Annotated in this window: 195 protein-coding genes and 2 tRNA genes (2 of these 197 only partly in view); 94 read left to right on the top strand and 103 right to left on the bottom strand. The window is 34.5% G+C overall.

The window, feature by feature from the left end:
- From mrdA to P177_RS17305, 7 genes are all read right to left on the bottom strand, one after another.
- Nucleotides 1-1,308, bottom strand: the 5' portion of a protein-coding gene (gene mrdA / locus P177_RS17335) for a penicillin-binding protein 2 (RefSeq protein ID WP_036156800.1). It extends 561 nt beyond the left edge of the window; the window shows 1,308 of its 1,869 coding nt (coding positions 1-1,308); its start codon is at nt 1,306-1,308; the stop codon falls past the left edge of the window.
- The gene (mreD, locus tag P177_RS17330; protein ID WP_036156798.1) at nt 1,305-1,814 is read right to left on the bottom strand and encodes a rod shape-determining protein MreD; all 510 of its coding nucleotides are present in this window, start codon (nt 1,812-1,814) and stop codon (nt 1,305-1,307) included. The genes mrdA and mreD overlap by 4 nt, the downstream gene beginning before the upstream one ends.
- Nucleotides 1,807-2,628, bottom strand: a complete 822-nt coding sequence (gene mreC / locus P177_RS17325; protein WP_036156796.1) for a rod shape-determining protein MreC — start codon at nt 2,626-2,628, stop codon at nt 1,807-1,809. The genes mreD and mreC overlap by 8 nt, the downstream gene beginning before the upstream one ends.
- Nucleotides 2,629-2,796: 168 nt before the next feature.
- Nucleotides 2,797-3,825 carry a rod shape-determining protein gene (locus P177_RS17320; RefSeq protein WP_027066022.1) on the bottom strand — a complete coding sequence of 343 codons (1,029 nt, stop codon included), beginning with the start codon at nt 3,823-3,825 and terminating at the stop codon, nt 2,797-2,799.
- 56 nt (nt 3,826-3,881) lie between these two features.
- Nucleotides 3,882-5,414 (bottom strand): bifunctional phosphoribosylaminoimidazolecarboxamide formyltransferase/IMP cyclohydrolase, encoded by a 1,533-nt coding sequence (purH, locus tag P177_RS17315; protein ID WP_036156794.1) that lies wholly within the window; start codon nt 5,412-5,414, stop codon nt 3,882-3,884.
- 92 nt (nt 5,415-5,506) lie between these two features.
- Entirely contained in the window at nt 5,507-5,956 is a 450-nt protein-coding gene (locus tag P177_RS17310) for a GAF domain-containing protein (RefSeq protein WP_036158740.1), read from the bottom strand.
- Between the two features lie 115 nt (nt 5,957-6,071).
- Nucleotides 6,072-7,172: a hypothetical protein gene (locus P177_RS17305; protein ID WP_051941905.1), complete on the bottom strand. Its 1,101-nt coding sequence runs from the start codon at nt 7,170-7,172 to the stop codon at nt 6,072-6,074.
- A gap of 189 nt (nt 7,173-7,361) precedes the next feature.
- Between P177_RS17305 and P177_RS17300 the strand changes: the two genes are divergently transcribed.
- The 4 genes from P177_RS17300 to P177_RS17285 all read left to right on the top strand — a co-directional run bounded on the left by P177_RS17300 (nt 7,362) and on the right by P177_RS17285 (nt 13,151).
- Nucleotides 7,362-7,775, top strand: a complete 414-nt coding sequence (locus P177_RS17300; RefSeq protein WP_245233060.1) for an HYC_CC_PP family protein — start codon at nt 7,362-7,364, stop codon at nt 7,773-7,775.
- 213 nt (nt 7,776-7,988) lie between these two features.
- Nucleotides 7,989-10,481, top strand: coding sequence for a heavy metal translocating P-type ATPase (locus P177_RS17295; RefSeq protein WP_036156790.1), 2,493 nt, complete (start codon nt 7,989-7,991; stop codon nt 10,479-10,481).
- Nucleotides 10,482-10,502: 21 nt separating this feature from the next.
- Complete coding sequence (locus P177_RS17290) at nt 10,503-12,764, top strand: TonB-dependent receptor (RefSeq protein ID WP_036156788.1); 2,262 nt, start codon at nt 10,503-10,505, stop codon at nt 12,762-12,764.
- Nucleotides 12,765-12,785: 21 nt separating this feature from the next.
- The gene (locus tag P177_RS17285) at nt 12,786-13,151 is read left to right on the top strand and encodes a heavy-metal-associated domain-containing protein (RefSeq protein WP_036156786.1); all 366 of its coding nucleotides are present in this window, start codon (nt 12,786-12,788) and stop codon (nt 13,149-13,151) included.
- A gap of 418 nt (nt 13,152-13,569) precedes the next feature.
- Here P177_RS17285 and groL read toward each other — a convergent pair whose 3' ends face one another.
- From groL to miaB, 7 genes are all read right to left on the bottom strand, one after another.
- Nucleotides 13,570-15,204 (bottom strand): chaperonin GroEL, encoded by a 1,635-nt coding sequence (groL, locus tag P177_RS17280; RefSeq protein WP_036156784.1) that lies wholly within the window; start codon nt 15,202-15,204, stop codon nt 13,570-13,572.
- 118 nt (nt 15,205-15,322) lie between these two features.
- On the bottom strand, nt 15,323-15,601 hold the full coding sequence (locus tag P177_RS17275) for a co-chaperone GroES (protein ID WP_036156781.1): 279 nt from the start codon (nt 15,599-15,601) through the stop codon (nt 15,323-15,325).
- Between the two features lie 143 nt (nt 15,602-15,744).
- Nucleotides 15,745-16,104: a preprotein translocase subunit SecG gene (secG, locus tag P177_RS17270; RefSeq protein ID WP_036156779.1), complete on the bottom strand. Its 360-nt coding sequence runs from the start codon at nt 16,102-16,104 to the stop codon at nt 15,745-15,747.
- A 6-nt stretch (nt 16,105-16,110) separates the two neighbouring features.
- Nucleotides 16,111-17,247 (bottom strand): hypothetical protein, encoded by a 1,137-nt coding sequence (locus P177_RS17265; RefSeq protein WP_036156777.1) that lies wholly within the window; start codon nt 17,245-17,247, stop codon nt 16,111-16,113.
- A 4-nt stretch (nt 17,248-17,251) separates the two neighbouring features.
- Nucleotides 17,252-17,773: an LptE family protein gene (locus P177_RS17260; protein ID WP_036156775.1), complete on the bottom strand. Its 522-nt coding sequence runs from the start codon at nt 17,771-17,773 to the stop codon at nt 17,252-17,254.
- Nucleotides 17,774-17,794: 21 nt separating this feature from the next.
- On the bottom strand, nt 17,795-19,081 hold the full coding sequence (locus P177_RS17255) for a sigma-54 interaction domain-containing protein (protein WP_036156773.1): 1,287 nt from the start codon (nt 19,079-19,081) through the stop codon (nt 17,795-17,797).
- A 20-nt stretch (nt 19,082-19,101) separates the two neighbouring features.
- The gene (gene miaB, locus P177_RS17250) at nt 19,102-20,547 is read right to left on the bottom strand and encodes a tRNA (N6-isopentenyl adenosine(37)-C2)-methylthiotransferase MiaB (protein ID WP_036158734.1); all 1,446 of its coding nucleotides are present in this window, start codon (nt 20,545-20,547) and stop codon (nt 19,102-19,104) included.
- Between the two features lie 150 nt (nt 20,548-20,697).
- On the opposite strand from miaB, the gene P177_RS17245 reads away from it, so the two are divergent.
- The 9 genes from P177_RS17245 (at nt 20,698) to P177_RS17205 (ending at nt 32,638) form a co-directional block, all read left to right on the top strand.
- Nucleotides 20,698-21,444 (top strand): hypothetical protein, encoded by a 747-nt coding sequence (locus tag P177_RS17245; RefSeq protein ID WP_036158730.1) that lies wholly within the window; start codon nt 20,698-20,700, stop codon nt 21,442-21,444.
- A gap of 55 nt (nt 21,445-21,499) precedes the next feature.
- Entirely contained in the window at nt 21,500-22,765 is a 1,266-nt protein-coding gene (locus tag P177_RS17240) for an LVIVD repeat-containing protein (protein ID WP_036156771.1), read from the top strand.
- Between the two features lie 212 nt (nt 22,766-22,977).
- On the top strand, nt 22,978-25,482 hold the full coding sequence (topA, locus tag P177_RS17235) for a type I DNA topoisomerase (protein ID WP_036156769.1): 2,505 nt from the start codon (nt 22,978-22,980) through the stop codon (nt 25,480-25,482).
- Between the two features lie 60 nt (nt 25,483-25,542).
- On the top strand, nt 25,543-26,700 hold the full coding sequence (locus P177_RS17230) for a formimidoylglutamase (RefSeq protein WP_036156767.1): 1,158 nt from the start codon (nt 25,543-25,545) through the stop codon (nt 26,698-26,700).
- 120 nt (nt 26,701-26,820) lie between these two features.
- Complete coding sequence (porK, locus tag P177_RS17225; RefSeq protein WP_036156765.1) at nt 26,821-28,185, top strand: T9SS ring complex lipoprotein PorK/GldK; 1,365 nt, start codon at nt 26,821-26,823, stop codon at nt 28,183-28,185.
- 86 nt (nt 28,186-28,271) lie between these two features.
- Nucleotides 28,272-28,928, top strand: coding sequence for a type IX secretion system motor protein PorL/GldL (porL, locus tag P177_RS17220; RefSeq protein ID WP_036156763.1), 657 nt, complete (start codon nt 28,272-28,274; stop codon nt 28,926-28,928).
- A gap of 55 nt (nt 28,929-28,983) precedes the next feature.
- Nucleotides 28,984-30,543 (top strand): type IX secretion system motor protein PorM/GldM, encoded by a 1,560-nt coding sequence (gene porM, locus P177_RS17215; protein WP_036156761.1) that lies wholly within the window; start codon nt 28,984-28,986, stop codon nt 30,541-30,543.
- Between the two features lie 63 nt (nt 30,544-30,606).
- On the top strand, nt 30,607-31,494 hold the full coding sequence (gene porN / locus P177_RS17210; protein WP_036156759.1) for a type IX secretion system ring subunit PorN/GldN: 888 nt from the start codon (nt 30,607-30,609) through the stop codon (nt 31,492-31,494).
- A 100-nt stretch (nt 31,495-31,594) separates the two neighbouring features.
- Nucleotides 31,595-32,638, top strand: coding sequence for an NAD(P)/FAD-dependent oxidoreductase (locus P177_RS17205; RefSeq protein WP_036156757.1), 1,044 nt, complete (start codon nt 31,595-31,597; stop codon nt 32,636-32,638).
- Here P177_RS17205 and P177_RS17200 read toward each other — a convergent pair.
- Entirely contained in the window at nt 32,635-33,030 is a 396-nt protein-coding gene (locus P177_RS17200; protein ID WP_036156755.1) for a DUF983 domain-containing protein, read from the bottom strand. The genes P177_RS17205 and P177_RS17200 overlap by 4 nt on opposite strands.
- Before the next feature lie 136 nt (nt 33,031-33,166).
- Between P177_RS17200 and P177_RS17195 the strand changes: the two genes are divergently transcribed.
- The 8 genes from P177_RS17195 to P177_RS17160 all read left to right on the top strand — a co-directional run bounded on the left by P177_RS17195 (nt 33,167) and on the right by P177_RS17160 (nt 44,336).
- Nucleotides 33,167-35,077, top strand: a complete 1,911-nt coding sequence (locus P177_RS17195) for an ABC-F family ATP-binding cassette domain-containing protein (RefSeq protein ID WP_036156753.1) — start codon at nt 33,167-33,169, stop codon at nt 35,075-35,077.
- 161 nt (nt 35,078-35,238) lie between these two features.
- Nucleotides 35,239-36,114 carry a leucine-rich repeat domain-containing protein gene (locus tag P177_RS17190; RefSeq protein ID WP_036156750.1) on the top strand — a complete coding sequence of 292 codons (876 nt, stop codon included), beginning with the start codon at nt 35,239-35,241 and terminating at the stop codon, nt 36,112-36,114.
- A 212-nt stretch (nt 36,115-36,326) separates the two neighbouring features.
- Nucleotides 36,327-37,211 carry a leucine-rich repeat domain-containing protein gene (locus P177_RS17185; RefSeq protein WP_036156748.1) on the top strand — a complete coding sequence of 295 codons (885 nt, stop codon included), beginning with the start codon at nt 36,327-36,329 and terminating at the stop codon, nt 37,209-37,211.
- Between the two features lie 430 nt (nt 37,212-37,641).
- Entirely contained in the window at nt 37,642-38,772 is a 1,131-nt protein-coding gene (locus P177_RS17180; protein ID WP_036156746.1) for an efflux RND transporter periplasmic adaptor subunit, read from the top strand.
- Nucleotides 38,772-42,059: an efflux RND transporter permease subunit gene (locus P177_RS17175; RefSeq protein WP_036156744.1), complete on the top strand. Its 3,288-nt coding sequence runs from the start codon at nt 38,772-38,774 to the stop codon at nt 42,057-42,059. Before P177_RS17180 ends, P177_RS17175 begins: the two co-directional genes overlap by 1 nt.
- Nucleotides 42,059-43,423, top strand: a complete 1,365-nt coding sequence (locus P177_RS17170) for a TolC family protein (protein ID WP_036156742.1) — start codon at nt 42,059-42,061, stop codon at nt 43,421-43,423. Before P177_RS17175 ends, P177_RS17170 begins: the two co-directional genes overlap by 1 nt.
- 52 nt (nt 43,424-43,475) lie before the next feature.
- Nucleotides 43,476-44,144: a hypothetical protein gene (locus P177_RS17165; RefSeq protein ID WP_036156739.1), complete on the top strand. Its 669-nt coding sequence runs from the start codon at nt 43,476-43,478 to the stop codon at nt 44,142-44,144.
- A gap of 9 nt (nt 44,145-44,153) precedes the next feature.
- Complete coding sequence (locus P177_RS17160; RefSeq protein ID WP_036156737.1) at nt 44,154-44,336, top strand: CPXCG motif-containing cysteine-rich protein; 183 nt, start codon at nt 44,154-44,156, stop codon at nt 44,334-44,336.
- On the opposite strand, the gene P177_RS17155 is transcribed toward P177_RS17160, so the two are convergent.
- Nucleotides 44,337-45,017, bottom strand: coding sequence for a head GIN domain-containing protein (locus tag P177_RS17155; RefSeq protein WP_036156735.1), 681 nt, complete (start codon nt 45,015-45,017; stop codon nt 44,337-44,339).
- A gap of 289 nt (nt 45,018-45,306) precedes the next feature.
- On the opposite strand from P177_RS17155, the gene P177_RS17150 reads away from it, so the two are divergent.
- From P177_RS17150 to P177_RS17135, 4 genes are all read left to right on the top strand, one after another.
- Nucleotides 45,307-47,622, top strand: coding sequence for a glycoside hydrolase family 113 (locus P177_RS17150; RefSeq protein ID WP_036156733.1), 2,316 nt, complete (start codon nt 45,307-45,309; stop codon nt 47,620-47,622).
- Nucleotides 47,623-47,871: 249 nt separating this feature from the next.
- Entirely contained in the window at nt 47,872-48,255 is a 384-nt protein-coding gene (locus P177_RS17145) for a hypothetical protein (RefSeq protein WP_157486606.1), read from the top strand.
- 120 nt (nt 48,256-48,375) lie between these two features.
- Nucleotides 48,376-49,410 (top strand): sensor histidine kinase, encoded by a 1,035-nt coding sequence (locus tag P177_RS19545; RefSeq protein WP_051941903.1) that lies wholly within the window; start codon nt 48,376-48,378, stop codon nt 49,408-49,410.
- A complete protein-coding gene (locus tag P177_RS17135) occupies nt 49,407-50,168 on the top strand; it encodes a LytR/AlgR family response regulator transcription factor (RefSeq protein ID WP_036156729.1) in 762 nt (253 codons plus the stop codon). The genes P177_RS19545 and P177_RS17135 overlap by 4 nt, the downstream gene beginning before the upstream one ends.
- 11 nt (nt 50,169-50,179) lie before the next feature.
- On the opposite strand, the gene P177_RS17130 is transcribed toward P177_RS17135, so the two are convergent.
- The 3 genes from P177_RS17130 to P177_RS17120 all read right to left on the bottom strand — a co-directional run bounded on the left by P177_RS17130 (nt 50,180) and on the right by P177_RS17120 (nt 52,956).
- The gene (locus P177_RS17130) at nt 50,180-50,698 is read right to left on the bottom strand and encodes a hypothetical protein (protein WP_036156727.1); all 519 of its coding nucleotides are present in this window, start codon (nt 50,696-50,698) and stop codon (nt 50,180-50,182) included.
- A 4-nt stretch (nt 50,699-50,702) separates the two neighbouring features.
- Nucleotides 50,703-51,203, bottom strand: coding sequence for a hypothetical protein (locus tag P177_RS17125; protein WP_036156725.1), 501 nt, complete (start codon nt 51,201-51,203; stop codon nt 50,703-50,705).
- A 514-nt stretch (nt 51,204-51,717) separates the two neighbouring features.
- Nucleotides 51,718-52,956: a DUF2130 domain-containing protein gene (locus P177_RS17120; protein WP_036156723.1), complete on the bottom strand. Its 1,239-nt coding sequence runs from the start codon at nt 52,954-52,956 to the stop codon at nt 51,718-51,720.
- Nucleotides 52,957-53,131: 175 nt separating this feature from the next.
- Here P177_RS17120 and P177_RS20500 point away from each other — a divergent pair, with 175 nt between their 5' ends.
- Nucleotides 53,132-53,266, top strand: a complete 135-nt coding sequence (locus tag P177_RS20500) for a hypothetical protein (protein ID WP_262493322.1) — start codon at nt 53,132-53,134, stop codon at nt 53,264-53,266.
- A gap of 15 nt (nt 53,267-53,281) precedes the next feature.
- On the opposite strand, the gene P177_RS17115 is transcribed toward P177_RS20500, so the two are convergent.
- The 18 genes from P177_RS17115 to P177_RS17025 form a co-directional block, all read right to left on the bottom strand.
- The gene (locus P177_RS17115) at nt 53,282-53,818 is read right to left on the bottom strand and encodes a DinB family protein (RefSeq protein ID WP_036156720.1); all 537 of its coding nucleotides are present in this window, start codon (nt 53,816-53,818) and stop codon (nt 53,282-53,284) included.
- 29 nt (nt 53,819-53,847) lie between these two features.
- Nucleotides 53,848-54,351: a hypothetical protein gene (locus P177_RS17110; RefSeq protein WP_036156718.1), complete on the bottom strand. Its 504-nt coding sequence runs from the start codon at nt 54,349-54,351 to the stop codon at nt 53,848-53,850.
- A gap of 142 nt (nt 54,352-54,493) precedes the next feature.
- The gene (locus P177_RS17105) at nt 54,494-55,711 is read right to left on the bottom strand and encodes an alginate lyase family protein (RefSeq protein WP_051941902.1); all 1,218 of its coding nucleotides are present in this window, start codon (nt 55,709-55,711) and stop codon (nt 54,494-54,496) included.
- A 748-nt stretch (nt 55,712-56,459) separates the two neighbouring features.
- The gene (locus tag P177_RS17095) at nt 56,460-58,205 is read right to left on the bottom strand and encodes a DUF6119 family protein (RefSeq protein WP_036156715.1); all 1,746 of its coding nucleotides are present in this window, start codon (nt 58,203-58,205) and stop codon (nt 56,460-56,462) included.
- 103 nt (nt 58,206-58,308) lie between these two features.
- Entirely contained in the window at nt 58,309-59,262 is a 954-nt protein-coding gene (locus P177_RS17090) for a hypothetical protein (RefSeq protein ID WP_036158719.1), read from the bottom strand.
- 1,171 nt (nt 59,263-60,433) lie between these two features.
- Complete coding sequence (locus P177_RS17085; protein WP_036156713.1) at nt 60,434-60,658, bottom strand: hypothetical protein; 225 nt, start codon at nt 60,656-60,658, stop codon at nt 60,434-60,436.
- 616 nt (nt 60,659-61,274) lie between these two features.
- Nucleotides 61,275-61,658 carry an endonuclease domain-containing protein gene (locus tag P177_RS17080; RefSeq protein ID WP_036156711.1) on the bottom strand — a complete coding sequence of 128 codons (384 nt, stop codon included), beginning with the start codon at nt 61,656-61,658 and terminating at the stop codon, nt 61,275-61,277.
- A 183-nt stretch (nt 61,659-61,841) separates the two neighbouring features.
- Complete coding sequence (locus P177_RS17075) at nt 61,842-63,602, bottom strand: serine hydrolase (RefSeq protein WP_036156710.1); 1,761 nt, start codon at nt 63,600-63,602, stop codon at nt 61,842-61,844.
- A gap of 139 nt (nt 63,603-63,741) precedes the next feature.
- Nucleotides 63,742-65,016, bottom strand: a complete 1,275-nt coding sequence (locus P177_RS17070) for a metal-dependent hydrolase family protein (protein WP_084684725.1) — start codon at nt 65,014-65,016, stop codon at nt 63,742-63,744.
- Nucleotides 65,017-66,462: 1,446 nt separating this feature from the next.
- A complete protein-coding gene (locus P177_RS17060; RefSeq protein ID WP_036156706.1) occupies nt 66,463-66,975 on the bottom strand; it encodes a membrane protein in 513 nt (170 codons plus the stop codon).
- Between the two features lie 165 nt (nt 66,976-67,140).
- On the bottom strand, nt 67,141-68,016 hold the full coding sequence (locus P177_RS17055; RefSeq protein ID WP_036156704.1) for a sugar phosphate isomerase/epimerase family protein: 876 nt from the start codon (nt 68,014-68,016) through the stop codon (nt 67,141-67,143).
- A gap of 32 nt (nt 68,017-68,048) precedes the next feature.
- On the bottom strand, nt 68,049-68,747 hold the full coding sequence (locus P177_RS17050) for an NUDIX hydrolase (protein WP_036156702.1): 699 nt from the start codon (nt 68,745-68,747) through the stop codon (nt 68,049-68,051).
- 164 nt (nt 68,748-68,911) lie between these two features.
- Nucleotides 68,912-69,760 carry a putative beta-lysine N-acetyltransferase gene (gene ablB / locus P177_RS17045; RefSeq protein WP_036156700.1) on the bottom strand — a complete coding sequence of 283 codons (849 nt, stop codon included), beginning with the start codon at nt 69,758-69,760 and terminating at the stop codon, nt 68,912-68,914.
- Nucleotides 69,761-69,794: 34 nt separating this feature from the next.
- On the bottom strand, nt 69,795-70,994 hold the full coding sequence (locus tag P177_RS17040; protein WP_036156698.1) for a glutamate-5-semialdehyde dehydrogenase: 1,200 nt from the start codon (nt 70,992-70,994) through the stop codon (nt 69,795-69,797).
- Nucleotides 70,994-71,782: a glutamate 5-kinase gene (proB, locus tag P177_RS17035; RefSeq protein WP_036156696.1), complete on the bottom strand. Its 789-nt coding sequence runs from the start codon at nt 71,780-71,782 to the stop codon at nt 70,994-70,996. Before proB ends, P177_RS17040 begins: the two co-directional genes overlap by 1 nt.
- The gene (proC, locus tag P177_RS17030; RefSeq protein WP_036156694.1) at nt 71,775-72,590 is read right to left on the bottom strand and encodes a pyrroline-5-carboxylate reductase; all 816 of its coding nucleotides are present in this window, start codon (nt 72,588-72,590) and stop codon (nt 71,775-71,777) included. The genes proB and proC overlap by 8 nt, the downstream gene beginning before the upstream one ends.
- A gap of 42 nt (nt 72,591-72,632) precedes the next feature.
- The gene (locus P177_RS20145) at nt 72,633-72,824 is read right to left on the bottom strand and encodes a hypothetical protein (protein ID WP_157486605.1); all 192 of its coding nucleotides are present in this window, start codon (nt 72,822-72,824) and stop codon (nt 72,633-72,635) included.
- 141 nt (nt 72,825-72,965) lie between these two features.
- On the bottom strand, nt 72,966-73,826 hold the full coding sequence (locus P177_RS17025) for a sigma-70 family RNA polymerase sigma factor (protein ID WP_036158712.1): 861 nt from the start codon (nt 73,824-73,826) through the stop codon (nt 72,966-72,968).
- A 365-nt stretch (nt 73,827-74,191) separates the two neighbouring features.
- On the opposite strand from P177_RS17025, the gene P177_RS17020 reads away from it, so the two are divergent.
- The 7 genes from P177_RS17020 (at nt 74,192) to P177_RS16995 (ending at nt 82,358) form a co-directional block, all read left to right on the top strand.
- Nucleotides 74,192-75,844, top strand: a complete 1,653-nt coding sequence (locus tag P177_RS17020) for a sensor histidine kinase (RefSeq protein WP_051941901.1) — start codon at nt 74,192-74,194, stop codon at nt 75,842-75,844.
- Between the two features lie 193 nt (nt 75,845-76,037).
- Nucleotides 76,038-77,834 carry an alpha-amylase family glycosyl hydrolase gene (locus P177_RS17015; RefSeq protein WP_036156692.1) on the top strand — a complete coding sequence of 599 codons (1,797 nt, stop codon included), beginning with the start codon at nt 76,038-76,040 and terminating at the stop codon, nt 77,832-77,834.
- A 178-nt stretch (nt 77,835-78,012) separates the two neighbouring features.
- The gene (locus P177_RS17010; protein WP_036156690.1) at nt 78,013-78,546 is read left to right on the top strand and encodes a helix-turn-helix domain-containing protein; all 534 of its coding nucleotides are present in this window, start codon (nt 78,013-78,015) and stop codon (nt 78,544-78,546) included.
- A 38-nt stretch (nt 78,547-78,584) separates the two neighbouring features.
- Nucleotides 78,585-79,025: a response regulator gene (locus P177_RS17005; RefSeq protein WP_036156688.1), complete on the top strand. Its 441-nt coding sequence runs from the start codon at nt 78,585-78,587 to the stop codon at nt 79,023-79,025.
- A 130-nt stretch (nt 79,026-79,155) separates the two neighbouring features.
- Nucleotides 79,156-81,087 (top strand): sensor histidine kinase, encoded by a 1,932-nt coding sequence (locus P177_RS19540; protein ID WP_051941900.1) that lies wholly within the window; start codon nt 79,156-79,158, stop codon nt 81,085-81,087.
- 123 nt (nt 81,088-81,210) lie between these two features.
- Nucleotides 81,211-81,372 (top strand): hypothetical protein, encoded by a 162-nt coding sequence (locus tag P177_RS20140; protein WP_157486604.1) that lies wholly within the window; start codon nt 81,211-81,213, stop codon nt 81,370-81,372.
- Nucleotides 81,363-82,358 (top strand): helix-turn-helix domain-containing protein, encoded by a 996-nt coding sequence (locus tag P177_RS16995; protein WP_036156686.1) that lies wholly within the window; start codon nt 81,363-81,365, stop codon nt 82,356-82,358. The genes P177_RS20140 and P177_RS16995 overlap by 10 nt, the downstream gene beginning before the upstream one ends.
- A 174-nt stretch (nt 82,359-82,532) precedes the next feature.
- Here the strand turns inward: P177_RS16995 and P177_RS16990 are convergent, their stop codons facing one another.
- The 6 genes from P177_RS16990 to P177_RS20425 all read right to left on the bottom strand — a co-directional run bounded on the left by P177_RS16990 (nt 82,533) and on the right by P177_RS20425 (nt 85,689).
- On the bottom strand, nt 82,533-82,976 hold the full coding sequence (locus P177_RS16990) for a response regulator (protein WP_036156684.1): 444 nt from the start codon (nt 82,974-82,976) through the stop codon (nt 82,533-82,535).
- Nucleotides 82,977-83,186: 210 nt separating this feature from the next.
- Nucleotides 83,187-83,633 carry a response regulator gene (locus tag P177_RS16985; protein WP_036156682.1) on the bottom strand — a complete coding sequence of 149 codons (447 nt, stop codon included), beginning with the start codon at nt 83,631-83,633 and terminating at the stop codon, nt 83,187-83,189.
- Between the two features lie 15 nt (nt 83,634-83,648).
- On the bottom strand, nt 83,649-84,506 hold the full coding sequence (locus P177_RS16980) for an SDR family oxidoreductase (RefSeq protein WP_036156680.1): 858 nt from the start codon (nt 84,504-84,506) through the stop codon (nt 83,649-83,651).
- A 24-nt stretch (nt 84,507-84,530) separates the two neighbouring features.
- Nucleotides 84,531-84,773, bottom strand: a complete 243-nt coding sequence (locus P177_RS16975) for a four-helix bundle copper-binding protein (RefSeq protein ID WP_245233059.1) — start codon at nt 84,771-84,773, stop codon at nt 84,531-84,533.
- Nucleotides 84,774-85,018: 245 nt separating this feature from the next.
- Nucleotides 85,019-85,540: a DUF421 domain-containing protein gene (locus P177_RS16970; RefSeq protein ID WP_036158704.1), complete on the bottom strand. Its 522-nt coding sequence runs from the start codon at nt 85,538-85,540 to the stop codon at nt 85,019-85,021.
- Between the two features lie 2 nt (nt 85,541-85,542).
- Complete coding sequence (locus tag P177_RS20425; protein WP_245233058.1) at nt 85,543-85,689, bottom strand: SemiSWEET family transporter; 147 nt, start codon at nt 85,687-85,689, stop codon at nt 85,543-85,545.
- Between P177_RS20425 and P177_RS20420 the strand changes: the two genes are divergently transcribed.
- The 3 genes from P177_RS20420 to P177_RS16955 are packed head-to-tail and all read left to right on the top strand — an operon-like array spanning nt 85,670 to nt 87,039.
- The gene (locus P177_RS20420; protein ID WP_036156676.1) at nt 85,670-85,939 is read left to right on the top strand and encodes a hypothetical protein; all 270 of its coding nucleotides are present in this window, start codon (nt 85,670-85,672) and stop codon (nt 85,937-85,939) included. The two genes, P177_RS20425 and P177_RS20420, sit on opposite strands and share 20 nt — an antisense overlap.
- 54 nt (nt 85,940-85,993) lie before the next feature.
- Nucleotides 85,994-86,443 carry a hypothetical protein gene (locus P177_RS16960; protein WP_036156674.1) on the top strand — a complete coding sequence of 150 codons (450 nt, stop codon included), beginning with the start codon at nt 85,994-85,996 and terminating at the stop codon, nt 86,441-86,443.
- A 38-nt stretch (nt 86,444-86,481) separates the two neighbouring features.
- Nucleotides 86,482-87,039, top strand: a complete 558-nt coding sequence (locus P177_RS16955; protein WP_036156672.1) for a hypothetical protein — start codon at nt 86,482-86,484, stop codon at nt 87,037-87,039.
- Between the two features lie 4 nt (nt 87,040-87,043).
- Here P177_RS16955 and P177_RS16950 read toward each other — a convergent pair whose 3' ends face one another.
- The 3 genes from P177_RS16950 to P177_RS16940 form a co-directional block, all read right to left on the bottom strand.
- A complete protein-coding gene (locus P177_RS16950; RefSeq protein WP_051941898.1) occupies nt 87,044-87,475 on the bottom strand; it encodes a BLUF domain-containing protein in 432 nt (143 codons plus the stop codon).
- A 118-nt stretch (nt 87,476-87,593) separates the two neighbouring features.
- Nucleotides 87,594-87,667, bottom strand: a tRNA-Arg gene (locus P177_RS16945).
- A gap of 104 nt (nt 87,668-87,771) precedes the next feature.
- Nucleotides 87,772-88,218, bottom strand: coding sequence for a MarR family winged helix-turn-helix transcriptional regulator (locus P177_RS16940; RefSeq protein WP_036156671.1), 447 nt, complete (start codon nt 88,216-88,218; stop codon nt 87,772-87,774).
- A 120-nt stretch (nt 88,219-88,338) separates the two neighbouring features.
- Between P177_RS16940 and P177_RS16935 the strand changes: the two genes are divergently transcribed.
- From P177_RS16935 to P177_RS16915, 5 genes are all read left to right on the top strand, one after another.
- The gene (locus P177_RS16935; protein WP_036156669.1) at nt 88,339-89,445 is read left to right on the top strand and encodes a pyridoxal phosphate-dependent aminotransferase; all 1,107 of its coding nucleotides are present in this window, start codon (nt 88,339-88,341) and stop codon (nt 89,443-89,445) included.
- A gap of 63 nt (nt 89,446-89,508) precedes the next feature.
- Nucleotides 89,509-90,639, top strand: a complete 1,131-nt coding sequence (hppD, locus tag P177_RS16930; RefSeq protein ID WP_036156667.1) for a 4-hydroxyphenylpyruvate dioxygenase — start codon at nt 89,509-89,511, stop codon at nt 90,637-90,639.
- Nucleotides 90,640-90,714: 75 nt separating this feature from the next.
- Nucleotides 90,715-91,869, top strand: a complete 1,155-nt coding sequence (locus P177_RS16925; protein ID WP_036156665.1) for a homogentisate 1,2-dioxygenase — start codon at nt 90,715-90,717, stop codon at nt 91,867-91,869.
- Nucleotides 91,870-91,920: 51 nt separating this feature from the next.
- Entirely contained in the window at nt 91,921-93,156 is a 1,236-nt protein-coding gene (gene fahA / locus P177_RS16920; RefSeq protein WP_036156663.1) for a fumarylacetoacetase, read from the top strand.
- Nucleotides 93,157-93,187: 31 nt separating this feature from the next.
- Nucleotides 93,188-94,084 (top strand): flavin reductase family protein, encoded by an 897-nt coding sequence (locus P177_RS16915; protein ID WP_036156661.1) that lies wholly within the window; start codon nt 93,188-93,190, stop codon nt 94,082-94,084.
- On the opposite strand, the gene P177_RS16910 is transcribed toward P177_RS16915, so the two are convergent.
- Nucleotides 94,081-96,525, bottom strand: coding sequence for a carboxypeptidase-like regulatory domain-containing protein (locus P177_RS16910; protein WP_036156659.1), 2,445 nt, complete (start codon nt 96,523-96,525; stop codon nt 94,081-94,083). The genes P177_RS16915 and P177_RS16910 overlap by 4 nt on opposite strands.
- A 30-nt stretch (nt 96,526-96,555) precedes the next feature.
- Nucleotides 96,556-97,095: a DUF4287 domain-containing protein gene (locus P177_RS16905; protein WP_036156657.1), complete on the bottom strand. Its 540-nt coding sequence runs from the start codon at nt 97,093-97,095 to the stop codon at nt 96,556-96,558.
- Nucleotides 97,096-97,345: 250 nt separating this feature from the next.
- Here P177_RS16905 and P177_RS16900 point away from each other — a divergent pair, with 250 nt between their 5' ends.
- From P177_RS16900 to P177_RS16890, 3 genes are read left to right on the top strand one after another with little or no spacing between them, the layout of a single operon-like run.
- Nucleotides 97,346-100,669: a transglutaminase family protein gene (locus tag P177_RS16900; protein ID WP_036156656.1), complete on the top strand. Its 3,324-nt coding sequence runs from the start codon at nt 97,346-97,348 to the stop codon at nt 100,667-100,669.
- A gap of 11 nt (nt 100,670-100,680) precedes the next feature.
- Nucleotides 100,681-103,242 (top strand): circularly permuted type 2 ATP-grasp protein, encoded by a 2,562-nt coding sequence (locus tag P177_RS16895; protein ID WP_036156653.1) that lies wholly within the window; start codon nt 100,681-100,683, stop codon nt 103,240-103,242.
- Between the two features lie 2 nt (nt 103,243-103,244).
- Nucleotides 103,245-104,135, top strand: coding sequence for a transglutaminase family protein (locus tag P177_RS16890; RefSeq protein WP_036156651.1), 891 nt, complete (start codon nt 103,245-103,247; stop codon nt 104,133-104,135).
- A 195-nt stretch (nt 104,136-104,330) separates the two neighbouring features.
- On the opposite strand, the gene P177_RS16885 is transcribed toward P177_RS16890, so the two are convergent.
- The 5 genes from P177_RS16885 to P177_RS16865 all read right to left on the bottom strand — a co-directional run bounded on the left by P177_RS16885 (nt 104,331) and on the right by P177_RS16865 (nt 109,954).
- On the bottom strand, nt 104,331-104,996 hold the full coding sequence (locus P177_RS16885; RefSeq protein ID WP_036156649.1) for a DUF5932 domain-containing protein: 666 nt from the start codon (nt 104,994-104,996) through the stop codon (nt 104,331-104,333).
- 3 nt (nt 104,997-104,999) lie between these two features.
- A complete protein-coding gene (locus tag P177_RS16880; protein ID WP_036156647.1) occupies nt 105,000-106,661 on the bottom strand; it encodes a tetratricopeptide repeat-containing sensor histidine kinase in 1,662 nt (553 codons plus the stop codon).
- A 311-nt stretch (nt 106,662-106,972) separates the two neighbouring features.
- Nucleotides 106,973-107,641 carry a bifunctional 4-hydroxy-2-oxoglutarate aldolase/2-dehydro-3-deoxy-phosphogluconate aldolase gene (locus P177_RS16875; RefSeq protein WP_036156644.1) on the bottom strand — a complete coding sequence of 223 codons (669 nt, stop codon included), beginning with the start codon at nt 107,639-107,641 and terminating at the stop codon, nt 106,973-106,975.
- A gap of 9 nt (nt 107,642-107,650) precedes the next feature.
- The gene (locus P177_RS16870) at nt 107,651-108,871 is read right to left on the bottom strand and encodes a 6-phosphofructokinase (RefSeq protein ID WP_036156642.1); all 1,221 of its coding nucleotides are present in this window, start codon (nt 108,869-108,871) and stop codon (nt 107,651-107,653) included.
- Nucleotides 108,872-108,907: 36 nt separating this feature from the next.
- Complete coding sequence (locus P177_RS16865) at nt 108,908-109,954, bottom strand: sugar kinase (protein ID WP_036156640.1); 1,047 nt, start codon at nt 109,952-109,954, stop codon at nt 108,908-108,910.
- Between the two features lie 150 nt (nt 109,955-110,104).
- Here P177_RS16865 and P177_RS16860 point away from each other — a divergent pair, with 150 nt between their 5' ends.
- Entirely contained in the window at nt 110,105-111,121 is a 1,017-nt protein-coding gene (locus P177_RS16860) for a LacI family DNA-binding transcriptional regulator (RefSeq protein ID WP_036156638.1), read from the top strand.
- 55 nt (nt 111,122-111,176) lie between these two features.
- Here the strand turns inward: P177_RS16860 and P177_RS16855 are convergent, their stop codons facing one another.
- The 5 genes from P177_RS16855 to P177_RS16835 form a co-directional block, all read right to left on the bottom strand.
- Nucleotides 111,177-111,938 (bottom strand): SDR family NAD(P)-dependent oxidoreductase, encoded by a 762-nt coding sequence (locus tag P177_RS16855; protein WP_036156637.1) that lies wholly within the window; start codon nt 111,936-111,938, stop codon nt 111,177-111,179.
- A gap of 33 nt (nt 111,939-111,971) precedes the next feature.
- A complete protein-coding gene (locus tag P177_RS16850) occupies nt 111,972-113,273 on the bottom strand; it encodes an MFS transporter (RefSeq protein WP_036156635.1) in 1,302 nt (433 codons plus the stop codon).
- A gap of 113 nt (nt 113,274-113,386) precedes the next feature.
- On the bottom strand, nt 113,387-114,088 hold the full coding sequence (locus P177_RS16845; RefSeq protein WP_036156633.1) for a FadR/GntR family transcriptional regulator: 702 nt from the start codon (nt 114,086-114,088) through the stop codon (nt 113,387-113,389).
- Nucleotides 114,089-114,285: 197 nt separating this feature from the next.
- Nucleotides 114,286-115,815 (bottom strand): RagB/SusD family nutrient uptake outer membrane protein, encoded by a 1,530-nt coding sequence (locus tag P177_RS16840; protein WP_051941897.1) that lies wholly within the window; start codon nt 115,813-115,815, stop codon nt 114,286-114,288.
- Between the two features lie 28 nt (nt 115,816-115,843).
- The gene (locus P177_RS16835; RefSeq protein ID WP_036156632.1) at nt 115,844-118,879 is read right to left on the bottom strand and encodes a SusC/RagA family TonB-linked outer membrane protein; all 3,036 of its coding nucleotides are present in this window, start codon (nt 118,877-118,879) and stop codon (nt 115,844-115,846) included.
- A 635-nt stretch (nt 118,880-119,514) separates the two neighbouring features.
- On the opposite strand from P177_RS16835, the gene P177_RS19535 reads away from it, so the two are divergent.
- Complete coding sequence (locus P177_RS19535; protein ID WP_167333125.1) at nt 119,515-120,609, top strand: type I phosphomannose isomerase catalytic subunit; 1,095 nt, start codon at nt 119,515-119,517, stop codon at nt 120,607-120,609.
- A gap of 105 nt (nt 120,610-120,714) precedes the next feature.
- Here the strand turns inward: P177_RS19535 and P177_RS16825 are convergent, their stop codons facing one another.
- The 10 genes from P177_RS16825 to P177_RS16780 all read right to left on the bottom strand — a co-directional run bounded on the left by P177_RS16825 (nt 120,715) and on the right by P177_RS16780 (nt 135,762).
- Entirely contained in the window at nt 120,715-121,965 is a 1,251-nt protein-coding gene (locus P177_RS16825; protein ID WP_051941895.1) for an Nramp family divalent metal transporter, read from the bottom strand.
- A gap of 90 nt (nt 121,966-122,055) precedes the next feature.
- Complete coding sequence (locus P177_RS16820; RefSeq protein WP_036156630.1) at nt 122,056-122,430, bottom strand: cupin domain-containing protein; 375 nt, start codon at nt 122,428-122,430, stop codon at nt 122,056-122,058.
- Between the two features lie 20 nt (nt 122,431-122,450).
- Nucleotides 122,451-124,679, bottom strand: coding sequence for an alginate lyase family protein (locus tag P177_RS16815; RefSeq protein WP_036156628.1), 2,229 nt, complete (start codon nt 124,677-124,679; stop codon nt 122,451-122,453).
- A gap of 5 nt (nt 124,680-124,684) precedes the next feature.
- Nucleotides 124,685-127,021, bottom strand: a complete 2,337-nt coding sequence (locus P177_RS16810) for a chondroitinase-B domain-containing protein (RefSeq protein WP_036156626.1) — start codon at nt 127,019-127,021, stop codon at nt 124,685-124,687.
- 250 nt (nt 127,022-127,271) lie between these two features.
- A complete protein-coding gene (locus P177_RS16805) occupies nt 127,272-128,105 on the bottom strand; it encodes a hypothetical protein (protein WP_036156622.1) in 834 nt (277 codons plus the stop codon).
- An 18-nt stretch (nt 128,106-128,123) separates the two neighbouring features.
- Nucleotides 128,124-129,800, bottom strand: coding sequence for a sodium:solute symporter family transporter (locus P177_RS16800; RefSeq protein WP_209435199.1), 1,677 nt, complete (start codon nt 129,798-129,800; stop codon nt 128,124-128,126).
- Between the two features lie 83 nt (nt 129,801-129,883).
- Nucleotides 129,884-131,023: a Gfo/Idh/MocA family protein gene (locus tag P177_RS16795; protein WP_036156618.1), complete on the bottom strand. Its 1,140-nt coding sequence runs from the start codon at nt 131,021-131,023 to the stop codon at nt 129,884-129,886.
- 38 nt (nt 131,024-131,061) lie between these two features.
- Complete coding sequence (gene manD / locus P177_RS16790; RefSeq protein WP_036156616.1) at nt 131,062-132,279, bottom strand: D-mannonate dehydratase ManD; 1,218 nt, start codon at nt 132,277-132,279, stop codon at nt 131,062-131,064.
- Nucleotides 132,280-132,364: 85 nt separating this feature from the next.
- The gene (locus tag P177_RS16785; protein ID WP_036156614.1) at nt 132,365-133,417 is read right to left on the bottom strand and encodes a polysaccharide lyase family 7 protein; all 1,053 of its coding nucleotides are present in this window, start codon (nt 133,415-133,417) and stop codon (nt 132,365-132,367) included.
- A 23-nt stretch (nt 133,418-133,440) separates the two neighbouring features.
- Nucleotides 133,441-135,762 (bottom strand): chondroitinase-B domain-containing protein, encoded by a 2,322-nt coding sequence (locus P177_RS16780; RefSeq protein WP_036156612.1) that lies wholly within the window; start codon nt 135,760-135,762, stop codon nt 133,441-133,443.
- A gap of 172 nt (nt 135,763-135,934) precedes the next feature.
- On the opposite strand from P177_RS16780, the gene P177_RS16775 reads away from it, so the two are divergent.
- Both P177_RS16775 and P177_RS16770 read left to right on the top strand, forming a co-directional pair.
- Complete coding sequence (locus P177_RS16775) at nt 135,935-136,903, top strand: sugar phosphate isomerase/epimerase family protein (protein WP_036156610.1); 969 nt, start codon at nt 135,935-135,937, stop codon at nt 136,901-136,903.
- A gap of 23 nt (nt 136,904-136,926) precedes the next feature.
- Entirely contained in the window at nt 136,927-137,643 is a 717-nt protein-coding gene (locus P177_RS16770; protein WP_036156608.1) for a ribonuclease activity regulator RraA, read from the top strand.
- An 83-nt stretch (nt 137,644-137,726) separates the two neighbouring features.
- Here P177_RS16770 and P177_RS16765 read toward each other — a convergent pair whose 3' ends face one another.
- Both P177_RS16765 and P177_RS16760 read right to left on the bottom strand, forming a co-directional pair.
- A complete protein-coding gene (locus tag P177_RS16765) occupies nt 137,727-138,236 on the bottom strand; it encodes a peroxiredoxin-like family protein (protein WP_036156605.1) in 510 nt (169 codons plus the stop codon).
- A 109-nt stretch (nt 138,237-138,345) separates the two neighbouring features.
- The gene (locus P177_RS16760; RefSeq protein WP_157486603.1) at nt 138,346-138,810 is read right to left on the bottom strand and encodes a hypothetical protein; all 465 of its coding nucleotides are present in this window, start codon (nt 138,808-138,810) and stop codon (nt 138,346-138,348) included.
- A 231-nt stretch (nt 138,811-139,041) separates the two neighbouring features.
- Here P177_RS16760 and P177_RS19530 point away from each other — a divergent pair, with 231 nt between their 5' ends.
- The 4 genes from P177_RS19530 (at nt 139,042) to P177_RS16735 (ending at nt 143,482) form a co-directional block, all read left to right on the top strand.
- On the top strand, nt 139,042-139,482 hold the full coding sequence (locus P177_RS19530) for a BLUF domain-containing protein (RefSeq protein ID WP_051941894.1): 441 nt from the start codon (nt 139,042-139,044) through the stop codon (nt 139,480-139,482).
- A 524-nt stretch (nt 139,483-140,006) separates the two neighbouring features.
- Complete coding sequence (locus P177_RS16745; RefSeq protein WP_051941893.1) at nt 140,007-140,444, top strand: response regulator; 438 nt, start codon at nt 140,007-140,009, stop codon at nt 140,442-140,444.
- A gap of 92 nt (nt 140,445-140,536) precedes the next feature.
- Nucleotides 140,537-140,977 (top strand): DsrE family protein, encoded by a 441-nt coding sequence (locus P177_RS16740; RefSeq protein WP_036156600.1) that lies wholly within the window; start codon nt 140,537-140,539, stop codon nt 140,975-140,977.
- Nucleotides 140,978-141,181: 204 nt separating this feature from the next.
- The gene (locus P177_RS16735) at nt 141,182-143,482 is read left to right on the top strand and encodes a DNA topoisomerase 3 (protein WP_036156598.1); all 2,301 of its coding nucleotides are present in this window, start codon (nt 141,182-141,184) and stop codon (nt 143,480-143,482) included.
- A 253-nt stretch (nt 143,483-143,735) separates the two neighbouring features.
- Here the strand turns inward: P177_RS16735 and P177_RS16730 are convergent, their stop codons facing one another.
- Nucleotides 143,736-145,391: a S8 family serine peptidase gene (locus P177_RS16730; protein WP_051941892.1), complete on the bottom strand. Its 1,656-nt coding sequence runs from the start codon at nt 145,389-145,391 to the stop codon at nt 143,736-143,738.
- A gap of 484 nt (nt 145,392-145,875) precedes the next feature.
- Between P177_RS16730 and P177_RS16725 the strand changes: the two genes are divergently transcribed.
- The 22 genes from P177_RS16725 (at nt 145,876) to P177_RS16625 (ending at nt 175,151) form a co-directional block, all read left to right on the top strand.
- Nucleotides 145,876-146,436 carry a sigma-70 family RNA polymerase sigma factor gene (locus tag P177_RS16725; RefSeq protein WP_167333124.1) on the top strand — a complete coding sequence of 187 codons (561 nt, stop codon included), beginning with the start codon at nt 145,876-145,878 and terminating at the stop codon, nt 146,434-146,436.
- A gap of 138 nt (nt 146,437-146,574) precedes the next feature.
- Nucleotides 146,575-147,693 (top strand): FecR family protein, encoded by a 1,119-nt coding sequence (locus P177_RS16720; RefSeq protein ID WP_036158686.1) that lies wholly within the window; start codon nt 146,575-146,577, stop codon nt 147,691-147,693.
- Nucleotides 147,694-147,885: 192 nt separating this feature from the next.
- Nucleotides 147,886-151,209, top strand: a complete 3,324-nt coding sequence (locus tag P177_RS16715; RefSeq protein WP_157486602.1) for a TonB-dependent receptor — start codon at nt 147,886-147,888, stop codon at nt 151,207-151,209.
- Nucleotides 151,210-151,236: 27 nt separating this feature from the next.
- Nucleotides 151,237-152,784, top strand: coding sequence for a RagB/SusD family nutrient uptake outer membrane protein (locus tag P177_RS16710; protein ID WP_036156593.1), 1,548 nt, complete (start codon nt 151,237-151,239; stop codon nt 152,782-152,784).
- Nucleotides 152,785-152,898: 114 nt separating this feature from the next.
- Nucleotides 152,899-154,212, top strand: a complete 1,314-nt coding sequence (locus P177_RS16705) for an amidohydrolase family protein (protein ID WP_036156591.1) — start codon at nt 152,899-152,901, stop codon at nt 154,210-154,212.
- 246 nt (nt 154,213-154,458) lie between these two features.
- A complete protein-coding gene (locus tag P177_RS16700; protein ID WP_157486601.1) occupies nt 154,459-155,718 on the top strand; it encodes a hypothetical protein in 1,260 nt (419 codons plus the stop codon).
- Entirely contained in the window at nt 155,715-156,935 is a 1,221-nt protein-coding gene (locus P177_RS16695; protein ID WP_036156587.1) for an Nramp family divalent metal transporter, read from the top strand. Before P177_RS16700 ends, P177_RS16695 begins: the two co-directional genes overlap by 4 nt.
- 42 nt (nt 156,936-156,977) lie before the next feature.
- Nucleotides 156,978-158,018: an NAD-dependent epimerase/dehydratase family protein gene (locus tag P177_RS16690; protein WP_051941890.1), complete on the top strand. Its 1,041-nt coding sequence runs from the start codon at nt 156,978-156,980 to the stop codon at nt 158,016-158,018.
- Between the two features lie 124 nt (nt 158,019-158,142).
- Entirely contained in the window at nt 158,143-159,210 is a 1,068-nt protein-coding gene (locus tag P177_RS16685; RefSeq protein ID WP_036156586.1) for a dihydrodipicolinate synthase family protein, read from the top strand.
- Between the two features lie 9 nt (nt 159,211-159,219).
- Nucleotides 159,220-160,083: a GNAT family N-acetyltransferase gene (locus P177_RS16680; protein WP_084684724.1), complete on the top strand. Its 864-nt coding sequence runs from the start codon at nt 159,220-159,222 to the stop codon at nt 160,081-160,083.
- A gap of 55 nt (nt 160,084-160,138) precedes the next feature.
- Complete coding sequence (locus P177_RS16675; RefSeq protein ID WP_084684723.1) at nt 160,139-161,755, top strand: PQQ-dependent sugar dehydrogenase; 1,617 nt, start codon at nt 160,139-160,141, stop codon at nt 161,753-161,755.
- Nucleotides 161,756-161,812: 57 nt separating this feature from the next.
- Nucleotides 161,813-163,225: a Gfo/Idh/MocA family protein gene (locus P177_RS16670; protein ID WP_036156583.1), complete on the top strand. Its 1,413-nt coding sequence runs from the start codon at nt 161,813-161,815 to the stop codon at nt 163,223-163,225.
- 45 nt (nt 163,226-163,270) lie between these two features.
- Nucleotides 163,271-164,398 carry a M20 family metallopeptidase gene (locus P177_RS16665; protein ID WP_051941889.1) on the top strand — a complete coding sequence of 376 codons (1,128 nt, stop codon included), beginning with the start codon at nt 163,271-163,273 and terminating at the stop codon, nt 164,396-164,398.
- A gap of 71 nt (nt 164,399-164,469) precedes the next feature.
- A complete protein-coding gene (locus P177_RS16660) occupies nt 164,470-166,140 on the top strand; it encodes a right-handed parallel beta-helix repeat-containing protein (protein ID WP_084684722.1) in 1,671 nt (556 codons plus the stop codon).
- A gap of 42 nt (nt 166,141-166,182) precedes the next feature.
- The gene (locus tag P177_RS19525) at nt 166,183-167,211 is read left to right on the top strand and encodes a carbon-nitrogen hydrolase family protein (RefSeq protein ID WP_051941888.1); all 1,029 of its coding nucleotides are present in this window, start codon (nt 166,183-166,185) and stop codon (nt 167,209-167,211) included.
- Nucleotides 167,212-167,254: 43 nt separating this feature from the next.
- Nucleotides 167,255-168,097, top strand: coding sequence for a tetratricopeptide repeat protein (locus tag P177_RS16650; protein ID WP_036156577.1), 843 nt, complete (start codon nt 167,255-167,257; stop codon nt 168,095-168,097).
- Nucleotides 168,098-168,102: 5 nt separating this feature from the next.
- A complete protein-coding gene (locus P177_RS16645) occupies nt 168,103-169,749 on the top strand; it encodes a metallophosphoesterase (protein WP_051941887.1) in 1,647 nt (548 codons plus the stop codon).
- A 47-nt stretch (nt 169,750-169,796) separates the two neighbouring features.
- The gene (locus P177_RS16640; protein WP_051941886.1) at nt 169,797-171,677 is read left to right on the top strand and encodes a cytochrome-c peroxidase; all 1,881 of its coding nucleotides are present in this window, start codon (nt 169,797-169,799) and stop codon (nt 171,675-171,677) included.
- Between the two features lie 135 nt (nt 171,678-171,812).
- Nucleotides 171,813-173,573: an SGNH/GDSL hydrolase family protein gene (locus P177_RS16635; RefSeq protein ID WP_036156575.1), complete on the top strand. Its 1,761-nt coding sequence runs from the start codon at nt 171,813-171,815 to the stop codon at nt 173,571-173,573.
- Between the two features lie 202 nt (nt 173,574-173,775).
- Nucleotides 173,776-174,453: an aminoglycoside phosphotransferase/kinase family protein gene (locus P177_RS20415; RefSeq protein WP_084684721.1), complete on the top strand. Its 678-nt coding sequence runs from the start codon at nt 173,776-173,778 to the stop codon at nt 174,451-174,453.
- Between the two features lie 42 nt (nt 174,454-174,495).
- The gene (locus tag P177_RS20410) at nt 174,496-174,843 is read left to right on the top strand and encodes a hypothetical protein (protein ID WP_084684720.1); all 348 of its coding nucleotides are present in this window, start codon (nt 174,496-174,498) and stop codon (nt 174,841-174,843) included.
- Nucleotides 174,844-174,935: 92 nt separating this feature from the next.
- A complete protein-coding gene (locus tag P177_RS16625; RefSeq protein ID WP_157486600.1) occupies nt 174,936-175,151 on the top strand; it encodes a hypothetical protein in 216 nt (71 codons plus the stop codon).
- Between the two features lie 55 nt (nt 175,152-175,206).
- Here P177_RS16625 and P177_RS16620 read toward each other — a convergent pair whose 3' ends face one another.
- The 3 genes from P177_RS16620 to P177_RS16610 all read right to left on the bottom strand — a co-directional run bounded on the left by P177_RS16620 (nt 175,207) and on the right by P177_RS16610 (nt 177,282).
- Nucleotides 175,207-176,478, bottom strand: coding sequence for a type II toxin-antitoxin system HipA family toxin (locus tag P177_RS16620; protein WP_036156569.1), 1,272 nt, complete (start codon nt 176,476-176,478; stop codon nt 175,207-175,209).
- On the bottom strand, nt 176,471-176,743 hold the full coding sequence (locus tag P177_RS16615; RefSeq protein WP_262493329.1) for a helix-turn-helix domain-containing protein: 273 nt from the start codon (nt 176,741-176,743) through the stop codon (nt 176,471-176,473). Before P177_RS16615 ends, P177_RS16620 begins: the two co-directional genes overlap by 8 nt.
- Nucleotides 176,744-176,952: 209 nt before the next feature.
- Nucleotides 176,953-177,282: a hypothetical protein gene (locus P177_RS16610; protein ID WP_036156566.1), complete on the bottom strand. Its 330-nt coding sequence runs from the start codon at nt 177,280-177,282 to the stop codon at nt 176,953-176,955.
- A gap of 307 nt (nt 177,283-177,589) precedes the next feature.
- On the opposite strand from P177_RS16610, the gene P177_RS16605 reads away from it, so the two are divergent.
- The gene (locus tag P177_RS16605; protein WP_209435198.1) at nt 177,590-178,045 is read left to right on the top strand and encodes a 5' nucleotidase, NT5C type; all 456 of its coding nucleotides are present in this window, start codon (nt 177,590-177,592) and stop codon (nt 178,043-178,045) included.
- A gap of 37 nt (nt 178,046-178,082) precedes the next feature.
- Here the strand turns inward: P177_RS16605 and P177_RS16600 are convergent, their stop codons facing one another.
- From P177_RS16600 to P177_RS16590, 3 genes are read right to left on the bottom strand one after another with little or no spacing between them, the layout of a single operon-like run.
- Nucleotides 178,083-180,047: a DUF2779 domain-containing protein gene (locus P177_RS16600; RefSeq protein WP_036156562.1), complete on the bottom strand. Its 1,965-nt coding sequence runs from the start codon at nt 180,045-180,047 to the stop codon at nt 178,083-178,085.
- Nucleotides 180,044-180,847 carry a GIY-YIG nuclease family protein gene (locus P177_RS19520; RefSeq protein WP_051941885.1) on the bottom strand — a complete coding sequence of 268 codons (804 nt, stop codon included), beginning with the start codon at nt 180,845-180,847 and terminating at the stop codon, nt 180,044-180,046. The genes P177_RS16600 and P177_RS19520 overlap by 4 nt, the downstream gene beginning before the upstream one ends.
- Nucleotides 180,848-180,849: 2 nt before the next feature.
- Nucleotides 180,850-181,479 (bottom strand): hypothetical protein, encoded by a 630-nt coding sequence (locus tag P177_RS16590; RefSeq protein ID WP_036156560.1) that lies wholly within the window; start codon nt 181,477-181,479, stop codon nt 180,850-180,852.
- 580 nt (nt 181,480-182,059) lie between these two features.
- Between P177_RS16590 and P177_RS16585 the strand changes: the two genes are divergently transcribed.
- The 3 genes from P177_RS16585 (at nt 182,060) to P177_RS16575 (ending at nt 183,977) form a co-directional block, all read left to right on the top strand.
- Nucleotides 182,060-182,470, top strand: coding sequence for a hypothetical protein (locus P177_RS16585; RefSeq protein ID WP_157486598.1), 411 nt, complete (start codon nt 182,060-182,062; stop codon nt 182,468-182,470).
- A gap of 271 nt (nt 182,471-182,741) precedes the next feature.
- A complete protein-coding gene (locus P177_RS16580) occupies nt 182,742-183,581 on the top strand; it encodes a PDDEXK-like family protein (RefSeq protein ID WP_051941884.1) in 840 nt (279 codons plus the stop codon).
- Nucleotides 183,582-183,602: 21 nt separating this feature from the next.
- Nucleotides 183,603-183,977 carry a hypothetical protein gene (locus tag P177_RS16575; protein ID WP_036156556.1) on the top strand — a complete coding sequence of 125 codons (375 nt, stop codon included), beginning with the start codon at nt 183,603-183,605 and terminating at the stop codon, nt 183,975-183,977.
- 129 nt (nt 183,978-184,106) lie between these two features.
- Here the strand turns inward: P177_RS16575 and P177_RS16570 are convergent, their stop codons facing one another.
- On the bottom strand, nt 184,107-184,286 hold the full coding sequence (locus P177_RS16570) for a hypothetical protein (protein WP_036156554.1): 180 nt from the start codon (nt 184,284-184,286) through the stop codon (nt 184,107-184,109).
- Between the two features lie 220 nt (nt 184,287-184,506).
- On the opposite strand from P177_RS16570, the gene P177_RS16565 reads away from it, so the two are divergent.
- The 5 genes from P177_RS16565 (at nt 184,507) to P177_RS16545 (ending at nt 193,991) form a co-directional block, all read left to right on the top strand.
- Nucleotides 184,507-184,722, top strand: a complete 216-nt coding sequence (locus P177_RS16565; protein WP_036156552.1) for a helix-turn-helix domain-containing protein — start codon at nt 184,507-184,509, stop codon at nt 184,720-184,722.
- A gap of 46 nt (nt 184,723-184,768) precedes the next feature.
- Nucleotides 184,769-186,511, top strand: a complete 1,743-nt coding sequence (dptF, locus tag P177_RS16560) for a DNA phosphorothioation-dependent restriction protein DptF (protein ID WP_036156550.1) — start codon at nt 184,769-184,771, stop codon at nt 186,509-186,511.
- Nucleotides 186,508-187,989 (top strand): DNA phosphorothioation-dependent restriction protein DptG, encoded by a 1,482-nt coding sequence (gene dptG / locus P177_RS16555; protein ID WP_036156548.1) that lies wholly within the window; start codon nt 186,508-186,510, stop codon nt 187,987-187,989. The genes dptF and dptG overlap by 4 nt, the downstream gene beginning before the upstream one ends.
- Nucleotides 187,907-193,129 (top strand): DNA phosphorothioation-dependent restriction protein DptH, encoded by a 5,223-nt coding sequence (dptH, locus tag P177_RS16550; protein WP_167333123.1) that lies wholly within the window; start codon nt 187,907-187,909, stop codon nt 193,127-193,129. Before dptG ends, dptH begins: the two co-directional genes overlap by 83 nt.
- 67 nt (nt 193,130-193,196) lie before the next feature.
- A complete protein-coding gene (locus P177_RS16545) occupies nt 193,197-193,991 on the top strand; it encodes a hypothetical protein (RefSeq protein WP_036156544.1) in 795 nt (264 codons plus the stop codon).
- Nucleotides 193,992-193,993: 2 nt separating this feature from the next.
- On the opposite strand, the gene P177_RS16540 is transcribed toward P177_RS16545, so the two are convergent.
- From P177_RS16540 to P177_RS16460, 17 genes are all read right to left on the bottom strand, one after another.
- The gene (locus tag P177_RS16540) at nt 193,994-195,214 is read right to left on the bottom strand and encodes a DNA sulfur modification protein DndB (RefSeq protein WP_036156542.1); all 1,221 of its coding nucleotides are present in this window, start codon (nt 195,212-195,214) and stop codon (nt 193,994-193,996) included.
- Entirely contained in the window at nt 195,214-195,786 is a 573-nt protein-coding gene (locus tag P177_RS16535) for a hypothetical protein (RefSeq protein ID WP_036156540.1), read from the bottom strand. Before P177_RS16535 ends, P177_RS16540 begins: the two co-directional genes overlap by 1 nt.
- A 5-nt stretch (nt 195,787-195,791) precedes the next feature.
- The gene (locus P177_RS16530) at nt 195,792-196,187 is read right to left on the bottom strand and encodes a DndE family protein (RefSeq protein ID WP_036156538.1); all 396 of its coding nucleotides are present in this window, start codon (nt 196,185-196,187) and stop codon (nt 195,792-195,794) included.
- Nucleotides 196,171-198,264 (bottom strand): DNA sulfur modification protein DndD, encoded by a 2,094-nt coding sequence (dndD, locus tag P177_RS16525; protein WP_051941883.1) that lies wholly within the window; start codon nt 198,262-198,264, stop codon nt 196,171-196,173. Before dndD ends, P177_RS16530 begins: the two co-directional genes overlap by 17 nt.
- Nucleotides 198,261-199,625 (bottom strand): DNA phosphorothioation system sulfurtransferase DndC, encoded by a 1,365-nt coding sequence (dndC, locus tag P177_RS16520; RefSeq protein ID WP_209435197.1) that lies wholly within the window; start codon nt 199,623-199,625, stop codon nt 198,261-198,263. The genes dndD and dndC overlap by 4 nt, the downstream gene beginning before the upstream one ends.
- A gap of 418 nt (nt 199,626-200,043) precedes the next feature.
- Entirely contained in the window at nt 200,044-200,343 is a 300-nt protein-coding gene (locus P177_RS16515; RefSeq protein ID WP_036156536.1) for a DUF6804 family protein, read from the bottom strand.
- Nucleotides 200,344-200,568: 225 nt separating this feature from the next.
- Entirely contained in the window at nt 200,569-201,726 is a 1,158-nt protein-coding gene (locus P177_RS16510) for a sodium:calcium antiporter (RefSeq protein ID WP_036156534.1), read from the bottom strand.
- Between the two features lie 10 nt (nt 201,727-201,736).
- Nucleotides 201,737-203,257 carry a helix-hairpin-helix domain-containing protein gene (locus P177_RS16505; protein ID WP_036156532.1) on the bottom strand — a complete coding sequence of 507 codons (1,521 nt, stop codon included), beginning with the start codon at nt 203,255-203,257 and terminating at the stop codon, nt 201,737-201,739.
- A 12-nt stretch (nt 203,258-203,269) separates the two neighbouring features.
- Nucleotides 203,270-204,721: a PP2C family serine/threonine-protein phosphatase gene (locus tag P177_RS16500; RefSeq protein WP_036156530.1), complete on the bottom strand. Its 1,452-nt coding sequence runs from the start codon at nt 204,719-204,721 to the stop codon at nt 203,270-203,272.
- Nucleotides 204,722-205,771 carry a TerY-C metal binding domain-containing protein gene (locus P177_RS16495; protein ID WP_036156528.1) on the bottom strand — a complete coding sequence of 350 codons (1,050 nt, stop codon included), beginning with the start codon at nt 205,769-205,771 and terminating at the stop codon, nt 204,722-204,724.
- 114 nt (nt 205,772-205,885) lie between these two features.
- A complete protein-coding gene (locus P177_RS16490) occupies nt 205,886-206,521 on the bottom strand; it encodes a vWA domain-containing protein (protein ID WP_036156526.1) in 636 nt (211 codons plus the stop codon).
- Nucleotides 206,522-206,526: 5 nt separating this feature from the next.
- Nucleotides 206,527-206,907: a hypothetical protein gene (locus P177_RS16485; protein WP_036156524.1), complete on the bottom strand. Its 381-nt coding sequence runs from the start codon at nt 206,905-206,907 to the stop codon at nt 206,527-206,529.
- A gap of 17 nt (nt 206,908-206,924) precedes the next feature.
- The gene (locus P177_RS16480) at nt 206,925-207,563 is read right to left on the bottom strand and encodes a vWA domain-containing protein (RefSeq protein WP_036156521.1); all 639 of its coding nucleotides are present in this window, start codon (nt 207,561-207,563) and stop codon (nt 206,925-206,927) included.
- Nucleotides 207,560-208,237 carry a TerD family protein gene (locus tag P177_RS16475; RefSeq protein WP_036156519.1) on the bottom strand — a complete coding sequence of 226 codons (678 nt, stop codon included), beginning with the start codon at nt 208,235-208,237 and terminating at the stop codon, nt 207,560-207,562. The genes P177_RS16480 and P177_RS16475 overlap by 4 nt, the downstream gene beginning before the upstream one ends.
- A gap of 56 nt (nt 208,238-208,293) precedes the next feature.
- Entirely contained in the window at nt 208,294-208,968 is a 675-nt protein-coding gene (locus P177_RS16470) for a TerD family protein (protein ID WP_036156517.1), read from the bottom strand.
- A gap of 3 nt (nt 208,969-208,971) precedes the next feature.
- Entirely contained in the window at nt 208,972-209,526 is a 555-nt protein-coding gene (locus P177_RS16465; protein ID WP_036156515.1) for a TerD family protein, read from the bottom strand.
- Nucleotides 209,527-209,542: 16 nt separating this feature from the next.
- Complete coding sequence (locus P177_RS16460) at nt 209,543-210,166, bottom strand: TerD family protein (protein WP_036156513.1); 624 nt, start codon at nt 210,164-210,166, stop codon at nt 209,543-209,545.
- A 352-nt stretch (nt 210,167-210,518) separates the two neighbouring features.
- Between P177_RS16460 and P177_RS16455 the strand changes: the two genes are divergently transcribed.
- On the top strand, nt 210,519-211,343 hold the full coding sequence (locus P177_RS16455; protein WP_036156512.1) for an endonuclease/exonuclease/phosphatase family protein: 825 nt from the start codon (nt 210,519-210,521) through the stop codon (nt 211,341-211,343).
- A gap of 49 nt (nt 211,344-211,392) precedes the next feature.
- Here P177_RS16455 and P177_RS20260 read toward each other — a convergent pair whose 3' ends face one another.
- Complete coding sequence (locus P177_RS20260) at nt 211,393-211,557, bottom strand: hypothetical protein (protein WP_167333122.1); 165 nt, start codon at nt 211,555-211,557, stop codon at nt 211,393-211,395.
- 380 nt (nt 211,558-211,937) lie between these two features.
- On the opposite strand from P177_RS20260, the gene P177_RS16450 reads away from it, so the two are divergent.
- A complete protein-coding gene (locus P177_RS16450) occupies nt 211,938-212,612 on the top strand; it encodes a hypothetical protein (RefSeq protein ID WP_036156509.1) in 675 nt (224 codons plus the stop codon).
- 146 nt (nt 212,613-212,758) lie between these two features.
- Here P177_RS16450 and P177_RS16445 read toward each other — a convergent pair whose 3' ends face one another.
- The 5 genes from P177_RS16445 to P177_RS16425 form a co-directional block, all read right to left on the bottom strand.
- Nucleotides 212,759-214,201, bottom strand: coding sequence for a sulfatase family protein (locus P177_RS16445; RefSeq protein ID WP_036156508.1), 1,443 nt, complete (start codon nt 214,199-214,201; stop codon nt 212,759-212,761).
- Between the two features lie 19 nt (nt 214,202-214,220).
- Nucleotides 214,221-215,654: a RagB/SusD family nutrient uptake outer membrane protein gene (locus P177_RS16440; RefSeq protein ID WP_036156506.1), complete on the bottom strand. Its 1,434-nt coding sequence runs from the start codon at nt 215,652-215,654 to the stop codon at nt 214,221-214,223.
- A gap of 23 nt (nt 215,655-215,677) precedes the next feature.
- Nucleotides 215,678-219,016 carry a TonB-dependent receptor gene (locus P177_RS16435; protein ID WP_036156504.1) on the bottom strand — a complete coding sequence of 1,113 codons (3,339 nt, stop codon included), beginning with the start codon at nt 219,014-219,016 and terminating at the stop codon, nt 215,678-215,680.
- Nucleotides 219,017-219,208: 192 nt separating this feature from the next.
- A complete protein-coding gene (locus P177_RS16430; RefSeq protein WP_036156502.1) occupies nt 219,209-220,243 on the bottom strand; it encodes a FecR family protein in 1,035 nt (344 codons plus the stop codon).
- A 100-nt stretch (nt 220,244-220,343) separates the two neighbouring features.
- The gene (locus P177_RS16425) at nt 220,344-220,919 is read right to left on the bottom strand and encodes an RNA polymerase sigma factor (RefSeq protein WP_036156500.1); all 576 of its coding nucleotides are present in this window, start codon (nt 220,917-220,919) and stop codon (nt 220,344-220,346) included.
- Between the two features lie 424 nt (nt 220,920-221,343).
- Here P177_RS16425 and P177_RS16420 point away from each other — a divergent pair, with 424 nt between their 5' ends.
- From P177_RS16420 to P177_RS20255, 6 genes are all read left to right on the top strand, one after another.
- A complete protein-coding gene (locus P177_RS16420) occupies nt 221,344-223,035 on the top strand; it encodes a sulfatase family protein (RefSeq protein WP_036156498.1) in 1,692 nt (563 codons plus the stop codon).
- A 198-nt stretch (nt 223,036-223,233) separates the two neighbouring features.
- Nucleotides 223,234-224,016 (top strand): hypothetical protein, encoded by a 783-nt coding sequence (locus P177_RS16415; RefSeq protein WP_036156496.1) that lies wholly within the window; start codon nt 223,234-223,236, stop codon nt 224,014-224,016.
- A complete protein-coding gene (locus P177_RS16410) occupies nt 224,013-224,489 on the top strand; it encodes a hypothetical protein (RefSeq protein WP_036156494.1) in 477 nt (158 codons plus the stop codon). Before P177_RS16415 ends, P177_RS16410 begins: the two co-directional genes overlap by 4 nt.
- Nucleotides 224,490-224,657: 168 nt before the next feature.
- On the top strand, nt 224,658-224,999 hold the full coding sequence (locus P177_RS16405; protein ID WP_036156492.1) for a plasmid mobilization protein: 342 nt from the start codon (nt 224,658-224,660) through the stop codon (nt 224,997-224,999).
- Entirely contained in the window at nt 224,996-226,126 is a 1,131-nt protein-coding gene (locus P177_RS16400; protein ID WP_036156490.1) for a relaxase/mobilization nuclease domain-containing protein, read from the top strand. Before P177_RS16405 ends, P177_RS16400 begins: the two co-directional genes overlap by 4 nt.
- A 3-nt stretch (nt 226,127-226,129) precedes the next feature.
- On the top strand, nt 226,130-226,324 hold the full coding sequence (locus P177_RS20255) for a hypothetical protein (RefSeq protein WP_036156488.1): 195 nt from the start codon (nt 226,130-226,132) through the stop codon (nt 226,322-226,324).
- Nucleotides 226,325-226,327: 3 nt separating this feature from the next.
- On the opposite strand, the gene P177_RS16390 is transcribed toward P177_RS20255, so the two are convergent.
- Complete coding sequence (locus P177_RS16390) at nt 226,328-227,593, bottom strand: tyrosine-type recombinase/integrase (RefSeq protein ID WP_036156486.1); 1,266 nt, start codon at nt 227,591-227,593, stop codon at nt 226,328-226,330.
- Nucleotides 227,594-227,635: 42 nt separating this feature from the next.
- Nucleotides 227,636-227,708, bottom strand: a tRNA-Met gene (locus P177_RS16385).
- Between the two features lie 195 nt (nt 227,709-227,903).
- Here P177_RS16385 and P177_RS16380 point away from each other — a divergent pair.
- From P177_RS16380 to P177_RS16370, 3 genes are all read left to right on the top strand, one after another.
- A complete protein-coding gene (locus P177_RS16380) occupies nt 227,904-229,268 on the top strand; it encodes an alanine/glycine:cation symporter family protein (protein WP_036156484.1) in 1,365 nt (454 codons plus the stop codon).
- Nucleotides 229,255-230,139, top strand: a complete 885-nt coding sequence (gene era, locus P177_RS16375) for a GTPase Era (protein ID WP_036156482.1) — start codon at nt 229,255-229,257, stop codon at nt 230,137-230,139. The genes P177_RS16380 and era overlap by 14 nt, the downstream gene beginning before the upstream one ends.
- Nucleotides 230,140-230,371: 232 nt before the next feature.
- On the top strand, nt 230,372-230,686 hold the 5' end (the start) of the coding sequence (locus P177_RS16370; protein WP_036156480.1) for an acetyltransferase. 402 nt of this gene lie beyond the right edge of the window; the window shows 315 of its 717 coding nt (coding positions 1-315); the start codon lies at nt 230,372-230,374; the stop codon falls past the right edge of the window.

Below are 230,686 nucleotides of genomic sequence, written 5' to 3'. Positions count from 1 at the left end.
GATAGAATTAGATATAATGTAAGAAGAACTCCATCGATTATCTCCGTACCATTTGTCGTAGTATTCTTTACTAGGTATACGTCCTTTTTGTCCAAATGGTAAATCGTAACCTAAATAATCACCTAGACCAAAGCTTCGCATGTGTTTTTCCCACACATCCATGCCTTCATCTGTAGTTTCAAATTTTTCATATATTTTTCTGAACGCTCCTGCAAAGTAAGCGTTACAAGATTGTGATATTCCTTTGTTCAAGTTTCGTAAACCGCCACCACAGTGACAACCTCTTTTTTTCTTGCCCACGTAAAATCCGTGGTAACATTGTATGGTTGTATTTTCATCTAGAACACCTTCTTGTAAAGCAATTAAAGCATTTAAGGTTTTAAATGGTGAGCCAGGTGGTTGTTGTGCGTGAATAGAACGATCCCAAGTTGGGTTTGCTATAGTGTCGTTATAGAGTTTCGTGTAATTTTTAGAACGTTCACGACCTACTAGCAAAGCTGGGTCGTATGTTGGTCCTGAAATCATAGAAAGAATTTCACCGGTTGCTGGTTCAATGGCGACAATACCACCTCTTTTTCCGTTCATCAATAACTCGCCATATTCCTGCAGCGTTTTATCTATGGTAATACTTATTTGTTTTCCTTGCTCAGGTAAGGTGTCTATGGTTCCGTTTTTATATGGTCCAATATCCCTGTTGAATCGATCTTTCTGAATGTACTGAACACCTTTTCTGCCTCTTAATAGGTCTTCGTAATAGCGTTCAACTCCTGTTCTTCCTTTTAATTCGCCTTGAACATAGTATTTATTGACCGCTAAATCACCTTCGTTTACTTCACTGATGTAGCCTAGAACGTTTGCCGCGCTAGGAGTGTCATAATAGCGCAAAGATCGCTTTTGAATATAAAAGCCTTTGTATTTACGCATTTTCTCTTGTAGCTTGGCGTAATCTTGTTTTGATAGTTGAGGTACCAGTACAGAGGGTAGTCTTGGAGAATATACCCTTGCTTTTTTTAGTTTTTTGACGAATTTTTCTTTGTCAATTCCTAATAACCCACAAAACTCTAAAGTATCTAAAGGTTTAACTTCTCTTGGGATTACCATGACATCATATGCGGGATCGTTACCAACTAAAAGATGACCGTTACGATCATAAATATAGCCGCGTTCAGGATAATCATAAATAGCTTTAATTGCCGGATCCTCTAAAACTTGCTCTGCAGAAAAACTAAAAATTTGCAAATAGGACAGCCTTCCCAAAAATGTAATGGCGATGACAATTATAATTGATGATAAAAGAATTTTTCTCATTCTTTTTTACTGCTGAATAATGTACTGAACAACATTCCTAAAATCAATGTGGCAATACCTACTATAATCGTTTTTTGTAAAATTAACAGGCTATTTGAAAAGCTGAAAATTTCTAACGTAAAGTATACCAAATGATGTATTATAATCAATAACGCTAAAAACGTGAATTGTTGTGCCTTGGTACTGTTGTTTAACTTAAAACTTTGAAATTCATAATTGACACCAAAGACAAAACGCATAATGGTTGGTCGAAGATAAGCTATGGTAACGGTAGCTGCTGCGTTTATGGCAAGTGTGTCAGAAAAAATATCTACACATAATCCTAAGAAAAAGCATAGAATTATAAAGGTAGTTCTATTTTGTTTGATAGGATACCAATAAAGGAAAAGAATATAAATCAACGGATTTATATAGCCAAAGAAATTCAGTTTATTGAATACTAACACTTGCAGTAGTACCAATAAAATAAATCGGAGCACAATTAAAAATGAAGTGTTGTTAATCATTGGCTTCTGTTTCTGCTTCTAATTCTAAAACTTCTTTACGATTTAAATTTTTAATGATATAAATAGTACCAATATTGGTCATGTCATTAAAGAGTTCTACATCTATAAAATAGAAACTTTTTGAGTTGTCTAAATCAAATCTTTTAATGGTGCCAATAGGAATGTTTTCAGGGAATATGCTACTCATGGCTCCGGTTACAATGGTGTCACCAATTGTTAAGGGTACCAATCTTGGTATATCGATTAATTGAACAACATTATAATCTGTGGTGTTTTCCCAAACTAAAGAACCAAAGTGATTAGAGTTTTTGATTTTTGCGTTAATGTTAGACTTGTCGCTTAAGATACTTTGTACTGTAGAAAAGTTGTCTGAGGTATTTTCTACGATACCAAGAATACCCTTATCTGTAATAACGCCCATATCTTGAACAATACTATCACTTTCACCTTTATTGATAGTAATATAGTTACGCTGATCGGCATAGCTGTTATTGATTACACGCCCTCTTATAACTTCGTAGTCTACAGATGTTGAATCTATAAGAGCCGGTGAAAGTACCAAGTTGTTAAATAACTTATCTCTAAGTCTTTTATTTTCTTCAACAAGCTTATTGTTTTCTTCTCTTAAGCCAAAATAGGAAGTAATATCATCGGAAAAGGTATAGATGCTTCCGGTGATGTAGTTAGATGAGTTTAAAAATTTAGATTGGTGGTACGAATGCGACTGAAACGTAAAAATGCAGGAAATCAATAATAGAAAAAGGTAAAGTAAGAATATCTTATACCTAATTAAAAAATTTATGATCTGTTGCATTCACCCCTATATTTTTACTCGATAATAGTGTTTTGAACAAGACTGCCTTTAGATAAATTGTTTCTAGACTAGCCCAGAAATTCTATCGATAATCATTAATAAATGGCTCTTGAATTTTATCCAAGGCTATCAATATTAAGTAAGAAGCTGTTCGTTAAAACAAGCTTCTTACTTAATTAGTATGCTCTTGTAGCGTTCTAAGTTTTTAAGTGCGATACCGGTACCACGTACTACGGCACGTAATGGATCTTCGGCAATGTAAACTGGTAAGTCGGTTTTTTGAGATAACCTTCTGTCCAATCCACGTAGCATAGATCCACCACCTGCAAGGTAGATACCAGTATTGTAAATATCGGCAGCTAATTCTGGGGGAGTTTGAGATAATGTTTCCATAACCGCATCTTCAACACGCAGAATAGATTTATCTAAAGCCTTCGCTATTTCTCTATAAGATATTTGAACTTGTTTTGGTTTTCCTGTCAGAAGATCACGTCCCTGTACAGATTTCTCATCTGGTGGAGATTGTAAATCTTCTGTTGCAGAACCTATTTCAATCTTAATTGCTTCAGCCGTACTTTCACCAACATATAAGTTGTGCTGTGTACGCATGTAATAAATGATGTCATTTGTAAATACGTCACCTGCAATCTTTACGGATTTGTCACAAACGATACCGCCTAATGCAATAACCGCAATCTCGGTAGTACCACCACCTATATCAACGATCATGTTTCCTTTAGGTTGCATAATGTCCAAACCGATACCAATAGCTGCAGCCATTGGTTCATGAATAAGATACACCTCTTTACCGTTTACACGTTCTGCAGATTCCTTTACCGCACGCATTTCAACTTCAGTAATACCAGAAGGAATACAGATGACCAAACGCAATGCTGGCGGAAACCATTTTTTCTTTAATGCAGGAATATTCTTGATGAACATCATCAACATCTTTTCAGATGCGTCAAAATCTGCAATTACACCATCTTTCAATGGTCTAATTGTTTTTATGTTCTCATGGGTTTTACCTTGCATCATATTGGCTTCTTTACCAACTGCAATGATTTTTCCGCTAATTCTATCTCTGGCAACGATGGATGGGCTATCGACAACTACCTTGTCATTATGAATGATAAGAGTGTTAGCTGTACCTAAATCTATAGCTATTTCCTCGGTCAAGAAATCAAAAAATCCCATATGTGATATTTAAATTTTAGATAAAAGGGTGTATTTCATCGACAAAAGTAATGAAATTAATGCTTGAAATGACGTGTGCCTGTCATCACCATTGAAATTTTGTGTTCGTTGCAATAATCAACACTTAATTGGTCTTTTATAGATCCGCCCGGTTGAATAACACTGGTGATACCCGCTTTGTCCGCAATCTCCACACAATCAGGGAAAGGGAAGAAAGCATCACTTGCCATAACCGCTCCTTTAAGGTCAAAATTAAAGGTTTGTGCTTTGTGTATTGCTTGGTTTAAAGCATCGACTCTACTGGTCTGCCCTGTACCACTTGCACAAAGTTGTTTGTTTTTAGCAAGAACAATTGTGTTAGACTTTGTATGCTTACAAAGTTTAGATGCAAAAATTAAATCTTCTAATTCTTGATCTGTAGGGTTTGTGTTGGTCGCATTAGTAAGATCAGCGACTGTATCTGTTTTATGATCTTTTTCTTGAAGAAGCATACCGTTTAAACAAGTTCTAACTTGCATCTCTGGCATCTCAACTTCATTTTGAATAAGGATGATTCTATTTTTCTTTCCTTTTAAAATTTCAAGAGCTTCTGCGTTATAACTAGGTGCTATAACAACTTCGCAGAATAATTTATGTATCTCTTCAGCCGTAGCTTTATCAATTTCTTTATTGCTGATAAGAACTCCGCCAAAAGCAGAAACAGGGTCACCGGCTAAAGCGTCAACATAAGCTTGGTGTAATGTGTCTCTTTGTGCTAATCCGCATGCATTGTTATGCTTAAGAATAGCAAAGGTTGGAGCATCGTTTTTAAATTCCAGCATCAGATTAACTGCGGCATCAACATCTAAAAGGTTGTTGTATGATAATTCTTTACCGTGTAATTTAGAGAACATAGCATCAAAATCCCCAAAGAAGAATCCTTTTTGGTGTGGGTTCTCGCCATAACGTAAAACCTTGCCTTCAGTCTCACTTACTTTTAATGCTGCGATTTCATGGTTTTTATTGAAATAGTTAAATATAGCAGTGTCGTAATTAGAAGAAACATTAAAAGACTTAGCGGCAAAACGCTTTCTGTCTTCTAGGCTAATGTTCCCATTTTCAGCAGAAACTACGTCAAGAAACTCTGCATAATCTTCCATAGAAGAAACACAAGTAACATCTTTAAAGTTTTTTGCTGCAGCACGAATTAGTGATATTCCGCCTATATCTATCTTTTCAATGATATCTTGTTCAGAAGCACCACTGGCAACCGTTTTTTCAAAAGGATATAAATCAACAATAACAATATCTATTTGTGGAATTTCAAATTCAGCTAATTGGGCAACATCACTTTCGTTGTCCTGTCTGTTTAAAATACCGCCAAATACTTTTGGGTGTAAAGTTTTTACTCTTCCTCCTAGAATAGAAGGGTAGCTAGTTACATCTTCTACAGGAACCACGTTGATTCCTAAATCAGTTATGAATTTTTCGGTTCCTCCGGTGGAGTAAATAGTGATTCCTAATTCTTGAAATTTTCGTACTATTGGCTCTAATCCGTCTTTATGAAAAACTGAAATTAAGGCTGAAGACGCTTTTTTTACACTGCTCATTGTATGATGCTTAAATGTTTTTAATAAGCAAGCAAAAGTAATTTTTTTGCAGTTATAAAATGAGCTAGTTTATCAACAAAAAGCCTAAAGTTTTAAAGAATTTTGGCTACTTCAAAATTTACGAATTCTAAAAAGGTCTCATCTGCCTCTGTAAAAGGGTCAGGAGTGTTAGAGTCGATATCTATTTGACCAATGTTTTCACCGTTAACGAATAAGGGAACAACAATCTCTGCTTTCACTGTAATGCTACATGCAATGTAGTTGTCTTGAGCTTGAACATCCGGTACAACAAAATTCTCGTTGCTTTCGGCTACTTGTCCACAAATACCTTTTCCGAAAGGAATTATGGTATGATCTGTTGGAGCACCAGCATAAGAACCTAGTTTCAGTTCGCGCTTATCGCCGTTTTTAAAATAAAAACCTACCCAGTCATAATGTGGTACGTTAGCTTTTAAAAGCTCACATATATCTTGCATTTTTGCATCTGGGGTTTTATTAGAATCAATAATAGAACTTACTTGAGGGCGCAGAGCTGTAAACATAACTTTTTTTTTTGCAAAAATACATATTGTTGTCATGCAACAGTATGCGCTAAAACAAAAAAAAGAGGATGTTTTTAAACATCCTCTTTTTAATACTATATTTTATATATTGAGATTATGGTTGAATCTTAACATCAAATTCAATAAAATCATTATTGTTGAAACCAGCTTCGATAGCGGTAATTTTAATTAACCCTTTTTTGCCGTAGTTGTCTACGAATTCTATAACGTCGCCTACACTTAAGTTGGTTATGTTCTGAGAACTTGAGCTAACAATAAAATCTAATTCACTGTTTAGGGTTATCGCATCAAAAGCAGCAACGTCTATAGTTGTAGAAGTTGCAAAGAACATTTGGTTCAAGGTTTCTGTAGCAGCATTCTCTTCGTCTGCGCCTGGCTCTAGACCATCTACAGCAAAACCAAAAGAAGCATCATATTGCTCAGTTGAGGCAAAAGAAGCATTGTCACCGGCTGAATCGCCAGCAGCACCAAAGTAGTATCCAAAATCCCAGAAAGCTCTAAATTCAGGTCCTACATTAATTCTGTAAACAGTTTCATTTAATAGGGAAAAGAAAGATTCTGTTGTGCCGTCTTGTGCCGGAGCAAAAAGTTTAACATCTGTAAATTCCCTAACGGCAGCAACTGGGTTTGTGCCTGAACCTATGGTTACAGTAATTTGACCTACACCTAAAGCCAATCTTTTTGAGCTATCTCTAAAATCACCTTTACCTGTGGTCGTCCAAAAAGAATATACAATTTCTCCGTTTTCAATATCTGGAACTGGAAGAGGAAAAGAAAAATCAATTTCTTTCTTTGTAGCGCCATCTAAGTCAATAGAGCCATCAGCTTTTAAAGCTTTGTCCAAATCATCACTTACCAAATCAAAAGAACTAAAAGGCATTTCTCCTTGTCCTAAATAATTTTGGGTAATATACATTCTACGTTGTGTAGTAGCGTCTGAAGTAAAAATAACTCTACCGGTAACATTAGTACCCGCTTCTCCGCTTGCAGATGCTGTTGTAATGTTTGAAGAAGGAACGGCTTCGTTGAAAACTATCGTTGCTACTTCTGGCTCATTAGAGTCATCATCACCGTCATCTCCTGTAGTGTCATCTGGTAATGGGGTGTCAAAAACCGATCCGTCATCTGAGCTGCAACTACCAATAAATAGTGCTATTGTGCATATTAAGAAGACCTGTCTAATTTGTTTTTTCATAATTTTTAATTTTGATGATTAGTGTTTAATGATTGTAATTTGTTAATGTGTTAACTCTTTTAACTTAATAATATTCAGAATCGTATATTTTTCACTTAGTTTATTTTGTAGGATATTTCTTAAGTAAATGTTTTGTTAAAGAAATGCAGTAAAAGCCCTTAGCTATCCAATATTTTGTAATTTTACAGTGTGAAACAATTGCTACATAAACTATTTTCTGTGTTCATGGCAATGCTATTGTTACTGTCAACAATTTCTTGGACAGTAGAAAAGCATTTGTGTATGGGTCGTGTTATGGATATAGCTTTGTTTGATCATGCTGAAAATTGTGAAATAAAAGCTGGTCTGTCTTTATTGGAAGATACCCCAACGGTAAAAAAACATTGCTGTAACGATGAGGCTTTTACCATTCAGGGTCAAGATGACTTAACACATGATATTTCTAGTTTTGATTTTTCACAAAAGGTATTCTTAATCTCTTTTACAAGTTCTTATATAGGCTTGTTTGAAGAAACTACAGATGAGTATATCGATTTTGATTCATATCCACCGCCTATACTGGCTGAAGATTTGAATATTCTACACCAAGTTTTCTTGATTTGATTTCAACTGATGATTAGCGTTAGTTCGCAAATGCAGTGTAATCAAGTGCTATTTTTAATCTAGTCACCTTTTCTTTTATCAAGCTGTAAAGCAAGTCTACCTTAATTTATAGGTGTTTTTGTTTTTTGTTTCTTTTTTATAAAAGATTAGTGAATGTGATTAGTTGAAATAGTAGAAACAGTTTTAACAACTGAAAGAAATCATAATCTCATTATGAAAAATACATATCAAATTAATGGAATGACCTGCAATGGCTGTAGAGGTCATGTTGAGCAAACCTTAGCAAAAATTAGCGGAGTATCCAATGCTGCGGTTGATTTAGAAAAGGCTGAAGCAGTTTTGGAAATGGATAATGAAATTCCCTTAAAAACTTTGCAGGCGGCTATGGAAGTTGACGGAGGACATTATTCCATCCATGAACTGGGTGCTCATGTGCATGAGGATACAAAACCCAAAGCTGTTGAGAATGGTAATGGTGTTTTTTACTGCCCAATGCATTGTGAAGGAGAAAAGACATATACAGAACCTGGTGACTGTCCGGTTTGTGGTATGGATTTGGTAGAGGAGGCTAGTGCTACATCTAATAACGGTCAAGAGTATACGTGCCCCATGCATCCAGAGGTTGTTAGTGATGAACCTGGCGATTGCCCAATTTGTGGAATGGACTTAGTGCCGAAGCAAGCAGATATTTCCGCCGAAGAAAAGAGCTATCAAAAACTACTGAATAAGTTTAAAATAGCAGTAGGGTTTACGTTTCCGATCTTTCTTATTGCAATGTCAGAAATGATACCTGATAATCCGCTTCAGGGTATTTTGAGCTTGAAGTATTGGAACTGGGTGCAATTTGCATTATCGATACCTGTGGTGTTTTATGCCACGTGGATGTTTTTTGAACGTGCTTATCGTTCTGTTAAAACATGGAATTTAAACATGTTCACATTAATAGGTATTGGAGCAGGGGTAGCGTGGTTGTTTAGTGTATTCGCTATTTTGGTGCCCGATTTTTTTCCGCCACAATTTAAAACGGATCAAGGTACGGTTCATGTATATTTTGAAGCCACTACGGTGATTTTGACTTTAGTATTATTTGGTCAGTTGTTAGAAGCTCGCGCACATAGTAAAACGAATTCTGCAGTAAAAGAACTGTTGAAATTAGCGCCTAATAAAGCTGTTAAGATAGTTGACGGTAAAGAAGAGAGCATTTCTATTGACCAGATTTCAAAAGGAGATTTACTTCGTGTAAAACCAGGTGATAAAATACCTGTAGATGGAAGTATTTATGAAGGTGAAAGCACCGTGGATGAATCTATGATTACGGGTGAACCTGTGCCAGTTCAAAAAATGGTTGGTGATGCAATAAGCTCAGGTACCATAAATGGGAAAGGCTCTTTTGTAATGACTGCAGAGAAAGTAGGGGCAGATACGTTATTGTCGCAAATTATAGATATGGTGAACAAGGCTAGTCGTAGTCAAGCGCCTATCCAGAAATTAGCAGATAAAATATCTAGTTATTTTGTTCCGGCAGTTGTTTTTATTTCCATTGTAACTTTTTTGGTTTGGGTCACTTTTGGTCCAGAACCCGCTTATGTATATGCTTTGGTAAATGCCATTGCGGTGTTGATAATTGCTTGTCCGTGCGCATTAGGTTTAGCTACACCAATGTCCGTAATGGTAGGTGTAGGTAAAGGAGCGCAATCGGGAGTATTGATTAAAAATGCTGAAGCTTTAGAGCGAATGGATAAAATTGATACCCTGGTGATAGATAAAACCGGAACCATCACAGAAGGTAAACCGTCTGTTGAGGAAGTAGGCAGTGTTGATGGCGTTAATAAAGATTTGGTGTTGCAATATATTGTTTCCTTAAATCAGCATAGTGAGCACCCGTTAGCAGATGCTACGGTGAATTATGGTAAAACAAAGAATGTGTCCATTTTAAAGGTAGATGATTTCAGTTCTGTTACAGGTATGGGAGTTTCTGGTAAAATTGAAGGCAAAACTATTCTTTTAGGTAACCGAAAAATGATGTTAGAAGCTAATGTTTCTATCCCAGAAAAGTTATTGGTAATCGTTTCTGCGCATCAAAAGCAGGGTAAAACAGTTTCTTATGTAGCTGCTGCTGGCAAGGCAATTGGTTTTGTTGCTATTGGTGATAAAATCAAGGAAACCAGTAAAAAGGCTATTGAAGCGCTTCAGAATTATGGTATCTCGGTAGTCATGTTAACAGGTGATAATCATGATACGGCAAAGGCTGCAGCGGATCATTTAAGTCTGACAGATTTTAAAGCAGGAATGCTTCCTCAAGACAAGCTTGCAGAAGTGGAGCGTTTACAATCAGAGGGTAAAAAAGTTGCTGTTGCCGGTGATGGAATAAATGATGCGCCTGCATTGGCAAAAAGTGATGTAGGTATTGCTATGGGTACTGGTACGGATGTTGCTATTGAGAGCGCTACGATTACCCTGGTTAAAGGTGATTTACATGGTATCGTTAAAGCACACAACTTAAGTAAAGCTGTGATGAAAAACATTAAACAGAATTTATTTTTTGCACTGATATATAATACGGTCGGTATTCCTATTGCTGCAGGAGTGTTATATCCTTTTTTCGGATTGTTGCTTTCTCCTATGATTGCCGCTTTAGCAATGAGTTTCAGTTCTGTTTCCGTGATTGCAAATGCATTACGATTACGAGCAGCAAAAATTGATTAATAAAATTGAATAAAAAATTAAATGAATAAATATATAATACTAATAATAGCCATGTTGCCTTGGTTTGCTTTTTCTCAAGAAAAGGTAGAAGGTGTAGTGTTAGATTCTGAAGGGTCTAATGCGTTGACACTTTCGGGTGCAAATGTCTATTGGCAAGATTCCCAAACGGGAGTAGTGACAGACTTTGATGGTAAATTTTCAATTCCGTACATAAAGGAATTTAATAGATTAATAATTAGTTATGTAGGTTTTGAGTCGGATACACTGACAATAAACGAACCTAAAACTTTGAGAATAACTTTGAAACCATCTAATGAATTAGATGAGGTGGTGGTACAACAAGAACGCGATGCAATACAGAAGACATATTTCAGTCCGCAGAACGTCATCACCGTTAATAGTGCAGAGTTGTTGAAAGCCGCTTGCTGTAATTTGGCGGAGAGTTTTGAAACCAATCCGGCAATAGATGTGAATTTATCCGATGGGTTAACGGGTACCAAACAAATACAAATGTTAGGATTAACGAGTCCGTATTTATTGATTACCCAAGAGAATATTCCTATGGTTCGTGGAGCGTCACAGGCATACGGATTAACATTTACGCCTGGTACATGGATAGAGAGTATTCAGATTACAAAAGGTGCAGGTAGTGTCGTAAATGGCTATGAAAGTATATCTGGTCAGATTAACACAGAGCTGGTAAAACCATTAACTGATAATGCTGTTTTTGTAAACGGGTATGCAAACCAAAACGGGCGCTATGAATTGAACACTCATTTCAATAGAAAGCTTACGGATAAGTGGAGTACAGGTTTATATATACACGGTAATAAACGAGTACAAAAAGAAGATGATAATAATGACGGATTCTTAGATGCACCATTAGGAGAGCAATTGAATGTGATGAACCGTTGGCAATATCAAGATGCGGAAAAAGGATGGGTCAGTTTCTTTAATGTTCGTTTTTTAAATGATGAAAAACAAGTGGGGCAAGTAGATTTTGACCCTAATACAGATAGAGTAGACGGAGCCAATAGGGCACTGAGCGGAGCCGAAGTGTGGGGAAGTGAAATTAATACACGTAGGTTCGATACATCATTAAAGCTGGGATATGTTTTTCCGGAATTACCTTTTCAGAGTTTAGGTTTTCAAACATCGTATAGTTATCATAAACAAGATTCCTATTTCGGATTTAGAACTTATGATATCAACCACGAGAGTTTATATAGTAACCTTATATTTAATTCAATAATAGGCGATACTAGAAATAAGTTTAAAACGGGAATCACTTTTGCTTATGATGGTTATGATGAAATGGTGACGGCTACAGATTATTCTCGTGTAGATAATTCTGTTGGCGCCTTTTTTGAATACAGCTATGAAAATTTGGAAAAGGTAAGTCTAACTGCTGGTCTGCGTGTAGATAATCATAACAGGTTGGGAACTTTTATAACACCTAGATTCCATATTAGGTATACCCCATGGGAAAAAGGAAGTCTAAGAGGGTCGTTTGGTAGAGGTAAAAGAGCAGCCAATATTTTTGCGGAAAATCAGCAGTTGTTTGCTTCTGCTAGAGCAATTAATATTGCAGATACTGGTGGTAGTGTTTACGGTCTTGAGCCTGAAGACGCTTGGAACTACGGAGTCAGTTTTTTACAGGGATTCAATTTTTTGGGTAAAAAAGGAGATATTACCTTAGACTATTACATCACAGATTTTGAAAACCAAATCGTAGTGGATTGGGAGACTCCTCAAGAAGTTTCGTTTTATAATTTAGACGGAGATAGTAGTGCCAAGAGCTTTCAAGTAGAGGTGAATTATGAGTTGTTATCGCGATTAAACCTAAGAACATCTTATAAATTTTACGATGTTTCTACAGATTACAAGAGTGGGAATTTGCAAAAGCCATTACTGGCACAACACCGATTTTTAGCTAATTTGGGGTACGAAACAGAGGCAAAGGAAAATGGTTCTCAGTGGAAGTTTGATTATACCTTTCATTCTTTTGGGGATATGAGATTACCAGATACCAGTACAAATGAATCAGCGTATCAATTAGGGGAATATTCATCGCCATATAATCATATGAACGCACAAATTACTAAGGTGTTTTCTAAAACATTTGAGGTGTATATTGGCGGTGAAAATCTGTCTGATGTACAACAAGACACACCGGTTTTAGGAGCAAATGACCCTTTTGGTCCCAATTTTGATACAACCATAGTATATGCGCCAATAATGGGAAGAATGTTCTATGGCGGATTCAGATTTAAGATTTTATAAATAACAAATACAATAATACCTATGAAAACAACAATTTTATCAGTGGCAATGATGCTGATTGCAGTATTGACCTATGCTCAAGACAAGAACAAGAAAATGACTTTTGACGTAAATGGTAGATGTGCCATGTGTAAAGAGCGTATAGAAGAAGCTGCGTTAAATGTAAAAGGAGTGAAGTATGCGAATTGGAGTATACCAACGCATCAGTTAGATATTATCATGGATGAACGTAAAACCGATGCAATGAAAGTTAAAATGGCTATCGTTGCGGTAGGTCATGATACCAAAGAATTAAAAGCAACAGATGAAGCTTATAATAGTGTTCACCCTTGTTGTTTGTATAGAGAAGATAATTCCGATGATGGTATGCACCATGGTAATGAGTAGTAGAACTCTATGCTTCAGTACGATTGTGCATTAATATGTTTTGGAGAAATATTATAGTTAATATTTTGCCAACGCGATAATCACGAATCAAAATCTGGAATACATTAGCTATAGATTTATCTTTAATTCTATAACAATGGCACAAGCAAAATCAGCAGGGAAACCAGCTGCAAAACCTTCTCCGGCAAAAGCTGGAAAAAAGGCTGCTCCAAAAGCTGCTCCTAAAAAGAAGTAGTAAGGTTATCGCCTTTAGAAGGCAATACCGTTTGGACGATAAAACCACCTTCTGTAAATAAAGAAGGTGGTTTTTTTTGTTGGTATAAGTATAAAAAAAGCTGCACTTGAATTTTTCAAGTGCAGCTTTAAATTTTATGTATGTCCGCAAACAAGCTAATAATTGCCGGTCGACGACGTCGAACTACATCATGCCTGGCATTCCGCCACCGCCACCCATAGGAGGCATAGCCGGAGCATCTTCTTTAATGTCGGTCAAAGCACATTCTGTAGTAAGGATCATACCGGCAACAGATGCAGCGTTTTCCAATGCCACTCTAGTTACTTTCTTAGGATCTATAATACCTGCTTTCATCATTTCAACATACTTTTCAGATTTAGCATCGTATCCGTAATCGCCTTTACCTTCAAGTATTTTAGCGATAACAACAGAGCCTTCACCACCAGCGTTAGAAACGATAGTTCTTAAAGGAGCTTCAATGGCACGGGCAACAATCTGTAAACCTGTAGCTTCATCTTCATTTTCAGTAGACACCTTTGCAAGAACAGATTTAGCTCTTACCAAAGCAACACCACCACCAGCAACGATACCTTCTTCAACGGCAGCTCTTGTAGCGTGTAATGCATCGTCAACTCTATCTTTTTTCTCTTTCATTTCAACTTCAGAAGCTGCACCTACATAAAGTACTGCAACACCACCAGCTAATTTAGCCAAGCGCTCTTGTAGTTTTTCTTTATCGTAGTCAGATGTAGTTGTCTCAATTTGAGATTTGATCTGGTTAACTCTAGTTTTAATATCTTTTGCAACACCGCCACCATTAACGATAGTTGTATTGTCTTTATCTATCTGTACTTTCTCACAAGTACCTAACATATCTAAAGTAGTGTTATCTAAAGAGAAACCTCTTTCTTCAGAAATAACGGTACCACCAGTTAAGATTGCGATATCTTCTAACATTGCTTTTCTACGATCACCAAAACCAGGAGCTTTAACAGCAGCGATTTTTAAAGAACCTCTCAATTTGTTTACTACCAATGTAGCTAATGCTTCACCATCAACATCTTCAGCAATAATCAATAAAGGCTTCCCTGACTGAGCAACTGGCTCCAATACTGGAAGTAAATCTTTCATTGAAGATATTTTCTTGTCGAACAACAAGATGTAAGGGCTTTCTAAATCAGAAACCATCTTTTCAGAATCGGTAACGAAATATGGAGAAAGGTAACCTCTATCAAACTGCATACCTTCAACAACGTCAACGTATGTATCCGTACCTTTAGCTTCTTCAACAGTAATAACACCTTCTTTACCAACTTTACCGAAAGCTTGAGCGATCAAGTCACCAATAGTTTCGTCGTTGTTTGCGGAAATTGAAGCAACTTGCTTGATTTTTTCAGAAGAATCACCAACTTTTTTAGACTGCTTCGATAAATTCTCAACAATAGCTTCAACAGCTTTGTCGATACCTCTTTTAAGATCCATTGGGTTAGCGCCTGCAGCAACGTTTTTCAAACCTTCTTTAACGATAGCTTGAGCCAAAACTGTAGCGGTAGTAGTACCGTCACCTGCTAGGTCATTGGTTTTAGAAGCAACTTCTTTAACCATTTGCGCACCCATGTTTTCTAATGGGTTCTCTAATTCAATTTCTTTTGCAACGGTAACACCATCTTTAGTTACTTGTGGTGCACCAAATGATTTGCTGATGATAACGTTTCTACCTTTTGGTCCTAATGTTACTTTTACAGCGTTTGCCAATGCATCAACACCTCTTTTAAGGCCGTCTCTTGCATCTATATCAAACTTAATATCTTTTGCCATTTTTAATTTTATTTTGATTTATGACTTTTTACACTGGGCATAAAGTCAAGAAGATTATTAATTTTTTAAATAAAAATATAAAGGCTAGTGGCTAAAAGCCAGCAGCCGGTTGCTAGTTTTAGATAATAGCAAGAATATCGCTTTCTCTCATCATCAAGTAATCTGTACCTTCTAACTTCAATTCAGTACCAGCGTACTTTCCATAAAGAACGGTATCGCCAACTTTAACGGTAACACTGTCATCTTTTGTTCCAGGACCTACAGCAACAACTTTACCTTTTTGAGGTTTTTCTTTTGCGGTATCAGGAATGTAAAGTCCAGATGCAGTTTTAGTTTCAGCTGCCATTGGCTCGATAAGAACTCGGTCTGCCAATGGTTTGATATTAACTTTAGCCATAATTATTAATTTTTAAAATTGATTTTTAGTTTCGTGGGTATGCAAGGGCAGAAATTATGCCATTGCCTATTTCCTGACAAATTGTAAACAAAAAATGCCAGCTTATGACAAGCTGGCATTTAAAATATATTGTAGTACTATTTTTATAAACTATCCGACGGTGTAGGCTCGTTAGTTACAGGTGGTGTTACTGTTTCTGGCAGTGCTTCCGGCACTACGGTTTCAATATCATCACCTTGTAATAATTTTGAATCTGCATCACTAAAGTTACCTTTAAGGGCAACGTTAGAAGCTAAGATTAAAACTATTAATAGACCTGCTAGAGTCCAAGTACTTTTATCTAAAAAGTCACCTGTTTTTTTTACTCCACCAACAACTTGGTTGCCTCCTCCGCCAAAAGAAGAAGAAAGTCCGCCACCTTTTGGGTTTTGTACCATGATCACTAATACTAGCAATAAGCAAACAACAATGATAAGTATTAGGAAAATTGAAAATGTACTCATTCTAAATTATTTATTATCTTTTCGTAATTTTTCTACCGTCTTAATTCGGTCTGCAAAGAAACTACTTTTTTCTGGATATTTCAAACTTAAAATTTTGTAAGCTTGAATTGCATTTTTGTACTTTTTTTGTTCCAGGTAAACCCTCGCTAAAGTCTCTGTCATCAGCTCGTTATGGTCAATTCTGGAAGAACTTGAGATATCTATGACCGCGCTCTGTTCTGTAGGAACTATTTTAGGGTTAGAAGCTATGAACTTGTCTATACGGTCGTATTTCTTTTTAATTGCCTCACTTTTGACCTTGGGCTTTCTAATAGGTTTTGGAGTAACTTTTTGTTCCTGTGCCTTAGAAATGGTTTTTTCAATCTTACTTTCTTTTACCTCGGCTTGGGGCTCAATGTTTTCTTCTTGAACATCCACATTAACATCCTCAACAATATTCTCTTCAGATTTTTCTAAAGGTTTTTTTGAAGCAAGACTAAGCCATTCAGAAAAAGAATATTTTTCTTTAGCATCGAAAGATAAGGGTTTGCCTATGTCAAGAGCATTTTCATCTTCGGTATTATCAGGGTTTTTAGATTGAAATAATGCTGGGTCTAGAATCTTGTCGGCGTCTTCTTCGTTTTGTGGTAATGGTTTATCATCAGACGGAGCAATTAGTGCAGCGGTAGACGTTGCGATGATAATATCCGATGCATCGGTTTCTGTAGATTCAATCTCCGTGACTTCTACTTCTTCGGTAGGTTCATCAGGTATATTTACTTCTTCTGTTGTAGTAGAGGAATCCCCTTTTTCAACAATTTCAATTTGGTCTACCGTAGGTGTTTCTGCTACCTCTTCTATTATTTCAACCTCTTTATTTTCTTCTATTTCGGTAATTGTACTTTTTGTAGGGTCGAATTGTAAAAAGTCTTTAGACGTAATAAATTCAAAAAGAACATCTCTGTCCGTGGTATATGCTGCAGTTACCTTAAGGGCTTTATTGTATTTGTAACTATTTAAATTTTTTAGTCCCTTTAAATGTAATGCGCGTGCAGCTTGAAAATAAGGATACTCGTCAATAATATCTTCTAGATGTTTTGTGTGAATAGGTTCTACCACTTTGGTAGGATGTTCTAGAAAATATGTAAAGTCCTTAACGTTCATGTAATTACCAATCTGCCAATGAGGCGTTGAAAATATCTTGTGTCAATCGTTCAAAAATGATTTCATGAGCTTCACTCTTAACGGTCGCTAATTGTGTATCTGCATCATAATCAAAAAAGAAAGAAAAACTTTGGTCAAAAGCAGCATCTTCTTTTAATTGATTGTAAAAACGTACTTTAACTCTAATAGATAGTCTGTTCTGTGCCGCTGTTTGCGCTGCTGTTGCAGACATAGGTGAGATTTTATACTCGGTTATTTCACCTTCATACAATAAATCTGGGTTACCTGTGCTGATTAAATCTAGGCTCGTTTGGTTTTGAATTCTGTCTTGTAATGCTAAAGTAAAATCTCTATCAACCCCAGGTTCAAAAGTAGAACCAGGACTTTGTGTGGCATAATTTTGAAAGTAATTTACTTTAAAGGTTTTGGCTTCGCCAACATTACCACCGGTAAAATTATATACACCGCAGCTTAGAAGTAAGATGACAGGCAGTATGAATATCAGAGATTTTTTAAGGTATTTCATTGAAATGAGATTCGTTTTAGTTTAAAGATCGTACTGTTTTATTTTGCGATAAAGTGTTCGTTCAGAAATACCTAATTCTGTTGCCGCGGCTTTTCTTTTTCCTCTATTGCGTTCTAATGATTTCTTTATTAATTCGACCTCTTTCTCTTGTAAAGATAGGGTTTCTTCTTCTTGAATTTCTTCGGCAAAATGATATTTGTCCTCGTAAGAGTCTTGAATAATAGAAGCTTCTTCTCGTTTCGGTTCAGGTAAGTGCAATAGGTTCATTGAAGCTTCTTCTTGCGTATTGTGTTCGATATCTGCATCTTCTTCATCGTCATTGCCGTAAATTTTACGGATAAGATTTTCGTTGTCTTTTTGAACCTTTTCAGAATCATTGTTCTTTAAGAGCTCCATCGTCAACTTTTTAAGGTCGTTGAGGTCGCCTTTCATATCAAAAAGTACTTTGTACAGTATTTCTCTTTCATTGCTGAAGTCGCTTTCAGATTTAGTGTTGGAGACTACTGCAGGTAGATTGCTTGTAGTATTATGCGGCAGATAACCGTTTAAAGTGGTAGCGGTGATAGCTCTATTTTCTTCCAAGACCGAAACCTGTTCTGCGATATTCCTCAGTTGGCGAATGTTACCAGGCCATCTGTATTTTGTCAATAATGATACGGCATGGTCATCTAGTCTGATAGTAGGCATTTTGTACTTCTGACTAAAATCGGATGCAAATTTTCGGAACAATAAATGAATATCACCTTGACGTTCACGTAATGGCGGAATGTTAATTTCTACAGTGCTTAAACGATAGTATAAATCTTCGCGAAAACGCTCTTTTTTAATAGCTTCGAACATATTTACATTCGTAGCCGCAACAATACGTACATCTGTCTTTTGCACTTGTGATGAACCTACTTTAAGAAACTCACCATTTTCAAGTACACGTAATAATCTTACTTGGGTAGTTAATGGTAGTTCGCCAACTTCATCCAAAAATATGGTACCACCATCCGCTACTTCAAAATAGCCACTTCTTGTTTGTGTAGCCCCGGTAAATGCCCCTTTTTCGTGTCCAAAAAGTTCACTATCAATAGTACCTTCTGGTATGGCACCGCAGTTTACGGCGATATATTTTGCATGTTTTCTATGGGAAAGTGAATGAATGATTTTTGGAATGGATTCCTTTCCTACACCACTTTCACCTGTAACCAGAACGGAAATGTCAGTTGCGGCAACTTGCATTGCTTTTTCAAGAGCACGATTTAATTTTAGGTCTTGCCCAATAATTTCAAAACGTTGTTTTATACTTTGTATACTTTCCATATAAAATGGCTACTATAAAGTTAGTTATTGTCAGAATACCCAACTGCAGCACCTTTTAAAGTGGCAGAAGTGCAATCGTTAATTTGTACGTTTACAAAGTCGCCCACCTTGTAATTCTCTTTCGGAAAGACCACAACGGTACTTTGGCTATTTCTACCCATCCATTCATGTTCTGATTTTTTAGAGGTTCCTTCTATTAAAACCTCTTGTATTTTACCTACATGTTTTTCGGTTCTGTATTGACAGTGGCTTCTCTGTAAAGCTATAATTTCAGAAAGGCGTCTCTTTTTTGTAGCCTCTGGCACATCGTCTTCCATTTTTCTGCCAGCCATAGTACCTGGTCTTTCTGAATATGCGTACATATAACCGAAATCATATTTTACATGTTCCAATGCTCTTAACGTGGCCGCATGATCTTCTTCTGTTTCAGTGGGGAAGCCCGTGATAATATCTTGAGAAATAGAACAGCCAGGTAAAATTTTTCTAATTTCATCTGTTAGTTCAAAGTACTCTTCAATGGTATGTAGCCGATTCATTTCCTTTAAAATACGATTACTGCCACTTTGTACAGGTAAATGAATATGATTACAAATATTCTTGTGTTTGGCCATGGTTCTGATGACGTCCAAGGTCATGTCTTGCGGGTTGGATGTAGAGAACCGAATGCGCATTTTAGGGTTTGCCAATGCTACCATTTCCAATAACTTGGAAAAGTTGGTGGCAGTTGCTTTTTGCATATCCGTAGCATTCACGAAATTTTTCTTTAGTCCGCCGCCATACCATAAGTAGCTGTCTACATTCTGTCCTAGAAGTGTAATCTCTTTAAATCCTTTTTCAGAAAGCTCGCTGATCTCTGCTAAGATAGATTGTGGGTCTCTGCTACGTTCGCGACCTCTGGTGAACGGAACTACGCAAAAAGTACACATATTATCACAACCTCTGGTAATAGAAACAAAAGCCGTCACTCCGTTCGTATTTAATCTGACGGGAGCTATATCGCCATAAGTTTCATCTTTGGAAAGAATTACGTTTACAGCATCTCTTCCAGAATCAACTTCTTTGATTAAGTTGGGTAAATCTTTATAGGCATCTGGCCCAACGACCATATCCACTATTTTTTCCTCATCTAAAAGCTTGTCTTTCAGTCGTTCTGCCATGCAGCCAAGAACTCCAACTTTTAAATGTGGCCTAGATTTTTTTACCTTATTATATTCGGTTAATCTTTTACGAATGGTCTGCTCTGCTTTATCTCTAATAGAACACGTGTTTACAAGTACTAAATCCGCATCTTCTAACGTTTGGGTGGTGTTAAAACCTTCGGTCGCTAAGATAGATGCAACAATTTCACTATCGGCAAAGTTCATGGCGCAACCGTAGCTCTCTATGTAGAGATTACGCTTGTTCATTTCTTTTCCTTCAACTACCAAAGTTGTGCCCTGCACATTTTCGTCTATGGTTTTCTCCATTTTTGTAATACGTTGCAATAAAATATTTTGGATGGCAAAGATACTATTATAATCAAAAATATGACAAGATGACATGATTATTTAGGGTTTGTTTATGCTTTACACTTTAAAATTATTTAGTTTTATCACCAATTATAACCACCAATGCATATGAATTTAGAAAACTTGACACAGCAGATTAAAACCAAGCCAGATTTAGAATTTGGTACCATATTTAGTAGGTCTATTGAGCTTTTTAAGAAAGTCTGGTTACAGGGGTTCATTATTTTGCTTTTGACCTTCGTTGTAATATTGCCTTTTTATTTGGTTATGTATATTCCAATGATTGCCATGGGTATAACTGATCCAGAAGTATTTCAACATAATGAGTTGCCGACAATGGTTACAATTTCAATGGTAATATGTATGCCGGTTTTAATTTTAGGGGTGACCACATTTACTTTGGCGTTAAACGCGGCATTTTTGAAAATGTGTAGAGAAAAAGATTTAGGAGAAGCAGTTAGCGATGACTATTTCTACTTTTTTAAAGAAGGTCGTTTAGGTAAGGTCTTTATTTTGAGTCTTTATATGCTAGGTCTCACTTTGCTCGGAGCACTAGCTTGTGGAATAGGTGCTTTTTATGTTATGGTGCCATTATCTTTACTACCTGCTTTTTTGGCGTTTTCAAATCATTTATCTCCTTTAGAAATGGTGAAGGCAAGTTTTACTTTAGGCAATAAAAACTGGCTGGTTATATTTGGTTTGGTGATTGTTTCGGCTTTTGTGGCGCAACTGGGCTTTATTCTGTGTTGTGTAGGAGTATTGTTTACTGCAATGTTAGGTAAGGTGCCAACGTATTATATGTATAAAGATGGTGTAGGTTTCAACGAGGTAGAAGATAATTCAAGTTTATTGTAACGCAACTATTACAGGTTTCTTCATCTTATTGTTGCAACCAGTTAATTTATAGACCATGAAGAATTTTCTATTACTTGTTTGTGCCATAGCTTTATCTGCATTTGTTTCTTGTGATGATGATGGACCTTATGAAGATTACCAAGTGGCAAGACCCATTTTGCAAGATGCAATTACTTTTAAGGCAGAAGCTGTTTCGGTTACTGAGCCGGTACCAATTGTATCATCAGGTAAAATATATGCCTACGGTAATTATATTTTTGTCAATGATGTGAATAAGGGTTTTCATGTAATCGATAATCAAAATCCTTCATCACCGGAAAGCATTGCATTTATCAAGCTAGAAGGTAATAATGATATTTCTATTAAAGATGATAAGATATATGCCGATAGTTATGGCGACTTGGTCATTTTTGATATTTCAGATATTAATAATATTGCAGTAGACAGCCGTATTGTAAATGCTATCTATAATAATGGTGTTTGGGCTACGGAGATTGAGTATCCACAAGCAGATTTTTATGAATACGGCGATATTGATTATGATAGGGATATTGTAATAGGCTGGGAAGTTGTGACCGAAAGAAGACCGGTAGAGGAGTATGAATCTAGGTATAATTGTGATGGTTGTGTGGTAGATACTCTTGAAAGTTCTAATGATAGTCCGCAGCCAAGTACAGGTCAAGGTGGTTCTTTAGCACGATTTAAGATTATTGGAGATTATCTTTATGTTGTCGATTATAGCGATATCAATATTTTCGACATTACAGATGTTGAAAATGTACAAGTGTTGGATGATGTGCAAGTTGCCTGGGATATTGAAACTATTTACAGTCAAGGAGATATTTTATTTATAGGAGGATCTCAAGGCATGTATATTTATGGGATAGAGAATCCTGAAAAACCAGAATTCATCTCAGAGTTTAGGCATGGTACGGCTTGTGATCCTGTCGTTGTTGATGGTGATTATGCGTATGTGACTTTAAAAGGAGGTAATTTCTGTGGTAGTACGGAAAGTGGACTTTATATAGTTGATATATCTAATCTTGCAAATCCTGAATTAAAAGTGATTTATCCTATGGATGGTCCTAACGGATTAGGTATTAAAGATAATACCCTTTTTGTGTGCGACGGAGATTCGGGCTTAAAAGTCTATGATAAATCAGATGCGCCAAATGTCACTTTGATAAATACTTTTGAAGATATTGTAGCTTACGATGTAATACCATTGGCCTCTTCTTTGTTAATGATCGGTGATCAAACATTATATCAATATGAATATGTAGATAATGATATTAGATTGTTAAGTACATTTCAATTGTAAAATTATTATTAGGTTAAAAAAAGGGAAGCTAGTTTAGCTTCCCTTTTTTTATTTGAGTCCCTAATTAGTTTATGTCTTGTGATATAGCGGCTAGAATAATCATTAATTTCATGATTTTATAGGCTAAACTCTGTTGAAATATGGGGAAAAATAAATTCTTGAAATTCCAAAGTTTAATTTTTAGTATACATTTGTAAGTATAAACAAGGTTGATGGCGAAAAATTTAGTAATTGTTGAGTCTCCTGCAAAGGCCAAAACTATAGAGAAGTTTTTGGGAAAAGATTATAAGGTAGAATCGAGCTTTGGTCACATTGCAGATTTACCTTCAAAGGAGTTGGGAGTAGATGTTGAAGGCGATTTTACACCGAAATATATAGTTGATAAAGACAAGCAAGCTTTAGTGAAAAAGCTTAAGAGTCTGGCGGATAAAGCAGAAACTATATGGCTCGCGAGTGATGAGGATCGCGAGGGAGAGGCTATTTCTTGGCACTTGGCAGAAGAGCTAGGTTTAGACAAGAAGAAGACAAAACGTATTGTTTTTAACTCAGTTACAAAAGCAGCTATTCAAAAAGCGATTGAGAATCCAAGGGAAATCAATTTCAATCTTGTAAATGCACAACAGGCTAGACGAGTATTAGACCGTTTGGTTGGTTATCAACTATCACCCGTACTTTGGAAAAAAATTAAGCCGGGTCTTTCAGCCGGTCGTGTTCAGTCGGTAGCCGTAAGGTTAATCGTTGAGCGAGAAAGAGATATTGAAGGCTTTGAGCCACAAGCATCGTTTAAGATTGCAGCAGAGTTTCAAACTGAAGCAGGTAGTGTATTTTCAGCAAAACTGAACAAAACGTTCGCTACCGAAGAAGATGCAAAGGCATTTTTAGAGAAAAACAAAGCAGCTGATTTTTCAGTAAGCAAATTAGATAAGAAACCGGCTAAGAAATCGCCATCTGCGCCGTTTACCACTTCTACTTTACAACAAGAGGCATCAAGAAAATTATATTTTTCTGTAGGTAGAACCATGCAGGTAGCACAACGTTTGTATGAAGCGGGTTTAATAACCTACATGAGAACGGATAGTGTTAATCTTTCTAACGAAGCATTAGCATCTGCCAAAGAAGCTATTGAAAAAAACTACGGTAAAGAGTATAGCGAGACAAGAAACTTTAAAGGGAAGTCTAAAGGAGCTCAAGAAGCACACGAAGCCATTAGACCTACGGATATGGGGAATCAATCTCCTTCGTTGGAGCGTGATCAATCTAAATTATATGATTTAATATGGAAACGTACCGTTGCATCTCAAATGAGCGATGCGCAATTGGAACGTACCAATGTTAGAATAAAGGCCAACAAACATACAGAAGAGTTCACAGCTAATGGTGAAGTAATAAAGTTTGATGGTTTCTTGAAAGTTTACATGGAAGGTGTAGATGATGAAGATGTTGCAGAAGAACAAGAAGGTATGTTGCCGGCAATGAAGCAAGGTGAGCGTTTGTTGAACAACTTTATTTCAGCGACGGAACGTTTTACAAGAGCACCATATAGATTTACAGAAGCATCTTTGGTTAAGAAGTTAGAAGAATTGGGTATTGGTAGACCATCTACATATGCACCAACAATATCCACTATTCTTAATAGAGGTTATGTTGAAAAAGGTACTATTGAAGGTAGTGAGCGTAAGTATCAACAATTGATATTGGCTTCAGATAAAATAGAAACAAAGAACCTTACTGAAAATGTTGGTTCTGATAAAGGTAAAATGGTGCCTACGGATATTGGTATGATCGTTACTGATTTCTTGGTAAGTAATTTTGCCAACATATTAGATTACAATTTTACCGCTCAAGTAGAAGAGGATTTTGATGAAATAGCTTCCGGTGATGAGGATTGGAAGAAAATGATGAAAGACTTCTACAAAGATTTTCATCCTAATGTAGTAGATGTAGAAGAAAATGCAGACCGTGCCAGCGGAGAAAGAATATTGGGTAAAGACCCTAAAAGTGGAAAACAAGTATCTGTACGTTTAGGTAGATTTGGACCAATGGTGCAAATAGGTACTGTTGATGATGAAGAAAAGCCAACATTTGCAAGTTTATTACCAGAGCAATCTTTAAACACTATTTCTTATGAAGAGGCAATGGATCTTTTTAAACTTCCTAGGAAATTAGGGGTTTATGAAGGAGAAGAAGTATTGGCTAACGTAGGTAGATTTGGACCTTATGTGAAATTTGGAGAGAAATTTATTTCTATGGATAAAGGCGAGAGTGCTTTTGAAATAGAAATGGATAGAGCAATAGAACTTATTGTTGCTAAGCAGAAGGCCGATGCGCCAATTGCTATGTATGAAGATTTAGAAGTTACAAAAGGTACAGGTAGGTTTGGGCCGTTCATTAAATGGAACGGTATGTTTATTAACGTAAACAAAAAGTACGATTTTGATAACTTATCTAATGATGACATTATAGAGCTGATCGAAATCAAAAAGCAAAAAGAGATCGATAAGGTTATTCATAACTGGGAAGAAGAAGGCATCCGTATAGAAAAAGCGAGATGGGGGCGTCATAATGTTATAAAAGGCAAGATTAAGGTGGAGTTGGCAAAAACTGTCGATGTTGTTAATATGTCTTTAGAAGAAGCCAAAAAGTTGATCGAGGCGAAGACTCCAAAGAAAAAAGCTCCAAAGAAAAAGGCAAAAGCTAAACCTAAAACAAAAAAGTAATTTAATTTTAGGTCAAAAGATTAGTGTAGTATTTTTATGATTCCTAAAAACCTTTAATAAATGGCCTTTGATTTTCTAGTTCCGGTATCGGATAAAGTTTTAGCTCATAATGAGTTGTTACCTAGTCAGGCCATTGGCAAAAACACCTACATACATACAGAAAAAGATGGTTTGCCGGTTTTGGCAAATGCTACCGTAGCAATTGTAGGGGTAAGGGAGTCAAGAAATGCCTATGAAAAGAAGCATGAAAAGTTAGATGTTTCTGCAATTAGATTACAATTCTACAAACTTCTAATAGGGAACTGGAATGCTACCATAGTAGATTTAGGAGATATAGAAGAAGGCGCTACTGTAAATGACACTTATTTTGTGGTCAAAGAAGTAGTGGCCGGGTTATTGGAAGAAGATATTATACCTATAATTTTAGGGGCAACACAAGATATTACTTATCCTGCTTACCGAGCTTTTGATGGTATTAGGGATATGATCAACCTGGTTGCAATAGATAGTAGGTTTGATTTTGGAATAGAAGATGAGCTCATTTCATCACATTCTTACATGAGTAAAATCATAACCGATAAGCCAAATAATCTATTTAATTTCTCAAATATTGGGTATCAAAGTTATTTTAATGCCCAAGAAGAAATAGATTTAATGGAGCGTTTATTTTTTGACGCCTATAGACTTGGTGAAGTTGCAAATGATATTTCTTTGGCAGAACCGGTACTAAGAAATGCACATATGGTAAGTTTAGACTTGCGATCTGTAAAGGCTAGTGAAATTTCTTTGTCCGCTAATTTTTCACCTAACGGGTTTAATGGCAGAGAAATCTGTGCTATTTCTAGATATGCCGGTATTAGTGATAAAGTATCTGTATTCGGCTTGTATGAAATGGAGAACACCGTACAGTCGCAACAGCTGATAGCTCAGATAATATGGTACTTTATAGAAGGTATCAATTTTAGAATCAAAGAATCTCCATATATCAAAACAGATGACTTTGTAAAGTACAATGTACCTAGCGAAGATGAAGAATTGGTATTCTACAAAAGTTTATTAACAGAAAGATGGTGGACAGAAGTCCCATCTATTTTCACTTCACATACTAAAGGCCATACACCTGCGTTATTACCTTGCACCGAGAAGGATTATTTAGATGCATGTAATCAACAAATTCCTGAAAGGTGGTTTAAGGCCTACAAGAAAGGCTTTAATTAACATTATTTTTTTAAAGCATAAAAAGACTTTAATACAATATTTTATATAAAACCTAGTTTTAGTTGATAGAATAAATTATTGTATTCTGAGTTTAACCATAATCGAAATTTAACCTAAAGTATGAAGAAGCTATTGTTATCCTCTATAGCGTTTGTTTTTTTACTCACAAGTTGTGGGTCTAAACAGAAAGGTGAGCTAACTGGAGTCCAGGGAAAAAAATGGTATCCGGAAAAACCATATGGAATGGAACTTATCCCAAGGGGTTCTTTCATAATGGGTAAGAGTGAAGAAGACCAAGGAAAATTATTGAATGCGCCGACTAAGACAGTTACGGTACGTTCTTTTTACATGGATGATACTGAAATCACGAATAGTGAGTATCGTCAGTTTGTAGAATGGGTGAAGGATTCTATCGTTAGAACCAAACTAGCCATTTTAGCTGATGAGTTAGGTATAGGTCCAGAAGAGGGCGGTATTGGTGACTATGCTTTTAAAGATGCAGATACTACAAGAGCATCTGTATACGATAAGTATATGTTGGACAATTACTCAGGTATGGGTGAGACGGGATACGAAGGTAGAGCGTTAAGCAAAGATGAGGACCTAGTTTGGAACACATCAGATTACCCGGACGAGTATTATACCGAAATTATGGATTCTATCTATTTATCTGAAGAAGAGTCTTATAACGGTCAACGTACTATTGATGTTAAGACATTAAAGTATAAATATAGTTGGATGGATATTGAAGCAGCTGCACGTGCATCTGTAAAAGGAAACCAAAGCCGTAAAGACTTTATCCGTACAGAAGAAGTTGAGATATACCCAGATACAACGGTTTGGATCAGAGATTTCTCTTATTCTTATAATGAACCAATGCATAACGATTATTTCTGGCATGATGCATATAGCGAGTATCCTGTAGTAGGTATCAGCTGGCAACAAGCAAAAGCATTCTGTAACTGGAGAACGAAGTTTAAAAACGATGACAACAAGAGTCGTGGTAGACAGTTCGTTAATCAATTTAGATTACCAACGGAAGCTGAATGGGAATATGCTGCAAGAGGTGGTATTGAAGGTGGTACGTACCCTTGGGGTGGACCATATGTAATCAGTGATACTGGTTGTTTTATGGCAAACTTTAAGCCACAGCGTGGAGATTATGCTGCAGATGCTGCTTTATATACAGTAGAAGCAAAATCTTACGAGCCTAACGACTTTAATATGTACAATATGGCTGGTAATGTTTCTGAGTGGACAAACTCAAGTTACGATCCAAGTGCATATGATTATGTATCAACAATGAATCCTAACGGAGGTGATCAGTCTAATACAAGAAAAGTTATTAGAGGTGGTTCTTGGAAAGATGTTGCATATTTCTTGCAAGTAAGTACAAGAGATTACGAATACGCAGATTCAGCTCGTAGTTACATCGGTTTCAGAACAGTACAAGATTATATGGGTGAGGAAGATTCCACACAATAAATAATAATATTAACAGTTTTATAATAAATTCAAATTCATTTTTTTAACCAAATCTTTATTTTTTAAACCTTAAAATTAAATTAAACATGGCACAGTCAAAATCCACAAAAAAATTATTTAACATGGCCTACGGGCTAGGGGCATCAGTCGTAATTATTGGTGCATTATTTAAAATTCTTCACTGGGAGTTAGGACCATTAAATGGTGGTATTCTTTTAGCGATAGGTCTTATTACAGAAGCGTTAATTTTCGCGATCAGTGCTTTTGAACCAGTAGATGACGATTTAGATTGGGCATTAGTATACCCAGAATTAGCTGGTGGTGAAAGTAAAGCACCTAAGAAAGCACAAGCTGCAACAGAAGTAAAAGAAGCTGAGGCATCTTTATCTAAGAAATTAGATGATTTATTGAAAGAAGCTGGTGTAGATGCAAGTCTTATGGAAAGCTTAGGTTCAAGCATTAAAAACTTTGAAGGTGCTGCTAAAGGTATCGCTCCAACAGTTGATGCAATGGAATCTACTAAGAAATATTCTAGTGAAATGGTTCAGGCTGCTTCTCAAATGGAGTCTTTGAACAGTCTTTATAAAGTACAATTAGAAAGTGCTAGCAAGCAAGCTTCAGTTAATGAAGAAGTTGTTCAAAATGCAAGTGCACTTAAAGATCAAATGGCATCTTTGTCTACAAACCTTTCTTCATTGAATGGTGTATATGGTGGTATGTTATCTGCAATGAGCAAAAACTAGTTTGGATTTTTACCAACCCGAATCAATTATTAATAAAAATCTAAATTAAAAATCCATGGCAGGAGGAAAACAATCACCACGTCAGAAGATGGTCAACTTAATGTATTTGATCTTCATCGCAATGTTGGCGTTAAACATGAGTAAGGAAGTATTAGCGGCATTCGGTATTATGAATGAAAAGCTAGAGACTTCTAACGAAAAGACAACTGCAAGTAACAATGCGTTCTTGGAAAGTCTTGGAACTAAAGCATCTGAAGATGCTGCAAAGTATGATAAGTTATATAAGAATGCTCAGCAGATCAAAGCAATGTCTCAAGAGTATTATGATTACTTAGAAGGACTTAAAGCAGGTATGATGGAAGGGATCGAAGATCCTAAAGATTATGCTCGTATGGATATGGCTGATTACTTAGATCAGAAATTATTCCAGGGTGAAACTTTATCGGAAGACGGTAAAAAGTTCATGAGTAACCTAACAGGTTATAGAGATCAAGTTGCTGCAATAGTACCAGCTGCTTTAAAGCAATCTGTTATCGATCGTTTCCAAACAGGAGATGAAAACGGTAAAGTTGAAAAAAGAGACGGTACCAAGCAAGATTGGATCAACTATCACTACGAAGGGTATCCTTTAGTAGCATCTTTGGCAAAATTAACACAGTTACAAGCTGACGTTAAAATAACTGAAGAAGCAGCATTAAAATCAATGTTGGCAGGTGAGTTGACTGAACAAGTTTCTTTAAAGAACTTTGCTACATCTCTTTTAGCTTCTAAATCTGCATACTATTCAGGTGAGAAGTATGATGGTAAGATTATTATCAGCAAAACTGATAACTCTTCTACTCCGGTTAGAGCTGAGTTAACGTTAGACGGTAGAAAATTATCTGAAGGTTCTGATTATAAATTAGAAGCTGGTGGTGTTAAAATGTTGATTGGTTCTGGTTCTGCTGGTGATCATGAAGTAAAAGGTACTATCTACTTTAAGCAAGACGGTGAAGAAATTCCTGTTGAGGTTAAAAATTCTTTCGCAACAATATCTAAGCCTAATGCTGCTTTGATTGCTGCTGATAAAATGAATGTGGTATATAGAGGTGTTGCTAACCCAATGTCTATCTCTATACCAGGTATACCAAATAATAAGGTAAGAGCATCTGCTCCAGGTCTTAAATCTGTAAGCGGTAGTAAGTATGTAATGACTCCGGGTACTGGAAGAAATGTTACTATTACAGCTTCAGGTACATTGCCAGATGGTCAATCTGTATCTTCTAAATCTGAATTCAGAATTAAAGATATTCCAAGACCAGAAGGTTCTGTAAGTAAGCAAACAGGTAGTCTTAAACTTCCAAAGAGAAATGTTGAGATCGCTACTATAGGTGCTGGTTTAGAAGACTTCGATTTTGATTTGAACTTAGCGGTAAGCGGTTTCAAATTCAAAGTACCAGGTCAACCAACAGTTTCTGTAAGAGGAAATAAAATGAATGCTAAGGCTAAACAAGCTTTATCACGTGCTAAAAGAGGAGATATCGTTCAAATATTCGATATTGAGGCTTATATCACAAATAATAAGAGTTACAAGTTGAAGAAAGTATCTCCAGTAGTTGTGGAGATTACAAACTAAATAATAGAATGATACCGGGTAGGCCCATTGGTCTTGCCCGGTTAATTTTAAAGTGAAACAAACATGAATTGGAAAAATGTTTTAGTAATGGGAGCGGTAACAATGTTACCTTTATCAATGATGGCCCAAGCCAATGTATTGAATGCAAAGAAACCAAATGAGGTTGGTATTCGTACAGAAGCACAGAAAGCTGTTGATAACGATGCTCCATTAGAATATGGTTATGTAGATGATAGGGATATCCTTTGGTCTAAAACGTTATGGGAGACCGTAGATTTAGATGAGAGAGTTAATTTCCCATTATATTATCCAACAGATACTATGGATATTGGACCAGATAGAAGGTCTTTATACCACGTTCTAGTTAAAAATTTAAAAAGTGGAAAATTAGATACTTATACAGATTCTTATTTTACACAAAAAAGAACTTTTGGCGATTTAAAAGATGCCTTGCAAATGGTTGATACCCTAGATTACGGGTATGAGCAGATGAATGCAGGTGAAGCTGTTTCTGAAGAGTATATTACTCGTAGAACTATTTCTGCAGCGGACATTGAAGAGTATCATATTAAAGGAATATGGTATTTTGATAAAAGACAAGGAGAATTGAAATACCGTCTTTTAGGTATTGCTCCAGTAGCGCCGGATGTAAACTTTATGGATGATGAAAATCCTGATATGGTAGAGCTTTTCTGGGTATGGTATCCAGATGCAAGAGAAATGTTGCATGAAGCGAAGCTTTTTAACTCACAGAATTCAGCACAACCTATTTCTTTTGATATGTTGTTGAATGCAAGAAGATTCAATGCCGTTATCTATAAAGAGGATAATGTACAGGGCGATAGAAATATTGACGACTATATTTCAGATAATGCTTTGTTCCAATTGTTAGAGGCAAAACGAATTAAAGAAACAATTAGAGATAAGGAACAAGACATGTGGGCTTACTAAGCTTACTGAAAATCCAATTCACATAATAAAAGACCCGATCGAAAGATCGGGTCTTTTATTTTTATATCATGTTTTAGGCAATTGTCATTACATTTGCTCCATGGTAGACTTTATAGTGGTAGGGTTAGGATTGGCAGGTACCGCATTTTGCGAAACCTTGCGTAAAAACAGTAAGACTTTTATTGTTTTTAATGATCGATCGCAAACATCGTCACGCGTTGCGGGTGGTTTGTACAATCCTGTTATCTTAAAACGATTTACACTTTCATGGAGGGCAGACGAGCAGTTACCTGTAGCTACTAAGTTTTATACCGAATTAGAGCAATTTTTAAAGGTTAAGTTTGATGAAAAGCTAGATGTTTTACGAAAATTTGCCTCAATAGAAGAACAGAATCTGTGGTTTGAAGCAGCCGATAAAAAGAAGTTAAAACCATACCTAGATACCAAGCTGGTGGATAATGAAAATGCCGGACTAAAAATTCCTTTTCAATTTGGGAGAGTATTAGAAACTGGTAAGTTAGACACTAAAATTCTTTTTGATAGTTATGAGAATTGGTTGAGAAAAGAAAATAAAATAGATACGGATACATTTAATTATGATCAGCTTCAATTTGAACAAGGTTTTGTAAACTATAAGGGAATCAAAGCGAAGCATATTGTTTTTACAGAGGGTTACGGAATGATGAAGAATCCGTATTTCAACTACCTGCCTATGCAAGGTTCAAAAGGGGAGTATTTAGTTATACGGGTAAAAGGCTTAAGTGAATCCAACATTATAAAATCTTCTGTATTTTTAATACCACTTGGCAATGATTTGTATAAAGTTGGTGCAACATACCATAGAAGTGACAAAGACAATATAACTACAGAAGAAGCTAAGAATGAGCTTGTTTCTAAATTGGATACTCTATTGAGTTGCTCGTATGAAATAGTTGATCACGTGGCAGGTATGCGGCCTACGGTCAAAGACAGAAGACCTTTGGTGGGTAAGCACCCAAAGTTTAATAACTTATGGTTATTGAATGGTTTTGGGTCACATGGTATAACCATTGCACCATGGGCGGCAGAATCATTGTATGATAACATTGAATCTAAAGTTCCTCTATTGGAAGAAATGGATATAGCTCGTTTTAATCAGAATTAAGAATTCTTGAAGTTTGATTTCGCGCTAGCGTCATATTTCACGAACATATTGATCCATATATTACGAGATAGCCTCATAATTACAGGCATGAATATAACAAGAGTTGCAATAATAGCGATAAACGCCTCTACAAGACTGGCGTCAAGAAAAAGATTTGCGATTACAAACGCGGCAACGGCGAAGGCAATACCTACTCCGTAACTCACATACATTGCACCGTAGAAGAAAGATGGCTCTATTTTGTATTTAAGATCACAATGGCTACATCTTTCATGCATTTTAAAGATTTTGCCCATATGGTATGGGTTTTTATCCAAATACATGCTTTCTTCATGACATCTAGGGCAACTTCCTGTTAAAATACTGTAGAGTTTGTTTCCTTTTTTTAACATTTGCAAAACTTTACACTAAGGTACGATTTTATGATATTTTATATATTAAATATCTGCTGTAAGAAAGATAATTTAGCTTAATAATAATCGGTATTTATTGTATCGGGTTTTAAGTAAAAAAGAAGAATTAGAATTTATGTTAAACGTTCACAACCTATCGGTCTCTTTTGGAGGAGAATATCTATTTGAAGAAATATCATTTCGTTTAAATGGAGGGAACAGAGTAGGACTAGTAGGTAAAAACGGAGCGGGAAAATCTACCTTGTTAAAACTGTTGAATAAGGATATGCCTTTAGATACCGGAGTTATAGCGGTAGAAAAAGATATTAAAATTGGTTTTCTTCGTCAAGATATAGATTTCGTAGAAGGGCGATCAGTTTTAGAAGAGGCTTATCAAGCTTTTGAGGAGATTAAGGCTTTAGAGCTTAAACTTGATGAAATCAATCATCAGTTGGCAGAACGAACGGATTATGAATCAGATTCGTACAGTCAGCTTATCGTAGACTTAAGTGATATTACCCAACACTATGAAATTTTAGGTGGATATAACTATCAAGGTGAAACAGAAAAAATACTGCAAGGTTTAGGTTTTAGAAGAGAGGACTTTGATAAAAAAACAGAAACCTTCTCAGGTGGGTGGCGAATGCGCATAGAACTTGCGAAATTATTATTGCAAACAAATGACGTATTGCTATTAGATGAGCCAACCAACCACTTGGACATTGAATCTATCATTTGGTTCGAGCAGTTTTTAAACAATTATACCGGTGGGGTTGTCATCGTATCTCACGATAAAATGTTTTTAGACAATGTTACCAATAGAACCATTGAAATTTCTTTGGGGCGTATTTATGATTATAACAAACCATACACGGAGTATCTGGTGCTTAGAAATGAAATAAAACAGCAGCAGGTAAACGCCCAAAAGAACCAAGAAAAAGAAATTCAACAAGCAGAACGCTTAATAGAGAAGTTTAGGGCGAAGTCTACAAAAGCATCAATGGCGCAGTCGTTGATCAAGAAATTAGATAAAATTGAGCGCATTGAGGTAGATGAAGATGACAATAGTGTTATGAGCCTTCGTTTTCCTATTTCGGTTACACCGGGTAAGGTCGTAGTAGAAATTGAGGAACTTTCAAAAGCATATGGGGATAATTTAGTGTTAAACGACATTAACCTGCTTATTGAGAGAGATAGCAAAACTGCCTTTGTTGGTCAAAACGGACAAGGTAAATCTACTTTGGCAAAGATTATTGTAGGCGATCTTAAGCATGAAGGTCATCTTAAGCTAGGGCATAATGTTCAAATAGGTTATTTTGCTCAAAATCAAGCGGAGTATTTAGATGGTAATAAAACCATTTTAGATACTATGATAGATGCAGCAAATGAAAAGAACAGGAGTAAGGTTAGAGATATTCTAGGTTCTTTCTTATTTAGGGGAGATGAAGTGGATAAGTACGTAAAAGTACTTTCTGGTGGCGAACGTAATCGTTTGGCATTGGCGAAAATGCTGTTGCAGCCCTTTAATGTTTTGGTAATGGATGAGCCTACTAACCACTTGGATATTAAATCTAAAAACGTATTAAAGCAAGCGTGTTTAAATTTTGAAGGTACCTTAATATTGGTTTCACATGATAGAGACTTTTTGCAAGGGCTTACGAACAAGGTCTATGAATTTAAAGATCAAAAAATCAGGGAGTATTTAGGTGATGTTGATTACTATTTAGAACAACGAAAAGTAGAGGATTTTAGGGCTATCGAAAAAAAGCAGGCAACGGTTGTAGCAAAGGAAAAGCCTAAGTCATCTAACTCTTTTCAAGATCAGAAAAAATTAAAAAGTTTAAAAAATCAGTTAAGCTCAGTTGAAAGTAAAATTAGTTCTCTAGAAAAAGAAATTAAAGAAATAGATCATAACTTATCGGTTGACTATGATGCTACCATAGCAAAACCAAATTTCTTTGATGGTTACCAGGCAAAAAAGAAGAAATTAGAGACGTTAATGCAGAACTGGGAAATTCTTACAATTGATATAGACAAGTTAGAGTAGTCCAATAACGGCAGACATACAATTTTGATGGTTTCACAACATATTCAGCTACTTTCACAACAAACAGGGGTCAGTCAACGATAAAATTTCAGTTTTCAACGTTATTAGTTCAAATTTGTAAGAGAATTCCTAGTGAATTCAAATTACCAAACCACCATCAAATGAAAAAATTATATTTTTTAAGTTTTAGCTTAATATTTCTGTCAACAGTTTGTCTAGCAGAAGTATCTGACAAGGAAAAAAATGCTTTAATTGACTTATACGAAACCTCTAACGGTAATCACTGGGTAAAGAAATGGGATTTAAAAACTCCGGTTTCCCAATGGCATGGCGTTACTGTTGAAAATGATAAGGTGGTAGAAATTAATTTGTTCCACAATAATTTAATGGGGTCAATTTCTACACAAATTGGGAATTTGGAGAACCTAAAGGTGTTGAATCTTGCATTTAATTCACTAACAGGGGCATTACCTAAAGAGATAGCTAACCTTTCTAATTTGAAAGTCTTAAAGTTAGAAATGAATAGGTTAAATGGTGAGTTGCCAGAAGGAATAGGTAGTTTAATTGAATTAGAAGAGCTTTCTGCTTTCAATAATTTTTTCACCGGTGAAATTCCTGCAACGGTAGGTAACCTAACCGGGCTAAAAGTTTTAAACCTTTCAAGTAATGAATTTCATGGAGACATACCTAGCTCATTAGGTGCGTTATCTCAATTAGAAACTTTAGGTCTTTTTGAAAATAGATTAGAAGGAGCTATACCAAGAGATATGGGGAAGTTAAGTAAGTTGAAAGAGTTAGTATTGGCAAACAACAGGCTTATAGGAGATATTCCTAATGAGTTTGCAGATTTGGCAAGTTTAGAAGTATTTCAAATTCAGAATAACAACTTCAGTTCTTTTAAGGCTTTAGAATTTTTAGAGACTAAAGAATATTTAGTTTTTGATTATGACAAAGAAGATAAAAAGCTAGAGTTTAAAGATATCAACTTCAGTAGAACCAGAATGGCAGATACGAAGTTTGAAGATATAGAAGAGTAAGAGTAGTTTACACTTTTAGTTAGTTTGGTGAAAAAAAGAGATGTTGAACAGCATCTCTTTTTTGTTTTAAGTGTATTAATGTCAATGGTGTATCATAAATGTATTTTTTGCACGTTATAATAAAAGTACTTTTTACACTAGAACTGTTTAATAGCAGTATTATCTGATAAAAGGTATGAGTAAATTTCCCCTAATAATTTAATTTTTTCAGTATGAAAAATGTTATAAACTGTGCCTGCTTAGTCTTTGTTCTGTTCTTTAGTTGTATGGTAAATGCTCAAATATCTTCAAGCGAAAAACAGTATTTGTTAGATTTCAATAAAAGTACCAATGGTGAGCAATGGCAAAATAAGTGGGATTTAAAAGCAGACCCATCATCTTGGTATGGTGTAGAGGTCAATGATGGTCATGTAACCGCTTTAAAACTTTACCGTAATAATCTTACGGGATCAATACCGGAAGGAATCTCAAAACTCTCATATTTAAAAACTTTGAATCTTGCTTTCAACGTATTGGAAGGTAAGTTGCCTGAGGATATATTTCAGTTAGAAAAGCTTACTGATATGCGTTTAGAGATGAATAAATTGACTGGGGATTTACCTAAAGATTATTCGAAAATGACACAATTAAAAGAGCTGTCTATTTTTAATAACCTATTACAAGGAACAATTCCTGACGGAATAGGAGAGATGACAAGTTTAAAATCATTAAACCTTTCAAGTAATTATTTAGAAGGAAGTCTACCTAAGTCCCTTGAAAAATTAGATAAGTTAGAAAGACTTGAGCTTTTTGGTAATAAATTAGCAGGTGCTATAGAAGTTGATCTTGGTCGTTTGGTAAACTTAAAAGAATTGATTCTTTCATATAATCAGTTCGAAGGCGACTTGCCTAGTGGTATGGCAACCTTGAGTAATCTTGAGTTTGTGCAATTACAGGGTAATGACTTTAGGTCATTAAACTCATTATTGAGAATGCAGAGTTCTAAGTTGGCGGTTTTTGATAGTGATGATGAATTTTTGAATTTGAAGTTTGGCACAACAGAAGCTAGTAGAACACGTATAGTTGATACTAAATATGAAGATGTAAAACGAAATTAAAGGAAGAAAAATATATGTAAAAAGGGATGCGAAAGCATCCCTTTTTTTGTTTGTAAATGACTAATACTATACTGTTTTTTATGATTACTTTAACCATTAAGGCATTGAATGCCAGAAGTGTTTTTTTGTAGTTTCGCCGATGATTAAATGATATCCAAAAGTTTCCCGTTAAAATCTAATTAAATTACAGGCTTTATTTTAACAATATTTTGATTGTTCTAATAGATAGTAAATGAATTTTAGCCGTTAGCAATAGATAATATTTTGAAGATAAAACCCTTAATAATAGTAGTGAATTAAGCTGAAATAGTATCAAAGTCGTTTCACTAGTGAATTTGGTCGTTTCATTTAATTTGCATAATCCTAGCGGGATATAAAAAAGTACTTTTGATCCTGTGTTTTTTGAAATACGCTTATAAATTATAATAAAATGCGAAAAATTATTTTTACCGTTTTAGGTATTTTGCTAATTGTAGTATCCTTTTTTTTAGCGGGGTATATAATTGATAGTAAGAAAACTTTTAAACCGAAGTCTGAAAAAGTAGTGAAAACGGTTTTTACAGAGGTTGTAAAGAATGGTACGGTACCTATTGTTGTATCTGCAAATGGTAATTTAACTGCTAAACAACGTGTAGAATTATATGCTGAAGTTCAGGGTGTATTCAAAAAAGGAAGTAAGTTGTTTAAAGAAGGTCAGGCTTTTCGTCAAGGAGAGACTATTATAAATATAGATGCAAACGAGTATGCTGCAAGCGTACAATCTGCAAAAAGTGATCTCTTCAACCAGCTAACGGCAGTAATGCCGGATTTACGATTAGACTACCCGGATATCTATTCAAAGTGGCAAGAGTATCTTTCCAATTTCGATATGGCTAAAAGCACGCCCGCACTTCCAGAGATGGCAACAGAGAAAGAAAAGTTTTTCATATCTGGTAGAGGTATTTTAACCGGCTATTACAATGTTAAAAATTTAGAGCAACGATTATCCAAGTATCGTATTTCTGCGCCATTCTCTGGTGTTCTTACCGAAACTTTGGTTACGGAAGGTACGCTGGTCAGGTCAGGTCAGAAGTTAGGTGAATTCATTAATACAGAAGTATATGAGCTAGAAGTAGCGATTAGTAAACGATATACGGATTTGTTGAAAGTTGGGGAATCGGTAGAGCTTACAAATCTAGATGATAACAGTACATATAAAGGTAAGGTTACAAGAATCAATGGCAGTATTGATCAATTAACACAAACCGTAAACGCTTATATTGAGGTTGATGATAAGAACCTAAGAGAAGGTATGTATTTAGAGGCAGATTTAGATGCCAAAAAAGAGGAGAATGCTATTGAGGTAGATAGAGGTTTATTGTTAGAAGGCAATAAGATATTTGTAGTAAGAGACTCAGTTCTTGATATGATAGATGTAGAACCGGTTTATTTCTCAGATAAGCGCGTGGTACTTAAAAATGTACCTGATGGTGTAACTATAGTATCAAAACCTGTAAGTGGTGGCTTTACTGGGATGGCAGTTAAAATTTACTCTGAACAACCAGAAAATACAGAAGAATAATGCGTAAACTGATAGAATATTTTATTCGGTATCATGTTGCCGTTAATGTTGTGGTTATCTCTTTTGCCTTGTTCGGTATTGTTGGTGCAAAGGCATTAAAATCATCTTATTTTCCGTTGACGGATTCTAAGAATATTGCAATCACTATTACCTATCCAGGTGCATCGCCACAAGAGGTAGAAGAAGGTATCGTTCTTAAAATTGAAGATAATTTAAAAGGACTTGAAGGTGTAGATCGTGTAACGTCTACTTCTAGGGAGAACAGTGGTACAATTAACGTAGAAATTGAAAAGGGTGAGAACATTGATTTCATGCTTTTAGAGGTCAAGAATGCGGTAGATAGGGTGCCAACTTTCCCAACGGGAATGGAGCCATTGATTGTATCTATTCTAGAAACGGTACGCCAAACTATATCGTTTGCCATTAGTGGAGAAGATATTCCGCTTGCAACATTAAAAAGTGTTGGTAGAGAGATAGAAAATGATCTTAGGGCAATGGAAGGTATCTCACAAATTGAGATTTCCGGATTCCCAGATGAGGAAATTGAAATCGCAGTAAACGAGAATGATTTACTGGCGTATGGATTGTCGTTTACTGAAGTAGCAAGCGCTGTTGGTAATGCCAATATTCTTGTAACCGGTGGTAATATTAAAACAGATGCGGAGGAGTATTTAATACGTGCAAATAACCGTTCGTACTATGGTAGTGAACTAAGTAATTTGGTTGTACGTGCAGATCAGTCTGGTAATGTAATACGTTTAAAAGACGTGGCTATTGTAAGGGATCGATTTTCAGAAACACCAAATGCCACTTATTTTAATGGAAATTTATCGGTAAGCACAACTATTACAAGTACCAATAATGAAGACCTAATTTTAGCTGCGGATCAAGTTAATGAATATGTTACTGAATTTAATGAGAAGTACAACAACATTAAGTTAGATGTTGTTTCTGACCAATCTATCACACTAAACCAAAGAACGCAGTTATTGACAGAAAATGCCATAATGGGTATGGTGTTAGTATTAATATTTCTATCTCTTTTCCTGAATACAAGATTAGCTTTTTGGGTTGCCTTTGGTTTACCGGTTGCGTTTTTAGGAATGTTCGTTTTTGCAGGTTTCTTTGATGTAACTATAAACGTATTGTCCTTATTCGGTATGATTATCGTTATTGGTATTTTGGTAGATGATGGTATTGTAATTGCCGAAAATATCTATCAGCATTACGAAAAAGGAAAATCTCCAGTTCAAGCAGCTGTAGATGGTACAATGGAGGTATTGCCTCCAATTATTTCAGCGATTATCACCACAATATTGGCCTTCTCTATTTTCTTGTTCTTAGATAGTAGAATTGGTGAGTTCTTTGGTGAGGTTTCTGTTATTGTTATTCTAACATTGGTAGTTTCATTAGTAGAGGCTTTAGTAATCTTACCTGCTCACTTGGCACATTCCAAAGCATTACAACCAATAGATACCAAACCTAAATCTGGTTTTGCAAATGCTTTTGCCAAACTAAGGGTTATCAATGAATTTGGAGATAGTTTAATGGTTTGGATGCGTGATAATCTATATACGCCTGTTTTACGGTTTTCAATGAACCATAAAATATTTATGTTCGCTGTATTTGCATCAGCCTTTATTTTGACCTTAGGTTCTGTAGGTGGTGGAATCATTAGAACGGCATTCTTTCCAAGGATTGCCAGTGACCGTGTAGGTATTGAATTAGAGATGCCAAATGGTACTAATGAAAAAATAACAGATTCCATTATCTCTTTAATTGAGGAGAAAGCCATTATTGTCAATCAAGAATTGACCGATAAATACATGCCTGGCTCAGATAAAATGGTCTTTGAAAACCTTATTAGAAGATTGGGTCCCGGTTCATCTTCGGCAGTATTGACAATTAATTTATTGCCCGGTGAAGAAAGGCCAAATGAGATTTCTGCAGATATGGTTACCCGTAGGTTAGAAGAACTTGTGGGTCCGGTAGTGGGTGTAGAAAGTCTTATTTATGGTTCTGGTGGTAATTTTGGTGGGTCACCCGTTTCAGTATCCCTATTGGGTAATAATATAGAGCAGCTGAAAGCAGCAAAGGCTGAGTTGAAAGGTATTTTGACAAAGAACCCAAGATTAAAAGATATTTCAGATAATGATCCGGCGGGTATTAAGGAGATAAGATTGACCTTAAAGGAAAATGCCTATTTGTTAGGTATGGATCTACAGGCATTAATGACTCAGGTTCGTGCAGGTTTCTTTGGGGTACAGGCACAACGTTTTCAAAGGTCTCAAGATGAAATCAGAGTGTGGGTTCGTTATGATAGAGATGAGCGTTCTTCTATTTCTAATTTAGATGATATGCGAATCGTTACTCCGTCAGGTGAGCGTGTTCCATTAAGTGAAATAGCGGATTATACCATTGTTCGTGGAGATGTTGCTATCAATCGTTTGGAAGGAAGAAGAGAAATTCAGGTATCTGCAGATATGAAAGATGTCAAGGATAGTCCTACGGAGATCATGACCGAAATTCAGAATGTGCATATGCCAGAGATACAATCCAAATATCCAACGGTAAGTGCATCATATGAAGGTCAGAATAGAGAGCTAGAAAAATTAACGGGTTCTTTAAAGTTGGTCGGTTTCACAGTTATATTATTAATTTATATAACCATTGCATTTACATTTAGAAGTTTCAGTCAGCCATTAATGTTATTGTTATTAGTGCCATTTAGTTTTACGGCAGTTGCATGGGGGCACTGGGTTCATGATTTTCCAATAAATGTACTTTCTATTCTAGGAATTATAGCATTAATAGGTATTATGGTGAATGATGGACTGGTGCTTATAGGTAAGTTCAATTCTAATTTACGTGAAGGAATGTCTTTTGATAATGCCATTTTTGAAGCAGGTAAATCTAGATTTAGAGCAATTTTCTTAACGTCCATAACCACTATTGCCGGTTTGGCTCCATTAATGTTAGAGACAAGTAGACAGGCGCAGTTCTTAAAACCAATGGCCATTTCAATTGCCTACGGTATCGGTATTGCCACCGTACTAACCTTATTGATGTTGCCATTGTTCTTATCGTTCAGTAACAACTTAAAAGCGCAGAATTTATCTTTTGCCTCGGGTCATAAGATTACTAAAGAAGAGGTGGAAAGAGCAATTAAGGAAAGAAAAGAAGCTGCCCATTTAGAAGGTCATTCACATGAAGCCATTGAAGGTAGCGAACATCAAGAGCAAATTGAAGGTGGTTCACAACCATATAAGAATATAGATAAGTTATAATGAGTAAAGTAAGATTCATCACATTATTAGTATTTTTTCCAATTTGTGGAATTTTTGCACAAGAAAAGACACTTTCAAAGGAAGAAGCTGTTGTAAAGGCTTTAGAGAACAATTTCGGAATTGAGATAGCTAAAGGTCAAGTCGAGATTGCTGAAAATAACGCGAGTATCTTAAACTCTGGGTATTTACCTACTTTGACAGGTACTGCCGCTGCTACATATAATAATAACAATACTACGACTGAATTTCCAGGGCAGTTTAATGATGATGGTACCGAAAGAGATGATATTTCTATTGATGGCGCAGAGAGTCAGCGTTATAGTTCTGCATTGAACCTTAACTATACTTTATTTGATGGCCTGGGTAGATTTTACAATTATAAAAGACTAAAAGAGCAGTATCAATTAAGTACATTACAGGCTCGGGAGACTATAGAAAATACCATGATACAGATGTTCACGGTATATTTTGAAATTGCTCGTTTAACCGAGAATAAAAATGTACAAAAACAAGCCTTGGAGATTTCAAGGGATAGGATAACCAGGTCAGAATATTCTTTTGAGTATGGTCAAAATACAAAATTAGATATATTGAACGCTCAGGTAGATATGACAAATGATAGTATTAATCTATTAAATACAGAGCAGCAATTGGCAAATGCAAAGCGCGATTTAAATGTAGTATTGAATCAAGATTTAGCTGCCCAATATCAGGTAGATACCACTATTGTTTTTATACCTAAGTTTCAGATAGTGGAGTTTATGGATAAGGCTATAACCAATAACGTAGCAGTGTTACAGACCGAAACCAATTTGAATATCAACGCATATGATATCAAGGTAAATAAATCTGGCTATTTACCAACAATTGGTCTTACCGGTTCTTATGGGTGGAACAGAAACCAAAATGCGCCATCGGCTTTCTTAACAGGTGCTGTGTTTCCGGGTACGAATTCTAATGTAAGTAACTATTCGCTGGGAGCAAGCCTTACATGGAATCTCTTTGATGGTGGTAGCACTACGGTAAGTGTTAAGAATGCCAAGATTACATACGCTAATCAAGAATTACTACGTAAGCAGGTAGAATTAGAGGTGAGCAGAGATATGCAGAATGCAATGGCATTGTATGAGAATCTTTTAAAAATATATCAGATTCAAGAGCAGAATGTATTTACCAACCAAAATAATTTCGAGCGTTCTAAAGAGCAATTTCAATTGGGTAGTATTACATCGATAGAATTTAGACAGGCGCAAATCAATTTGTTGAATGCGCAGACTAATAAGAACTTGGCAAAGTACGATGCAAAGTTGGCAGAGCTTCAATTATTGCAGCTTACAGGTCAGTTATTGAATATAGAATTATAAAAGGCTTAGGGACTTTAACCTCGATTGTCGAGTAAATTAATTAGGGAATAACATGTATAGCGATAGAACAAATAGCGAGCTTATAGAGATTCTGGATCAACATTCATTACTCACCTTTGAAGCGCAGTTAAGTTTGCGAGACGAGCTTGAAAAACGAGCTGTTGTGGTAGACTTAAGTGGTTTAGAAACAACTATTGCCAACAAACTAGCTCAAATCAACAATCTTGAGTATTTAAAGGATTTCGGATTCCAAGCGAATAAATCTGTAGAAGGATTGGTGGTTACTAGAACAAATAAGGCATTGTTAACGGATGTACTTGCCGTAATCGTTGGTCTATTGGTGTTCTTATTAGGTATTTATGGCTGCATTAATTTGGTATATACTTTTATAAATGGAGATGAATTAGATGTTTTTACCTTGGCTTATAAATTTGCCATGGCAGGTCTTATTTTTATAGGAATAAGCTTTTTTAGCGGGCTACAACGGTTGTTTGATTTTTATGGATTTGAATTAAGTAAGTACAATGGATCGGTATCATTGAAAAAACGTTTTGATGTAAAGTTAGAAGAGATCAAGGTAAATCCTTCTGACATTCATTTAGATACTGATGAAGGTGTGCTTTCGTTAAAATTGGGTCATGATACTATTTTTACCTCTAATGGCGGTAATTTAATACAGTCATTAACTTTAAAAGAACTTGCCAAAGAATTAAAAGCATAAACTACTGCTATGTTCGAGCATTATTTTCAATGTCCGTATTGTTGGGAAGAGGTGTCAATGCTTCTTGATCCATCTATTTCACAACAAACATATGTAGAAGATTGCGAGGTATGTTGTAATCCTATAGAGGTTACACCGCAGTTTCAAGATAATGAACTTATAGGCTTTGATGTTCAGAGTATAGAACAGTAATTATTCTAGTATTGCAATTTTACCACCAAAGGTATCATCTTTATCTACAGACTTAGGTTTGCCGTAAACAGTAATAGCACCACCGGCTTTTACTTTTGCAATGACAGATTCGCTAGCGTAAACTTCGGCACTGCCTCCAGATAATACGATTACGGTGCTATTTTTTGTCTTTAAACCTTTATTTAAAAGTTTGCCACCGGTATTGATCATTACTTCTTGGTTGCTACTAGTGCCAGAAAGTTTTATTTCGCTACCGCTTGTACTTTTTGCCGATACATTGTTATAGGCAATATTTAGGGTAATGGTACTGGCATCTTGCGCCTCTATGGCTAAATCGGTTCCTATAACCAATCCGGTAGAAATAATTCTAGAGTTTTTATTCGCATCAATAACCGAAAGTGCCTCGGTATAGAAAAGTTTAATATTTAAAATGGAGTTCAGCACAGATTCCCCTGAACACATTTTTAATCGTAATCGCCCGTCATTTTCGGTAATACTTAAATCTTTCTTGTGCTCTGCCGCAATTTCAATCTTATTCTCTTCTCCTTTTACGAGCGTAACACTGATTCTATCATAAACTCGTAGTTCTGTGTATTCTTCTAAAGAAATAGTTGCAACGCCCTGACCCAAAGTGGTCAAGGTATAAAGGCAAATACAAATAAAAAGTAGAATTGATCTCATGTAGCGTTACTATTTAATAGTACAAAGTTAAGGTACAAAAGGGTTTGTATCACAAAAGGGCAGAAGTGGATTTTACTTGTGATATTTTATTCGATTTTTAAACTAAATCTAGATAACAAATTTAAAGGAGTGTTTTTGAAAGAAGCGTAGCGTTTTTTAAAAATGTATCAAGAAGAGGTTTGGTACACGCTATTACACAAACCCTTTTTAAAAGTTAAATAACGTATGAAACAGATGTAGGTTTTACAGTTTTGCTATCTTAAACAATAGTTTTCCCATTGTTGTATTTATGAAGAAGAAATATTTCTTAGTAGCTTTATTTGTTGTCGTTGGTATTGTTGGTTTTGCCGGTGTAGAATACTTTCCGGTAGCTGAAAATAATGCCATTTCTACTACTTTAGATTCAGTTGTTACGCGTAGGGATCTGCGTAGAAGTTTTTTTGATAAAAGAGAGATTTTAGTGGTCTATGGAGCAAAGGATGAGGCATTGCAAGAGCAGTATAAGAATATACTTCATGAGCTGTCTTTGTTAGATGTTACTAGGTCTAGACGCAGTGCTAAAGTAAAGTACATAAGTGCAGAAGAGGTAACTGAAGAATCACTGAACAATAGTATCGTGTTTTTAGTAGGTGCTGTTGAAGAAAATTCGTTGATAAAAAAGTACATGAGCGATACGCCTTTTCAAGTATTGGACTCAGAAATTAAAATAGGTGAAAGACAAGTTCCTAATAATAATTCAATATTGGGAGTTTGTTTTTATCCAAGTCCCACGGACCCAAAAATTCCTTTCAGCTTTTTGACTGGTACAGACGCCCAAGAAGTTTTTATGGTATTTGCTGAAAAAGTAGCTGAACGAGGTTTGTCTTTCTACCGTCAGAATTTGGAGTATGAGGTATATGAAAATAATGAGCGCTTGGTCATGGGCGATTTCAATGCAGATTGGGGAATAGAGGGGTCAACATTTTTTAATTTCGCCACAGGTACCAGGGTTTTATTAGACACCGACGATTTTAAATTTATTGACCACCAAAAAGCTATTAAGGCAGATGATGTGGCTCAGTGGGAAGCTAATGTAACAGCAACTAAAGCAAAAGTCGTCAATTTTGTAAAGGGAAAAAATACACCTAAAATCACTTATAACTTCTATACCTGTACAGAAGAAAAAGGTTTAATGACGGGTAACACCGATCACTCTACTTTTGATACGATTACAAATTCCGTACATACCATAGTCAATAAGATATACACAAATAATAATATAGGTAGAGACAATGCCCTACTGCTGCACCACTTAATTGGAGAGAGTGCAAAGGACATTATTACTTATGGGCTCCCTATTTATTTTACTGATACTTGGCAAATGCGGGGTTACAAGTATTGGGCTGCACGCTTGGTAGAATCTGAGAATACATTTACCATATCAGAACTACTTGATAATTCTTTTATGGACATGGAATCTTCACTTATTAGAGATTGCATGGCAGGTGCTTTTACAGATTTTTTAATAAAAACCTGGGGTAAAGACACCTACCTAAAGCGATACAAAAATCTTTCACTTTCTGAACGTGAAGAAAAATCTTTAGAAACAAAGTGGCAACATTACCTAAGGGAGTTGCCAAAAGCACACCCTAAGAAAAAAACGGAAAAGAAAAAATTACCTTACTTAAAAGGCTTCAATTTTGCACATGAAGGGTATAGCATTTATAATGGCTACGGCTCACAAAAGGCAACGGAATCTTTATTGAAGCAAAAGAACATGGGTAGTAATGCCATGGCAATTGTGCCGTATACAGGTATTAACGATATAAATACACCTACACCTCTACATTTTAGTGATAATGCCGGTAGTGAAAATGATGATGCCGTTGTGCATGCTGTTTCTATGGCAAGGGATATGGGCATGTATACGTTATTGAAACCTCAGATTTATGTGGGTGGTAGCTGGCCAGGCGGAATAGATATGCCTACAGACGCCCAATGGGACAAATTTCATGATTACTATTATCGGTGGATTCGCCACTACGCCTTCTTGGCGGAAATTCATGAAATGGACGCACTGTGTATTGGCGTAGAGTTTACCAAAGCAACATTATCCCAACCAGATGCTTGGCGTGAAATGATAAAGAAAACGAGGGCATTATATTCAGGACAACTGACCTATGCCGCCAATTGGGGAGCTGAATTTGAGCAAATAGAATTTTGGGACGATTTAGATTTTATTGGTTTAAACTCTTATTATCCTTTGAGTAAAAAGGACAATCCTACCGATGAGGAATTGCGACTTCAGTTTGATACGGTAAAGACGAAAATCAAAAAGGTATATGATCAATTTAAAAAGCCTATCGTTTTTACTGAAATTGGATTTAGAAGTGTAGATACCCCATGGAAGAACCCGCATGCAGAGGCAGACGATACCATTAATGAAGAAGCGCAAAGTAGATCTTACGAGGTTATCTTTGAAGGCATAAAAGATGAGCCATGGTGCCAAGGTATACTTTGGTGGAAATTCCCTAGCTACATCGAATACCGTGGTGAGCATAACAATGCCTTTACGCCCAATAATAAATTGGCAGAAGAAACTGTGCGAGATTGGTTTACTAAATAGTAATCTCTAGCGTTAAAGATGTTTATATAATTAGTGTGTATGTACCTGATTAGCTGAAATTAGCATCCTGCTCATTCCTATTTTTTTTCGTTTTTCAATACATTTTTATTTTATGGGAAAACTTCATTATGCGCTATGGTTGTTTTATGTGGCAATATAGACGGTTGGGTTACTAATCTCAACTGCGAGCTATATTCCGCAATATCTTTGGGGTATAGAAACAATTCTAAAAACTTAAAAACATACATAATGAAAAACATTAAAATTTTATCTGCAGTGGTCGTCGTGGCCTTCACCTTTATGTCATTTAAAGGAATTCTAAAACATAAAGAAACCGAGAAGGCGGAAATCGCTGCCATTTTCGATGATTGTGTTATCGATTTAGAAGCGCAGTTAGAAGCATCTTTAGAGATGGATAAATTGAATGCTAACGATATTCAAGTATTGGAAATTAACGAAGAAATAGATTTAGGCTTTGATGCATTTGAATATTTGCCTTTAGATTTTGATGCCTATGCAGGTACAGATTTAACAGGAGAGGATTTTGAAATATTTGACAACGAAGAAGTAGTGGATTTAGGTTTTGATGCTGAGGCATATTTGCCAACAGATTTCAATGCTTATGCACTTTAAAAAGTTAGTGTAGTTTAAATGAAGTTGGTCTTTGCTTAAGGTGAAGACCAACTTTTTGTGCACTACGGTTACAAACGTTTATTAGGTATATTTGAGCTATACCATTAGAAAAGAAGTTACATGGCATTAACAAAAGTAAAACAGGGAGAAGTAGTTAAAACGGCCCTGTTATTAGGTATTCTGGTTTCGCTTCCTAAAACCATCTATTTATATAATGGTATTATGGAGGGGAATTTAGATTTCTCTATGTCTTGGGTAACAGATTTTTTATACCGTTACCTATTTTTTTATTGCTTTTCTTGGTTGGTCATTCAACTGAATGCCAATATTGATTATGACAGTTTTAAATGGTCTCCCATTCTAAAATGGATCGTCATATTGGTCATTAATGTAGTGTTGCTTTTTGCGGTCATAAAAGTGATAAAGGCATTTTATCCATTCATAAATGGTAGAGAATTAAAACCAAATGAAGAGGGCTGGATCAACTTTACATTTATTAATCTGTCCATTGTTTTATTTTTTATCGCTCGCTTGTTACGTGTAAGTACAGATAAGCAGGAAAGTAGAATAGAGAACGAGCAATTAAAACAGCAGAATTTAGAGAATGAATTGGCAGCCTTAAAAAACCAGATCGACCCTCACTTTTTATTCAATTCTTTGAACTCGCTGTCGTCTTTGATTAGAGATAATGAAAATGCTACCAAATTTGTAAACAAGCTGTCTTACATGTATCGCTATATATTACAGAGTAGCGAAACTAATTTGGTGCCTGCAAAAGAAGAACTCAAATTTTTAGATTGCTATACCTTTTTAATGAAAACCAGGTATAGAGACCGTATTGAGATAGACGTAAATATCGATGAAGAATTTATGGACATGAAAATTCCGCCATTGGCATTACAGTCATTGGTAGAAAACTCAGTTAAGCATAACGAAATATCATCGACAAACCCATTAACGGTAAAAGTATATTCTAACGGAGAATCTTTAGTGGTAGAAAACCCTATTCGTAGCCGAAGTACTTTGGTAGAAGGTATGGGTACCGGACTCTATAATCTTAAAAAGCGGTATTCCCTTTTATTGAAAAAAGAAGTGTTGGTCAGTACCGATAACGATATCTTTAAAGTAGAACTGCCTTTAAAGCAACCTGAATGAAAGTAATATTAGTAGAAGACGAGCTTGCCGCTAGCGATAACCTAGCATATCTATTGACGAAAATCAATCCGGATATAGAGGTTATTGAGATTTTAGATACCGTAAAGGCAACTGTTGCTTATTTCTTAAAACCGCATGAAGGTGTTTTGGTATTTATGGATATTCATTTGGCAGATGGTATCTCGTTCGAAGTTTTCGATCAAGTAGAAATCAATATTCCCATCATATTCACTACGGCTTATGATCAATATGCATTAAAGGCGTTTAAGGTAAATAGCATTGATTATTTATTAAAGCCTATAGACCAAGAAGAACTGTCAGACGCATTAGATAGATTCCAATCTCAAAATCATAATAAGGGGATCGATGAAAATCAAATGCAAAGCTTAATGCACTTAATACAGCATAAATCGGTCAATTTTAAACAGACGTTCTTAGTAGGTTTGGGAGATCAGTTAATACCTGTGAAAACTGCAGATATTGCCTATTTCTTTATAGATACAGGTCTTGTAAAAGCCGTAACGGTACAAGAACGTTCTTATGTAATAGATGATAAATTAGAAGATATAGAAGAAGCTTTGGATCCAGAAGTATTCTATAGGGCCAATAGACAGTTTATATTACGTAGACAAGCCATAACCGCCATTAAATTCCATTTTAACAGTAAGCTATTGGTAGATGTTCATCCCGTTTGTCATGAACCTATAGTAGTGAGCAAGGCAAAAGCATCGGAATTTAAGAATTGGGTAGGAAAATAACTTTTAGTATATTAGGGTATAGTGCTAATTTCATAAAATTTCCAATCGCCATCGGTTGTTTTTTCAAATGAAAACATATGTTGCCCACCTTCAAAAAATGCAGTAGGTAGGGTAGTGGTAACCAGTATATGGGTGTATATTATTCCGTTTGATTCTTCACTAGAAATAACTGTTTCATTTTCCTGAAGGATGTTTATAAATTTAGGATTGAATAGAATGTCATAATCATTGGCTATAAAACTATCTATGGGAATATAGATGAGGTCATCATAAATTTTATCGTACCAAAGCGAATCATTTTCTCGTAAGAAGTTCATTTGTTGCGCTTCGGATGGCGTATTCTCCAAACAATCATAACAACGAATAGTCTCCCCAGATATATTCTTAAAAGCTTCTTTATCCTCAGCTGCTAAATTAGATAAAAAGGATGTCCACATAACCGTTACATCATCACCTGATGCATTCTTTTCTTGTTGGCATGATACGGAAGTGATAGTGAGTAGTAAAAAAAGTGATAGACTTATTTTCATAGTATTATTCTGAAGAATCTTCAATTGGCTTTTTACCGTTCTGTTTTGGAATAATTTCTACTGTAAGTTGATTGTTTTCAATAGAAATGACTTTAAATTTTAGTTTCTCAAACTTTTCAGGTGATCCCCAGCTGGCATATTCATCAGGGTCAAGTATCTTAAACTCTTTTAACCATTCATGACCAGAATATAAACTTGCTATTCTTGAGTTTTCATCAAATTCCCAAGTACCTTTTTCTGTAAATGTAGTAAAGCATGCTAGAGGACCAGTACTTTCATGTTCACTCTCATTAAATGCGAGGAGAGAAATTTTAGATCCAAATTTTACATTTTCATGGGCTACATCTTCACAAGATTTATATACTACAATATGGTTAGAAGGTCTTATTTTCTTTTCCAGCACCCAACATCCATATAAATCAAATTCAGAAATTGATGATTCTTGGGCATTGCTGCTTATCAATGAAAGGATAAAAATTATACTAAGAAATATAGATTTCTTCATACTTATTCATGCATCAAAAATTACACCACAAAATGATATGTTGTTTGGGTACCTAAAATGTATTTATTTTATTTTTTCATCAAAATACGTAACAATTCGAGTGAAAATGCTACATATAGGTGTAAATAACCATCAATTTGGTCCAAAAGTGCCAAAACACCTTAAAACATAAACAATGAAATTCTTAAAATATTTTATACTTACGGTCGGCATTTTAGGCTTGGTAGCAACCCTATTAAATGTGTTTTATTTTAAAGATACATCAAGTAGTAATTTCGGGAGTTTTATTAGCTGCATATATCTAATTTTCATCTCTTTTAGATTTGAGAAAATGATCACTTGGCTAAATTCCAAACTAAATAAAGCTTAGCGCCCAACGCTAAACGCAATGCGTGGCACGCTTAGCGCATAATTTATTAAGGGCTTTGTGCATAGCGCAAAGTGAAATTCATTATTTTACCAACAACCAACAACCAACAACCAACAACCAACAACCAACAACCAGCAACTAAAACTAATCGTCTATCTCCGCATCCGGTAAATCAAGAATGGTCGATGTAGATAATGAATTACCCGCAATCCCTTTAATAGAACCAAAGAGCACGTTTATATTTTCTTGAACACCCCAAATTTGCTTTTCTCGCACGGCAAAATTCTTATAGGCCGCTTTCTTTTCGTAGTTCAATTGTTTGATCATAGAATCGTAGTTTTCTATAATTCTATTAATGTTCTGCACAAACTCGTTACTGGTCAAGTAAGAATACAGCAGCTCCATCTTATCACCTTTGTTCTCATCAGAAGATTTTATGGATTGTGTTTTTAACAGCAATTCTCGCAATACGAGCGAAACACTTTTTACTTCGTTGAATCCGCAGATCCAAACACCGTTTTTCTCACCAAAACGGTCCATGTCTGGCGGAAAGGTTTCTGTAACAATTACCGCAATATCTGCCTTACAATTGATCTGATCTTGCTTTAACTTATTGATCCAATCGTTGCTGAAATTTTTGGTACGCTTGCTTTCATAAACAATAGAACCACAGGTCTGTTGCAGCGAGTTGATGACGGTCTGTATACAATCTGCACCACGAATACCTTTACCAACCTCGTCTATATTATCAAAAGGGTAGGTGCTGCGCAATAATTCTTCTAATGCCAGTTCTTGTATTTCGCCTTGCATTTGCATAGAACCTTGCTCTGCCTTGCGCTTCATTTCATCAATAAGCTTCTTTTGGTCGTCTAGCTGTTTCTGGTATTCTTTCTCTTTCAAAGCCATTGCCTCGCGCTCTTTTGCCTTTGCCTTTTCTTCAATGACCGATTGTTTCTCCAACAATTCTTTCTGAACGTTCATCTTAAGCTCTTCGGCTTTTTCCTTTAATTCGTTCTCACGTTTTAAAAGATCGATCTCTTGTGCACGTAGCGCTCTGTTCTCCTCTTTCTTTTTCTCGTTCTCTTGTTGCAGGGCTTTTAACTTTTGCTCAAAAGACTCATTGGTCTGTAGCTGTATTTTTTCAGATTCTTTAGCAAGGCGTTGTGCCAGCTTCTCTTTAAAAAGCTCGTTTTCCTTCTCTTTCTTTTTTTCGAATTCTTCTACTTCAATTTCAAGCTTTCTACGTTCTTTATTGAATTTTTCTGCCTGCTCGGCTACTTTACGTTCATATTCAGCCTTAAAATGAGCCTGCATTTTGCCGGAAAGCGCCTCTTCAACATCAAACTCATGCCCACAATTGGGACATTTAATTTTATCTACCATTTTCTAAAAACCATTTTCAACTATAAAAATACAGAACCCATACCAAGCCTACAACGTTTGGCGGCACTCAAATGAAATGAAAATTTATTTGTTGCGTAGTATTTTGATTTCCTGACAATTGTCATAGAACATCTTGCAGCTACATTCTATTTTTGTGTTAATAAAATTACCGACTATGACCTCATTACATCTACCCTTGGTAAACTGGAGCAACGGCGTTATTATGATTGCTGTATTTGCAGCCGTGTGTTTAACCCTTGTTGGCATTGTACTAATGCTAATGAACGGCGATAAGAAAAAAGAAGAATAACTTTCTCTTACACTGCTATTGATATAATACGTACCGTGGCGGCGTAAGTCCGTTTAGGCGCATGTAAACCAACATTTGCCCTCTGTGGTGCGTAATATGGTCTGCCAGCAGCATATAAATTTGTCGTTTAGAGCGTGTAAGTCCAAAATAATCCAACTCGGTATCTAACTGTTCAGGAGACACATCTTGTAAAAGCGCAATGGCTTCGGTAAATGTTTGGTCTATACGGGCCATCATTTCAGCCTTTGTTTTGTTGGCAGGTTTAAAAACGGTGTCCGTTTGGTATACGCGTGCTTCTCGGTCGCCAATGAGTGACTGGCTGTGCCAATCTAGCGCAAAACCAATATGCATTAAATTTTCGGCAAAGGTCAAGGACTCCTCTGTTGCTTTGTACCCATACTTCTCTTCGGGCATCATATCGGCTACCAGTAACAAGTACTTACGTGAGTTCTCTAATCGCTCTATGGCGTCTTCAATGAATTTGTCTTGTTGGGCGAAAAGACAAGTTGTTGTAAATAAGAGGAAGGTGATAAGTGTGATTGTTGTTTTCATGATGATTGATGATGAGGTGAACAACTAATTTACTTCATTTGGGACAATGCACAGCCATTTTCACGTTCTTCTTGAGTTAATGTCCAAATATTGATGACTTTTTCAGTTAAGTTATTTTCATTATTTGGGGCTACCAGTTCCACTTCTGCAATACTTTCTGTAGCAATGGTATACGTGTCATGCTCCAATAAATAACCGTTTACATATACAGGGTTATTTTCATCCAAATCCAGAAAGTTGTTCAGCTCAGCTTGTGTTTTAGAGGCTATTTCCTTTTTAAGTTTAGCAAACAGAATACCGTTTGCTGTAAGATTATAAAAATGCGTTTCGCGACTAGGTTTATCTTTTATTACTCCTATTTCTTCAATGTCTTCCTTTGAAGTGATGATATTTTTATTGGCGATGATATGCTCGTTAATCAATAGCATTGGGCAGCTGATTTTTGCTGCCTGTGGGAGTTTGTTGAAACTGTCTTGAGCAGAAGCGCTTAAATAGAATAGGGTAAATACTAAGAAGATATAGTTTCTTTTCATAACGAAATTGGATTGGTATGCTCCACTAATGTATTCTATTTTTCAAATGCTACTACTCATTAAGGTAATTCAATGTATATGCTCTGTAATTTACAATATCTATAAAAAAAGAGGCCGCCTAACTATTTAGAAAGAACAAGATTTACCACCCTTCAGGCAATGGGTCTAATAACTGTACTATGGGCGATGGTAATTGGTCTCCAGGTAACTTATGCAGAATATTGGCAAATTCACGATCCTGAAATCCAAGGGCTGCATTCCAATATAACTCGTTGGCTCTTCCGGTACGCAGTGGTCTAATTTGACTACAAGGCCATTCTTCTTCACCCAGAATAAAAGGTGTAATGTAATCTATGGCAAGTCGTATACTTCTGCCCTCTGTGCTGCGATAGGCAAAAAGGTCAATATCAAGATGGCGACCAAGGCGGGCAACACCTACTAGCGCACGTGCACCGTAAATACTATAGCTTAATGCATTTGTTCGAATAAGTTCTTGTGGTTGGCGGCCATCTATGAAAACCTGTCCAAAAATACGTGCAGGCATGCGTTCAAGAAAAGCACGTGCAATCTCAGGTTTTTCACCATACAGAGAAAAGAGAATAAGATGTTGATTATACCACGCTCCATGGTTGTTCGGCTGCATAGCTTCTTCAATACCTTCCGGACTTTCTACCATCCAGGTAGATAATTCACCAAACCAACTACGCAAGTCGGTTTTGTCTTTATCTGTCCAGCCAGAAAATTCCTCTAGCAGAATAGCGCAATCAACCACCCAATCCATTCGGTTAGATTCTAGAATACCACCACTACTGTTATAGTCATGACCACGGCGTTTTTGACCATAGCGGAAATTAGGGTTCATTCTAGTTTCAGGATTTAAATACCAAGCACGAATTTGCTGCACGGCACGTTCGGCATACTTTTCTTCGCCCGTGAAATACCAAGCAGGAACAAGAGATGTTACCGCCTTGTTCATTGCCTCAAGCCTAGAGACATCAGAGGTGCGGCGATCTGGGTTAGTAACCCCATCACGCCAAATGTAAGGTCCGTCAGGGTTTTCAGCATCTGGCCACCAATATGGGCTATAGCTGAAATAATCATGAGCGTCGCCACTTGGTGGCAAAGCACCTTCTGCTACTACATTTACAATTGGTCGCTTAAGTGCGGCATCTGCTTCTTCAACGATTTTTTTCAAAGCTGCCACCAAATCAGTATTACCCGCTTCAAGCCCTTTTTTAATTCTGGGGAGTTGATCGCCTTGACCCAGTAATAAAGAAGGTGTGGTATTGGTGATAATATTTTGAGGAAAGATTGAAAGGAATGAAAATAGGAAAATGATAGTAATTGCAAACTGTCTCATAATAGTGTAGTGGTAATAGGTTTTTATAGCAATACTTAATATCTGTTGCTTATGAAGTTAAGCATTCATTTCTTCATACTTTCTTTTTTCTTAGATAAGTGCTTACGGCAGAAACAAGTAGTGCAACGACAAGTAATAGCATTCCATAAAAAGTCAAATCACCAGATTTACCCTCGCTTTCTCGTCCATAAATGGCTAAGGCTAGTCCAGTAATAGATAGTATGATTGAGATAATGCTTAGTAGTTTATGTTTTTTCATGAAGTAAATTTCGATAGAAAGATTATAATGAAAATTGTAATCAACAATCTAATTTAGATGTATCATCTTACTTTATGCTTATAGCGTATGATAAAAATGCTATTAATGCACAGAAATAGCTGTTTTCAATAAGATGCTATTGAAAATAGTGATAATTGCTATCATATTGCTGTAAAATGGGGAGAAATTGTTGAATGGGTAAGTTTTGGTGAACAGGTTTTACGGGATAGGTTTGAAATTGATTGGGATGCTTTTAAATAGATTTTATGTAACGATCTTGTATAGGAAAAGTAGGGCAGTTGTAAGCGATACTTTTCGGATTAAGCTAAAGCCGAATTTTTAAATTTTGTTATTTATCTTTTCTTCTTTTAAATATACCAAATTTAAAAATTTGGTGACTTGGCAAATACGCACAGACCTTTCGATTAAGCACTTTTTGCCCTATTTTTTTATACATTGTTAGCTGTAGTTGTTTCCTCAGTGTTTTTATTATGAGAAACAAGCATCATTCTTTATAACCTCAAAAGATAAATCATAATATTCTGTTCTCATTTCTTGGTAACATTGTATTAGAGATAACTTCGCAATGTTAGAGGTATATTTACTTATAGTTTTCTGAAGCGGTTTGTTTTTCAAATGGCTTGTGATGCACATTACATATTTAATGCTATCACTTTCTTTAAAAAGGTTCACAAACTGTCCTTCTGTTAAGTTTCTATTTTTGTCTTTTCCTTTTAAGCCTTTATAGACTGCTTGTAAATATTTATTTTCCTTGTCTTTAAGGTCATTTTTTAGTCGCCTTGCCGAAGATATGATTTGGCTATAAAGTTCTCTCATATCTGTGCTAAAACCATATTTTACGTGACATAAATAAATATTGTTATCCTCGATATACATAACATCTGCTAATTCAATCGATTCTGGACTTATTGTATCTAAGACAAGATAATTTTTCTTGTTATACCTGTCATTATATGTAGATTCATCTTCTCGTTTTCCACTTGCCTTTTTAACCCATTCCTCATCTAGCACCTTATTTCTTAAATCTTGCCCATTTAGAATTTCAGAACATCTGTCGTTCATTTCATTTATGAAAATGTCTCTTAATTTATACCATTTAGAGTCTAAATAAATATAAGTGCCTAAGCCTTTGATGTAAAGTTCTGTGTTTAGATGATATATTAGAGCTGTTTTTAGAATTGGTTTTTTTGTTCCATTTTTATAAGTGTATATGAAAATATTATAAACTCTATAACTGAACGATTCCAAATTGGCATCGAAATTTTCGGCATTCAAGTATACCAAAATCATTTTCAAAATTTCGCTTTTGTCGTTTGTTCTACCAATTTCCTTATATTTTCTTTTGTCTTCTTTTAGCTTAATTACATATTCGTCAGCACAGTAAAAATCCTCGATTTTATTAGGATAGCATACATCAAAATTCGAAATTTTATTATTTATAATATTTGTTCGTTTGTTAAATAACTCATTAATGACAGCTGGTTTTAGTGAGTTAGAAATGGCATCTTTATTCGTGATTTCTTTGTAAGAACTAAAAAAATCATCTGCTTTCTTTTTTTCGATATGTTCTAATATTTCTACTAAAAGACCTAATTCCTGAAAAGAAAGCTTTTTATTTATATTGAAGCCACTTGATATATTTAAAATTATGTTTGGCGACCTATTTGTTAAATACTGACTAAAATAAAGCTCTGCTGTTTCAATTGAAAGTTTAATTTTTAACTCTGTCGGGATTTTACCAAACTTAATATAGTCCATTAAACGATAATTATCTTTAAACTGTTCTGACATTCCAGCACGTAAGCCAGTAACACCTCTAGTTTTGATTGTAATTATTTCATCTTGGACAGGATTCATTATCCGCGAATAAGTGTTTAGTCCATAAGATGTGTCTAAAAATGGTAAGATATATTTATAGAATGCACCTCCGATTATTGCAAAGATTCCAGAAGTTGTATTTACAAGTATTAGGATAGATGGTATTTGATATTCAAGGGATATTCCTTCGGTGTATTCTTTTGGAAAGAACTTAGCCCATTCAGATTCTTTTTCACTTGATTGAATTACAATAAGCTTAGCATCATATTCACTCAACTTAATATCCCGAACAATTGATGGCTTTTTATTTAATAATAAGTGGGCTAAAACTCCATCAATCACAGAGGTGAAGTCATATTCTTGTTCTACTTTATATATAGTTGGATTTTGTTTCAAAAATTAGTCTCTATTTCTTAAAATGTATCATATCCTTTATGTGACTATCTGAGTTTTTTTTGACAATTACAGCTAACGGTTATACATTGTTACAAAACGTTTTTTATTTTCCACGTAATTCCATTAAATCAGCTGGTTTATATTTTTCGCAATAAACTTCAAGTCCGAATTTCATAATTAAAGCGATTATTGTTGCCGAAATCATTTTTATCCCAATTCCTAGACTAGCTAAACAAGCGATTACTGCACTTCTGATGTAATTTTTGCTTAAAACCATTCCCATTCCGTTTTTAAACCAAACTTGATAAATTTCACTTTTTGGGTCACAAAGAGAATTATACAAAACTCTTTTGACTGATTGAAATACAGTCTTACCAACTTCTTTATCTTTAATTTTTTCTTCTGGGCTTGGTAAAGCTAATCTTTCAGCAGAAGGAAGCTGTTTAGTTGAAAACTCGTGTACTTGAAATAATAAATATTTAGTGTGTTGGGGAACGCTTCTGCCTAACGAAAGATAGATTTCAGATTCAGTTTTTCTTGTAACAAGTTTAACTATTTCTTTTTCTAGTTCTTCCTCGGTGAATTGCTCTTCTTCTTTGTTTTTTAATGAATACAATGCGGTTTCTTCATTAAATCGGTCTATAATTTCCTTTCTAAATTTACTTCTAGTGCGTTCAGATTTTATGACTGAATCATTGTGAAGAACTTCTTTTATCAATGGTTTAGCTTTCTCTATTTCTTCTTTTCGCAGATAACAAATAGCCAGAAGCGCAGTAGCTTCCAAATATAGTCTTGTTCTATCCGAAACCAATTTTCTGTTTCCTTCCAAGCCTCTAATCGCAAACTCTAGCTCATCAAGTTCCAAAGCCAATTCATAAAGTCTATTTTTTGATTGCAGAAGTCTTGTTAAGTGTCCAGTTTTACGAAGAACAGTTTGTAAGTCCACGACCAACCTCTTTGCTGTTTCAAAATCTCTGTCCGCAATAGCAATTTTTAATTTCGGTTCTAAAATCCGTAATCTATCTTTTTGCTTGTCTGTTAGTTTTGGTGGTCTCAATGTTTCTTTTAAATGTTTTGTAACAATTGTGTATGTGCACAATTACACATATTTGTAAATAGTATGGTATATGTGCAATATTTCAGCTAAAGCGATAGGGGGGAGTAAACTTTGCTTGGTACTGCAATATAAAGAAGTTTGTGGTATATTTTCTTACGGGTTTCCGTAAAACTGTAAGAAAAATATAGTGGGTGTATAGAGAATATAACGAGCTGCGTTTGTAGTTAAAACGAGTACACCGTAGCACCCACCCCTTTGGTCCCCTCCCAAGAGGGGAGAATTACGTTTTTGGTTGTGAGGTTGTTTGTGGTTGGGGAGTTGGGTTTTTATAAGAGTTACTTCGTCTGATTTATCTACAAAGTTTGTTTTAAGTCAGAAACTGTTCCCCTCTTGGGAGGGGCTAGGGGTGGGTTCTTTTGAGTTAGAATATTCAATGCAATCATCATCACCGTAGCACCCACCCCTCAATCCCCTCCCAAGAGGGGAGGTTTTCGTTTTTGGTTGTGTGTTTTTTGGTGCTTGGGAGATGCGTTTTTATAAGAGTTACTACGTCTGTTTTATCTACAAGGTTTATTAAAAGTCAGAAACTGTTCCCGTCCTTGGAGGGACTAGGGGTGGGTTCTTTTGGGTTAGTATGTTCAATGCAATCATCATCACCGTAGCACCCACCCCTCAATCCCTCCCAAGAGGGGAGGTTTTCGTTATTGGTTGCGGGTTTTTTGGTGGTTGGGGAAATGCGTTTTCATAATGCCAGCGCTCGCCCCAACCCTAAAGGGTGCCCGCGCGCAGTTTGATGTTAATAAGTGGTTTTATCTAAAAAGTTTATTCAAAGTCAGAAACTGTTCCCCTCTTGGGAGGGGCTAGGGGTGGGTATTTTGGTAAGTTGCGAGATGGTGACAAGCGAGTTTTCGATACAAATTTTCTCATTCTTCGAAAATTCACTCGAAGTGACAATGTTACTTAGAACGAAAGGGCTAACATTTATTGAATTGAATACGCATTGTCAGTTCGAGTGGTTTTAAGTTTTAATGCAATGGAAACTTAAAATTGTATCGAGAACCCTTTGGTACAGGAATGTTTCTCGATACAAACTCCTTGTAGCTCGTAGTTCACTCGAAGTGACAAAAGTATTTATAACGAACAAGCTAACAAGAGCTGAATGTAGAACGCCTTATTCTATAATTTCATAATCAATACTAAGCTTTCGCAAAGCACGTAGTGCAGAACCGGTATTTTTATCATCCAATTCTATGTCAACGGCATCACCTTCTAAAAGTATATCGGTAAGTTCATTTGCTAACGATGCACTACAGTTAGTTGATATCTCTACAATACAATTGGAAATAGCCCTTCTGTCTGGTCTTGGGGCATCACAAGACAATAAATTGATTTTCATAATTGTAATTTATATATGCAAGATACCAGTGTTGGGTGAGGTAATGGGTATTGGTATGCAATTATTCAATTTTAGTCAACGGTTGTTCCCCTCCTCGGAGGGGCTAGGGGTGGGTTCTTTTGGGTTAGTATGTTCAATGAAACCTTCATCACCCGATCACCCACCCCAATCCCCTCCCGAGAGGGGAGGTTTTCGTTTTTGGATGGGGTTTGTTGGTTACATTGGGGAATTGCGTTTTTATAATACCAGCCGCTCGCCCCAACCCTAAAGGGTGCCCACGGGCAGTTTAGTGTAGTTATGTGGTCTTAATCTAAAAAAGTTAATTATAAGTAAGAAACTATTCCCCTCCTTGGAGGGGCTAGGGGTGGGTTCTTTTTAGTTAGAATGTTTAATGAAACCTTCATCACCTGATCACCCACCCCTCAATCCCCTCCCGAGAGGGGAGGTTTTCGTTTTTGGATGGGGGTTTGTTGGTTACATTGGGGAATTGCGTTTTTATAATACCAGCCGCTCGCCCCAACCCTAAAGGGTGCCCACGGGCAGTTTAGTGTAGTTATGTGGTCTTAATCTAAAAAAGTTAATTACAAGTCAGAAACTGTTCCCCTCTTGGGAGGGGCTAGGGGTGGGTTCTTATTTGTTCTAATTTCTCAATTATTACTTTAATCTCTTCTAAAACAAAACCCAAATTATTCTTCACATCAGTATCTGAAAACCTGAGCATATGTACACCTAAAGATTCTAAGCGTGCTTGCCGTTTCTTATCTTTTTCTTCATGTCCTTCTTCAAAATGAATACTGCCATCTACTTCTATTGCGAGCTGAAGATCTTTGCAATAAAAATCAACTATATATTGATCGACAGGAATTTGTCTGCTAAATTTTTGACCTAGCTTTTTACCTTTTATCTCTCGCCATAGCGCGATTTCACCTAGGGTCATGTTATTTCTTAATGTTTTAGCGAGTTCAACTAAATTTGGGTTATATGGAATTATCTTTCTCATCGTAAGACCCACCCCTTAATCCCCTCCCAAGAGGGGAGAAGTACGTTATTGATTGCGAAATTAGAGTTAGTTGAAACTTCTGTTTTCATAAAATTATTCTTAGAATATATTTTAATTCAAGACGCTAGCTGTTCCCCTCTTGGGAGGGGCTAGGGGTGGGTGATAAAACTAAATAATCTCACACTATTCCACCTTCTTACCATTCATTTCTTGCCCGTTTTGAAATAGAGTTAAACTTTCAATTGCTCCGTTTTCATCTTTAAAAAACTGAATTTGAGCAGCAACTTCTTTTAAGTAAAAAGTATCGTTCGATTTGGCGAGAATATCCAACATCTGCTGCCCTGTTGCTTGTGCTTTTAATTGCTTGCCTTCTTTGGTTATGGTAATTTTAAAAGTGGGCATTAATTCATAGACACCTATGTAGCTTTCTAATAGTGCCTCTGGTACTTCGAACTCTTTTGTTAAGTTACTGGTATCGACACCTAATTTTGTAAGCATGTCTATGGCATTTTCATTACCAGGATTCATTTCTGCTGCTTTTGTGTAGTTCTCTATTGCACCTTTGTTATCTCCAGATTTCATTAATGCTTCGGCATAACTATCATATACATTGGCAGATTTTGGATACGCGTCTACGTTCAGTTTAAAAACTTGAATTGCTTCTTTGATTTTGTTAGATCCTAATAGTTGATATCCCGTTTGGTTCATCTCATTTTCATTGACATCAAAATCTTTGTTGTCCTTATTCTTTTCAAAATACGCAACCCCTGCATCAATACCTTTCGTTTCTATGATCTCTAAAAGTTTAGATGCCAATGGAGTTTTAGGGTGGTCATAACTTTTATCGTTTATAATACCAAGAATCGATTGTGTGATTTTACCTAATGGGGCACCACCGGTATTATTTAAAAGCACAATCAATGACTTGTCTGAAAGCTGTCTTGAAATTTGTGTATTGAATCCGTTAATACCGCCACCATGGGTAATTACTGCTATACTATCGGTTGTGTTACCTAGGGCTTCATTACCAACCATCCAGCCGTAGGCATAATGAAAACTGCCGAAAGCGGGTATATGTGGTTTAAAATACATATCCATATATTCTTGGGATAATAATTTATTGGTATACAATGCTTGGTCCCACAGGTATAAATCTTCTACGGTAGCGTATAGCGAGCCTGCAGCATACGGAATAGACATATCTAGGTAAGGGGAATTGATAAATCCGTTTCCATTATTCTCATAACCTGTAGCTCTATTTTTTAGGATGTCTGAATGATGATCGAATCCGGATTCCTTCATGCCTAATGGAAAAAATATCTTCTCGTCTAGCATTTCTTCATACGTTTTACCGGATAGTTTTTCAATAAGTACTCCCAATAAAAAATAACCGGAGTTGCTGTAATTGAACTTTTCGCCGGGATTAAACTCTAGCTCCATATCTTGAAACTTTTTGATAAACTTTTCTGGGGTGTATGGGTCTCTACTTACGTCTTCGAAAAAATTGGGAAATGACGTGTAGTTCGGTATACCAGAAGTATGGGTTAATAAATGATGGGTGGTAATTTTGTCTCCGTTTTCTTTTGGGTACTCTGGTAAGTAGGTAGTAATAGGTACCTGTAAATCTAGTTTACCTTCTGCTGCCAATTGTAGAATAAGCATGGCGGTAAATTGTTTGGTCACAGAACCTAGGCGATGTTTGGTATTGGGGCTGTTGGGAATATCCCATTCCATATTCGCCATTCCATATCCTTTTTTGAAAATGACCTTTCCATCTTTGGCAACTAGAGCAGAACCATTGAATTTATTATAGGCTAGATATTCCTTTAAAAGCTCATCTATCTGTTCGGCGTTCGTTTGGCCAAATGCCATGGTGCCCGTAAATAATAATGCTAAAAAGCATAAAAGAAGTGTCTTGATTGATTTGTGATGCGATGATTTCATGATGTTCGTTTTTTAATTGATTGACTATAGTACCAACAATTGGCTTCTACTCGATAATCGTGATTTAAATGCTCCGACTCTTGAGAGTAAATTTTAATAATTTTCAATTCAATATATCGCGGGCTTGCCCCGAGGTTATTTACTTTTCATTCTTATAAATGACTCCGTCTTTCATAACAAATTTTACATTCTCTAAAGTGGAAATATCATTTATAGGGTTAGCATCTACGGCAATAATATCTGCCAGTAAACCTTCTTTTACTTCACCACGATCAGTAAGCCCTAGCATTTCTGCACTATTGGTAGTAGCCGTTTTAATTGCTTCTTTAGTACTCATACCACAGTCAATTAATGCTGCGAATTCAATGGCATTTTTACCATGAGGTATGATCGGGGTATCTGTACCAAAGGCAATTTTTACATCTGCTTTAATAGCTTTTGTAAGATTTTGTTTAGCTATAGGCATTACATAGTTTGCTTTGCCGGCCATAACAGGATCCATTTTGTCTATCATAGGCTCAATTATGGTAGCGAGCCCTCTCGTTGGTACTAGGTAAACACCATTTTCTTTCATTAACTGAATACCTTCATCATCAATAATAGATCCGTGCTCAATAGAATACACACCAGCTTTTATAGCTTCTTTGATACCTTCGGTACCATGTGCGTGTGCAGCAACTTTTATATGGTGTCTTGCAGCTTCATCTACAATGGTCTTCATTTCTTCATTACTTAGCTGTTGTGCGCCAATGGCATCTTCCATAGAAAGTACGCCTGCTGTAGCATGCATTTTAATGAATTTGGCACCGTGCTTAATTTGATAGCGTACCGCTTCGATGGCATCATATTTTCCGTTGATGATTCCGTCATTTGGACCAACGGTAACTAAACCTTCTGCCAGCCCCAAAGAAATATCTCCGTGTCCGCCACTTATAGAAATCATATGTCCCGATGGGATAATTCTAGGTGCGGCTATCATCCCTTTATCAGAAGCTTCAGAAACGGCAACATCAATAAGCTCAGGTGTAATATGTAATTGCCCTATGCTTCTTATGGTAGTGAAACCGGCCATTAACGTTTTTTCTGCGTTGACCACAGCCCTTACAGTACCTTGACTAGCACTTTCCTTATAGACATAGTCCCAGCTACCTCTAAAATCGCCATCTAAATGCACGTGCATATCCATAAGACCCGGTAATAGTATTTTACCCATTAAGTCTACAGTTTCAACACCTTCCGGCAATACCTTTGCATTAATAGATTTTATGGTTCCATTTTCGATAAGCAGATTAGCCGGAGAAATTAATTTTCCGGTTCTGACATCTAAGTACGAATCTGCTTTAATCAGTTTTGATTGTGCAATTGCGGATAATGTCGCTGTTAAAAGGAGAAGGAGGGATAACAATTGTTTCATATAGAGTTTGGTTTTATATAGTTTTTTTCAAAGAATACAATAGCAATAGTTCTTTGATGAAAATAGTATTATAAAGCATTAGGGGAGTGGACTTTATTGGCTATGGCAAGATACCAAAGTTTGACTTAAAAAGTTTAATAAAAGGCATTGATTATTCCCCTCCTCGGAGGGGTCAGGGGTGGGTCCTTTTGAGTTAGTATGTTTAATGAAATCTTCGTCACGCAATTACCCACCCCTCAATCCCCTCCCAAGAGGGGATGTTTTCGTTTTTAGTTGTGAGTTAGTTGGTTGTTGGGGAGTTGCGTTTTTATAAGAGTTACTTCGTCTGTTTTATCTACAAAGTTTGTTTCAAGTCAGAAACTATTCCCCTCCTCGGAGGGGCTAGGGGTGGGTTCTTTTTAGTTAGAATGTTCAATGCAATCTTCATCACCCGATCACCCACCCCTCAATCCCCTCCCGAGAGGGGAGGTTTTCGTTTTTAGTTGTGAGTTAGTTGGTTGTTGGGGAGTTGCGTTTTAATAAGAGTTACTTCGTCTGTTTTATCTACAAAGTTTGTTTCAAGTCAGAAACTATTCCCCTCCATGGAGGGGCTAGGGGTGGGTTCTTTTGAGTTAGTATGTTCAATGAAATCTTCATCGCCCGATCACCCACCCCTCAATCCCCTCCCGAGAGGGGAGGTTTTCGTTTTTAGTTGTGAGTTAGTTGGTTGTTGGGGAGTTGCGTTTTAATAAGAGTTACTTCGTCTGTTTTATCTACAAAGTTTGTTTCAAGTCAGAAACTGTTCCCCTCCATGGAGGGGCTAGGGGTGGATTCTTTTCAGTTAGTATGTTTAATAAAATCTTCATCGCCCGATCACCCACCTCTCAATCCCCTCCCAAGAGGGGAGGTTTTCGTTTTTGGTTGTGGGTTTATTGGTTCGTCGGGGAGTTGGGTTTTTGTAATGACGGCGCTCGCCCCAACCCTAAAGGGTGCCCACGCGCAGTTTGTTATTGATATATGGTCTTAATCTATGAAGCTTAGTCACAGTCACTATCTGTTCCCCTCTTGGGAGGGGCTAGGGGTGGGTCTTTTTGAGTTAGTATGTTCAATGCAATCATCATCACCGTAGCACCCACCCCTCAATCCCCTCCTTGGAGGGGCTAGGGGTGGGTTCTTTTGAGTTAGAATGTTCAATGCAATCTTCATCGCGCGATTACCCACCCCTCAATCCCCTCCCGAGTGGGGAGGTTTTCGTTATTGTTTGCGGGTTTATTGGTTGTTGGGGAGTTGCATTTTTATAAGAGTTACTTCGTCTGTTTTATCTACAAAGTTAATTACATGTCAGAAACTATTCCCCTCCTCGGAGGGGCTAGGGGTGGGTTCTTGATGGTTACAGTGTTTATCAAAACCAAAAAATCCACTTTAAAGAAATGTCTTTAAAGCGGATTAAATATTAATCTTATGCTGTTACACGAACAGCAAAATAATGGTTAGAACGATACCACCAAGTGAAAAGTATAATCCTTTTTTAAATACAGTAGTTTTAGGCATGAACATCCAAAAGGAAGACACCACGAAAAATAATAGTGAAAGTCCGAAAAATATGTTCAGAAAATATACGGGGCTATTCGTAGTTGCTTTATGTAAGTGTTCCATCTTATCCAAAATAAAAGGAAGCTCCATTTTTTTAATGGTCGCCATACCTGTTGCGGTATTGTATTCGCCTTGCTTAAAGTAAACAACATCACCTTCGGTTTTTTGAGGTTTTACACCGCCTTTAATTCGCAATGCTCCACTAAGTTCAGCAGTTTTTAAATTAGGTTTTAATTGTTTTTCTATGATCTTTTCACTTTTTAGAAAATCTGTATTTCTATAGATCATTATAATTCCGCTAATGGAGTACATCGCCATGATACCGGCTAAAAAGAAGCCTAGGTATCTGTGTATAATTCTCATGCGTAAACTTGTGGTCATTTTCATTCTGTACTTTTTTAAAGTTGGTGTTGCGAGTGCAAAAATAGGCACATAAGTTTAAAAGTGATTAAGACAATGTTAAAGATGAAAGGTTTAATGGGTATGTATAAAAAAGAAAACCCCAAAGAGAAAAATCTCTTCGGGGCAATCTCCGTTGTTTGATAATACTAATTATTTGAAACCTATTTCTTTAATGCCTTCATGACTTATTTTAATAGCCTCTAAGGGTTTTAATCCGTCGAAAGTCATATCCTGTTCAACCATATAATATTTCATTCCAGAAAGCTCTTTGTTAGCTAGGATATTTTTAAAGCCTATAGAACCTGTACCCACTGGTGCGAATCTACCTTGCTCATCCATATCTTTTACGTGCCATATTTTAAAACGACCTGGATATTTGTTGAAATAAGCAATAGGGTTGGCACCTGCTTTGGTAACCCAATATAAATCCATCTGAAAGTTCAATAATTTAGGATCTATATTTTCTAACAAGTAATCTATTGGAACGATACCTGCATCATTTTTCTTGAATTCAAAATCATGATTATGGTACAATAACTTTAATCCTGCCTTATTAGCTTTTTCACCTAAAGTGGTTAAAATTTTAGCTAAATCTTCTACCGTACCTGTCATGCCCATTGTTCTATCTTCTTCATTGAAGGTGAACATACCCATTGGCGGAATAGGCACTACAAAATATTTAAAACCTGCAGATTTTGCGTCTGCCATCATTTTATCGGCATTGTCAAGAGTAACTGCACTTTGGTGTGTACTAATTGGCTTTAGTTTTAAGGATTTTAATAAACCCTTGAAATCAGCCGGAGTCATACCATAATACTTGCCATCTTCATAACCTGCCGCTTCAATATTCTTGTAGCCGGCATCAGATACAGCTTGTAAGGTTGCTTTGGCATTGGTACCCATATCGTCTCTGACGGTGTATAGTGCCAATCCGCCAAATTTCTTTTGGGCGTAGGTAGTAACCGTCCCCAGCATAAAAAGGGCAATTACGGAGCATTTAAAAAAGTTGTTAGTTGAAATTTTCATTGTTGTTGTATTAATTGAAATGTTAGTTGTTATTATTTAAAGCTATATAGGTAAGGAGCTTTGTGCGCCTTGCCTTCAAAAAGCTTTTCATGTCGCTCTAAAATATCCATGGACAGCATTTTTCGTTGAAAACTAGTGCGCCTTAGTGTTTGATCTAAAATAGCCTCAAAGACTTGTTGCAATTGCTTCATTGTAAATTTCGAAGGAAGCAGGTTCATTCCTATTATCTTTTCGCTTATATTATTACGCAGCACCTCAAGAGCGGCATCTACGATCTCGTTATGATCCATCATTAGTTTTGGTACGCTATTGATATCGTACCAATCAATACTATCAGAAAGATGATCGGGTTTAGGATTCACATCTTCATAGTTAATAAGCGCATAATGACCAACTGTTATAAAGCGGTCCATCATCCATTCGTTCTTCTCTATATTTTTATTATTTGCTTTTAAAATTCGACGCGTAGCTGCGGGATCCGTTCTGTCTAATTTCCCGAAAATTTGAAATTGGTCCAAGAATACATTTTTTAATCCTGTGCGTTCTTCTACTCCCTTATTTACCGCATCTTGTACGCTCTGGTTTTTTTTGATATAACCCCCCGGAAGTGCAAATAAACCAGTGTTGTGATATTCTAGAATAAGAATTTTTAAGTTAATGCCATTAAACCCAAAAATTACACAGTCGTAAGAAAGGTTGGGAATGAATTTCTTATTTTTGGCACCTTTCATTAACGAATTTGATAAAATTTAGTTGTGTTTTTCAAATAAAGCACAAAATATGGTGTAATCAAAGGATTATTGTAATTAAATGAGACAATAAAAAGGTCTACAAATGAATAGTTAACTATTCATTTGTAGACCTTTTTTATCTTAAGTTTATAGGTAGGCGGATACTAGCTTCTTTTAAAGTACCAAACGTTCATACTTTCCATGGCATCTCTCACCAAACAATTGTTTGTTAATGTGCCTGCTAAAATAAAACCATGTTTGCTGAATGTAATATTGAGTCCGTATGAAGTTGATCTTACCATTGTATAAATAGTTTTACACCCTAGTTTATCCATCTTGTTCTTAATGTCTTGTACTAAGAAATACGAAAGGTTCTGACCTCTGTAATCTGGATGTGTCACAAAATCAACGATTTCTACATTCGACTCATTTTCATTTACAGCAAGAATGGCCGATACCAGTAATTCGCCATCCTGAAAGAGTCCATAAAACTGATGGTTTAAATCTTTCAGCTTAGAAAAATAATCCGCCTTTTTAATTTGATGCGGGTGATATTTATAGGCTTTCTTGTGCAAATCTTCAAGGGTATGAAAATCTGTAGCAGAAAGCTCTTTGATTTTCAGATTCTCGGGCATTTGAAAAAAAGAATCTGTGTTCGGTTTATTGGCAGCTTGCGCTATGGTTTTAACCGTAGCAATCGTCTTTATACTTTTTTCATCATTTACATGACGCTCTTCATTGGGGTATTCTGCAAGAAAATAACCATCAATAGTACCATTATAAAGTCCGGGTATTTTAGCTTCTACCGTAAACCCCTTTGATTTTAACACGTCTACACCTTTTTCAGATGCCTTGCCCAGAATTTTTTCATAACGCTTCTTTTTGGCAAGGTCTTTCATTTTTAGAAGCAGATTGTCTAAATCAACATTTTCAGCTTCAGAAAAATAGATGCGTTTATGCATATTGCCATGATAGACCAATGCACCGTCTATGTTTTCAATTGTTTCGAACATAAATTTCGATTTTCAAGTATGGGGACTCCTTTAACTATTCGCGAATTTGACCATCACCAAATACATAATACTTATTGGTAACCAACTGCTTTAAACCTAATGGTCCGCGGTGGTGTAATTTATCTGTGCTAATAGCTAGTTCTGCACCAACCCCCATTTGACCACCATCTGTAAAACGCGTTGATGCATTTTGGTAAACGGCCGCACAATCTACCTCTTCCATAAATTGCATGGCGGTATCTTTATTAGATGTCATAATTGTTGCGGAATGCCCGCCAGAATTATCGTTTATTTTTTCAACTGCTTCATCTAGGGAGTCAACAGATCCCAAGCAGCATTTCATGGCTAGAAATTCTTCTTTCCAAATGGCATCATCTTTAATTTGTTGTGCATCTGTAAGAATAGAATTAACATCTGCATCAACTAAAGTTTCTACCCCTTTTGCGCTTAAAAGTTGATAAATATCTGTCAATTTCTGCTCGTAGTTTTCAATATTGGCATTGATTAATATTTTATCTAAAGCATTACAAGCTGATATTTTTTCGGTTTTGGCATTCATGATGACCTTTACACTTTTTTCCCAATCGGCCTCTTTGTCCACGAACAAAAAGTTATTACCTCTACCGCTAACAAGTACCGCACATTTGGCATGCTCTTTTACAAAATTGATTAAACGCTCACCACCTCTAGGAACAATAAGATCAAGTTTTTCGGTAGGGTTTCTCAAAAACTCTTGCGTTTCTTCCCTATTCATGGTCAATTGCTGAATGTACTCTTTTGTGAGTCCGTTTTCCTCAAGAGCCTTGTGCCAAAGTTCTACAAGAATCGTGTTGCTATGCAAAGCTTCTTTACCACCTTTTAAAAGAATTTTGTTATTCGCTTTAAAGGCTAGTACCGCAGCTTCGATAGTTACGTCTGGTCTAGACTCATAAATAATCATTATGGTTCCAAAAGGAGCCGTTTTGTTGGTGATATCCAATCCGTTTTCCAAATTCTGGGTTGAAATGGTCTTACCGACAGGATCGTCTTGAGACATCACTTCATTTATTGAGCCGATCATACCATCAATTTTACTGTTGGTTACGATAAGTCTATCGTACATGGCTTGATCATCTTTTTTGAAAAGATCCAAATCTTTCTTATTGGCATCAAGAATGCTACTTCGGTTTTCATCCAAAAGTCGCATCATGCTATTTAAGACCTTATTTTTTATTTCCGTTGAAATTATCTTCATTATGCTTCTGCTTTTTCTTCTAGGGTTACTTTCGTACCCACATTTTTTCCTTCTATAATATCAATTATTGTACGGTCTTTTTTACCGTTGGCAATAAACGTTGGTATGTTCTTGGCAGCTGCCTGTTGGGCGTAATCTAATTTAGAGCCCATGCCACCACGACCCTCACCAGCTTTCTTATTGCTATCTTTTATATACTTATCTAAGTTTTCTTCAGGATTTACATGTGCTACAAGATTGCTGCTCTCAGCATTTGGGTGACCGGTATAGAGACCGTCAATATCCGTTAAGATAATCAGTTTGTCGGCATCAATAAGTTGCGCTATTAAACTGGCAAGCTCATCGTTATCAGAGAACATACTCATGGTGACAGATACGGCATCATCTTCATTTGCAATGGGTATCACCCCTTCAGACAATAAACCTTCTACACAATTGATCATATTTTCTCTGTGTACACCAGGGGTAAAATCTCGTTTTGTAGGCAGTACCTGTGCGCATTTCATACCATAATCATGAAAAATGTTATAGTATAAACGCATCATTCTAGGTTGCCCAATAGCAGAGTAAACCTGCCTGCGTTGTGTATCTTCTTCAATAGATGATGCACCCAGAACTTCACGACCAGCAATTACAGAGCCCGAAGAAACCAGTACGGTCAATATATCTTGTTCGTATAATTCTGCAATCTGTTGTACCAAATTTCGTAATACCGGTCTCACAATACGATTGTCCTTATTGGTCATTACGTTGGTGCCTACCTTTATTACTATTTTCTGTTTATACATGTACTTTTTCTTTTCCAAGTTCAACTGCACGTTCAAATGCTGCGAATGCGGCTTCTTTAATTAATTCTCCTACATTATTATTTTCCATAGAATCTAACGCAGCACGTGTGGTGCCGCCTTTGCTGGCAACTTTATCCATCCAAGAATTTGGGGAAAGCTCATTCTGATTAAAAAGCTCAATTGCACCCGTAAATGTCTGTGCTACCAATACTTTTGAAACTTTTGGGGTGAAGCCCATTTTTAAGGCTGCCTCCATCATGCTTTGCATAAAATAGAAAACATATGCTGGGCCGCTACCGGAAATTCCTGTTGAAGCGTCGATGAAATTCTCGTCGCTTACCAGTACAGACTTCCCAGTGGTATCTAAAAGACTTTCTATAGTTAGTAGTTCAATTCTTGATACATCTTTTGATGCAACGAAAGAAGTTAATCCCTTGCCGATCTGTGCCGGTAAATTTGGCATTGCACGTACAATTTTTGTTAGTCCCGTAAGGCTTTGAATCGTTTCCATAGTAACACCGGCCATTATAGAAATAACAATCTGACCTGTTCTTACCAAAGGATTCAATTTTAAGAAAACACTTTCTGCGTGATAAGGTTTCACTGCGATAAAAATGATATCTGCCTCTGGAGCACATTTCTTTAAATCATCAAAAGCATCGAACTGCGGATTCTCGCGTAATTCCTCCAGTTTTTCTTCAGAGGTGTCAAGCACCATGATATTTCTCTTCTTAAGTAATTTTGATTTGGACATGCCCTCAGCATAAGTCAATCCCATGTTGCCGGCTCCTATTACTAGTATTTTCATGAATTCAATTTAAATTATTGGATAATATTTATAATTGTATAATTAGATAAATAACATTTTTTCAACAGCGTTGTTTTTACGCCTGTAATATATTTGTCTGTAGGTATGCATTGTTTTTATAGGTATACCCATAAAGTATTTTGTAATCGAGGTCACCTTAGACTTTTTTAGTCCGTTGCGTGTTCTATATAATTCTTTGGTATTGCTTTCTCTTTTGATGTAAATAAATTTCATGTAATAGTTTTTCAAATAGTAACATAACATATGCATTGCCAACTCCAAATTAGCGATGTTAAGCTTGTGTTATACTATTTTTAAAAGGTGTTAATAATAATCTCTAAGTGAGGCGGTTAGCTCTTACCTGTTAGCTTTGTTTTAAAGGTAGGCGCGCAAAAGTTCAGTATTGGAAGTACGGCGTAAAGACTTTAATCCTTTATCCTTTATTTGACGTACGCGCTCTCTGGTTACATCAAAAATTTCACCAATTTCAACCAAACTCATAGGTGGTTGATTTCCAAGACCGAAAAATAGACGAAGAACATCTCCTTGTCTTTCAGGAATTTTATTTAGTACCTCATTAATATCGGTCTCTAAGGATTCTGCCATTACCTCATTATCAGGGCTGTTCAGTTTTGTGGATTCCAATACATTATATAGTGATGAAGATTCTCCCTCTTTAAATGGTGCATCTAAAGAAATAGATTTTCCGGAGTTTTTCATAGAGCTCTTTACTTTAGAAACACTCATGTCCAATTCTTTTGCAATTTCTGCAGCACTTGGCGGTCTCTCGTTTTCTTGTTCTAATGAAGAATATATTTGGTAGATTTTAGAGCTGACAGCAATTTTATTTTGTGGTAGGCGAATAAGGCGCGATTTGTTAGATAGCGCCTGAAGAATAGATTGTCTGATCCACCAAACGGCATAGGAAATGAATTTAAAACCTCTGGTTTCATCAAAGCGTTTTGCAGCTTTTACCAATCCTAGATTACCTTCGTTAATGAGGTCGGTTAAACGTAAACCTCTATTTTGATATTGTTTGGCGGCAGAGACCACAAATCTTAGATTGGCACTGACCAATTTATCTAATGCCTTTTGATCACCTTCACGAATTTTTCGAGCCAATTCTACTTCCTCATCTGCAGTAATCAAGTCGATCTTACTGATTTCTTGAAAATATTTTTCTAAAGATTTGGCATCTCTGTTCGTGATTTGTTTTGTGATCTTTAATTGTCGCATAGAATACTTTTGGGTTAAAGTATAACATAACATATTTTAGTTAAAATGCAAGAAATTGACGCATTTTATGATTTATTTGACTAATTTAAAGGGTTTTTTGTTCGTTTTTGAATAAAAATCGTCGTTTTTTAAAAATTTTGATTTTTGTCTTTTTATCGTGAAATCTCTTCAAATTTTATGAAATAGGCACTAAAAAAGTGTATAATGTTTAATTCAGTTTTATTGAGTTAAAACTTTCTTCGCCAAATTATTTAATTTGTAAATATTTGTTTAATTACGCGATTCAGTTAATGGCAGTTATTGTGTTACTATTTATAACTGTATATTCAACGATCTAATTTTAGATACTTCAATTCTGTATTCTTATGAATAAAAAATTTCATTTTCTTGACGATGGTGGTGAGATGGGAAGATTAATGCGAGAAAAAAATTGGTCTAGCACTCCTTTAGGTCCACCAGACGGATGGCCGCAGAGTTTACGTACTACGATCAATATTTTGTTGAATTCACCATTTCCAATGTTTTTATTTTGGGGAGATAGACTTAAGGGATTTTATAATGATGCTTATCGTCCTATTTTAGGTACGGAAGGTAAACACCCTACTATTTTAGGTCTAAACGGCAAAGCCGCCTGGGCAGAAATTTGGGAAGATATAAAGCCCATGTTAGAAGTGGTGACCAAGAAAGGAGAATCTATTTGGCGAGAGAATTTAATGATTCCTATTTTTAGGAATGGTAGAATGGAAGATGTTTATTGGACCTTTAGTTATAGTCCCGTAAAAGATGAAGAAGGAAAAGTTTCTGGCGTTTTGGTCATAGTTACAGAAACAACCGAAGCTGTTCTGGCAGAAAGACGATTGAAAGAAAGTGAAAGAAGATTTAGGGAAATGGCCAATCTGTCACCAGTTTGGATTTGGATTACCGATAAAGAAATTAATATAGAGTATGCCAATCTCGCTTTGTTGAATTATGTTGGTGTAGAAAATGAGGCTGATTTTACTGGTCAGGTTTGGGTAGATGTAGTACACCCAGATGATCTTGATGTTGTTTTCAAAGGTTTTGGTAAAGCGGTTGAAGATAAATCAGATTTTACGCTTGAATATCGAGTTAAAAGAAAGAAAACCGGTAATTATGAATGGTTTAAGGTTTTAGGTGTTCCTAAATTCGAAGAAGGTGAAATGGTTGGTTTTATTGGTACGGGTATGAATATCGATAAGCAAAAATCATTTGCCGATGAACTAAAAAGAGAAGTGGATATTCGTACTAAAGAACTTGCGGATAGTAATGATAAGCTAGAGGCAATGAATAAAGAGCTTCAGTCCTTCGCCTATATTTCTAGTCATGATTTGCAAGAGCCGTTGCGTAAAATTCAGATGTTCGCAGAGGTGTTAATGGAAAATGAGTTTGATAAGCTGTCGACATCTGGCAAGGCGAAATTTGAGAAAATACAAAATGCCGCGAATAGAATGCAGTCCCTCATAAATGATTTGCTGTCCTATTCACGTACAGATACTGAGAAGAGGGTTTATGAAGTCATAGATTTAAAAGAACTTGTTGATGATGTTAAAAATGACCTAGCGGAGGAACTTAAAAAGAAACATGGTAATATAACGTTGTTACAATCATGTGAAATAGAGGTAGTGCCATTTCAGTTTAGACAGTTAATGTATAATCTGCTATCTAACGCTGTTAAGTACTCTAAAAATGATGTTTCGCCAAACGTAACTATAAATACAGAAATTATTACCAACGCAAAATCTGTAGACATTAGTTTAAAAAATATAAAGGAATACGTTAGAATTACAATTACCGATAACGGTATAGGATTTGAAGAACAGTTTGCAGAAAAGATTTTTGAAGTATTTCAACGTTTACACTCCAAGCAAGAATATGTAGGTACCGGTATTGGTTTGGCAATTGTGAAAAAAATTGTACAGAATCATAATGGTGTCATTAGTGCAAAAGGCATATTAAATGAAGGTTCCGTTTTTGAAATTGTAATGCCAAAAATGCAATAAAATAGAGGTGTGTTACTTCTAATTTTCTTATACTTCTATGGTATAGTTCATAGTATAATTTTATTCCGTAAATATTCTTCTAGATGAACTTCATTCATATCTAAGGTCATAATATTTTGTAAAAAATGTTTTAGAGTTAAAGCATCTCTTTTTGAGAACATTACTTACACCGTTTGCAATCTACTTTTGGTTTATGAATACTACAATAACAAAATCGGCAGGTATGGGCGCTGTCTTAGGTGATGGTGCTGTAACCTTTAGAGTGTGGGCTCCGCATGCGGAAAAAGTTTTCGTTGGCGGAAGCTTTAACAACTGGTCTAAGAATGAAATCTCCCTTGATATAGAGGATAATGGATATTGGTCCGTAATTACAGAAAAGGCATCTGAAGGAGATGAATATAAATTCTTTATTGAATATGAAGGGGAAGTTTTCGCAAGAAATGATCCTTATGCTTTTGAAGTGACCAATAGCAATGGTAATTCTATCATAAGAACATTAGATTTTAAGTGGGATGATGAAGACTTTAAAATGCCAAGCTGGAACGAGTTGGTTATTTATGAACTACATGTAGGTACTTTTAATCGTTCTACTCCAGATACCGTTGGTACATTTGAAGATGTTATTGCCAAACTAGATTATTTAAAAGAACTGGGTATTAATTGTATAGAGTTGTTGCCTGTGGCTGAGTTTGCTGGAGGAATTTCTTGGGGGTATAATCCTGCGCATCCTTTTGCTATTGAACAAGACTATGGCGGTCCAGATGCTTTTGCAAAGTTGGTCAATGAAGCACATAAAAAGGGTATTGCGGTGATTATGGATGTAGTATATAATCACTTTGGACCTTCAGATGTTGATTTATGGCGATTTGATGGTTGGAGTGAAAACGATAAAGGAGGAATCTATTTTTATAATGACCATAGAAGCGATACCCCATGGGGAGATACCAGACCAGATTATGGACGTGAAGAAGTGCGTCAATATTTGCGTGATAATGCATTGATGTGGATAGAGAAATACCATTGCGATGGTTTACGTATGGATGCTACCTCATATATACGATATGAAGGCGGCGGTTTAGGTTATGATACCGAAATTGAGGAAGGAAATATATTGATGCGCGATATCAATAGTGAGATAAGAGAGAAATATCCGCATGTATTAACAATAGCTGAGGATTTAAAAGGCGATAGTAGGGTTACCGATGCCATAGAGCATGATGGGCTGGCATATGGATCTCAATGGGATATGAATTTTGTACACCCGGTTAGAGAGGTAATAGAAGACACTCATGATGATGGTAGAGACTTGCAAAAAGTGGTTGATGCCCTTGAGTTTACATATAGCAATGATGCATTTAGCCGAATTGTATATACAGAGTCTCATGATGAGGTAGCTAATGGCAAGGCGCGAGTTCCGGAAGAAATACAGCCCGGAGATGCGGAAAGTGATTTTGCTAAAAAGAGAGCATTGTTGGGTATTGTATTGACATTGACCGCACCAGGTATACCTATGCTTTTTCAGGGACAGGAGTTTATTGAAGATGAATATTTTCAAGATACCGAGGCTTTGGATTGGGATAAGGAAAAGAAGCATAGAGGTATTGAAAAGTTGGTAAGTGATATCATTAAGCTAAGAACAGGGAATACTGAGGGTGGACAAGGTTTAAGAAGTCAACATATTGAAATTTTACACGTAAATCACCAAACTAAAATACTAGCTTATAAAAGGTTTGATGCAGATGATACAACACAACCGGTGTTGATCGTTTTAAATTTTAGTAATCAAGATTTTGAAGATTATAGTATTGGTTTAAATGAAAACGAGCCTTTTAATCTTAGAATAAATGCAGGAAATAAAATATACGATCCGGCATTTTCACAATTACCAGTAGTTGATTTAAAGGTTGTTCAAGCCAATACTGATGAAAAGCAGTGGACGGGTATGGTAAATATACCTGCTTACGGTGCGTTGGTTTTTACAAAATCTTAATGAGACACCTGTAATTTACTGCTGTAGAGAGAATTATTGTGTGTTTTAACTTAGAATAATGTGGTTTTTTTAACTTAGGTTCAATAGTGGTAATATTTTATTGTATTTTGTTATACAATGTATTGTTAATATAATATTTTTACCATTGAAATGTGGCAATTTAATTTTGATTTATTGAATGGAATATAATTTCATATATAACCCTGAAAAAATGGTTAATGAAGTATTTCAAAGAACAATGGTCGCTGCAGGGGTTGATTTTGAAATTTTGCAAGACAGTACCATTAAGCTTTTAGATGATGTAAGCGATGAAAAACTTCAAACTATCATAAAGGAACTTGAAGGTTTTGGAATAAAGGTTCAGACGAAAGAAAATCGTGATATCGTTGAGGAAATTAAAATTTACATAAAGAAAATGGTTTATGAGGGCGATATTAGAAATGTAAAAATATCAGAATTACTTTCTAATCAGTTGGGTTTTAGTTATCCATACCTTTCAAATTTATTTTCTAGTAAAACATTCACCTCAATAGAGAATTTTTATATTTTAGTACGCATAGAAAAAGTGAAAGAATTAGTGCTATTAGAGAATACAAGTCTAGGGGAGATTGCCCATAACTTAAATTTTAGCAGTGTTCCTCATTTATCTAATCAATTCAAGAAAGTAACCGGGTTAACCATCACCCAATATTTGAAGTTTAGAAAAAAGTAAGAAGAACGGTTCTTCTTTTCAATACATGAATAGTGAAAATGGATAAATTAAAAATACTTCTCGTTGACGACGATGAAGACGACAGACAGTTTTTTGCAGATGCGTTGGAAGGGGTAGAGCTCAATACAGAATTACGCCAGTTAGAGAATGGTAAAAGCTGTATGGAATTTTTGCTTTCCGATACAGATAATACTCCCGATTTGGTTTTTCTAGATTTGAACATGCCAATTATGAACGGGTTTGAGTGTTTAGAAGCTATAAGACGTACACCTCATTTAAAAGATTTGTTGGTAGCGATCTACTCTACATCTTCTGCAGAAAGAGATATAGAAGAAACCTTTGAAAAAGGCGCAAATATTTACATCAAAAAACCTTCAAGTTTTAGTGAGCTTAAAAAGTCGTTAAAGCAAGTGGTTAAAATGAATTGGGCATATCATTTAAATGATTTCAAAAAAGAGAATTTTCTATTGAAGATATAAGTAGTTTACTTACACTATACTTTTAAAGTTGTTTCGTTAGGAGCAACTTTTTTTGTTTTAGCACCAAGCAAGTCAACTTATAATTGGTTATTTCGCAGTACCTTAACAATGGCTTGAAAAGTAATTTAGAATGAAGAATAATTTAGCAGATGATATTTTTAGAACAATGGTAGATAATGCCATCACTGCTGTATTATATACTGAGTCATCCGTATCTAACTCTTTAAATGCAAAAGAGCACTTTGTTAAATATGCAAATAAAAAAGCACAAAGATTCTTCTCTATCGTATCTGATAGTAACGAAAATAAATCTTTAGAAGAGATTGTAAAATATGATGAACTGCTTATTTTGGCTAATAAGGTCTTGGAATGCGGCGAAGATGAAAATTTCAATATCATAGTCAAAGACGCAGAAAGCATACTTAATTATCATGTTAGAATTAGATCTTTTAATAAAGGTCTTTTATTTGCCTTGTCCTTGATAGCGCCCAAATTTATAACAGATAAAGAGTCTAAACTTCCTTTGGGTAGTTTAAAATCAAGAAATAGAGAACTTGAAATTTCCAATCTTTTTGGCATTCGTGTTTTAGACAGTAATGATAGCATAATCACGTATCTAAAGCCTATTTTCAATAAATCGGGTAAGGCTAAAGATTTCCGTATAGATTATATAAATAATCGTATGGGTGAGATTGCTAATGAGGATTCAGCCTTTATAGAGGGTCAGACCATTTTAGAGTATTACCCTAAAAACTCAGATAACGGTGTTTTGGAAATTCTGGCAGATTGTTATAATACTGGAGATAATAAAGAATATACCAAAGAATTTATATTTAACGAAACGTCTGTTTGGTTAGCGACAAAGGCAGTTAAAATGAATGATGGTCTTATATTGTTCTCTAAAGATGTTACACAAGAGAAGAAATATGAAGCACAATTGTTTATACAGAACAGGTTATTGTCAGAAGCTGAACATGTTGCTAATATTGGTAGCTTTAGATGGAATTTAGTAGAGGGTCAAATAAAATACTCTGATAATGTATATCGTTTGTTTGGCTATGACCCTAATGAGTTTGATAATAAATATGACCGCCTTCTAACGTTTTTACATCCAAACGATATTGAAAAAGTTAAATCTAGTTTTAAGACCGCTAGAAGAAATAAGGCTAAATCTGATCTGGTATTTCGTGTTTATACAAAATCTCAAGAGTTACGCTACATGAATACAGTTGGCGAATGTTACCAAAAAGAAGGTAGCTGGTATATGGTTGGCGTTATTAGAGATGTAACTAAGCAGATAGAAGCAGAGTCTGTACTTCAAATAAAAAATGCGGAGTTAAAAAGAACCAATGCAGATTTGGAGGCATTTAACCGTGTTGCAAGTCATGATTTACAAGAGCCATTGCGTAAAATTCAAATGTTTGTTAGCCGTTTGGATGAAGAAGAGGCAGGTAGATTAAGTAATAGGTCTCAAGGCTATTTGTCTAAAATTAAATATTCTTCAGATAGAATGCGTAACCTTATCAATAATCTGCTATCATATTCTAAAATTGATGAAGTTAGTGAGCAACCTAGGCGTGTAGACTTAAATGATGTTCTAAACAATGTTCTTGAAGATTTAGGTGAGCGTATTAATGATTTAGATGCCCAGGTAGTATCTGAAAGCCTTCCTGTAGTAAACGGCATACAATTTCAATTAGAGCAACTATTTGCTAATCTTATAGGTAATTCCCTCAAGTACGTAAAAGAAGGTGTTCAACCTCATGTAAAGATTATGGGTAGCTTAGTCAGCGGAGATAAAACAAAAGTCGATACTTTATTACCAAGCATCAATTACGTAAAATTACAATTTATTGATAATGGTATTGGCTTTGAGAAGAAGTACCAAGAGAAAATTTTTGAAATCTTTCAGCGCTTGCATGGCAAAACAGAATTTTCAGGTACGGGTTTAGGGTTGTCAATATGCAAGAAAATAGTGCAATCCCATAATGGAACAATTACCGCCAAGGGAGAAAATGGTAAAGGAGCTGAATTTACAGTTTACCTTCCTACCTTACTATAAATTAAGCCGTATTATATTATTTTACTACATCTTCTTAAAATTGTGTAACAGCTTCTAAAAATGTTGTAACACATTTACTTTGTATAGCCTGCATCTTTGTACCAACAAGAAATGTAAGCCTTTATGAACAATCTTCAATATGCTAGAGTAGGTGCAGTAAGAAGCAAAAACTCTCGTTTTCACGCTTCAAATGTAGAAGTAAATACTTCTAGCGCATCAGATGCTTTGATAGCACAAGAGGCTACATTAAATAATAACCATTTAAACAATATATCATGCAAGTAGTCCATAATCAATTAAGTTATTTCAATAGTGTATTAGGCGGAAGTATCTCTAGTTTTCAAGGCGATCGTATTCTTCAATATGATAACGATAAGGGAACAGGAAGAATACAAACGGTTTCATTAGGTTCGGGAATTTCTTATACTGAATATGATCTGGATTTGAACGAGGATTTCAATTTCGATTTAAAATTGGATGAAAATCGTAGTTTGTACTTCATCTACTGTTTAGAAGGTAGTTTTAGGTTTTCAAAAGGAAAAGAAAATAGTAAAGTAGAAGCATTACAAACAGTCGTAGTAGGTGGTTCTAACGAAACTATAAATATAAAATTAAGAGAGGCGACTAAGTCTAACTTGTCTATTATTAAAGTAACACAAGATGGCGAAGCGTTAACCAAGAATACTAACAATAACGAGTTGTACGAGAAATTGTTTGCTCAGTTTTTGAATGAAGATGGAAGTGCTCATATAGGTACCTTCAATCTTAAAATAAAAGAACAATTATTACAGATTAGATCAATTGCCCAGGTAGGTTTAGTTAGAAAACTGCTTATTGAAGGTATTGTGAACTTTACTTTGGCATTAGAGATTTTACACTGTAAGCAAGATATAGAGAATAGCGGTCAGGTATCTACTATGTTGACCAAAAAAGAGCTTTTAAGAATAGAAGAGGCGGTAAATGCTATTAAGAGAAAGCCAGAATTTCCATATACAGTTACAGATTTAAGTAAAGAATATGGTCTTTCGCCAACAAAATTACAAGAAGGATTTAAAGTGATGGAAGGTACTACGGTAACCAACTTCATTAGAAACGAAAGATTGATACTTGCCGAAGAATTGATACAAACCTCTGATATGAACATTTCAGAGATTGTATATTCCATAGGTTTTACAAGTAGAAGTTACTTCTCTAAAATCTTTAGAAACAAATTTAAGTGTACGCCAAAAGCATATTTGATGAATATTAGAAACGCATCGCTTTCAGCATAAGAAAATTGTTATGAAAATGGTTGAGCCGGCTCTTTGAGCTGGCTTTTTTTGTTTTATATAATTAGGGTAATGGTATTTTAGGATGCTGGGTGTATAATAAACGTAGAAGAAATAGAAAGTCAACTATACAAACTAGTTAATAGCTTGGTAAAGAATAAGTTAGTGAATGATTGTTTAGATAGAAATAACGAACTCTCTTTCCGGTTTACTATATTCAGAATTGTCAACATAGCGTAGGCACTTATGTAAAAGTGTTTTTAGCTGATTGTATGATGAAGGCTTCTGTAAATACAAAGATGCTCCCATTTCATTTAAACGTGTAATTTCTTTTGGATGGTAAGATGTAGAATATATAATTACAGGAGTATCTGTATATTTTTCAAGATCACGAATATCCGCTAAACATTCAAACCCGTCCATCATAGGCATTTTAAGATCAAGAAAAATAACATCTGGCTTTTCGCTTGTAGCAGAAAGCAAATCTGCCATAAGATCTACGCCATTGTTAAATTCAGATATTTTGGTTTGTATTGGGATTTCTCTCAATGCATCAGAAAAGAATGTTCTGTCGTCGCTATCATCATCGGCTAAGAAGACATTTAGTACAGTTTTGCTCATGGCAATTAAATAATTTAAAACTCTAAAATTGTTTGTTCAAGATTATTTCAATTAAAAATTGAATGAAAATCTAAAAGCAAGGTAAATATTATGGAACCTATCCTGTAATTTTATTCATTTAAAAAATAGCTCAATACCTAAATGTTAACGTATCATATGAGCACATCGTATTAAATCAGCGTATTTAATAAGCTATTTTTTAGATTACAATTAAGGCAACTCTACATATTTAATAATGGCAGTGCCACCAAGTGTATTGCTTATGATAGATTTTACCGTTCTTTCTAGTGCTGCAGTAAGTGTTTTAAAAGAGCTTGGTTTATGTAAGTATCTATTGGCTCCCTTTTCAAATAAATCTGAAATACGATCAATATTATATTCATTTGAAAAGATGACAACAGGTGTGTCATCTAAATGCTTTATAGCTCTAATTTTTTCTAAAGTTTGTTCGCCATTTAATTTAGGCATAAAGAGATCTAGAAAAATAACATTAGGGGTATTGCTACTTGTAAATAGGGCTTCCAATAAATCAATACCATTAGAAAACATAGTAATTTTTAGGTTACCTTCTATACTTGCTATTGCCTCTCTAAATATTTGTTGATCTTCTATATCATCTTCAGCCATATATAAATGAAATACATCATCTGCAATCATAATCCAATCATTTAATTACCCTCCTATAACTTCTCCGCCATTAACATGAAGTACTTGTCCTGTCATATAACTACTGTCTTCACTAGCTAGGTAAACGTAAGCAGGTGCAACTTCAGCAGGTTGTCCTGCTCTTCCCAACGGTACGTCTTTTCCGAATTTTTCTAATTTTTCACCGTCAAATGTAGCGGGAATCAATGGTGTCCAAATTGGTCCTGGAGCTACAGCATTAACACGAATACCTTTTTCGGCCAACGATTTTGATAAGCTTCTTGTAAATGAGACAATGGCGCCTTTTGTACTGGCATAATCAATAAGGTGTTCAGAACCTCTATAAGCGGTAACAGAAGTAGTGTTTATTATAGTGTCACCCGCTTTTAAGTGCTCCATAGCCGCTTTAACGATATAGAAATATGGGTAAATATTGGTTTCAAAAGTAGTGTGAAGATTTTCTGTTTTAATATCTTGAATATGCTCTGTAGGAAACTGCATTGCCGCATTATTGATGATACAATTTAAAGACCCAAAATTTGATATGGTTTCGTTTATAGCTTCTTGACAAAATTGTTCATCTTTAACATCACCTTGAAGTAAAAAACACTGGCCGCCCTCATTTTCAATTTCAATCTTGGTCTGTAATGCATCTTTTTCTTCGTTCAAATAAATGATGGCTGTTAGAGCGCCCTCTCTAGCAAAATGCACCGCAATACTTTTTCCTATGCCGCTATCACCACCGGTTAGCAATACAACTTTGTTTTTTAACTTATCACTGCCTTTGTAGCTTTCACGTATGGTTACCGGTTCAGGATTCATTTTAAATTCCTTACCCGGTTGTTTAGCTTGTTCTTGATTTTTATCTATTGTTATATTTTCCATGTTCTTAGTTTTAATAATTACTATCTATGCTGCTAGTTTTCTGCACTCTTCGGCACATGCTAAACAAGATTCTGCACATTTTTTACAATGTTCATGATCATGTTGTTGACATTGTTCTGCACACCATTCGCAAATTTCAGCGCATAGTGCTGCTTGTTTTGAGGCAAAAGGACTGTCTGCTATTAATAACTTTATCGTACTTAAACAAGCATCTACACATTGCATGCAGCATTTGGGGCAATCGTTCATACTTTCTAATGCGGCCATTTGTACCATGCAATTTTGGCAATCAATAAAACATTGTTGACAGGCTTCTATACAATTTTGATATTTTGAATTCATAATGTTAAATTTTAATGTGAAATAATTTCTTTCTTGAAATTAAAATTAGAACTCAAAAATGCTTTGCTCTTTTAGCTAGAAGTTGTGCGTTATACGGTATGAAGAAAAAATGTGATTAAAAAAGCACAATGTAGTTTGGCAAAAGGAAGTAGAAGTTGTGTAAAGTACTATTATTCTCTTTTTACATCTTTCATTATCCATAAATCTAAAGGAGAATCATCTTCTTTATGTAAGACGGATATATCACCGGTAGTTTCAAAAATAACTGCTTTGATTTGGCTGAGTTCGGTAACATTGGCTTCTCTTAATTTTGATCTGAGGTCACCTTCTGTAACTCTAGCTTTTCTTAAGTTAGATGGAATAATTTTTTCACCATCCATTAATAGTAGCGGAGAGTTGTCCACAATATTTTGAACTGTTCTATTTCTACGTGCCATGGCTATGCTTATTTGTAGCACATACACCATTGCTAAACCCACCAAACCTTCAATTAATTTTACTGACGAAGATAATATGGTAGTAGCAACGATAGATCCCACGGCAACAGTCATGGCAAAGTCAAAACTGGACATCTTTGAAAAACTTCGCTTCCCTATAATTCTGGTAAGCAGAATTATTGCCATATAAATACCAATGGCACTGGTAGAAATCAGCATTACAGTTTCCCATGAAGTATTGAATAGTTCTTTCATATTTATTTCTTTTTGAACTTTTGAATGAGAACGAGCATTGAAATATTTAATATGGTCGAAATTCCGTTTGTAATAATAATTGGGGCATCTTGTTTCATGATACCGTAAACGGTCCATAGCGAAACACCTATGGTAAGTACTAAAAACATTTTAGGGGAAACATCATCTACTTTTTTAGTTTTTCAAGCTCTAAATATTTGCGGTACTGCAGCAATGGTCGTAAAGATACCTGCAAGTGTTCCGATAATTTCTTCCATGAATACGATTGGTTTTTTTAAGACATACAGCATTTATAAATACATGACTTCTATTGTTCAAAATGAATGTAATAGGGTTCTATTTGAAAAAGTAATTCATAAAAAATTATTCTTTGTTCAATTCGTTTCTGATAATTTTTGAGGCTGAAAATTATTTAATTTTCTATTCCCTAAGCATTTAACTAAATATTCAGCTATGGAAATTTTGGCGATATTTTTTTCCGGCATTTTGGGTACCGTTATCATGACCGGGTTTAGCCATGTGGTAGAATCACTTACCGATCACAAGTTTAATGAGGCACACTTGTTAAACGGACTCATAAAACGTTTAAGGTCTACTACACCTAGTATTGGAGATAATCATTACTTAGGTTGGGTCATTCATTTTGCCATCGGCATCAGTATGGCAGCAATACTGTATTGTTATTATTTTTACTTAGCTGAAGGTGTTTCCATCTGGACCGGTTTGTTCCTAGGATTCATTTTAGGAATAATCGGTGTTGCGGGTTGGTCTCTTATGATCAGCTATCATGACAATCCCCCAAAAATAGACTGGAAATACTTTTTTATGCAATTGGTAGTGGCGCACATGATCTTTGGTGTTACCGTTACTTGGGTATTGGCAAGATTTTTAATGCGCGTTTAAAGTCAAACTATATAAACATTAATTTTTCTAATCAGAAGATGGATATAAATATATCAAGTTACACAAAACGGGCAATTATTGGTGGTGTCATTTCTTTGGCATTTATAGGTCTAGGAACTTTAATGCTTGGTAATCTAAGTGGGTATGAAGCCAAAGTATTAATTAAATCTAGTCTCACAGGTTTAAATACTTTGTGTAATACCATTGTGTTGGCATCTGCAACCATTCTTGCTTTGATGTTGACTTTATTGGGAGTTAGTTCAGGTACAAATTCAAAATTGAAGAACGATCACTATATGCATATCATGCAAATTGCAAAATTGGATACGGCAATTTTTATAGCATCCTTACTTTTCTTTTTAGTTTTTAATTTACCGGTAACCGAGAGTGAGAATATACCAGAGAATTACTTTGATGTAATCTATTACGTATCTATAGGGGTAAGCGCTATATTGAGTTCGGCATTAATAGTAGTGGTGTTAATGCTTTACAATACCATTATCAATATTATTAAAATTATCGGATTGGGTAGAACGGATCATCCGCTTATAAAAAATGATGATAATAAGGAGAACAATGAAAAATCAGATAGTTAACCGTTTATAATGGTGGCTCTGCAATCATGGTTTTAATTTTCTTCCAGAAATGTTTTGCGGTAACATTGGTAGGTTCAACAAGGTCAGATAACAGAATTAGGTTTCTTTTAAACTGTTCAAACTCATATTTATTGGTATGGTCTTCGTCAATTGGGTAATATGCCATACCCCAATTAGGGAAAGTACGTTTTGTTATTTCATCATCAGAAAACAGTGTTACATTTTTATGACGTGGATCTGTCATTAATTTTTCATAAAGAACTTCTATTTTCTTTTTGTCACCTTCAAGTAGTTGAACAAACCTTCCTTTATAGTAAATAAGACAGCCAGTAATATTATCTCTAATATTATTGGTACGTGCTTTTTCAAGTAGCTCTTCCATTTCCGATGCTTTAAGTGCATTGGTGGCAACAGATTCGTAGGTCAATGTATACATCTAAATGAAATTAGTTTGAAAAGGCAAAAATAATAAAAATGTTAAAATGAACGTATGAACAGCACAGGGGAGAAGGAAAGTATTAAAAACAAAAAAGCCCCTAAAAGGGGCTTTTGAGTGATCGCAGGAGGATTCGAACCTCCGACCGTCTGCTTAGAAGGCAGATGCTCTATCCAGCTGAGCTATGCGACCGACACCATTTTTTCAAATGTGGGTGCAAACTTAGTGATTTTTATAGACTGGTAAAACCAAAATCAATAAAATTTTAATTATTTCTTTTATATGCTAAAATACAACTATGAACGACCTTCATATTGGTCAAAGTTTTCCCATAACTGATCAAGAACTTTATAGAAAATTTCAAATTCTTCTTCAGTGATACCCAGTGTACTAACTTTTCTTAAATCGGTAATAAAGGGCATTACTTGTTTTATGAGTGTCGAGCCTTCTTCTGTAATAACAAGTTTGTATCTTTTTTGATCATCTCTGAATCTAGACTTTCGTAAGAAGCCTTTTTTGCATAATCCGCTAATAACTCTAGAAGTTGTTGCCCTATTTCTAAAGTTAGATTTGGCAATATCTGCCTGTGAGGCTTCTTTACCTTCTAAATGTACGCGTTGTAGAATTACCCATTGCTCAATGGTCAGATCAATATTATTCTCTGCAAACACTTGTAAAAAAGTACTTTGAACCTTTTTAAGCGTGCGATCAATATATACTCCAAATCCTTCCGTCCTGTCCATAATCCAATTGTTATTCCTCCAAAAGTAACAGAGTTTATCGTTAATATTGTTGTTAATGCAACAATAATTAAAAAAAAGTGTATATTTACTACGGATAAATTGGTCAAAAGAAGTGGAAATATGCAACTAGGTTTCAAGAAATATATATTAGAGGATAGTACTTATAAAGGTGGCGGAAAGAAAATTGTAATGCCTGATGGTGTTACGGTACACAAGCTTTCTTCTAATGAAAATCCGTTAGGGTATTCCCCAAAAGTGAAAGAAGCATTAGCAAATACCTTAGATGATTTAAGTTTCTATCCTGATAATACGGATATAAGGTTACGTGAAGCTTTGGTAAAAGACTTTGATGGCGCTTTAGTTGCTGATAACTTTATCGCAGCAAATAGTGGTTCAGAAATTATAGATATGATTTCTAAGGCATTTTTGAATGAATACGATGAGGTAATTGTTAGTCAACCATGCTTTTTGCCCTATACTGCTTTTACCCGTTGGATGGGTGCAAAGGCGATCAATGTGCCAATGACCGAGAATTACGATTATGATTTGGACGGAATTCTTGAAGCTATTTCAGATAAGACAAAGTTGGTATTTCTTGCATCCCCTAATAATCCGTCAGGAAATTATATTCCAATGGCAGATTTAAGAAGCTTCATTGAAAAATTACCTGAGCATGTAGTTTTGGTATTAGATGAGGTGTATAGACATTTTGCCGAAGCTGAAGATTATACATCTGGTTTACCATTTGTAGTGGAAGGTAAGAATGTAATAGCGATCAATAGCTTTTCAAAAACATATGGTCTGGCCGGTTTACGAGTTGGGTATTGCTATGCTCCTTTAGAACTTAGTAATTATATGCGTAGAATTTGTAAGCCTTTTTTGTTGTCTACCATGGCTTTAGAAGGGGCAATCGCTGCATTGGAAGATGTTGATTTTGTGAATAAGACCGTAGCATTGGTAAAAGAAGAAAGAAGGTTTGTTTTGAACGGACTTGATGCCTTAAATATAAAATACTGGCCTGCACAAGGTAATTTTGTACTAATAGATCCACCTATCAATGATATGGAATTCACGGCCTTCTTAGAACAGCGAGGTATTATGGTGCGCCCAGTAGGCAATTTTGGAGCACCGGGAAAAGTTAGAATTTCATTTGGAGTAAGAGAAGCAAATAAAGCACTTTTGGCAGCACTAGAGGTATTGATGAAATCCCAAGCCACAACAGCATAAAAAAAATAATATATATGTTGCAGAAGCAACAATAAACGAAATAAAAATATAAAACCCAGAACTATGTCAACAGCAACAGTTAAACAAAACGATCACAAAGAGGCACAAGATTTTATGCCTATCAACGGTACGGATTATTTAGAGCTTTACGTAAGTAACTCTAAGCAAGCGGCACACTATTACAAAACAGCATTTGGTTTTAAATCTTTGGCTTATAAAGGTTTGGAAACCGGTAGTAGAGATTATGAATCTTATGTGGTAGAGCAAGATAAAATTAGATTGGTATTGACCTCCCCTTTAAAAAGTGGTACTGATGTAGGTAGGCATATAGATAAGCATGGTGACGGAGTAAAAGTCACTGCGCTGTGGGTAGATGATGCTACCTATGCTTATGAAGAGGCTATGAAAAGAGGTGCCAAAAGTTATATGGAGCCTAAAACCGAGAAAGATGATGACGGCGAAGTGGTAACATCTGGTATCTATTCTTACGGTGAGGTAGTTCACATTTTTGTGGAGCGTAAAAACTACAATGGTACATTTTTACCAGGGTATAAAAAATGGGAAAGTGAGTACCAACCAACATCTACAGGTTTAAAGTTTGTAGATCATATGGTAGGTAATGTTGAAGAAGGTAGAATGAATTTTTGGGTAGATTTTTATGCCAATGTTATGGGCTTTAAGCAGATCATGTCCTTTGACGATAAAGATATTTCTACGGATTATACTGCTTTAATGAGTAAAGTGATGAGTAACGGTAACGGTCGTATTAAGTTCCCGATCAATGAGCCGGCACCAGGTATGAAAAAATCTCAAGTAGACGAGTATTTGGAGTTCTATGAAGGTGAAGGAGTACAGCATATTGCAGTTGCTACCGATGATATTGTAAAAACGGTATCTGACCTTAAAAGTAGAGGTGTCGAGTTTTTGACGATACCTACCACTTATTATGATGTATTGACGGATAGAGTTGGTGAGATTGACGAGGATATTGAGTCACTTAGAAAACTAGGTATTTTGGTAGATCGTGATGATGAAGGGTACTTGTTGCAGATTTTTACAAAAACCGTACAGGCAAGACCAACCATGTTCTTTGAAATTATTCAACGTAAAGGCGCTACTTCTTTTGGAAAAGGAAATTTCAAAGCTTTGTTTGAAGCTATTGAGCGTGAGCAAGAATTAAGAGGAACTTTATAAGTTCAACAAATTTCTTAAGAATTTAAGAATAACGTATTTTTAAAAGTAGAGTATTAACTAGAATAACGAACGTATATGCCTATATATCATAAACAGGGAGCGTTGCCACCTAAAAGGCATACGCAATTTAGAAAACCAGGTGGCGAATTGTACTCAGAGCAATTGTTCGGTACTATTGGCTTTGACGGTATGTCCTCTTTACTATATCATCATAACCGACCAACAATGGTTAAGGAGATATTGAAAAGTACGGATGTTTCTCCAAAAATTGCTTTGGAAAAGAATATACGTTCGTTAAAACTAGTGAGTTTTAATGCATCGCCAAAAGATGATTTTTTAGATGCCCGAGAACCACTTTTGGTCAATAGTGATATTATTATTGGGGTAGCTGCACCAAGAAAATCTCTACGCGAGTATTTTTATAAGAATACCGATGCAGATGAAATGCTTTTTATACATAAAGGTACAGGGGTGTTAAGAACCATTTTTGGACAAATTAAGTTTGAGTATGGCGATTATCTAATCATTCCAAGGGGAACGATTTATCAGATAGATTTTGATAGCGAAGACAATCGCATTCTGTATGCAGAATCATTTTCTCCTATTTATACTCCTAAAAGATACCGTAATTGGTTCGGGCAATTATTGGAGCATTCTCCGTTTTGTGAGCGAGATTATAAATTGCCACAAAATTTAGAAACGTTTACAGATACCGATGAGCACTTGATTAAAGTTAAGAAGCAAGGGGCTATACATGAAATGGTCTATATAGGGCATCCTTTTGATGTTGTAGGTTGGGATGGATATAACTTTCCGTACGGATTCTCCATTCACAATTTTGAACCCATTACCGGTAGAATTCACCAGCCGCCACCAGTGCACCAAACATTTGAGACAAATGCCTTTGTAATTTGTTCTTTTGTGCCAAGGTTGTATGATTATCACCCGTTGTCTATACCGGCACCATACAATCACTCTAATATAGATTCTGATGAAATGCTGTATTATGTTGACGGGGATTTTATGAGTAGAAATGGAGTGCAGCCAGGTAATATCTCTCTGCATCCTGCAGGTATACCTCATGGTCCCCACCCAGGAGCTGCAGAACGTAGCATAGGTCAAAAAGGGTCTGAAGAACTAGCCGTAATGATAGATACTTTCAAGCCGTTAATGGTTACTGAAAATGCATTAAAATTAGACGACGGAGATTATTATAAATCTTGGTTGTAGCATTATTGAACTGAGCTCAATAACTCATAGTAATATAAAGAAAAACAAAACTTGACAACACTAAAAACTTGGGTCTCTGTACCCGATAAATCTGATTTTTCAATCTATAATCTTCCTTTCGGCATCTTCTCAGTAAATAATGAAGCGTCAAAAGCAGGAATAGCAATTGGTGAGAAGATAGTTGATTTGGCAGCTGTATCAGATTTAGGATTGTTGGAAGTCAATGCTACTTATTTTCGACAGAAAACCTTAAATGATTTTATCTCGTTAGGAAAGATAATCACCAATAAGGTCCGTTTAGATATTCAGAATTTATTGATTTCTGAGAATTCTCCGCTGAAAAATCACCCAGAAGTTTTTGTGTCGCAGCAAGATGCAAAAATGCATTTGCCTGTGCACGTTGGTGATTATACCGATTTCTATTCAAGTATAGAACATGCTACCAATGTGGGTAAAATGTTCCGTGATCCAGAGAATGCTTTGTTGCCTAATTGGAGGCATATTCCGGTAGGGTATCATGGTCGGGCATCATCAATTGTAGTCAGTGGTACAACTATTCACAGACCTATGGGGCAAGTGAAAACTAACGAAATGGAAACTCCTGTTTTCAAAGCCTCTGGTAACTTGGATTTTGAATTGGAAATGGGTTTTGTCGTTGGTAAAAGTACAGCACTAGGTGAACGCGTTTCCACTAAAGACGCAGCTGAGCATATTTTTGGTTTGGTATTGTTCAATGACTGGTCGGCAAGAGACATTCAGAAGTGGGAGTATGTGCCTTTAGGTCCGTTTTTAGGAAAAAGCTTTGCATCATCTATGTCACCTTGGATTGTCACCTTGGAAGCTTTAGAGCCATTTAAGGTTCAAGGTCCTGAGCAAACACCAGAAGTGCTATCGTATTTAGAGTACGAGGGAGAAAAAAATTATGATATACAGTTAGAAGTGGGGATGTCTTCTTCAACTTCAGAAGAAACAACCATCAGCAAATCTAACTTCAAATATATGTATTGGAATATGATGCAGCAATTGGCGCACCATACTGTAAACGGATGCAATATAAATGTAGGTGATATCATGGCATCGGGTACCATATCCGGAAAAGATGAAAGTTCGTATGGATCATTGTTAGAAATTTCTTGGGGAGGTAAAAAACCGTTTGAATTAAAAGATGGAAGTAAGCGAACTTTTATAGAAGATAATGATACCATAACCATGCGAGGGTTCGCAGAAAAAGAGGGTAAAAGAGTAGGGTTCGGTGAAGTAACCGGAACCATTTTGCCAAACAAATAAAACAATACAATTTACACTAGAAGATTATAGCATGTCAAATAACGAAGAAATCAATTCTATAGATCCAAATAGCATTTCTCAACAAGAATTACACGGGTATTTATTGTCTGCCGTAGCGCCAAGACCTATATGTTTTGCCAGTACAATAGATAAAGATGGGAATGTTAATTTGAGTCCGTTTAGTTATTTTAATCTATTCAGTGTTAATCCGCCAATGATGGTTTTTTCACCTTCAAGAAGAGGTCGTGATAATACCACCAAGCATACCTTAGAAAATGTGTTGGAGGTAAAAGAAACGGTCATAAATATTGTGAATTATGATATGGTAGAACAAATGTCATTGTCAAGCACAGAGTATGGTGACGGCGTAAATGAATTTGTAAAAGCCGGTTTTACGCAAGTACCTAGTGATAAAGTTCAGCCTCCAAGAGTGGGAGAGGCACCCGTAGCATTTGAGTGTGTAGTGGATCAAGTAATAGCCTTGGGTGACGGACCGGGAGCAGGTAATTTGGTACTGGCCAAAGTAGTTCAGATTCACGTAAAAAAAGCATTTTTAGATGCCGAAGGAAAACTGGATACTCCAAAATTAGATCTAGTGGCACGCATGGGTGGCAATTGGTATTGCAGAGCCAATGGCGATGCGCTATTTGAAATACCTAAACCAATACGTACCAAAGGTATTGGCGTAGATATGCTACCGGAAGCTGTACAGAACAGTACTGTATTAACAGGTAATAATTTAGGAAGGTTAGGGAATTTAGAACAGTTGCCAACTAAAGAAGCTATCGCGAAAATCACAGAACACGCTGAGGTGAAATCTATTCTTAATGGAGATGAAAGTATTACCGCATTACACAAACTAGCACAACAGTGGTTGGCAGATGGTAAAACTGAAGATGCATTGGCTTTGTTGCATTTAGGGGTTTAACTTTTCATGTTAATTGCATTGATATCTATAGAAAAATCCATTGGCTTGTCATTCCAATATGTATCGCTTGATGTTGGTTTGTAACCTTTTTTGACCTCTATCAAAGGTTTGGTTAATACACGCACTGTATTAGTTTCTATATTTTTTGAAATGATTTTGTCCATAAAATACTTGGTATTTAAGAGTTCATGCTCCATTGAAAAAATATCAGCAGTAGTGTTGATTTCCAGTAAATTAAAAAAATACTTTCCATTTATGTTTTTATAAGTCTGTACAATATTATGGGTTTGTTTAATCAGTTTTTTAGACTTTTTCGTTTCATATTCAGGGAGTTCTATATGATGCTCATATTTTAAAACAGCATAATTTTCCTCGTCAATATAAATACTACCAAATGAAGCTTCTGGTGCGGGGTATCCAAATCCTGTAGAGTAAGAGCCTGGTGAGTTATTCGTAAAATTTATCTGATACACTTTTTGTCCCTCATAGTTTATTGTTCTATGTTTTTGTAAATCATAAGATCCAGTACGGTAAAGCACATTGCTCTTACTTAAAATAATATCTCTATTTAGAATTACCCACATAGAACCAACTCCATCCCATTTATTTTTTTCATAAATAGTAGTATTTGCTCTTAAGTGTTCTATCTCTGCAAACATGCTATTCTCTGGTTTATTACTGCCATTAATGCCTTTTTTATTATAGGTTTTAATAATAGCTTCCTCTCCAACATGTAAAGAGTCATTAGCGCTCAGTTGACTGACTTGAAATAAGAAATCTTGATTGTAAGGGGTTTGTATGTAGTTCTTTTCAATATTTTTTCGAGCTTTTTTAATGATTTCTTCAGCGCTTAATTCTACACGCTTTGCAGATACAACCACTTCATTTAAGGTAATATCATCTTTAGCCTTTTTAAGTTTGATATTATAATACTCTTTAGCTGAAGCTATAGGTATTGAATCGCTATGATATCCTAAAGCAGAAAATACTAAATAGCCATTTGTGCTTTTTTCATGGGCAATACTGAACTGCCCGTTTGAGTTTGATACTGTACTTGAATTTAAATTAGAATAGTATATGTCGGCATAATTAATGGGTTCAGTAGTGTCGTCATCCACTAAAGAACCTTTTATTATACCATTTCCATTGTAATTTACTATTTCGGCTGTTTCGTTATTATTGTATTCCATAAACTTTGGAGGGTACATGTTTTCGATATAATAAATGCCGTCAAAAATATCCTCCCAATTGGCGTACAATGGAATATAGCCTAGGGCAGATGAGTAATATTTATCAGATGAATCCTTAAGAATAGAAAGAGTGGATTTAATATTCTGATCTTTTAAATCGGACTCAATACTACTGCTCGGTGGTGACAGTATAGGGGTTGTCTGGTCAATTTCAATATTAAAAAAATCTCCTTTGTATGAAGTGAACGCTATACTGAATATTTTAGAGCCATATTTCTCTTTCAGAATTTGCCCCATGGGTAGTGCAAGTTTGAGTTCCTTGATTTGAGTAATTTCTTCAGATTCAGATGTATGGGTTTCACCGTGAATACTATCTGTTAATGCAATTCGATTTTTAATATATTCTTCGGTCTCTAAAGTATATTCAAACTCATTTATTTTGTTAGCAAAATGGTAACTAGCACCCCAACCCATTATTTTTTCACTAGGATAAGTTTCTTTTATAAAAATCAAATTCTCTGCCATTTGTTTATCTCTTGGGTTTTGAATAGCTATTTTTTCTTTCTGCAAACTTTTTAATTCAAAATCCAAGTCAGAAAATACACTCTTAAATGTTTGAACTAACACTGCTGTTTCAATATCATTTTTAGCGATTTGGTCAATTTTTTCAATAACAGCATTAATATTGTTGTAAAGGTTGGTAGAGTCTTTTTCATTGAAAGCATAATTTTCAAAATCTCTAACAAGCATCGTCTTTTCAATTTCTATGTAGTCTTCATTAGAAATTACGATGTTATTTTTAGAACAAAGAGATTTAAAATCATTTAAGAAGTACGCTTCAAAAAGAGTTGATTCTTGTGAATCGAACCCAAGAATTTTTAATTCAGGGTGTGTTTCCAAATAATTCAATAATTCTTGGAAAACTTCGGTAGTGGTATACAGCCAACCAACACTTTGCTTGAAAATGTCAATCTCCTCTTTTTGATTTTTGTAAAGCTCATTTGCTTTAAAATTATCATACATGCCACTCTCAAAAACTAATAAATTATACCCATGGTTCTCATGTAGGTCTTTTATCATTTCAAATTTTTTGTCAAAAACGGCACCATCTCCATGAGATTGTTCGCCAAGTAAAATGATTTCAAATTCGGCAGGTGATATTCCTTTAAAAATAGAATCTTGACCGAAAAGTATATTTGTAGATATAAGACTTAGAAAGAGAATCGAAAATAGTATGGTTATGTTTTTCATTAGATGTTTTTAAAGAACTAAATAATTTTACTACGCCTTTTTATAAGCCTCCTTCAACCATTCAATTAATTCACCATCAACCTGGCTGGCATCAGTGAGTTGAACTCTATGTGTGCACATGCTACCAAATGGTCCAGATGATTCTAGTCGGTCTGTAGTTGGTTTGTCTTTTATTTTCAGTCCTAGGTCTATTCTTGTTTTGGTAGCGGGTTTTATAAGTGCAAATTGTTTTTTTCGAATAATACTTACTGTAGTTTTCTTTGGGGTAATGGTAACATCGTCACCAAATGTTTTTACCGTTTTTAAAAGCGCTTCGTAAATAAGAATTAAATTTTCCTTCCCATTATATTGCTGGGCTACTAAATCGGCAGGAGAATTATTTTCTTCTTTTGATAAAGAGACAATAGTATTTGCAAATCCATGTGTTACACCGTGCTCTTTCTTTAGAAAACTAACTCCTTCAGAATGTTTAGCAAAAGATTTTGTTTTCAAAATGGACTTCCATTCGCTTAAAGATTTCCCGGTTTTCTCGGGCATATTATCAATCATGGTCTGTAGTGCTTTGTCCATATTTTTAGAGTTTGGTATGATAGTCAATTTACAAAAATTAAAATGTTTATCGTGTGTCGCTACCAATTCTTCTTTCTTGCTCCATTGCCCTATCCAAAGAAAAACCAACAATTCTAAGTTTACTTTAGGAATCTATCAATAAAATTGGCTGCAACTCTTTTATATATAAAAATTTGGCGATTAAGCAATTGTGTGTTCTTTTTGCTGTTATTAGTGCTTATATTAGTTAGTACTGAAATCCCACTGTATTATGGCATTAAAAGTTGCAATCAAACACAAGACAAAATATATCTATGATAGAAGTATAAATCTATCTCCTCACATATTCCGGTTAAGACCTGCGCCACATAGTAGAACACCAATTGAGGCATACTCTATAAAGATCAAACCAGAGAATCATTTTTTTAATTGGCAGCAAGATCCTTTTGGTAACTATATGGCACGTATTGTTTTCCCGGATAAGACAACCGAGCTTTCTGTCGATGTTGAAATCATTGCAGATTTAAAGACGATTAATCCGTTCGACTTTTTTGTTGAAGAAGCTAGTGAAGAATTTCCTTTTAAGTATTCTGAAGAAGCTAAAAAAGAACTTTTACCATATTTAGAGAAAGTAGAAAGTGGTCCGTTATTAAAAAAATGGGTCGATGATATAGACTTGACTCCGCAACGAAGTATCGATTTTTTAATCGGTCTCAATAGTAAATTATACAATTACTTGGATTATACATTACGTATGGAACCTGGTGTACAGACCTGTGAAGAAACCTTAGAAGCCAAATTAGGTTCATGTAGGGATTTTGCTTGGTTGTTGGTACAAACTCTTCGTCATTTAGGATTGGCGGCACGTTTTGTTTCGGGTTATTTAGTGCAATTGAAATCAGATGAAAAATCATTGGACGGTCCGTCAGGTCCTGAAGAAGATTTTACGGATTTACATGCTTGGGCAGAAGTATATTTGCCAGGAGCGGGATGGATTGGTTTAGATGCCACATCCGGACTTTTTACTGGCGAGGGACATATTCCGTTAGCATGCACGCCTTCATATGAAAGTGCGGCACCGGTAAGCGGATTTAGTGATTTTGCGGAAACCACATTTGAGTTTGAAAATTCGGTTACTAGAATTTTTGAATCGCCACGAGTAACAAAGCCATACACAGAAGAGCAGTGGAATGCTATATATAATCTTGGTTTTAAGGTAGAAGAAGAATTACAGGCAAATGATGTTCGCTTGACCATGGGTGGTGAGCCAACTTTCGTTTCTATAGATGATATGGAATCTGAAGAGTGGAATACCGCTGCAGATGGTCAGCATAAAAGAGAATTGGCAAGTAAATTGTCTATTCGTTTATTAGAGGTTTTTGGAAAGGGCGGATTGTTACATCATGCACAAGGTAAATGGTACCCTGGTGAAGCATTACCTCGTTGGTTGATTGGTATTCACTGGAGAAAAGATGGAAAACCAATTTGGAACGACCCAAGCTTATTGGCATCTTTTTCTCAGGAATATAAAATGCCCAGAAACATTACAAAGCGATTTTTAAAGACCTTAGGTGGTTATTTAGGTTGTAAGACAAATAGTGTAATACCGGCTTATGAAGATGCATTTTACTTTTTATGGGAAGAGGGCAAATTACCTATAGATGTAAATCCTAAAAAATATAATAAGGACGACAGTCACCTGCGTAGAAAACTAGGTGAGATATTGGAGACGGGAATTGGAGAGGCTGTTGGTCACGTATACCCGTTGACTAAAAAGAACAATAAATGGTTGACCAACAAGTGGAAATTTAGAAATAAGCACTTGTTGTTAACTCCAGGAAATTCTGCCATTGGTCTACGATTACCATTGGCAGCATTACCTAAAGACCCCCCGATTCCGTCAGAGCCCACTGCAGAACCAGAGCTGTTTGAGAAAACGCCAGATTTACCTACACCGGGAGATGCATTGCAAAAACGTTTAAAATTAAAATCATCATCGCACCCTAGAAAACATCCGTATGTGCGTACTGCTATTTGTGCAGAAGTTCGTGAGAATAAATTGTTCTTATATCTACCGCCATTAGATAGTGCCGAAGACTTTTTAGATTTGGTATCAAGTATAGAAGCTACGGCCAAAGAATTAAACGTTCCGGTAATATTAGAAGGGTACGAGCCCCCAAGAGATAACAGATTAGAAGTATTGAAGGTTACTCCTGATCCAGGGGTGATCGAGGTAAATGTGCATCCTGCGAAAAACTGGCAAGAACTTACCGATAATACGTTAACCTTATATGCCGAAGCGAAACAAGCACGTTTAGGTACAGAGAAATTTATGTTAGATGGCAAGCACACCGGTACAGGTGGCGGAAACCATGTAACATTGGGCGGCGTAACTCCGGCAGATAGTCCGCTGTTACGGAATCCACAGTTATTAAGAAGTTTATTGACTTTTTGGCAGCATCACCCAGGATTGTCTTATTTATTTTCAGGTGCGTTCATAGGGCCGACCAGTCAGGCACCACGTGTAGATGAGGCAAGATTGGAAAATCTGTATGAGCTAGAAATCGCTTTTTCTCAAATTCCGGATGATGAAGAAGTGCCATTTTGGATAACCGATCGTTTGTTTCGTCATTTACTAACAGATATTACAGGAAATACCCATAGGGCAGAATTCTGTATTGATAAATTATATTCGCCAGATTCATCTTCTGGGCGTTTGGGTATTTTAGAGCTACGAGCTTTTGATATGCCGCCACATGCGCAAATGAGCTTAATGCAAATGTTATTGGTGCGCACGCTGGTATCTTGGTTTTGGAAAAAACCGTATAAGCATAAGTTGGTACGTTGGGGTACAGAGTTGCATGATAAATTCTTGTTGGAGCATTATGTAAAAGAAGATATTAAAGATATTGTAGAGCAGTTGAACGAAGCGGGCTATCCGTTCAAGTTAGACTGGTTTGATCCATTTTTTGAATTCCGCTTTCCACTTTACGGTATGGTAGATGTTAACAACATTCAAATGGAATTACGAATGGCTATAGAACCATGGAATGTACTTGGTGAAGAAATGACAGGTGGTGGTACATCAAGGTATGTAGATTCTTCTTTAGAACGTGTACAGGTGAAAGTCAATAATTTCAATAACAAACGTTACACATTAACCTGTAACGGTGTAAAGATCGAGCTAAGTTCTACAGGAACTAAAGGGGAATATGTAGCGGGAGTTCGTTTTAAAGCTTGGGAACCATGGTCGGCCTTACACCCCACAATTGGTGTAGATACTCCGTTAGTTTTTGATATTGTTGATGATTGGAACGATAAGTCAATTGGTGGTTGTACCTATTTTGTAGCACACCCAGGTGGTCGCTCTTATGATACCTACCCGGTAAATAGTTTAGAGGCAGAATCAAGAAGAATAAATAGATTTTGGGATATTGGCATGACACAAGATGAGGTTACTCCTACAGAATTGGTCGCTTCAACAAATTTTACGGGTAGAATGGTAGAACCTAAGAAAGGTTCAAATACATTTGCATACAAAGAGATGCCTGTGAATCCTGAATATCCACATGTGACGGATTTACGTAAGAAGTAAATGAAGAGGTAATGCCAACAACAAAAACAAACTGGTTCAATAATTATAGTACCCAACGCGGCAATGATGAAATGTATGCGCTGAACAATGGTATGAAACCTTATTGGACAAAATTATTAAACGGTTTTGATTCTTTAGGAGTCACCGGAATAACCGCTAGACAAAAAGATATTGACTGGTTATTGTCAGAAAATGGGGTAACCTATAATGTGTACAATGACCCTAAGGGAATGCATAGGCCATGGAATCTGAATGTGATTCCGTTTATGTTGCACCAAGATGAATGGACAAAAGTTGAAGAAGGACTAAAGCAAAGAGCAGAACTACTTAATTTAGTTTTAAAGGATGTTTATGGGGAACGTAAACTCATAAAAAATGGAATAGTCCCTTTTGAGGTCATTTATGGGCATCGTGGTTTTCTAAGACAATGTACAGATATGGAGCTTCAGTTAGAGAAGTACTTGTCTATATATGCAGCAGATCTTTGCCGTGGTACAGATGGGCGATTGTGGGTTGTAAATGACCGTACAGAAGCACCTTCCGGTATGGGCTATGCTTTGGAGAACAGATCTACGACAAGTAGAATTTTACCCGATATGTATGCTGAAATGAAGGTGAAGCGCTTGTCGGGCTTTTTTCAAGAGTTCAATCAAATGCTTATTGATGCTGCACCTGGTAAAAAGGAGAACCCAAATATTGTTATTCTTACGCCCGGTTCACATAACGAAACCTATTTTGAACATGCTTATATGGCTTCGTTTTTAGGTTATCCGTTAGTACAAGGTAATGATTTGGTGGTGCGTGATGGCTTTCTTTGGATGAAATCACTACAAGGCTTAAAGCAGATAGATGTTGTATTAAGAAGAGTAGACGATGCTTTTACGGATCCTTTAGAACTTCGTGAAGATTCACATTTAGGGGTAGCGGGATTATTGGATGTTGTAAGAAGAAAAAACGTCGCCGTTATTAACCCAATAGGAAGCGGAGTAATAGAAAATCCTGGTTTAATTCCATTTATGCCGGCAATTGCCAAGTATTTCATGGATGAGGATTTGAAATTACCACAAATAGCATCTTGGTGGTGTGGGCAAGAGAAAGAAAGAAATTATGTACTTGATAATATATCAAAATTAGTAATCAAAAGAATAGACCGTACCAATAGGGAGAGTATCTATTTTGGCGAGCAAATGAATGAAGAAGAACTAGCAGATCTAATTAAGGTTATTCTAGAACGCCCGTATAGATTTGTAGCTCAAGAACGCATTAATTTTTCTACCGCGCCTAATTTCAGCGAAAAAGAATTAGAACCTAGAAATGTAGTTGCCAGAGCATTTTGCATTGCCTCAAAAGAACAATATGCAGTTATGCCGGGTGGTTTGGTAAGAGTAGCTCCAGATGGCGAAACCGTAAGGGTTTCTAACCAAAGAGGTGGTACTAGTAAGGATTTTTGGATTTTAGATGATGCGGATATAAAAGAGGATAAAAATAGAAACTGGCAACAAAAGTCATCTATTGCTATTTCTGGTTTGGACGATTTACCTAGTCTAACGGCAGAGAATTTATATTGGGCGGGTCGTTATGTTGGTCGTACGCTAGTTAACGCAAGATTTCTACGTACCGTTATGCGCCAAATGGCCATAGATCAAAAAAGAGCGGAAAAACCAGATTCAGAAAAGTTAACGGTACTTTTCAAAGCTGTTACGCAATTGACAGGTACATACCCAGGATTCATAGGTAAGGATAAGGACGGTAAGTTGGCAATGGACAATCCGTATGAAGAAATGTTATCCGTTATTTTAGATAAAAATAGAATAGGTAGTTTGGCACATACCATAAGTATGTTCAGTAATTCCTACTACTCCATACGTAACCTTTGGTCTTCGGATATGTGGCGCGTATTTGAAAATATTCAGAAAATATGGAATTCACTGGTAGAGGGTGAAGATCATTCCATTAATAAAATACTTAAAGTTTTAAATCAATTAATTACACGCCTAATAGCGTTTATGGGGTTAATTGAAGAAAGTATTATGGTGCAACAAGGTTTGCTATTATACTTTATTGGGCTGCAATTAGAGCAAAGTACCTTGAATATTACCAAATGCAGGGCTTTGTTGACCATAAAGTATGATGAGCAAGTAGAGTACGATCTGTTAGAGTATTTATTGACCAGTCATGAAAGTTTAAATATATATAGGTACAGTTACCGTTCTCATATAGAGTTGGCTCATGTGTTAGATTTGGTGGTGTTCGATCTTGATTACGCCCGTTCATTGACTTTTATGATCAACCGTATTCAGAAGGATATAGCGCGGTTACCACATTCTAAATATGATCATCAATTAAATAATTACCAAAAAAATATTTTTGAGGCATTCTCTAAGTTAAGGTTGGCAGATTCAACAAAATTGGTGAAGACCAACTCAGAAACAGATTTTAAACGAGAAGAGTTAGATACGCTACTAAAGGAACTTTCAGATTTGTTGTACAAAGCATCGCAATCGATCTCAAATACCTATTTCAATCATACAGACAAACAGACCCAATTGTTTACACAGTCTTTTCCTATTTGATTATGATATTCAACGTTACACATATTACGAAGTACGATTACAATGCCCCAGTGAGCTATTGTCATAATATAGCAACGCTTCGTCCTAGGGAATCTAAAGGGCAAGAGTTGATAGTATATAGTATTGATATTTCACCGGAACCCGCGGAAATAAGTGAACGCAAAGATTTCTTTGGAAATTATATAACGCGTTTTTCTATACAGACAGAGCATAAAACTTTGAAGGTTACTACTAGGAGTAAGATTAATAGGGAATATGCCAAATTTCATGAATCTTTCAATAGCGATGCCTGTAAAAGCATTACCATGAACGATGCACTTGCTGCATTGAACGGCATGCATCCAGAAATATTAGAGGCCAAGCAATATGTATTAGAGTCCATTTTTATAAGAAGAACAGATAAGGCTATACGTGATTACGCGGAGTTATCTTTTAAAGGAAATAGATCTGTTTTTGATGCGGCTTATGAATTGATGCAACGTATTTATACCGATTTTGATTTTGATTCAGAATTCTCAACGATTTCAACACCAATAGAAGAGGTAATGAAAGAGAAAAAAGGTGTGTGTCAAGATTTTGCCCAAATTGCCATTGCTTGTATACGTTCTGTTGGTTTGCCTGCTAGATATATTAGTGGGTATATAGAAACCTTGCCAGCACCAGGTAAGGAGAAATTAGTGGGTGCAGATGCTTCTCATGCATGGTTTGCCATTTATATACCCGGTTTTGGTTGGGTAGACTTTGACCCAACAAATAATCAGATACCAAAAGACCAACATATAGTAGTGGGTTGGGGTAGAGACTACTATGACGTACCACCTTTAAAAGGTGTTGTTTATGGCAGTGGTCAGAGTAAATTGGATGTAGCGGTAGATATTGCTGCGGAGGTATAACGGAACTTAAGGCTTAGTTTATAAATAGGCCATACCCACCAAATCGGTTAGTTCCCCCGAAATACCTCATCAGTAGGATGGCCATAGCCTTAATGTTATAGTTATTGAATAGTGTTTTTTTATTTTTAAGTATGGCAAACCTAATACCATTCTAAAGAATATGATTACGGTTTTCCGTAACGGTGGCTACTATCTTTAAATAAGTCCTAAATCTTTTACAATGGCCACAAGGTGTATGGCATTGTTGGCGTTGAATTGTACTCGTAATTTATTTAAACGCTTTTCAATAGAACTTAAGCTGGCGGGCATAATTTTCTCTTTTCTATATAAAGCACTGATTTCATCTTGAGATAAGCCTTTGCTAAGATGGTATAAGAGAGAAATATCATAATCGTCTATTTCAAGTTCATTTTCACTACTGAATGCATTAGAAACTTCTGGCGATAAGAATTTTTCATCTTTAGCTACGTCACTAATTGCCTGAGTAAGGTTTTTAAGGCCGTTTCTGCTCTTACAGACATATGCATCTATATCATGTTGATTAAAGAGTGTACGTACCGCCTGTAGTCGATCTTCGACCGAGTAGACAATTACCTTTAAATTAGGGAATTCAGATTTTAGTTTTTCAACCAATGAATGTCCAGATGGGTAGGTTTGTGATCTGTGATCTACTTTAAATGAAAGATCAGATATGACCAGATCAAATGGTACATTGTCAAGATCGGCTCTTTTAATTTTTAAGTACGCATCATCACAATACTGCACTTGATCTATTTGTGTAACTCCCAATTCGGTCAGTAAAGAAAACACACCTTTGTTGATGTCTTCCATATCCTCCGCGATTAAAACTTTTTTGAACATGCCTTAAATTATTATTGATGCCTTAAAGCCATCACCTTGCTTAGATTCAAAATTAATAGTTCCATTTATAGAAGCGATACGGGATTCCGTATGTTGCAGCCCATTTTTTTTAAAAAGATCACATCCAACGCCATTATCCTTATAATTAATGCGCATTTTAGAACCTTCTTTTTCAAATATTAAAGTCACGAATGATGCCTGACTATGTTTTCTCATATTGGTCATGAGTTCTTGTAATACCCTGTAAATAGTAGTCTTTTTAAGTTCGGGAACGGTATCCCAAGGCATTTTGGAAAGGTTTCTGGTGATTACTTTTACCTTATCGTTCTTATATCCTAAGAGTAAATCATTTAATTGTAAACCAAAATCTTCGCTAAGGTCAATTGCGCTATTTTCTCTAGAAATATCTCGTGTTTTAGTATAAATTTTTTCCATTTCGTCCAAAATAGTATCCTCAACGCCTAAATTTTTCTCAAGAGAAGTCATCACTTTATACATATCATTCGCTACTTCATCATGTACTTTTTTAGCAATTCTGGTTTCTGTTTTATAGATTTCTTCAATTTTGGCTTTGCGGTATCTGTTGCGATAGATAAAGTAAGAACCAACTAAAATTAGAAAAATGATGAATGCCAGAGCTTGGTAAGCCAGTCGTTTACGAGATTCTATCTCTTGTAGAAGAATACTGGCCTGGGTTTTCTTTTGTTCTTCAGCAACATTGTATTTTAGAAATGCATTTTTGTTTTCCGCTATTTGTTTGGCATTGGTAATACTATCGGTCAGTTTTTTATATTCATGAACTAACGGATTTCTATCCATATTCATGAGCGTTGAAATAGCTTCAAGCTTAAAAGAACTGCTGTTAATTTTATCTGATAATGTTAGAGCATCCTGAGCATAAGCAACTGCTTTAGCGGTATCCTTTCTATCCAAATAAAATTCAGCTAAATGGGTGTTGCTTGAATGTTGCCCAATGAAATCATTATTTTGTTTACGTAGTTCTAATGCCTTTTTTAAGTTTTGTAGAGCTTCGGGTAAATTTAATTTAGATTGTACATACCCCAAGTTGTCTGTTACTAAAGTTTGTTCGTAAGTATTAAATTGGGTTTGCTTTTTTTGTAATAGAGTATAGATGTCAAGAGCTTTCTTATAATCTAATTGGTCTTTATAAATATTGGCTTTGTTATTAAGAATGACAACACTGTCTTTTAACCTATTTGCTATTTTTAAAGCCTTGTCAAACGTTTTTATGGCTTCAGTAGGGTTGTTAGAGGTTCTGTAAATTCGCCCTAACTGATTGTATAACCCAACTCTAGAATTAATCAAGGTGTCTTTGGTAGACATAGATTCAATTAAGTTTAAAGCTTCTACCACATTATTTTCACTACTAAAGTTATTTCCTATTTTAAATTCTGCAATAGATAACAGCCTTAAATCGTAAATGGCATTTAGAGTATCGTTTAACTCTAGGTCTAAGGCTTTCTTTTTAGTGTAGTAATGTATGCCTGAAGGTAAATCTTGCGGATTGGTAGGTTGTAGTATAGCCTTTCTGAATATGCGTGAACTATCTGTAAAGGTTTGTGCACTTAACTTAAATAAGGAGCAAAAGATAAATATAGTACAGGTGAATAGATGTAGAAAAACTGAAAATTTGTGGTATTTCATTCCTCTAATGTATAAACATTTTATGTATTTAATTTTTTGATTTCAGTGTCCGCTAAAAGAAAATGGATATAAGTGTTTTAAGATATATAGGTATGTACCTTAAAGTTAATTGTTTAGTCCATTTTGATTTGATAATGTAAGTAGATTAAAGAAATAGTAAATTAAGAAAACAGTATTAAAACAAAAAGAGCACCAAACTTCAACGTAATGTCAAAGTTTAAATGCCCTTTTCCAACTAACAACTTAAATATGCACTTTTAAAAGTTGCCAATAGTTAGAGTAAGTCCTTAACTAGTGACACTTTATATCTTCTATGCTCTCAGTTTTTTAATTTTGGCTAGTGTATCTTTAACCAAAGCTTCTAAACCTGCATAATCTTTATTTGCTAAAATATCTTTACTTATCAATTTTGATCCCATACCAACACAAGTAACTCCGGCATCAAACCAACCTTTAAGGTTGTCTTCATCTGTACTCACCCCACCTGTTGGCATAATGCTAGTCCATGGTTGAGGTCCTTTAATTCCTTTTACAAATCCAGGTCCGTAAAGAGAACCAGGGAATAATTTTACAATCTCACAGCCCATTTCTTCGGCTTTGTTGATTTCGGTCAATGAACCACAACCAGGAGACCATAATACTTTTCTACGGTTACAAACAATTGCAATATCTTCTCTTAAAGAAGGAGTTACAATGAAATTTGCACCAAGAGACATGTAGTAAGAAGCGGCACCGGCATCAGTAATTGATCCTACGCCCATAATCATACCAGGTAGGTTTTTTATTGCGTATTTGTTCAATTCGGAAAATACTTCGAAAGCGAAATCGCCACGAGCTGTAAATTCCATTAAACGCGCACCACCATCATAACAAGCCTGTAAAATCTTTTTACCTAACTCAATGTCTGGGTGATAGAATAAAGGTACCATACCAGATTCCTTCATTACATTCGCTACTTCTATTCTTGAATATTGTGCCATTTGAATTTTTTATTTCTCAGTTAAAATTTTGTTGAAATCGTAGTCTGAAGGATTGTCCACATATTTTTTTGCATCCTCATAATCATCTTCACCTACATAGAATAAATTTTGAAAACATAATTCTGCCAATTCAGAATTGATATTTACCAAACGAGGAGCAATTTTACCGTTCTCATCTTGAATTTCCGATAAGAACAACGGAGTAATTTCACCTCTAGAATTTGCGGTGACCATACAGCCACTCTTGCCTTCATCAAATAATTTTTTTACGCCAAGACCTAAAACCGTACATAACGTAAGGTCAAAACCTATCGGTCTACAGCAGCGTAATTCGTAGCCCAGTTCTACCGGTCTACTTTTAATATCTATACCTAACTCCTTTAATTTCTTTTGAACGAGCATATTAAAAATATGCGCTTTACTAACATTTCCTAACTCTGGGTGTCCATGATCGTCATAAGTGAATTTAATTTCACATTTGTCTAGCTCAGACTCTGGCATATTATGAAAAACACCTTCGCTAATTAGAGCTACACCGTAATGAATATCTTCAATCTTACGTTTGATCATTGAAGAAATGACCATACGAACCACTTTATCAAAAGTGATAGCGGTACGATCAAACATTTCTGGAATGATCATCATAGGATAGTGGCAGCTTGCCGCAATACCAAATGCTAAATGACCTGCAGATCTACCCATGGTAGACATTACGAACCAGTTTTGGCTAGTACGTGCATCTTCATATGTGGTATTACCAATACGTACACCTTCATCCTTTGCAGAATGAAAACCAAAAGTTGGGTTCCTATCCGGTAACGGTAAATCGTTATCAATAGTTTTAGGTACGTGAATGTTAGAAATGGAGATACCCTCTTTCTTTAAGAAACCCGTAATTCTGTTGGCAGTAGAAGCAGTGTCATCACCACCTATACTTACCAACAGTTTTACATTATTATCAATAAAAAGGCTAGTGTTTAGTTTTTCGTTTTTAGGTTTAAAACGGCTCATTATCAATGTTGAGCCACCCCTACTAAAAATCCGGTCAGCATGGAAGAAATCAAATTCCTTGATCTGCGGATTTTCATCGAAAATTCCTTTAAAACCTTCATGCAAACCTAAAACGCGATAATTATCTTTTAAGAAAGCCTTTGCCACGGTACTGATTACGGTATTTATACCAGGTGCAGGTCCGCCACCGCAAAGAATTAAAACAGATTTTTTCGACATTTTTTTATTTTTAGAAGATCTAAAGATGTTTTCTAATTATCTAGCAACTCTACCAGAAGCATCACCACCCATTAGTTTCTCAACTTCAGAAACCGTTACAAGGTTGGCATCACCTTTAATAGTATGTTTTAAACAAGATGCAGCAACTGCAAAGTCAAGAGCATTCTGATCATCTTCTGGGTATTTCAATAATCCGTAGATCAAACCACCCATAAAAGAATCACCACCACCAACACGGTCAACGATATCGGTAATTTGGTATTGACGAGTTTCGTACATTTTAGTACCGTCCCATAATACACCTGCCCATGTGTTGTGCGATGCAGAAATAGAACCTCTTAATGTTGTAATTACCTTTTTAGCTTTAGGGAATTTCTTCATCATCTGCTTACAAACAGATAAGAAAGCTTCCGCTTTAACATCGGCACCATCTTTATGAACATCAAGTCCTTCTGGGTGAATTCCAAAATGCTTTTCAGCATCTTCTTCGTTCCCTAAAATGATGTCACAATATTCAGTTAATCCTGCCATTACTTTTTCTCTGTGAGCATCGTCACAGTATGTCCAAAGTTTAGCTCTATAATTTAAATCTGTAGAGATTGTAATTCCTTTTGCACTAGCAGCTTTAACGGCTTCTAAACAAACATCTGCAGCTCCTTGAGAAATAGCTGGTGTAATACCAGTCCAGTGAAACCATTCAACATCTTCAAAAACAGCATCCCAATCGATCATTCCAGATTCTATTTCTGAAATAGCTGAATGAGCTCTATCGTAAACTACTTTACTACCTCTAGATACCGCTCCGGTTTCTAAGAAATAGATTCCTAAACGATTACCACCGTAAACAATTTTATCTACGCCAACGCCTCTTTTACGCATTTCCATCATTGCACATTCTCCAATATCATTTTTTGGTAAACGTGTTACGAAATCTACAGGAACACCGTAGTTAGCTAAAGATACAGCTACGTTAGATTCTCCACCTCCGTAAACTACATCGAAATTGTTAGCTTGAGAAAATCTTAAAAATCCTTGTGGTGCTAAACGAAGCATAATTTCACCGAATGTTACTACTTTTTTCATGTTGTTTTATAAGTTTTATAAGTACTGATTTTAAATTTGTTTAATCGATTAACCACTTTAGGTAAAAAATAACCAAAACAGACATTTTTTGTTAAAGCTAATTAAAGTCTTACTTTTGGTTAATCGATTAAACAAATATATTCAAACTAATTGAATAAAAAAAGAACAACTTTAAAAGACATTGCAAATGTTTTGAATATTTCGACTGCGGCTGTTTCAAAAGCTTTAAATGATGATGCGCGTATAAGTGTAAAAACTAAGAAAGCCGTAAAACAGGTAGCAAAAGAATTAAATTATCAACCTAATCATTTGGCAAGTGCCTTAAGGAAAGGGAAAAGTAAGTTAGTAGGTTTAATTGTGCCTAGAACTAATAGTAATTTCTTTTCTTCTGTTGTAGAGAATATGGAAGAGGTTCTTAATAAAGCCGGATACAATATTATAATAACCCAGTCTAACGAGTCTTTTGAAAAGGAATGTGATAATATAGATACACTATTGTATTTACAGGTTGATGGTATTATCGCATCCATGGCAAATGAAACAGTTGATTTATCTTTCTATGAAAAAATAAAGTCTAACGGAATTCCTTTAATTCTTTTTGATAGGGGGGAGAACGATTTAAATGTTGATTATATAGGGATCAATGATTATGAAAGTAGTCATATGATTATAGAGCATTTGATAGCGCAAGGTTGTAAACGAATAGCCCATATAGGCGGTTACCGGAGAACACGAATATTTAATAACAGAATACGAGGTTATATAGATGCAATTAAAAAGCACAACCTACCACATGATGATGAATTGCTTATTGAAAGTAGTCTGACATTAGAAAATGGGAGACATCAAATAGAAAAATTATTGGCGTTAAGAAATAGACCCGATGCAGTTTATGTAGCAAGTGATTATGCTGCGTTGGGAGCATTGCAGGTTTTGAAAGAGAGAAATATTAAAGTGCCGGAGGAAATAAAACTAGTAGGTTTTGGTAATGAACCCTTTACTTCTTTGGTAACACCTTCAATTACAAGTATAAGTCAACACAGTAAGCAAATAGGAAAATTGGCCGCAGAAACTTTTTTGGGTTATGTTGATAATGAGGTGATACGTCAATCTTTGAATAAGATAATTCTAGATTCGGAATTAATTGTACGAGATTCCTCTAAATAGAAAAAGCGTTATTGTGAATTTACAATAACGCTTTTCTATAAAGTATGAACAATTATTAGATACCTAAAGCTTGACCACCACCAATTTGTACAGTTTCGGCAGTAATGAAAGCAGCATCTTTGCTAGCTAAGAAAGAAACAACACCAGCAACATCTTCTGGCTGACCTAATCTACCTAACATAATGTTATTTGCCCAAGAAGCGAAAACTTCTGGTTTTGTAGCTTTAATTTGAGCATGGAAAGGAGTGTCAATAGTACCTGGAGATACTGCATTTGCTCTAATACCATATTCAGCTAAATCTTTTGCTAATGCCCTAGTTAACGCATGAACTCCTGCTTTAGAAGTACCGTAGATACCAGCACCTGGTCCACCAGCTGTCCATCCAGCGTTAGATGTATAGTTAATTATAGAAGGGTGGTCACCTTTTTTAAGGTAAGGTATTGCAGCTCTAGAAGCAAAGAAAGCTGAATCTAAGTTCAAAGCCATTACACCTCTATAGAATTCAGTAGTCATTTCTTCGAAACGAGATCTACCACCTAGACCACCTGCATTATTTATAAGTGTATCTATTTTACCATACTTCTCACCAATAGCTTTTATGTTTTTAGCCACTGCTTCTTCATTGGTAACATCAAATCCTAAGTACTCAGCAGTAATACCTTCTGCAGTAAGTTCTTTAATTCTTTCGGCACCAGCTGCGTCATCTATACCATTTAAGATAACGGTGTAACCATCTTGTCCTAATCTTTTAGCAACTGCAAATCCGATTCCTCCAGTTGCTCCTGTAATTACTGCTACTTTTCCTTCTGTACTCATGTTATAATTTATTTAATCTATTCTTAATTCAGTTTATTTATTTCCATTTAACGGTTCAATTTTACCGCATAATAACCAGATACTTGCTAACGCAATAATTGCCATTGTTGCACCTATTACAAATGCAGGTGTATAATTTCCGCCAGAAGTTAACCAGGGCACTAAATAGATTAATGCTGCAGCTGTTAATTTAGCGGCCATTCCTGCTATACCTGATAAAGTTCCAATTGTTTTTCCTCCAAAGAAATCACTAGGTAACGTTTGAACATTACCAATTGCGGTTTGAAAACCAAATAGTATTAGTGCCATAATTAGTACGGCTCCGGTTGGTCCACCAGGGTTGGCCATGGCTAACAAACTTGGTAACATAATCAGGCAACCTATAGTAATTATTATTTTTCTAGTTTTATCAACCGTCCATCCCGCTTTTAAACGATTTTGGGCAAATAACCCACCAAACCAAGCACCTAGCATTGCACCTACGTAGGGAACCCAACCATAGATACCAATAGTTTTTACGTCCATTCCATAAACTTCGTTTAGGTAAATTGGAATCCATACTACAAATAACCACCAGATAGGGTCAATAGCTGCTGAGGCAATGATTACTCCCCAACTTTGTTTATGCTTTAATAGTTTACCAGTGTCTGGGTTATACCCATCATCTGGAGTACCGTCGTTATCTATATCTTGATTTTGTTGACCTGTTAAGATATAGTTTCGTTCTTCATCTGAAATCCATGGATGTTTTTTCGGTGGCGCTTTTACTAATATTAACCAAGGTATTAACCATAATAATCCTAGGGCACCAACTATAATGAATATCATTTGCCAACTAAAATAAACGGTCATGAATGCGATAGCAGGTATTGCAATAATACCACCTATGGCAGCACCAGAATTAAATAAACCCTGTGCAAATGCGCGTTCTTCTGTTGGAAACCATTCTGCGTTTGCTTTTGCAGCTCCCGGCCAGTTACCAGCTTCTGCAATTCCTAATATTGTTCTAAAGAAGCCAAAGCTTAAAACACCTTGAGCTAATGCATGAAGTGCGGTGGCAATAGACCACACACCAATTGAAATGGCAAAACCAATTCGTGTGCCGACCCAGTCTAGAATTTTACCGAAAATAGCTTGTCCGAATGCGTAGGCAAACATGAAAACTACAGATATAGTGGCAAATATTTCTTTACGTTCATCATTAGTACTTTCTGGAAATAAATCTTCTGCAATATCTGGCCAAAGAACTCCAATGGACTGACGATCGATGTAATTGATAATTGTTGCTATTGCGATTAAAGCTATAACCCACCATCTTAATCCTTTAATTTTCATAATTCTTTGCTTTTTGGTCTTGTATGTTGATGAAAAAAAGAGTCTTTGATTCTTTAAATAATCTAAAAACTTTTGTTTTCACTGGTTGGTTAATAGAGATATACGTGTATCTCTTATATATTGTAACAATATTTATAAAGCTCATTAAAATGTACTTTCATCATTTCTTTGGCTTTTTGAGTATTCTGTTCCTTTATAGCATTAAATATGTCTTGATGCTCTTTAATTCTTTTTGGACCTTGATTCTTGTCACAAACATGATACTTTTCAAAGTTGTTGATAATTTCAGGTGTAATAATCAGCATCATTCTATTAATGGTGCTATTTCTACATGCCTGAGCAATTGCTAAATGAAAAAGCAAGTCTTCTTGAACGGCATCTTCATTGTTCAGTACTTTTACTTTGTATGATTCTAATGCCGCTTCTATTTTTTCTAAATCGTCATTAGTTCTACGTTTTGCGGCTAATCTTACTGTTTTAAGCTCTAGTAGAATTCTTGTTTCAACCAATGATTTAAAATCTGGGTCTTCTAAAGCAAGAATGTCATCAATCATACCATTCATAGCTACTAAACCAATATCTGCTACAAAAGTTCCACTTTGTGGTTTTGATTTTAATATGCCGTAAAATTCAAGTTTCTGAATTGTTTCTCGAACATTTCCTCTACTCACTTCAAAACGTTCAGACAACATACGTTCTGAAGGTAATTTATCACCAGGTTCAAGATTTTTATTATTTATTAAATCTCTTATTTTAGCAATGATATCATTGTGAAGTTGCTGGTGGTCGTTTTTAGTTAAAATCTCTAGCTTCATATATCACATTTCATTGTTATAGAAAAAATTGGTTAACCAGATTGGTTTATCAAATTTATGAAAATAAATGTGTTATCAAATTTTTCATGAGATTAATGTCAAAAACTTCGTTCAAATTATAAAGAAAGATGGGCTGGCTCTCTCAAAAAAGCCAGCCATCTTAAAAAACTAACTCAAACAACTTTCTTTATATATTTTTAATACCCTGGGTTTTGTGTTAGGTTAGGGTTTCTTTCTAATTCATCTTCAGGTAATGGTAGTAAATAATCATCTTCAGAGAAAAATGGTTTTTCACCTTCTAATCCAGAGGCTCCAAATACTTCGTTTCCAATTTTTCTTCTAGCAATGTCATACCATCTTATTCCTTCGAACGCGAATTCTAGTCTTCTTTCTTCTAAAATATCATCTACTGTAATAGTTCCTGATAAATCTGCAGGTACTGCACTTGGCTCAACTGTTACTGGAACACCTGCACCAGTTTGAGTTTCACCACCCATTCTAGCTCTTGCTCTAACTTGGTTGACATAGTTTAATGCAGTTGCATTATCTCCTAATTCTACAGCAGCTTCAGCAGCAATCAATAATACTTCAGCATAACGTATCATAGAATAGTTATGGCTAGTTGCTCTTGCGTTTGCACGAGCAAATGGTCCAGGAAAACGTGTGTATTTTGCAACGTAAGGATTGTTTTTAGCAAATTCATGACCACTAATGTCAAATTGCGTGTAATCAACAACTGTACCTCCAATAGATACTTCGTCATCCATACTTACAGCTCTTCTATAATCATCGGCATCCCAAGTAGTATAGACTTCTAACGTTGGTACAGCTACAGACCAGCCACCACCTAAGTTTCTGTCATCACCTCTAATACCTGTCATTGGGGCAGTTTGATCATAAGCGTTGTCATCAGCTTCAAAATTGTTATAATCTAAAGCGAATATTGGCTCTAAAGATGCATCAATTTCGTTTGCGTTAAATAAATTTTGGAAGTTTGATTCTAAAGCTAAGTTATACGTACCAGCGTTATCGATAACTTCTTGAGCTTCAGTAAATGCATTTTGATACTCACCCATTGTTAAATAAACTAAAGAAAGGTAAGAACTAGCTGCAGCTTTAGAAGGTATTGCTCTAGAGGCAACTGTATTTGGTAACCAAGTTTTAGCATACTCTAAATCTGAAATTATGTTTGCATAAACCTCAGCAGTAGGAGTTCTTGTGATTGCTGCAGAAGCATCAATATCTACAATAGGTTCTTCAATGTAAGGTACATCTCCAAATAATCTAACTAAATGAAAGTAATAAAATGCTCTGGCAAAATAAGCTTGTGCCGTAATTGGATTTTTAATTTCATCAGCAACATCTACGTTTTCGGCACCTGCTATTGCATTATTTGCAGCAGCAATTCCTTGGTATGTACGTGGCCAGAATTCACTTATCATACCATTACTGGCAAGTGTAGTAAATTCATTCATCTCAACTCTTCTTGTTTCATTAGAGGCAAGACTTACCATATCTGAACGCAGCATTAATGCAATAGAAAGCTTTCTGCCCCATATTTTCTCATTGATGGCATGTGTTAGTGCCCCATCTACTGCTGTTTGAATATTTGCAGTAGTTTCAAAGAAACCTTCTGCTGACAATATACCTACAGGTTCTTCTTCTAGATCTGAACAACCCATTATTGATAAACCTATCAATAACAGTAATAATTTATATGTTTTCATTTTGTTTTCTTTTAAATTAAATTTTTTCTTAAAACTTTAAGTTAAGGCTCATGTTTACAGTTCTTACCGTTGGGTAGTTACCAAAATCAAAACCTTGTGCTGTATTGGCAGAAGTATTGTTGTCTCCACCAGAACCAAAGTAGTTTACTTCTGGGTCTAAGCCAGAGTAGTCTGTAATGGTAATTAAGTTCTGTGCACTTAATCCAATTCTAAGGTTATCCAAACCTAATTTCTCAGTAATATCAGAAGGAACGTTATAGCCAATTGCAATGTTCTTTAATCTAATGTAGCTACCATCTTCAACAAAACGAGAAGAAATTTCTCTGTTACTGTTATTACCTACACGTGGAGCATCAGTATCTGTATTAGTTGGCGTCCATGCATTGTTATAATAGTCTGTAGTCGTATTAGCGTCTCCGTTTGTTAACTGAACGTTTGTTAAATTGAAAATGTCACCCCCTTGAGAACCTTGGAAGAAAATACTTAAGTCTAAGTTCTTATATGAAAAGTTATTTGTAAAACCCCAAGTGAAATCTGGATTTGGGTTACCAATAGTTGTTCTATCACCTTCTGTAATATCACCGCTACCATCTATATCTGCAAATAATGGGTCACCTGCAACGCCGCCGGATAAAGTAGCCGTCCCTGCTGGTAAAGCTCCACCTTGGTAAACACCAGCGTAGTCATATCCCCAGAATAATCCAACTTCTTCACCTACCCTTAATACATAACTTCTGTCATGGCTAAAGTAACTTGGTGTAGCATCGAAAAATAAATCAGCATCGTTAACTAAACTTACAACTTCGTTTTTGTTGAAAGCCATGTTAAAATCTGTTGTCCATCTAAAATTTTCTTTAACAATGTTTTTAGTGCTCAAAGCAACTTCAAAACCTCTGTTGTTAATTTCACCAACGTTTGATAGAATATTGTCACCTGAGAAACCTGCATATTCAGGGATACTGTTGTTCGTTAAAATCAAATCTTTAGTATCAATGTTGTAGTAATCTAGAGAAAGTGTAATTCTATTATTTACAAACCCTAAATCGATACCAAAGTTAGATTGGTAAGATGATTCCCATTTCAAATTTGGATTTTCTGATTGTTCTGGAGTAACAGCACTAACAGTTTGTCCATTGCTAGAAGCATAAATGGTTTCTAGTCTTGATAAAGATTGGTATGCGCTAATAGATGGGTTACCAGTTACACCGTAACTTGCTCTCAGCTTTAAGTTAGAAATAGCTTTGCTGTCCTGTAAGAATTTTTCGTTAGATACTTTCCATCCTAATGCTGCAGAAGGGAATAGAGCGTACTTTTCATTAGCTGCGAAGTTAGAAGCACCATCTCTTCTTAATGTAGCTGTAAGTAAGTATTTATCATCCCAGTCATAGTTAAGTCTACCAAATTGAGATTGTATTTCAATTTCAGATCTAGAAGAATCTGGTTGCAAAATATTTGTTGCCGATCCTAAACCATAAAAAGAAAATCCATCAGAAATAAAACCTGTAGCTTCAGAGAAGAAATTTTCTGCAACTGTCTTTTGGTAAGAGTAACCACCTAATAAAGTTAAGTTACCTTTTCCTAATTCTGTAGTGTATGTTAAGTAGTTTTCACTTAATACACTAGTTTCTTTATCAATATCAACGATAGCTCTACCGCTTTCTCCACCTGCTGTTTGTGTTAAAAGAGATGGTAAGTAAATACCTCTAGTTTGGTTTTCTGTACTTAAACCAAAAGTACTTTTAAAAGTAAGACCTTTTAAAATTTCGTAGTTAGCATAAAAGTTTGCTCTAAAGTTATCAGTTGTTGTTTCGTCAATTCTTTCAGTTGCAACAGCAAATGGGTTGTCTACAGGGTCACCCACAGTGTTACCGAATGTATAAGAACCATCTTCGTTAAAAACAGCTTGATCTGGAGCGTATCTTAATGCTAATGTAATTACATCATCACCACCTGCAGAAACAGAACCGTTTGATTGAGTTGCAGAACCATTTTTAACACCTCTACTCCCAAAAAGGTTCATTCCTAACTTTAATTTATCTGTTACTTGCGCGTCAATGTTAGATAAGAACGTTAATCTTTCAAAATCAGAACCTGTAATTATACCCTCTTGTTTAAAGTAGTTGGTAGAAGCATAAAAATTAATTTTATCGCTACCACCAGAAACCGAAACTTGGTTATTGGATGTACTTCCAGATCTATAGATCAAGTCTTGCCAATCTGTATTTGCCGGTCCTTGAGAATAAGGAGTAGTAACACCATTATTAGCTCTAATTTGATTTTGATAATCGGCAAATTCATTAGCATTCAATAAATCTAATCTGTTAGATATATTTTGAATGGCGTATGTAGTATTAGCTTCTATAGATATTTTCCCACTTCTACCTTTTTTAGTAGTTACAAGTATAACACCATTTGATCCTCTTGATCCATAAATAGCAGTAGCTGATGCATCTTTCAAAACTTCCATAGACTCAATATCATTGGCTTGTGGCATAGATGCTCCAACAAAACCATCTACAACTACAAGTGGAGAACTACTTGCGTTAATTGAAGTGTTACCTCTAATGGTTATACTGATGGGAGCACCTGGCTCGCCACCGTTGTTAGACTGCACAACAACACCGGCTGCACGTCCTTGTAATGCTTGTTCTGCATTTAAAACAGGATATGCGTTTAATTCCTCAGATTTTACAGAAGAAACAGACCCGGTAATGTCACTTTTTTTCTGAGAACCGTAACCAACAACAACAACCTCTTCAAGTTGGCTTGCATCTTCAGCAAGAACAATGTCTAAAGTTTGTTGTCCATTAATAGTTACGGATTTCTTAGCGTAACCAATGTAAGAGAATTCTAATACATCTCCATTTTTAACGGTAATAGAATAATTACCATCAAAATCTGTTGATGTACCTGTCGTTGTATTTTGGATAACAACATTTGCACCGGGTACAGGCATACTCGTCTCATCGGTAACTGTACCGGTCAGGTTATACCCGTCTTGTGCGAATAATGATATGTTGAGTAACAATACCATTATTAATACTAATTTTGTTTTTAAATTCATTTGTAGTCTTGTTATGTTAATTTAAGTTCGACTTGTTAAAGTCTGATTAAAGCATTTTAAAATGAAAATTGAATTGAGTTTCATTTTACATCTGCTAGGGCTTCTTTAATTTCTACTACTTGCTTTTGAAGAAAACACTAACAGTAAATAGTTCATTTTTTTTAATCGCATCCTTATTTCAAATAAGAAATGATAATGTAAATGTGTTAATCTAAATTTTCAGTCATTGAATTGAATTAAAATTAAGTTCGATGTTAATTTGAGTTTAAATATTTTGGTTTTCCAAACTGGTTATCCAATTTGGTTTACCAAATATATGTTATTTAATCGTTAAAAAAAGAGAAATTTACATTTTAACAACTTTTGCTGTGCTGAAATTTTTCAAATCTGCTTTTAACCCTGTGTAATATTGAGGATATGGTATTTAATTAACAAATGGGGGCTTTTTTGAATCAATACTTTTTATAGCTAATTATGCTTTCTTTTCGTCAAAAAACTGTATTTAAATTCCTAAATTTGAGCGGTTTTCCTCTCTAAATTTTCAATTATTTTTGGATTTGTAGAAGTAAGTGTGAATTCAATTTTTTGATATTCAATAACTTCTGATGATTTTAATTGATTGTAAACACAGTATTATGAATAACAGTTTTGAACAATACGCATATATTCCTTTAAAGCAATTTTCTAACCGAGTTTGGCGTACTTATGAAGGAGGTGCACTTATAGATAGATGGAAAAAAGATATTCCAGAAGTTGATGGTAGTATGCCAGAAGAGTGGATAATGTCTACTGTGACAGCTAGAGGAAACGGAAGACCCGAAAATGAAGGACTTTCTCTAGTAGAGACTCCTTCCGGCACTCATTCTCTAAAAGAATTAGTAGATTCTAACAAAGAACTTTATCTAGGTAAGTCATTGGCAGATAAATTTGGCGCCACTGGGGTGTTGATTAAAATGCTTGACTCTAAAGAACGACTTACAATACAGGTACATCCAGATAAAGATTACGCCAAGACCATGTTGAATTCGGCTTTTGGAAAAACTGAATCATGGTATGTTTTAAATAAGCGTGAAATAAATGGAGAGAAAAGTGTCATTTATATGGGCTTCAAAGAAGGGGTTACAAGAGCACAATGGGAAACTCTCTTTGTAAATCAGGATATTGAGGGTATGCTTAATAGTCTTCACAAGATAGAAGTGAACCCTGGTGATGCATATATGATATATGGCGGTGTGCCACATGCAATTGGTAGTGGGTGCTTTTTAATGGAAGTTCAAGAACCTACTGATTATACTATGCGTGTAGAGAAAGTTACTCCTGCAGGATTAACGATTTCTGATGAATTAATACACCAAGGGGTAGGGGAGCAAAATATGCTAGATTGTTTTCATTATGATGGCTGTTCCCATGAAGAAGCAATAAAAAGATGGAAGGTTTCCCCTAAAACTATAGATTCTTCTGATACGCATACATTGAATACCATATTTAACGAAACCCATACGGATTGTTTTGGGCTAAGTGAACTAGATTTAAATAGTTCATATACGATTAAGGCAAATGGAAGTTTTTTCGTTGCGGTTATTTACTTTGGAGAAGGTACTATCGTATGTGGTGGTAAAGAGTATAGCTTTGCACAAGGTGATGAAATATTCTTTTCTGCAGCAATAGACGAAGTGAAATTTACATCTACCGTAGCATCCAAGATTTTGTTATGTTATCCTCCAAGTTAAGAGATTAATTTTCAATCCAAACATGATAAAAAAAGGGCAAACAAATATTAAGTTATTTGTTTGCCCTTTTTTATTGCAATCTAATTTATTTCTTTAAATGTGATCCTAAAGGAAATCAATAAATCCGTTTAAAGCAACATACAGCATATAACAGTTAAAAATAAAAGTGGCTCCCAATGCTAAATTCATACCAATGCCAATTTTATGTTCTTTCATAATACGCTCCTTATTTAAAAGAATGAGTAGAAACAGTGTAATCAATGGCATTACAAACGGGCTTAATGCTTGTGACGCAATTAATATCCAAACTGGTTTTCCTCCTAGTATTGGAACAATCAAACCAGATAGAGCTACCAAAACTACAATTAGTTTATACAGCGGTTTTTTCATGTCGCGCTCCGTACCTGTGTAATCGGCCACCAGCCAAGGAAATAACAATAGGTTGGGAAAAATTGAAGATAAACCTGCGCCAATAATTCCTAATGTAAAAAGGGTTAGAGCAAAATCGCCTGCCCATGGTCCCAATGCGTGCATCATATCAGTAGCGTCTTCAACAGGTGCTCCTTTAAAGTATAGCGTACCTGTTGCACTGATCATTATGGCAAGACTTATAAAAAAAGTCATTACCATAGAAGACATCGCATCTTTGTTTTCAGTTTTTAAATCTTTTAGTCCCCAGTTTTGCTCTTGAACAAGAATGCTTCGAGATGCTAAACAAACACCTGCCATAGTAGTACCTACTATACCGGCAATTACCAAGCCGTTGTTATCGCCTTTAGGTAATTCAGGAAAAAATTCGGTAATGGAAGTGCCTGCTTCTTTAACCACCATAAAGCTTGTTATAATAAAAGCTAATGCCATAAAGCCAACCATGATACTCATGGCTTTTATGAAATTTTCGTGTTTACCGGTCCAAAAAAGTCCAATAAGTAAGGCTATGAAAAAAATGGAAACTACAGGTTTGTTAAGAAATGAAATGGAGGTTTTTACTGAAATCCATTCCATTGTTACTTCTGCAACTACGCCCATAACGCCAATACAAGAAGAAACTATGGAGACGAGTAATGCAGTAATAATAAAAATAGTGAGCGGTTTACCAAATGTTTTTTTGAAATTGAACATCAGGGTATTTCCGGAAACGATGGTCAATTTACTAATAGATACCAATAAGAAGTAGGTGAAAAAACAAGAAAGCAGTAGCGCCCATGAAAGGCTAAGACCATATTTAGCACCAGAAACTACCATTGAGGTGACACTACCGGTACCTACAACGTAACCAATAATAAAAAATGCTGGACCAAAATCCTTGAGACGTTTTTTAAATTTTCCTGAAAAGGACATATTTTCTGTTGTCATAAGTATTGGTTCAGCATTTAATATGTTATAAAATAGTACTTCAAAAAATCTATTTAAAGTTACTTTTAGTGGCTTTAAATAGATTAGGTCTTATTCTTTATCTCCAAAATAAGATGGACCCACACCACTTAAGAAATCTTCTCTGACAGGGCTAAAAGTATCAATAAGTTCCCCTTCTTCTAGGCAAACAGCACTATGTAATAAATTTGGTTCAATATAAACTCCGTCACCTGCTTCTACTATTTGCTTCTCACCATCAATTACAAATTCGAATTTTCCTGAAACGCAATAGGTAGCTTGTGTGTGAAAATGTTGATGAGGAGCACCTAATGCTCCTTTGTCAAATTTTACTCTAACCATCATAATTTGGTTGTCATAGCCTAAGAACTTTCTTGAAACTCCTCCTCCAAGCACTTCCCATTCCATGTCTTTTGTAATGACGTATTTTTCACTGAATCTTTTCATAATTTTTTATTCTTTAATATTTATTTAAAATAATAAGAACCAGACCATTCATAATTCTCATTGTTGATTTTTAACGTATGTTTTGCCTCCTTTGAAGCATTGGTATTTGCTATTATAAACAGTTTAGTAGTACCTTGAACAGTTGTAATTGAAATAGCAGTATAGTCTACAATGTCTAAAACTATTTTTAATGCTGAGATTGAACTATTGGAATTAACAGCTGATTCTGAAACCGGGCTATAGCTTCCATGCGCTTCTATAGTTGAGACAAATAGTGTGTTATTTGTATCTTTTCTACGGATAATAAAACCAGCTTCTCTTCTTAAATTAAACTCAGGGTCATTGGCACCAATTCTTACAAATCTTAACTCGTCATCTTTTGAGGTTGCCGATGTTAAGGTATAGAACTTCCCTTTTTCTAGCCAACTTAATTTTGTGTTTTCTTCTGTTGTGCTTCCGCAACCTTCTGACCATAAATGTTGATAACCGTTGTCGCTACCTAATGGCTCCAGTGTTTTAGGGACTTCATATTCAAAATTTGTTTTCAATACTTGACCCATAAAATAAAAGGGTAGATCATATTGGTTTGTACTATCAGATTTAACTTTTAGAATATCAAGCATAAAAGGCTTTTCAAATTCACCATCTTTAATGATAGCCATAGTTCTGTGCATTTCAGTTCCAGGATATGCGTTAGATTCTTTGGCACTTACTAATTGTATATTGGCTTTAGAATCATCAAAAATATATAAAGTAGGGTTGTGCTTGCTGCCAATATCATATTTGCCTTGGTAGTGAGATTTCTCATTTTGCACAAGAGTATTATGGGCAATGGTTTGCTTTGCCCAGGTTTTATTTTCTTTCAGATAATTACCGCCACCTTTTTGTTCAATATTTACAAAACGTGCAAGACCGTAATCTTGCAATACTTCATCACCATTTTCGTAGTAAGAGTAGGATAGCTTATCATAGTGCCCATGGCTTGATCCTTGTGCCGCATATTTAAAAACAAGTTCTAAGTCATCACTTCGTAAAATACCCACACCACCTTGTTTTCCGTTAGGTCCATCAGATAAATTAATTGATTTTTTCGCGAATGGTTCTGCTTTGCCATTTTTAACTCCTAGCGCAACAGCTAAGCCTGAATCATCTAATAAGACTTTGTTTTGTTTTTCTGCAATACTTAATAATCCTGGGTCTTGATTTCCGTAATAATAAGAGATGTCTACCGCTGTTACTAAAGCATCAGTATAATAAGACATTCCTTTTTGCCCGTCGTTAAGGGGAAAGAAATCTCCATCTGCATCAGATAAATTTAAAAGAGCATTGATAGATTTTAAAAGAACACCGTCTTTGTATTCAAAGATTTTTAATTCAGGTTTTACATTGTGTAGACCTTCTGCGAAAATTAAAAAAGGATACATGGCATAACGCTGGTAGTATGGACCCTCATTATAATACCCATCAGGAGAAAAAGGTTCTTCAATATTTGCTAAGAATCCGGCTTTGCCTTCTTTATTTATAAAGCCGCCATCATCGTCTTTAGCAGTTTTGTCCATCTCTAAATTTGGAATACCATATAATGCACGATCGATTAATTCTTTATCGTTCATTACTAAACCAATCATACCAACAGCTGCATTACCCCATGTACTATGGTTGTGTACCCTTTGGTAAAACTGCGGACTATCAACTGAAATGTGATCCGCGAATGGTTTAAAAAGATTTTTCTCTAGTTTTTTTCTTTCAGCTGCACTTAGGTAATTATAAATGCAATCATAAGCTTGGCTGACGTAAACCAACCAGTTAGAGTCGTTTAAACATTGCCAAAATAATTTACCTCTAGCATAAGATCTTGTTTTAGGGTGTAAGGGTAATGTTTTGTACATTCCTTCATATTGCAAAAGCATGTCTTTTACATACTTTGCATATTTCTCATCCTCTAAAATTTGATATAGCACGCCTGCTTGTTGCATAACGACCATGTTTCGTTTGTGACGAACATGAGTATAGCCACCAGAATAATCTTTCGGGATAGGTGTGTCTATGCCTAGAGCAATTTCCGCATCAATCTCTGCTTTTAACTTTTGTAAAGAGGCATCAAATAAAGGAACAGAACCTAATTCTGCCCTTATTTTTTCAACTCCTTTTTTGGTTAGAATAAGGCTAGGGTGTTCTTGTGCAGCTGCGCTGAACGTTATTAAAATAGCGCAAATAAAAATTTGCAATGTTGTTAAGTATTTGATCATGCTTGTTATTCGTTTTTTAATAGCCCTAAGTCTTTACCGTCAGTACCTTTTCCCTTTAATGGAGAATCTGAAGGTAATGCGTAGTTGGTATCCTTGGTAAATTCAGGAACAAGTTCCCATTGATTTTCAACTTGGTATTTCTGATCGCCTGTGACCATAAGTTTTTCTGAATTATTTAAGGCATTATTAAGAACTTTTACAATTGGCTCACCCACTACCAGATGCATGTTAATGGCTTTACTATCTTTAAAAATATTATTTTTAATAGCTGTTTCTTGAACTCCATATAATGATATGCTAGCATCATATTTATTTTTAGAACCGTAGCCAACATGGTCAAATATATTATGCTCCATTTCTAAAAACGGACCAAAGGTACTTTCATCCTTACCACCTCTATACAATCTTAAGGCTGCACCTTGTAAATCGTTTATGGCATTATTCTTCATTATAAAGTACTCTACATTATAGGCACCTATATCATCTGTTTCTTTGTCTAAGGCCGCAATGCTACCAGAAATATTTTTGAAGTTTGAGTTTTGTATGCTTATGGTGTCAGCAAAAGTACCTTTAGAAACGCGCAGCACATCAAAAGAATGATTAACGACCATATCTTTAAATTCACATCTGTCAATGAACAATTTATAATTATCGATCATAGATTTTTTGCTAGTACTAATTACAGAGTTACCTGCGTAATCTGGAGATTTGGTGCCATCAAAAGTGATATTTTCTAAAGAAAGACTACCTCCGTTTTCAATTTCAAAAGCCATCATTCTTTCAAATAAGATGGTCGCTTTTTCTTTGCCAAGAGTTTTAAAGGTTAGCGGATGGTTAATTTTTACCGCTTTGGTCAGTAAATAAGTTCCGCCATCTTCAAGAATGATGATATCACCAGGTTTTGTTTCTTTTACTTTATCGTATAAGGTATTGATACCAGCAGCTACGTTAATAGTATTACCAGAATTTAACGCAACCGTATTATCTGCTTTAGAATACCAAGTTGTACCAGTATTCTCTTTAGTTGCGATTTTAGGGCTAATAACAACTTTGGTTTTAATCTTATTAGAGGTAGGAATCGGAAATCCGTTTTTGTCTTTTACCAATTTAATCTTGGCGTTCTTAAAACCCTCCTTAATAGTAGTTTCTGAATTTTCGCCAAGAATATTGTTCTTGAAAGTAATACCGCTAATATCATCATCAATAGTAAACACATCTTTTTTGGTATCGTTGTAAATGATATTATCTGAAAATTCTGAAGTTCTTGGTGCCTGACTTCTTTCTGCATCACTACCTGCACCAAAAAGAATATTATCGCAGTTTACAAAAGTGTTGCTATTTACTTTAGAATCTATAACCGGTACATATCTATTTGGTGGTGAATTAGGTACGCCGTTCATCATTACAAAGGCACCTCTAAAACGATATCCCGTTAAGCCAACATGGTAGTTGTTTATTACCGTTTGTGTTTCATTTATGACACGAATACCGCCAGTACTTGGTTTGTTATTACCAATGAATACATTGCCGTCAACCAATGTTTCGTTACCATGGCGCATGGTCAATGTACCTGTACATTCAAAAAATGTATTGTATTTAAAAGTGTTGTTACAAGACTTGTTTGAGATGATTTCGTGTTCACCATTGGTTCTGTCAAAGTAGTTAGATTCCACTAAGGTGTTCGATTTTTCTAATGCGTGATGACTAGTGCCAATTCTTAAAGTTTCTCCACCATTGTTTCCGTATGTAGGTCTTGGTCCAAAATAGTTATGGTCTATTTGGTGGTTGTTGGCTCTACTATCTTCGGCATCCAAACCAACGATCATGGTAACTCCTAAATTCTTTTTACCTGCAATATGGTTATGGTCAATTCGGTTGTTTTTTCCGTAAATGGTTATCCAATAATCTTGTACTTGGCGTTCAGGATTATTGAAGTTATCGATTACACATTCGGTAAGGCGAGAATTATTAGCCATTTGTTCCCTGCTTTTTCTAAAAGAAATAACAGCGTTGGTAGGAGTGTACCCATTTTTAAAAACAAGACCTTTGACAATTAAGTGATCACCTGCAATTCTAAGATTAGAAGCTCCGGATAAAATCACTTTTCCCTTTTCTTCTGCTATTAGTGTGATAGGTTTTTCTGCCGTACCATTCGCTTCAAACAGAAGTTCAGAATCCATCCAAACACCATTGGCAAGAACGATGCTGTCACCAGGCTGCACTTTCTGAAGCACTTCTGTAAACTCTGCTACATTTTTTACAATATGTGTTTGCTGTGGTTTGGTGAATGAATATGCTAGGCATATAAAAACAGATAAGAATAGAAGGTGGTATCGTCTCATAAGTCAAAATTGGTTAACCAAATTGGTTGACCAAAAATAAGGATATTTGTAAGACTGGCAAATATTTAACATAATAAGGCGGCTTTTTTTTGGTAATCATTAATTATATAACTACATAATTAGTGAATCCATAAAAAAGGTAAAACGGCTAAATGTCAACTTACAGGGTGCACATATATAGTAATTATGAAATACATACCCCTTCATTTTTAGGTATTTAGTAATAAGATTTAAGATATAAATTCATCTATTAATCTAGTATTTTCCGTATGGAACTCTCAACAGACGTATACTTTTTAAAAGGAAGAAAGCCAATAGAAAAAGTTTGCGGGCTGTTCAGGTGTTTAGTTGTAGATTTTCCATTTTGCCTTCCAAAACCTAGTACGGTCATATCTGGTCTTTGTACATAATTATCTGGATGTTCGTCATCTTTATGATGCAGCATATAGAGCATGAGCGGTGAATTTTCATCACCAAATGCCATCCATTCGGGTGAAGGTAAATCACCGTTAAACGATTCTGTAATAGCGTGTTTTTTATTGTCTATGGAAGCATACCAAAAATCCGAATCATCCATTTGTCCACCAGGTACCCCTTCATATTGAATCCAATAGTTGTAGCCTGGACTAATTTTGGTCATGGTGAAATCACACCTATCTAAATAAAAATCCCATTGCCCTTCCCATTGCTTATTATCTGAAGTAAACGTAATACGAATGTGATCATCTGTTTGAAGCTTCACAACAGAATTAGAATTATCCGTACCTGCGTTCATGGCATGAAAGTAGCTTCCGTCTTGCTTATGAATTGCATTAGGAAAGCCTCTGTATTCCCCTTTATGGCGAGAGCCTTCTTTGTTGTGAAAACCAATCCAGTCAACACCGTTTTTGTCGATCATGCTTGATAGACCACCGCCTTCCTTCTCTAGATAATATGTTGCCCGTGGTGTAGAAATAATATAAGAAGGACCGCCACCAGCAGATTCATCGATGCCATGAGATAGTTGAAGCTTTTTTTCCGTACAACTGTTTAATGCTAGTAAAAGCAAAAATAGAAGCGATAACTGTTTGCGTTGTATGGTCATTAAGTTTTTTATGAAGTATTACATGTTTTTTGAAACTGCGCTGCGTTTTAATAAAAAGCCTAGACAAGCTATAATCAATGCGCAAGTGGCAAACATAATTCGCCCCCAAAACGGATTTGGTATCAAAGCCATAAGTAAAATACCTAAGCTCATGACCATAACCATATTGCCTAGTTTTATTCTTTGTTGACGGTCTACCTCATCTTGTAGGTCATCTGCAATTACAGGAGTTTCTAAATCTTTGAAAAAACTGTCTGTGGCAACTTTATTTTTGTCATTTTCCTCTTTGTAAAATAAGGTGGTTGCCCAGAAAAATCCTGCGGTAATAAAAACATGACCGGCAATGGTCAAAATTATGTTCATGTCAATAATTTCTCGCCTGGTAAGGGATTCTATGCCGAATATGGATACAAAATCTTCTGCAGTAAATATATTGGCAATGAAGTAAGACACAAATAATCCTACCACGATTGTGGCCCATGGTGCCCATTGTGGCGTTCTTTTTAAAACGATTGCTAAAAGTAACGGTATCATCATTGGCATCTGTATCATTGTTGATACTGACATCATAAGCTCAAATAAGCTAAGTTCTTTTAGAGAGGCAAAATAAAGTGCAGCTAAAATAACACCTATACCACTAATGAAACTTACAACTTGGCTAATACGTAACAGTTTTTTGTCTTCGGTCTGCTTGTTTCTCTTCGCCAAAAACGGTTGGTAGATACTTCTAATAAAGATACCCGCATTTTTGTTCAACGCAGAGTCCATTGAAGACATTGAAGCTGCAAATAGGGCGGCCATTAATAAGCCTACCGTACCAATGGGCATTGCATTTCTAGCAAATACCAAATAAACGGCATCTGCTGCTTTGTTCCCTAGTTGGGAATAATTGGTAGCTGCATCAGGATAAAGTGTAGCTGCAGCCCAAGGCGGAATAAACCAAATGATAGTTCCAACTCCCATTAGCGTCATTGCTAGCAAAGAAGCCTTACGTGCGTTAAAAGAATCTTTTGCATTTAAAAACCGAAATGAATCATGAAGATTCATCATCGTTATAATTTGTTTTGGTAAAAAAAAGATAAAGGTTCCGATTAAAATTAACGGATAGTTCATATTTGGACCTATAAAGAAGCCGCCTGGAAAATTATTTACCAATTCCGTAGGACCGCCTATTTTTACTAATGCAACAACTGCACATGCAATAGACACCACGGCAACCACCAAGGTTTGCACAAAGTCGGAAGCTACAACTCCCCAAGCTCCAGATAATACGGATACAAAAAGTACGGTGAGCCCAATTGCTACGATAGTCAATGAAATATCAGCATCAAAAACAGCACTTGTAAAGACTCCTAGTGCATTTAGCCAAACGCCGGCATTCAAGAAAGAAAATACAATTAACGCCCATGAAAAGAAAGTTTCGTTTTTAGGTCCAAAACGATTTTTTATTGCTTCTGTAGGGGTATCTACCCTCATTTGCCTAAATCTGTGGGCAAAGAAAGCCCAGCCACAAAAGAAAGCAAATGTATTGCCAATATATACGGCGCTAATTGCAAAGCCATCAGCAAAAGCCTTACCAGCGGCACCCGTAAAAGTAACTGCTGAAAATTGTGCCATAAATGCAGTTGAACCTACCATCCACCATAGCATTCTACCACCACCACGAAAATAATCACTTGTAGATTTGCTGGCCATTCGCGAAAAGACAACACCTATGACAAGTATTAGAACAAAATAAAGGGCAATTACTAGGTAGTCATAAAACATGGTTTTCTTATTTATTGTAAATGACGAACATCTGTCCAGTTGTCATTTGTTCTAATAATATCAATAAGTCTTTGGTAAAGACTACCTTCTTTAAAAGATTGATAATAGGTGAAAGGTTCACCTTTAATATCTTTAACAAACTCTCTTGCTAAATACTGCCAATTACGTTCAGTATCTCCTTCGACTTTTGGTTGGTCGTCAATTATTTCTTGCGGTAAAGAGAGTTCTTTCCAAGTTTTATTTTCGTCCCAAATATATAATGGACCCATACCGTAGTGACCCTTAATGTAAATGGCGCCTTTTGTACCGTAGAACACAATATGGTCTTCATTGAACCTAGGGTTTAGTCCGCCATGTTTAAACAGAACAGAAACGGGTTTTTCGGCTATATTGCTTTCTAGCTTAGCCAGTACGGTGTATGACCATTCTACGTTACTTTCGCCCCATTTTAACGATGGGTCGTTAAGATCTTTAGGGATATGATCGCGTCTAGTTTTAAAATTATGTACCCCTTCAACAATGGGCGCTTTTCCTAAATCATCACGAACTTCGCCAAAAATGGACAGTATGTTTTCGCCAATTACAGAAGTTGCAATAGACATCATGTGGGTAAAGTTATTATTCAATCTTCCGCCACCATCTTCTTTACGGTGAGACCAACCAAAGGGTATGTCTCGCTCAAGATTAAAATGCGATATAAATTCGGCTTCTACCGGTTCGCCAATACTGCCGTTTGCCACTAATTGCTTTGCATAAATAACACATGGCATATACCTAAAGCTAGAAGCAAATGCAGTTTTTATATTTTTCTTTTTTGCCAGTTCGTATAGTTCCAATGCTGACTCACCGGTATCCGTTAATGGTTTATCACTGAATACATGACAACCAAATTCAATAGCTTGTTTAATGGTTTTGTAATGTGCCCCGCCTGGTGTTGCAATAGAAACAATATCTGGTTTACAGTCATTTAATGCTTGTTGCCAATCTGTTCCAGAATACGGGATATTCATTTTTTTTGCTACATCACTTACCACATTTGGTGTTCTACCAACAATACCAACAACCTCGGTACCAACAGCTCTAAAGGCATCTGTATGCCCTTGACCGGCAAAACCGGTTCCTGAAATCAATACTTTTAATTTTTTGTCCATCTGTAGCCTTATTAACTATTTATTGTTTATCGGATAATTTACCAGTTCCATAACGTGCCATCTTCTAAACGGCTAACGGGAAGGTATGAGCGCTTGTAAGGGTATTTTGCAGCAGCTTCTTCGTTAAAATCTACTCCCCAACCTGGCTTATCTTCCATATATAACAAGCCATCTTTTAACTCAATGTCATATTTAAAAACTTCATTGAGTTCAGGTGTGCCAAAACCAATAAATTCTTGCACACCAAAATTGGAAGCCCATAGATTAAAATGCATGTGTGCCATTAAGCAAATAGGGGACAGGTCTGGCGCACCATGCGGAGCCATTCTTACATGGTATAACGAAGCAAAGTCGGCTAACTTTTTTAAAGGCGTTAATCCGCCACCATGAGTAATTGCGGTACGCACGTAATCAATCCATTGGTTCTGTATCATTTCTTTCGCGTCCCAAATGGTATTGAATTTTTCACCTGTAGCCAAGGGTGTATCGGTATGTTCTCTAATTATTTTATAGCCTTCGGTGTTTTCTGTGGTAACCGCATCCTCTATAAAAAGAAGCTTGTAAGGTTCTAAAAGTTTACAAAGTCGGGCAGCTTCAATAGGTGTTAATCTACTATGTACATCATGACAAAGGGCAATGTCGTAACCAAATTTCTCTCTAGCCTGTTTAAAAAGCTCGGGAATAAAATTCATGTATTTACTGGTAGACCATTCTTGCTCTGGTGGCAAAGGTCTATTGCCTTGTAATTCGTAATAATTTTTTTTGCCTTCCATGGTACCATAAGTACCTTTGGTTTTGGGGATGGTACACTGTAGTCTAACCGCTTTATAACCTTCTTTGATCATAGTGCCAAGGTTTTGAAGTACCTCGTCTATACTTTCACCATTTGCATGACCATAAATAGTAACACCTTTTCTGCTTTTACCTCCCAATAGTTGGTAAACAGGCATATTTGCAAGCTTTGCCTTAATATCCCAAAGAGCCATATCTATTGCAGCAATAGCGGCTATACTTACTGCACCGTTCTGCCAGTAAGCACCTTTGTATAAGTAGTTCCAAATATCTTCAATTTGATGCGCATCTTTGCCTAAAAGACATGGAGTAATGTGTTCTTCTAAATACGTGACTACCGCCATTTCCCTACCATTTAAGGTAGCGTCTCCAAGACCATAAGTACCATCTTCCGTTATGATTTTAACAGTAACAAAATTGCGACCAGGACAACAAACAAAAACTTTTATATCGGTTATTTTCATGCGGATATCTCTTAGGGTGTCAATTTGTAATTAATTTAAAAAAATAAAGTGATGCAAAGATTTTAAATCAATCTTCAGTTTTAATTTACTCTTCAACAGGTAAAGTTCCTGCGCCTACCGTTGCTTCTCTAAACCAAACTTCTGCATAATCACCATTTGCATATTGCTTTGCGATATCGCCATCATAAGTATCGGCGCCAGTACTCCATACGATATTATCTTCAGGAGATTTACCATTGGTTTGGTTGTATGCCCCTTGTTTGAAATACTGAATCTCACCAGCATATGCATTTTCGCGTTCCAGACCATCACGCCCTATTGAGGCATATAGTGTTTTAATTTGCTCAGGTAAGGTTTTAGTGAATTCAGACGCCAATAGGTTTTTGGTGAATTTTACGGTTTCATGACCTTCACTTGTAAAAGTTAGGTACATGATGCCTTTGTAAACATTGATTTCATAGCTGAACTCTTCGCCAAGTTCAATACCATTTTTAGGTTCTTCTGGAGCGGTGGTTGCATCTGATCCCACAACGGACATTTCATTGCCCCAAACAGCTGATGAGTAATCCCATCTTTTTGAATTGTCACCTTCTGTGTTGATTTCATAATTCCAGAAAACAGAACCTTTTGTATGTCCGGGAAATTTCTTGTAGAATATCTTTATAGGTTCATTTTCGTGACCTTCATCACTATGAATTTGTCCTACTACAACAGCATAGGAAGCTGCAACTCTAGCATCACCAGAGGTAGATACGTGTTGTACTTTTAAAGTTCCGGTTAATTTCCCACCTGTTTCAGGTATCCAATGTGCCTTTTGACCTAACTCAGTTCTGGTGTTACTAGACGTTCTTGAGGTAATACCACTGTTAGGTGTTTTGTAAACTACCCAATCCGTTTTTCCGTCATTGGCTACATAAAAGAAATCATCTTTAGCGTAATCCTTAAGATTATCTTCATAGGTGCCATCACCTAAGAGAATTTTCCACTCATCCATAAAAGGGATAACATCGCTAGGGTATGTAGTGGCCATTACACTATCGGTAATGGATGTTTCAGTTGTGTCAGAAGTTTTCTTTGAGTTGTCTTTACAGGCAAATAAAGCTACAACTGCTATGATGGTAATTATTGATTTTTTCATAGGTGATATATTTTTGCGTGGTATTAGTACATAAGTTTAAGAGGAAGGTTTTCTTGTACAACCAACTCTCCGGAATTTTTTATTTCATTGTTAGAGGACTTGTTGTTCTTTGCACCCCATAAACGTGCAACAAGTTTTACAGGGTTGTCAATGAATTTATTATTGGCAAGATTTACATTAATGATTCCGTAAGTATTAAGAAGTAGACCTTCTTCAGCTTTTGATCCACAATGTGTAAATGTGCTATTGGTTACTATTAAATTACCGCCAACGGTAGATTCATCGTACCCACCTCTATAGTAATCAATTACGTTCTTGGCAACCCCATCAAATAAGCAATTGTCAATAGTTATGTTCTCAGCATTGTATTCACCTTTGTCATCGGTCTCTTCAGACAGTTCAATGCCATTTGCACAATTCTTAATTTGTGTAGAAGTAAAGGTAATGTACTCTGAAAACGACAGTTTATATGCTTTCAAAACATAATCGAAATTCGATATTTCACAATCAATGATGCTTAAATTATAAAGGCTGGACATATTGTTTTTTAAACTAGCAAAAGCGTACTGTTCTTTGTTTCCTACTAGTTGAATATTCTTAAGGGTAAGTTGCCCTTTAGGATTCATTTCAAATGCAGGAGTTTTAGCTGCTCCCTCATATTCAATAATTGCTTTTGCTTCTGGTGTAGCAGCCATTATAGTTATTGACTTATCAATTTTTAATGGAGAAGTTATACTGTATTGTTGGGCGGTTAAGGTTATGGTATCTCCGCTATTTGCAGTTGAAAGTACATTTGCAAGTTCATCTGTTGTACCAGCTGAATGCGTTTTGCCAGATTCGTTTTTAGAAGCTGTGTTAGCATACCAGTCAGTTCCATAAAGAGATACATCCATCATATCCTTTTTGTTCACAGGCTTACCTATAACAGCGCCAACCATATTATTGTCAGCTCTAGAATTACCGAATAAATCTGCCGTGATCTGGTCAAATTCAAATCCGTTATAAAGTTCAAATTCAGCTAATGAATTATCGGGCATTAAAATATTACCATCAGCTATAGAAGTACCAAAATCTTTTTGGGTAAGTCCGTCAACCGCCTTAAACATCACTCCTTGATTATTAATGACATTACTTTTAAATCTAATGCCATCTATAGAGTCATGGGTAACAATAGGCTGCTTATCTCCTTTGTCATTATAGATAAGATTATTTGCCACGGTTGTTCGTATAGGTGTTGCGGATCTAATCTCTGACTTAGGTAAAATATCTTTTTGATCTGTGTTCGATCCTACTCCAAATTGCCAAGGCGACACGCAATTTACCCAAGAATTATTGGCAACAACAACATCGGTAACTTGTAAATATCTGTTCAATGGTGATTTTGGAATACCGTTCATTACGGCAAGCGGGCTCCTAAATGTTTGTCCGTTTAAATTGTAGAAGTAGTTATTGGTAACCCAGTGTCCGGTACCAATTAAACGAACACCGCCTATTTGTTCAGAATTTTCATCCCCTATAAAAACATTCCCGTCAATAATACAATAGTTACCATGTCTTGTAACCAAAGAACCTTCACTCTTGTAAAACACATTATTTCTAAATTCATTGAAATTGGTTTTACTAGAGATGACCTCTACTTCACCGTTACAGTGGTCAAAAAAGTTATTGGCTACCAAGGTATGACTAGGTGCCATAGAGGTAAAGCTATTTCCCAGTTGTATGGTTTCTGCACTAGGTCCGCCCTTTGGAGGTCTAGGACCAAAATAGTTATTGGTGATTTTATGGTAATTCTTTATACTATTATTACCTGCCAAATCAATTCTAACGGTAGGTCCTCTATTAGATTTTCCGGCAATGTAGCAATGGTCTAGCTCATTGTGTCGCCCTTTGAATAACACCCATAAATCCGTTTGATTTCGTTGTGCCTTATTAAAATCTATAATAGCAGAATTGGTGATTTTACAATGGTTAGCAACCGAGTCTTCACTAATACCAAAATCGATAACCGCAGAAGAAGGAGACGATCCGTTAGTGAAATACAGACCATTAACTTTCAAATACTCACCTGCAAGTTTTAGATCAGAAGTACCGGTAATTAAAACTTCACCAGGGGTTTCTGCTCTTAATGTAATAGGGTTTTTCTCATTACCGTATGCTACAAATTTGATATTTACGTTTTTCCAATCTCCATTGGCCATAACAATATCATCACCAGGTTTTGCCTCGGCAATTGCTGTGTTCAATTCATTAATATCCTTTACCGTAATTGCGCTACTGCTGCTTGATTGTTCACCACAGGAAAGCAGTAGAAAAACAAATGCTAATAATAAGAAACACTTTTTCATTGTATATGTTATTAATCTGGTTTGAAACTAAATGTAGGTTTAGATGTATGATTTACTATGAAATCAGGATAAACTGGTTAACCAGTTTGGTTGACCAAAAATACATATATTTGTAAGAATGGCAACTAATTAACACAAAACCTATTGATAAAATATAAAAGGGATATTAAAAATGAGAGAAGATAAAAAAGGTGTTTCTAGAAGGAATTTCACCAAGAAATCAGCTATGGCGTTGGCGGGCTTGCCTTTAGTGCGATTAGAAGGTAGTTTTTTAAAGCCAAAAATTGCTGCAAATGATGCTATTGAGGTACACCTTTTTTCTAAGCATTTACAATTTCTTGATTATAATGAGATGTCTGCGGCAGCCGCAGAAATAGGATTTAATGGATTAGATCTAACAGTGCGTCCAAAAGGACACATTTTGCCAGAAAAGGTAAATGAAGATTTACCGGCAGCAGTAGAAGCTATGAAAAAAGTTGGGTTATCATCAAAAATGATGACCACTAACGTTTGGGATATTACAGATGTTCGTCAGCAAGAAGTATTGAAGACGGCTAGTACATTAGGAATTGAATACTATCGTACCGGTTGGTTAAGCTATCCTGAAGATAAGTCAATAGATGAAATTCTATTACAATATGCCACTGAAGCTAAAAATCTAGAAATCTTAAATAAAGAGTTAGGGATTATTGGTTGCTACCAAAATCATGCGGGTAATCATGTGGGTGCTCCAATTTGGGATTTGCCTACAATTTTTTCAAAAACAAATAGTGAATTTTTAGGTTGTCAATATGATATAAGACATGCCGTTGTAGAAGGAGGAAAAAGTTGGGAGTTAGATTTGCGTCGTATTCAATCGTATATAAAATCTATTGTAATTAAAGATTTTAAATGGGGAAAGAAAGATGGTTTGTGGCAGCCTATTAATACTCCTTTGGGGGAAGGTATGGTAGATTTTAATAGATATTTCTCTTTACTTAAAAAATATAAGATCAATGTGCCCATTTCATTACATTTAGAATATGATCTTGGTGGAGCGGAACATGGTGCAACGAAAATTACAATGGATAAAAAAGAAGTGTTTGCCAAGATGAAAAAGGATTTGACCTTTTTGCAAGAAGCATGGAAAAAAGCCGAATAATATAAATTTTCAGATTAAAAATAATGACCAAAATAGCTAAAGCAACAAAAGATAAATTAAGAAAGGTGAGTACGGCTACCGTTGCAACCTGTTTATTTAAAAAAGGACTGAAGAATCAGTTCATACAACATGTAAAGCCATTAAAATTAGGAAGACCTACTATGGTTGGGGAGGCATATACCTTACGTTACATACCGGCTCGCGAAGATTTAAATCCTATCACTGTATTTAGAGATCCAAAGCATTTACAGAGAGTAGCGGTAGAAGAGTGCCCAGAAGGAGCTGTTATGGTTATAGATAGCAGGCAAAATGCAAGAGCGGCATCTGCTGGATCAATTTTGGTGACTAGACTTATGGTGAGAAATGCAGAAGGAATTGTTACTGATGGAGGATTTAGGGATTCTGCAGAAATTGCAGACTTAAATTTTTCATCCTATCATAATAGACCTACGGCACCTACCAATTTAACCTTGCATCAAGCAATTGCTATCAACGACCCAATAGGTTGTGGAGATGTAGCTGTTTTTCCTGGTGATATTATTCTCGGCGATGATGATGGTGTAATGGTAATACCAGCGCATCTTGCCGATGAGGTTGCAGATGAATGTATACAAATGACAATGTATGAGGAGTTTGTAATAGAGCAAGTTCAAGGAGGTAGGGCAGTAATAGGTCTGTACCCTATGGTAGATGAGAGTATAAAGGCGGAGTTTGAAAAGTGGAAGTCAGAAAGAAACTAATATTTTTGATATTATAAAGAAAGGTGGACAATTCTTTAAAGAATTGTCCACCTTTCTTATTTTTAGAATATATCGAAACGATATTATTCTCCACCTCTCGCAGGGTAATCGTTTTTGTTGACATAGTCAATTGCGTTCAAAATATCATCCCAATGTGGTCTAGCAAATGGCATTGTTTGAATGGCACTTGCATATAATGTGTTGTCAGGGCGAATTAAAAATAATCCAGGTTCTGAAAATTCATCCGGTTCTTTGTCCGATGTTTTTTTAGAAACGTATAATCCCCATTCTCTAGCAGTCTCAATTGGTAGATTATAACCAACAGGTAGTTCAGGTATATTCCATTCTTTGCCTGCTTTTTTTGCACGTTCTTCACTATCACCACTAATGGCAATTAAGTGAACACCCCTGTCACTAAAGTCTTTTAATCTTGTAGCAAGGTCTTCTAGGTAATTTTTACAAACTGGGCAATGTAGTCCTCTATAGAACACGACCATTGTAAAAGATGAACTGTCTTGGTCATATAAACTCCATTGGGTATCGTTAATTAAAGATATTTTTAACTCAGGTACTTCTGATGTGGGTTTTATCATTGTAATGTTATTTTATAATTAGTATTTCATAAAGATATAAGAGGCAGATATTAAAGGTTTGTTGTATACCTTTTTCTATTGATTCAATTCCTATGCTAGACAGTTTAGTTTATTGATTATCTATCAACCATTGCTCGTATTTTGCATACTGCGAACTAGATAAAATATTTTCTAATTGGCGGGTGCGTTCACTTTCTATACTACCTAACATTTCTCCGCTTGCCGTGTTGGCTTGTTTATTTTTAAAACGACTCATGGCAGCGTTATATGTGCTAATTTGATCATCGCTCATTTCAAGTTTGGAAAACATGGTAGCGTTTTTACTTTTTATGCTTTGTGAAGTATTTTGAACACCCGTGTTGCTCATTGCACCAGTTGATCCGTTTACTTGAGAGGCAATATTATTCTGTGTCATGGTGGTTGAATTGCTTTCTGTTGACCCAGAGGTTTTTCCTGAGGTTGTTTCAGTTAGGTCTGTTGACGTTTCATTAGTTACAGATGTGGTGTTTTTAGTGCTTGAGCATGATGTCAAAATAGCGGTTAGAGCTAGTATGACTACGATATTAGTTTTCATGGTTTTCATATTTTTAGATTCTTAACGAAAAATATATTTAAAAAAAGATTTCAATAGACGCAATCACATTTTATATTGACTCTTCACGTGGAAGCAAAATTTTAATTAGTGCCCCTGATTATACTTAAACAATCATTAATCGTGTAGAAAAAATAATGCTTAATAGCACTCTATTTTCACTTAAAGGAGGTATCTTATTGCCTTATTAAGTAGCTCTATATTTTCTGCTATATGTATAATCTTGTGTATAAATCAATAGCCAATACCCTTACATCAGCTCAAGTTGGTGAGATTTTAGTTGAATCAAGAGAATTTAATGCTAAGCATGACATTACAGGGTGTTTAATTTATTTTGAAGGTTTTTTTATTCAATATTTAGAAGGAGAAGCCGAGGAAGTCTTAGCCTTGTTTGAAAAGATTAAAATAGATATACGGCATAGGTCAGTAGATTTGCTTTCACAAGGCAATATTTATTCTAGGGAATTTGATACTTGGAGTATGGCTTATCTCTCTGAACAAATCCCAAACGAAGCTTTTCAGTATATTCAATTAATGGTAAGTCCCGAAGATGAAATTCCAGATATGTCAGTTGTGCCTAATCCGACCTCAAAAAGATTCTGGATTGCAGCAAAAGATTTATTGAATAAAATTGGCTACGATAATTTAAATTAGGACCTCTTATATTGTATTGAAATTGTTTTCATTTAAACGAGTAGCCTTAGCTATTGTTTGTAGAGAATTTACAATTGTTTATTATTAAAAGAAGTTTCAATAAATTCTGGGCGAATTTTTCAGAATACTCGTTTAAATCTGCTAAATTTTCAATCGTTTTTAATTCCTTATACCTTTTGTGAAATTCAGTGGAACATTTTTCACTTTTAAACTCGATTGTAGGTAACACATCTGTAAGTATATTGTAAACTTTCAAAGCATTCCCTTTAGTGTAATAGTCAAGCTGGTAATGTTGAAGTATTGATAAAAGTTCGTCAGAGTTTTTAATAGCCATAATATTTTTAAACAATTAAAACGGGAACATTTGTAATTTAACGTAAAATTTCAAATGTAAGTATTTTACTACATATTTTATTTTTTTTTAAGTGTAATATGCTATTGAGTCATTATTCAATTTTATTGGTAGAAAACTATGTTGTATTTGTCCATAATTTTGGAAACCATACTAGTATGATATAAAAATAATGAAAGATTTGAGAATTTATATTGCAGATGACGATTTGGATGATCGCGATTTTTTTATGGAAGCATTGAAAAGTGTTCCTGTAAAAACAGAAGTATTTCAATTTGATAATGGAGTCGACTTAATGGATAAATTGTTCTCAGATATTACTTTACCACATATCATATTTTTGGATTTATACATGCCTATTATGGATGGCTTTGAATGTCTTATGGATATAAGAAATTTCAAAAAATTCAATAACATTTATATCATAGCGTATTCATCAATTTATAGAGATAGAGAAGTAAATCAACTTAAACAAGATGGAGCCAATCAGTTTTTGAAAAAATCTTCTTCTTTTAAAGAATTAAAGGAGCTATTGCTAAAATCATTAAAATCAGTACCTATCAAAAATAGAGAAGTCTTGCCTAAAGAAGAGTTCATTGTGTTTACGTAATTAGAATTGCCATTTTTCTTGAGCCTTGACGGAGTGTTTGGGGATTAATTTCATTAATTTAGATAATCAATTTACACATCAAAATATAACCCATGAAAAATATTCTTAGAACTCTTTTAGTATTAATGTTAATGATTGCGGGTGGTGCCCAAGTTAATGCTCAGAAAAAACTAGACCAAGAAACTGTAGCGGATTTACAGAAAACTCCTAAATATGGTTTTGTACTTACTACAGAAAGGCATTTTAAGGGTGTATTGGGTATGTATGACCTTTTGATTGAAAATGGTGTTGAAATTGAGGAATATGAAATCGTAGTCAAAGGAAAGGTGGTTACACAATTGGTCAAAGATTCAGAGTTAGAAAAGTTCTTTCAAAAGTATAAAGGAAAAGTAAAAGTAAGTGTTTGTAGTGTTGCCATGGAAAAATTAGGTGTGGCAGAAGAAACACTTTTTGATGGTCTTGATGTTACCCCGACTGCATCGGTTCGCATGTTGCAACTACAAGCCAATGGTTATAACACGTTGACGTATTAAAAATTATGAAGGCAACTACATTGCTTCTTCCAACAAGCTATTGTCGCTTAGCTAAGGTTCTCCATTAAAATATCATGGTAATTAGATATCATTAGCCGCTAAACAGAGTTTAAGCGGCTTTTTTTATAATGGTTCTTTCATTAAACAATTTCTATATTTGTTGGTCGAAAACGCAAAGCTAAATCTTAACATTTAACACCTAAAATGAAAGTCTGTATTGCCGAAAAACCATCTGTGGCACGAGAAATTGCATCTGTTCTTGGTGCAAGTGCCAAACATGACGGGTACTACGAAGGCAATGGTTATGCGGTTACCTATACTTTTGGGCATCTCTGTACATTAAAGGAGCCAAACGATTACAAGCCACATTGGAAAAGTTGGGATTTGAATAATCTTCCAATGCTACCAGATCATTTTGGAACAAAAGTTTCCGGAGATTCGGGCATCAAAAAACAGTTTAAGATTATAAAGCAATTATTTGACAAGGCAGATGTTGTAATCAATTGTGGTGATGCTGGTCAGGAAGGAGAATTGATACAACGTTGGGTATTGAACGAGGCAAATTACAAAGGTAAGGTAGAGCGACTTTGGATTTCTTCGCTTACTACTGAGGCTATTAAAGAAGGTTTCAAAAATTTAAAACCCTCTACAGATTATGATAATTTATATTATGCAGGTTTTTCGAGGGCTATAGGAGATTGGCTCTTAGGTATGAATGCCACGCGTTTGTATACCTTAAAACATGGTGTTTACAAGCAAGTGTTATCTGTAGGGCGCGTACAAACGCCCACTTTGGCAATGTTGGTACATAGGTTTAAAGAAATAGAAAATTTTAAGCCACAGCCTTACTGGGAGTTACAAACTTTATATCGAGATACTTTATTTAGCTACGAAGAAGGCCGTTTTCTAAAAGTAGAGGATGGCGAAAAATTGGCAAATATTGTAAAAAAGCACGATTTTGAAATTGTTTCTACAACTAAAAAAGCCGGTAATGAGTATGCGCCCAAGCTTTTTGATTTAACGGGCTTGCAAGTATATTGTAATACTAAATTTGGTTTTAGCGCAGATGAAACTTTAAAAATCGTACAGAAGTTATATGAGCAAAAAGTAGTTACGTACCCAAGGGTAGATACTACATTTTTACCCAATGATGTCTATCCAAAAGTTCCGGGAATACTTAAAAATCTTTCGAATTACGATACGCTAACGAAACCTCTTAATGGTAAAAAATTAAAGAAAACCAAAAAGGTTTTTGATGATAGTAAGGTTACGGATCACCATGCTATTATACCAACAGGTCAACAAATGAACTTGCAATACAATCAGCAGCAGGTTTATGATATCATCGTCCGTCGTTTTATTGCCGTATTCTATCCAGATTGTAAAGTTTCCAATACTACCGTAATCGGTAAAGCGGAAAAAGTACAGTTTAAAACCACCGGTAAAGAAATAGTAGAAAAAGGGTGGCGTGTAGTTTTTGAAACACCAAATAGTACTGCTAAAGAATCAGGAATATTACCCACATTTAAAAAGGGGGAAAAAGGACCTCATGAACCTTCTTTTCTTGAAAAGCAGACAAAACCACCAAAGCAATATACGGAAGCATCCCTCTTACGAGCCATGGAAACAGCAGGGAAAAAAGTTGAAGATGAAGAGTTACGTGAGTTAATGAAGGAAAATGGTATAGGTAGACCTTCTACGCGTGCCAATATCATAGAAACCCTGTTCCGTAGAAAATATATAAAAAGGAATAAAAAACAAGTTATACCTACTATTACCGGTATTCAGTTAATTGATACCATACAAAATGAGATGCTGAAATCTGCCGAGCTTACAGGTAAATGGGAAAAGCAGCTAAAAGATATTGAAAAAGGTACTTTCAATGCCGGTAGTTTCATTAAACAAATGAAACAAATGGTAAATCAGCTGGTTTACGAGGTACGCAGTGAAACTAGAAAGGCAAATATATCTTCTGTAAATAATAAACCGGCAGCTGCGACTTCTAAAAAGAAAGCGGTTAAAAAATCGACCACATTGACTTTGGAGGTTTGCCCTAAATGCAAAAAGGGAAGTATACGAAAAGGAAAAACGGCCTATGGTTGTTCTGAGTTTAAGAAGACGTGCGATTTCGTAATACCCTTTAAGTTTGAGGGCAAGACCATATCGGAAAAACAATATATTAGGCTGTTTCAAAAAGGATCTACCGTTAATTTAAAAGGCTTTAAAGTTGATGGTACTTCGGTGGAAGGTCTAGTTAGGTTTGACGATACTTTTAAATTAAAGTTAGAACCAAAGAAAGCAAAGATTCAAGCGAAATCTAAAACTGAAGAAAATAGTTGCCCTAAATGCAAAAAAGGTACTATAGTTAAAGGGAAAACAGCTTATGGTTGTAGCGAATACAAAGCAGGTTGTGATTTTAGGTTTAGCTTTGAAAATATTCGAGCAAAAGCAAATGGTCAGCCATTGACCAAGGATTTGGTTTTTGAGATTTTTAGAGGTGTGTAGAAATATAAAAGCCTTTCAGTTTCCTAAAAGGCTCAATCTTCTTAGTAGCGGGGACTGGACTCGAACCAGCGACCTTCGGGTTATGAGTTCAAGAAAATTCCTACGCTAAAAAATCAACTAATTGATTATCAGTAATTTATATTTTTGGTTTTACCGAAAATTGCTTATCACCGTATGCGGTAGCGTATTCGGTCTTATTTAAGGTGAAGATAATAAATACTTGAGGAGAAAGAAAAATTGTTGAATTAATCTTCTAATTTGAACTATTCGTAGTTAATGATTCAGCTAAAACTAAAGCGTTATAAACATTTACTACGCTTCCTGTTTTGGAAAGTTCATTGAAGGGAATTTTAATGTTGTTATCCAATGAGTCTTTCATAGAAACTTCTATGTTGTATTGGACTCCAGTTTTAAGAAGTATGTCCTTTATTTGATGAGCTTTTAATTTAGGGTAATAGCATTTTATAATGGCAGCTGATTTCGATACAAATGCAGCAGCCTCAGATGTGCCGCTTCCATAAGCGTAATCTTCATTTTTGATGGAAGTAGCAGTGTATATTTCTTCTCCGGGAGCAAAAATATCTACTTCGGTTTTACCATAGTTTGTAGCAGGATGAACAAAGGTGCTGTCTAGAGTGTAATTTGAAGTTCCAATTCTCATAAAGTTATTAGAGATTTCGGTTTTATCTGTTATTGAGTTGTCATTCGGATATCTATATTTTGGTTCAGCATCCAAATCAATACCTACATTGCCAGAAGAAACAACGATCAATACATCTTTAGATTCAGCATATTTAATGGCATCATGTACCCAATCTTCATGAAGAGAAAAGTATTTTCCAGAACTGATGTTAATGATATCGGCACCATTGTCAGCTGCATATCTAATTGCTAGAGCCATATCCTTATCGTTCTCATCTCCCAACCCAGATATAGGCAATGGCATTATTTTTATATGCTTCATTATGTTTTGGAGTGATTCTTCTCCAAAAGGAGAAACGATTACACCTGCCATTTTTGTACCGTGGGTTAGTATTTCGGTATTATGGCTAACATTGTTATTACCATAATCTCTATCATTTAGGTTGTTTACATCATCACCTATAATTGCTCTATCGTCGTAATCGAGATTTAATTGAATATTGATTCTTTTTTCAGCTTTTAACATCATGTTAGCTACGTAAGAATCATCAACATTCTCATCTTGGTACATCTTATGTAATTCAATGACCTCTGCTATCTTAGGGTTTGATGACAAAAGACTATCTAATTTAGTTTCATTGATTTTTTCATTTGGGAAGAAACTACTCAAGGTTGTTTTAGTATTGTAATACAAACTATCCATTTTTTTTACGCCTAATAAATTTTCTTCAGCATATTTCATCCTTTCATTATATACTTTTTGCGCTCTTGGGAGTTGACTAGCCAACTCAGGTCTTAATGGTAATCCCATCTTTTCCGCAATTAAAAATCTGGTAAATTCATAATGCATGAATATGATATTTTCATTTTTAGAATTGCCTATAAAATTCCAGCCATGTATGTCATCAATGTAGCCATTTTGATCATCGTCAATATTATTACCTGCAATCTCATTTGTGTTTTTCCAAGTATTATTTTTTAATGCTTTATGGTCAATTTTAATCGGCATATCTATTACTGCTACGATAACATCAGTTCCCTTCTTATCGGTAAGTAGTTCCTCGGTTGTCCTTAACAAGCTAATGCCAGGTATCGTATCTTTTTCAATATCTCTAATAGCCCAGCTTTTCAGTTGGTTTATAATTCCCTCTTTAGACTTTTTTGAACTTAAAGCAATGGTATGTGAACTATTTATAATCTTAGTATTATTTCTAGTACATGAGAGCGTGAGTAGAGTAAATAAAATAATAGCTGTTATAGTTTTCATAGGCGTAAGTTAAAAATACTATAGCTACTTAAAGTTTCTTCCTATGATAAAAGATGTCATAAAAATTACTTTTAATGCTAATTTGATATGGTGCCAGTTGAAATTGATTATTGGCAGGCTGTTAAGGACATGTAATTAGATTAAGTTATTGTGAAATTTCTTTTACTTAATTGTTTCTAAATTAATCTATTGTAGTCTTTCCTATAAGCTATTTTTTATTTGTTTTCATCATAAAAAAGTGTTTTACAAATCTCTGTAGCACATGTGTTTAAATGATATAAAAGTAAAATCTTTCACTTTTTTACTTAGTGATATATATTATTGGTCACCTTATCTAGCTACCTTTTTGTTTAAGGTTTTTATTATCTGTTCATTGAGTAAAACCAAGAAGCTAAAGGCTGTATAATGTATTTTTTTATACATTTATAATCTATCAAAGTTCCTAATTGACCAGTCGATTCCAATGTCGAAAGAAAAAACTTACATGAACGAATTACTTGTTTCTCAGTTTAAATGTGGAAACAGAAAAGCCTTTCATAAATTGTTTGAGATGTATTGGGAATCCATGTTTTTGAAAGCTAAAAGCACTATTTTTAATGAAGATGTTGCTAAGGATGTTGTTCAAGATATTTGGGTTGAATTGTGGAAAGGTAGAGAAAGTAGAGAAATCAAGAATTTTGAGGCTTATATTTTTAAGGCGGTCAGTTATGGTTGTTTTAAATATTTAAGGGATAATAAATTGAATACTGTACAACTTAGTGTTATTGACTCATTAAAGTTTTGTAGACCCGAAATTGAAAACCAATACGATTTAGAACAAGCCAATATTATTATCACCAATTCTTTAAAAGAATTATCTCCACGTTGTCAAGAAGTTTATCAGTTAAGTAGAGTGGAACATAATACTAATGAAGAAATAGCATTACAATTGGGTATATCTAAACGTTCTGTTGAAAATCAAGTCTCTTTAGCTCTTAAATTAATCAAGCAGAATTTGGGAGTACTACACAAATTACCTTTAATCATCTATCTTTTTTTAGGTTAAAAAATCACGATTATTATTGATTAAAATCATTACTCAATCTAGTTCGTTTAAATTTAAAATGTTAAAAAAAAGTTAAAACAGAACTATTGATGTGAGTTGGCTGGCTTATTTGGTTCATATAATTATAGAGATAAAAATATGCGTGAACACGAATTTCGTGAATTATTGGAAAAATACTTAGATGGTTCGATTTCAGAGGAAGAGAACAACCTTCTAAATAAATTTAATGAAGAAATCTCTTCAGCCAATAAAGATTTTAATTTTAAGAGTGAGTCTAATAAAATAGATATCAAAAATTCTTTGTGGGAGAATATCAGCTCACAAAGTGATTTTAAAGAGAGTAAGACTTATACCTGGAAAATACTAGCGGCGGTTGCTGCAGTGTTTATCGGAGTAATAGGATTTAATTTTATGGACTCCAAAGATCCTACCGCATTTAATATTCCTGAAAATGCCATTACTCTTGAGCTTGAAGATGGGAGCTTAAAGATTATTGAAGAAAATGGAGCTGTTAAAGTTACCGATAAAACCGGGGCTATATTAGGTCAACAAAATGGTAATCAATTAGTTTATTCGGATGATAGTAATGTCGAGGAAGTAGTATTTAATACGCTGACTGTTCCCTTTGGAAGAAAATTCGAATTAAAACTCTCTGACGGTACGATTGCTATGCTCAATGCCGGGTCATCCTTAAAATATCCTGTTAAATTTTTGAAAGGTCAAGATAGAAAAGTTTTTATATCGGGAGAAGCGTATTTAAATGTTGCGAAGGATTCGGCACATCCGTTTATAGTTAATGCCGGAGAATTAAATGTTAGGGTATTGGGAACACAATTCAATATCTCAACATATCCTGAAGATATTACAACAGAAGTAGTATTGGTTGAAGGGTCGGTAAGTATGTCTAGTAAATTGGGGAATAACGAAAGTATAAGTGAAATTTTATTAGAACCTGGTTTCAAAGGTAGTTTTGGTAGAATAACTGGAGAAATGGACAAGAACCAGGTAAATACAGATATGTATACTTCATGGATGAATGGGGAACTCATTTTTCGAGATATGACATTTGATAATATAATCAAGAAGCTTGAAAGACATTATAATGTTTCAATTGTAAACAAGAATAAAGGTATCTCAGCCAAGAGGTTCAATGCTAATTTTGGGAATCAGCCAATTGAAAATGTTCTAGAAGAACTGAAATTTAACTATGGTCTTAGTTTCAAGATTATGGATGATGGGAAAATAATAATAGATTAATTGATAGTAACTATAAATATTTAAAACAAACGCCAGTGAATTAAACAAAACAGTCTAAAAAAGAATACCAAGAAAATAATTACTGACTGCGATTTGTCAAAGACATAAAAAAAATCGGAAAATGCTCGAACATCTCCCGATTAAGTAGTCGTGATTAAGATAATAATAACCACATTTTAACACCTTAAAAGTATGAAAAAACTTCTTAATTACTCAAGAAGGCGATATCCTTTATCTTCTTATTATTTAAAAATGAAAATAAGTACGCTGCTTATATTGGTTGCTTTTTTTAGTCTTCATGCCAATGATAGCTATGCACAACGCACAAAAATATCTCTAGAATTCAATAATATTTCTATAGGCAACCTTTTAGATGAAATTGAAAGTACTACTGAATTTCAGTTTGTATATAAGATAGAGGATGTAGATTTAGGTAGAACAGTATCTATTAAAGTTGAAAATGAAGGAATCGAAAATATTTTGAATAATATATTCAAAAATAGTAGGTCCACTTATAATATCAATAAAAGACGAGTTTATTTAGTAAAGAAAATTCCCTTAGCACCTTCGAATAATTTAAAGGTAAAGACAGTTAACTCTGTGGAACAAGCTACAATAGAAGGAGTCGTTTTCGATTCTAAAGGGCAGCCGTTACCAGGAGCGAGCATTGTTGAAAAAGGAACGACCAACGGAACGCAAACAGATTTTGACGGTAAATTTTCATTAGATGTTCAAGATGACAATGGTGTTTTAGTAATTTCTTATTTAGGGTTTTCTACACGTGAGGTATCCATAGATGGGCAAACTAATATTTCTGTTAAACTAGAGGAAGATGCAGCTGGTTTAGATGAAGTTGTTGTTGTAGGGTATGGAAGTGTAAAGAAAAGTGATTTGACTGGTTCTGTATCATCAGTTAGTTCTGAAGATTTAGTTGCTTTTCCTGTAGTAGATGCTACTCAAGCATTACAGGGTAGAGCAGCGGGTGTTACTGTACAATCTACAAATGGTGCTCCTGGATCCGATTACAGTATCCAAATTCGTGGTAATACATCTATTAACGCGGGTAATGATCCATTAATTGTAGTTGACGGATTTATTGGTGGTATAATGCCTCCATCTGAAGATATTAAGTCTATGGAGATTCTTAAAGATGCTTCATCAACAGCTATTTATGGGGCTAGAGGGGCAAATGGAGTTGTTATTGTAACTACTAAAAGAGGAACGGAAGGGAAACCACAATTTAGTTTTTCATCTTCTTATTCTTCACAGACAGAAATCAATAATTTAGATTTACTAAACGCTGATCAGTTTACCAGCTATATTCAAGAACTATATCCAGATTTTGTTCCTGAACTAACTGGAGCTGGAACAGACTGGCAAGATGAAATTTATAGACCAGGTGATGTTCAAAATTACCAATTATCAGTTTCTGGTGGTACAGATAATTTAAGCTATTATTTATCAGGTGCAATTTTTGACCAACAGGGTGTAATTAAAGATTCTGATTATAAGAGATATTCTATAACTTCTAATTTAGATTTAAAAGTATCTGAGTCAGTAAATATAGGGTCAAGTCTTTTCGCACGTAGAACGAATAGAAACGGAGTTAGAACTCAAGAAGGTGGTGATGCATCTCAAACAGGTGTTGTTTCGGGAGCTTATAAATTTTCTCCTACTCAAGGTCTTGTTGATGAAAATGGCGTTTATTCGTTGAGTGTGGTTGGTTATCCTATTGATAATCCATTTGCAATGGCTACTGAGTACCAGAATGAAGTTGTTAGCGATTTATTTCAAGGTAATGTATATGCTGAAATCGGTATTGCAGATGGCTTAAAATTTAAGTCGACCTTAGGTGTTAAAGCTAATGGATCAAGAACAGGTCAGTATTACCCAACAACTTTAGAACGTGGTAATGGTACTGGTGGTGAAGCAACCTTTATTAATTATAGAAACACAAGTTTAATCAATGAGAATTATTTAAACTATTCTAAGGTGTTTGCCGATATTCATGATATCTCTTTAATGGCAGGTTATTCTTATCAAAAAGATAGAACCGAAATTTCATCAACTATAACTTCAGGTTTTATTTCTGATTCTTTTTCGTTTTGGAATTTAGGTGCGGGTACAAATGCTGCATCTGTTGATTCAGAATTGACAAAATCTACTTTTGAAGCATTCTTCGGTAGATTGAACTATACCTTGAACGATAAGTATTTATTTACGTTCACTGGTCGTTACGAAGGAGCTTCTGTATTCGCAGAAAATAAAAAATATGGGTTTTTTCCTTCTGCAGCTTTTGGTTGGAAAATTTCTGATGAAGAATTTCTAGTCGATTCTAATACTATTAGTTTATTAAAACTTCGTACAAGTTATGGTCAAGTTGGTAACCAGGCTATCAGTCCTTATCAGTCTTTAGCCTCATTTACAGATGTTTTTACAACAGTACAAGGTAATGCGGTAACAGCTTTAAGACCTTCAACGATTTCTAATAACGACCTAACATGGGAAACTACAACTCAAACAAATATTGGTTTGGACTTTGGTATTTTAGGAAATAGATTTGGTTTTACTGCTGATTACTACATAATGGAGACAAACGACCTTTTGTTTAATGTTCCTACTCCAAATTATACTGGTTTTGAAACACAGCTACAAAATATTGGTACGGTACAGAATAAAGGATTTGAATTTGCAGCAAATGCAGCTATTTTTCAAGGCGATTTTAAATGGAAAACATTTGCTAATATTTCATTTAATGATAATGAGATTATTAAACTAGTTGATAACGATACCGAAGGAAATGATATTTACTATTCTTCGGCACCTTTATCTGGAGCGGGAAATACACAGATATTAAGAGAAGGTCTGTCAGTAGGTCAATTTTGGGGTTATGTTTACGATGGTGTTGTTCAAGCAGACGATATTATCCTTGAAGGAGGAGAAGAAGTCGGCGGCGAAAAGTTTAAAGATCTTAATGGAGATGGAGCCTTAACTGATGATGACCGTAGTGTTATTGGAAATCCACACCCAGATTTTACTTGGGGTTGGAACAATGATTTTAGCTTTAAAAATCTAAGCCTTAACATTTTTGTTCAAGGATCAGAAGGCGGTGAAATGATGAATTACACCCTAATGGAATTAGGAGCTTTAAATGGCAGAACCAATGTAACTACCGAGGCGCTTAATAGATGGACACCAACTAATACCGATACAGATATACCACAGGCTCGAATTAGTAGAAGTTATGTTACATCTGACAGATGGATAGATGATAGTAGCTATATCAGAGTAAAAAACATTTCTTTAGGTTATAATTTTCCTGAATCATTATTGTCAAAAATTAAATTATCATCAGCTAGACTATATGTAAGTGGTCAGAATTTAATCACATTTACAGATTATAAAGGCGTTGATCCAGAAGTATCTTATAGTAATTCAAGTAGTAATCTTGGACTGGATTATGGTAGTTATCCAAATGTGAAATCTTACACTTTAGGACTAAGCATCGGGTTTTAGTAATCAACAATAAATAAAAATATAATTATGAAGAATATAATAAAATTTTCTGCACTAGCTATTTTGACATTTGTTGGCTGCGCAGAATTAGATGAAGAACCGATAGGGACATTGAGTCCAGGAGGTTTTTTTAATACTATAGATGATGTAAATGCAATGACAGATGGTACATACGGCTTAATGGCATCTGGAAATTTTTATGGAAGCGGTCTTACCACTCCTTTACAACTGTCAAGCGATATGGTTGATAATGGACTTGAGTTTAGTGATTATACAGAGTTTAGTCCTTTCTTAGTTACACCTACAAATTCATTTGTAAGTGATTTTTGGGCTACGGCATATCAAACTATTGCCACTGCAAATACAGCTATTGATGGTATCAGTCTTTTAGATGATGATATTGATGAGCAAGACAAAAAATTTGCAGAAGGTGAGGCAAGGTTTGTTAGAGGTTTCTTGTATTATCATTTAGTTAGAATTTATGGTAATGTACCATACATTGATAGTCCTGATATCGCTGACCCATTAAGCATAGAACAATCTACTTCAGAAGAAGTATATGTGAAAATTATAGAAGATTTGACATTTGCTTTTGATAATTTAGAAATGGAGCCACGCGGTAGTGTAAGATCAAGACCTTCAAAGGGAACAGCAGCTTCTTATTTGGCTTCTGTTTATATGACGATAGAAGATTGGCAAAATTCGTATGATAAAGCAAAATGGGTGGTAGATAATGCAGGAGCATTGAATTACGCATTGGCAGATGATTTTCAAGATGTGTTTAGAGAAAGTGAACAATGGGCTTCTCAAGAGTATATCTTTTCTATAGATTTTACGGGCAATCAAACTGGTGAGAATCCAAACCCAATTACTTATGAAAATGATAATAAAATTGGACCGTTTAACGGTGTTGAAGGTGGTGTAAAACCTATTAGAGGTTGGAGTATGCTAGTACCTCATATTAATGTTTACAATAGTTGGGATGCCAACGATTATAGACTAAAAGTGAGTATGGCCGATTCATTGATATTGGCTGATGATACAGATATTGTTAGACCATTTTCTGAATTTGAGGTTGCTAGACCCCATATCGCAAAGTTTAATAGATTTCCGGGAGAAGGAAGAACAACTGCTGGTTGGAGATCTGATTTTGATCACGCAGCTTTTAGGTATGCCGAAGTTTTACTTATTGCAGCGGAATCTGCCAATGAATTAGGGCTTGCTTCTGAAGCTATAGGTTATGTAAATCAAATTAGAGGTCGTGCTAGAAATGCAGGAACTATTGATTTTTATGGTAGTGGTTATGACAGTTACGCTCCGTCCATTTATCCTGAAGATGTTATCGCAACCGGTACTGATAATTTGCGAACTATAATTTTGGAGGAAAGGCGTATTGAATTAGCTTTTGAATTTAAAAGATGGTATGATATTGTACGTAGGGATTTAGGAAGCGAAGTTTTTGGTCCTTCAGGATTAGAGCCTCAATCAAATTTTAGTGAGTTTAGATATTTGTGGCCAATACCACAGGGAGAAATAGACAAGAATCAGAATTTTGTTCAGAATCCAGGTTACTAAGAGTTTGTTAGTTTAGTTGTATACGGGCATTCATTCTTAGGAAGAATGCCTTTATACCAATGAACATAAATAAATTTTAGAGTTACTGGTTTTGTATCATTAAACAAAACTAAAATGAAGAAGTATAGTTTATTGTATCTATCAATTGTAATAGTTATTTTTTCTTGTAAAGAGAATTTGCAAGAACAAGGTTCTGAAAAAGAAATAAAATTTTTTCCGGTAGAGGTAAATCATGAGGAGATTCCTTTAGGCGATAATATATATGCAATCGTTGGAGTATCACTTTTTGATGGATTAAGCGAATCTACTATTGAAAATTCTACTGTTATAGTTCGAAATGGTTTAATTGATGAGGTAGGTCCAAAAGAAGAAATTGAAATACCAGAGAATGCTACAGTAATTGAAGGCGATAGTCTTACTCTTATGCCAGGTTTGGTCGATGCGCATTTTCATTATGACCATGTTAAACATTTCCCTACAAAATTTGTTCGTAATGGAGTAACTTCTGTTAGAGATCCAGGGCAATGGATAGAAGCTTTTGATTTTGAACGTGAAACGGGTGATCCTCTTCCTAGATTATTTTTAACAGGTCCACATATAGACATGCCGCCACCATCATGGCCTAAAGATTCTTATATGGTTAGGGATGAAGCCGAAGTAAAAGAGGCTATGGATTATCTTTTTAGTCAGAATGTATCAGCTATTAAAATTTATCAAAACTTACCTCTTGGTTTAATTAAAGAAGTTACGGATATAGCTCATAGTAAAGGGTTACCGGTTACTGCCCATTTAGAAATTACAGATGTAAGACAAGCAGTTTTAGCTGGCTTAGATGGGGTTGAACATATAACATCATTAGGAACAGCATTGGTATCTAAAAGAAAAGCTGAAGCGTTTCGTCAAAAAATGATGGCAGATAATAAGTCACGAATTTCTGGGCGATTAGAAATGTGGAAAGACATTGATGTAAATGGTAAAAAAGCAGATTCTTTGATTAAGTTTTTTGAAGAACATCAAACTTTCTTAACACCAACTTTAGGACCTTATGAGTATATTATTGAGGGAGATAAGACAGATAGTACTGCATTAATTGCTTTTCAGCATATGAATGAATTTATTGGTAGATGTGCAAAAGCTAATGTGAGAATTGCAGTTGGCTCTCACGGACCATGGGTGCCTTATGCTAAAATGGGCTGGTCATATCAACATGAAATGGATTTACTTTCTAAAACAGGTATGGGTAATGGGGCAATTATGAAGGCATCTACTTTAGAGAATGCTAAGTTTTTAAAAATAGACCATCGCCTTGGTAGTATTGAAAAGGGCAAACAAGCAGATTTACTTTTGATTAGTGGTGATCCCACTGAAAATATACGAGATATGTATAACATTGAAAGGGTAATGTTAAATGGCATCTGGCTTGAGTAGTACCAATCTGTTGACAGTATAGTCAAGATTGGTTTATTATAATTGATTTTATCCATAATGAGCACATACTATTTATGTTGACAGCTAAATCTTCTAAGATTTTAGTAGTGACTATTTAGTGACTGGTTGTAATTGATTTTTTTAGTGTAAAATTCTTTTCGCCCCTTTGTTTATAAGGGTTTAGGAGAATATTGATAGGAAAAATTGGTGAAATATAGTTGGCTTTAAATAATAAGATACAAAGAAATGAAATCAAGAATTATTTTTTTCACCACATGTGGTTACATTTTAATATGCACTGTTCTATTAATGCTTTTTTCTTGTAAAGATGATGGCGTTATCGGTTCTCTAACCATTACAGAACCGATAGGTGTGGCTCGTGGTTTGGAATATGTAGAGGTGAAAATACCAATAGATACACATCAACTTAAGAATAATGCTATTTTTTTAAAAGATACTAATGATGGCAATTTAGTAAAAGGACAGATTTTAAATGCGTTAGAAGTATTACTAGATTCTAACCTTGTTCGTTGTTTATTTCCAATACATATTCAATCAAATGAAACCAATATGTATCAGGTTGTTGTTCAAAAAGATGAAGAGACTCTTACGGATTTGAAAGCAGAAGGTGAGTGGTTGAATCTTTTTGTTGAAAATGAATTTTATAAGGCAAATTTAACGGCTAAAAGATCTTCAAAAAATATACCATTGGCCCCAGGGCAAATTACTTCCATTTCTTTAAAAGAATATGATGGAATAAAATTAGAACGACCAGATATTAAAATGCATTGGTCTCCTAGTTTTCAAAAGAAAAACGAGGAGTATAAAACAATGGCGCATTTACATGAATTTGATTCAATTCATATAGACAAAGGACCATATGTTATTTCAATATACCGCTCAGGAAAAGTAAAAGGTTATGAAGAAATTCAACTTAAAGGAGAATATAAGTTTTATGCAGGTCTACCATTTTTTCGGTTTTCTTCAGAAATGACAATGATAGATAGTTTAACTGTGACCATGTTGAGAAATGACGAAATGACGATGAACAAGTTCTTTACGCATGCATTTACCCCGCTTAAAGATGGTAAAGTAAAGACAGTAATCCTCTACGATAAACCACCGTTAATTTCTCATTATACAGTTAAAGAACTTCGTAAGCATCCAATTGATGCAAATGCGAATTGGTTTGGCTTTTATAATGACAGTACCAATTATGGGTTTGGAAGCCTTCGAATTCGATTTGATTATAAAAATTTAGATGGTGCTATGTCACCAATGACCGATGCTCAAACTAAAATATCATACTCTTATAGTGACGGGAGATATTGGGACAGGAGGTTTGTAGATAGTGGCGAATTAAAAGTACCAAAAGGAAGTAGATACTTTGAAGATAATGTGTATTCAGTTTTTAAAGTTGATAGTGAGAACCCATCCAAAGAAATACAGAAGCTTTACAAACAATTGTCTAATCCAGTTCTTGTGCAATACCAACCATCCAAATGAAATCTAAAATACAAAATTTCTTTAAAGCCTTAGGTCCTGGGTTTATAATAGCAGCAGTAGTTCTGGGTCCTGGTAGTATTACGGTTTCTTCTAGAATTGGGGCTACACATGGTTATTCGTTATTGTGGGTAATAGCGTTAGGAGCGATTTCTATGAGTGTTTATACTACTATGAGTGTCCGTTATGGTGTTTTACATGAGAAATCTTTGTTGACTACGATCGCTGAAAAATATGGTAAATGGTTATCAATTGCCATTGGAGTATGTTCATTTTTAGCTGCGTTAAGTTTTCAGTTCGGGAACAACCTTGGGGTTGGAATGGGCATGAAAACACTAACAGGAATCAATGAAGCTGTCTGGCCATTAATATATACTCCATTAGCAATCATACTCGTATTTTATGCTAAAAATTTATATAAGGCACTAGAGCAAATAATGATGGTAATGGTCATCATCCTGATATTGGCATTTATTATCAACCTTATTTTTATAAAACCAGATTTAGAAGCTGCCGCTATGGGTTTTATACCGAGAGCGATTTCTGGTGATGATTTTAATGAAATAGCGGCCCTGGTAGGTACAACCTTTGTTTTACATAATGCATTTTTTCAGGCATACCTCGTACAAGGTAAAGGTTGGAAATTAGTAGATATGCATAAAAGTATTAGAGATACTAAAATAGGTGTATTTCTGCTTGCGTTAATATCGACACTTGTGGTGATTACAGCAGCTGCGACATTAAAACCTAAGGGGATATCAGTGAACTCTGCCGCAGATATGGCTATTCAATTAGAAATGTTACTAGGTAGTTTTGCTAAATATATATTTGGTTTTGGTTTTATGGCTGCAGCATTTTCTTCGCTTGTGGTCAATTCGGTTACTGGTGGTGGGTTGCTGGCAGATAGCATGGGTTTAGGTAGTTCAATGAACCAAAAGATGCCTAAAGTGTTTACGGCTATAATATTATTGGCAGGTATGGTCATTGCCGTCTTTTTTAGAGGTAATGTAATATATGCATTAATAATGGCTCAGGCATCATCAATACTTGGGGTGCCACTTATTGCCATTGGTCTGTTTTTGGTTCTTAATAGCAAGTCTATAATGGGCAAGTATAAGAACAGTATTCTACAAAACATTATGGCGGTTATAGGTTTTATTCTAATTAGTGCTCTTGTCTATTTTATGTACGGAAAACTTATTGGGTATTTAACAATGTAAAGGGCTCTAAAATTTAAACGAAATAATTAATAATAAAGAACGATGAAAAAGACATATCCAGAGGTTTTTAAGAATGAAGAAGAATTAGAAGAAGCCATATCTAGACCAACGCTATCTGTAGTAAATATGATGAAAGAACTTAAAGGAGATATTATCTTCTTAGGTGTTTCTGGAAAAATGGGTATTTCTATGGCTCATATGGCTAAAAAAGCCTGTGACTTGGCAGGTGTTACGAAGAGGATAATTGGCGTTTCTCGTTTTAGTCAAGCAGCGAATAAAGATTATTTAGAATCTCTTGGTATTGAAACGATCGCTGGTGACCTTGTTAATCAGGGTTTTATCAAAGGCCTACCAGATGTTGAAAATGTAATTTACTTGGCAGGTACAAAATTTGGTACACAGGGTAACGAACCTTATACGTGGGTTATGAATTCTTTTATTCCAGGGTTAGTGGTTGAACAATTTAAGAAATCGCGTATCGTAGCTCTTTCTACAGGCTGTGTTTATCCTTTGGTAGATGTTAATTCTGGAGGTTCTTTAGAATCAGATCAAGCACTACCGGTTGGTGAATATGCACAATCATGTTTAGGTAGAGAGCGCTTATTTCAATATGGAAGTATGGAAAACAAGACTCCAATTTCATTGATCAGGCTTAATTATGCTGTTGAAATGAGATATGGGGTTTTAGTAGATATAGCCTTAAAAGTTAAGAATAATAAACCTGTAGATGTTACTATGGGTTATGCCAATGTGATTTGGCAAGGTGATGCCAATGCTTTTATATTAAGGTCATTGTCAATGTGTGAGAGTCCTGCTAAAATACTGAATATTACAGGGCTGGAAACAATATCGGTAAAAGATGTAGCTACTAAATTTGGACAACTAATGCATAAAGAAGTGGTTTTTACAGGAGAGGAAGATGACCTAGCACTTCTTTCAAATTCGTCATTAATTGCAAAAGAAATGGGTGGTCCAGAAGTTTCGACCGATGAGGTAATTAAATGGACTGCTGATTGGGTAAATACAGAAAAGTCAGTTCATGGAAAGCCAACACATTTTGAAGTAAAAGACGGGAAGTATTAAAAAGTATCAAAGGCTTTTTAATAGAGTCTATAGTAGTAAGTAGTTGTAGAACAGATTTCAAAAAAGCATATAGATTGTTAATACCGCTAAGTCAAAAAGCGGTAAAAAATTATAAAGAGTAGATATGAGCATAAATAAATTATCTCCAAAAGCGAAAGAATTAATTCATGAGGGTACCGTAATTCCAGCACATCCTTTGGCATTAAATCAAGATAGAAAGTTAGACGAAAAAAGGCAAAGAGCTTTGTCAAGATACTATTTGGATGCAGGCGTTGGAGGTTTGGCAGTAGGCGTTCATACGACCCAATTTGAAATAAGAAAACCAGATGTAAATCTTTTTAAACCAGTATTAGAATTGGCTAAAGAAGAAATGGATAGCTATACATCGAAAGCAAATAGAACCATTCTTCGTATTGCTGGCGTAATAGGTAAAACCAATCAAGCGATACAAGAAGCTCAGTTAGCATCAGATTTAGGGTATCAAGCTGTTTTGTTGAGTTTGGCTTCATTACCAGATGCATCTAATAAAGATTTGTTGAATCATTGCAGAGAGGTGTCTAAAGTGATACCCATTATAGGTTTTTATATGCAAACTGCTGTGGGTGGGCGTTATTTAGATTTTGATTTTTGGCTAGAGTTTGCAAAAATTGAAAACGTCGTTGCAATTAAGATGGCTCCGTTCAATAGATATCAAACTTTTGATGTAGTTCGTGCTGTTGTGGAGTCTGGTCGGGCAGATCAGATAGCATTATATACGGGTAATGATGATAATATTTTGGTTGATTTAATGACTGAATTTGAAGTACAATCAAATGGTGTGGTCATAAAGAAAAGAATTGTAGGTGGCTTGTTAGGGCATTGGTCAGTTTGGGCAAAAGAGGCTGTAATTCTTTTAGAAAATATCAAGAAAGGTGCTTATTCTACAGACTCGATTAAAATGTTAAGCATGGCAGCTAAAATCACAGATAGTAATGCTGCATTTTTTGATGCTGCAAATAATTTCAAAGGGTGCATTGTGGGTTTGCATGAAGTATTAAGAAGACAAGGGCTTTTAGAAGGTACGTGGACATTAAATGAAAAGGACCATTTAGACCCCTTACAAAAAGCAGAAATAGATAGAATTTATAAGGCTTACCCAGAACTTAATGATGATGATTTTATAGCAGAGAATCTAGAGGGTTGGCTTAAATAAAAAGTGGAGATGGAAATTGTACTAACAAATATTATAGTCAGACAAATGGCTGTCAACGATATACCGGGAGCAATGAAATTGGTTATTGCAGAAAATTGGAATCAAACCCAGATAGATTGGCAAATGTTTTTAGAACTGAATTCTAATTTGTGTCTTGTAGCAACATATAATAATGAAATAGTTGGTACGGTAACAGCTATAAATTATAAAAATGATGTTGCATGGATCGGGATGATGCTGGTATCTAAAGCCTTTCGAGGATTGGGAGTTAGTAAGAATCTATTGAATACGATTATTGAAAAATTAGAAGGCTGTAAATCAATAAAATTAGATGCGACTGCGGCAGGTATTCCAGTGTATAAAAAAATAGGTTTTCAAGAAGAACTGGAAGTTGACCGAATGATAACTACCGATTTTGATACAACTATAAATAATAGTAGTAGAGATACTGTTAGGGCTATATCAGTAAATGATATGGAAGAGTTATCTGCACTTGATTTGAATTATTTTGGAGCTAACAGACTTGATTTAATCAATTTTTTAAAGAAAAAAAATAAGGCATGGTGTCTTATAAGAAATGAGTGTATCGTAGCCTATGTTTTCTTAAGACCTGGCAGCAATTATTTTCAATTAGGTCCACTTATGGCAGAAACCGTAGATGATGCTTTAAACCTCATTGAGATCATTCTTGAACATAACATCGGTCAATCTATAGTAATCGATGTTTTGCATGATCAGTTCAAGTTCAAAGAGCGATTAGTTGGTTTAGGATTCTCTTTTCAAAGGTCATTTGTAAGAATGTATTTGAAAGACAATTCTTTTGCAGGTTTGTTAAATAAGCAATTTTTAATTGCGGGCCCAGAGTTGGGGTAGGTAGTTGGTCATTTTTTAGAGACTATTATAGTCGCTTAATATTAAAAAGAAAAGAATGAATTTAAAACGAAATATAATTGTAAGAGCTTTAAATGCTTGTGTTTTGTTGGTGGTAGTATTGAATTTTTCCTGTGCCGATACTAATAAAAAATCAAGTGAAAACACATCTTACCAAAAAGATTTATTTAAAAAGACTTTAGAGACTTCTCAATTGGCCGTTTCTGTTGTTGCTTCAGATTTGGAGTATCCTTGGGATCTTTGTTGGGGTGGGGAGGATAGTGATATTTTGTGGTTTACAGAAATAAAAGGAACAGTTAACCAATTGAATACGGATACTGGAGAAATAAAAACGCTATTACAGGTAGATGATGTGCTAGTTAAGAAATCTTATGGTCTTTTAGGTTTTGCTGTACATCCAGATATGGACCTACATCCTTATGTTTTCTTACATTACACCTATTCTAAAAATGATGAGATATGGTCTAAATTGGTTAGATATACTTATAAAGATGGTAAGTTAGAAACCCCTATAATATTGTTGGAGGATATACCTGGAAGAAGCTATCATAATGGAAGTAGAATTGTGATTTCTCCAGATAATAAAGTTTTCTTGTGCCTTGGTGATGCTGGAAAGAAAAGATTAGCTCAGAATACGAGTGTAATATCAGGTAAAATATTGAGATTAAATCTTGATGGTTCTATACCCGCCGATAATCCTATAAAAGATAGTCCTGTTTATTCTAGAGGTCACAGAAATGTGCAAGGTTTGGTGATGGTCAATAATATATTATATAGTTCGGAGCATGGCGAAGCTAATGATGATGAATTGAATATCATTAAAGCAAATGGCAATTATGGTTGGCCAGATGTTACAGGCTACTGCAATGAACCTTATGAAATTGCATACTGTAAAGATTCTACAATAGTAGAGCCTATAAAAGAATGGACACCGACCATTGCACCTTCAGGTATTGCTTATTTTGGTTCAAACACAATTCCTGAGTGGACTAACAGTATTCTGGTGGGTTCTCTAAAAGGTACAAGCTTAAGAGTTTTAAAACTTTCTTTGGACGGAACAAAAGTAGAAGGGGAGAGCGTAGCTTTCAATAGACAGTTTGGTAGAATAAGAGATGTTATCGTAGCGCCTAATGGCGATATATATTTATGTACTAGTAATAAAGACTGGCACCCAAAAGCCAATCCTGAATTTTATAGTGATGCAAAATTACCAATGATAGATGATGATCGCATAATTAGAATTCGACAGGCAAGTGACGATTTAAGGAGCAGTTTGGTAGAGATGACAGAGAAACAGACGCCTGTTGATAATGATGCTATGGCTAATGGTATTGCAGGTGCGGGTATGGCTGTTTATCAAAAATATTGTGCCTCTTGTCATAAAGCCGATGGTTCTGGTAGTGATGGTTTTTTTCCTCCATTATCCAAAACAGAAGGTGTTGGCGATAAAGAGAGATTCATGAAAAGTGTAATTGAGGGGGTGTCTGGTAAATTAGTAGTTCAAGGAAAAACATATAACCAAGATATGCCCAGTTTTAAATTTCTTACAGATAAAGAATTGGCAGATGTGCTTAGTTATGTAAGGGCATCATTTGGTAACGGTCACCCAAGTATTACTGAAGATGAAGTTGTAAAGTATAAAGTAGCACTTTAAAATTTGCAACTACCAGACTATTTAGAAATATAATATTTAATAGAAAAAACATAAATCATGAGTTCTAATAGAAGAAATTTTATAAAAAAAACAACGATTGCAGGTATGGGTTTGGCATCTGCCTCGGTATGGTCAAATTCAATTCTTGGTAGCAGCATTAATAATATACCAGCATCAAAATCAGGAGCCATTTATATGGGTGGTTTTTCCGCACCAAAATTAGATACCGTTAAATGTGCGTTTATAGGTGTAGGTGATCGAGGAGCCGGTCACGTTGAACAAATTTCCGCTATAGAAGGAACAGAGGTCGTTGCAATCAGCGACTTATATGAAGATTTAGCAGAAAGATCCGCGAAGGCTTGTATAGAGAACGGTGCAGGAACCCGACATAAGGATATTACTTTATATACCGATGGTGAAAACGATTGGAAAAAAATGCTAAAAAAGGAAAAGCCAGATGCAGTTTTTGTTTGTACTCCATGGTCTTTACACGCACCGATGGCTATTGAAGCTATGAAAAGCGGAGCACACGTTTTTGTGGAAGTTCCCCTTGCTTTGACTTTAGAAGAAATGTGGGAAATAGTTGATACTTCTGAGAAAACCCAGAAGCATTGTATGATGATGGAAAATGTCAATTATAATAGGGAAGAATTGCTCTATTTGAATATGTGTAGAAAGGGTGTTATTGGCGAATTACTTCATGGGGAGGCTGCCTACATTCATGAATTAAGATTTCAGATGAACGATGTAGAACGTGGCACTGGCTCTTGGCGAACATATGAATATGCAAATCGCGATGGTAACCTTTATCCAACACATGGTTTAGGTCCGGTTGCTCAATACATGAACCTGGCAAGGGGAGAAGATAACTTTAAATTTATAAACTCATTTTCTTCTCCGGGAAAAGGAAGGAATTTATATGCTGCTAAAAACTTTCCGCCTGACCATAAATGGAACCAATTAGATTTTAAGGGTGGTGATATAAATACATCTATCGTTAAAACGCATTTAGGTAGAACAATTATGGTTCAATGGGACGAAACTAGCCCTAGACCGTATACTAGACATAACCTGATTCAAGGAACAAAAGGTACTTTGACTGGTTTTCCAACTCGTGTTGCTTTAGAAGGTGGCGTAGAGGGAGGTCCTGGAAATCACCATGAATATGCCGAAGGAGAGCAATTACAAAAGATATTTGAAAAGTATGAACATCCATTATACCTACGCTTGGGAGAATTAGCAAAGAAAATGGGAGGCCATGGTGGAATGGACTTTATAATGAGATACCGTATTATTGAGTGTTTAAGAAATGGAGTGCCTTTAGATCAAAACGTATATGAAGGTTGTTATTGGAGTTCTGTTGGCGCATTAAGTGAAGCTTCTGTTGCACAAAATGGTGCCCCACAAGAGTTTCCTGATTTTACAAGAGGAAATTGGAAAACAACCAAGCCATTAGACATAATTAGTTAGGTCTAATGATTTAATCAATATTAATAATTTAAAAGATTACAAATTATGATTAACGTATTGGATCTTACAAAAAGACTCATAGCTATGGATACCGTAAACCCGCCGGGTAACGAGTATTATGCGGCTAAATATGTGGGTGAATTATTGGAGGAACATGGGTTTGATGTTGAATACGTACCTTTTGAAGGTAAACGAATACATGTTATTGCAGGAAAAGGATTTTCTGAAACTGATTTACCAATAGTTTTTACAGGGCATTTTGATACTGTTCCCTTAGGTTCTGAAAAATGGTCAGTAGATCCTTTTGGAGGAGAAGAGAAGAACGGAAAATTATATGGACGGGGATCAAGTGATATGAAAAGCGGAGTTGCTGCTATGGTTGTAGCTGCGATAAATGCTTTCTCATTAGGGTCTCCTGAAGGTGGCGTGAGGTTGGTATTAACAGCAGGTGAAGAATTGGGTTGCCAAGGCGCTAAAGATTTAATAAAAACATATCCAAGACTTGGTAAGGCAGGTGGTATTGTGGTTGGTGAACCAACTGCTAATATTCCGGCAATTGGTCATAAAGGCGGACTCTATCTTAATCTTTCATTTTCTGGGGTCACAGCTCATTCCTCTATGCCACATTTAGGAGAAAATGCAATTTATAAAGCAGCCAAGGCTATTTCAAAGATTGAAAAATTTGATTTTGACGTTGAAGAGGATGATTTGCTTGGTTTGCCGACAGTGAATGTAGGGAAGGTTTTTGGCGGGCAAAACATTAATTCTGTACCAGATTATGCTGAATTCACCATAGATGCTAGAACTACAACTAAAGTAGGTCACGATAAGCTTTTAGCTAAAATTAAAGACGAACTGGGAGAGGAAGTATCGATTGAAACCTTAACAGATTTAATAGCTGTTTCCACAGAAGAAAAAGACCCTTTTGTTCAAAGGGTATATAATGCTTGTGGTATTTCAGAGAATACTCCCGGCTATCCTAAAGCATTGCCTTATCTCACTGATGGCTCTGTACTACAAGGTGCATATGGAGGTATACCAACGGTTATTTTAGGTCCGGGTCAACCAGAAATGGCTCATCAAACAGATGAGTTTTGTTATATCGATAAGATAGAGGAAGTTGTAGAGATTTATACCAATATACTTTTAAAGAAAAACGCTATTACTCAATAAGTAATCCTTTTCTTTTGATTGTATGAAAGAAGAGCGATGTCTTGTTTAATTAAGTATTATTCAAAAAATAAATGAAAAATTCCTATTTACTATTCCTTTTTTTTACGCTAATAGGCAGTATGCATTCGTATGCACAGATAATTTATGTTGATGCATTATTGCCAACTGACTGTAATGGTACTTATTCTATTTCTAACCGTGCCTGTAATGGTGCGGATGGTGATGCTTATAAAACATTAAAATCGGTTGCGAATGCTACCACGGCAGGTACTCAGGTGTTGATTAGGGAGGGCGTATTTAAAGAACAGCTTAGTCCTCAATCCTCTGGGGAGGAGAACAATTATATTGTATTTAAAAATTATGGAAACGAAATAGTTGAGTTTACTGGAGCTTTGTTAGCCCCCGCTATTTCGATTGACCAAAAGCAATTTATTACTATAGACGGATTAAAATTTAAAGATTGCCCTCAATTTATGTCCATAAAAGCGGCTTCACATATTAATATTGAAAACTGTGAATTTGAAAACAGTACAATGTGGGAATCTTGTCAGCTAAAAGATATGGGCGATTATTTTCTTTTTAGAAATAATATCGTAAAAAATGGCACCGATCTACTTTCTATACAAGGGGGTAGTTATCATTTAATTGAAGGTAATACTTTTGATACGGCATCACATACATGTTTAGTTTTTATGGGGGTGCATGATTCTGCTATTCGGAATAACTCATTAATTAATCCGAATCAAAAGTTACTTGAAATATTTGCTACTCGTGATAGGGAATGGTCTGCCCCGTATCGTAAAAGCGAGCATATTCTAATTGAAAATAATCTCTTCGGACCTAATTCACATAGAGAAGGGCATTACAATGGTAAAGAGCCACCGGCAAGTTGGGGAATACAATTTGCAGGGGTAAAGTGTATTATGCGAAATAATATCTTCGCAGGGTGTGAAGGTGGTATGGATATTTGTGGATATGGTAAGGTTGGCGGTGGCGATGATTCTCCAGAAGCAGCTTTTAATTATAGCAATCGTTTTTACAATAATACAGTCTATTCCAATGGTGAAAAAGGTCGCTATGGCAGTGGACCAGGAATTAAGGTGTCACATAACTTACACACTGAATTTTACGATAATATCTTCATGAACAATATATTTTATGCAAATAGAATATTTAAGGATGCACATACAAAAAGAGATGTACCAAGTGTTCAAGTTGCTTTTAGCTCCTCTAGCAATCCCAGCGAAACCCGTTTTTATAATAATAACATTACAGCTCAGAGTAATAAAGATAAAGAGGTATTTTTTATAGGAAAGGAAGATAAAGGGTTTACTTTAAATGCATTTGAACAAACATATCCAGATTATATTCAGAATAATATTCAAGGAAATCCGCTATTTAAAATTGAAAATCCCAACCTAAAACATATTGTGAAAGACGATTATAGATTGTCAGAAGATAGTATTTGTATAGATGCAGGTGCATTTTTGACCTATGCAATTGGTGCAGGTGATACAGGTATTGTTTTGAAAGTCAAGGATCCTTATTTCTTTACTGATGGCTTTAGTATTGTTGAAGGAGATATCATTCGTGTTGGAGATAATGAAGTTCAGATAAAAAGTATTGATTATGACACGGGTTATATGATTTTAGAGAACGCGATACAATGGAAAGATAAAGCACCGGTAAGTTTATTGTATAAAGGTAATGCACCTGATATAGGAGCAATAGAAAGTTATTAATTTGGTAAACAAGATTTCTAGAACAACTTTAAAATATAGCATATGGAACGACGAAATTTTATAAGAAATTCAGCACTTGGCTTAGGTGCAGGTATTACACTGGCCCCTTCGATAGCAATAGCCTCTAATAGTGAAGAAAATTCATTACCTGAAAAATTACCAAGAGAAGTATGGATAGCTACGCTGACATTAACTAAGATTGATGCAGTTAGCCATGAAGAGATGGTTAATGAAGTTTTAGGTCACATGGAGGATATTGTCAATTACAATCCAGATATAATATGTCTTCCTGAAGTTTTTCCATTTTTCCATATTCCTACAAAGAGGATAGTCAAAGAAATAGCAGAGAAACCATCAGGAAAAATAATTAAGAGGTTTTCCGAATTTGCTAAAAAACATAAAACATATATTATTTGTCCATTGTATACTGTTGAAAATGGCACTTATTATAATGCTGCTGTTGTTATTGATAGAGAAGGTAAAGTATTGGGGGAATATAGAAAAGCACATCCAACAGAAGGAGAAATGCATAAAGGAGTTTCTCCTGGTCCAATCGACCCACCAGTATTTAAAACTGATTTCGGAACAATTGGGGTGCAAATTTGCTTTGACCTTGAATGGAATAATGGATGGGAAAAGCTGAAGGAAAAAGGAGCTGAGATTGTATTTTTCTGCTCCGCATATTCTGGAGGAAAAGCGATTAATACTAGGGCTTGGCAAAACAAATATTGTGTTGTGTCCAGTACAATTAATGGTACCGCTAAAATATGTGATGTAACTGGTGATGAAGTTGCAAAAACCGGGTTCTGGGACAAGTATTGGGCAATAGCACCATTAAATCTTGATAAAGCATTTTTACACACATGGCCATACATAAAGAAGTTCAAAGATATTCATGCTAAATATGGAAGAAAAGTAAAGATCACCAATTACGATGAAGAAGAATGGTCAATAATTGAAAGCCTATCTCCTGATATTAAGGTTGCGGATATCCTTGAGGAATTTGAGCTTAAAACGCATAGGCAACACATTAAAAGTGCTACAGATATGCAAAAGAAATTAAGAGCGTAATAGTCTTACAAAACTCAAGTAATTTAAACTATTTCATAAAAAAATGATTTTAAAACCAGTAACGCATAGAGCAGTACTTATAATCACGTTTCTTTTAATATCTGTTCAAGTTTTTTCTCATGGAGACTTAACTAAACGAATAAATCAGAAAACAAAAGAGATAGCAGAAAGTCCCAATGACTTTAAGTTATACTACGAAAGAGGTTTTTTATATCAACAACACGTTGAATTGAATAAGGCAATGGAAGATTATCTTAAATCTACATCTTTAGGCAATACAGATAAAGTCTTAATATATAGGATTGCAGAGGTTAACTATTTATCCGAAGACTATAAGAATGCCTTAACGAATATAGCAAAGTACTTAGAAGTAGATAGTGTAGATGTAAAAGCTAAAAAGCTTGAAGCTCAAATATTATACAAGTTAGAAGCGTATAAAGAATCTATAGCCGCTTACCATTTTGTTATGAATACTATGGTAGATATTCGACCAGAAGACATCTTGGAATATACTAGTATCATATTGACAGAAAACAATAAGAATTTCTCAAAGGCAATTGATATTATAGATTTTGGATTAACCAAAGTTGGCGAAAATACATTCTCACTTCAACTTAAAAAATTGGATTACTTAAAAGATTCAGGTCAAATCGAAAAAACAATAAAGCAATACAATTATTTTATTCTTGAATACCAAAGAAAAGAGTTCTGGTACTATCAAAAAGCAGCGTATTTAGTATCAATTAATAAGCCAAAAGATGCGAACATATCTTTGAAACTAGCTACCGCTACAATAGAAAAATTGGACGCTAAGTTTAAAAAAATGGATTCAATTTTAGAATTAAAAAAAGAAATTAAAAGCTTAGAAAGCACTATTAACAATTAGATATTATGATGAAGAAAATTACCCAAATAGTAATGTTGCTTTTTACCGTGCATTCATTTTCGCAAGCGGAAATAGTAGAGACTGCAATTGTTGAATCTATAAATAGCGCACCATCTATAACTGTAGAGAGGGGACCGTATTTACAAAGCGGAACACCTACAAGTGTAATTGTAAAATGGAGGACAAATATTGCAACAGAATCTGTAGTTAATTACGGTACAGTATTAAGTTCATTGTCGATGACTGAAAAGGATACTTCTTTGAAAACTGATCATCAAGTGACTTTATCTGGTTTGGTGCCGAATACGAAGTACTACTTTAATATTGGTAATAAAGGTGAAGTTCTATCTGAAGATCTTCTAGGAGATATGTATGTGATAACGGCACCAGTTAATGGAACAAAACAATTTGTTCGTGCATGGATATTAGGTGATCCTGGTACAGCAAATAATAGTCAAAGAGAAGTTCGAGATGCCTATTATGATTACGTAGCCTCAGCTCCAATAAACACAGGAAAAACTGATATGATGTTGTTCTTGGGTGATAACGCTTATAACACGGGTAAAGATGCTGAATATCAAAATGCCTTTTTTGATGTTTATGGAGATATGTTTAAAAAGTCTGTAGCATGGTCATGCTTAGGAAATCATGATGGTCAATCAGCAGATTCAGCTACACAATCTGGACCTTATTATGATATTTTTACTTTTCCAACAGAAGGGGAAGCTGGGGGTACCGCCTCAGGGACAGAAGCCTATTATTCTTTTGACTATGCCAACATTCATTTCATCATATTAGATTCTCACCATTCTAGTCGCGAAGTTGGTGGTGCTATGTATAATTGGGCATTAACAGATATTCAAAACACTAAACATGATTGGATTGTTACCTTATTTCACCATCCAGCATATTCCAAGGGGTCTCATGATTCTGATGAGGATCATAGACCTATAGAAATGAGAGAAAATTTTATGCCAATGTTAGAGGCTAATGGGGTTGATTTAGTTTTAAATGGGCACAGTCATTCATATGAGCGTTCTTATTTTTTAAACGGACACCAAGGTTTTGCAAATACTTTTAATCCTGATGAAATTTCTAAAGGTGGGCATACCGTTGGTTCAACAGGGTATGGAGATGGTAAAGCGGACAGCAATGGTGCATATGAAAAAAGTAAAGACGCAACGGAAGGTGCAGTTTATATAACGACGGGTTCTGCAGGTCAAATATCAGGTGGAGATTTAAATCACCAAGCCATGTATATATCCTTAAATCAACTAGGTTCTTGTGTTATGGAAGTAGAAGATGATGGTAAGGGAGGACAAAATTTGATTGTAAAGTTCATTAGAGAAAATAATGAAATCGATGATTATTTCACGATAAATAAAACAGGAATTGCAACACCAAATTTTAATGAAAATCAATCAGATCAAGAAAGTAAAATACTTACGTATATAGCAGATAGTAAGTTAATTACTATTACTGTAAATGAGAAAGAACGTTTAAAGAAGGTAAAATTCTATAATAGTATAGGCGAATTGGTTAGCAAAAGTAGAAGAAACACCATTAATGTAAGTAAGATGGCAAAAGGCTTATATGTTGTTGAGGTTGTCACAAATAAAAAGACATATACAGAATCTGTTACTATTAAGTAATCTACTAATTACGCTAATGTAATGCGTATTAATATCTCTAATCGAAAATGAAAAAGGGATGTATTTTATTAGGGTCAGTATTTGTCTGCTTTTTTATCTGGTCAGGTAAAAAGGTAGAGTATGCTGTATCTGAGACTATTCCGGAAAAAGTGGAGAAAGTATATGCAATCAATTTTCAAAGTTTTAAAAACGAAGTAGAAGTATTAGCAAGCCTAGCCGATAATTCAATGTTTGGAGATGAGTTACAATTGCAAAGGCAAGTTGGAAAAACGAGACTAGCTTATAAAAGGATCGAATTTATTTTTGATTATTACCAATCTGCATATAACGGAGCTTATATTAATGGGGCTCCTTTACCTAAAATAAGTGAATATTTTGAAGGAGGAAATATTATTGAGCCATCAGGTTTGCAGGCGTTAGATGAAGCTGTCTTTGAAGAAGCTTCCAAAAAGCAATTACAACGCATAAAAGTATTAGCAGCAGGATTAAGAACACATGTTGATTATGTTTCAAAAATACATTTTCCACTTCAATTAAAGCCCAGTCAAATTATTGAAAGCATCAGATCAGGATTGGTACGAATTTTCACTTTAGGTGTTACTGGTTTTGATACACCAGGATCTGTAAATGGAATACAAGAGAGTTATGTAAGCCTTCGGAGTATGAAAAATGCATTCATGTATTTTGATGCAGATATCCATCCTAAGGCAAAAACTAAATTCAATACTATCAATAAACTCTTTGAGAAAGGTGAAAGCTTATTAAACTCTAATATCAGTTTTAATGATTTTGATAGAATGGTTTTTTTAAAGGAAGTTGTGAATCCATTGTATGCAGAATTGTTAGAGTTTCAGAATTTAAATAATATTAAACTAGAGCCATATAGAAAGCATGCGCAAGATTATCAATCAAAAAATATTTTCGATATCAATTTTTTGAGCACTAATTTTTATTCGGAATTAGTATATCTGCCATTAGACAACCCTAAGACGATTGAATTAGGAAAGTTATTGTTTGAAGATAGTCAGTTATCCAAGAATAATACAATGTCTTGTTTAAGCTGCCATAATCCAAATCATGGTTTTACTGATGGGCTACCTAAAAGTGTATCAAATAAAGAAGGGTTTTTTACGGCAAGAAATTCGCCAACTATAATAAATGCAGGATATGCTACGCGATATTTTTGGGATATGCGTGAGTTTAACTTAGAAAAGCAAGTAACTCACGTTATTGATGATAATTTAGAGTTTAATACCAATTTTGATACGATAATTAGGAAGTTGAATAAAAATTCTAACTATCAAAAACTGTTTAAAGCTGCTTACGGCGGCATTGTAAAAAATGATATTAATGAGCGTTCAATAAGCAATGCTATTGCGGCTTATGTTAATTCTTTAAAATCATTTAATAGTGAGTTCGATAAATATGTGCGAAATGAAATTAATGAATATCCAGAGGATGCTAAAAGAGGCTTTAATTTATTCATGGGTAAAGGAGCTTGCGGTAGTTGTCATTTTGCACCAGTTTTTAATGGTAGTGTTCCTCCTTTTTACGTAGAATCTGAATCGGAAGTTTTAGGAATAATAAAAGGTTTCGATTCTGTAAATCCAAAATTAGATGAAGATTTAGGTAGAATGAATAATGGCTTAAAAGCAGATAACTATCCTTTTTTTAAAAATTCTTTCAAAACTGTTTCTGTCAGGAACGTAGAATTAACAGCACCTTATATGCATAATGGTTTATTTCTTTCATTGGAAGATGTATTAGAATTTTATAACCTTGGTGGAGGTGCCGGAATGGGACTGCCAGTTGAAAACCAAACATTATCTGATACACCTCTAAACCTGTCAAAGCAAGAAATTAAAGATATTATAACCTTTATGGAGTCACTAACAGATATTGCGGAATTTGAGACTAACACTAATTAGTTGAATCATCTGACCATTGCTAGTAATAGCGTACGAATTAAGAAATTCTATTTCAAAATATAATGCTATAAAAATAGGAGTCTTTACCTGCTAAAAATTAATTGATTAAATATTCTAAAAAATTAAAGTGAAACTATGAGAAAAGCTAAACTATTATTGATTTTTCTATTCGTTGTAAATATTTCTTTTTCTCAAGATGAAAGTAAAATAAAATGGTGGAATCCTGGAAATAGTGAGGTTCCTGTGATTGAAGGTAGAGGTTGGTCAAATGAAGGAAAATCTATTTACCATAGATTTCCCAAGAAAGCAGAAGTTACCGTAAGAGAGGATGTTTGGAATTTATCAAAACAGTCAGCGGGGTTATCTATACGGTTTCGTTCAAATGCAGACAGTATTAATATTAAGTATAGGCTAAAAGGATCTATTTCAATGAATCATATGCCGGCAACGGGCGTAAGCGGATTAGACTTGTATAGTAAAACATATGATGGTGAATGGCTTCGTTGTTGGGGTTCTTACTCAATTAAAACAGAAAGCGATTACTCATTTAAAATCGATGAAAAATCTGATTTTTATAAAAAGTACGGAAGGGAATACCAGCTGTTTTTACCATTGTATAACGAAATAGAAACGTTAGAGATTGGTGTGGTAGAAACGTATTTTTTTAAGGCGCTGCCCATACGAAATGAGAAACCTATTGTAGCTTATGGAACTTCTATTTGTCAAGGGGCATGCGCTTCTCGACCAGGAATGGCTTGGACTAGTATTTTAGAGCGAAAACTAGAACGACCGGTTATTAACCTTGGTTTTTCTGGAAATGGAATGTTAGAGCCCGAAGTAATTGATTTAATGACAGAGGTTGATGCAAAACTGTACATTTTAGATTGTTTGCCAAATTTACATCCAGATGAAGATGATATTTATTCGCTAACTATTGCTGCGGTAAAAAAACTAAAAATTAAAAGACCAATGGTACCTATAATTCTTACTTCTCATATAGGTTTTGCAGATGAATTAACTAATAAAAAAAGGGCTGGTTTAATTTTAAAACTTAATAATGAATTCGAAAAAGCTTTTAATGATTTAAAATCAGATGGGTTAGAAAACATTTTTCTATTGAAAAAACAGGATTTGAACTTTGATTTTGATATGTACGTGGATCATATACACCCTAATGATTATGGTATGATGCAATATGCAGATACCTATGAAAATAAAATAAGAGAAATACTAGATGAGCCAGTAGGGGAATTGAGTACAACCATGCCCAAAACACAAAGTAGAGATATTTCAGTCTATAATTGGGAAGAAAGGCATCAAGAGGTTCTTAAACTAAACAAAACGGATAAAACGAAAATATGCTTGATTGGCGATTCTATTATTAATTTTTGGGGAGGAGAACCAGAATCAACTATAGCAAGAGGACAAGGTTCGTGGAGTAATATTTTAGAACCTTTGGGCGTACGCAATTTTGGATTTGGTTGGGATAGAATAGAGAATGTACTCTGGAGAGTATATCACGACGAACTTGACGGTTTTGATGCCGAACAAATTATTTTAATGATTGGCACAAATAATTTAGATATTAATAGTGATATCGAGATTGCGAACGGATTGAAAGCTTTGATAGAAGCTATTAAAATACGTCAATTACAAACTACTATTAAGTTGATAGGCTTATTGCCAAGAACTGGTAAAGAAAAACGAATTAAAAGTCTAAATCTTAAATTGGCGGATTTAGCAAAATCAGAATCAATTGATTTTAATATTATTGGGAATTCATTACTAGGTGAAGATGGAAAAATAAACGAGTCGCTTTTTACAGATGGGTTACACCCCAATAATGAAGGCTATTTACTTTTAGGAAAGTCTCTTCAGCAATTAATAGAGGATTAATAATAATTAGTAAAAAAAGATAAAGAGTCGAAGGCTAACTATTGCAATATTTGAATCTAAAAACTAATATAGATTCTTAAAACGCATTGTGTCACTATATAACTACATTAATTTTCTTCACAACGGTAATAGGTGCAAAATATCATTCTGTCCTTAAAGATAATTTTTGTTCAAAAAACTAAGTCAATCAAAATTTATAGATATGTTGTTAGAAAAATTAAAATTTGCGTTCAGTAAATTTCAACACGATAGTGAATTTAAATCATACCAAGAATTGGCTTCAGGTCACATTAATTCTACTTATTTAATTATAACAGAATCTAAGCCAAACTTTATTTTGCAATGTATAAATGATAATGTTTTTAATGATGTGCAAGGGTTAATTTCAAATAAATTTAATATCAGTACTCATTTAAAAGAAAAACTGAAAGACTTATCGAAAGATGAATTGTATAGTAGTGTTTTAACTTTCATTGAAACTAAAGAAGGTAAGCCTTACTATAGAGCGAAGGACGGGAGTTATTGGAATTTAATGAATTATATAGATGACAGTATTACTTTTGAAACTGTAGACGATAAAGAGGTAGCATATGAAGCAGGTAAATTATTTGGAGGTTTTTTAAACTTGACTTATGATTATGATGCTACTAAATTAATCGAGGTTATACCAAAATTTCATGACATGTTTTTTAGATTTTCACAATTTCTAAAGGCAATAAAGGCATCCTCTAAAGAACGACTCACAAAATCACAAGAATGTATAGATTTCGCATTTGAGTTAAAGGAAGAAATGCATATTATTCAAAATCTTAAAGAATCTGGTAAAATAAACGTGCGAGTAACACATAACGATACTAAAATATCAAATGCATTATTTTGAAAAAGTAATAAAGGACTTTGTGTTATAGATACTGATACGGTAATGCCTGGAATTGTTCATTATGATTTTGGCGATGCCATTAGAACCATATGTAATGAGGCTGCCGAGGATGAGACCAATTTAGATTTAGTTGAATTTAATGTGGAGTATTATAAAGCTTATGAAAAAGGTTTTTTAGAGAAAATTAGAACCACGTTAACTGCATTAGAATTGCAATATTTGCCATTAGGAGCAAAAACGATGATGTTTATAATGGGGCTTAGGTTTTTAACAGATTATTTAAATAACGATGTATATTATAAAATAAAGTATGCTGAACATAATTTAGATAGAGTAAAAAATCAGTTCAAACTAGTTCAAAGTTTTAGTAAAAAAATGAATCAATTATAATTTAAAATTGAGTTTATTTACATCAGATTTCTTGCTTTTAGATTATAATATCTGATATAATTTATTTTATACAAACATTAAGGAATAATACCATGAGTTACATGAATAAATTTGGTGCTGAAGATTTAGATTATCTTTTACATCATGAAGAGGGATTAAAATGTTGGCAAACCGATTACAGGTTATTAAGAGAGCGAGATGATAAATATGATACGCTTGTAAGATTAGGAGGTATGCAAGATTTTAAAAACTTGTGTGAATTGGATAAACCTAAACTAATGCAGAGACAACGCCCATTGTTTACTTGATAATAGAGATTTAAATGCTGCAACTTTAATTTGAAAGATTGTTTAAGTACAGACTTTAAATCGTTTTAAAAGCAATTGCTTTTAATTCTTGCTCAATTCTAGAGATTCCATATTTAGTTGCTACATTTCTCCAACTTGCAACGGCTGTTAATACTTCCTTTTTAATAGCATTAGCTTTATTTTTTGGTAATCTAAAGTATTCGGAGACTTCCATTGCTAATTCTAAATCTAATGAATTATCCTCGTCAGAGATATTCAGTTTTAAACCGGTACCAGTTTCTACAGGGTTAATATCGTATGCTGGTGATAGCACCCACCCATCATTGGTAAGTAAAAAACCGTGATTTCTTAGATGGTCATCTGTATTTGTTACACATATACTAAATACAATTCTACGCCATAGCTGTTCTAGGTCCTCGTCCACGTTTGCCCCATTATTCTGTATAAAATCAACAAGTTCTAGGTAGCTAGCACCATCAGAATGGTCTTGCCCATCTTTATAGCCAAGCATGGTCATTGCAGATGCAAAATGTATTCTCTTTCCATTATTTTCTCGATCAAATCTTTTGGTTAGAAAAGTATAATAATTTGAAGAGAATTTTTGCGCTTTGGATTCCGCCATATTTATTCCTGCTAAAATGGCTAATTCATATACTACGATTTCCCACCCGCCAATGTCACCTTGGTCATTTCTACTTGGAAATTTTGCTATCCAAAGTGCACCATCATTATCTATAATACCAGCTTTGGGTCTTGCTCCTCCTAACGATGCTCCAGGTGCAATTAACATACTTAACCATTTTAGATATTCTGGGTCATCAATAACATCATCATCTTCTAATCGTAAACTTATTTGCTCAAGCTCTCTAAGAGAAGTCCAAGGTGGACTTGCCATTTCCTTATTATCGTTTAAAAATGGACCATCTACTTGCGCTTTAAATCTGAGCGCTCCCATTCTATGACCGTCAAAAACACCAAGTAGGTAATCGGTTTCGAATAATTTATTTTCTTCTCTATTATTAGTTCTCGCTAGAGCAGCTTCTCTTCTACGCATTAAAATTCGTCCCCAACGGTCTGGTGAAGAGTCTAGAAATATTCCAAAATTATTTTCATCGTCATTAAGATATTGTAATCCCGAATATAACTGTAAGTTTGGGTCTAATAATTGTGCGTGTTCACTCTGCAACCATTCGGCTGCATATTCAAAAGAAAATAGCTCTTTGCCCTTTAAGCGGTCGGAATGTAGAATTCCCATAAGTAAAGGGTTTTCCATGCCCGACCAATGTGCGTAAACGGCTATAGCTTTCTTATTATTTGGTTTAGCCATTTTTATCTTTTCGTTTAGGAGCCCTTTCGTTGGTACTTATATTGGCATCTTGTAATTTTCTTCCTAAAACGTCATCCTTAGCGAGTAAGAGAAAATCTTTTTCCAATCCCAATACTTGAAGAACTAATAAATAGGAGCCAATACTAACTGTAGGTGCGCCCTTTTCAATAGAGGATAAAGTTGGTCTACTAATATTTGCTCTTTCGGCTACCTGCTCAGAACTAAATTTTCTTCTCAAGCGTGCGAGCTTTATATTCTCGCCCATTTCTTCAAGAATCCTCTTAGTTTTAGGTAGAATTATGATATTCTTTTTAGGCATAACGCTAATTATATTTTACAAATATAATCATTTATGTAAATTATATTTAGTGTTATAAGGTAATTCGTGTAAGTTGTACTTTCATGAACTTCTAAAAACTAATAGAACAACCATGCTTTCCATACTCATGGTTATAGATAATTTAGCATATAATATCATACTAAATGTTTTATATAATCCATATCAAAACATTTCTCACAACCACCAGGGTTTTTATAGGTTTCTAAAAACTCTAATTGATTTTCGACCTCTGTCATCATTTCCATACCGCAGATGCCGCAATGGTCATAGATTTTAACATCTGAATAAATTTTTGCGATTTCGAAAAGTTGAACAGAATTTAAGTCATGTTTTTCAGCTACATCGCAGGGTTTATTCTTAAAGGTATCTCCATTAAAGGACCAATAATCTTCCAGTATTTTCACGTACTTGTGAGGTACAAGTTCAACAGCCGATAAAATGCATTTCTTTTTAAAATTTCCCATAAAAAAGCGTGGAACTGAACTAGCAGGAAAGGAAGGTATCGCCAAACACCCGACAACCAAGCAAGAACAGCCCACGCAGTGGCGTGGGCGTTTTACTCTGATTTTGGTTGTCATTAAAAACTGGCGATTTTTCCTAACCAAATCAAAAGCGAAACGCTTTTGTATGTATTTTAAAAGTTCTTTATGTTCCTATTTTAAGATTAATTAATGTTATTAGAATCCAAATTTACTGAATATAAATGATTGGGAATTTAAAGGTGTTTACTGATTTGTTTCTTTAAATACTCAGAACAGTTTATATTTAACCGTGGTTAAAAAAGTAGTGTACATAGATATGGATGATGTAATTTGTAATTACAGCAAAGCACATAAAAAGGCATTGATAGAACAACCGGAAATTCTATTCCCGCAAAGTCAGCCTGGTTTCTTTGAGAATTTAGAGCCTTTGAATAATGCAATCGAATCTTTTCACTTCTTTTTGAAAAGCGATTATTTTCAGCCATTTATACTTACCGCACCTTCTATATTTAATCCTTTATGCTATACCGAGAAAAGACTTTGGGTAGAAAAGCATTTAGGCTTGGAAATAGTTGATAGATTAATAATTTCTAGTCATAAAGGTTTATTAATAGGAGATTATTTAATTGATGACCATAGAGACGGTCGAGGTCAAGAACATTTTAAAGGTACACTTCTGCAATTCGGACAGTCTAATTTTAAAGATTGGGATGCGGTTATTTCATATTTTAATGAGAAGTATTGAGAGGTTGGTAATTGATGCTTAATCGGAATCGATTGTTTTATTGGATTAAATCATATTTAAAATGCTCATATATCATAACCATTGCTAGAGTGTCCAATTCACAATACTTTAGTAGCGCTGTAGTTATTTCTTCCCGTTCATTATCATCCATTTCAACATATTGCAGTTTTGCGTAAGCGGTTAATGCAGCGCCACCATCTGCAATATTATCTAGTTCAGATATAGTATTATCTAAATCAAATGTACTCCATCCATCAAATAGGGGCGGTAGCATTTTATATGGATTTATAACTTCGTCATCCTTTTTTTGAAGCCAGATGATATCTGATTCGAAGTTGGTACTTCCTACATTAATCTCATTAATTGGTTTTGAATATTTTTCTTGCAGAAATGAGCTTGAATAGATGCTGGCTGGTAATACTACTTTTATACTATTAGAACCTTTTGTTATGGGATTGTAATAATAATCTTTTACTACTTTGTTTAAGTCAATCATACTGCGGTTACCAGTCCATTGATCTGTATTGTCTTTGGTAGATGTAGAAATAGATTTTAAAAATGTGATTAATTCAACTTTATCTAGTTCTGTACTAGAGGATAATTGTGAAATAATTGCATTCACTATTGTATTTTCATGTGCGGCAAATCTAAAGATGGTCCCTTGATCTTTTGAAAGTGATTTTTGAAGTGCACGTGCAAATTCAAAATTTGGAAATTCTCCTGGTGTATTATTGATGTATTCACTTTTATGCTCAATACTTCCATCTTTATTTAATTGATGATGCGAGAATTGAAAAGCAACTTGCTCGTAAGGCTTTCTGCCCTTAGTAAAAGGTAAAGCTACTGTGCTCGTCTCAAAGTCTATAAAGTGCAATGGATATTGCCAAGAGTTCATCTCTTCTTTTAACTCATTCTTCAAAACAAAAATGGTGTTATCATCTTGTTGTGCTTTCTCGATCTGTATCCATTGTCTTTCAGAAGCAGATAGTCTTCCAGCTTCAAATTTTATATTTATGTCATTTTCCGTAAGTTCTGACATTAACAATCTGTTTTCCTCTACAAGATTTTTACCTCTAAAATTCCATATTTCAAAAGCATTAGATTTTTCAAAATCTATTGATTTCCAGCCATGTTGTTTTTTGAAACAGTATTTAAAACCAGATTTTAATCCTTCTGCTTCTTGTTCTAAAGTTGTTTTAAATTGGCACCCTTTACAATTACCGAATTTTGTGGGCCAATTTAAATAGTTATCATTTTGATACGCGTCTTTGAATAAATGTATAGACTCTTCAAAGGATAAATTATCAAAGTAAGGATACTCATTTGCAATAATTTTATTGATAATTGAATCTACATTGATTTCTGATAAAACGGACTCGCCAATTTCGCTAATCGAAGTTATGCTTGAAGTTGCATCTGTTCGTGGATTACCTTCTTTTGGTATCCTAAATAACTGATTAAGACCATCAACCTTTGCAGTTTTTGTCTTGTCTGCCATTAATAGAAATGCTTCAAATGTAAATTCAGGATAAGCTTTTTGGGCAACATATTTTTGAAACGCCAAATCAAATAGGTAAGGCTTCCATCCACTATTTATTCCTCCTCTTTTACCTATAAATAAGTGTTCGTAACTCGGGTCAAAAGATTTTGCTTTAACTTCTATAAGTTTAATATGGTTTCCCTTTTTCGATAATATATCTGTACGTATAAAAAGTCTTTCATATGCTATTGCTGCTTCATATATGGATATAGAATCTTTTTCTAATTGAGATTTTGTCAGATTTACAGCAAGATCATATTCATAATTTTTGGTATCAATAAAAGCACCTTCCGGATAATGTAACCGAGCAAGAGCCTCTACCTGAAAGCCACCTTCAGCTAATGCTTGAAAAAAAGAATCATCAGCACTCTGATTGGCATACGCTGTTTTAGATGTAAAAAACAATTTATTAGGGCATTCTAAGCCAAGTTTAAATCGAGATTTTGATAGTGGTTTTATCATTTTTTAAATTCAATAATTACATTGTTTTCTTCTATAATTACCAGTGCCTTCAATATATCTCCGAGAGCATAGTTATTTTTCAACCAATTGACTAGATCATTTCCATAGTATAATCTTATAGAATTATCGGGATTTGTCGTTCTGTCAATTTTAGCAATAAGTTTTGGTCCATCTTCTAATCTTAATTCTATATCGGTTAACGATTCTTTTATATATTGACTAATGCCTTTCCTCAAATTAAAGAAGCCTTTGTTGTAATAAGTGGTTCCTAATTTAATTTCGGATTCTAATTTTTTAGTCCCTTTGTAATTAACAGATAAAGTTTCAAGTTCTATTTCTTCGCTTGTAGTTATTGTATTTTTTCCGTGTTTATTCCAAGTTGGACTAATGGAATACACTAATGAATCTTCAAGACCAGCTGCTATGTTAAGATTAAAGCCACCCCAATTTAAAGGCAGAACATCTTTGAAAATGTAAATCGAAACAGAACTGCCTTGATCCAAAGTATTTAAGATTTCTTTATTTACCCGAATATTTGTTTTTTGTCCTTTACCTGGGTTTGCATATTCGTACATTCTTTGGTTAAGGGTTCTTGTGGTTTTGCCAATATATTTTATCTCTTCATTTTCATGTTCTTCCTCAGTTGTAAAAGCATATAAAACATTGTTAACGTTAAGGTCGATATTGGAAATTTCTTTAAATATGGGTGTTAGCTTGTTTTCAGAAGACTTCCATGAACCAATTTTTTCAAAGTTTATATCGATTAGTAGTTGCGCTGAAACAGATTCTTGATTCTTCATGTTTATATAGTTTTTAAAATTAAACTCTCTAATACCTCTTGAAATTGACCACTCCAGAAAAACTGTTCGCCATCATTTTTTCTATACAGGGTAAACCCAATTAAAAGGTGTTTTTTATAATATAGTTTTGTTACCTGAAAATTTTTCATAGCAACAATTGACTTCCATTTTTTTGAATACTCATTTTTGATCATTTTAAACTTTCTGGAAGAACATACATGATGTAATCTCAGTTTTGTAAAATCAGAACAGTCAATACAGTACGTGTTTTTTGTAAACTGTATTTCATTAGTGGTAATAGAAACCCGTTGTATAATTTGAAATTCCTTGGGGGATATAATGGAATTTTGTTGCTTAATTATTCTTGAAAGAATCTTATTGATTGTTAGGTGTAAAACTTCGTTTTCATTGTAAATCGGAATTGCCCTTTGAATCAACTCTGAATAGAACGATTTCATTTTTATATTTAGTACATGGTTTCCATATAAAACCCCAACTATTTCACCATTCACTGTAATTGCATATAATTTTTCAATAGTATGTAAAGAATCCGTATTTAAAAATTCAGCAACTAATGAATCCGATTCTTTAACTAAAAACCCTTCCAAAGAGTTATATAATAATCGCCACATTCCATTACTTTTTAAGTTTATAAAAAGTATAGATGAGAATCGCAGGCCAAAACAAGATATAGACAACTTTATCACTGTTAGTTATTTTGATGTCTTCAGAGTCATGCGATGGTAGGTTGTCGATTTCAGATGCCATAATTGTTAAAACCGATCCGATAATTAAGTAAATCAAAATGAAATTCATTTAGTTTTTTTTATAGGTTAATAATCAATATTTAAAGAAGTGTGTAGACCTGTAAAAATTAATATATTGGAAGGTTTTTATTTAACCTATACATTATTTAGAAAGTACTTCATAAAAAATATTTGTGTTAAAAAATCATGTTGCTTGTCGATTATTCCTAGTTAGAACTTCTGTAATGTAAATGACCTGACATATAAAAAAATAATATATGTATTTCAAAATTGATGAATTTTTATAGGCTTCGACTACGGAATCCCGTAATGGTTTTATTATAACTATCTCTATTTTTATACATAGTAGAGATGATTTTTTTAATCACTAAAGGATGCTAAATTCAATATTATGCATCAAAAAAAGGTTAGAAAAGGATAGATTAGTGATTGTTTTACTCCAGAATTGACAAAGCAATTCAAGGTTGAAATGTATGCTGCGTTAAAGAAAATAGATATGATTCCTGTAAAGGCTGTTCTTGATAAATATAGTATTGCAAATTTTCAAGATTCCATAGATTTCGTTGAAGCACTAGACTATTGTTTAAATGGCTGGAAAAAGGAAAATATGAGTTCTAAGGTTTACAGTGAAGTAACCACATCGGATAGTAGATGTATTGCATGCGAACATGGTAAAGGAATGATGGTTTATCAGTTTGAATATATTCATGCAGCTGCACCAATACCAATGAATAGGGTAGTGTATGGTTGGGACTTTGGTATTTTGTTGGATATTAGAAAAGAAATACTCCATGAAGTTAGGGTGTGTAATGCGTTTTTGGAAAAAGATGAAATGGAGAAACTAAGAGTATTTTAATTTTTCCTGAAATTCAAGAGCATGTACTTTTTCAAATATGATAATTAACTGGACCAAGCTCTTTTGGTTCAGGCATATTTAACACCCAAAATAAAACATATTCGCCCAGAAAAAATCGCAAAAGTCCTCAAGTAACATAATTTTATTTTTCATTTTACGGAAACCCGTAACTCTATTTCTACTAAAGTTATAATTTGCACGAAGACTCCTAAAATTAAAGGAGTTTTGGATGATTTAGACTAGGCTATATTAGTAAAATACTACATAATTAATGAATCAAATATCGTATAAAGAATTATTAAAGAGTATTGGTGAAATTTATAAAAAATATGAAGAACTTGAAAAAGTGTCAGGGGAGGCTTTTAACATTTTTAAGGTTATAAATGTTACTTCAGACGAAGTCAGGTTGCATTCCAAATTTTTAGCAGAGTTATTAAATCGTAATGGCTCGCATGGTCAAGGAGATGTATTTCTAAAACTTTTTGTAAAACAGTTGGGTATATCATTAGATACTTCGTCTACCACTGTTAAAGTTGAAAAATATATTGGTAAGATTACAGATTCTTCTGGTGGCTACATAGATATTTTTATTTCAGATAATAAGGGTCAAAGTATTACTATAGAGAATAAAATTTATGCGGGCGATCAAGATAATCAGCTTTTAAGATATTTTAATTTCAATCCTAATAATATTCTATATCTAACATTATGGGGTGATACGCCTGAAGATTATAGTTCAAGTGGACTTATTATAGATGAGGAATTTAAACGAATTTCATATAAAGAAGATATAATTGATTGGTTAGTGAGCTGTAGAAAGGAAGCTGTTGAGTTACCGCTATTACGTGAAGGTATATCACATTACATAAATTTAATTCAATTATTAACGGGGCAAACAGGAACAACAAAAATGAATAAAGAAGTAAAAGAGTATATAGCATCATCTTCAGAAGTATTGAAGCAAGCATCTTTGATAGCAGATAATATAAATGACGCAAAAGTTCAAGTTCAATGGTCGTTTTGGGAAAGTTTAAAAGAAAAGCTAGATGCAGAGGGTTTAACGTTCTTGGAAAAGAAAAAAGTTACTTGGGATAATGTGAATAGTTTCTAAAATCAAGCAAGAAATAAAGATGTGAATTTTGGTTTTTGGGTAAAGCTTTATGAACAGAATAGTATAAGTGTTCATTTTGGTTTAGAATTACATGAGGATATTTATTTCGGATTCACAGTTGAAAAAAATGGTGAAGGAGGAGTTTCCAATCTTACGGAATTTAATGAGTTGAAGAATATAGTAGCTGAAATTAACCCTAACTATACAAATAATCAATGGTGGTTGGGATGGAGATATACAGAAGAAATATTAAATTTTAGAACATTCAATACACAAGCTGTTTTTGATCTTGCAGATGAAAAGAAATTAGATGAAAAAACAAATGCTATTGCAGAAGATATTATTAAGGATATTAAGGAAATGAAAAAGTCATTAGAGGGTAATTTAATTGTTTAAGAGTAACTAATGAGTTTGATTGCAAAACTATTTTATAAGCTGCTATTTTGAACTCCTAAATTTTTTGCAAAAAGGAAGAGGTTGTTAGAAAAAGGTATGGATACTCTACATTATTTAAAAATTTATAACCTATTTCAGGTTGAGCGAATCTTTTAATTTTTCGACACTAGTTTCAGAATAAAAATATGCATTTCCTTTTTTTTCGAAATCAAGTTTATTTTCAATTCTATAATGCATTAAATCACAACTTTTAATACTTACATGTTTTTTCACCTCTTTACTTGTTAGCCATTTAGATTGTCTATTCATTATTAGGTTTTGGTCTTCTTAGTCGAATTGCTTGGTTTAAAATTACAGGATTATTTTAATGACTTTAAATCATATGAAAAAAAGTTTTTTTTAGTAGTTATTGAATTGCAAAAGACAGGTGTGAATATATTATTTGGTCACTAATTTTTTAATAATGCTAACTATAGTATGTTGTTGTAGGGATTTAACAAATCTACTTTTAAGCATACTAAAATTAGCAATGAAACCTTCAATTGATATTTTAATCTCGTTTGGAAATAAAGTAAAAACCTTCAGAAAAGAAAAGGGTATTTCTCAAGAAGAACTAGCATTTCGTTCAGACCTTCATAGGACTTATATAGGAATGATTGAAAGAGCGGAGAAAAATATCACACTTAAAAATATTGAAAAAATTGCTATTGGGTTGGATATTTCAGTTCTGGATTTATTCAAATAAAATTGTCATAGGCTATTACAAAATCTTTTAAAAAAACAAAAGGCGTATGTTTAACAACGAGTTCTTTTTTGAACTTCAAAAGCTAAGAGAATCATCTAAAAATGCAGTTGCACAAGGAAATTCATCAAGCTTAGATTACTTTCAAGAATATCTTCATGTCAAACGCGAAGTTGAGATGGATCTATCTGAAAAAATAAAAGAATGTTCTAAATCTTCAAAGGCTGAACTAATTTTGGTATGTGGAAATGTAGGTGATGGTAAATCACATATATTATCACATCTAAATAATGAACTAAAGGAATTTATAGATGTTTTTAAAATTCACAATGATGCTACAGAGTCCCACAATCCCAAAGAGACTTCAAACGATACATTGAATAGAGTTTTAGATGATTTTAAAGATATAAATATTAAAGCATCCAAAACAAAATTAATTCTAGCTATAAACTTAGGAACACTCAGTAAGTTTCAAGAAGACCATGAATCTGATTATAATCAATTATTTAATTATGTTAAGGAACAAAATATTTTAGATGCCGATGTTATTTGCCATACAATAAATAACAAAAAGTGTAATTTTCATCATGTCAACTTTACAGACTATCACATGTACTCTTTATCATCTGAAGGACCTAAGTCTATAATAATATCTACATTATTAGAAAGAATTGTTGCTAACATTCGAGAAAATCCAATTTTTGCGGCGTATGAAAACTATGTGGAATATTTTGAATGCGCAGAAATGTGTCCAATAAAATTTAATTACGAGTTTTTAATGAAAGTTGAGAATCGTGATATAGTAATAAATTTGATTATCCAAACTATCGTTAAAAATAAACTTATAGTATCAGTTCGTTCTTTGTTGAATTTTTTCTTTGAGCTGATTGTACCAATAAACTTATCTTGGGATAATCTAGAGGTTTATACTTCAGAACTAAAAAAGCAAAAAGAGTCAGATTTTTTCTTGAACATCATTCCTAATTATCTTTTTGAGCATCCAGAATTGTCTTCCTTGTTTAATGCCATCTCTAGATTAGATCCTTGCAGGCATCGCTATGAAGGTTTAGATTCAACTTTAATATTATTGATTAATTCAGATAATCCTAAAGATGTTTTTACAGAAAATATAAATAAAGCTACGCTGGAAGTCTTGAATGACAAAATATCAAGAGAGAGTCTATCTCGAGAAGAGATTACAAAATTATTTATCCGTTTAAAATATTTTCAGAGTTCAGAAAGGAGCCATAAACTAAGTAATACATATTACTATGAATTTATGTCCTTGCTTTATGACTTTAATAACAATAAAAAAACCGCTATTAAGGAAGTTTACAAGCTAGTGGAAGAATCAGCTAGAAGATGGAATGGTGATCCAAAAAAGAATAACCGTGTTGTTGTAAATCTTGGAAAAAATCAGTTAAAATATAGGATTCTCAAAGAATTTTCTACAAAGCCTTTTTTAGATGAAAAACCAGAAACCAATAATCCTCTTGTAACTAAATTTATCCAGGAGTTTACGCTCTCTTTTAAATTGAAAAATTCTGATATGCCATATAAAGTGCATATTGACTATAGACTTTATGAAATGCTAAATCGAATTTTAAAGGGGTATAGGCCAAATAAAAAGGATAATAATAATAATATATCTTTTGTTAGTTTGATCAACAATTTTATTGGCGATGGAGATTCTAATTCTATGCTCGAAATAGATGAAGTTAACATTGGAAAACCTGCTGATTATGCTTTGTCAGTTGATAGTTTCGGAGGGTATAAATTTCAATTATTATGAAAAATATTAAACTAAATAAAGAGGGTGAAGAGGGGCTTGATAAGTTGTATTTTAAAGGCGGTAAATTTAGTCATATAACAGGGAGTAAATTAAAATTCTTGCCATTTAATACTAAATATAATAAAAATTGTAAGTCAGATTTTAAGGTGTTTCAAGGTGTTGTAGGGGAGTGCTTTAGGATGTCAAATGATAAGCAGTTCAGTAAAGAGCTAACAAAAGATAATGATAGTTCTTTTAAAACAAAACTTAAAAAACACATTCTCAAAGAAGCTGTTAATAAAGTTGATACTGAACATCCAGAAGATTTTAAGGAGGTTATAATTAATTTATTTTTTGAAGAAGATGGTGATCTTATAAAGTTTAATAAAAAAATGCTTTCTTATATGAATTTTATAAATGAGCATGCCATTCTAAAGGAAACAAGCAAATTTTTTTATGACATCTTTTTAAATACGAAAATCCTTAGTAATAAAGACCTTGTAAGATCTGAAAATGACAACCTTTTTTATAAATTAATAATAGATTGTTTACCTGAATTAGAAGATAAGTCAAAAGTAAAATCGAACATAAAATACACGAATGTTTTTGACGAGATTACTGAACTTTTTTTAAACGATTTTAATGTTTTATCTAATCGGGAAGACTTGTTTTTAGAACATATTGAGGATTTATTTAAATATTATTATTTTTTCTATTTAAGCCAAACGGCTATTAACTTAAATAAGTTTGGAGGAACTAAAGAAATAAAGCCTATCTGTTTTTCAATGGATTGGGAAACCTTGTCAGAAACTAGACGGTCCTTCAATTTTGGATGGAAGCATACCTTATTAGATTTAGAAAATTTATTTTCACATGCTAACACCTTAGAGCTATTAAATTATATTTCTATAAATGATAAAAAAATAGGGGATTATGATACTATCGTAGGCTCGTATGAAGGTTTATCAGAGGATAAGGCAAAAGAATTTGTTTTAAAAGTAAAAGAATTATCAGAATTCTATCAACCACAAATTGAATCTTTAAAAAGCCCATTCAAAATGGGGAAAAACTGGAAAGATTGTGAAAGCTCTCTTTCTAAGAGATTATCTACGAAAAAATTTAATAACGAAATACAAATAGAAATCTATTCCCTCTTTTATAGAATTGATTATCAGTTTAGAAATTCACAACGAGAAAAACCATATAGTGATTATTCAAACTGGCTAATTGAATTTTTTAAATCAAATTACACAAAATTTAGGGGAAGGTTAGGTTACACTACATCAATAAGTCAAGAGACGTTACTCTTCTTTACTAAAATTTGTATTGAGGATAAAGATAAAATTAGACTTAAATCTTTGTGGAGTAAGCTAGAAGAAAGGGGTCTTTCTTTTGATGAAACATCAAAAGTTGAAATTGTTAAACTATTTGAACGAATCAATTTACTTGAGAAAAAAAGCGATAGCGGAGATGCACAATATGTCAAATCAATTATATAAATATATAACGGCGCTTATAGTCGATTATTTCGAGTTACAGAATATTAAACCAGGCGAAAGGTTTAATCTCTATCTAGAGAATGACAATCATGTAAAGGGTATTTACAAATCGTTTTCTAAGCTAACATCTTTACCTGTCATAAGTTTTAATTATACACATCCCGATGGCAATGGGCTATATGAAACTTTTTATATAGAAGTAGGTGAAACTAAAGTAATTGTTTCGTCTAGCACAAATGCATCGGAAGATTACTTTACAATGCTTCGTAATCAAGTAGCGGAACAAAAAGGCGCATTTAAAGATACTGCTATTTTAATATTGTTTAGTGGGAAATTAGACAGTTTGATTGGAGGCTCTGGAAGTTTACTAAAAGAGGGAATGCCTTTGTATTATAAGAATTTTAAACAAAAAATTATTTATGATATTGACAGTAGTACATCTTTAAATAAGCATGAGAAAATAACATTAAAGGAAGTTCTTGACCGCAAAACCAATAGTGTCGTAGAAGATAATAATACAATTTTTGATTATTCTGGTGTAATAATCACAATGTCTAAAGGTAAAATTCATGACGAGGATTTTTCCAAATTAGGGTTGTTTAAGAATTCTGAATTGGAAACAATTTCGGATACTAAAAAAATAAAAACAATTTTAAGCTCCACTTTTGAATTATATGAAAATTTAGAAAATATTTTTTTACAAGGTCATCCGGAAATTGAGTTGGAGCGTTTAGTTTCAGAAACGGGTAAGCAGAAAATACTTAAAGCTGATAAATGGAGTGATTTTGAATATCCAGAAATTGAAAGATGGATTGACGCTAAAAAGAAAAGAGTAGCGCCTAAATTCGATGACAATATTAATGATGATGCATTTGTTAAAATTTGGTGCAGACCTGAGGGTGATACTGTTTCAAAAAAAAGAACAAAAAATATTATCATTTTTAATCCGTCAGAAGAGTTTCCTGTAAATTTTGAATTGAAATGTGACCAACCTACAAAAACAGCAGGTATATCAGTTCAAAATAATAAAGATTTAACTTCTGTTTTGAGTAGTGGTAATAGTTTAAAAGTAAAAATTGACGGATACAATTCAGATGAATTATTTACTGAAATTTTATACAAAGACAAGGAAACAAAGAAAACATATAGATTTAAAATTCTTTGCTTGCCATACTCTGAACTACTATTAAATAAATTTGAAAACAATTATTTAATATCTAAAGAAGGAGCATTAATTATAGCGGAAGATAATGATGAGTTTCTGTCATTCAATATAGGAAGTGATTCAAAATTTGAAACTACACTTCTTGCAGATAGTGAACATACTATAAATGATAATACAGAATTAAAATTAAAAATTGATTATGAGAATCTTTCAGAAGATAACATTATCAGTTTTTGTTTGAACCTAGAAAAGTTTAGCCTAGTTGTTAATATAAAGCCAGAATCTGATCCTCCTAAGCCAATTATGGGAATTGATGTTTGGAAAAATAAAAGACAATTTGAAAGCCACTATAAATTTATTCTTAATGAAGACAGTCTAAAATTGGCTTTTAAAAATAATGAATATCATGTAAAGGGGGCTTTTAGGAATAATTTGCTTTTAGAAAAACAAATTATTGATAGTAATGGGTTTTCATGGGAAGAGCTCTCAGGCAAACAATTGCATAGCATCTCTCTAGAAATAAGTGATAGATTAAAAAAATCTTTTAATAATTTAAGAGATTATTATCTTAAAGAAAAGTCACTACCTAGTCTAATGTTTCTTAAAGATGAATTAAAGGAACTTGCCGAAGAATATGTTGATGTTTATTATGAAGAATTAAATAAAATTGAAGAAGATAGACCGCTACAAAAAAGTGAAAAAGATTTGGTGTTACTTGGTGTAATTCAAGAAAAGTACAGTGACGGTTTAATTAAATATTCGCCTTTACATCCTATTAATATTGCTTATCAATTAAACCTAAATGGACAGCTAAAACAAGAGGAAATATATAACGCAATATTAAAAAGACTTAATCCATCAAACCTAATTCCTTATATAGAATTACAAAAAAACAAAGTTTTTACCCAAATTGATTCGATTGATACTCCAGAGTGGATTAGTTACTCAAAAATGCAGGATTCAGAGCAAGCTGCTCCTAAAGATTTTGTTAGTAAACTAGTTACTACGAAAATAGAAAACTTTACATATAATTTCGATTTTCTATTTTCTCAATCTAAGTATTCTCCTATCAAATTAAATGTTGTCAACTTAGGAGATTGTGAAGAGGTTGTTCAAGGTTTATTTGAGTATTATAAAAGATATTTAAATAAACATTTATCTAGTAGACCATCTGATCTTTTGACTATTGATATTAATATTTACGGTTCAGATCAGTTAGTTTCAAAGTTTGAAGAATTATCTTATTTTAATAATGTTGAGGATATTGAAAGTCGACTTAAAATTAATCTAAAGACAAGTAATTTTGAAAAAGAAGATTTATTAAATATCTTCTTGGAAAAAGTTAATTTTTACAGTAAGCCAATTCCTAAATCAAATGAAAAATACGAATATTCGCATATCACTTTTTATCAGTTTAACCGGGTAAAATCGGGTAGTTCATCTAATAAACCTTCTCAAGTTAAGTCAGGTTTATCTCTAAATGGATTAATGGCTGATATCCCTTCGACGCCAATTGCAGAAATTTATAAATCAGGTTTTGGTTCTAAAGATTTGCCTTCAGATAAGTCAACTTTAATTAAACTTGTTTGCCTTTATAATTCAGCAATGAATGTTGTTGCAAACGAAGATAATTATGAAGTAGACAAAGCTATTTGTACTACAATCAATTTTCAAGTTAAGGAAAAACTCGAAAATTTATATATAAACTCGCAATGGGTTACGTTTATTGATCCAAAAGTAGATTTAGACTTCTTTCAAGAAGAAGATGATTTAGTGATAATTCATTACAGCGACCAATTTAATAATTCAAGTGGTTATGATTCTATTACTGTTTCAAGAAAGACTAGCCAATATGCTAATATTGTAGCTGAATTTTTAACAAAGAATAAAGTTGAATACAATACTAGTACAGATACCATTAAGGTCATTAACTTTTTTAATGCTATAAATGGTGACTGGCTACTAAAACTTATTAGGCAAGACAGTCAATTCCCTCGGGAAAAAATTAGTTTGCTATCTGGCATTAAGTTGGCCTTAACTTTTCTTTACACCCCAAATATAATTTGGGTTCCTGTTTCTTTAGAGGAGATTCTACGTGTTTCTGGTAGTGCAGGACTTAATATGCAAGACGGACTTTTCTCCACCAAAAATCTAAGAACAAAAGAAAGCTCCTTCAGTGACGACTTGTTGATGATAGGTCTTGAAAGAAGAGAGAACGGGGTTTTGCAAATGCATTTATATCCTATCGAATTGAAAATAGGAGGGAGCAATCTTATTAGAAAAGGAATTGAACAAGGTAGACGTACCGCTAAACTTATACGTGAGCATGTTTTAAAGGCAGGATTTCTTGGTGAGTTCTATCGTAATTTTTTCGCAAAAATAGCATTGACTAGTGCTGAAAAAATGAAGTTGTATAACATTTGGGAAGTACAAAATTGGAATCATGTTATAGATGATTTTAGATACGATTTAATGAATAACAATTTTATTATATCTAAAGAGTTAGATTCAAAATATGGTTCTTTTGGTGTAATTCATTTTGGTAAGGAATCATTACAACGAAGAATAGAAATTAATGAAGACTATGTGCTTTCTAGATTATTTGAAGAAGACGGGTATAACTTTTTAGTTAAATCTATAGAAGATTTAATTGAGTTATTTCATAAGAAAGAAACTGGAATCGAAAAAAAGAATCTTCTTATCAATAGATTCCTTAATAATGCTGAAGAAAGTCAACCTGTTGAAGAGATTTTAAATCAACCAGAAGAAGCAAATGATAAAATTAAAATACATTCTAAAAGTGTCGAAGAAATCCCTTCAAAAATAAAAGAAGGCATTAAAGTTTTATTTGGTTCTGAGTTAAAGGATGATTCTAAACAAGTTATTTGGGAGCCTAATAATACCGATAAAGTAATGCATACCAATACTGGTATTATTGGTACTATGGGTACTGGTAAAACACAATTTACAAAGTCATTAATATCTCAATTAGTTTCCAATCAAGATAAGAATATTGGTCCAGATAAACTAGGGGTTTTAATTTTCGATTATAAAGGAGACTATATAAAAGATGATTTTGTGAATGCGACTTCAGCTAAAGTGTATAATCCTTTCCATTTACCATATAATCCATTAGCATTAGATGCTACAGAGCAATCTAAACCAATGCTACCTTTACATACCGCTAATGATATTAAAGAAACAATTTCTAATGCATTTAATTTAGGAAATGTTCAAAAACAAAAATTACGAGATGCTATTATAGAAGCATATGAAGCTAAAGGGATTTATAAGGCTAAAAGGAATTCTTGGACGTTACCTCCGCCTACCGTAGGTGATGTTTGTGATATTTATATGCAAGACGAAAAAGTAGCACAGGACAGCTTATATGCTGCTATTTCTAATTTACAAGATTTTGAGATTTTTGAACCAGATGTATCAAAAACAAAATCGTTGTATGATTTGGTGGAAGGTGTTACTGTAATTAATCTATCTGGTTATGATGAATCTATACAGAATTTAATTGTAGCAATTACCTTAGATGCTTTTTACACGCAAATGCAAACACATGGGCATAGTATTATAAAAGATGGCAAAAGGCAGATTAAAAAGATGATTTTAGTGGATGAAGCGGATAACTTTTTAAGTAAAAACTTTAATTCTATAAAGAAGATCTTAAAAGAGGGTAGAGAGTTTGGTGTTGGTACGGTATTGTCTACACAGTTCTTAAACCACTTCTCAACTAGTGAAAACGACTACTCTAACTATATTTTAACCTGGGTAATACATAGAGTAAGTGAAATTAAAACTAAAGAAGTAGAATCTCTTTTCTCTATAGAGTCTAGAGATCAAAGAGATAATTTAATAAAAACAATTAAAGGATTAGAAAAGCACCAGAGTATTGTTAATCTAGCTGGTTCATCACCTATTTTAATAAAGGATAAAGCTTTTTGGGAGTTATTGAAAGCAGAATAATATTTTTGAATTAATCAAATAATAATCATAAGATTAGTTCCGATCTTATGATTTTTTAGATATAAACATGCCTAAACAAAATAAATATAAATGCATTCATGAACACAGTGCCGATTTAGCGTTGATAATAAACCAACTAGGATATGAAGATGTACATAATTGGTTGATGATTGCTTCAGGAATTAAAAAAATAGAGTTCAACTGGAATAGGTTTGATAAAACTGATAGTAAAGAATGGTGCAGACCTTCTTATGAATATGACGTAGCAAAAGGAAATGTAAGTCAATTATATATTAATGAGCTAACTGTGTTTAATTATGTATGGGGTGGTTTTGAAAATTTACTATCAAAAAGATACTCTAAAAGTCAAATTAAAAAAGTAGGCAAAATTAATCTTTGTGTCAAAGAGTTTGAAAATTTTGACGAATTACTCATTGAAGATTATAAAGTTTTTAAAGAAAGATTTTTCTTGATGTTCAATAATTCATTAGAAAAGAATCTAATAGAATACAAAAAAATAATTCCTCAGGAGGAGATAAAAATCATATATAATATAAGAAATAAATTTGCTCATGGTGATCTTGAATTCCCAGAAGATACAGAGTATAATTCTCAATTAAATAGCCCAATAGATTTAATTAAACTTATAAGAGCTAGCACTAGAATAATACTCTGTTATATTCAAAATTTAATTTTAATCTCGAATAGAGGAGAGTTTGTATATTCATATCTAAATAATTTATTTTTAAATGTTGAACTTGATGATTATGGAGATGATATGTTCCCTTCTGAATTTATTTTGAGAAAACTTCACCTGAAAGAGTTGTTTAAAAATGATTTATCGATTACAGTTGAAATATAAATTTAAGTAAGTGGATCAGGTAAAATAGCATCTTCATTTTTTAAAATTTCTCTATAATTTTTCAACAGATCATCAGTTTTATCTTTTGCATATTCATTTAACATATACAAGGTTAAATGAAAAGCTAAATTTTGATTTTTCATCCTAACATCCATTTTTCCAGAGTTCCACAATATTCCATTTAGATGGCTTTCAGGAAAAATGAAACTTAATTTATTAAGGTTTTTAAATTTGTCTAAATCAATTTCAGATGTTATAAAATTGACGTAGATTTTAGCAATCAAAACTAATCCTATTGGTCTATATAATAAATGTGAATTATTTTCCCTAGCTTGTTTTATAGTAATTTCATTTTTTATGAAATAATTTGAGAACTCATCAAGATTTTCAAAAACAAAACTATAAAAATTTTCTGCTATTTTATAAAAGGCATCTACGTGCACCTTATCATTTCCTTTTTCTCCCCTTGGTATTTTATAAAGCTTACTTAAGTGCTTGTTTACTGTATGTAATGCTATAAGGTTAGTAAAGTACTCGTTATCTTCAATAGCTAGATTAGATTGCTCAGATACGGAAATTATATCCCCTCCTTTAAAGTACTTTAAACTCTTGTACAATTTTCTTGCAACAATTGCTTTAATATCATCTTCATCAATAATTATTCTATCACCTTTTGATACTGGTTTGGCATTTGTATTAATATCAGAAAATAATCTTCTGGTTCTAATTCTTCCTTCTTCATCATCAATATGTGCTATAAAAAGAACAGAATATTGATCATCTTTAATTTTTTCAACATCCTTGTCCAGAGCAATTTTTATTCCTTCAACTCTGTGTTGTCCATCTATAGCAAAAATGTTTTCATTTCCCTCGAACACCATTATTCCCATTGAATTTTCTGACGTTTGTATATCATCACTACTTAATTCATCTTCAAATTTTTCCCCCAAATCAAATTCAATCCAATTTGGCACTCCACCAAATACACCTAAGATTATAGAATTGAAAAACCTAGACTCATTATTTAAAATATATCTTGCTATATCGGTTTTTCTTTCTTTTAATTTCCTTTGTAAAACTTCATCTAAATTTGTAGCTTCTCTTATCTCCTTAACAGTTGATACAGACTCCTTAATTTGTTTTGCAGACATCAAAGATGAATAGTAAACCCAATCACCAATTACACCTCTTAAACATGGTAGCGCTATTTTGTATTTTTTCATTAGAATGATTTTTTAATGGATTTAATTCCTACAGGAAAGTCTCTATCATTTGCAATTGGCATAAAAAAACCATGAAGAGCTTCTTCTACTTTTTCTAAGTCTTGCCAAGGAATTTGAACCAAAGAATAAGCAACATGAGCTTCTCCGTAATACTTTGATAATAACCTATGTAATTTTTTTCTTTTATTGATGTTGTTATAATTGAGATAATCCCCTATTCTGTCTTTCAAAGGTCTGTTTGAGCCTTTTTCTCCTGAAATACCAACATAAATTATATAACCAGGATTTCCGTAAATAAGGTTCTTTGGTTTTATAATAAACATATAAACTCCAATATCATTACTTGTGATTATACTATTTAAGTCAGGTCTACTGTCAAACTTGAATTCTTGCCAGTCAAAATTACAATTATAACTATCTATTATTCTATAATATTTCTCCCAATAATTTGGATCAAGGATAAAAGTTTCTTCAGAATTTTTAAACCTTAATTTATCATCTAAAGAGAGGTAATCAACTACTTCTCTTGTGTATTCCGCATCTAATAAGTCAAACGTTTTTGTTTTTATCATAAAAATTAAATAATTTCTAATAATCCAACTTCAATCTTCTCGACAAGAAAATCAAATCCATCAATATTGGAACGTTCGTTAATTTCTTCATTTAATAATTGAAGACCATCATCAATATGCATTTTAATGTACTTAGGTAAATCTTTATCTGTTTTATATAAATTATAATGTACACAAATTAAACCCAAATAATAATCGTAATACTCACCAAATAAAACAGATTTTGAATACCCTTTACCTGTAGAATTACCAATGTTATTTAATTCTAATGTTCTGTCTTTAGACAAAGAATAAGTCAATGCAATTCTAGCAATTATATTTTCTGTCCCTAAACCTAAAGTACGTGTTAACTGAGAAACAATTTCCTTATTTTTTTTTGTTGTACTAATTTGAGTAAACATCTGCTTCTTGTTTTAAATGGTGAAATAATTTGTCTACAGGGTATTTTTTGAAGCTAGAACCATCGTTGCTGTTTTCTATTGCAAAAACCTTGTTCACGTTGGGTTTTAAATACTCATATTCCAATTCAGATAATTCTTTTTCTAGTAATGGAAATAACACCACTTGATCAGAAATAGCAGGATAAAACTCTTTAATGATGTTCTTAGAATGGTATTTATCAAATTTCTGTAGAGGACTATCAATAAATACAGGAAACTTTATGCCAGACTCATCTACTAATGCTTTTAATAGTGCGGTAGCATACAATTGTTGTTCTCCCTTAGAAAGAGAATTTTTATCCATTACATCGCCGTTTTTGTCTAATAAATCAATATCCATAACATCATCTAAAACATTTACACGAACATCATAGATGAAATCTTTTTTATGCATAATTTTATTTAAACCAAGTAGAATTGATTTCTGCAAAGAATACTTTTTATCCTCCTTGATCTTTTTAATGATGACGGTTATTTTTTGCAATAGCTTTTCTGTAACCTCAAATTTCTTTTGATCTGTATTAATGAGTTTAAAGTTTTTCTCATATTCAGATAATACCTTGCTGTTAGACGCTAAATTTGTTTTTAATCCACCTAGCTCTTCAATTAGCTTGATTTTATCTTGAATTAAACTTTCAATCTTATTATCGATAATCACTTTTTCATCACGTAATTTAGAAGCGAGATGATTATCTTTTCTAGCTTCGGCTTGTCGAATACTTTGTTGTACTCTAGATAATAAAATTCGATTGTTCTTAACGTCTTGTATTACAGTATTAAATTGACTGGAGAAAGCACCTTTTATGTTGCTATATACAGCCTCAAAGCTTCTATACTGTTCATTGGTAAAATCTAAAAGTATTTTACCTTTTTTCTTATCTACAGTATTACCCTCTTTTTCGGTCAAGGTTACTTTTAAAGCCTTTTCAACTTTAGATTTAGAATCTCCATCTAAGTCTAGTAAATTTAATTTCTCCAATATGGATTTTGAAAAAACAGTAAGCTCTTCTAATAGCACATCTTTATTAATAGTACTAGATTGTGTGTTATACTCGTGACTTAATTGTTTATTTAAGGCTGCTAATTTTTTGCCGGCAATAACTAATGGGGCAATCCCTAATAATTTTTTAAGGTCATTTTTAATTTCTGCAGATTTTGCTTTTAAGGAATCTCGTTCAGTTTTCATTTCCTGAAGTTCCTCTAAAGTGATCCCATTTCCTTCCCTAATTAATTTCTCTTGAAGATTGTCGCTATTTATTTTATGGCTTAAAATCTCTTTTTCAATGATAGCAATCTTATCCGTGTTAATTTCTATTAATCCGTTTAATTCCTGTTCTTGATCAACAAGCGCAACTAATTTTGTCTGTTGTTTTGGAGAAGCACCACTTCTTCTAAGTTTTGTTAAAAGTGTTTCTAAATTCCTTTTTAGGTCTTCATATTTTTTAATACCTAATACTTCAGAATAAGCTTTACTCAAATTTCTCAACTCAGCCTTGGATTGTGCTTCTGCTAAAGAAACAATCTTTTCTGCATCAAAAAAGAAAAATTTAGCAATCTCTCTAGGTAGAATAAAATCGTTAATAAAAACTTCGTAACCAACTTCTTTGGTTAATTCATTTTCCAATCCGTCAATAAGTATTCGTAAATCTTCTTTTTCGGTATGTATATCATAAGACCGTTTCAAAACAACAGATTTACACGGTATTGAAGGTATTAAAATATCTGTAAGTTCAACTTCAATAGAAAAAGAAGCATCATTTTCATTGGAAATATTCGATTTTACATCACGATTTAATAAGGTCTTCAAAAATTTATCATAGCCACCAGAAGTCTTAATATCTTTGCGATATTTATCTTCTACTTCGCTCATCATCTTACCGTAAAACACCCAAATTAAAGAGGTTAAAAAAGTGGTTTTTCCAAAACCATTTTTACCGGCAACAATGCTAATATTTTTATCAGATTTTGGAGAAAATGTAATTTCGTTAATTCCTTTATAGATTCTAAAATTCTCGAATTTTATTCTATTTATTTTCATTTATTTGAAGGATTTACGAAGTTTTCAATTCTCTTTTCTACATCGTTATGTAATCCATATTTAGAAATCATTAATGTTTTAGTTTCTTGTAAAGAAATTAAATTATCAATTAAATCATAATACCCTTTGTCATCCTTACAAACATCTCTAAGTATTCTTCGTTCAGTATCGTCTAGAGACTTAATATTATTTGTATTAATATCTTTATCAAAAATTTCTTTATAGAGTTTGCCAACCGTATTATCAAAAAATCCATCTCTATTCCAAGTAACTTGTATAGCTATTAATTCTTGATTATTAATTAAAGTAACGTAAGGTCTATCCTTTTGAACTTCTTTCTGAACTTCTAATAAATCTTTTAAAATTTTATATCTATATTCAGCATTGTAATTTCCGTTGAAACTCCCGTCTTCTCTAACTGCTTCTTGTCCATTTCTACGCGTATTAGATCTATTTTCTGATAAATTACGATGCTCTACCAGTCTATTTCGAAAATCAAGTAATGGTTGCATCCAATTTTGACCTTTTTCAACTAGTGCAGACATAGATTTATCTGTCTTGACAACAGTACAAGTCCAACATCCAAAACGGCTTTGACCACACGAGTTGTGCTCCTTATTTACAACAACCGTTGGGCATTCATAATCATCAGCACTTGCATCCGCATATATTTTGAATAAAATGGAATTATCAAAACCCCAAGGTGATTTTACCGTATTTATAACATACCATACCTCCTCTAAAAACAAATCTTTGATAGGAGAGTATACGTAAGTATTGGTTGTGGTTTGATGTCTAGACAATCTACTTCCAGTAACTTCATGTTTTTTCATAGAGCGCTCTCTTGTAGCGCTTTCTTCATATCTAGTACCAAGTAAAACTATAGCCTCTCCTTTTTTATCAATTTGCTCTAGTAGAAAAGTTGATGTTGGTCTAATTTTTAATTTATCGGTACACCATCTAAAGGCATTATTTGGCACCGGATATCCTTTTCCTATAACATTTACCCAAAAACTCTCTTCTAATTTAGGTGTAGTTTTTTGAACAAAAATTGGTAAATCTTGATCTCTTGCAGATTCACTTATTATAGCGAGTACGTCTTCCACGTAATTTGCAATAATTGGATTTTCAACCATTGTATCGTTACAAACCACATATACTTTTCTTTTTAGTTGAAAAGGAAATGGCATTTCTTCTCTAATTCGTTGTAATGCAATCCAAACTAAAGTTAGTAATACAGTTGAGTCTTTTCCTCCACTAAACCCAATAATCCAGGGTCTATCAGAAGTGTCAGCATAGGCGTATTGATCAATAATTTCATCAATAATTCCCTCGATTTTTTTACTTCTAATTTTAATCATTTACCGAAATAATTTTTTTAAAAATTAAGATTATTTTGTCTAGTACCCAATAGCGTTTCAATATTACTCTACAATAAATATCAACAATACAATTCAAAATTCAAGCAGTTAAACTGAAATATAGGTGGTGTTTTCAGGATATTTTATATGCCGATGTTTTTCGTGCTTTATAAAATGTCAATAAAGTTTAGTGCAAAAATAATTCTAAGTTTTTATTCTTGCTATTATGTGTTTATTTATAATTGATTCTTGCTGTTGATAATAGTAAAATACACTTGGTTTCACTAATGAAATACCATGTATTTCTCAATTCCAAAACGAGTAAAAATATTACCCGGCAACTCATCATTAGTTACTTGTCGGGGATTTCTCCTAGGTGTTTCTACAGATTCTGATTTTTTATTGAAATAGATTTGTGTCAATTGCTTATTTTTTTAAGAAATATTGACACTATTAACGCTACACCAACCACCACATCAACCATATTCCAAATTTCCCTGCCCAAAGCTATTTTGTAGAATGGCTGAAAGAGTAGGGCAAGAGCTATATAAATAAATACCTGTTCGCTTTTGTCTTCTTGATTAGCCTCGTATGCTAAAAATCCAAAACCTGCCAATGCTAGAAAGCGTACTAATTGAAAATAGCCGTATGGCATATCTAATAGGCATAGGAAGAAGAGTATGGCTAGGGATATTTTAATAAGAACTATAATTTTCATTATTACTTAGATGATTTAGGGTTACATCTTTTAAGGGAATACTAAAGTCAATATTATATTTTAATAACTATTGCGGATTCCCGTAATAGCCATAATTATTTTAATTTTTTATAAAGCACGCAAGCTATCTATGATGATAATTCATATTAAAGAATAAAAAAAGGTGTGAATTATTATCACACCTTTTAATTTCTTAAATCTAAAAAAAGCTAAGTAATGAGGTTTTTATTTCCAGAACCTAAATTGGTCAACGATGTCGTTAATAGAATGTAGCCAAATGCTAATTTCAGAAGCTGTTTCAGAATCAATAGATCTCCCTAAGATGTATAAGGTAAAAACTAAATATATAGTCAAAAGTAAAATAGCGCTAACTATACCCATTTTTCTTTTTAAAATATAGATGATGAATGCTACAAAAGTTAAAATAAATAACAAGATTCTTAGTTCTGCAATATTAACAATTGTGTCTGCACTCATCTCAATAGGACCATAAATAATGGTAAATAAGAATAAAGGAAGACCAAGAGCAAAACACACGTCAAAAATATTACTACCTAATGCATTTGATACTGCATCATCATAATTGCCTTTTTGAGCATCTTTCATTGAAAGAATAGTATCAGGAACACTAGTAGCAGCACTTGCTAATATAACGGCAATAAAATATATAGGAATATTTAATTCATCACCCAACCACTCGCAAGACTTAACTAGTAGTAAACATGCTGAACCTATAACTAGCATTGCAAAAATTAAAAGAGCCCATGAATTTTTTGAATTAATGTTATCCTTAATAAATATTGGCTCAAGATTTAATGTGATTAGATTGGTAAACATATTTCCTGAGTCAGAATCATCTTCCTCATCTTCCTCATCTATTTCATCGGCGTTATCTGAATCACTTACAGATTTCATTGAAGTAAGCATATAAATAGAGTATACTGCATATAGTCCCATAAGAATTAAACCATGAGTCCAATTTAGCGTGTCACCACCCAAAATGAATATTAATACGAGTTCACAAATAAGTAGTGAAATACCATCTCTTAAAAGGACTTTCTTTGAAACTTCAACGTGAGATGTAACTCCTTTAAGTACAACAACTAGAATAACTACCGCAGGAATAATCATACCATTGAAAATAGCACTACCAGCGGTAGTACCAATTCCGCCTGCAAATCCGTCTTTGTCTTTTAATATAAATAGGAAAAATAATGTAGTAAACAATTCGGGCATAGATGAGCCAATAGCGTTTATAGTCGCTCCTCGAACTCCTTCACTTAAATTTCTTCCAAGATATTCGGAAGCTGCCTCAAAACCATCACTTGCGCGCCATATAATTACACAACATAGCACAATCGAGAAAATTGAAATTAGAATCATTTATAAATATTTATTGATTAGTTATTGTAATGGTTGCAACTCTTCCACCATCATCACTTGATAGTAATAGCTTGTTTCCTTCTTTTAATTCGACCGATTGACCAATTGCTATAGTTTTATCATTGGTTACATCTTTTAAATTTGGTAATGCTTCATTGACCAAAAGCCAATTGTTATTATGAAAAACAAAGTAGCCGACTCGTTTCTTGTCTTGATTCGTTAATTTTTCATTTCTAATAATGGTTCTGTTAACGTGCCATTTATGAAGTGTAGTGTTATTATACACTACTAAACGTTGATTTTCAGGTTTCCAAACGCCTGGTTTGAATTGATAAAATAAATCTAAGACAGGTATTGATTCTTTGTATTGTGTATTGCAAAATGGACATTTTGTAATTTTTGAATTATCAAAAATGAACCATTGTTGGTCGCAAGATTGATTGCTGCATTTTAACTTTAAATCATCAGTTTTAATTAATGCTTGTTCCCAGCTTTCTGCTAGAGGTCTTTGCCTTGGATCCGCAAGCCCCTTTATAAATGCTTGTTCAAAAAGTTCTTTTAAATATGGCCCAGCTATAGTATATGGCGTAGATTTTAAATCGGTCCACGGCATAAACTTTTTAACGTTATCACCATATTCTCTTTTTAGATTTCGATTACTATTATCGGTGGGGTGCTCCAAGAATAATGCTTTACTTCCCATTAGCAAATCTTCCTCTTCATCTGCTTCTATTGCTCCAAAATAATTACCTCCCCTTAATGGATGCCTATAAAATAGATACATATAAATTAATACTGCTAAAGCATGTAAATCTGTAAGTCGATTTGGTAAGTTTCTATTTGGGTCTTTTACACTTAAATGCTTGGTAGCAACAACTTCTGGTGCAATAAAATCAGCTGTGCCTATTACATCTGGCGGAAACAAACCCGGCACAACTAGACCATCAATATCAATTATTGCAGCGGTTTTAGTTACGGGGTCGATTAGAACATTTTTATATGATAAGTCAGAATGAGCTAAGCCAGCAGAATGTAATCTTTTAACTCCTCTAGCAATATTTACACCTACTTGAAAATAACTCAACCAATTCCCCAGTTCAGATTTGTCAATTTTTAATTTTGAAGTTGGCGATCGAAATTTAGCACTTGCGAACCATTTACCTTCCTTTTCTTTTCCTTTAAGTAGCTCTATATTTTCATAGCCTTTGGCAAAGAAGAAATTTTTAGAATAACATGGGACAATAATACCGGTACGACCATTTTCAGAGATAACATCTGTTGGCCAAGAATAAAGTTCTTTATAGTAATCTCCACCTTCACGATTAAAGAAACTGTTGTAATATGTGGTAACAATTTTTTTTAATCGCTCAATAGAATTGAAGTCTTGTTTATCTCTATATATAGCAACTACATATAACTTGTTAGGGCTAAAATAAACATCTTTCATTCCACCTCTCATTGGATCACCATTATCTACATATTGGTATTTTTTTGAGGGCTCAATAATTGAAGTAACTGATTTTGTAATCATGTTATTTTGAGTTTAAAAAATGATTGCAAGTGTTCTGTCATCGTGATTTCCTTTACTCCAAAAATCCATCCACGTATTTAGATTTTTTTCAACTATTTCAAGGTCGTCTTCAAATCCTAAATTTATATTGTCTTCGTTATTGCCTTCTAAGTCAGCTATAAAATCTAACCATTTTTCAGTTTTTTCAAGATTAGCTTCAACTTCAAACTTAGGATCGTAGATGCCGTCAGACATTAAAAATAGAAACGAGAAGTCATCTTGAACGTGTATGTTGAAACGAGATGACATTGGTCTTTCTTTGGAATGAAATATTTCTGGTTGGGTTATAAATCTTGTTCCACCTCCAAATTCCCCAACATCAAGCCAGTTTAACAAGCTAGCTTTTGTTCTATCTTTATTTACAATACCTATAGGGCAATCTCCAACACCGAATGTCAGTATTAAATAGTTGTCCTTAATTTTCTTAATAGCAGAAAAAATTAAGGTAGAGTGAAAAAATTCAGAATTATATTTTACATTTTTGGTTTGAAGCAAATCTGGATTGTTCTGTACGGTGCTGTTTGCAACAGAACTAATCTCATTATGAACATGCAGGGAGGCTTTGTATAATACTTTTTTTACATCGTTCTTAGTTGATTCGAAGTTTACTTCATCTTTAGTTTCGATAAAATTTATAAAGCTTTTTTCAAACTCATCTAGTTCCTTATTTGGTAGAATTACCTCTTCAAAATATTTGATGACTTCATTACACGCGAGATTAGAGCCCTTTCTAGAAAACGATGCACTACCAGCACCGTCACTCACGACTACTACACCCCAACCAGAATCTTCAAAATTTTTATAAGCAAAATCATCATCCCTAAAACTTCCAACATTTTGATGTGATCGACCTCTTTTAGACGAAATTACTATATGTTTGTCGACAAGTTTTCCAGAAGCGGAAGAGTCATCTACTTTCCAAAACATAGCTTCAGTGTCGCTAGGTAGATTTTTCCACAATGATTTAGGGTCTGGGTTTATTACTAAGCTAATTTTCTTAGTATGTGAATCATCAGAATCTAATTCACCATCAACCTTGTATGTTAAGTCAATAGTGGTAATACCACTTTTACATGGGCACCCTTCAATTGTTAATGTTTCTTTGTCATAGGTAAGACCTACTTTTTTTAAATCATGAAATTCATAGCTCTGAATCTTTTGATTCGAAAAAAAACCTTTTTCAAATGAAAATATATAGGGTGAATTTTCGGTTGCATTAGGTAATACAATGGAATTTTCCTTAAATTTTAATGCCGTTGTTCTAATTTCCCACTTTTCCATAAGATTATTTTGTAGTTCAAGTATTTTAGAAATTGATTCTGAAGTCGATTCTTTTGATGTGAATTCGTTAAGGTTCTTTTCATCCCAAGTTTTTCCGTTTTGAGACAAAAGTCTTTCCACATAGGATTGATTTATATCCTTCATTTAACCTTGAGTTCTATTAACGTCAAAACCACCCGATCCAGCCTCATACTGTCCTTTATTGCCACAATTTGGGCAAGTAGTGACTTTTTCATCTCCAATACAATGAATCTGATTACATTGGCAAACAGCAAATGCTATTTGATTTCCACAGCAAGGGCAAGTTGGTGCACCAACAAGTTCAGCTGTATTTACCGTTTTTTGAATAGATTTACCGTCTGAAAGTTCATTGTATGATTCCCCGACTTGAAAAGCACCGTTTAATCGATAAGATTTTGTACCTAATTCTATCCCACCAAAATTAGATTGTTTAATTACTTTTTTATATTTCATTAAGTAGGTACTCTTTGTGTTTTGGCACATACCTGAAAGTACTACGAAATTGTCGTCAACATAAGTTGCTTGTTCTTGTTTGTTTAGGTCTATATTAGAAATATTATCAGAATCTAATTTAGCTAATTCAAAACCAGATTGGTTTGATTCAACACTTTCACTACTAGTTTTAATAGAATCTGTTACCCATTTGAAAAATTCACGATATCCAGAGCTATCTGTATTCTCTAACTTAAGAATATTAACAGTCAAATTTTTAAGTAAAGAAATATCGGCACCATCACCTAACGAAATGGCTACCAGATTTGCGGTTTTGCTCCAATTGTTATTCCATTCTTTAATAGCTGATGTACTGTCATCCGTTGGCACACCATCTGTAAATAAAAATACTATTGGTTTCCAATCTCCTTTTTGATGTTCAGTAGTTTTTACTAAATTTTTCCTTAAATCATGCATTAAATGACCAAGTCCTTTACTTAGAGAAGTACCACTACCAATTGGGAATTTAGGTGGGTAAAAACTAATTATATCTTGAAGAGGTACAATGGTCTTTGCTTCACCAGCAAAAACTATAATAGAAATATATACTGTTTCTAATGCTTGAGGGTCTGTTTTCAATTCTTGAATGATAGTAGCAATTCCATCCTGTACTTGATTGATAGGGTCACCTACCATAGATTCAGAAACATCAATTAAAAAATAGATTGGTAGTCTTCTCATGGTATTAATATTTTAATAACGTGTAATGAATTTGAAAGTAATATTTATATCTAATTCGTTTTTAAAACTCAAAAAAGTAGATAGTGGCAATGTAAATGATATGTAAATAATGATTTATATAACAATTATATCTTCAGACGGTGGGGGAGGAAGGGTGACGTTGTCAGTAGTACCCATACTCTTATTTCCTTGTTCAATTGTATCAGAAACCCACATGAAAAATTGCTTTAAAGTGTTACTATCTGCTGTTTGTAAATGAACAACGGTGTCTGTTAAGGCTTTAAGTTGATCATCATCAGCTAAATGTCCGGCAGCACAACCGACTATTGTACCAAAATTAATAGACTTAATCTTCGGTATAACATCTTTGTAAGATTGAACGTCAGATGGTTTACCATCAGTAAATAGAAATAAAAGAGGTCTCCAATCACCTTTTTGTTCAGGAGACCCTTTTCTAATGTCTTTAGTTACCTTTTCATGTAAAAATTCAAGAGCTTTTCCTGTAAAAGTAGGACCACTTTTTGGACATGTAATTTCAGGTAATTGAAAAGATTGTAAATCAGTTAATGGCATTAATTCTTTGACCTCCCTGTCAAAAGTTATAATACTTATCCATAATGTTTCAGATGCTTGTGCGTCCGAACGTAAAGTGTTGATCATACCTGTTAAAGCATTATTCAAAGCTTCAATTGGTTCGCCAACCATTGATCCGGATGTATCTAACAAAAAATATACGGGAAGTCTTCTCATCGGGTTTACTTTATTAAGTTTTCTAAAGATTGTGGTAAATTACCTAAAGTGTCTTTTAAATGTTTCAACAGAACCATTTCGGTGCTATCTATTTGACCATCTCCTTGAATTTGACTTACTAAATATTTTGCTTCGTCTTCATCGATTTCGCCATTCGAATCATCATCATCTAATACAAAACTAGAGATAGCTTTAACAAAAAGATCTTTCCATGAACTATGGTTTTCTTTACCTGAAACAGCATCATTTAAATCGAAAAGAAAGTCAGCCTCCTCTTGGTCTATTTTACCATCGGCATAAATAACTTCTTGAATTTCTTTTACTTCACTAGCGTCGATAATACCATCGGCTAATATTTCTTTTTTTAACTCTTCTAAGGTTTTCATACTTTTTATTTAATGATTTAAACTATAATATTTAATTCTGACGGTGGTGGTGGTAATTCATTTATACTAGTAGCATCTTTTCCTGTTTCCTCAACTTTTGTAGATGTAACACCTATAGAGGCGGTTACCCACGCAAAAAATTGAGCAATACTTTGGCTGTCCGCAGTATCTAAGCTAACTACATTATCAGTTATTTTTTTCAACAATGTAGTATCTGCACCACTACCTGCTGCACATGCAACGATATAGGCAGTTCTTCTATTTTTAATATCGCTTAGCCCTTTTCCAATATCATCAGTAGGGATACCATCGGTCATGATAAATACCAAAGGTTTCCAATCACCTTTACTTTCTGTGGTTGTAGAGGCGACTTCATTATCGATACAAGTACTTACAAGTTCTAAAGCACCACCTAAGGCAGTTGTTCCTGTAGCTTGAATATCTGGTATTTGAAATGATGATAAATCAGTTAGCGGAACTAGCTGTTTAGCACTGCTGTCAAAAGTAATTATGCTAAGAAATGCTGTCTCTATGGCTTGTGGGTTTTGCCTTAAAGAACTCACCATCATTTGTACTCCATTTTTTACAGCCTCAATAGGTTCTCCCATCATGGAGCCAGAAGTATCTAATAATAAATATACTGGTAGTCTTCTCATTTTGCGTGATTTTTTAAAATTTTCTGAATTGTATGTAAAAACATCTTGTCTTCCGTTGGTTCTCCGATAGCATCAAATTTCCATTCTCCATTTCTTCTATATAGCTTCCCCATAATTAAAGCACCTTTGCCTTTATAACTTGTGTCTGTAACTATGTCATAGCTAGAATGAACAGAGACAACTTTGGAGGGAGTTCCCTCATACATTCTAATTTTGGCAAATGGTATATTAGAAAAATCAAAATTCTGTCCTTTGTTTAAATAAATGTTTAAAAAGAAAAATATTTTTTCTACTTGTTGGTCTACTCTAGACAAGTCGACGCTTATTATTTCATTATCAAGGCCATCATCACCACCTACATCACCTTGTCTGTCATCTCCACTGTGTCTTAATCCAGAATCTTTTGAAATTAATTTACCTAGAGGTAAATTTTGTTGTTGAAGAAATTGGTTATACTCAGGTGAATAAATCCAGTCAATTAATTCTCCATTTGCATTTGTCATAATACAACTCAAATCTAAATCAACATCTTCTACAATTTTTTTACTTCCGAAAAGTCCTTTTTTCACAGTTTCAATTGCTCCCCAATTGACACCTACACAAAAATTAGTCAATTGTTCTCCCGATGATTTTCTTAGGTCAATTTTTTGACCTTTAGTTAAATTAATAGCCATAATAAGTTTTAAATTTATTTAAGAATGATAAGATATATTAAGTTTTGTTGAGTACTTTAGATGTAAGTTCTAAGAATAATATCTACTGTTTCTTGTAAGTCTTTTGAAGATACTGGATCACCAATAGCATTAAATTTCCATTCGCCATTAACGTTGTCCAAACTACCCATAATCATAGAAACATAACCTTTAAATGACGGGTCTGCAGAAATATCATAAGTTGCAAAAATACTCTTAACCTTTTCTGGAGTTCCTTCGTAAAGCCTAATAGATGCGAAGGGAACTGTTGCGAAATCTTGTTTTTTGTAACTGTTGAGGAAAAAGATAATTTTCTTTGAAGCAGTACTTATGTTAGATAGATTTACGGAAATTATTTCATTGTCTAAACCGTCATCACCATCTAAATCACCTTCGGTATCATCTCCACTATGAACTACAGCACCGTCTTTGGAGACAAGCTGTTTAAACGAAATTACATCAATAAGGTTTCCTTTCGAATCAGTAATAGCGCAACTTGCATCTAAGTCAACTGGAGTTTTAAAGTGTTTTGTTACTTTCTCCTTAGTACCGCCAAAGCCTAAAAAACCACCTTTTGTTTCTTCAATTTCATAGCTTCCTTCGATTACACCCCAGTTTACACCAACGCAGAACTGAGTAAGATTTGAGTTTGACCCAGAACTGGACTTTTTAGTAAGGTCAATTTTTTGACCTTTTTTTAAATTAATAGACATAGATTAATTGTATTTATTTAAGAAATCTTGAAGACCACCATTCATACCAGTGCCTATTGCTTCAAATTTCCATTCGTTATTTCGTTTGTAAATTCTACCAAATTCTACAGCTGTTTCAATTGAAAAATCTTCATCTAATTCAAATTTCATTAATTCAGAATTTGTATTATTATCAACGATACGTACAAAAGAATTTCTAACCTGACCAAAGTTTTGTTTTCTTGCTTCGCATTCGTCAATGGTTACAACAACACATATTTCGAATGCATTAGGGTCAATTTTGGCTAAATCAATTATTATTGATTCATCATCACCTTCACCTTCTCCTGTTCTGTTATCTCCTGTATGTTTAACTGATCCATCAGGACTATTTAGGTTATTATAGAAAACAAAATGGTTGTCAGATAATAATTTTTTGTTTTCACCTAGAATAAAAATAGAAGCATCCAAATCAAAATCCACCCCAGTTGAAGTTTCATTCGTATCCCAACCAAGTCCAACTGTAAAATTACCTGTTGATAAAGTTTCTCTTTGTCCCTTCTGTAAATTAATTGCCATGTTTTTATATGTTTAATTATTTAATTACTTCACCTGTAAAATGTCTATTTACGAAAAAACCTAAGTCCTCTTTATATCCAATTCCTGAGGCTTCAAATTTCCATTGATTATTTCGCTTGTACAATCTCCCAAATTCCACAGCTGTCTCAATTGAAAAATCTTCATCAAGCTCATATTTAGCTACGACTTCGTTAGTAACATCATCTACTATTCTGATATATGAATTTCTGACTTGACCAAAATTTTGTTTACGAACTATAAAGTCTTCTATTGTAACAACAAATAATATTTCGTTGATATCATCTGGCAATAAATTTAAATCCACAGTTATAGCTTCATCATCATCACCGTCACTAGAATTGCCATCGGGGTCATCTCCTGTATGTCTAACTCCAAATTCACCTGTAGTACAACCATTTTTTTCACAAGGGTTATTTTCGTTATGACCTAAACCACATAAATTATTATAAAATATAAAATGTGATTCTAGTGATAATTTTCTATTTGCATTTAATAAAAAAGCTGATGCGTCAAGGTCAAAATCATATCCAGTTCCTTCATTAGGATCCCATCCTAAACCGATAGTTAATTTTGACAGGCCTATTTCAATTTTCTGCCCTTTCTGTAAGTTAATAGCCATAATAATTGTAATAATATTAAGATTAATGGTTTTGAAGTAATTTATTTAGTTAAATCTATATAATCATTCGATTTGAGAAATAACATAAAACTTTAACGATTAAATTTTAAATTTCATATTTAATTTCTTTTCAATTTATTTATTTCATAATAATTAACTTTTTTATGTCTAGAAATCAAATGTTTACGTTTTTTTCGATTTTTCGATTTTTGTTGTTATTAATATTTATTAGTAGTGTGTTAAGATTGCGATAATAGTTTCAAACCTATTACAATTTGAAATAAATCTTTTACGGTATCCCGTAATCGGGCAAAATCTATTTGTACTATTTTCGTTTTTATTAAAATCTACCATGTTTAAAAAGACCATTTTTCTACTCTTAATTTTATTTCATTTTACGGTTTCTTCACAGGAACAAATCAGTCTTATCTCTTGGAATATTAGAGATTTTGGTAAGACTAAGAACAGCGAAGAGTTAGATAGAATGGCAGAAATACTTCGCGATGCCGATATTGTAGCCATACAAGAAGTGGTATCCGGTTATGGAGGAGCACAGGCAGTTGCAAAGCTGGCAGATAACCTAAATAGAAAAGGAGCAAAGTGGGATTATGTGATAAGTAACCCAACTAATAGCCCTAAATATGTGACAGAGCGTTATGCGTTCATTTGGAAGACAAAAAATATCAAAATAAAAAATAGGGGAGCATTAATTTCACAATTAGACTCACTTGTTGATAGAGAACCTTTTTTTCTTGACTTCTATATTAATGGGCGTAAATTATCTGTAATCAATTTTCATTCTAGACCACACGATAAAAACCCGGAAAGGGAAATATTGGCGATTACCGACTATCTGAAATCAGATGACTTTCAACATCCTATAATACTTGCTGGAGATTTTAATGTGGACCAAAAGGAGGAAGTTTTTATTGGCTTGAGAACGCAGGGTTATAATGCAACGGTCATTGATGCCAAGACTACTTTGAAGCAAGGTTGTGCTACTGATGGTTATTTGAAATATCCTATTGATAATATTTTCTATTCAAATAAAATTGTATTCAAGAGTGGTTATGTGATTGATTTTGTGAAAGCTTGTGAGAATATTACTAGTGCCAGAGAATTGTCGGATCATCTGCCAGTTTTATTGAATTTTAGTATTAAAGAACTTTCGGAATAAAAAAGAGGATTAAGCTTCAATTAGCTCAATCCTCTTTAAGACACATTGTTTAACTAACCGGTGGATCTGGTGGTGGTGGCGGAGGTGGGATGTCTCCACCATCACCACAGCAGGCTTGAAGTTCAACTTCATTCTCAGATAGGTCTTGTGGGTCACATGATATAAAGACAGAATTGAGGATTATCGTAAATACAACTATATAAATTTTCTTCATTTTGTTTAAGATTTTTGGACATACCAATGGCTGACCGAATTAGAAATCAGTGTTTGAATGCGATATAAATCGCAGATTAAAAATGAAGGGACGTCTCCCAAGTTTGAGAAGTGGAAATCCAAATACGGTAGTAATTAGCTACTTCTCAATCGGGCTAATCACCGACCGTATTTTAGAATTCCGAGAGACTGATTTATTAATAGACTGTGGTAGCAAATCATAGTCTTAAATCAATCTGAAGCAAAGAAAAGATATGTTGGTGGATGATGGTTCGACATAGGCGCGTCATGTTTTCGACAAGTATTCGACACCAATGAAAGCAACGGTTGAAGAGTATTTATAAAAGCGTGTAGTAAAAATTAAATTGTAATTTTAGTAATATGAAAGAGGCAATTATTAAGGAAATAGTTGAGAAAGTTTTTCAGAATGCGGAAAGGGAATGTTCAAAAGATTCAAAACATGCACTTAGTAATCTAATTGCGGAATCAATATCGCTTAGTCCTAGAACGATAGAAAGACTTTACGATAAATATCTTGAAGGCAAAGAAAGTATAGGAATTCAAAACGAGCATACCATAAACGAGTTGTGTAAGTATTTAAATTATGATTCGTACGCAGCATACGTTAAACAAAATAATAAGACTAAAACTGATGTAAAGAAATTGAAAGTATTTGCAGTTGTAAGTCTAATAGTAGTTGTCGGATTGATTCTTGGGTTAAGCGAGAAGAATAAGGAGACCTTGTGTATGACTTGGAAAGGCGATCATTTTGAAAAGGTGGCGTGTTCCGTAAACTATAAGGAAAAGGTAGTTCCCTTAGATGAAGTGAGATTACATAATTTAAAAAAAATTGACGTTGATTTAACTACAGACTTTTTTGATGAAACTACTCGGCAACCATTAATTTGGTATTATAAGTCTGGAAATAAAATTGAATTTTACACTGCGCCCGGATTACATCCTGTGAATGGAAAAACCTTAAAAGCTATTACCGAGCATATAGTAGATAAGTATGTGCCAGTACATACTTATGAAGCAAGCTCATTTACGGAATGAACCTTTAGCATAGGGGTAATATTTCATATATAATCATTTAATCTCTAAAAGAAAAGGCGTATTGTATAAATACAATACGCCTAAAATTAAACTAACAAACTCTCTACATATAAAATGATATCGTGTGAAGTGGATATCATAAAAATCTATCCTCGATCTTTTAATAAATCCGGTCCCTTTACCATATTAGAATTATGTTCTTTTACTACCTGCATAATTTTTGTAATTTCTTCAGGTTGTTTTTTAGCTAGATCATATTTTTCTGAAGGATCTTCTTCTATATTAAAAAGTAGAGGTGGGTTATGTTCTTCACGAGTATCTAATTTATAACCTGCTTCAGTAATAAAGTGAGCTTTATATGCGCCTACTCTAACGGCATATAGTTCAGGTCCTCTATAATAAAAAACTTCATTTCTAGGACTTTCTTCATCACCAAATAGAACTGGACTTAAATCAATTCCATCCATCTCTCTATCTGTTGGCATAGGTACTTCTGCGAGATTACTAAATGTATTAAACAAATCCATTGTAGTTCCCATGCCTGTAACTAATTTTGGTTTAATGTAGCCAGGTCCCCAAAATATACCTGGTTCGCGCATACCGCCTTCCCAAGTTGTACCTTTGCCTTCGAATAACGGACCGGCACTACCTCCAGAAATTCCTGTAGATAGCCATGGACCATTATCAGAAGTGAAAATTACAATAGTATTTTTGTCTAAACCTTCAGACTTTAATAAATCTAATATTTTACCTACACCATGGTCAATTTCTTCAACAACATCACCATATAGCCCTCTTTTACTAGTTCCCCTAAATTCATCGGATACAAATAATGGTACATGTGGTAAGCTATGCGCTAAATACATAAAAAAGGGACCTTTCTTGTGGTCACTAATCCATTTGACAGCTTCTTCGGTATAACGTTTAGTCAAAGTATTTTGCTGTGCAGGTCTCTCAACTACTTTGGTGCCACGTATTATTGGAACGTTAAATTCCTCTGGAGTTCGTTCTTCGTAAGTATCTGTATACCTGCCAAAATATTGCTCCATAGATGTAATTTTTCCTGTGTGATCCATATCATTAGAATATGGTATACCGTAATAATCGTCAAAACCATGATTTGTTGGCAGATATTCATCTTTGTGTCCCAGGTGCCATTTGCCAACCATACCCGTAGCATAACCTGCCGATTTTAATTGTTCGGCTATGGTGATTTCTTCGGTAGGTATACCGTTATGTGAGTCTGGGAAAAACACTCCGACTTTAGCACTTGTTAGTCCATTTCTAACGGGAAGTCTACCTGTCATTAGTGCGGCTCGACTAGGGGTACAAACACTGGCGCCTACATAAAAATTTGTCCATTTTTGACCTTCGCTTGCCATTCTATCTAAATTGGGTGTATGTATGGTGGGGTGACCATATGAGCTTAAGTCTCCATAACCTAAGTCATCGGCGAATATGATGACAATGTTGGGCTTTACAGGTAAATCTTGACTTACGAGCGTACTTGAGTGTGTTAGCAAACCAATCATAAGTGTTCCCAACAATAACTTCGAACATTTTGATTTTTTATTCATTATATGCTTCATGCTTTTGTTCTTTTTATTGTTAATAGCCTGTATTCTGTTCTAAACTAGGATTAGCATCTAGTTCCACTTGCGGAATAGGGAATAGTTTATGGTGATCTTGTGCATTTTTACCTCGACTAATAGCGTCTGATATAAATACATTTTGTCTAATCATGTCTTCCCTTCTTTTACCTTCGAAAAATAGTTCCCAAGCGCGTTCTTGAAGAATTGCTTCCTTAAGTGTTTCTTGAGTATAGCCACCTAAGGTCAAATCATCTATTCCTGCTCTATTCCTTACTTCATTTATTAGGTCGATTGCTTCTTGAGTAGGTCCCGAAATTTCGTTCAATGCTTCTGCTCGACTTAGCAAAATATCTGCGTAACGAATTGCTGGTATGTCATTGCCAGCTGCTGCACCAACTGCACCTGGGTCAAATTCAATTTTGTAAGGAAATGACTGGTCATTACCCAAGCCCGGTACAACTTCGCCAGTATTTGTACTTACATATTCGGTAATAATATAATTTTTGCGTTGGTCATTTTCACCGAAAGAATTTACAAAGTCATCATATAAATATGTTCTTGCTGCAAAAACTGTATTATTTGGAAATGGTCTTGGATAATCTGGAGGAAAAACCAAGGCATCAATGGCTTGACTTGCCGTTGGCGATGTACCATCTTTTGGTAAAACCCAAATTAACTCATTATTTCCTTCATTGGTAATGCTAAATACTTGACCATAATCTGGTAATAATTCATACACTCCAAGGTCTACAATATCTTCAGCCATATTTGCTGCATTTTCCCATTGTCTCGTATTTAAATAATATTTGCATAAAACAGCCATGGCAGCACCTTTTGATGCACGACCAATTGCAGGTGCTTGGATTGGTAAATTAGCAATTGCAGTAAGTAATTCTTGTTCTATAAATTGTTGTACTTCTTCTGTTGTTGCTCTTGGCAACAATGGGTCATCGGAAGATGATTTATATAGAGGAACAGGACCAAACAAGTTATAAAGTTCTGAATAGTCCCAACCTCGTAAAAAGTGTGCTTCAGCTTCGGTCAATTGTTTAAACTCTTCTGAAAAAGCTTCATTGTCTAAGTTATCCAAAACAATGTTTGCGTCTCTTATTGAGTTGAAATAAATGGTCCATTGAGCAATAATGTGGTCATGATTGCCATCCCAAGTGAAGTCAATTTCAGATATCCATAAATTTTCTATAGAACCACCTTGTCCCCAAACTTCTCCTGTGGTCATAGATGCTAAATGGTAAGCGGCCCAAGAGTCTTGAAAACCAGGTCTATGTGCATAAGCATAAGATGCATTCAACACAGAAGTTATTCCTTTTTCACTAGTGAACAAAGTTGCAGGAGCAAGTTCTGAAAACACTTCTTCATCTAGTCGTTTTTCACAGGCAATTACGCCTATAAAAACCAATATCATTATTGATTTGTTTATATATGATTTCATTATATTTTGTTTTAGTTCTGAGATTAGAAATTAGCTGTTAATCCTAAAAGATATGTTCTAGCTGTAGGATAGCTACTATAATCGACTCTTACATTACTTGAACCAAGAGAATTAGATTCTGGGTCAAAACCACCATAATCTGTGATGGTAAATAAATTTTGTCCTGTTAAATACACGCGCAAACTGTTTAAAAAGTTAACATTGTCAACTGGTACCTTGTAGCTTAGTTGCACGTTTTTTAAACGAAAGTAAGAGGCATCTTCAACGGTTAAAGTATTTACTTTGCTTGCCCCATAAGCGTTTGGATTTACGGAAGATGGCCATTTTGCATCTGTGTTCTGTGGTGTCCAACGGTCAGTTATAGTTCGGGATTGGCGATTTCTTCTGAAATTTGCAGGGTAAAGTGATTCAATAAGATTTATATTAATTAAATCTGCACCCTCTTGACCTTGAAAGAAAACATCTAATTGAAGATTTTTATAACTAAATGAATTTTGTATACCATAAGTGAAATCCGGAAAAGGGCTTCCGATTATTGTTTGGTCTGCAGGAGTTATAGCACCATCACCATCGCGATCTTCAAATATTGGATGACCGGGCTCTGCTATAGGTTGTGCAGAATTTGCAATATCATCATCTTCTTGAAAAATACCGGTTACTACATAACCATAGTACGAGGCAAGTGGGTCACCTTCTCTAATAATTGCCGTATTACCTACGGCCATTATATTACCAGTTACAATACTTTCTATTCTACCTAAATCAACTACTTTATTTTTTACTGCTGAAAAATTAAGCGAAGTATCCCATTTAAAATCATCAGAAATGATATTTGTGGTATTGATCAGAACTTCGAATCCCTTATTTTCAACTTCACCAACATTACTTAATATTGAAGCATAACCAGATGCAAGAGGTAAGGGTAAATTGAATAATAGATCCTTAGTGTTTTTAGAGAAATAGTCTAAAGTTGCACTAATTCTACCATTAAGCATAGCGGCATCTATACCGATATTAAACTGCTCTGTAGTTTCCCATTTTAAATCATTATTGGCTTTACGGGAAGGAATAACACTACCTAAAACAGAGTTGCCTAAAACTACATTTGGACCGGACTGAAAAGTTAACTGTGAGTTATAATTACCTATTTCTTGATTACCCGTTAAGCCCCAACTGGCTCTCAATTTTAGCTGACTGAACAATTCAGGTATAAATTCTTCTTCGTTAAGTTTCCATCCAAAAGCAAATGATGGGAAATATCCATATTTATTATTTTCTCCAAATCTAGATGAACCATCTGCTCTTATAGAACCTGTCAATAAAAATTTATTGAATAAGTTATAGTTAACACGACCTAAATATGATAATAATGTGTTTTCCTCTGTGCGGCTTCCTAATTGGTCAGTATTGGTATCTCCTAATTCAAGATTATTGGTGCCTATATCATCGGAAGGGAAACCGCTAATATTTCCATAGAAATTTTTTAGACTGAATTTTTGATAGGTAACACCGCCCAAAACTGTAATGTTGTGATCTTCATTAAAGATCTTGTTGTAGTTCATCGTGTATTCAAAAAGATAATTTGAGCGCTCTAAAACATTGATATTAGCGATTCCGTTTGCAGCGCTACCTCTAATTGTTTGTGTAGAGTTGTAAATATCTCTACGAGAAGTTTGCCGATCCGTACCAAAGTTAAATTTACCTGATAACTGATCTGTAAACTCATAATTTAAATACGCATTACCAAAAGTTCTGTTAGATTCATTTTGACTTAAAATACCATTGATCAACGTAACCGGATTGTTAACCGTTAGATTGGCAGACTGGGAGAAAGTACCGTCATCATTATAAATTGTTTCTGTTGGGTCATATAATAGAGATGAATATATAGGCCCGGCATTTTCATTTGTCTGAATTCCGTCAATATTGTTATTGTCCTTTATTAAACTCGTATTGAAGTTTAAGCCAATTTTCGCTTTTTCACCAATTTTAGAGTCAACATTAATTCGACCGGTATATTTTTTGATTCCGGAATTTTTGACTACTCCTTCTTGATCAAAATAGTTGAAAGAGGCATATACAGAAGTGTTTTCGTTTCCTCCTCCGACTGAGATATTATGACTTGTTATTGGTGCAGATTTAAAAATTTGATCTTGCCAAAAATTACCGTTGCCGATATTGCTAATATCCTGATCAGAAAAAACTGGAGCATTGCCTTGCTCTTGAGAAAGATCGTTTATAGCATTGATATATTCACTAGTAGATAAGACATCAATAGTTTTTGCAACGGTTTGTACACCACTATAGACATCATATGTGACCGTCATTTTTCCGGATTTTCCTTTTTTAGTTGTTATCATAACAACTCCGTTCGCACCCCTTGATCCATAAATTGCAGTAGCGGATGCATCCTTTAAAATCTCTATTGATTCAATGTCTGCGGGGTTTAAAGAATTTAAGGGGTTGTTGGGGCTCTGGTTCTCACTAACTTCAGCCGCACCACCAGAAGTCAAATTTGCACTATTGTCAATTGGGAAACCGTCAATAACATATAATGGTTCATTACTTGCATTTAAGGAGCTCGCACCTCTAATTCTAATGGATAAACCTCCGCCCGGCGCAGAACTCGACTGACTTATTTGAACACCTGCGGCTCTACCTAGCATCATTTGATCAACCGACGCATTTGCCCCAGGATTTAAGTCTTCTGATTTTAAAGAAGAAACAGATCCTGTAAGGTCACTTTTCTTTTGTGTTCCGTACCCTACAACTACGATTTCATCTAAGGCAGCAGCACTTTCCTCTAGAACAATGGTGAAATTACTCTGACCATCAACGGGAATTTCCCTAGGAGAAAACCCGATGTATGTTATGGATAGAACAGCATCACTGTTATTTAAGGTTAGCTCAAAATTACCGTCAAAATCTGTTTGTGTTCCATTAGATGTGCCTTTCTCTAAAATATTTGCACCTGGAAGTGGTTGACCGTTTTGGTCTTGTACAATACCATTGACCGTAAAATCTTGTGTTTTTATTTTTAAGGTTTCGGGATTTAGTTCCTCTACTTTTTCATAAATAATGACTTGGCGATCATCTATTCTATAAACCATGCCTTTGTTTCTCAGAACACTGTCAAGAATTGTGTTTAACGTTGCTCCCTTTATGTTTATGGAGACAATACCTTTATCCAAAAGAACTTCATCATTGTAAAAAAAGATATACTCGCTTTTCTCTTGTATTTTTTGGAAAAGGGCTTCCATTGGAACTTTATTGACTTCAATGTCAAGCTTGGTCTGGGAATAAGTATTGTTCGCATAGGCAGAACTAAGTCCTATAGCTATGAATAACAAGAATATTCTCATAATTGTGTGGATGACGTGGGTGGAACTAATTTTGTTCCAACAAGCAACACGCCTATTAAAATAATTCATAATATTGTAATTCAGATTAGTTAATATTGCTTTTAATAGTGATGTTAATAATATATGCCGGGAGATGTTGGCGCATCTTTCGGCTTTTTTGTTGTTATTATGTCATAGGCTTTTTGATTTTAGTTAGTTTGAGTTAATTATTGTAATTTTTTCATTATCAGAGCTAAACTCGAAATTTGATGTTTCTCCAATCAATTGAATTACTTTGGTAACGTTTTCCTTTAAATCCAAATTTCCAGAGAATGTTTCTGCTGCTAAGTCTTCACTTTCTATAACAATTTGAACATTATAATAGCGTGATAATTTTGTCATTATATGTTTTAGGTTATCTTTTTTGAAATTGAGAAATCCATCTCGCCACGAAAAATAATCGTTAATGTTCACCTCTTTAGTTTTAGCTTCTTTAGAAACCGCATTATAACTTGCAAAAGTTCCAGGCTTTATTTTAATATCGTCTACAGCTTCATCTGAATAATTTATTTTAACGCTACCAGATTTTAGCACCGTGAAACTTAAATCATCGTCTTTATAACTACTTACATTAAATACTGTACCTAGTACTTCAACCTCTTGATTAGCCGAAAGAACTTTAAAAGGTTTTTGTGGGTTGTGAGATACCTCAAAAATTGCTTCACCTTCTAAATAAACTTCTCTTGAATTTCCATTAAATACGGCAGGGTAAACTAATTTGGAACCTGAGTTAAGCCAAACCATAGAGCCATCGGATAATTTGAGGTCAGTTCTTTTTCCAAAAGGAACTAATATAGTATTGTATAGTGCTTTCTCATTTCTTGTTGATTTTTGATTAATGGTTTTTCCTGAACCCAACACCACTTCTTCTCCAGATTTTGAGTACTTTATCGTTGTATTTTCACCATCTAAATTTAAGTTGTCTCCACTTCCTAAAATTAGAGTGACACCATCAACTTTATTAACATCTATATCCGTAGAAGTCTCAACAAAACTTTCTATTGCTTGCTCTGATTTAGGTTGATAGAATAAGCTAATACCAACTAGAATGACTACAGAGGCAGCGACCATTAGAATTCTATTTTTCCTTTTTTTTGTCTTAACCCGATTTGCTGAATCTATAATTCGCGACCTTAAATTTTGTTTATCAAGGTTGGTAAGGTCATCATCAAGATGTTTCTTTTTCATAATAATTACTTAATAGAGAATATAATTTCGTGTGCTTAATTAATCCTCCTTAATAACAAGAGAGTTAATTTTCAAAATATAGACGAGAAAAAAGTTTTTTTTAAGAAAAATAAAATAGAACAATCAAAATACCACCTCGAAGAACTTTTAAGGCACGGTAAATTATAGTTCTGGCAGAAGAGATAGAAACGCTCATAGCATCGGCAATTTCCTCGTACGATCGCTCTTCATTATAACGCATGTTAAGAACTTCTTGTTGATTTTGACTAAGTAAATTCATAGCACGATTTACTTTTTGTTTAATTAAGCAAGAATGTTCATGATTGATAATGTTGGATTCGTAAGAAGGTGTACTCAAATCATTAATTGAAATGTTGTTTAAGATTTCAGTATCGTCAACGGTTATTACTTTAAGTTTACTTTTTTTATGCAGTGCTCTTTTTAATGATGTAAATAAGTATGACTTAATATTTATAACCTCTCCAAGTGTACTATGGTATTTAAATAAATTTAAGAACAAATCATGTATATTATCCAAAACAGTTGTTTTGTCCTTGGTTATACTCATTCCAAAAATGAATAACTCATCTACATACAAATCATAGAGTTTTCCTAAAGACTCTACATTACCTTTTTGTAGTTCTGTCCAGTACTTTTTATCTTCAATTCCAGACATGGTCAATTATTTTTTTAGGTTTGGTTTGGATAATTTTGAAATAAAATTTTAAGTAATTGAATTTGAGATTGTATTGCTTTTTTAAATTTATATTTCGTCATTCTTAATTTACTAACAGTTAATTAGTAATTAAGTAACAAATGTATTAAAATATTAATATATTCTTAAAATATATGCGGTTAATTGATATTACGCTAAACAATTTGTTGCTTGTTTCATTGTAACTCACTCATTTGTAATGGAATATTGCTACTTAAGACTATAGTTTTTATAAGGACTTTACAGTTTTATCTGGTAATAACTTTTCTCTTAAATTAAAAAGAACTCTTTTTTTGTCTATAAGGTTATTGATTATGACTCTAATTTAAGAGCTGTATTCAAAATGGCTCTTAATAATTATTTTACAAATCAATATTAGTTCAGCATGAAAAAGCATCAAATTCTATTAGCCTCATTAATTTTTACGTTTGTTCTCAGTAGTTGTAAAAAAAACAATTCTGAAACTAAGAATAGACCTAACATAGTTTTTATTATGTCTGATGATCACGCTTATCAAGCTATTTCTGCTTATGATACCAGCTTAATAAATACACCTAATATTGATAGAATTGCAAACATGGGTATGTTATTTACCAATGCAAGTGTTACAAATTCAATTTGTGCACCATCAAGGGCTACCATTTTAACAGGTAAACATTCTCATATAAATGGAAAAGTAGATAATGTTTCACCTTTTGATACCACTAATGTAACTTTTCCACAATTGTTACAGAAGGCCGGCTATCAGACAGCTATGTTTGGCAAACTACATTTTGGCAATAATCCAAAAGGTTTTGATCAATTTAAAATATTGCCAGGTCAAGGTTCTTATTATAATCCAGATTTTATAACTAAAAATGAAGGTGAGATAACTGTATCTGGTTATGTTACTGATATTATAACGGACATGACTATTAATTGGTTAGAAACCGAGAGAAAAAAGGAAGATCCTTTTATGCTAATGTATCTTCACAAAGCTCCTCATCGTTCATGGCTAATGGCAGAAAGACATATGGATGAGTTTACTCGAAGAGAATTTAGAGAGCCTCAAACTTTATTTGACAAACATGAAGGGATGCTAGCTGCTAAAGTTGCAAAAATGAATATAGACGGCGATATGGGTTGGGCTGCTGATAGTAAGCTATATCCAGATGTTATGGATGAACTTGGTTTAGAAGAGCAGATAGGATATGATAAATTAAGATTTGAGATGGGTGTAGGAAGGTTAAATGAGGCACAAAGAGCAAATTTCGATAAGGCTTACAGAAGAGTAGCGGAAGATTTTAAAAAGAATTATCCAAACATGACGGATAAAGATTTGGCAAAATGGCGCTACCAAAGATATATGCAGGATTATTTAGGTACCATAAAATCTGTAGATGAAAATGTAGGAAGGGTTCTAGATTATTTAGAGGCAAATAATTTAATGGATAATACCATTATTGTTTATACTTCTGACCAAGGTTTTTATTTGGGAGAGCATGGTTGGTTTGATAAGCGTTTTGTTTATGATGAAAGTTTAAAAACACCGCTATTAGTATCTTGGCCAGATAGAATTAAGGCAGGCAGTGTCTCAAATGAACTTGTTCAAAATTTAGACTTTGCCCAAACTTTTCTAGATGTTGCAGATGTAGAACAACCAAATGATATGCAAGGTGAAAGCTTAATACCTGTTTTTACTAACGAACTTGAAGGCTGGAATCGCGAAGCTGTGTATTATCATTATTATGAACATCCTTCAGAGCACAATGTAAATAGACATTATGCTGCAATTACCAAAGATTACAAACTAATACATCATTACTTTGATTTAGATTATTGGGAGCTGATTGACAGAAAAAAAGACCCATTAGAGCAACATAATTATTATGATGATCCTACATATGCTGATATTAAAAAAGAATTGCATAAAAAATTAAACGGATTAAGAGAGCTATATGGAGATAATGATTCTATAAGTCAAAAATATATAGATGAATTCATGCCATTGGCAAAAGAAGGTAAGGTGTTTGGTGTAGAGAATAATATACTTGATCCTATAGTTGAGAAATGGGAAAACTCTAAGAAATTTGATTAAATAAAATTCTCTGCGATTTAAAAAAAGGTAAATAATTTTACCTTTTTTTTAAGTTATTGCTATCTCTTATATTTTATAAAATATAACTTAAACGTGTATTTCGTTATGTCATAATGGTTTTTGTTGTATTCTGATTATCAGTAAATTATATTTTATTTTTAGAAAAATAATTTTAAGTTTACTACAGATTAATTAGAAATGAATTTTGAGAGATTAAATTATAGTGTCCCTATTGATTCCACTCCTTTCATCGACTTACTAACTAAGGAACGGAAAGACTTAATTGGTAAAAGTAAAATTAAGTTACAACCAAAAGAGTTTAAGGCGTGGATAGCTGAACTTTATACATACGGATTGTTGGATGCTAAAAAACCTGGGGTTAATAATTTGCAGTTATACTCGGATATAATGTTTAACAAATTAGAATTGTTGAAATATGTAAAAGTGTTTTCCCATCATTTATTAAATAATCTTGATGCAGATAAAACCGAAGATTTAGCGTCTTTAGCTAAACTAAAATATAATATTATAAAGCCCTTTTCAAATCATGAACTTTCGGATTTTGTTGATGAACAACTCTTGGATGTAACATTTTCTTATCGAAAATGTGAATTCGGTCAGTTTATTCTACAAGAATTAGGAAGGAATGAAATTGATAAAAGTGTTTTGGATTTTGTTGATGAGGGGTTTAAAAGTTCTGAATTAAATTTTCAAGATCAATTATTTAAAATAATGGACCATTTTAATCTAAGCCTCAAATTGTCTGAAACTGAAAAAGTTTTGTTGTCTATGATAGTAAAAAATAAGGTTGATCCAGAAAGGATGACAATGGCTGATTTTTTATCGATGGGAAGTTTTTTTCAATCAAATTTAATAGCGTATTCCAAAAGAATTAAAATTATAAATAGTGAGATGCAATATTTGAAAAATAAGAAATTATTCATTAAAGATAATGGAAAAAGAAGGGGGGCTAGACTATGAATAATATAATTGAGAGATTAAAAGAAATGCAAAAAATGCAAGTGGATACTTTTGATTTAGGAGGGGAATATTTTTCAAAAGAGGATATACAAAAGGCTGAAAAAATTAGTCGATTTCTTGTAGGACATAGCAACGAAAAAATACCTTTATCTCAAAAGCGTGCTTTCATGGTCATCATACACGAACTTTATTTTGATTGTGATAAATATCCTGATGATATAGAGAGTCAAAGAATTTATGCAAGGGCATCTCAGCGGTTTAAATTTTCTCATCGTGAAAAGAAAACTATGATAGATGTAGAGCGCTACCACCCTAAAGATCCGTGTCTATATTTTGAAGATAACGGTTTTTCAAAGAGGCATTACCGAGATTCTGTAAAATTTCTTTTGGACGATCCCAGAGATGTTTTTGAAATTACCAGTGCCATTCCTTCCCTTCAAGTTATATATGAGGATGTCGTTCTTTGCTCATAAAATTTACCGTACACATTTCTGTGTACGGTAAACATCATTTCCATTTTTAGTAAGTCATAAGTTTGTTTCAAGTAAAACAGAGGTCACGTAGCAAGCCATGTTTTTGGAAGCAAAAACTGCTCACTGTGTTCGCAGGCTTGTTGGGTATCCTCCCCAAACCCCTAGAGTATGGCACGCCCAGAAAAAGATATTAATGACTTAAAAGCGATCAAGATCAATCTACGAATGACTGTCCAGGATTATTTGACCGTCTGTGAAAATGCGAGTACCGTAGGTATAGGTATTCCCGATTTTATTCGTAAACGATCAGTAGGCAAACCTTTGCCCAGGACCAAAATTTCTTCGGAAAATAGAAAGCTGTTTATTGAACTTTGTCGCATCGGCAACAATTTAAACCAGCTTACCAAGAAGGCTCATTTGGGTGGTTTCAATCCCCATGAACTTAACTCACAATTGAATTTATTGAAGTCCACTTTAGCGGAAATCAAACAAGTAACCTTAAGGTCATGATAGCCAAACAGATCAAAGGAAAAGACTTTTATGGCTTGATCGTTTACCATGATAAAAAGGTGAAAACAGGCAAGGCATATGTATTGGATTCCAATATTGAAATGGGCAAACCTGTGGATATGACCAAGGAGTTTAATGTGGTACGACAGTTAAGGCCCAATCTTGGTAAGGCCGTCTATCATGTATCCTTAAATCTTCCTCCGGGAGATCAGTTGAGTGATAAGGATTTTTCATCCTTGGCAGATGATTATTTAAATGGGATGGGTTTTGAGGACAATCAATATTTGATATACATGCACACCGACCAAGAACATCAACATTTGCATATCATAGCAAATAGGGTGATGTTTTCTGGTGATGTGGTTTCAGATAGTGGAGACTATAAAAGAAGCCAAAAATTGGTTAGGGAATTGGAACGGAAATATAGATTGACCGTTCTGTCCGATAATTTGTTTAGGGAAAAGGCGGCACTCACCCAGAATGAAATTGCAAAGGCTTTGCGCACCGGCGATATTCCTGTTAAAAATTTGCTTCAGGAAAGGGTGAAGGTAGCCTTGAAATCGGCTAACAATGTAAAGGAGTTTATTGATAAACTAAAAAGAGTAGGAGTAACGCCCCAATTCAAAATCAGCAAAAGTACCGATAGGGTAATGGGTATTTCTTTTAAGTACAAAGACATTATATACAAGGGTAGTACCCTTGGTAGAAAATTTTCATGGAATAACATTTTAAAACAAATAGATTATGAACAAAGCAGAGACCGTACAATTATTTTCAAAACTAATTCAGCAGAACGAGGAAATAAAGAAGACATTAACGATTTTAAGAAAAAATCTAAAATCAATTCACTTAGAGCAAGGGAGGTCGATGGAAAGAGCAAAAGTTATTTGGATGGAGGTAAGAGAGTTGAACGAGCATCTCAAAAAGTCGAAGGTAAAAAGCTAAAACTTGGTGAGAGCCGATCAGAGAAATATTCGGTTAAATTAAAGATCGATTCGCAAACCGGTATTTGGAAGGATGCGAACAAAGTATTAAGGTCATATACAAGTCAAGAGACATCTTTTGAAAATGAACTATTAGCTGATATTGACCGCAAAAAAAGAAAAAAGAAAGGAAGAGGATTATAAAACATGGGTCTAGAGAGCGACATTATAGTTGAAGGATTTTTGGACAGCCTTCCTGTTGAGCTGCTAGAGGCGGCCGTGGCCCGGAATAAAGGGGTCAAGGCCGCCATGCCCAAACCTATGACCGATGATGAGGAATTAGGTGAGTATTATCGTCGCCTGATCATTTCACGGGGAATTCTCTTTCCAAAAAGCTCTTGATATTTATTTCAAATAATCACTGTAATCTTCCGGTAGCTCCGCATCGATATCCCTTAGATATGAGATTAGTGCCTGTAAGCTAGAGTGACCGGTAATCAACATGAGACGATCATGGGTTTCGGTACGGGAGCATTCGTTGCGCATTTCACGGTACAGTTTTGTAATGAATGTGTGCCTAAAGGAATAGACGGTATGGTCTTTACCCAGTCTGTAGGTTTCTCCAATTTTTTCCAAATGAACGTTGTAAGCATCCTTTACTTTTTTGAATCTCTTGGAAAAATAATCCCTCTTATTCACTTCACTGGTAACCCAAGGTCCTACACCTTCCGGAGTTATTAAATAATCCTGTGCATTGTTGAGGTCCAATTTCTCCAATTCTTCCAGAATGATGTTTGGGATGATTTTCGTTTTCACCACCTTGTTCTTCGCTTTAACGTAGAGTAGGTTCTGTTCCAGGTTCAGATCGCCAACTTTAATACTACATACTTCTATAGGTCTCAAAAAATTATAGGAGACCAATTTTATGAATAATAATAATTGAGGGTCCTTCTCCGATAGGAATTCATAAAGTTCATCGACCATTTTTAGGGTGTAGGTCTTATTTCTTTTAGGATTGGTCTTAAGCGGTTTTATACTCTGAATAAAATTTTTGGGAATGATATCGTTTTCTTCCAAAACGGTAAAGTGCGCACTAAGTACCGTACGGGTATTGTTTCGGTTACGGGCGCTTGAAGTATTTAATATGGAATTCAGGTATCCATTGACGACTTTCTTGTCTATACTAAGAATATTTCTTTTGAGCAGGTTCCGTGAATCCAGATATTTCTTAAAACGTTTGAACCTACTTTCATAATCCATTATGGAAGTAGGGTTCAGCGTTTTTATATTTAGGCTATGGGTAAAGTCGAGAGCACTTTCGGCAGTATACCCCTCTGTTTTCATATTCATTTCGCCTTCATAAGGTGAATGTCCGTCCTTTAGCATTTCGGAAAGAATATCCTTAAGAATTTTTAATTGTCGTAGCCTTTCCCTTTTCGTGTGAAATCTTTGGTTGATTTTTGCGTAGACGGGCGTTTGGCGTGTCATCTTTGGTTCTCCGTTCACATCTTTTTCGGTAGGGTGCTCGTATGAAAAGTAGACGTACCACCTTTTGGAGAGGTCAAAATTCTCTCCACCGTGATAAATTTTAGGATCTGTATATTTCTTCTTCAAACCTTCGCTGTATGCGGTATCGTATGCGGTTTGTAAGGTATCAAAAAAATAACCCATTGACAAAAGATTTAAAAATCTGATAATCAATGGGTTATGTAGTAGCGGGGACTGGACTCGAACCAGCGACCTTCGGGTTATGAGCCCGACGAGCTACCTACTGCTCTACCCCGCGATATGGGTTTTTATCTCACTTGTTTTGCAACTTCAGGTCATTACGCTGACGGGATAAATGTTTGCTACTATTCGTAGCGGGGTGCAAATATACAACACATTTTCTCTATATTCAAAACTTATTTAAAGAATATTTTTTAAGGGGTATTATCTTTTAAAATACATTAAATCCATAACTTCGGTTTTTTGCAATTTTATGGATACAATTAACGATTTTATAGCCAGTGCATTACCTTATACGGAGTGGCCAATGTTTCTTTTATTGATAGGAGGCGGACTCTTTTTGGTTTTTTATTCCAAATTAATGCCCTATCGTTTTTTCGGTCATGCCATCGCAATTACTGCAGGTAAATACGATAATTCTAAATCTAAGGGAGAGGTAAGTTCTTTTCAAGCTTTGTCGGCTGCAGTTGCGGCAACAGTCGGTTTAGGTAATATATCAGGAGTTGCCATTGCAATACATGATGGTGGTCCAGGAGTAGTATTTTGGATATGGATGACCGCATTAATAGGTATGTGTATCAAGTTTTATTCCTGTAGTTTGGCAATTATGTATCGAGGTACCGATTCTGACGGAAAAATGCAGGGAGGTCCTATGTACTATATCACAAAAGGTCTGGGTGAAAAGGCTAAGCCGTTAGCTATATTTTTTGCAGTATGCGGACTTTTCGGGTTTTTAGGTGTTTTCACGGCGAACCAGTTTACAGAAACATTTATGAGTGTAGTTGATCCTGGGTCAACAATAATAGAAATGAGCGATGAGAATTGGAAATGGACCATAGGGCTTATATTGGCGGTAGTAACCTCATTTGTAATTTTCGGCGGATTGACAAAGATTGCGAAAGTGGCTTCAGCAATTGTGCCATTTATGGTGGCAGTGTATTTAATTGCCGTAATAGCTGTCATGGCTATGAATTCCAGTCAAATAATGCCAGCTTTAAAAATGATATTTACAGAAGCTTGGAACTTTAAATCTTTGGCTACGGGCGGATTTTGGGGTCTTGTAATTATTGGTGTTCGTAGGGCCATGTTTTCAAATGAAGCAGGTTTGGGTAGCGCACCAATGTATCATGGGCAATCTAAGAATGATGAACCAATTCGAGAGGGGTTGGTTGCCATGTTAGGTCCGTTTATAGATACCATTCTAGTATGTACATTTACTGCAATTGTTATCATATTAAGCGGTGCATATTTAGAAGATTCTAGCGGAATAGTAATGACGTTATCGGCTTTTGAAAGAACCTTATTTGGTTGGGGAGATGTATTGTTAATGGTCATTGTTACTGCCTTTGCATTGTCTACCTTATTTACTTATTCGTATTACGGCGTTAAATCTTTGTCTTTCTTGACCAATGCTAAAATCGGTAAGTTTTACAATTGGTATTTTGTGATTATGATTGTCTTCGCTGCAGTAGCATCATTAGAGTTGGTAAAGAATTTAATTGATTTGTCGTACGCACTAATGGTGATACCTAATATGATTGCCGTACTTTTGTTGGCCCCAAAGGTAAATGTGGAATTGAAGAAATATATATTAAAGTATAGAGATGGCAGATCATAAGGCAGGCTTCGTAAATATTATTGGTAATCCTAATGTTGGTAAATCAACTTTGATGAATGCTTTTGTGGGTGAGAAATTATCCATAATAACATCAAAGGCACAAACAACAAGGCACCGTATTTTAGGTATTGTAAACGGAGATGATTTTCAGATGATTTTGTCTGATACTCCAGGTATCATAAAACCTGCATATCAGCTTCAAAGTAGTATGATGGATTTTGTGAAATCTGCTTTTGAAGATGCCGATGTACTTTTGTATATGGTTGAAATAGGAGAGAAGGCATTGAAAGATGAGGCTTTCTTTGAGAAAATTAAAAATAGTAAAATTCCTGTTTTATTGTTGTTGAACAAAGTAGATACTGCTACGCAAGAATTGTTGGAAGAGCAGGTTCAGTATTGGCAAGAAATGTTACCTAGTGTAGAGTTGCATCCTATATCTGCATTATCTAATTTTAATGTTAAAGGTGTTTTTGAGCGTATTATAGAATTATTGCCAATGTCACCGGCATATTATCCTAAAGACCAATTAACGGATAAGCCGGAACGTTTTTTTGTAAATGAAACTATACGCGAGAAAATCTTATTGAACTACAAAAAGGAAATTCCTTATGCAGTTGAAATAGAAACGGAGGAGTTTTTTGAAGATGAGGATATTATTCGCATGCGTGCCGTAATTATGGTAGAGCGCGATTCTCAAAAAGGTATTATTATTGGTCATAAAGGCTCAGCTTTAAAACGCGTAGGTGTAGAAGCAAGAAAAGATTTAGAAAAATTCTTCGGCAAACAAGTTCATATAGAATTATATGTAAAAGTGAACAAAAATTGGCGCAGCAATTCGCGTCAATTAAAGCGGTTTGGATATAATAAATAGAAATAATCTAAGTTATATATCAGCGCTAGTTTAAATTGGGGATAGATTTTAATATTTTAAGAATCTATATCTGTTTTTGAAAGCTTTAGTTATCAGTGTATTGACCAGAACTAAGCTTTCAATATTAGCTGTCATCACAAAATTTTTACCTCAATTGAATGTTTTAGGCTTTAATTTGAAAAGAATACATTATTTTTGAATTATCGACAAACTGTCATAAATCCCCGATGAAATGCATAATGTGATTATTTTTGGAGCCTCAAGCCATGGCAGTGTAGTTTTAGATTGCTTAGAGAAAGAGGATAAATTCAATGTAATTGGATTTGTAGATTCATTTAAACCTAAAGGTTCATTGGTAAATGGTTACCAAGTATTAGGTAGTGAGTATGATCTTCCATATTTAATGAGTAGATTAAATATAGAAGGAGGAATTGTTGCTGTGGGTGATAATTGGATTAGGAAAAAAGTAGTAGATAAAATACTTGAAATAATTCCTGGATTTAATTTTGTAAATACGATTCATCCTAAAGCGATCATTGGCAAAGAT

The organism is Maribacter forsetii DSM 18668 (genome assembly GCF_000744105.1).
Taxonomy (GTDB): domain Bacteria; phylum Bacteroidota; class Bacteroidia; order Flavobacteriales; family Flavobacteriaceae; genus Maribacter; species Maribacter forsetii.
This window is presented reverse-complemented; position numbering and strand designations above follow the sequence as displayed.

What these genes read in the sequence shown, in the direction of transcription:
- mreD (WP_036156798.1), bottom strand. Translation starts at nt 1,814, where the DNA reads ATGATTAACAACACTTCATTTTTAATTGTGCTCCGATTTATTTTATTG.
- P177_RS16985 (WP_036156682.1), bottom strand. Translation starts at nt 83,633, where the DNA reads ATGATTGCAGATGATGTATTTCATTTATATATGGCTGAAGATGATATA.
- P177_RS16825 (WP_051941895.1), bottom strand. Translation starts at nt 121,965, where the DNA reads ATGACAACAGAAAATATGTCCTTTTCAGGAAAATTTAAAAAACGTCTC.
- P177_RS16810 (WP_036156626.1), bottom strand. Translation starts at nt 127,021, where the DNA reads ATGAGACGATACCACCTTCTATTCTTATCTGTTTTTATATGCCTAGCA.
- P177_RS17255 (WP_036156773.1), bottom strand. Translation starts at nt 19,081, where the DNA reads ATGGAAAGTATACAAAGTATAAAACAACGTTTTGAAATTATTGGGCAA.
- P177_RS16610 (WP_036156566.1), bottom strand. Translation starts at nt 177,282, where the DNA reads ATGGGAAATTTTAAAAAGAAATGCATTTTATCGGCTGTTGAACTTGTA.
- P177_RS20255 (WP_036156488.1), top strand. Translation starts at nt 226,130, where the DNA reads ATGGGTCTAGAGAGCGACATTATAGTTGAAGGATTTTTGGACAGCCTT.
- P177_RS16460 (WP_036156513.1), bottom strand. Translation starts at nt 210,166, where the DNA reads ATGGCTATTAACTTACAGAAAGGGCAGAAAATTGAAATAGGCCTGTCA.
- P177_RS16580 (WP_051941884.1), top strand. Translation starts at nt 182,742, where the DNA reads ATGAATCAAATATCGTATAAAGAATTATTAAAGAGTATTGGTGAAATT.
- P177_RS16950 (WP_051941898.1), bottom strand. Translation starts at nt 87,475, where the DNA reads ATGTATACATTGACCTACGAATCTGTTGCCACCAATGCACTTAAAGCA.
- P177_RS17185 (WP_036156748.1), top strand. Translation starts at nt 36,327, where the DNA reads ATGAAAAATGTTATAAACTGTGCCTGCTTAGTCTTTGTTCTGTTCTTT.
- P177_RS16845 (WP_036156633.1), bottom strand. Translation starts at nt 114,088, where the DNA reads ATGAAGCTAGAGATTTTAACTAAAAACGACCACCAGCAACTTCACAAT.
- P177_RS16660 (WP_084684722.1), top strand. Translation starts at nt 164,470, where the DNA reads ATGAAAAATTCCTATTTACTATTCCTTTTTTTTACGCTAATAGGCAGT.
- P177_RS17290 (WP_036156788.1), top strand. Translation starts at nt 10,503, where the DNA reads ATGAATAAATATATAATACTAATAATAGCCATGTTGCCTTGGTTTGCT.
- P177_RS20425 (WP_245233058.1), bottom strand. Translation starts at nt 85,689, where the DNA reads ATGTTTTTAGTACTTACCATAGGTGTTTCGCTATGGACCGTTTACGGT.
- P177_RS17105 (WP_051941902.1), bottom strand. Translation starts at nt 55,711, where the DNA reads ATGAGACAGTTTGCAATTACTATCATTTTCCTATTTTCATTCCTTTCA.
- P177_RS19545 (WP_051941903.1), top strand. Translation starts at nt 48,376, where the DNA reads ATGGCATTAACAAAAGTAAAACAGGGAGAAGTAGTTAAAACGGCCCTG.
- era (WP_036156482.1), top strand. Translation starts at nt 229,255, where the DNA reads ATGGCAGATCATAAGGCAGGCTTCGTAAATATTATTGGTAATCCTAAT.
- P177_RS16785 (WP_036156614.1), bottom strand. Translation starts at nt 133,417, where the DNA reads ATGAAAAAATCAATAATTACCATCATAGCAGTTGTAGCTTTATTTGCC.
- P177_RS17020 (WP_051941901.1), top strand. Translation starts at nt 74,192, where the DNA reads ATGAATAAAAAATTTCATTTTCTTGACGATGGTGGTGAGATGGGAAGA.
- P177_RS17145 (WP_157486606.1), top strand. Translation starts at nt 47,872, where the DNA reads ATGAAAAACATTAAAATTTTATCTGCAGTGGTCGTCGTGGCCTTCACC.
- P177_RS17120 (WP_036156723.1), bottom strand. Translation starts at nt 52,956, where the DNA reads ATGGTAGATAAAATTAAATGTCCCAATTGTGGGCATGAGTTTGATGTT.
- P177_RS17275 (WP_036156781.1), bottom strand. Translation starts at nt 15,601, where the DNA reads ATGGCTAAAGTTAATATCAAACCATTGGCAGACCGAGTTCTTATCGAG.
- porL (WP_036156763.1), top strand. Translation starts at nt 28,272, where the DNA reads ATGGCACAGTCAAAATCCACAAAAAAATTATTTAACATGGCCTACGGG.
- P177_RS16715 (WP_157486602.1), top strand. Translation starts at nt 147,886, where the DNA reads ATGAAAAAACTTCTTAATTACTCAAGAAGGCGATATCCTTTATCTTCT.
- P177_RS17025 (WP_036158712.1), bottom strand. Translation starts at nt 73,826, where the DNA reads ATGCGACAATTAAAGATCACAAAACAAATCACGAACAGAGATGCCAAA.
- P177_RS16415 (WP_036156496.1), top strand. Translation starts at nt 223,234, where the DNA reads ATGAATTTTGAGAGATTAAATTATAGTGTCCCTATTGATTCCACTCCT.
- P177_RS16425 (WP_036156500.1), bottom strand. Translation starts at nt 220,919, where the DNA reads ATGTCTGGAATTGAAGATAAAAAGTACTGGACAGAACTACAAAAAGGT.
- P177_RS16745 (WP_051941893.1), top strand. Translation starts at nt 140,007, where the DNA reads ATGAAAGATTTGAGAATTTATATTGCAGATGACGATTTGGATGATCGC.
- manD (WP_036156616.1), bottom strand. Translation starts at nt 132,279, where the DNA reads ATGAAAATAACCGATATAAAAGTTTTTGTTTGTTGTCCTGGTCGCAAT.
- P177_RS16420 (WP_036156498.1), top strand. Translation starts at nt 221,344, where the DNA reads ATGAAAAAGCATCAAATTCTATTAGCCTCATTAATTTTTACGTTTGTT.
- P177_RS16650 (WP_036156577.1), top strand. Translation starts at nt 167,255, where the DNA reads ATGATTTTAAAACCAGTAACGCATAGAGCAGTACTTATAATCACGTTT.
- P177_RS20415 (WP_084684721.1), top strand. Translation starts at nt 173,776, where the DNA reads ATGTTGTTAGAAAAATTAAAATTTGCGTTCAGTAAATTTCAACACGAT.
- P177_RS16925 (WP_036156665.1), top strand. Translation starts at nt 90,715, where the DNA reads ATGCCTATATATCATAAACAGGGAGCGTTGCCACCTAAAAGGCATACG.
- P177_RS19540 (WP_051941900.1), top strand. Translation starts at nt 79,156, where the DNA reads ATGAAGAATAATTTAGCAGATGATATTTTTAGAACAATGGTAGATAAT.
- P177_RS17010 (WP_036156690.1), top strand. Translation starts at nt 78,013, where the DNA reads ATGGAATATAATTTCATATATAACCCTGAAAAAATGGTTAATGAAGTA.
- P177_RS16775 (WP_036156610.1), top strand. Translation starts at nt 135,935, where the DNA reads ATGAGAGAAGATAAAAAAGGTGTTTCTAGAAGGAATTTCACCAAGAAA.
- P177_RS16670 (WP_036156583.1), top strand. Translation starts at nt 161,813, where the DNA reads ATGAGTTCTAATAGAAGAAATTTTATAAAAAAAACAACGATTGCAGGT.
- P177_RS17245 (WP_036158730.1), top strand. Translation starts at nt 20,698, where the DNA reads ATGAATTTAGAAAACTTGACACAGCAGATTAAAACCAAGCCAGATTTA.
- P177_RS16780 (WP_036156612.1), bottom strand. Translation starts at nt 135,762, where the DNA reads ATGAAAAAGTGTTTCTTATTATTAGCATTTGTTTTTCTACTGCTTTCC.
- P177_RS17240 (WP_036156771.1), top strand. Translation starts at nt 21,500, where the DNA reads ATGAAGAATTTTCTATTACTTGTTTGTGCCATAGCTTTATCTGCATTT.
- P177_RS16795 (WP_036156618.1), bottom strand. Translation starts at nt 131,023, where the DNA reads ATGGACAAAAAATTAAAAGTATTGATTTCAGGAACCGGTTTTGCCGGT.
- P177_RS16940 (WP_036156671.1), bottom strand. Translation starts at nt 88,218, where the DNA reads ATGGACAGGACGGAAGGATTTGGAGTATATATTGATCGCACGCTTAAA.
- P177_RS17070 (WP_084684725.1), bottom strand. Translation starts at nt 65,016, where the DNA reads ATGAAACAATTGTTATCCCTCCTTCTCCTTTTAACAGCGACATTATCC.
- P177_RS17115 (WP_036156720.1), bottom strand. Translation starts at nt 53,818, where the DNA reads ATGAAAACAACAATCACACTTATCACCTTCCTCTTATTTACAACAACT.
- P177_RS17200 (WP_036156755.1), bottom strand. Translation starts at nt 33,030, where the DNA reads ATGTTAAAAAAAGGAAACAAACTCTACAGTATTTTAACAGGAAGTTGC.
- P177_RS20410 (WP_084684720.1), top strand. Translation starts at nt 174,496, where the DNA reads ATGCCTGGAATTGTTCATTATGATTTTGGCGATGCCATTAGAACCATA.
- P177_RS16455 (WP_036156512.1), top strand. Translation starts at nt 210,519, where the DNA reads ATGTTTAAAAAGACCATTTTTCTACTCTTAATTTTATTTCATTTTACG.
- P177_RS20140 (WP_157486604.1), top strand. Translation starts at nt 81,211, where the DNA reads ATGAACAATCTTCAATATGCTAGAGTAGGTGCAGTAAGAAGCAAAAAC.
- P177_RS16635 (WP_036156575.1), top strand. Translation starts at nt 171,813, where the DNA reads ATGAGAAAAGCTAAACTATTATTGATTTTTCTATTCGTTGTAAATATT.
- P177_RS16700 (WP_157486601.1), top strand. Translation starts at nt 154,459, where the DNA reads ATGAAATCAAGAATTATTTTTTTCACCACATGTGGTTACATTTTAATA.
- P177_RS16820 (WP_036156630.1), bottom strand. Translation starts at nt 122,430, where the DNA reads ATGAAAAGATTCAGTGAAAAATACGTCATTACAAAAGACATGGAATGG.
- miaB (WP_036158734.1), bottom strand. Translation starts at nt 20,547, where the DNA reads ATGGAGAAAACCATAGACGAAAATGTGCAGGGCACAACTTTGGTAGTT.
- P177_RS17110 (WP_036156718.1), bottom strand. Translation starts at nt 54,351, where the DNA reads ATGAAAAGAAACTATATCTTCTTAGTATTTACCCTATTCTATTTAAGC.
- P177_RS19520 (WP_051941885.1), bottom strand. Translation starts at nt 180,847, where the DNA reads ATGAAGAATCAAGAATCTGTTTCAGCGCAACTACTAATCGATATAAAC.
- P177_RS17175 (WP_036156744.1), top strand. Translation starts at nt 38,772, where the DNA reads ATGCGTAAACTGATAGAATATTTTATTCGGTATCATGTTGCCGTTAAT.
- P177_RS16805 (WP_036156622.1), bottom strand. Translation starts at nt 128,105, where the DNA reads ATGACCATACAACGCAAACAGTTATCGCTTCTATTTTTGCTTTTACTA.
- P177_RS16885 (WP_036156649.1), bottom strand. Translation starts at nt 104,996, where the DNA reads ATGTTCAAAAAAGTTTTAATCGCGGAGGATATGGAAGACATCAACAAA.
- P177_RS17080 (WP_036156711.1), bottom strand. Translation starts at nt 61,658, where the DNA reads ATGAGAAAGATAATTCCATATAACCCAAATTTAGTTGAACTCGCTAAA.
- P177_RS17170 (WP_036156742.1), top strand. Translation starts at nt 42,059, where the DNA reads ATGAGTAAAGTAAGATTCATCACATTATTAGTATTTTTTCCAATTTGT.
- P177_RS17150 (WP_036156733.1), top strand. Translation starts at nt 45,307, where the DNA reads ATGAAGAAGAAATATTTCTTAGTAGCTTTATTTGTTGTCGTTGGTATT.
- P177_RS16640 (WP_051941886.1), top strand. Translation starts at nt 169,797, where the DNA reads ATGAAAAAGGGATGTATTTTATTAGGGTCAGTATTTGTCTGCTTTTTT.
- P177_RS16875 (WP_036156644.1), bottom strand. Translation starts at nt 107,641, where the DNA reads ATGGCACAATATTCAAGAATAGAAGTAGCGAATGTAATGAAGGAATCT.
- P177_RS16475 (WP_036156519.1), bottom strand. Translation starts at nt 208,237, where the DNA reads ATGGCTATTAATTTAACTAAAGGTCAAAAAATTGACCTAAGAAAATCA.
- P177_RS17260 (WP_036156775.1), bottom strand. Translation starts at nt 17,773, where the DNA reads ATGAAATACCTTAAAAAATCTCTGATATTCATACTGCCTGTCATCTTA.
- P177_RS16935 (WP_036156669.1), top strand. Translation starts at nt 88,339, where the DNA reads ATGCAACTAGGTTTCAAGAAATATATATTAGAGGATAGTACTTATAAA.
- P177_RS16515 (WP_036156536.1), bottom strand. Translation starts at nt 200,343, where the DNA reads ATGAAAATTATAGTTCTTATTAAAATATCCCTAGCCATACTCTTCTTC.
- P177_RS16705 (WP_036156591.1), top strand. Translation starts at nt 152,899, where the DNA reads ATGAAGAAGTATAGTTTATTGTATCTATCAATTGTAATAGTTATTTTT.
- P177_RS16680 (WP_084684724.1), top strand. Translation starts at nt 159,220, where the DNA reads ATGGAAATTGTACTAACAAATATTATAGTCAGACAAATGGCTGTCAAC.
- P177_RS16900 (WP_036156656.1), top strand. Translation starts at nt 97,346, where the DNA reads ATGGCATTAAAAGTTGCAATCAAACACAAGACAAAATATATCTATGAT.
- P177_RS16530 (WP_036156538.1), bottom strand. Translation starts at nt 196,187, where the DNA reads ATGTTTACTCAAATTAGTACAACAAAAAAAAATAAGGAAATTGTTTCT.
- P177_RS17320 (WP_027066022.1), bottom strand. Translation starts at nt 3,825, where the DNA reads ATGGGATTTTTTGATTTCTTGACCGAGGAAATAGCTATAGATTTAGGT.
- P177_RS16490 (WP_036156526.1), bottom strand. Translation starts at nt 206,521, where the DNA reads ATGAGAAGACTTCCCGTATATTTTTTGTTAGATACATCCGGATCAATG.
- P177_RS17015 (WP_036156692.1), top strand. Translation starts at nt 76,038, where the DNA reads ATGAATACTACAATAACAAAATCGGCAGGTATGGGCGCTGTCTTAGGT.
- P177_RS16980 (WP_036156680.1), bottom strand. Translation starts at nt 84,506, where the DNA reads ATGGAAAATATAACAATAGATAAAAATCAAGAACAAGCTAAACAACCG.
- P177_RS17230 (WP_036156767.1), top strand. Translation starts at nt 25,543, where the DNA reads ATGGCCTTTGATTTTCTAGTTCCGGTATCGGATAAAGTTTTAGCTCAT.
- P177_RS16665 (WP_051941889.1), top strand. Translation starts at nt 163,271, where the DNA reads ATGATTAACGTATTGGATCTTACAAAAAGACTCATAGCTATGGATACC.
- P177_RS16800 (WP_209435199.1), bottom strand. Translation starts at nt 129,800, where the DNA reads ATGGCCAGCAAATCTACAAGTGATTATTTTCGTGGTGGTGGTAGAATG.
- P177_RS16565 (WP_036156552.1), top strand. Translation starts at nt 184,507, where the DNA reads ATGAAACCTTCAATTGATATTTTAATCTCGTTTGGAAATAAAGTAAAA.
- P177_RS17305 (WP_051941905.1), bottom strand. Translation starts at nt 7,172, where the DNA reads ATGAAAAAACAAATTAGACAGGTCTTCTTAATATGCACAATAGCACTA.
- P177_RS16535 (WP_036156540.1), bottom strand. Translation starts at nt 195,786, where the DNA reads ATGATAAAAACAAAAACGTTTGACTTATTAGATGCGGAATACACAAGA.
- P177_RS16545 (WP_036156544.1), top strand. Translation starts at nt 193,197, where the DNA reads ATGCCTAAACAAAATAAATATAAATGCATTCATGAACACAGTGCCGAT.
- P177_RS17135 (WP_036156729.1), top strand. Translation starts at nt 49,407, where the DNA reads ATGAAAGTAATATTAGTAGAAGACGAGCTTGCCGCTAGCGATAACCTA.
- P177_RS19525 (WP_051941888.1), top strand. Translation starts at nt 166,183, where the DNA reads ATGGAACGACGAAATTTTATAAGAAATTCAGCACTTGGCTTAGGTGCA.
- P177_RS17165 (WP_036156739.1), top strand. Translation starts at nt 43,476, where the DNA reads ATGTATAGCGATAGAACAAATAGCGAGCTTATAGAGATTCTGGATCAA.
- P177_RS16440 (WP_036156506.1), bottom strand. Translation starts at nt 215,654, where the DNA reads ATGAAATCATATATAAACAAATCAATAATGATATTGGTTTTTATAGGC.
- P177_RS17085 (WP_036156713.1), bottom strand. Translation starts at nt 60,658, where the DNA reads ATGAAAATCAATTTATTGTCTTGTGATGCCCCAAGACCAGACAGAAGG.
- P177_RS16465 (WP_036156515.1), bottom strand. Translation starts at nt 209,526, where the DNA reads ATGGCAATTAATTTACAGAAGGGACAAAGAGAAACTTTATCAACAGGT.
- P177_RS16915 (WP_036156661.1), top strand. Translation starts at nt 93,188, where the DNA reads ATGTCAAATAACGAAGAAATCAATTCTATAGATCCAAATAGCATTTCT.
- P177_RS16645 (WP_051941887.1), top strand. Translation starts at nt 168,103, where the DNA reads ATGATGAAGAAAATTACCCAAATAGTAATGTTGCTTTTTACCGTGCAT.
- P177_RS17055 (WP_036156704.1), bottom strand. Translation starts at nt 68,016, where the DNA reads ATGAAAATTTCAACTAACAACTTTTTTAAATGCTCCGTAATTGCCCTT.
- P177_RS17050 (WP_036156702.1), bottom strand. Translation starts at nt 68,747, where the DNA reads ATGAAAGGTGCCAAAAATAAGAAATTCATTCCCAACCTTTCTTACGAC.
- P177_RS16570 (WP_036156554.1), bottom strand. Translation starts at nt 184,286, where the DNA reads ATGAATAGACAATCTAAATGGCTAACAAGTAAAGAGGTGAAAAAACAT.
- P177_RS16910 (WP_036156659.1), bottom strand. Translation starts at nt 96,525, where the DNA reads ATGAAAAACATAACCATACTATTTTCGATTCTCTTTCTAAGTCTTATA.
- P177_RS16880 (WP_036156647.1), bottom strand. Translation starts at nt 106,661, where the DNA reads ATGAAATACCACAAATTTTCAGTTTTTCTACATCTATTCACCTGTACT.
- P177_RS16870 (WP_036156642.1), bottom strand. Translation starts at nt 108,871, where the DNA reads ATGTCGAAAAAATCTGTTTTAATTCTTTGCGGTGGCGGACCTGCACCT.
- P177_RS19535 (WP_167333125.1), top strand. Translation starts at nt 119,515, where the DNA reads ATGAATAACAGTTTTGAACAATACGCATATATTCCTTTAAAGCAATTT.
- proC (WP_036156694.1), bottom strand. Translation starts at nt 72,590, where the DNA reads ATGAAAATACTAGTAATAGGAGCCGGCAACATGGGATTGACTTATGCT.
- P177_RS20145 (WP_157486605.1), bottom strand. Translation starts at nt 72,824, where the DNA reads ATGAAATTTATTTACATCAAAAGAGAAAGCAATACCAAAGAATTATAT.
- P177_RS16600 (WP_036156562.1), bottom strand. Translation starts at nt 180,047, where the DNA reads ATGATAAAACCACTATCAAAATCTCGATTTAAACTTGGCTTAGAATGC.
- P177_RS16620 (WP_036156569.1), bottom strand. Translation starts at nt 176,478, where the DNA reads ATGGCTAAACCAAATAATAAGAAAGCTATAGCCGTTTACGCACATTGG.
- P177_RS16505 (WP_036156532.1), bottom strand. Translation starts at nt 203,257, where the DNA reads ATGATTACAAAATCAGTTACTTCAATTATTGAGCCCTCAAAAAAATAC.
- P177_RS16695 (WP_036156587.1), top strand. Translation starts at nt 155,715, where the DNA reads ATGAAATCTAAAATACAAAATTTCTTTAAAGCCTTAGGTCCTGGGTTT.
- dndD (WP_051941883.1), bottom strand. Translation starts at nt 198,264, where the DNA reads ATGAAAATAAATAGAATAAAATTCGAGAATTTTAGAATCTATAAAGGA.
- P177_RS16625 (WP_157486600.1), top strand. Translation starts at nt 174,936, where the DNA reads ATGAGTTACATGAATAAATTTGGTGCTGAAGATTTAGATTATCTTTTA.
- P177_RS16435 (WP_036156504.1), bottom strand. Translation starts at nt 219,016, where the DNA reads ATGAGAATATTCTTGTTATTCATAGCTATAGGACTTAGTTCTGCCTAT.
- P177_RS17265 (WP_036156777.1), bottom strand. Translation starts at nt 17,247, where the DNA reads ATGAACGTTAAGGACTTTACATATTTTCTAGAACATCCTACCAAAGTG.
- P177_RS16450 (WP_036156509.1), top strand. Translation starts at nt 211,938, where the DNA reads ATGAAAGAGGCAATTATTAAGGAAATAGTTGAGAAAGTTTTTCAGAAT.
- P177_RS16510 (WP_036156534.1), bottom strand. Translation starts at nt 201,726, where the DNA reads ATGATTCTAATTTCAATTTTCTCGATTGTGCTATGTTGTGTAATTATA.
- P177_RS16390 (WP_036156486.1), bottom strand. Translation starts at nt 227,593, where the DNA reads ATGGGTTATTTTTTTGATACCTTACAAACCGCATACGATACCGCATAC.
- P177_RS17075 (WP_036156710.1), bottom strand. Translation starts at nt 63,602, where the DNA reads ATGAAATCATCGCATCACAAATCAATCAAGACACTTCTTTTATGCTTT.
- P177_RS17205 (WP_036156757.1), top strand. Translation starts at nt 31,595, where the DNA reads ATGGTAGACTTTATAGTGGTAGGGTTAGGATTGGCAGGTACCGCATTT.
- P177_RS17310 (WP_036158740.1), bottom strand. Translation starts at nt 5,956, where the DNA reads ATGTTTACAGCTCTGCGCCCTCAAGTAAGTTCTATTATTGATTCTAAT.
- P177_RS16400 (WP_036156490.1), top strand. Translation starts at nt 224,996, where the DNA reads ATGATAGCCAAACAGATCAAAGGAAAAGACTTTTATGGCTTGATCGTT.
- P177_RS16740 (WP_036156600.1), top strand. Translation starts at nt 140,537, where the DNA reads ATGAAAAATATTCTTAGAACTCTTTTAGTATTAATGTTAATGATTGCG.
- P177_RS16590 (WP_036156560.1), bottom strand. Translation starts at nt 181,479, where the DNA reads ATGTGGCGATTATTATATAACTCTTTGGAAGGGTTTTTAGTTAAAGAA.
- P177_RS16500 (WP_036156530.1), bottom strand. Translation starts at nt 204,721, where the DNA reads ATGAAGGATATAAATCAATCCTATGTGGAAAGACTTTTGTCTCAAAAC.
- P177_RS16850 (WP_036156635.1), bottom strand. Translation starts at nt 113,273, where the DNA reads ATGAAAATTAAAGGATTAAGATGGTGGGTTATAGCTTTAATCGCAATA.
- porK (WP_036156765.1), top strand. Translation starts at nt 26,821, where the DNA reads ATGAAGAAGCTATTGTTATCCTCTATAGCGTTTGTTTTTTTACTCACA.
- P177_RS16815 (WP_036156628.1), bottom strand. Translation starts at nt 124,679, where the DNA reads ATGATCAAATACTTAACAACATTGCAAATTTTTATTTGCGCTATTTTA.
- P177_RS17060 (WP_036156706.1), bottom strand. Translation starts at nt 66,975, where the DNA reads ATGAAAATGACCACAAGTTTACGCATGAGAATTATACACAGATACCTA.
- P177_RS17190 (WP_036156750.1), top strand. Translation starts at nt 35,239, where the DNA reads ATGAAAAAATTATATTTTTTAAGTTTTAGCTTAATATTTCTGTCAACA.
- P177_RS16960 (WP_036156674.1), top strand. Translation starts at nt 85,994, where the DNA reads ATGGAAATTTTGGCGATATTTTTTTCCGGCATTTTGGGTACCGTTATC.
- P177_RS17160 (WP_036156737.1), top strand. Translation starts at nt 44,154, where the DNA reads ATGTTCGAGCATTATTTTCAATGTCCGTATTGTTGGGAAGAGGTGTCA.
- P177_RS16955 (WP_036156672.1), top strand. Translation starts at nt 86,482, where the DNA reads ATGGATATAAATATATCAAGTTACACAAAACGGGCAATTATTGGTGGT.
- P177_RS17155 (WP_036156735.1), bottom strand. Translation starts at nt 45,017, where the DNA reads ATGAGATCAATTCTACTTTTTATTTGTATTTGCCTTTATACCTTGACC.
- P177_RS16760 (WP_157486603.1), bottom strand. Translation starts at nt 138,810, where the DNA reads ATGAAAACTAATATCGTAGTCATACTAGCTCTAACCGCTATTTTGACA.
- P177_RS16770 (WP_036156608.1), top strand. Translation starts at nt 136,927, where the DNA reads ATGACCAAAATAGCTAAAGCAACAAAAGATAAATTAAGAAAGGTGAGT.
- P177_RS17285 (WP_036156786.1), top strand. Translation starts at nt 12,786, where the DNA reads ATGAAAACAACAATTTTATCAGTGGCAATGATGCTGATTGCAGTATTG.
- P177_RS16855 (WP_036156637.1), bottom strand. Translation starts at nt 111,938, where the DNA reads ATGAGTACAGAAGGAAAAGTAGCAGTAATTACAGGAGCAACTGGAGGA.
- P177_RS17195 (WP_036156753.1), top strand. Translation starts at nt 33,167, where the DNA reads ATGTTAAACGTTCACAACCTATCGGTCTCTTTTGGAGGAGAATATCTA.
- P177_RS16890 (WP_036156651.1), top strand. Translation starts at nt 103,245, where the DNA reads ATGATATTCAACGTTACACATATTACGAAGTACGATTACAATGCCCCA.
- P177_RS17125 (WP_036156725.1), bottom strand. Translation starts at nt 51,203, where the DNA reads ATGAAGAAATCTATATTTCTTAGTATAATTTTTATCCTTTCATTGATA.
- P177_RS16835 (WP_036156632.1), bottom strand. Translation starts at nt 118,879, where the DNA reads ATGAATTTAAAAACAAAATTAGTATTAATAATGGTATTGTTACTCAAC.
- P177_RS16905 (WP_036156657.1), bottom strand. Translation starts at nt 97,095, where the DNA reads ATGGACAAAGCACTACAGACCATGATTGATAATATGCCCGAGAAAACC.
- P177_RS16615 (WP_262493329.1), bottom strand. Translation starts at nt 176,743, where the DNA reads ATGGGCGAGAATATAAAGCTCGCACGCTTGAGAAGAAAATTTAGTTCT.
- P177_RS20260 (WP_167333122.1), bottom strand. Translation starts at nt 211,557, where the DNA reads ATGAAGAAAATTTATATAGTTGTATTTACGATAATCCTCAATTCTGTC.
- P177_RS16765 (WP_036156605.1), bottom strand. Translation starts at nt 138,236, where the DNA reads ATGATAAAACCCACATCAGAAGTACCTGAGTTAAAAATATCTTTAATT.
- P177_RS16970 (WP_036158704.1), bottom strand. Translation starts at nt 85,540, where the DNA reads ATGAAAGAACTATTCAATACTTCATGGGAAACTGTAATGCTGATTTCT.
- hppD (WP_036156667.1), top strand. Translation starts at nt 89,509, where the DNA reads ATGTCAACAGCAACAGTTAAACAAAACGATCACAAAGAGGCACAAGAT.
- P177_RS17180 (WP_036156746.1), top strand. Translation starts at nt 37,642, where the DNA reads ATGCGAAAAATTATTTTTACCGTTTTAGGTATTTTGCTAATTGTAGTA.
- ablB (WP_036156700.1), bottom strand. Translation starts at nt 69,760, where the DNA reads ATGTTCGAAACAATTGAAAACATAGACGGTGCATTGGTCTATCATGGC.
- P177_RS16865 (WP_036156640.1), bottom strand. Translation starts at nt 109,954, where the DNA reads ATGAAAAAAGTAGTAACATTCGGTGAAATTATGCTTCGTTTAGCACCA.
- P177_RS16995 (WP_036156686.1), top strand. Translation starts at nt 81,363, where the DNA reads ATGCAAGTAGTCCATAATCAATTAAGTTATTTCAATAGTGTATTAGGC.
- P177_RS16720 (WP_036158686.1), top strand. Translation starts at nt 146,575, where the DNA reads ATGCGTGAACACGAATTTCGTGAATTATTGGAAAAATACTTAGATGGT.
- mreC (WP_036156796.1), bottom strand. Translation starts at nt 2,628, where the DNA reads ATGCAACAGATCATAAATTTTTTAATTAGGTATAAGATATTCTTACTT.
- P177_RS17005 (WP_036156688.1), top strand. Translation starts at nt 78,585, where the DNA reads ATGGATAAATTAAAAATACTTCTCGTTGACGACGATGAAGACGACAGA.
- secG (WP_036156779.1), bottom strand. Translation starts at nt 16,104, where the DNA reads ATGAGTACATTTTCAATTTTCCTAATACTTATCATTGTTGTTTGCTTA.
- P177_RS16485 (WP_036156524.1), bottom strand. Translation starts at nt 206,907, where the DNA reads ATGAAAACCTTAGAAGAGTTAAAAAAAGAAATATTAGCCGATGGTATT.
- P177_RS17040 (WP_036156698.1), bottom strand. Translation starts at nt 70,994, where the DNA reads ATGAAGATAATTTCAACGGAAATAAAAAATAAGGTCTTAAATAGCATG.
- P177_RS16685 (WP_036156586.1), top strand. Translation starts at nt 158,143, where the DNA reads ATGAGCATAAATAAATTATCTCCAAAAGCGAAAGAATTAATTCATGAG.
- topA (WP_036156769.1), top strand. Translation starts at nt 22,978, where the DNA reads ATGGCGAAAAATTTAGTAATTGTTGAGTCTCCTGCAAAGGCCAAAACT.
- P177_RS16445 (WP_036156508.1), bottom strand. Translation starts at nt 214,201, where the DNA reads ATGAAGCATATAATGAATAAAAAATCAAAATGTTCGAAGTTATTGTTG.
- P177_RS16735 (WP_036156598.1), top strand. Translation starts at nt 141,182, where the DNA reads ATGAAAGTCTGTATTGCCGAAAAACCATCTGTGGCACGAGAAATTGCA.
- P177_RS16410 (WP_036156494.1), top strand. Translation starts at nt 224,013, where the DNA reads ATGAATAATATAATTGAGAGATTAAAAGAAATGCAAAAAATGCAAGTG.
- P177_RS16975 (WP_245233059.1), bottom strand. Translation starts at nt 84,773, where the DNA reads ATGGCCGCATTAGAAAGTATGAACGATTGCCCCAAATGCTGCATGCAA.
- purH (WP_036156794.1), bottom strand. Translation starts at nt 5,414, where the DNA reads ATGAGCAGTGTAAAAAAAGCGTCTTCAGCCTTAATTTCAGTTTTTCAT.
- P177_RS16710 (WP_036156593.1), top strand. Translation starts at nt 151,237, where the DNA reads ATGAAGAATATAATAAAATTTTCTGCACTAGCTATTTTGACATTTGTT.
- groL (WP_036156784.1), bottom strand. Translation starts at nt 15,204, where the DNA reads ATGGCAAAAGATATTAAGTTTGATATAGATGCAAGAGACGGCCTTAAA.
- P177_RS16480 (WP_036156521.1), bottom strand. Translation starts at nt 207,563, where the DNA reads ATGAGAAGACTACCAGTATATTTATTATTAGATACTTCTGGCTCCATG.
- P177_RS16895 (WP_036156653.1), top strand. Translation starts at nt 100,681, where the DNA reads ATGCCAACAACAAAAACAAACTGGTTCAATAATTATAGTACCCAACGC.
- P177_RS17295 (WP_036156790.1), top strand. Translation starts at nt 7,989, where the DNA reads ATGAAAAATACATATCAAATTAATGGAATGACCTGCAATGGCTGTAGA.
- dptF (WP_036156550.1), top strand. Translation starts at nt 184,769, where the DNA reads ATGTTTAACAACGAGTTCTTTTTTGAACTTCAAAAGCTAAGAGAATCA.
- P177_RS16405 (WP_036156492.1), top strand. Translation starts at nt 224,658, where the DNA reads ATGGCACGCCCAGAAAAAGATATTAATGACTTAAAAGCGATCAAGATC.
- proB (WP_036156696.1), bottom strand. Translation starts at nt 71,782, where the DNA reads ATGTATAAACAGAAAATAGTAATAAAGGTAGGCACCAACGTAATGACC.
- porN (WP_036156759.1), top strand. Translation starts at nt 30,607, where the DNA reads ATGAATTGGAAAAATGTTTTAGTAATGGGAGCGGTAACAATGTTACCT.
- P177_RS17130 (WP_036156727.1), bottom strand. Translation starts at nt 50,698, where the DNA reads ATGAAAATAAGTCTATCACTTTTTTTACTACTCACTATCACTTCCGTA.
- P177_RS16430 (WP_036156502.1), bottom strand. Translation starts at nt 220,243, where the DNA reads ATGAAAAAGAAACATCTTGATGATGACCTTACCAACCTTGATAAACAA.
- P177_RS20500 (WP_262493322.1), top strand. Translation starts at nt 53,132, where the DNA reads ATGACCTCATTACATCTACCCTTGGTAAACTGGAGCAACGGCGTTATT.
- P177_RS16470 (WP_036156517.1), bottom strand. Translation starts at nt 208,968, where the DNA reads ATGTCTATTAATTTAAAAAAAGGTCAAAAAATTGACCTTACTAAAAAG.
- P177_RS16495 (WP_036156528.1), bottom strand. Translation starts at nt 205,771, where the DNA reads ATGAGAAGACTACCAATCTATTTTTTAATTGATGTTTCTGAATCTATG.
- dndC (WP_209435197.1), bottom strand. Translation starts at nt 199,625, where the DNA reads ATGATTAAAATTAGAAGTAAAAAAATCGAGGGAATTATTGATGAAATT.
- P177_RS20420 (WP_036156676.1), top strand. Translation starts at nt 85,670, where the DNA reads ATGGTAAGTACTAAAAACATTTTAGGGGAAACATCATCTACTTTTTTA.
- dptG (WP_036156548.1), top strand. Translation starts at nt 186,508, where the DNA reads ATGAAAAATATTAAACTAAATAAAGAGGGTGAAGAGGGGCTTGATAAG.
- P177_RS16380 (WP_036156484.1), top strand. Translation starts at nt 227,904, where the DNA reads ATGGATACAATTAACGATTTTATAGCCAGTGCATTACCTTATACGGAG.
- P177_RS19530 (WP_051941894.1), top strand. Translation starts at nt 139,042, where the DNA reads ATGTATAATCTTGTGTATAAATCAATAGCCAATACCCTTACATCAGCT.
- P177_RS16675 (WP_084684723.1), top strand. Translation starts at nt 160,139, where the DNA reads ATGAATTTAAAACGAAATATAATTGTAAGAGCTTTAAATGCTTGTGTT.
- P177_RS16690 (WP_051941890.1), top strand. Translation starts at nt 156,978, where the DNA reads ATGAAAAAGACATATCCAGAGGTTTTTAAGAATGAAGAAGAATTAGAA.
- P177_RS16725 (WP_167333124.1), top strand. Translation starts at nt 145,876, where the DNA reads ATGAACGAATTACTTGTTTCTCAGTTTAAATGTGGAAACAGAAAAGCC.
- P177_RS16540 (WP_036156542.1), bottom strand. Translation starts at nt 195,214, where the DNA reads ATGAAAAAATACAAAATAGCGCTACCATGTTTAAGAGGTGTAATTGGT.
- P177_RS16990 (WP_036156684.1), bottom strand. Translation starts at nt 82,976, where the DNA reads ATGAGCAAAACTGTACTAAATGTCTTCTTAGCCGATGATGATAGCGAC.
- porM (WP_036156761.1), top strand. Translation starts at nt 28,984, where the DNA reads ATGGCAGGAGGAAAACAATCACCACGTCAGAAGATGGTCAACTTAATG.
- P177_RS16840 (WP_051941897.1), bottom strand. Translation starts at nt 115,815, where the DNA reads ATGAAAACATATAAATTATTACTGTTATTGATAGGTTTATCAATAATG.
- P177_RS16730 (WP_051941892.1), bottom strand. Translation starts at nt 145,391, where the DNA reads ATGAAAACTATAACAGCTATTATTTTATTTACTCTACTCACGCTCTCA.